This window comes from Paucimonas lemoignei, from assembly GCF_004342585.1.
In the GTDB taxonomy this organism is placed as follows: Bacteria; Pseudomonadota; Gammaproteobacteria; order Burkholderiales; family Burkholderiaceae_D; genus Paucimonas; species Paucimonas lemoignei.
In genome coordinates, this window is record NZ_SLZQ01000001.1 from 401123 (window position 1) to 631808 (window position 230686).

The 230686-nt window shown below is 57.4% G+C and carries 188 protein-coding genes and 1 pseudogene (2 of these 189 cut by a window edge); 72 read left to right on the plus strand and 117 right to left on the minus strand.

Annotated elements, in window-relative coordinates; all coding sequences use genetic code 11:
* From malQ to EDC30_RS01765, 8 genes are all read left to right on the plus strand, one after another.
* On the plus strand, positions 1-78 hold the final stretch of the coding sequence (gene malQ, locus EDC30_RS01730; RefSeq protein WP_132256687.1) for a 4-alpha-glucanotransferase. 2040 nt of this gene lie to the left of the window's left edge; 78 of the gene's 2118 nt are visible here — the last part of the coding sequence; its start codon lies beyond the left edge, outside the window; the stop codon is at positions 76-78.
* 16 nt (positions 79-94) lie between these two features.
* A complete protein-coding gene (treY, locus tag EDC30_RS01735; RefSeq protein WP_132256689.1) occupies positions 95-2914 on the plus strand; it encodes a malto-oligosyltrehalose synthase in 2820 nt (939 codons plus the stop codon).
* 238 nt (positions 2915-3152) lie between these two features.
* Positions 3153-4682: an iron-containing redox enzyme family protein gene (locus tag EDC30_RS01740; protein WP_243656610.1), complete on the plus strand. Its 1530-nt coding sequence runs from the start codon at positions 3153-3155 to the stop codon at positions 4680-4682.
* A 61-nt stretch (positions 4683-4743) separates the two neighbouring features.
* A complete protein-coding gene (locus EDC30_RS01745; protein ID WP_243656611.1) occupies positions 4744-5733 on the plus strand; it encodes a methyltransferase in 990 nt (329 codons plus the stop codon).
* Between the two features lie 91 nt (positions 5734-5824).
* A complete protein-coding gene (locus EDC30_RS01750; protein ID WP_132256691.1) occupies positions 5825-6298 on the plus strand; it encodes a hypothetical protein in 474 nt (157 codons plus the stop codon).
* 114 nt (positions 6299-6412) lie between these two features.
* A complete protein-coding gene (locus EDC30_RS01755; RefSeq protein WP_243656612.1) occupies positions 6413-6631 on the plus strand; it encodes a hypothetical protein in 219 nt (72 codons plus the stop codon).
* Positions 6632-6693: 62 nt separating this feature from the next.
* A complete protein-coding gene (locus EDC30_RS01760; protein ID WP_132256694.1) occupies positions 6694-6981 on the plus strand; it encodes an HU family DNA-binding protein in 288 nt (95 codons plus the stop codon).
* A gap of 150 nt (positions 6982-7131) precedes the next feature.
* Positions 7132-7386: a GIY-YIG nuclease family protein gene (locus EDC30_RS01765; protein WP_341539859.1), complete on the plus strand. Its 255-nt coding sequence runs from the start codon at positions 7132-7134 to the stop codon at positions 7384-7386.
* A gap of 146 nt (positions 7387-7532) precedes the next feature.
* Here EDC30_RS01765 and EDC30_RS01770 read toward each other — a convergent pair whose 3' ends face one another.
* The 3 genes from EDC30_RS01770 to EDC30_RS01780 form a co-directional block, all read right to left on the minus strand.
* Positions 7533-8372 (minus strand): universal stress protein, encoded by an 840-nt coding sequence (locus tag EDC30_RS01770; RefSeq protein ID WP_132256698.1) that lies wholly within the window; start codon positions 8370-8372, stop codon positions 7533-7535.
* A gap of 38 nt (positions 8373-8410) precedes the next feature.
* Entirely contained in the window at positions 8411-8872 is a 462-nt protein-coding gene (locus tag EDC30_RS01775) for a CBS domain-containing protein (RefSeq protein WP_132256700.1), read from the minus strand.
* Between the two features lie 69 nt (positions 8873-8941).
* Positions 8942-9295 carry a hypothetical protein gene (locus EDC30_RS01780; RefSeq protein WP_165973694.1) on the minus strand — a complete coding sequence of 118 codons (354 nt, stop codon included), beginning with the start codon at positions 9293-9295 and terminating at the stop codon, positions 8942-8944.
* A 196-nt stretch (positions 9296-9491) separates the two neighbouring features.
* Between EDC30_RS01780 and EDC30_RS01785 the strand changes: the two genes are divergently transcribed.
* From EDC30_RS01785 to EDC30_RS01810, 6 genes are all read left to right on the plus strand, one after another.
* The gene (locus EDC30_RS01785) at positions 9492-9941 is read left to right on the plus strand and encodes a pyridoxamine 5'-phosphate oxidase family protein (RefSeq protein ID WP_132256704.1); all 450 of its coding nucleotides are present in this window, start codon (positions 9492-9494) and stop codon (positions 9939-9941) included.
* 41 nt (positions 9942-9982) lie between these two features.
* Complete coding sequence (gene mgtA / locus EDC30_RS01790) at positions 9983-12649, plus strand: magnesium-translocating P-type ATPase (protein ID WP_165973695.1); 2667 nt, start codon at positions 9983-9985, stop codon at positions 12647-12649.
* 11 nt (positions 12650-12660) lie between these two features.
* Complete coding sequence (locus tag EDC30_RS01795) at positions 12661-13407, plus strand: ABC transporter ATP-binding protein (RefSeq protein WP_207907198.1); 747 nt, start codon at positions 12661-12663, stop codon at positions 13405-13407.
* The gene (locus EDC30_RS01800) at positions 13404-15767 is read left to right on the plus strand and encodes an ABC transporter permease (RefSeq protein ID WP_132256708.1); all 2364 of its coding nucleotides are present in this window, start codon (positions 13404-13406) and stop codon (positions 15765-15767) included. The genes EDC30_RS01795 and EDC30_RS01800 overlap by 4 nt, the downstream gene beginning before the upstream one ends.
* A 2-nt stretch (positions 15768-15769) precedes the next feature.
* Positions 15770-16966: an efflux RND transporter periplasmic adaptor subunit gene (locus tag EDC30_RS01805; protein ID WP_132256709.1), complete on the plus strand. Its 1197-nt coding sequence runs from the start codon at positions 15770-15772 to the stop codon at positions 16964-16966.
* Positions 16967-17028: 62 nt separating this feature from the next.
* Positions 17029-19713: a bifunctional acetate--CoA ligase family protein/GNAT family N-acetyltransferase gene (locus EDC30_RS01810; RefSeq protein ID WP_132256711.1), complete on the plus strand. Its 2685-nt coding sequence runs from the start codon at positions 17029-17031 to the stop codon at positions 19711-19713.
* A gap of 30 nt (positions 19714-19743) precedes the next feature.
* Here the strand turns inward: EDC30_RS01810 and EDC30_RS01815 are convergent, their stop codons facing one another.
* The 8 genes from EDC30_RS01815 to EDC30_RS01850 form a co-directional block, all read right to left on the minus strand.
* A complete protein-coding gene (locus EDC30_RS01815; RefSeq protein ID WP_207907192.1) occupies positions 19744-20703 on the minus strand; it encodes a diguanylate cyclase domain-containing protein in 960 nt (319 codons plus the stop codon).
* 262 nt (positions 20704-20965) lie between these two features.
* Positions 20966-21940, minus strand: coding sequence for a polysaccharide deacetylase family protein (locus EDC30_RS01820; protein ID WP_132256712.1), 975 nt, complete (start codon positions 21938-21940; stop codon positions 20966-20968).
* The gene (locus EDC30_RS01825) at positions 21940-22995 is read right to left on the minus strand and encodes a bifunctional UDP-4-keto-pentose/UDP-xylose synthase (RefSeq protein WP_132256714.1); all 1056 of its coding nucleotides are present in this window, start codon (positions 22993-22995) and stop codon (positions 21940-21942) included. The genes EDC30_RS01820 and EDC30_RS01825 overlap by 1 nt, the downstream gene beginning before the upstream one ends.
* Positions 22992-23945: a formyltransferase gene (locus EDC30_RS01830; protein ID WP_132256716.1), complete on the minus strand. Its 954-nt coding sequence runs from the start codon at positions 23943-23945 to the stop codon at positions 22992-22994. The genes EDC30_RS01825 and EDC30_RS01830 overlap by 4 nt, the downstream gene beginning before the upstream one ends.
* Positions 23945-24925, minus strand: a complete 981-nt coding sequence (locus EDC30_RS01835; protein ID WP_132256718.1) for a glycosyltransferase — start codon at positions 24923-24925, stop codon at positions 23945-23947. Before EDC30_RS01835 ends, EDC30_RS01830 begins: the two co-directional genes overlap by 1 nt.
* On the minus strand, positions 24922-26061 hold the full coding sequence (locus EDC30_RS01840) for a DegT/DnrJ/EryC1/StrS family aminotransferase (RefSeq protein ID WP_132256719.1): 1140 nt from the start codon (positions 26059-26061) through the stop codon (positions 24922-24924). The genes EDC30_RS01835 and EDC30_RS01840 overlap by 4 nt, the downstream gene beginning before the upstream one ends.
* A 21-nt stretch (positions 26062-26082) precedes the next feature.
* A complete protein-coding gene (locus EDC30_RS01845; protein ID WP_132256721.1) occupies positions 26083-26454 on the minus strand; it encodes an EamA family transporter in 372 nt (123 codons plus the stop codon).
* Positions 26451-28130: a glycosyltransferase family 39 protein gene (locus tag EDC30_RS01850; RefSeq protein WP_132256722.1), complete on the minus strand. Its 1680-nt coding sequence runs from the start codon at positions 28128-28130 to the stop codon at positions 26451-26453. The genes EDC30_RS01845 and EDC30_RS01850 overlap by 4 nt, the downstream gene beginning before the upstream one ends.
* Positions 28131-28534: 404 nt before the next feature.
* On the opposite strand from EDC30_RS01850, the gene EDC30_RS19570 reads away from it, so the two are divergent.
* Both EDC30_RS19570 and fnr read left to right on the plus strand, forming a co-directional pair.
* Positions 28535-28768 (plus strand): M20/M25/M40 family metallo-hydrolase, encoded by a 234-nt coding sequence (locus EDC30_RS19570; protein ID WP_207907193.1) that lies wholly within the window; start codon positions 28535-28537, stop codon positions 28766-28768.
* 481 nt (positions 28769-29249) lie between these two features.
* Positions 29250-30008: a fumarate/nitrate reduction transcriptional regulator Fnr gene (gene fnr / locus EDC30_RS01860; RefSeq protein ID WP_132256724.1), complete on the plus strand. Its 759-nt coding sequence runs from the start codon at positions 29250-29252 to the stop codon at positions 30006-30008.
* A 47-nt stretch (positions 30009-30055) separates the two neighbouring features.
* On the opposite strand, the gene EDC30_RS01865 is transcribed toward fnr, so the two are convergent.
* The 13 genes from EDC30_RS01865 to EDC30_RS01925 form a co-directional block, all read right to left on the minus strand.
* Positions 30056-30298: a hypothetical protein gene (locus tag EDC30_RS01865; protein WP_165973696.1), complete on the minus strand. Its 243-nt coding sequence runs from the start codon at positions 30296-30298 to the stop codon at positions 30056-30058.
* 2 nt (positions 30299-30300) lie between these two features.
* Entirely contained in the window at positions 30301-30858 is a 558-nt protein-coding gene (locus tag EDC30_RS01870; protein ID WP_243656613.1) for a FixH family protein, read from the minus strand.
* 18 nt (positions 30859-30876) lie between these two features.
* Positions 30877-32277, minus strand: a complete 1401-nt coding sequence (gene ccoG, locus EDC30_RS01875) for a cytochrome c oxidase accessory protein CcoG (protein ID WP_132256725.1) — start codon at positions 32275-32277, stop codon at positions 30877-30879.
* 9 nt (positions 32278-32286) lie between these two features.
* A complete protein-coding gene (gene ccoP, locus EDC30_RS01880) occupies positions 32287-33222 on the minus strand; it encodes a cytochrome-c oxidase, cbb3-type subunit III (RefSeq protein ID WP_132256727.1) in 936 nt (311 codons plus the stop codon).
* The gene (locus tag EDC30_RS01885) at positions 33215-33418 is read right to left on the minus strand and encodes a cbb3-type cytochrome oxidase subunit 3 (protein ID WP_132256729.1); all 204 of its coding nucleotides are present in this window, start codon (positions 33416-33418) and stop codon (positions 33215-33217) included. The genes ccoP and EDC30_RS01885 overlap by 8 nt, the downstream gene beginning before the upstream one ends.
* A gap of 3 nt (positions 33419-33421) precedes the next feature.
* On the minus strand, positions 33422-34036 hold the full coding sequence (gene ccoO / locus EDC30_RS01890) for a cytochrome-c oxidase, cbb3-type subunit II (RefSeq protein WP_132256730.1): 615 nt from the start codon (positions 34034-34036) through the stop codon (positions 33422-33424).
* 15 nt (positions 34037-34051) lie between these two features.
* Entirely contained in the window at positions 34052-35506 is a 1455-nt protein-coding gene (ccoN, locus tag EDC30_RS01895) for a cytochrome-c oxidase, cbb3-type subunit I (RefSeq protein WP_132256732.1), read from the minus strand.
* Positions 35507-35625: 119 nt separating this feature from the next.
* Positions 35626-35817, minus strand: coding sequence for a cbb3-type cytochrome oxidase assembly protein CcoS (ccoS, locus tag EDC30_RS01900; protein WP_132256733.1), 192 nt, complete (start codon positions 35815-35817; stop codon positions 35626-35628).
* Between the two features lie 9 nt (positions 35818-35826).
* Complete coding sequence (locus tag EDC30_RS01905) at positions 35827-38328, minus strand: heavy metal translocating P-type ATPase (RefSeq protein WP_132257235.1); 2502 nt, start codon at positions 38326-38328, stop codon at positions 35827-35829.
* A 14-nt stretch (positions 38329-38342) separates the two neighbouring features.
* The gene (locus tag EDC30_RS01910; protein WP_132256735.1) at positions 38343-39122 is read right to left on the minus strand and encodes a sulfite exporter TauE/SafE family protein; all 780 of its coding nucleotides are present in this window, start codon (positions 39120-39122) and stop codon (positions 38343-38345) included.
* 9 nt (positions 39123-39131) lie between these two features.
* The gene (hemN, locus tag EDC30_RS01915; protein ID WP_132256737.1) at positions 39132-40565 is read right to left on the minus strand and encodes an oxygen-independent coproporphyrinogen III oxidase; all 1434 of its coding nucleotides are present in this window, start codon (positions 40563-40565) and stop codon (positions 39132-39134) included.
* Positions 40566-40680: 115 nt separating this feature from the next.
* Positions 40681-41835: an NAD(P)H-dependent flavin oxidoreductase gene (locus EDC30_RS01920; RefSeq protein ID WP_132256739.1), complete on the minus strand. Its 1155-nt coding sequence runs from the start codon at positions 41833-41835 to the stop codon at positions 40681-40683.
* Positions 41836-42109: 274 nt separating this feature from the next.
* Positions 42110-44305, minus strand: a complete 2196-nt coding sequence (locus EDC30_RS01925; protein ID WP_165973697.1) for a bifunctional diguanylate cyclase/phosphodiesterase — start codon at positions 44303-44305, stop codon at positions 42110-42112.
* Between the two features lie 247 nt (positions 44306-44552).
* Here EDC30_RS01925 and EDC30_RS01930 point away from each other — a divergent pair, with 247 nt between their 5' ends.
* From EDC30_RS01930 to EDC30_RS01940, 3 genes are read left to right on the plus strand one after another with little or no spacing between them, the layout of a single operon-like run.
* Positions 44553-44765: a hypothetical protein gene (locus EDC30_RS01930; RefSeq protein WP_132256743.1), complete on the plus strand. Its 213-nt coding sequence runs from the start codon at positions 44553-44555 to the stop codon at positions 44763-44765.
* A gap of 56 nt (positions 44766-44821) precedes the next feature.
* On the plus strand, positions 44822-45427 hold the full coding sequence (locus tag EDC30_RS01935; RefSeq protein WP_132256745.1) for a type 1 glutamine amidotransferase domain-containing protein: 606 nt from the start codon (positions 44822-44824) through the stop codon (positions 45425-45427).
* Between the two features lie 24 nt (positions 45428-45451).
* Entirely contained in the window at positions 45452-46144 is a 693-nt protein-coding gene (locus tag EDC30_RS01940; RefSeq protein ID WP_132256746.1) for an MgtC/SapB family protein, read from the plus strand.
* Positions 46145-46228: 84 nt separating this feature from the next.
* Here the strand turns inward: EDC30_RS01940 and EDC30_RS19970 are convergent, their stop codons facing one another.
* The 10 genes from EDC30_RS19970 to cyoA all read right to left on the minus strand — a co-directional run bounded on the left by EDC30_RS19970 (position 46229) and on the right by cyoA (position 56281).
* Positions 46229-46558: a YtxH domain-containing protein gene (locus tag EDC30_RS19970; protein WP_424446891.1), complete on the minus strand. Its 330-nt coding sequence runs from the start codon at positions 46556-46558 to the stop codon at positions 46229-46231.
* A gap of 176 nt (positions 46559-46734) precedes the next feature.
* A complete protein-coding gene (locus EDC30_RS01950) occupies positions 46735-47325 on the minus strand; it encodes a hypothetical protein (RefSeq protein WP_132256748.1) in 591 nt (196 codons plus the stop codon).
* Positions 47322-49322 (minus strand): lamin tail domain-containing protein, encoded by a 2001-nt coding sequence (locus tag EDC30_RS01955; protein WP_132256750.1) that lies wholly within the window; start codon positions 49320-49322, stop codon positions 47322-47324. The genes EDC30_RS01950 and EDC30_RS01955 overlap by 4 nt, the downstream gene beginning before the upstream one ends.
* A 151-nt stretch (positions 49323-49473) precedes the next feature.
* On the minus strand, positions 49474-50010 hold the full coding sequence (locus EDC30_RS01960) for a response regulator transcription factor (protein ID WP_132256752.1): 537 nt from the start codon (positions 50008-50010) through the stop codon (positions 49474-49476).
* The gene (locus EDC30_RS01965) at positions 50000-51373 is read right to left on the minus strand and encodes an ATP-binding protein (protein WP_243656614.1); all 1374 of its coding nucleotides are present in this window, start codon (positions 51371-51373) and stop codon (positions 50000-50002) included. Before EDC30_RS01965 ends, EDC30_RS01960 begins: the two co-directional genes overlap by 11 nt.
* On the minus strand, positions 51336-52232 hold the full coding sequence (locus EDC30_RS01970) for an SURF1 family protein (protein ID WP_132256756.1): 897 nt from the start codon (positions 52230-52232) through the stop codon (positions 51336-51338). The genes EDC30_RS01965 and EDC30_RS01970 overlap by 38 nt, the downstream gene beginning before the upstream one ends.
* Complete coding sequence (gene cyoD / locus EDC30_RS01975) at positions 52232-52633, minus strand: cytochrome o ubiquinol oxidase subunit IV (RefSeq protein WP_132256758.1); 402 nt, start codon at positions 52631-52633, stop codon at positions 52232-52234. Before cyoD ends, EDC30_RS01970 begins: the two co-directional genes overlap by 1 nt.
* Positions 52630-53277: a cytochrome o ubiquinol oxidase subunit III gene (cyoC, locus tag EDC30_RS01980; RefSeq protein ID WP_132256759.1), complete on the minus strand. Its 648-nt coding sequence runs from the start codon at positions 53275-53277 to the stop codon at positions 52630-52632. The genes cyoD and cyoC overlap by 4 nt, the downstream gene beginning before the upstream one ends.
* Entirely contained in the window at positions 53270-55276 is a 2007-nt protein-coding gene (gene cyoB / locus EDC30_RS01985) for a cytochrome o ubiquinol oxidase subunit I (RefSeq protein WP_132256761.1), read from the minus strand. Before cyoB ends, cyoC begins: the two co-directional genes overlap by 8 nt.
* Positions 55277-55279: 3 nt before the next feature.
* Positions 55280-56281, minus strand: coding sequence for a ubiquinol oxidase subunit II (gene cyoA, locus EDC30_RS01990; RefSeq protein WP_132256763.1), 1002 nt, complete (start codon positions 56279-56281; stop codon positions 55280-55282).
* A 156-nt stretch (positions 56282-56437) separates the two neighbouring features.
* On the opposite strand from cyoA, the gene EDC30_RS01995 reads away from it, so the two are divergent.
* The gene (locus tag EDC30_RS01995; protein WP_132256764.1) at positions 56438-57790 is read left to right on the plus strand and encodes an MFS transporter; all 1353 of its coding nucleotides are present in this window, start codon (positions 56438-56440) and stop codon (positions 57788-57790) included.
* A 107-nt stretch (positions 57791-57897) separates the two neighbouring features.
* On the opposite strand, the gene EDC30_RS02000 is transcribed toward EDC30_RS01995, so the two are convergent.
* Positions 57898-58716 carry a DUF2334 domain-containing protein gene (locus tag EDC30_RS02000; RefSeq protein WP_243656615.1) on the minus strand — a complete coding sequence of 273 codons (819 nt, stop codon included), beginning with the start codon at positions 58714-58716 and terminating at the stop codon, positions 57898-57900.
* Positions 58670-59812: a glycosyltransferase family 4 protein gene (locus tag EDC30_RS02005; RefSeq protein WP_243656616.1), complete on the minus strand. Its 1143-nt coding sequence runs from the start codon at positions 59810-59812 to the stop codon at positions 58670-58672. Before EDC30_RS02005 ends, EDC30_RS02000 begins: the two co-directional genes overlap by 47 nt.
* A gap of 197 nt (positions 59813-60009) precedes the next feature.
* Here EDC30_RS02005 and ftsH point away from each other — a divergent pair, with 197 nt between their 5' ends.
* Positions 60010-62073, plus strand: coding sequence for an ATP-dependent zinc metalloprotease FtsH (ftsH, locus tag EDC30_RS02010; RefSeq protein WP_132256766.1), 2064 nt, complete (start codon positions 60010-60012; stop codon positions 62071-62073).
* 20 nt (positions 62074-62093) lie between these two features.
* Here ftsH and ccrA read toward each other — a convergent pair whose 3' ends face one another.
* Genes ccrA through EDC30_RS02025 form a run of 3 tightly spaced genes read right to left on the minus strand, consistent with a single transcriptional unit; the run spans position 62094 to position 90059 of the window.
* On the minus strand, positions 62094-63413 hold the full coding sequence (gene ccrA, locus EDC30_RS02015) for a crotonyl-CoA carboxylase/reductase (RefSeq protein ID WP_132256768.1): 1320 nt from the start codon (positions 63411-63413) through the stop codon (positions 62094-62096).
* 3 nt (positions 63414-63416) lie between these two features.
* Complete coding sequence (locus EDC30_RS02020; RefSeq protein ID WP_165973698.1) at positions 63417-69506, minus strand: type I polyketide synthase; 6090 nt, start codon at positions 69504-69506, stop codon at positions 63417-63419.
* Positions 69507-69539: 33 nt separating this feature from the next.
* Positions 69540-90059, minus strand: a complete 20520-nt coding sequence (locus EDC30_RS02025) for a non-ribosomal peptide synthase/polyketide synthase (protein WP_132256772.1) — start codon at positions 90057-90059, stop codon at positions 69540-69542.
* A gap of 413 nt (positions 90060-90472) precedes the next feature.
* Here EDC30_RS02025 and EDC30_RS02030 point away from each other — a divergent pair, with 413 nt between their 5' ends.
* Together EDC30_RS02030 and EDC30_RS02035 are read left to right on the plus strand one after the other, a co-directional pair.
* Positions 90473-91165: a thioesterase II family protein gene (locus EDC30_RS02030; RefSeq protein WP_165973699.1), complete on the plus strand. Its 693-nt coding sequence runs from the start codon at positions 90473-90475 to the stop codon at positions 91163-91165.
* A gap of 1 nt (position 91166) precedes the next feature.
* Positions 91167-91943 carry a 4'-phosphopantetheinyl transferase family protein gene (locus EDC30_RS02035; protein ID WP_165973700.1) on the plus strand — a complete coding sequence of 259 codons (777 nt, stop codon included), beginning with the start codon at positions 91167-91169 and terminating at the stop codon, positions 91941-91943.
* Positions 91944-92013: 70 nt separating this feature from the next.
* On the opposite strand, the gene EDC30_RS02040 is transcribed toward EDC30_RS02035, so the two are convergent.
* The 5 genes from EDC30_RS02040 to EDC30_RS02060 all read right to left on the minus strand — a co-directional run bounded on the left by EDC30_RS02040 (position 92014) and on the right by EDC30_RS02060 (position 98462).
* Positions 92014-93327, minus strand: a complete 1314-nt coding sequence (locus tag EDC30_RS02040; protein WP_132256778.1) for a hemolysin family protein — start codon at positions 93325-93327, stop codon at positions 92014-92016.
* A 132-nt stretch (positions 93328-93459) separates the two neighbouring features.
* Positions 93460-94296, minus strand: coding sequence for an HDOD domain-containing protein (locus EDC30_RS02045; protein ID WP_132256780.1), 837 nt, complete (start codon positions 94294-94296; stop codon positions 93460-93462).
* A 160-nt stretch (positions 94297-94456) separates the two neighbouring features.
* Positions 94457-96343, minus strand: a complete 1887-nt coding sequence (locus EDC30_RS02050; RefSeq protein WP_132256781.1) for a potassium transporter Kup — start codon at positions 96341-96343, stop codon at positions 94457-94459.
* A 43-nt stretch (positions 96344-96386) separates the two neighbouring features.
* Positions 96387-97259 carry an alpha/beta hydrolase gene (locus tag EDC30_RS02055; RefSeq protein WP_341539855.1) on the minus strand — a complete coding sequence of 291 codons (873 nt, stop codon included), beginning with the start codon at positions 97257-97259 and terminating at the stop codon, positions 96387-96389.
* A 252-nt stretch (positions 97260-97511) separates the two neighbouring features.
* Complete coding sequence (locus EDC30_RS02060) at positions 97512-98462, minus strand: LysR family transcriptional regulator (protein WP_132256785.1); 951 nt, start codon at positions 98460-98462, stop codon at positions 97512-97514.
* 113 nt (positions 98463-98575) lie between these two features.
* Between EDC30_RS02060 and EDC30_RS02065 the strand changes: the two genes are divergently transcribed.
* Positions 98576-99178, plus strand: coding sequence for an FMN-dependent NADH-azoreductase (locus EDC30_RS02065; RefSeq protein WP_132256786.1), 603 nt, complete (start codon positions 98576-98578; stop codon positions 99176-99178).
* A gap of 67 nt (positions 99179-99245) precedes the next feature.
* Positions 99246-100130, plus strand: a complete 885-nt coding sequence (locus EDC30_RS02070) for a pirin family protein (protein ID WP_424446892.1) — start codon at positions 99246-99248, stop codon at positions 100128-100130.
* 2 nt (positions 100131-100132) lie between these two features.
* On the opposite strand, the gene EDC30_RS02075 is transcribed toward EDC30_RS02070, so the two are convergent.
* The 4 genes from EDC30_RS02075 to EDC30_RS02090 form a co-directional block, all read right to left on the minus strand.
* Positions 100133-102565 carry a DUF1631 family protein gene (locus EDC30_RS02075; protein ID WP_132256790.1) on the minus strand — a complete coding sequence of 811 codons (2433 nt, stop codon included), beginning with the start codon at positions 102563-102565 and terminating at the stop codon, positions 100133-100135.
* 299 nt (positions 102566-102864) lie between these two features.
* Positions 102865-103314, minus strand: coding sequence for an Hsp20/alpha crystallin family protein (locus EDC30_RS02080; protein ID WP_132256792.1), 450 nt, complete (start codon positions 103312-103314; stop codon positions 102865-102867).
* 143 nt (positions 103315-103457) lie between these two features.
* Entirely contained in the window at positions 103458-103907 is a 450-nt protein-coding gene (locus EDC30_RS02085) for a CBS domain-containing protein (RefSeq protein WP_132256793.1), read from the minus strand.
* A gap of 48 nt (positions 103908-103955) precedes the next feature.
* Positions 103956-104510 carry a DUF4142 domain-containing protein gene (locus EDC30_RS02090; protein ID WP_165973701.1) on the minus strand — a complete coding sequence of 185 codons (555 nt, stop codon included), beginning with the start codon at positions 104508-104510 and terminating at the stop codon, positions 103956-103958.
* 358 nt (positions 104511-104868) lie between these two features.
* On the opposite strand from EDC30_RS02090, the gene EDC30_RS02095 reads away from it, so the two are divergent.
* Positions 104869-106491, plus strand: a complete 1623-nt coding sequence (locus tag EDC30_RS02095) for an NAD(P)/FAD-dependent oxidoreductase (protein ID WP_132256797.1) — start codon at positions 104869-104871, stop codon at positions 106489-106491.
* Positions 106492-106507: 16 nt separating this feature from the next.
* Here the strand turns inward: EDC30_RS02095 and EDC30_RS02100 are convergent, their stop codons facing one another.
* Positions 106508-107422: a hypothetical protein gene (locus tag EDC30_RS02100; protein WP_132256798.1), complete on the minus strand. Its 915-nt coding sequence runs from the start codon at positions 107420-107422 to the stop codon at positions 106508-106510.
* Positions 107423-107706: 284 nt separating this feature from the next.
* Between EDC30_RS02100 and EDC30_RS02105 the strand changes: the two genes are divergently transcribed.
* The 6 genes from EDC30_RS02105 (at position 107707) to EDC30_RS02130 (ending at position 116203) form a co-directional block, all read left to right on the plus strand.
* Entirely contained in the window at positions 107707-108564 is an 858-nt protein-coding gene (locus EDC30_RS02105; RefSeq protein WP_243656617.1) for a M15 family metallopeptidase, read from the plus strand.
* 74 nt (positions 108565-108638) lie between these two features.
* A complete protein-coding gene (locus tag EDC30_RS02110; RefSeq protein ID WP_132256801.1) occupies positions 108639-108908 on the plus strand; it encodes a PAAR domain-containing protein in 270 nt (89 codons plus the stop codon).
* A gap of 83 nt (positions 108909-108991) precedes the next feature.
* Positions 108992-110515, plus strand: a complete 1524-nt coding sequence (locus EDC30_RS02115; protein WP_165973702.1) for a hypothetical protein — start codon at positions 108992-108994, stop codon at positions 110513-110515.
* 48 nt (positions 110516-110563) lie between these two features.
* Entirely contained in the window at positions 110564-114343 is a 3780-nt protein-coding gene (gene tssM, locus EDC30_RS02120) for a type VI secretion system membrane subunit TssM (RefSeq protein WP_132256805.1), read from the plus strand.
* A 15-nt stretch (positions 114344-114358) separates the two neighbouring features.
* The gene (gene tagF / locus EDC30_RS02125) at positions 114359-115339 is read left to right on the plus strand and encodes a type VI secretion system-associated protein TagF (protein ID WP_132256806.1); all 981 of its coding nucleotides are present in this window, start codon (positions 114359-114361) and stop codon (positions 115337-115339) included.
* A gap of 9 nt (positions 115340-115348) precedes the next feature.
* A complete protein-coding gene (locus EDC30_RS02130; RefSeq protein ID WP_132256808.1) occupies positions 115349-116203 on the plus strand; it encodes an OmpA family protein in 855 nt (284 codons plus the stop codon).
* A 127-nt stretch (positions 116204-116330) separates the two neighbouring features.
* Here the strand turns inward: EDC30_RS02130 and tssA are convergent, their stop codons facing one another.
* From tssA to EDC30_RS02175, 9 genes are all read right to left on the minus strand, one after another.
* Positions 116331-117389, minus strand: a complete 1059-nt coding sequence (gene tssA, locus EDC30_RS02135) for a type VI secretion system protein TssA (RefSeq protein WP_132256810.1) — start codon at positions 117387-117389, stop codon at positions 116331-116333.
* Between the two features lie 35 nt (positions 117390-117424).
* A complete protein-coding gene (gene tssH / locus EDC30_RS02140; protein WP_132256812.1) occupies positions 117425-120148 on the minus strand; it encodes a type VI secretion system ATPase TssH in 2724 nt (907 codons plus the stop codon).
* Positions 120148-121302, minus strand: a complete 1155-nt coding sequence (gene tssG, locus EDC30_RS02145) for a type VI secretion system baseplate subunit TssG (RefSeq protein ID WP_132256814.1) — start codon at positions 121300-121302, stop codon at positions 120148-120150. Before tssG ends, tssH begins: the two co-directional genes overlap by 1 nt.
* A complete protein-coding gene (tssF, locus tag EDC30_RS02150; RefSeq protein WP_132256816.1) occupies positions 121266-123107 on the minus strand; it encodes a type VI secretion system baseplate subunit TssF in 1842 nt (613 codons plus the stop codon). Before tssF ends, tssG begins: the two co-directional genes overlap by 37 nt.
* 1 nt (position 123108) lies before the next feature.
* The gene (gene tssE / locus EDC30_RS02155) at positions 123109-123618 is read right to left on the minus strand and encodes a type VI secretion system baseplate subunit TssE (protein ID WP_132256818.1); all 510 of its coding nucleotides are present in this window, start codon (positions 123616-123618) and stop codon (positions 123109-123111) included.
* 83 nt (positions 123619-123701) lie between these two features.
* A complete protein-coding gene (locus tag EDC30_RS02160) occupies positions 123702-124208 on the minus strand; it encodes an Hcp family type VI secretion system effector (RefSeq protein WP_132256820.1) in 507 nt (168 codons plus the stop codon).
* 69 nt (positions 124209-124277) lie between these two features.
* On the minus strand, positions 124278-125762 hold the full coding sequence (gene tssC, locus EDC30_RS02165) for a type VI secretion system contractile sheath large subunit (protein WP_132256822.1): 1485 nt from the start codon (positions 125760-125762) through the stop codon (positions 124278-124280).
* A 1-nt stretch (position 125763) separates the two neighbouring features.
* On the minus strand, positions 125764-126273 hold the full coding sequence (gene tssB / locus EDC30_RS02170; protein WP_132256824.1) for a type VI secretion system contractile sheath small subunit: 510 nt from the start codon (positions 126271-126273) through the stop codon (positions 125764-125766).
* A gap of 47 nt (positions 126274-126320) precedes the next feature.
* On the minus strand, positions 126321-127034 hold the full coding sequence (locus EDC30_RS02175; RefSeq protein WP_132256826.1) for a tetratricopeptide repeat protein: 714 nt from the start codon (positions 127032-127034) through the stop codon (positions 126321-126323).
* Positions 127035-127272: 238 nt separating this feature from the next.
* Between EDC30_RS02175 and tssJ the strand changes: the two genes are divergently transcribed.
* From tssJ to EDC30_RS02210, 7 genes are all read left to right on the plus strand, one after another.
* Complete coding sequence (gene tssJ, locus EDC30_RS02180; protein ID WP_132256827.1) at positions 127273-127944, plus strand: type VI secretion system lipoprotein TssJ; 672 nt, start codon at positions 127273-127275, stop codon at positions 127942-127944.
* A 42-nt stretch (positions 127945-127986) separates the two neighbouring features.
* The gene (tssK, locus tag EDC30_RS02185; protein WP_132256829.1) at positions 127987-129336 is read left to right on the plus strand and encodes a type VI secretion system baseplate subunit TssK; all 1350 of its coding nucleotides are present in this window, start codon (positions 127987-127989) and stop codon (positions 129334-129336) included.
* A complete protein-coding gene (icmH, locus tag EDC30_RS02190; protein ID WP_132256831.1) occupies positions 129333-130106 on the plus strand; it encodes a type IVB secretion system protein IcmH/DotU in 774 nt (257 codons plus the stop codon). Before tssK ends, icmH begins: the two co-directional genes overlap by 4 nt.
* A 59-nt stretch (positions 130107-130165) precedes the next feature.
* Positions 130166-132943 carry a type VI secretion system Vgr family protein gene (locus EDC30_RS02195; protein WP_132256832.1) on the plus strand — a complete coding sequence of 926 codons (2778 nt, stop codon included), beginning with the start codon at positions 130166-130168 and terminating at the stop codon, positions 132941-132943.
* Between the two features lie 31 nt (positions 132944-132974).
* Positions 132975-134417, plus strand: coding sequence for a hypothetical protein (locus tag EDC30_RS02200; protein ID WP_132256834.1), 1443 nt, complete (start codon positions 132975-132977; stop codon positions 134415-134417).
* Positions 134418-134419: 2 nt separating this feature from the next.
* Positions 134420-135355: a hypothetical protein gene (locus EDC30_RS02205; protein ID WP_132256836.1), complete on the plus strand. Its 936-nt coding sequence runs from the start codon at positions 134420-134422 to the stop codon at positions 135353-135355.
* A gap of 90 nt (positions 135356-135445) precedes the next feature.
* Positions 135446-135859: a hypothetical protein gene (locus EDC30_RS02210; protein WP_132256838.1), complete on the plus strand. Its 414-nt coding sequence runs from the start codon at positions 135446-135448 to the stop codon at positions 135857-135859.
* Between the two features lie 9 nt (positions 135860-135868).
* Here EDC30_RS02210 and EDC30_RS02215 read toward each other — a convergent pair whose 3' ends face one another.
* From EDC30_RS02215 to mltG, 6 genes are all read right to left on the minus strand, one after another.
* A complete protein-coding gene (locus EDC30_RS02215; RefSeq protein ID WP_132256840.1) occupies positions 135869-136543 on the minus strand; it encodes an ankyrin repeat domain-containing protein in 675 nt (224 codons plus the stop codon).
* Positions 136530-137324 (minus strand): TatD family hydrolase, encoded by a 795-nt coding sequence (locus EDC30_RS02220; RefSeq protein ID WP_132256841.1) that lies wholly within the window; start codon positions 137322-137324, stop codon positions 136530-136532. The genes EDC30_RS02215 and EDC30_RS02220 overlap by 14 nt, the downstream gene beginning before the upstream one ends.
* A gap of 35 nt (positions 137325-137359) precedes the next feature.
* The gene (locus tag EDC30_RS02225; RefSeq protein WP_132256843.1) at positions 137360-137737 is read right to left on the minus strand and encodes a PilZ domain-containing protein; all 378 of its coding nucleotides are present in this window, start codon (positions 137735-137737) and stop codon (positions 137360-137362) included.
* A 21-nt stretch (positions 137738-137758) separates the two neighbouring features.
* Positions 137759-138799, minus strand: a complete 1041-nt coding sequence (locus EDC30_RS02230) for a DNA polymerase III subunit delta' (RefSeq protein ID WP_132256845.1) — start codon at positions 138797-138799, stop codon at positions 137759-137761.
* Positions 138800-138872: 73 nt separating this feature from the next.
* Positions 138873-139481 (minus strand): dTMP kinase, encoded by a 609-nt coding sequence (gene tmk, locus EDC30_RS02235; RefSeq protein WP_132256846.1) that lies wholly within the window; start codon positions 139479-139481, stop codon positions 138873-138875.
* Between the two features lie 11 nt (positions 139482-139492).
* Positions 139493-140482, minus strand: a complete 990-nt coding sequence (mltG, locus tag EDC30_RS02240) for an endolytic transglycosylase MltG (RefSeq protein ID WP_132256848.1) — start codon at positions 140480-140482, stop codon at positions 139493-139495.
* Positions 140483-140715: 233 nt separating this feature from the next.
* Here mltG and ygfZ point away from each other — a divergent pair, with 233 nt between their 5' ends.
* From ygfZ to EDC30_RS02255, 3 genes and pseudogenes are all read left to right on the plus strand, one after another.
* Positions 140716-141777 (plus strand): CAF17-like 4Fe-4S cluster assembly/insertion protein YgfZ, encoded by a 1062-nt coding sequence (gene ygfZ / locus EDC30_RS02245; protein ID WP_132256850.1) that lies wholly within the window; start codon positions 140716-140718, stop codon positions 141775-141777.
* A gap of 43 nt (positions 141778-141820) precedes the next feature.
* Positions 141821-142108, plus strand: a complete 288-nt coding sequence (locus tag EDC30_RS02250; protein ID WP_132256851.1) for a DUF4936 family protein — start codon at positions 141821-141823, stop codon at positions 142106-142108.
* Positions 142099-142820 (plus strand): annotated as a pseudogene (locus EDC30_RS02255) (NRDE family protein). Before EDC30_RS02250 ends, EDC30_RS02255 begins: the two are co-directional and overlap by 10 nt.
* A 44-nt stretch (positions 142821-142864) precedes the next feature.
* Here EDC30_RS02255 and EDC30_RS02260 read toward each other — a convergent pair.
* The 3 genes from EDC30_RS02260 to EDC30_RS02270 are packed head-to-tail and all read right to left on the minus strand — an operon-like array spanning position 142865 to position 144702.
* On the minus strand, positions 142865-143311 hold the full coding sequence (locus EDC30_RS02260) for a GNAT family N-acetyltransferase (protein WP_132256853.1): 447 nt from the start codon (positions 143309-143311) through the stop codon (positions 142865-142867).
* A gap of 27 nt (positions 143312-143338) precedes the next feature.
* Complete coding sequence (locus tag EDC30_RS02265) at positions 143339-144247, minus strand: SDR family oxidoreductase (protein ID WP_132256855.1); 909 nt, start codon at positions 144245-144247, stop codon at positions 143339-143341.
* A gap of 14 nt (positions 144248-144261) precedes the next feature.
* Positions 144262-144702, minus strand: a complete 441-nt coding sequence (locus EDC30_RS02270; protein WP_132256856.1) for a PaaI family thioesterase — start codon at positions 144700-144702, stop codon at positions 144262-144264.
* Between the two features lie 472 nt (positions 144703-145174).
* On the opposite strand from EDC30_RS02270, the gene purT reads away from it, so the two are divergent.
* The gene (purT, locus tag EDC30_RS02275; RefSeq protein ID WP_132256858.1) at positions 145175-146383 is read left to right on the plus strand and encodes a formate-dependent phosphoribosylglycinamide formyltransferase; all 1209 of its coding nucleotides are present in this window, start codon (positions 145175-145177) and stop codon (positions 146381-146383) included.
* A 1-nt stretch (position 146384) separates the two neighbouring features.
* Complete coding sequence (locus EDC30_RS02280; RefSeq protein WP_243656618.1) at positions 146385-148607, plus strand: putative bifunctional diguanylate cyclase/phosphodiesterase; 2223 nt, start codon at positions 146385-146387, stop codon at positions 148605-148607.
* On the opposite strand, the gene EDC30_RS02285 is transcribed toward EDC30_RS02280, so the two are convergent.
* Positions 148604-151063, minus strand: coding sequence for a penicillin acylase family protein (locus EDC30_RS02285; protein WP_132256860.1), 2460 nt, complete (start codon positions 151061-151063; stop codon positions 148604-148606). The two genes, EDC30_RS02280 and EDC30_RS02285, sit on opposite strands and share 4 nt — an antisense overlap.
* A gap of 134 nt (positions 151064-151197) precedes the next feature.
* Here EDC30_RS02285 and nadB point away from each other — a divergent pair, with 134 nt between their 5' ends.
* A complete protein-coding gene (gene nadB / locus EDC30_RS02290; protein WP_132256862.1) occupies positions 151198-152805 on the plus strand; it encodes an L-aspartate oxidase in 1608 nt (535 codons plus the stop codon).
* Between the two features lie 80 nt (positions 152806-152885).
* Here the strand turns inward: nadB and nadC are convergent, their stop codons facing one another.
* From nadC to guaB, 11 genes are all read right to left on the minus strand, one after another.
* Positions 152886-153749, minus strand: a complete 864-nt coding sequence (gene nadC / locus EDC30_RS02295; RefSeq protein ID WP_132256864.1) for a carboxylating nicotinate-nucleotide diphosphorylase — start codon at positions 153747-153749, stop codon at positions 152886-152888.
* Positions 153746-154882: a quinolinate synthase NadA gene (gene nadA, locus EDC30_RS02300; protein ID WP_207907194.1), complete on the minus strand. Its 1137-nt coding sequence runs from the start codon at positions 154880-154882 to the stop codon at positions 153746-153748. Before nadA ends, nadC begins: the two co-directional genes overlap by 4 nt.
* Before the next feature lie 217 nt (positions 154883-155099).
* Entirely contained in the window at positions 155100-156701 is a 1602-nt protein-coding gene (locus EDC30_RS02305) for an ABC-F family ATPase (RefSeq protein ID WP_132256865.1), read from the minus strand.
* Between the two features lie 160 nt (positions 156702-156861).
* Entirely contained in the window at positions 156862-157794 is a 933-nt protein-coding gene (gene ldcA, locus EDC30_RS02310; RefSeq protein WP_132256867.1) for a muramoyltetrapeptide carboxypeptidase, read from the minus strand.
* Positions 157795-158277, minus strand: a complete 483-nt coding sequence (gene tadA / locus EDC30_RS02315; RefSeq protein ID WP_132256869.1) for a tRNA adenosine(34) deaminase TadA — start codon at positions 158275-158277, stop codon at positions 157795-157797.
* A 2-nt stretch (positions 158278-158279) separates the two neighbouring features.
* The gene (gene queD / locus EDC30_RS02320; RefSeq protein WP_132256871.1) at positions 158280-158723 is read right to left on the minus strand and encodes a 6-carboxytetrahydropterin synthase QueD; all 444 of its coding nucleotides are present in this window, start codon (positions 158721-158723) and stop codon (positions 158280-158282) included.
* 13 nt (positions 158724-158736) lie between these two features.
* On the minus strand, positions 158737-159372 hold the full coding sequence (gene queE / locus EDC30_RS02325) for a 7-carboxy-7-deazaguanine synthase (RefSeq protein WP_132256872.1): 636 nt from the start codon (positions 159370-159372) through the stop codon (positions 158737-158739).
* Positions 159373-159600: 228 nt separating this feature from the next.
* Positions 159601-160056, minus strand: a complete 456-nt coding sequence (gene azu / locus EDC30_RS02330; RefSeq protein ID WP_132256874.1) for an azurin — start codon at positions 160054-160056, stop codon at positions 159601-159603.
* Between the two features lie 140 nt (positions 160057-160196).
* A complete protein-coding gene (gene guaA, locus EDC30_RS02335; RefSeq protein WP_132256876.1) occupies positions 160197-161774 on the minus strand; it encodes a glutamine-hydrolyzing GMP synthase in 1578 nt (525 codons plus the stop codon).
* Positions 161775-161814: 40 nt separating this feature from the next.
* Entirely contained in the window at positions 161815-162855 is a 1041-nt protein-coding gene (locus EDC30_RS02340) for a GGDEF domain-containing protein (protein WP_132256877.1), read from the minus strand.
* Between the two features lie 35 nt (positions 162856-162890).
* A complete protein-coding gene (gene guaB / locus EDC30_RS02345) occupies positions 162891-164351 on the minus strand; it encodes an IMP dehydrogenase (RefSeq protein ID WP_132256879.1) in 1461 nt (486 codons plus the stop codon).
* Between the two features lie 152 nt (positions 164352-164503).
* On the opposite strand from guaB, the gene EDC30_RS02350 reads away from it, so the two are divergent.
* Positions 164504-164998 carry a DUF4124 domain-containing protein gene (locus EDC30_RS02350; protein ID WP_132256881.1) on the plus strand — a complete coding sequence of 165 codons (495 nt, stop codon included), beginning with the start codon at positions 164504-164506 and terminating at the stop codon, positions 164996-164998.
* A 65-nt stretch (positions 164999-165063) separates the two neighbouring features.
* On the opposite strand, the gene EDC30_RS02355 is transcribed toward EDC30_RS02350, so the two are convergent.
* Positions 165064-165366: an RnfH family protein gene (locus EDC30_RS02355; RefSeq protein WP_132256883.1), complete on the minus strand. Its 303-nt coding sequence runs from the start codon at positions 165364-165366 to the stop codon at positions 165064-165066.
* Entirely contained in the window at positions 165359-165790 is a 432-nt protein-coding gene (locus tag EDC30_RS02360; protein ID WP_132256885.1) for a type II toxin-antitoxin system RatA family toxin, read from the minus strand. The genes EDC30_RS02355 and EDC30_RS02360 overlap by 8 nt, the downstream gene beginning before the upstream one ends.
* Positions 165791-165856: 66 nt before the next feature.
* On the opposite strand from EDC30_RS02360, the gene smpB reads away from it, so the two are divergent.
* Positions 165857-166306, plus strand: coding sequence for an SsrA-binding protein SmpB (smpB, locus tag EDC30_RS02365; protein ID WP_132256887.1), 450 nt, complete (start codon positions 165857-165859; stop codon positions 166304-166306).
* Positions 166307-166396: 90 nt separating this feature from the next.
* Here smpB and EDC30_RS02370 read toward each other — a convergent pair whose 3' ends face one another.
* From EDC30_RS02370 to ppsA, 3 genes are all read right to left on the minus strand, one after another.
* On the minus strand, positions 166397-167323 hold the full coding sequence (locus tag EDC30_RS02370) for an SPFH domain-containing protein (protein ID WP_132256888.1): 927 nt from the start codon (positions 167321-167323) through the stop codon (positions 166397-166399).
* A 43-nt stretch (positions 167324-167366) separates the two neighbouring features.
* Positions 167367-167810, minus strand: coding sequence for an NfeD family protein (locus EDC30_RS02375; RefSeq protein ID WP_132256890.1), 444 nt, complete (start codon positions 167808-167810; stop codon positions 167367-167369).
* A gap of 312 nt (positions 167811-168122) precedes the next feature.
* Positions 168123-170561: a phosphoenolpyruvate synthase gene (ppsA, locus tag EDC30_RS02380; RefSeq protein ID WP_132256892.1), complete on the minus strand. Its 2439-nt coding sequence runs from the start codon at positions 170559-170561 to the stop codon at positions 168123-168125.
* Positions 170562-170760: 199 nt separating this feature from the next.
* Here ppsA and ppsR point away from each other — a divergent pair, with 199 nt between their 5' ends.
* Entirely contained in the window at positions 170761-171612 is an 852-nt protein-coding gene (gene ppsR / locus EDC30_RS02385; RefSeq protein ID WP_132256894.1) for a posphoenolpyruvate synthetase regulatory kinase/phosphorylase PpsR, read from the plus strand.
* A gap of 105 nt (positions 171613-171717) precedes the next feature.
* Here ppsR and EDC30_RS02390 read toward each other — a convergent pair whose 3' ends face one another.
* The 16 genes from EDC30_RS02390 to rpsB form a co-directional block, all read right to left on the minus strand.
* Positions 171718-172509, minus strand: coding sequence for a TrmH family RNA methyltransferase (locus EDC30_RS02390; protein ID WP_132256895.1), 792 nt, complete (start codon positions 172507-172509; stop codon positions 171718-171720).
* Positions 172506-173129, minus strand: a complete 624-nt coding sequence (rnhB, locus tag EDC30_RS02395) for a ribonuclease HII (protein WP_132257243.1) — start codon at positions 173127-173129, stop codon at positions 172506-172508. The genes EDC30_RS02390 and rnhB overlap by 4 nt, the downstream gene beginning before the upstream one ends.
* Before the next feature lie 5 nt (positions 173130-173134).
* Positions 173135-174292: a lipid-A-disaccharide synthase gene (gene lpxB, locus EDC30_RS02400; protein WP_132257245.1), complete on the minus strand. Its 1158-nt coding sequence runs from the start codon at positions 174290-174292 to the stop codon at positions 173135-173137.
* Positions 174293-174305: 13 nt separating this feature from the next.
* Positions 174306-175094 (minus strand): acyl-ACP--UDP-N-acetylglucosamine O-acyltransferase, encoded by a 789-nt coding sequence (gene lpxA, locus EDC30_RS02405; RefSeq protein ID WP_132256897.1) that lies wholly within the window; start codon positions 175092-175094, stop codon positions 174306-174308.
* A 5-nt stretch (positions 175095-175099) separates the two neighbouring features.
* Entirely contained in the window at positions 175100-175567 is a 468-nt protein-coding gene (gene fabZ / locus EDC30_RS02410) for a 3-hydroxyacyl-ACP dehydratase FabZ (protein WP_132257247.1), read from the minus strand.
* 11 nt (positions 175568-175578) lie between these two features.
* Positions 175579-176631 (minus strand): UDP-3-O-(3-hydroxymyristoyl)glucosamine N-acyltransferase, encoded by a 1053-nt coding sequence (gene lpxD / locus EDC30_RS02415; protein WP_132256898.1) that lies wholly within the window; start codon positions 176629-176631, stop codon positions 175579-175581.
* Between the two features lie 72 nt (positions 176632-176703).
* Positions 176704-177162, minus strand: coding sequence for an OmpH/Skp family outer membrane protein (locus EDC30_RS02420; RefSeq protein ID WP_243656620.1), 459 nt, complete (start codon positions 177160-177162; stop codon positions 176704-176706).
* Between the two features lie 114 nt (positions 177163-177276).
* Positions 177277-179670 carry an outer membrane protein assembly factor BamA gene (bamA, locus tag EDC30_RS02425; RefSeq protein WP_132256902.1) on the minus strand — a complete coding sequence of 798 codons (2394 nt, stop codon included), beginning with the start codon at positions 179668-179670 and terminating at the stop codon, positions 177277-177279.
* Between the two features lie 59 nt (positions 179671-179729).
* Positions 179730-181082 carry an RIP metalloprotease RseP gene (gene rseP, locus EDC30_RS02430; protein WP_132256904.1) on the minus strand — a complete coding sequence of 451 codons (1353 nt, stop codon included), beginning with the start codon at positions 181080-181082 and terminating at the stop codon, positions 179730-179732.
* Between the two features lies 1 nt (position 181083).
* Complete coding sequence (ispC, locus tag EDC30_RS02435) at positions 181084-182256, minus strand: 1-deoxy-D-xylulose-5-phosphate reductoisomerase (RefSeq protein ID WP_132256906.1); 1173 nt, start codon at positions 182254-182256, stop codon at positions 181084-181086.
* Positions 182257-182268: 12 nt separating this feature from the next.
* The gene (locus EDC30_RS02440; RefSeq protein WP_132256908.1) at positions 182269-183087 is read right to left on the minus strand and encodes a phosphatidate cytidylyltransferase; all 819 of its coding nucleotides are present in this window, start codon (positions 183085-183087) and stop codon (positions 182269-182271) included.
* A complete protein-coding gene (gene uppS, locus EDC30_RS02445) occupies positions 183087-183845 on the minus strand; it encodes a polyprenyl diphosphate synthase (protein ID WP_132256910.1) in 759 nt (252 codons plus the stop codon). Before uppS ends, EDC30_RS02440 begins: the two co-directional genes overlap by 1 nt.
* Positions 183846-183892: 47 nt before the next feature.
* Positions 183893-184453, minus strand: coding sequence for a ribosome recycling factor (gene frr / locus EDC30_RS02450; protein ID WP_132256912.1), 561 nt, complete (start codon positions 184451-184453; stop codon positions 183893-183895).
* A gap of 28 nt (positions 184454-184481) precedes the next feature.
* The gene (gene pyrH / locus EDC30_RS02455) at positions 184482-185198 is read right to left on the minus strand and encodes a UMP kinase (RefSeq protein WP_132256914.1); all 717 of its coding nucleotides are present in this window, start codon (positions 185196-185198) and stop codon (positions 184482-184484) included.
* Positions 185199-185360: 162 nt separating this feature from the next.
* Complete coding sequence (gene tsf / locus EDC30_RS02460; RefSeq protein ID WP_132256916.1) at positions 185361-186242, minus strand: translation elongation factor Ts; 882 nt, start codon at positions 186240-186242, stop codon at positions 185361-185363.
* Between the two features lie 121 nt (positions 186243-186363).
* Positions 186364-187113: a 30S ribosomal protein S2 gene (rpsB, locus tag EDC30_RS02465; protein ID WP_132256918.1), complete on the minus strand. Its 750-nt coding sequence runs from the start codon at positions 187111-187113 to the stop codon at positions 186364-186366.
* A gap of 273 nt (positions 187114-187386) precedes the next feature.
* Between rpsB and map the strand changes: the two genes are divergently transcribed.
* Genes map through EDC30_RS02480 form a run of 3 tightly spaced genes read left to right on the plus strand, consistent with a single transcriptional unit; the run spans position 187387 to position 191570 of the window.
* A complete protein-coding gene (map, locus tag EDC30_RS02470) occupies positions 187387-188214 on the plus strand; it encodes a type I methionyl aminopeptidase (RefSeq protein WP_424446893.1) in 828 nt (275 codons plus the stop codon).
* 12 nt (positions 188215-188226) lie between these two features.
* Positions 188227-190779, plus strand: coding sequence for a [protein-PII] uridylyltransferase (locus EDC30_RS02475; RefSeq protein WP_132256921.1), 2553 nt, complete (start codon positions 188227-188229; stop codon positions 190777-190779).
* Positions 190780-190820: 41 nt separating this feature from the next.
* Positions 190821-191570, plus strand: a complete 750-nt coding sequence (locus EDC30_RS02480) for a pseudouridine synthase (protein ID WP_132256923.1) — start codon at positions 190821-190823, stop codon at positions 191568-191570.
* Positions 191571-191683: 113 nt separating this feature from the next.
* On the opposite strand, the gene def is transcribed toward EDC30_RS02480, so the two are convergent.
* From def to EDC30_RS02500, 4 genes are read right to left on the minus strand one after another with little or no spacing between them, the layout of a single operon-like run.
* Positions 191684-192220 (minus strand): peptide deformylase, encoded by a 537-nt coding sequence (gene def / locus EDC30_RS02485; protein ID WP_132256924.1) that lies wholly within the window; start codon positions 192218-192220, stop codon positions 191684-191686.
* The gene (gene galU, locus EDC30_RS02490; protein WP_132256926.1) at positions 192217-193092 is read right to left on the minus strand and encodes a UTP--glucose-1-phosphate uridylyltransferase GalU; all 876 of its coding nucleotides are present in this window, start codon (positions 193090-193092) and stop codon (positions 192217-192219) included. The genes def and galU overlap by 4 nt, the downstream gene beginning before the upstream one ends.
* Complete coding sequence (gene ligA, locus EDC30_RS02495) at positions 193089-195185, minus strand: NAD-dependent DNA ligase LigA (protein WP_132256928.1); 2097 nt, start codon at positions 195183-195185, stop codon at positions 193089-193091. The genes galU and ligA overlap by 4 nt, the downstream gene beginning before the upstream one ends.
* Positions 195186-195187: 2 nt before the next feature.
* Entirely contained in the window at positions 195188-196282 is a 1095-nt protein-coding gene (locus tag EDC30_RS02500; protein ID WP_132256930.1) for a cell division protein ZipA C-terminal FtsZ-binding domain-containing protein, read from the minus strand.
* Between the two features lie 384 nt (positions 196283-196666).
* Here EDC30_RS02500 and EDC30_RS02505 point away from each other — a divergent pair, with 384 nt between their 5' ends.
* On the plus strand, positions 196667-196876 hold the full coding sequence (locus EDC30_RS02505) for a hypothetical protein (protein ID WP_132256932.1): 210 nt from the start codon (positions 196667-196669) through the stop codon (positions 196874-196876).
* A gap of 7 nt (positions 196877-196883) precedes the next feature.
* On the opposite strand, the gene smc is transcribed toward EDC30_RS02505, so the two are convergent.
* Positions 196884-200411 carry a chromosome segregation protein SMC gene (gene smc, locus EDC30_RS02510; RefSeq protein ID WP_132256934.1) on the minus strand — a complete coding sequence of 1176 codons (3528 nt, stop codon included), beginning with the start codon at positions 200409-200411 and terminating at the stop codon, positions 196884-196886.
* 236 nt (positions 200412-200647) lie between these two features.
* On the opposite strand from smc, the gene dapC reads away from it, so the two are divergent.
* From dapC to EDC30_RS02545, 7 genes are all read left to right on the plus strand, one after another.
* Positions 200648-201859 carry a succinyldiaminopimelate transaminase gene (gene dapC, locus EDC30_RS02515; protein WP_132256936.1) on the plus strand — a complete coding sequence of 404 codons (1212 nt, stop codon included), beginning with the start codon at positions 200648-200650 and terminating at the stop codon, positions 201857-201859.
* A gap of 31 nt (positions 201860-201890) precedes the next feature.
* Entirely contained in the window at positions 201891-202718 is an 828-nt protein-coding gene (gene dapD, locus EDC30_RS02520; protein ID WP_132256938.1) for a 2,3,4,5-tetrahydropyridine-2,6-dicarboxylate N-succinyltransferase, read from the plus strand.
* 123 nt (positions 202719-202841) lie between these two features.
* Positions 202842-203972 carry a PilT/PilU family type 4a pilus ATPase gene (locus tag EDC30_RS02525; RefSeq protein WP_132256940.1) on the plus strand — a complete coding sequence of 377 codons (1131 nt, stop codon included), beginning with the start codon at positions 202842-202844 and terminating at the stop codon, positions 203970-203972.
* 4 nt (positions 203973-203976) lie between these two features.
* On the plus strand, positions 203977-204333 hold the full coding sequence (locus tag EDC30_RS02530; RefSeq protein WP_132256942.1) for an ArsC family reductase: 357 nt from the start codon (positions 203977-203979) through the stop codon (positions 204331-204333).
* 3 nt (positions 204334-204336) lie between these two features.
* Positions 204337-205464: a succinyl-diaminopimelate desuccinylase gene (gene dapE, locus EDC30_RS02535; protein WP_132256944.1), complete on the plus strand. Its 1128-nt coding sequence runs from the start codon at positions 204337-204339 to the stop codon at positions 205462-205464.
* Positions 205465-205552: 88 nt separating this feature from the next.
* Positions 205553-206452 (plus strand): 50S ribosomal protein L3 N(5)-glutamine methyltransferase, encoded by a 900-nt coding sequence (gene prmB, locus EDC30_RS02540; RefSeq protein ID WP_132256946.1) that lies wholly within the window; start codon positions 205553-205555, stop codon positions 206450-206452.
* Positions 206449-208440, plus strand: a complete 1992-nt coding sequence (locus EDC30_RS02545) for an ATP-binding cassette domain-containing protein (RefSeq protein WP_132256948.1) — start codon at positions 206449-206451, stop codon at positions 208438-208440. Before prmB ends, EDC30_RS02545 begins: the two co-directional genes overlap by 4 nt.
* 74 nt (positions 208441-208514) lie before the next feature.
* On the opposite strand, the gene EDC30_RS02550 is transcribed toward EDC30_RS02545, so the two are convergent.
* Positions 208515-208739, minus strand: coding sequence for a glycine zipper 2TM domain-containing protein (locus tag EDC30_RS02550; RefSeq protein WP_132256950.1), 225 nt, complete (start codon positions 208737-208739; stop codon positions 208515-208517).
* Positions 208740-208944: 205 nt separating this feature from the next.
* On the opposite strand from EDC30_RS02550, the gene EDC30_RS02555 reads away from it, so the two are divergent.
* The 3 genes from EDC30_RS02555 (at position 208945) to alaC (ending at position 211677) form a co-directional block, all read left to right on the plus strand.
* The gene (locus EDC30_RS02555; protein WP_243656621.1) at positions 208945-209883 is read left to right on the plus strand and encodes a Rossmann-like and DUF2520 domain-containing protein; all 939 of its coding nucleotides are present in this window, start codon (positions 208945-208947) and stop codon (positions 209881-209883) included.
* A gap of 7 nt (positions 209884-209890) precedes the next feature.
* Positions 209891-210307, plus strand: coding sequence for an alternative ribosome rescue aminoacyl-tRNA hydrolase ArfB (arfB, locus tag EDC30_RS02560; protein ID WP_132256952.1), 417 nt, complete (start codon positions 209891-209893; stop codon positions 210305-210307).
* A 152-nt stretch (positions 210308-210459) separates the two neighbouring features.
* Positions 210460-211677: an alanine transaminase gene (gene alaC, locus EDC30_RS02565; RefSeq protein ID WP_132256954.1), complete on the plus strand. Its 1218-nt coding sequence runs from the start codon at positions 210460-210462 to the stop codon at positions 211675-211677.
* On the opposite strand, the gene EDC30_RS02570 is transcribed toward alaC, so the two are convergent.
* On the minus strand, positions 211664-212524 hold the full coding sequence (locus EDC30_RS02570) for an MBL fold metallo-hydrolase (RefSeq protein ID WP_132256956.1): 861 nt from the start codon (positions 212522-212524) through the stop codon (positions 211664-211666). The two genes, alaC and EDC30_RS02570, sit on opposite strands and share 14 nt — an antisense overlap.
* A 125-nt stretch (positions 212525-212649) precedes the next feature.
* Here EDC30_RS02570 and EDC30_RS02575 point away from each other — a divergent pair, with 125 nt between their 5' ends.
* The 3 genes from EDC30_RS02575 to EDC30_RS02585 are packed head-to-tail and all read left to right on the plus strand — an operon-like array spanning position 212650 to position 214352.
* Complete coding sequence (locus EDC30_RS02575) at positions 212650-213084, plus strand: YeeE/YedE family protein (RefSeq protein ID WP_132256958.1); 435 nt, start codon at positions 212650-212652, stop codon at positions 213082-213084.
* A gap of 4 nt (positions 213085-213088) precedes the next feature.
* Positions 213089-213541 (plus strand): DUF6691 family protein, encoded by a 453-nt coding sequence (locus tag EDC30_RS02580; protein ID WP_132256960.1) that lies wholly within the window; start codon positions 213089-213091, stop codon positions 213539-213541.
* A 16-nt stretch (positions 213542-213557) separates the two neighbouring features.
* Complete coding sequence (locus EDC30_RS02585) at positions 213558-214352, plus strand: sulfite exporter TauE/SafE family protein (protein ID WP_132256962.1); 795 nt, start codon at positions 213558-213560, stop codon at positions 214350-214352.
* Positions 214353-214432: 80 nt separating this feature from the next.
* Here the strand turns inward: EDC30_RS02585 and EDC30_RS02590 are convergent, their stop codons facing one another.
* Positions 214433-214825, minus strand: a complete 393-nt coding sequence (locus tag EDC30_RS02590) for a hypothetical protein (protein WP_132256964.1) — start codon at positions 214823-214825, stop codon at positions 214433-214435.
* Positions 214826-215018: 193 nt separating this feature from the next.
* Here EDC30_RS02590 and ompR point away from each other — a divergent pair, with 193 nt between their 5' ends.
* Complete coding sequence (ompR, locus tag EDC30_RS02595; RefSeq protein ID WP_165973703.1) at positions 215019-215771, plus strand: osmolarity response regulator transcription factor OmpR; 753 nt, start codon at positions 215019-215021, stop codon at positions 215769-215771.
* A gap of 26 nt (positions 215772-215797) precedes the next feature.
* Positions 215798-217183, plus strand: a complete 1386-nt coding sequence (locus tag EDC30_RS02600; protein ID WP_132256968.1) for an ATP-binding protein — start codon at positions 215798-215800, stop codon at positions 217181-217183.
* A 36-nt stretch (positions 217184-217219) separates the two neighbouring features.
* Here the strand turns inward: EDC30_RS02600 and EDC30_RS02605 are convergent, their stop codons facing one another.
* A complete protein-coding gene (locus EDC30_RS02605) occupies positions 217220-217519 on the minus strand; it encodes an encapsulin-associated ferritin-like protein (protein WP_132256970.1) in 300 nt (99 codons plus the stop codon).
* Positions 217520-217890: 371 nt separating this feature from the next.
* On the opposite strand from EDC30_RS02605, the gene EDC30_RS19975 reads away from it, so the two are divergent.
* Complete coding sequence (locus EDC30_RS19975; protein ID WP_132256972.1) at positions 217891-218400, plus strand: phage integrase N-terminal SAM-like domain-containing protein; 510 nt, start codon at positions 217891-217893, stop codon at positions 218398-218400.
* On the opposite strand, the gene EDC30_RS02615 is transcribed toward EDC30_RS19975, so the two are convergent.
* The 3 genes from EDC30_RS02615 to aas all read right to left on the minus strand — a co-directional run bounded on the left by EDC30_RS02615 (position 218300) and on the right by aas (position 223637).
* On the minus strand, positions 218300-219346 hold the full coding sequence (locus tag EDC30_RS02615; RefSeq protein ID WP_132256974.1) for a zinc ribbon domain-containing protein: 1047 nt from the start codon (positions 219344-219346) through the stop codon (positions 218300-218302). The genes EDC30_RS19975 and EDC30_RS02615 overlap by 101 nt on opposite strands.
* 203 nt (positions 219347-219549) lie before the next feature.
* A complete protein-coding gene (locus EDC30_RS02620) occupies positions 219550-221430 on the minus strand; it encodes an MFS transporter (RefSeq protein WP_132256976.1) in 1881 nt (626 codons plus the stop codon).
* A complete protein-coding gene (gene aas / locus EDC30_RS02625) occupies positions 221427-223637 on the minus strand; it encodes a bifunctional acyl-ACP--phospholipid O-acyltransferase/long-chain-fatty-acid--ACP ligase (protein WP_132256978.1) in 2211 nt (736 codons plus the stop codon). The genes EDC30_RS02620 and aas overlap by 4 nt, the downstream gene beginning before the upstream one ends.
* Before the next feature lie 372 nt (positions 223638-224009).
* Here aas and EDC30_RS02630 point away from each other — a divergent pair, with 372 nt between their 5' ends.
* A complete protein-coding gene (locus EDC30_RS02630) occupies positions 224010-224834 on the plus strand; it encodes an alkaline phytoceramidase (RefSeq protein WP_132256980.1) in 825 nt (274 codons plus the stop codon).
* A gap of 9 nt (positions 224835-224843) precedes the next feature.
* On the opposite strand, the gene EDC30_RS02635 is transcribed toward EDC30_RS02630, so the two are convergent.
* Positions 224844-225575 (minus strand): helix-turn-helix domain-containing protein, encoded by a 732-nt coding sequence (locus EDC30_RS02635; protein WP_132256982.1) that lies wholly within the window; start codon positions 225573-225575, stop codon positions 224844-224846.
* A gap of 181 nt (positions 225576-225756) precedes the next feature.
* Between EDC30_RS02635 and EDC30_RS02640 the strand changes: the two genes are divergently transcribed.
* Both EDC30_RS02640 and EDC30_RS02645 read left to right on the plus strand, forming a co-directional pair.
* Entirely contained in the window at positions 225757-226299 is a 543-nt protein-coding gene (locus EDC30_RS02640; RefSeq protein WP_243656622.1) for a hypothetical protein, read from the plus strand.
* A gap of 4 nt (positions 226300-226303) precedes the next feature.
* Positions 226304-227116: a DUF2145 domain-containing protein gene (locus EDC30_RS02645; protein ID WP_132257252.1), complete on the plus strand. Its 813-nt coding sequence runs from the start codon at positions 226304-226306 to the stop codon at positions 227114-227116.
* A 39-nt stretch (positions 227117-227155) separates the two neighbouring features.
* Here the strand turns inward: EDC30_RS02645 and EDC30_RS02650 are convergent, their stop codons facing one another.
* Entirely contained in the window at positions 227156-228457 is a 1302-nt protein-coding gene (locus tag EDC30_RS02650; RefSeq protein ID WP_132256984.1) for an NCS2 family permease, read from the minus strand.
* A 508-nt stretch (positions 228458-228965) separates the two neighbouring features.
* Between EDC30_RS02650 and EDC30_RS02655 the strand changes: the two genes are divergently transcribed.
* Positions 228966-229235, plus strand: coding sequence for a hypothetical protein (locus EDC30_RS02655; RefSeq protein ID WP_132256986.1), 270 nt, complete (start codon positions 228966-228968; stop codon positions 229233-229235).
* A gap of 184 nt (positions 229236-229419) precedes the next feature.
* Here EDC30_RS02655 and EDC30_RS02660 read toward each other — a convergent pair whose 3' ends face one another.
* The 3 genes from EDC30_RS02660 to nuoN all read right to left on the minus strand — a co-directional run.
* Positions 229420-229974 carry an NUDIX domain-containing protein gene (locus tag EDC30_RS02660; RefSeq protein ID WP_132256988.1) on the minus strand — a complete coding sequence of 185 codons (555 nt, stop codon included), beginning with the start codon at positions 229972-229974 and terminating at the stop codon, positions 229420-229422.
* Positions 229975-230054: 80 nt separating this feature from the next.
* Positions 230055-230363 carry a DUF2818 family protein gene (locus EDC30_RS02665; protein WP_132256990.1) on the minus strand — a complete coding sequence of 103 codons (309 nt, stop codon included), beginning with the start codon at positions 230361-230363 and terminating at the stop codon, positions 230055-230057.
* A gap of 20 nt (positions 230364-230383) precedes the next feature.
* On the minus strand, positions 230384-230686 hold the 3' end of the coding sequence (gene nuoN / locus EDC30_RS02670; protein WP_132256992.1) for an NADH-quinone oxidoreductase subunit NuoN. The gene runs 1215 nt beyond the window's last position; the window shows 303 of its 1518 coding nt (coding positions 1216-1518); its start codon lies off the right edge, out of view — the gene reads right to left on this strand; the stop codon is at positions 230384-230386.

Genomic DNA, 230686 nt, shown 5'->3' on the forward strand with positions numbered 1-230686 from the left:
CCGGTCGATTCTCTGCTCGATGCGCCGGGCGTGGCGCGCAGACTCGCCGCACTCAACCGTTCACGTTCATACCGATAAGCTCAGGAGAACTTGCATGACGATTCCACGGGCGACCGCCCGCCTGCAGTTGCACAAGGATTTTACTTTCGACGACGCCATCCGCGTGGTGCCGTACTATGCCGGGCTGGGCGTGAGCCACCTCTATGCTTCGCCGATCCTGACGGCGCGCAGCGGCTCGACGCACGGCTACGACATCGTCGACCCGACCCGCATCAATCCCGAGCTGGGCGGCGAGGATGGTTTGCGCCGGCTGGTCGCCCGGCTGCGCGAGGCAGGCCTTGGGCTGATCCTCGACATCGTGCCCAACCACATGGGCGTCGGCCCGGAAAATCCCTGGTGGCAGCATGTGCTGGAATGGGGCCGGCAGAGCCCGTACGCACGCTGGTTCGACATCGACTGGCAGCCCGCCGACGAGAGCCTGCACGGCAAGGTGATGGCGCCGTTCCTGGGACAGCCCTACGGCGAAGTGCTCGCAGCCGGCGACATCAAGCTCGAATTCGACACCAGGCGCGGCAAGTTCTTCATCAGTTATTATGCGCACCGCTTTCCGATTACGCCTGCCAGTTACAGCGATATCCTGAATAGCGTAGAGACGCCGCGATTTGCTCCGGTGATCTCGGCTTTCCATGTTGACCAGAACGAAGAGGGCGAAATGTCGCTGCAGCCGGCCGACGTCGGTTTCGCCCAGCTGCGCGCGCTGGCCGAGACCGCCGAAGGCATTGCCGACATCAATACAGCGCTACAGGCTTTCGACGCTACGACACCAGACGGCTTCGATGCCTTGCATCGCCTGCTCGAGCGTCAGCATTACCGCCTGGCATGGTGGCGTTGCGCAGCGGACGGCATCAACTGGCGGCGTTTTTTCGAGGTGACCGACCTGGCCGGCGTGCGGGTCGAGCAGGACGACGTGTTCGAAGCCACGCATGCACTGATATTCCGGCTCTACACCGAAGGCCTGATCGATGGCGTGCGCGTCGATCACGTCGATGGCCTGGCTGACCCCGGCGCCTATTGCCGCAAGCTGCGTGCGCGCCTGCAGGCATTGTCCATGCAGAGACCTGCAGAGCTACCGCCTGCGCCGGCCTACATCGTGGTGGAAAAGATTCTTGGCGCGGATGAGCAATTGCGCGGCAACTGGGAAATCGACGGCACCAGCGGTTACGACTTCATGGACCGCGTCGGCGCCGTGCTGCACGACTGCGAAGGCGAAGCGCCGCTGACCGCGCTGTGGAGCGAGTTGACCGGGCAGGACCGGGATTTCCTGCACGAGGTGCAACAGGCGCGCCGCCAGCTACTGGCGAACAACCTCGCCGGCGAATTCGAGTCGGCGTCACGTGCGCTGCATGCCGTGGCGCGAACCGACCTGCGTACGCGAGATTATTCGCTCGCCGCTATCCGCCGCGTATTCACCGAGTTGCTGGTGCATTTCCCGGTTTACCGCACTTATGCCGACAGTAACGGGCGCGACGAGTTGGACCAGGAGGTAATCGAGCACGCGCTCGAGCGTGCCCGCACCAGCGTCGAGCGCACCGAAGTGCCGCTGCTGGACGTGCTGGCGCGCTGGCTGGGCGGCGATGCGCCGCGTGAACATGCCAATCCGCGGGTGCGCCAGTTGCACCAGCGCGCGATCACGCGCTTTCAGCAATTGACGCCGCCGCTGTCGGCCAAGTCGGTCGAAGATACCGCGTTCTACCGCTACGGCCGGCTGTTGTCTCGCAATGAAGTCGGCTCTGATCCCGGCCAGTTCTGCATTACCGTCGATGAATTCCATGCCGCCAACCGCTTGCGCGCGGAACGTTTTCCGCATGCGCTGCTGGCCACCGCCACGCATGACCACAAGCGCGGAGAAGACGTCCGCACCCGCATTGCGGTCCTGAGCGAACTGCACGAGGAATGGGCCCGCGAAGTGCGCGAATGGATGAAAGAGAATGCGCCATTGCGCAGCGAAGTGCCGCCGGAAGATGGTGCGCCGGCTTGCATTGCACCGCAGCCGGCCGACGAGCTGATGCTGTACCAGATGCTGGTGGGAGCCTGGCCGCTCGGACTGAAAGCGGATGATGAAGCCGGCATCCGGGCGCTTGAGGAGCGGCTGCAGCAATGGCAGACCAAGGCGCTGCGCGAAGCCAAGCAGGTCAGCGACTGGGTGCTGCCTAACCAGGCATATGAGGAAGCCTGTGCGCGCTTCCTGCGCGATATCCTGCAGGCGGGATCGCACAACGCGTTTCTGCCGCGTCTGGTGGCCTGGGTCAGGCGCATTGCCCCCGCAGGGGCGGCCAAGAGCCTGGCACAAACCGTCATGCGACTGACATGCCCCGGCGTGCCAGACCTGTACCAGGGAACCGAATTCTGGGACTTCAGCCTGGTGGATCCGGATAACCGTCGCCCGGTCGACTATGCGGCGCGCGAACAAGCGCTGGCGGCTGACAGGGGCGAATCCTTGCGTGCTGCGCCAGGCTGGGAGCAAGGAAGACTCAAGCAGCAAATCATCCGCAAGTTACTGGCCTTGCGCGCGGAAGAAGCACCGCTGTTTTTTCAAGGCGACTATGAGCCATTGGCAGTCGAAGGTCCGATGGCGCGCCATGCGCTGGCGTACTGCCGGCGCTACCAGCAGCGGGTGGTGATCGTGGTCGCGGCGCATTTACCTGCGGGACTGATGGGGCACGCAGAGTTTCCGCATGTACCTGCGGACGCCAGGCAAGACAGCGCGGTGGTGCTCAGTGATGAATGTGAGGTCAAGGGCGGCCTGCAGGAGGTTCTTTCAGGCACGATGATGCAACCCGAAACGGGACGCTTGCCGCTGTCCCGTCTATTGGAACAGTTGCCGGTTGCGGTTCTTATAGGAACCGTTGTGTGAAGCCATCCAGGCGATTGCGGGAATTCCGCTTAAAAAACGGACTCACATGTAAGCGATGTCTCACATGAAATCGAGTTGGACGCCTATACCAATATTTTCTGCACGCATCATAATCAAACGACAAGTCCAACTTCGTATCAATGCCACGAAGCTTGCAATCAACTGGCTGAATCTCTCGTGATTTGGCATCTTGTCATACGACGAAACGGTCATGCAGAAAGTAAATTCGATACCGAGGATGAACCTGACTATTGATACTACAGAGGCTATATCCTCTCCCAGGCTGCACACGATTTCCGGCAACCGCCAGCTGGGCCACGCGGTTGTCAAGGCCCTGTATAACGACCTAATGCAGCAAAATAAGCTGTCCGGCGAAGACGATGCAACAGGGCTCTTGCAGCGTTCACATTTGTTCCTGGAGGAACAGCTGAAACGAGCGTCGGCATTGGCATGTGATTTGCCGGCAGCAATCGAACTTCTTCCTGAATGGATGGAGCAAAATTCCGCCAAAGTCGGGCAACAATACCGCAGCTACCTGGCTTTCCGGAAGGCGGGAGGATCAAGGCAATATTTCGCAAACAAATCGCACGCGCAGTATTTCCTGAATGCCGTGGCGCCAACCAAGCTTGTCGACGGCGCCTGGCTCTATGGACTGTTGCAGCGCTGGAACGATGCCCGGTTCGCCACCCTGATTCGCATTTACCTGGAAGAGCTCGGAGAAGGTCTGCCTGACAAAAACCACGTGGTTCTCTACCGCAAGCTGTTGTCGAGCCATGGCTGCGAGCGCTGGAATGCGCTGGATGATGCGTATTTCGTCCAGGGCGCGATACAACTGGCGCTTGCGCATCATGCCGCAGATTTCCTGCCCGAGGTCATCGGATTCAATCTCGGCTACGAGCAATTGCCGCTGCATTTATTGATTACCTCTTATGAGCTCGACGAGCTTGGCATCGATCCGTATTACTTCACGCTTCATGTCACGGTCGACAATGCCGCAACCGGGCATGCAAACAAGGCGCTGCAAAGCGTAATGAACGCCATGCCGCAAGTGGCGGACCGCCGTGATTTCTATCGGCGCATGATCAACGGCTACAAGCTCAATCTGCTTGGAATCGATACCATCTCCGCGATCCGTTCTTTCGATCTTGAGCGCGAGCTATTGACTGTCCTGGGCTCCAAGGCTGCTGTCGGAGCGCATCTGCACTCGGATTACTGCCGGGTCGGCGGCCGTACAGTCAATGACTGGCTGAGTGCGCCGGGCCAACTGCCGGCGTTTCTGGCAAGCCTGGAGCAGACTGGATGGATCAAACGCCACCAGGATCCGCAGAACAGCCGTTTCTGGAAGCTCATCCAGGGAGAACGGGCGGCGATGTTCGGCGTATTCAATGCTTACGAACAGCAGCTGATCCACGACTGGATTGGCGGCGACTGGATAACGGAAAAACGGGCGCCGGAAGAGGGCGGGCCGCCCCGGCAGCTGACTTTCCGTGCCCAGCAGCGACTGCGCGGTCTGCTTGATCAGGGGCGTAATGCGCCGCCGCAAGGATTTCCGGTGCGTGGCGTCATGCGTACCCATATCAGGCATCAAATGCCCAACGATGCGAATGATTTCAACGCCGACCTGAGAGAGCTGGAACAACGGCTTGCAGCATCGTCCAGCCAGGAGGAAATGATGACCACGCTGATCGAACTGATGTCTCCCGAAACGCATCACACCGCACCCGGCCTGATGGCAACGCGGATATTTTCACGCCTGTTTCAGGCGTAATCCCTGCATCCGGCATAGGCTCGACAAGGCACGACATAACAATAATTTCAGGAATTGAAACATGGATGCAGCATACGTTTTACCAGCTACGCATGTTATGCCGCCAGCTGCGCAGCGGGATGCCAGGGATGCGGCACTGCTCGAATTGGCACGAATCGTTAAGGCTGAGGGTTACCGCTTCGTGACCGTCAGTCCAGCCACCCATGCGCGTGTTAACAAGCGTGCAGGCAATGAGTGGGCAACTCGTCTTGAAGATGTATTGGGCTGGAGCCGCCCGTTTGGCAAGGAGTTGTTACCCCGTAGCGTGTTCGACTTGCTGCACAGGGCCGAAGCGCTGGAGCCGCACGGAGAAGGCTGGCGTAGCCTGATTCGCGTGTCTTCGCTGAATGACAAGCTGTTTATCCACTCGGCTTATCCGACTACCGCCAGCGACGCCGTCTTCTTCGGTCCCGACACCTATCGTTTCATCTCCGCGCTTGAGGAGCATGTTGCCCGTTCCATGCAGCCGATACGGCGCGCAGCGGACATCGGCTGCGGCGCCGGCCCCGGGGCCATCTCGATGGCATTGCATTCGCCCGACGCAGAAGTCATCGGCGTGGATATCAATGCGCGGGCGCTACGATATACCGCGATCAATGCGGCGCTGGCCGGCACCGAAAACGTGTCGGCCATGCATAGCGATCTGCTAACCGGTGTCGCCGGCGAATTCGATTTAATCATCGCCAATCCGCCTTATCTCCTTGATTCTTCAGAACGCACTTATCGACACGGCGGCGGCCACTTGGGTGAAGGCTTATCCGTGGCCATCATCCGGCAAGCCATGCAAAGACTCGCCCTAGGCGGAAGCTTGCTGCTCTATACAGGCGTAGCGATCGTCAACGGCCAGGATCAATTCCGGTCCATTGCGCAAAGGCTGCTTGACGGTTCAGGTCTCGACTGGAGTTATCGCGAGATCGATCCGGATGTATTCGGTGAAGAGTTGGAAGAGCCGGCCTATAATACGGCTGACCGGATTGCTGCGGTTGTTCTGACGGTCACAAGGCGCGATTAAGCACTTGCGGACATGACAGTGCGCGCAGTCCCATCACTGGTGGAAGCCTGAAGCCAGGCAGATTCCACGGTATAGCGAAGCTGCCACTATCATGACTGACCACGATTCCGATTCCCCCATTTATGAAGCCCGTCTCTGGAAGGACGACGGCTGGACCGCACGGGTCATCAAGAACGAAGACGACGATGGCTGGGCCGTAGCGATGTTCAAGGATGGACAGTCCGAACCGGCGCTGGTCGGGCCCTGGACCATGGGGCGGGACAAGAAGAATCCCAAGCCGCTCGACGCCAATGCTTTTTCCACGCTGGTGAAAACCGCCTCCGAGGTGCTGCGCCGCCATGAACAGCAACTGCACGCCACGCTCAACAAGAGCGTGGTGATCACGGCCGGCGATGCGGCACTGACCGTCACGCTCACCATTATCCCGGACGAATACGAAGCCTACGGCATACTCAAGGCCATCGACGACCAGGGCAATGAGCTTGTCAGCAAACGGGTCGAGCCGAATTTTGCGCTTACGCGCGCTAGCGCCATCGCCTGGGTTAACAAAGCCATTACCGAATAACTCACTTCCGAATAAGTCACTCAGACGACTGCAATACCGGCATCCTTCCGACAGGGCAGGCATTGCATGATTTCGCTAATATCTTCATCAAAGGTACAATCCGGGTGAGATTGTATGGCTTATTTACAACGGACGAGAAAGTTAACCATGCCAAGACCTATCAAAACGTCATTACCTGAAGCTAAACTTAAATTTATCAATGTGCCTGTAACGAATGAAACCGCTACAGGCTTGGCGCACCTGAAGGAATCAATGGGTGCATCGAGCCAAGGCGAGGTCATTGAAAAAATGGTTCGCATTTGTCTGGCTATTGAGAACGCAGCAAAGAAATAAACTCCTGGCCCCAGGCCGAGGAATTGATTGTCGCCCGAAAGGGTATTTTTTAAAGTGAGAAAATGAGTAAAGCAGAAATTATTGCGAGCATCGCAGCTGAACATGATTTGCCGAAAGCTAAAGCGCAGCAGATCTATGACGGTATCTTCGCCGGCATCGCCCAACAGTTGAAGAAGGAAGGCCGTGCTTCCGTGGCTGGCTTTGGTACCTTCACCGTCTCTAAACGTGCAGCACGCACTGCTCGCAACCCGCAAACTGGCGAGCCGTTGAAGATCAAGGCTTCCAATAGCGTGCGTTTCAAGGCCTCTCCGGGCGTTAAAGAAACCGTCCAGAAGTTCAAGGTCAAGTAAGGTAGTTCAAGAGGCTGGTATTCCAGCCTCTAATTTTTTTAGCACTGACACTTCTTTTTTTCTGCATTTAAGCGTTCGATTCCCGCCATGATTGGAAAGACGCCTGGTTATTGAATGGCCCATTCCGACGACACTCCCTGGTTTCTCTATATGATCGAATGCGATAACGGGAGTATCTATACCGGTATAGCAGTCGACGTGGCGAGCAGGTTCCAGGCGCATATGAGTGGAAAAGGGGCGAAGTACACCCGGGCACATAAGCCACGTGAACTGCTCTTGGCCGTTCGGTATCCGAACCGATCAATCGCTTCCAAAGCCGAATACGAATTCAAGAAGCTACCGGCGAAACAAAAGCGCATGTGGATAGCTAAAGGTATTGAGTTGGCGGAAGTTCAACATATCTAGGCTTTGTCCTGTCATGACGGGCATTCGCCTTGCAATTGGCATTATCTGGATCGTGCCGGTTCCTGCAGCCTTGCTCGCCGAGCTTATCGCAGGTCGCTGCATGTCGATGAATCGCGCGTGGCTTGAGTCGGTATGCAACTGCTTCGCTAGTGCATTAATAGTACAGGTACAGTGGTCGATTGAAAAATCCTCCGCGTAGCCCCGCCCAACAGCAGCTCGCGCATCCTTGAGTTGCCATAACAGCCCATCACGAGCAGGTCCGCTGAAAAATTCGATGCTATCGACAGCAATGCTTCCCCGATATCAGTCACCCTATTGTCTTCTACTACTTGGGCAACAATGCCATGACGGGCAAGATACGTGGCAAGATCAGTCGCAGGGTGGGTTCCAATCGCTTCCATTTGGCCATACGTGATGAATGTCACGACTTCCACGGCTTTTGCGCTTTGAAGTATCGGAAGGGCGGCGAAGACGGCGCGTTTAGCCTCCGGGCTGCCGTTCCAGGCTATTAACACGCGTTCGCCGATGGTAGCCACCATGCTCGAATGCGGAACCAATAAAACCGGGCACCCGCCATTCATGGCCACATATTCCGGCAGATAGGCTTGCCCGTTCTGGGCCGGGTCTTCAGGATCAAACTGCCCCAATACAACGAGATCGGCATATCTGGCGTGTAAACTCATCCCGCCTAACGGCTCATCGTCGACCAGGCGGGTCTCGAGCTGACCGGCGTTCAGTTGGTGAATCGAAAGCCTAAACTGTTCCAACAAATTCTCGCCACGCTCCCTAAATGAATTCAAATAAGGAAGGACAGTGGAATCGTCCGGGCTAAGTGCCAGCGTTTCGACGAAGTATTGGGATACTCCTGTTGCCACCACTCCAATTAAGGTCGCATTGTAGTCTTTCGCCAGTTTGACAGCGATATCGACTCTTTTTTGAAGGTGTCTTGACTCATTGATATGAACCAGAATCGTCTTAAATGACATAAGGCCTCCTTAGAGTCGGCGTTGCTGCAAAGGTATTTTTACACTCTCATACGTCGTTCATGCTTTTGTGCGCTTTCGATGGCTTGAACAAAGCCGCGCATTTCTTCTGCCAAAATATCCAGCAAGTCATCCAGCGTGACAATGCCAATGAGCACGCCATTCTCCGAGGTGACAGGAATGCGGCGCACGCCATGAGCACGCATCATGGAGAGTACATCGCTGATGGAATCTTCTACTCTGGCAGTGACGAGATCCGCGCTCATGATGTCGCCGACACGTAATGTCTGAGGATCGAATTCTCGCGCCACCGCAACAATGGCGATGTCACGGTCCGTCACCATGCCAATGACAATGCGGCCGATTTCCGCATCTCGCACTACTACAAGGCTGCCGACGTGTTCAGTGCGCATGAGATCTGCCGCTTCCTTGACACTCATGTCTTCGGTCGCAAACACCACGGCACGATTACATATTTCTCCAACATTCAATGTTTCCCCCATGATCGTCTCCAGGGAATGGGTCAGGTATATTCAGTTTGTACGCTCTTACCTAGAACCGGTTGAGATAGGTTAACCAGCAGACGATGCCGGCACGCGCCCGTTTATCTGGTGCAGAGGTGTGACTTGTACCGCTGTCACCTTGTATTCGGACGACTTCACGATGCGGTCTTGGAAAGGCGATGTCACGCGGTTGATCATCAGATCGGGATGATGAAAATCGGGATGATTCCAGCCACGTCCTCGCAATCTGGAAGAGACGATCCTGGCAACGATGTCATGGGACGCTATGGAAACGGCCAGGCACAGCGCCGTCCAGCCGCCATTCGCAGCGTACGCATTCAGGCTGCGCGCACCACTTTTTAGCATATTTTCAGGGAGGGCCGGCTGACGTGCGAACGCAGCAACCTGTGGTTCGGCCGCCATACCGATAGCTGCGGGAGCCTGAAAGCATTGGCCTGGGCAACAGAGGCGATAGTAAAAGCGGGAACAACCATACACTTGACCCGTATCAAAGGCGATTCTGCTCTCTCATTAAAAAAATGGCGGTGTCTGACAATGAATGATGGCTCGGCGAGCCACTCGCAAGTCGAAGCATCGTTATTTGGCTAGGAGCGCTGCAATGGAACAAGTCGACAAGGATTTCATCGCCAACATCATGGCGAATGCCAAAGATCTCACCCTTGCAACAATTAGGCCGGATGGCTATCCGCAGGCAACAACTGTGAGCTTTGCCTTCGATGGCTTGAACGTCTACGTTGGCATAGGACGAACTAGTCAGAAAGTGCAGAATATTCGGCAGAATAATAAGGTATCTTTGACAATCAATAATGACTACAAGGATTGGAGCCAGATTAGGGGGGTATCGATTGGCGGCGTTGCTGAAATTCTGAGCGATCCACAGGATATTCAGCGAGCGATTGCTTGTTTGATAGCCCGCTTTCCGCAGGCGATGGAATGGGCCGAAACTGGTCAGCAAGACCAGGTGGCGTTTCTCAAGATCTCCCCGCAAGTTGTTTCTATTCTGGACTATTCGAAAGGGTTCGGCCATACGGAACTCGTAAAGGTGTAAATCTCTTTTGGGGATGCGCTTCCAACTGTTCATCATTTCCCATGCAAAGCCACTCCGAATCACGTTTAGCATCTCGTCATGCCATCCGTTTTGGGCGAGGAGAATTCGTCGATGGCGGATATCCCTGGTGGCGATATCCGATTGAAGAGAATATGGCTGCCGTTGAAGCAAGCAGTGAAGGGTTAACACCTTCGCAGGTACAGGAGCGGCTTGCATGCTATGGTAAAAACAGTTTTCGCGATGTGCCGCCTCCCCACATTTTGCTGCAGTTCCTTCACCGATTCAATAATCCATTAGTTTTGCTTCTATTGTTTGCAGGGGCGATATCTGCCGCAACCGGTAACGATATCAGCGCCGCGATCATCGCCACGATGGTTTTGCTTAGCGTATTACTAGACTTTATCCAGGAATATCGTGCTGGAAAAACTGCGGAAATGCTGAAGCAATCGGTCGCACTGCGCGCTTCTGTGCTTCGAGGCGGAAAACTACAGGAAGTCGACGCTCAAACCATTGTGCCCGGCGATATCGTGTTATTGCGCGCCGGCCAATTGGTGCCCGCAGATGGCCGTGTGCTGACCGCTCAGGACTTCTTTGTACAGCAAGCCGCAATTACAGGTGAAGCCTATCCGGTTGAAAAAAACTCTCATTCGATCCCCGCAACTGATGAATTGCAAGCCGCAGAAAATGCAGTATTTATGGGATCCAGCGTGGTGTCAGGCCAGGCGACCGTGTTCATTTGCGCGACAGGTTCTCGCACTGCAATCGGGCACGTGGCGCAAGCCGTCGCTGGACAAAGGGTACAGACTGCATTTGAACAGGAGATTCACCAGTTTGGCAGGCTGATCCTGCGCATTACCTCGGTGCTGATTGCCTTTGTTGTCTTAGTCAACCTGCTCACGCACAGGCCGCTTCTTGAATCTTTCCTATTTGCGCTGGCACTCGCGGTTGGACTGACGCCAGAACTGCTTCCTATGATTGTTACCGTCACGTTGACACGCGGCGCCTTGCGCCTGTCTCAAAAGCATGTGGTGGTGAAGCGTTTGTCTGCGATCCACGATCTCGGAGCAATCGATATCTTTTGCACGGATAAGACCGGCACGCTAACAGAGGGAAGTATCCGGCTTGAGCGCCATCTCGATATCCATGGAAATTCCAATGAATCTGTGTTGCTGTATGCATGGCTGAATTGTTTTTTTGAATCCGGGGTGCGGACACCGATGGAAGACGCGGTGCTTGCCCATGAATCGATCGATGCCTCTGCCTGGCGGAAAATAGATGAAGTGCCATTTGACTTCGAGCGGCGCCGGCTGTCAGTGCTGCTATCCCATGGCGTTCAAGAGGGCGAGCGCCGCTGGCTAATCTTGAAAGGCGCCCCATCGGACGTCCTGGCGCATTGCACTCTGGTCTGGATGGGCGGGGAAGATTTGGACAGCCAGGCCGTGCCTATGGACGCGCAACGGTTGGCACAAGTAAACACACAGTTGACTGCGTTGGAAAGAGATGGGTTCCGTACCCTGATTGTGGCAATCAAAGAGATGCCGGTCATACGGGATCATGCCAGGCTGGATGATGAAGACGAACTAACTTTACTAGGTATTCTAGCCTTTCTGGACCCGCCAAAAAGCAGCGCAACAGCCGCTCTAGAAAAACTGGCTCATTATGCGGTCAAGGTAAAGGTGTTGACCGGCGATAGTGAACTCGTGACTGAATACATATGCAAGCAGTTGAAACTGCCTGCGTCCGGCGTCGTTATGGGGCACGAGATTGCTCAAATGGATGATGCGGCGCTGCGTGCTCGCGTTGAAACGGCAGACCTGTTTTGTCGTGTCAGCCCCATGCAAAAAAACCGTGTCATCCTGGCTTTGAAGGCTAGTGGGCATGTTATCGGCTACCTGGGAGATGGAATCAACGATGCGCCGGCACTTCACAACGCCGATGTCGGAATCTCGGTGGATAAGGCGGTGGATGTAGCGAGGGAAGCAGCGGACCTTATCTTGCTCAAGCATGACTTGGGGGTGATAGCAGGAGGCATCCTGGAAGGGCGGCGCACCTTTAGTAACGTGCGCAAGTACATCATGATGGGAGCCAGTTCGAATTTCGGCAACATGTTCAGCATGGCTGGTGCCGTGGTCTTTCTTCCATTTTTGCCGATGCTTCCAGTGCAAATCCTTCTGAATAATATCCTGTATGACCTGGCCGGCACCGTCCTCCCTTTTGATCAGGTAGATAGGCGAGAAATGCTCATTCCACAAAAATGGGATATGCGATTCTTGTTCAATTTTATGCTGGTGATGGGACCACTCAGTTCGTTTTTTGATTTTCTGACATTTTATTTCCTGTTTCAAATATTGCACGCTAATGCACAAACTTTTCAGACAGGATGGTTTATTGAGTCGTTGGCAACGCAAATATTGGTGATCTTCATTATCAGAACCAGATTGAGTCCAATTCAAAGTCGACCGCATCCAGCATTGATTTTGACGTCGTTAGTTATCCTCATAATTTCCATACTCATTCCGAATTTAAGCGTAGGAAGATATTTAGGGTTTGTTGAGTTGCCCTTGTTGTATTACGGCATGCTTGGGCTGCTGGTTTTGGTGTATCTGGTTGTGGCAGAAATCGCTAAGAAAATGTTTTACAAGCGTTTCGACTTAAGCAGTGCGACTCACAATTTTCCAAGTGTAGGGACTCGATCTAGGAGCAGGTGACCGTGCCAGAGATGCTCATCACGAATACACGAGATCCTCCTCGCGGAGCCATAAGCAAGCCGATGTTCGAGGCGCGCGGGCTGACCAAGGTGTATCAGATGGGAGACGTGCAAGTCCAAGCTTTGCGCGGTGTTGACCTCGACCTGTATGCCGGTGAGATGGTTGTACTTCTCGGCCCCTCAGGAAGCGGGAAGTCGACGTTGCTGAATATCCTGGGCGGGCTCGATTCGCCGACCAGCGGAACGTTGCGCTATGCCGGAAGCACCCTGAATCTGGAAGATGACGCTTCCATGACACAATACCGCCGCAACCACATTGGCTTCGTCTTCCAGTTCTACAATCTCATTCCCAGCCTGACCGCGCGGGAAAACGTAGCGTTGGTGACGGAAATTGCCGTCAATCCCATGTCGCCGGAAGAAGCGCTTACGCTGGTGGGCCTGGGTGAACGACTCGATCATTTTCCCGCCCAGATGTCCGGTGGCGAACAGCAGCGCGTCGCCATTGCCCGCGCCGTCGCGAAGCGCCCGCAAGTGCTGCTGTGCGACGAGCCGACCGGTGCTCTTGACGCCCAGACCGGCGTGATGGTCCTCGATGTGATTGCCCGAGTTAATCGGGAACTTGGCACGACGACAGTCGTAATCACGCATAACGCGGTCATTGCTGCGATGGCGGACCGCGTCATCTATTTTGGCGATGGGCTTGTGATCCGCATCGAGCACAATGAGCACAAGAAAGCCGCCAGGGAGCTGAGCTGGTGAACGCACTGGACCGCAAGCTTTGGCGCGACCTTGGTCAAATGAAGAGCCAGGCGGCGGCTATTGCTCTGGTGGTGACATGCGGCGTCGCCACCTTCGTCATGTTTCTGAGCACGCTGGATGCGCTGCGGGCAACGCAGGAGAGCTTTTACCGGGAATATCGCTTTGCTGACGTATTCGTTACGCTTAAGCGCGGACCGGAAGCAATGCAACAGCGTATACAGGATATTCCTGGCGTCAGCCAGGTTCAAAGCAGAGTGAAGGCACAGGTGCGCCTGGTTATTCCGGATTTTCCTGAACCGGTGACGGCCTTGATGGTCTCGGTTCCGGAGAGCGACAGCGTGGGCCTGAATTCCCTGTATTTGCGCGAAGGCCGAATGCCGCTGTCCGGCCGGCCCGACGAAGTCGTGGTGAGCGTGCCATTTGTGCAGGCACACGCCATGCAGCTTGGCGCACGCTTTTATGCCATTCTCAATGGCCGCAGGCAGGAACTGACCCTGGTGGGGACAGCACTGTCTCCGGAATTCGTCCAGCAAATGCGACCCGGATCGGCTTTTCCCGACTATAAGCGCTATGGCGTGATGTGGATGGGGCGGCGCGCACTGGGACAGGCATACGACATGCACGGGGCATTCAACGACCTGACGCTAAGTTTGAGTCCGGGCGCGGATGTTCAAAGCGTCATCGATCATGTCGACGAATTGTTGAATCCCTATGGCGGGCAGGGCGCTTATACGCGCAAGGACCAGCTCTCACACCGTTTTCTCGACCAGGAGCTGCAACAACTGGGTGTGCTGGCAAGCCTATTCCCGGTAATTTTCATGGGAATCGCGGCATTTTTACTGAATGTCGTGATCGGGAGGCTCATTACGATGCAGCGCGAGCAGATCGCCACGCTCAAGGCTTTCGGCTATGGAAATCTGGAAGTGCTTTGGCATTATCTGAAAATGGTAGCGGTGATTGTGCTTGCAGGTGGGCTGAGCGGCATTGCCCTCGGTGTGTATCTCGGCAAGGCACTTGCCGGTATTTATATGGAGTTCTATCACTTTCCCTATTTACGCTTCGCCTTGCATCCAGAGACCTTGATTGAGGCGGTCCTGGCAAGTCTGGCTGCGGCAGCTGCAGGCACCGTTTTTGCCGTATGGCGCGCGGCCAGCCTGAAACCGGCGCAAGCGATGCGTCCCGAGCCGCCGGCGCGCTATCGCGAGACATGGCTGGAAAAATTGGGGGTGAAGCGCTGGCTGACACAGCCTGCCAGAATGATTGTCCGCCATATCCAGCGTCAGCGAATCAAGTCGGCGCTTTCCGTGTTTGGTGTGGCCTTAGCAGGAGGAATTATTCTGACTTCCCTGTTTCAGCGCGATACGGTGAGCTACATGGTCGATATCCAGTTCGGCATGGCGCAACGCCAGGACCTCTTGGTTACCTTTACGGAGCCTACCGCATATCGTGCGCGTTTCGATCTATCGGGTCTGCCGGAAGTGCAGCACGTGGAAGTGTTCCGGGCCGTCCCAGTACGGCTGCGCCATGGCGCTCGTCACTATCGTACGAATATTCAGGGCGTGGAGCCGAATGGCGATATGCAGCGCTTGCTGGACGCCAATCTGCATCCGGTTGACTTGCCGCCGGACGGTCTGCTGCTCACCGATTTTCTGGCGACGCTGCTTGATGTGCGTGTCGGCGACCGGGTAATTGTCGAAGTACTCGAGCAGAACCGGCCGGTGCGCGAAGCAGTCGTGGTTGGGCTGGTGAAAGAGTATCTGGGTGTTTCCGGCTATATGGATCTTCATGCCCTGAACCGTTTCATGCATGAAGGTCCGACACTGTCCGGCGCCTATCTGAAAGTCGATCGCGACCGTCTGGATACCTTGTATGCGCAGCTAAAGGAAATGCCGCGTGTAGCTTCTATCACTGAGCGTATGCAGGAGATCCGTAACCTGCATCGGGTGATGCAGGAGACCATGCTGTTTTTTACTTATATCGCTGCTGTCTTTTCCGTCATCATTGCCTTTGGCGTCATTTACAACAGCGCACGCATTGCGCTCGCCGAACGGGGGCGCGAGCTGGCCAGCCTGCGGGTAATGGGATTTACTCGTGGTGAGATCGCCTACATCTTGCTGGGCGAACTGGGCATCCTGACACTGCTTGCCATTCCCGTTGGCCTCTGGCTGGGCAGGTTGATGTGTTATTACATTGCACACAACATGCAGAATGACCTGTTTCGCGTGCCGGTCGTGCTGGTTCCGCAAACCTATGCCTTTTCGATGGCAGTGGTGCTGCTGTCGGCATTGCTGTCCGGCCTGGCCGTTCGTCGGCGGCTCGATCAGCTTGACCTGATCGGCGTTCTCAAGGCTGCGGAGTAGCCATGAAAACCGCAGCGCAATGGCGCCGTACCTTCTTCCTTGTTTTGATCGCGGCTGCAATCGCCTGGAGCCTTTTTATCGGATTTCGCCCGCAACCTGTCGAAATCGAATTCGCCAGGGCTCGCCACGCACCGCTCCAGGTCACTGTGCAGCAAGAGGGAAGAACACGTGTACTGGAACGCTATATAGTTACCGCGCCGGTTGCCGGTTATGCGCGCCGCGTTCGATATGAGGTCGGTGATGCGGTCGAGCGAGGCGAGACGCTGGTGGAACTAGAGCCCGCACGCGCCGAGATACTGGATCCGCGACGCCGGGCGGAGGCGGAATCCCGCATCGCTGCTGCGGCATCGAACGTCAGCGTGGCTGAACAGCGGGTTAGTGCAGCGGAAAGTAATGCCGGCTTGGCGGAAAAAGAGCTGCAGCGTATCCGCTCCTTGCGCCAGAGCGGTCATGTCAGCGCCGCCGCGGAAGACCAAGCGATCACCACGGCGCAAAGCCGGACGGCCGAACTGCGCTCGGCGCGGTCCGCAGTCGCTACGGCACGTTATGAACTTGACGCAGCACGTACCGCTTTGAAATATACCGCCAGCGGCGGAACCGGCGGGCCAATTGCCGTTCTCTCACCTGAGACAGGCCGGCTGCTGAAGATACTGCACAAGAGCGAAGGTACGGTGTCTGCCGGCCAGCCTCTGATCGAAATCGGCAACCCGCACGCGCTGGAGGTGGAGGTGGATGTCCTGTCGGCGGATGCAGTCCGAATTCACCCGGGGACACGCGTCATATTTGAACGCTGGGGAGGCAATGGCCTACTGGAAGGGGTGGTGACTGTCGTCGAGCCGCAAGCTTTCACTAAAGTTTCTGCGCTTGGAGTGGAAGAGCAGCGGGTATGGGTCATCGTTGCCTTTACTTCAGCGCCCATAAGCTGGCAACGGCTTGGTGACGGATACCGGGTAGAGGCCAGCTTTATCATTTGGGACGAAAGCAACGTCCTGCAAATACCTGCAAGCGCATTATTCCGGGATGGCAATGGTTGGTCGGCATTTGTCGTTGAGCAGGGCAAGGCTGTCAAGCGACATCTCGAGATAGGTCAGCGTAATGCCTTGGCGGCGCAAGTCATATCGGGCATCAAAGACGGAGAGCAAGTCATCGTTCATCCGGATGATCGTATTCGGGAGGGCGTGAGCGTGGCATCAAGGTGATTGTCAAACCTTGCCGCGTCTCTCGCCTGCATATTTCCTATTCGATGGAAGCCATCTAGATCATGAGCATTCGAAATTTATCCCGTTTATTTAACCCCAGGTCGGTTGCGGTCATCGGCGCAACGGATAGGGCCCATAGCGTGGGCGCGACGGTGTTAAACAATCTGATCGATGGCGGCTTCACCGGCGAGATTTTTCCCGTCAATCTCAGGCACAGCACCTTGGCCGGGTTGAAAGTGTACTCGCGGGTTGGAAAGCTGCCGCGAGTGCCGGATCTGGCGCTGATTTGTACCCCGCCCGATACCGTGCCCGGATTGATCCGCGAGCTTGGCGAATGCGGCACCAAGGCGGCGATCGTGTTGACCGCAGGCCTGGCAGCAGTAAAGGACAGACACGGGAATTCGATGAAAGATCTGATGCTCGCGGCATCCAAGCCTTATCTCTTGCGCATACTCGGCCCCAATTGTGTTGGCCTGCTTGTGCCTCATATCAAGCTCAATGCCAGTTTCGCCCATGTGAATGCTATTCCCGGAAAGATCGCCTTCGTTTCGCAATCCGGCGCCATGGTAACCGGTGTGCTCGATTGGGCGAAATCGCGCGGCATCGGTTTTTCAAAATTTATTTCGCTGGGCGATAGCGCCGATGTGGATTTTGGGGATTTGCTTGATTACCTTGCCAGTGACGGCGAAACGCAGGCTATCCTGCTGTATATCGAAGCGGTTACCCATGCGCGCAAATTCATGTCGGCAGCACGGGCCGCCGCCCGCAGTAAGCCGACTATTGTGATCAAGGCCGGCCGCTTGCCGGAAGGGGCAAAGGCGGCAAGCTCGCATACTGGCGCCATGGCAGGGGCAGACGATGTCTACGATGCGGCCATTCGACGCGCCGGCATGCTGCGCGTCTTGTCGACTGAGGAGCTGTTCGCTGCCGTCGAAACGCTTGCCCACATGCGACCATTGAGCGGTGATCGCCTGGCGATCCTGACCAATGGCGGCGGCCCCGGTGTCATCGCTACCGATGCGCTGATAGCCGAAGGCGGGCACCTGGCCTCGCTTTCCGAGGAAAGCCTGGAGAAACTGGATCAGATCTTGCCAGCGAACTGGTCGCGCGGTAACCCGGTCGATATCATCGGCGATGCGCCAGGCGAACGCTATGAAAAAACCATGGAGATTCTGGCGCAGGATCCGAAGGTGGATGCGACCTTGCTGATCCATGCGCCAACCGCCATCGTCCCGAGCGATGACATCGCCAGCATATTGGCACCGCTCGTGCAGCGCTCGTCCCGCAATATCTTGTCCTGCTGGTTTGGCGGCGATTCGATGCATGCGGCGCGGCGGACCTTATCCGGGGCCGGTGTTCCCACTTACGATACGCCAGAAGACGCCATACGCGGCTTCATGCAAATGGTCCGCTATCGGCGCAATCAGGAACTGTTGATGCAAGTGCCATCATCAATTCGACCTACTGACATTACAAATCGCGATTCTGCATACAATGTGGTCCGCCATGCTCTCGCATCCGGACGCGAGATGTTATCCGAGCCCGAAGCCAAGAGTGTTCTCGCCAGCTATGGCATCCCTGTGGTCAAGACACGTGAGGTCGGCACCGTTGACGAGGCCGTTCGTGCCGCGGAGGAAATTGGCTTTCCGGTTGCGTTGAAAATACTATCTCCTGACATCGTCCATAAGTCCGATGTCGGAGGCGTTGTCCTCGATCTGGATGACGCCGGGCCGGTGCGCCTGGCGGGTGAAAAAATGGTGTCGCGACTTCATGAATTGATGCCGGATGCCAGACTGGTGGGATTTTCGGTGCAATCCATGGCGCGGCGACCGGAAGGGCGGGAATTGATTGTCGGCATTGCCACCGATCCCGTGTTCGGACCTGTCATCCTGTTCGGGCAAGGCGGCGTGGCAGTAGAGGTGGTCAAGGATCATGCCATTGCGCTGCCGCCACTCAACCATGTGTTGGCTAAAGACTTGGTGTGTCGCACGCGTATTGCCAGGCTGCTTGGCGGCTATCGCAACCGCGCCTCCGCCGATTTGGAAGCGATCTATCGCACTCTGATACAGATTTCGGAATTGGCCATCGCCATTCCGGAAATCGTCGAGCTCGATGTCAATCCACTGGTCGCCGATGCAAACGGCGTGATTGCACTCGACGCGCGAATTCGTGTGAAGCCGGCTAGGGCAGAGAGCATGGATCGGTTGGCGATTCGCCCATATCCCGCCGAACTGGAGGAATGCGTGACGTGGCATGACCAGCAGATCTTGGTGAGGCCGATCAAACCGGAAGATGGTCTAGCTCATCTCGATTTTTTTCATGCCTTAAGTGCCGAAGATGTGCACAACCGGTTTTTCGTGGCGATGAGAGAACTGGATGCCTCTCGCCTGGCACGTCTCACGCAAATTGATTATGACCGCGAGATGGCTTTCGTCGCGCTAAAAAGGCGTGCCGACGGCAGCGTTGAGATCCTCGGCGTATCACGGTGTGTGGCCGATCCCGACAATATCAGCGCCGAATTTGCTGTGACCGTGCGCTCGGATCTGAAAGGGCAGGGCTTGGGGACGATCTTGCTGGCAAAGCTGATTGCTTATTGCCGCATTCGTGGTCTTCAGGAGCTGGTTGGCGAGACGCTGTGCTCGAATGTGAATTTATTGAGGCTGGCGAATCATTTCGGCTTTAACGCGAAGACATCCAGCGATGGCAGTACGATGCTGCTGAATCTGCCTCTTCATCCAGGTGAATAGGAATCATCCCACGATATCGGTTGGCTTTGACTACTGCATTTTGGATACAGCAGGCGCATAGAGTTCAAACCTGTTGCCGCCTGCTTTTTTAGCCCGGTACATCGCCTGGTCCGCCTGAGTGAGCAAAACCTCCGGTTCTTCAGAATCATTCGGATAAGTCGCGATACCAACGCTGGCATAGGTATGAACAATGTGATCACCCAGTAAAAATTGCTGGGAAAGTATATCGAGCACCTTTTTTGCCAGGGCTACAATGATGTTGATATCGTGAATATCCGCCACCAGGATGGCAAACTCATCGCCGCCGAATCGAGCAATCACATCATTCTTTCTGACAGCAGAGCGCAATCGTTCGGCGACGGCAACGAGCAATGCATCTCCTGTCGCGTGCCCGAGTGTATCGTTGATCATTTTGAATTTATCCAAGTCGATGAATAGAACCGCAACCATACGCTGGTTTCGCTTTGCTTCAAACATCGCTTGCTGCTGCTTACTCAGAAAATAAGCGCGATTGGACAGGCCCGTAAGAACGTCGTGATAAGCAAGATAGGATTCTTGCTCATGCTCTTGCGAACGGGGCGTTATGTCATGCTGAATGGCGATGTAGTGAGTAATGTTGCCGTCATCGCCTAGTAGCGGCGTAATAACCTCATCGACTGTGTACAACATGCCGTCCTTACGTCGATCCACTACGATGCCGCGCCACGGTTTTCCCGACGTGATCGTATGCCATAAATCGCTGTAAAACAAATGACTTTGCTGCCCAGAATTCAGCACCGCGGGAGAGCGCCCAAGGATGTCCATTTCGCAATAGCCGGACAAGCGGCAAAATGCGTCATTCACCCATACGATTTTCCCTGACTGGTCTGTGACGAAAACGGCATTGGCCGTGCATTTGAAAGCCCTGGTCAAATCCGATTCGGCAAGCGTATGAGTGGGCGGACGAGAAGGAGAAGGTTCTAATCGCATGGAAGATTCTTTCAAATCCATAGAATCTATTGGTGTGCTCCTCGACATCTTACTGAATAGCCGAGTGTCTGGACAATGACGCTTTCACGACATTCGCCTCTCTGGCCCGACTGCCCACAGCTATACGTTAGACATTCAAATATTGAAAAAATCTGCCATGCCGGCCAGCTACCAGGCTCTAGACGCTGCGCATCTTGCGAAGAGTATTTTTAAGTAAGATGCGATCTTACTGCGATATGTCCGGATACTGCCACATGGTCGTCGGTACTCGCGTCCGCCAATACTAGTCTGGGACCGTTGCGGCGGTTTGTAAGCGGCTCTCTGCCTGCACCACCAGTTGGCCTGCGCGACCAGGGATTTCTCCCCAAGAAAGCGGAAAGGTCGGCAATACCAGCTGGCTGATTTTTTTATAGTATTCGGCCATCGATACCAGTTCATATCCTTGCGACAGCCATCCTTTCAGCAAGTCTTCGAATGCGCCAGCCAGTTTTTGGCCTTCCAGCTCCGCATGCAGGGTAAATACATGGTCGCGCAGTGCTGCCGTGAGCGCGAGTATTCTTCCGGTGACGTTGGATGCATCGACCAGAACGCCATCAATACGGCGCCCGAGCAATTCATCCAGGGTCGGCAGCGTGGTGGGCAACTGTACGCAATTCAGCGTCTTGCCGGCTACGCTCAGCCTATGAGGCCCGGCTTCGATATCGACCAGCGTGCCATTTTCCGCCAGCCGGCAGCGGCTGTCGGATGCGTAGCGGATGCCGAGGTCATCGAGATGTGCAAAAGCTTGGGCATTCATTTGCCAGCCGGCGGCACCATGGGTAGGCGGTGCCGCGCCAAAAATCTGGGTGAAGCGAGCTACCGATTTTTGCATCTGGCCAATGGTCCAGACGGCGTCCCGTTGGCGCACGTGGTCTTGCCAGAGCACATGGTCCCAGGTATGGATGCCGCATTCAAAACCGGCATCCTTGACGGCGCGCATCTGCGCTGCACAGGCCTTGCCGATATCAGGCGCTGGCAGCAGCACGCCGTACAACAAGGTTTTGATGCCGTAATGTTCAAGCACGGAAGTGCGCGCCACTTTTTTCAAAAAGCCCGGGCGCAGCGCGCGCCTTAAGGCCCAGCCGGTATGGTCGGGGCCGAGCGAAAACAGGAAGCTGGCGCGGGCGCCATACTTTTGCAGCAGCCGGACCAGGCGAGGCACGCCGTCTACGGTGCCACGGTAGGTATCGACATCGATTTTCAGTGCCAGCAGCGCCATCAGTCGATCAATGCCCGGGCGGCGGCAACCTGGTCGCGGTAGGCGTCGTAAATATGCCGCAGCGACTCTTGCATGCCCGTGACCGGCGTCCAGTCAAGTTCCGAGTGGGTATTGTCGATCTTCGGCAGGCGGAACTGCACGTCCTGATAGCCGGAGCCGTAGTAGGCGTTGGCGCTGGAATCGACCAGCTGCACGCGCCTTGCCGAGGCTGCATATTCCTGATAATCACTGGCCAGGTGCAGCATCATGCCTGCCAGTTCGCGGATGGAGTGGCAATTGGCCGGATTGCCGATATTGTATATTTTTCCGTTGGCAATGCCATTCCTGTTTTCAATAATTTTCATCAGCGCGCTGATGCCATCGTCAATGTACGTGAAAGTACGTTTCTGATGGCCACCATCGACCAGCAAGATATCCTCTCCACGCAGGATATGGCCGAAAAACTGGGTGACCACGCGGGAGCTGCCTTCTTTCGAGGTCTGGATCGAATCGAGGCCGGCACCGATCCAGTTGAAAGGGCGAAACAAGGTGAAATTCAGGTCTTCTTTCATGCCGTAGCCCCAGATCACCCGGTCCATCAACTGTTTGGCACAGGCATAGATCCAGCGCGGCTTGTTGATGGGGCCATACACCAGTTCAGAGTGTTCGGCATCGAACTCGTCGTCATGACACATGCCATACACTTCCGAGGTCGAAGGAAACACCAGGTGCTTGTGATACCTGGCCGCAGCGCGCACGATAGGTAAGTTAGCTTCAAAGTCGAGTTCGAATACGCGCAGCGGCTCCTTGACATAAGTGGCTGGTGTGGCGATCGCAACCAAGGGCAGCACCACGTCGCATTTTTTGACATGATATTCGACCCATTCCTTGTTGATCGTGATATCGCCTTCGGAAAAATGCATGCGATTGCAATACAGCGGATTTTCAAGCAGATCGCGGATGCGGTTGTCTTCGATATCCATTCCATACACCGCCCAGTCCGTTGTTTCCAGGATGCGCTTGGACAGGTGATGACCGATAAAGCCATTTACGCCAAGTATCAGTATTTTTTTCATAGCATTGCTCCTTGTCTGGCTGACTTTTGCAACGCAGGGCACGTTGCCAGCGCATGTTGAAAATCGATTGGCGATATCACTTGACCGCGGTTCAGCAACGCGTGGATATGCAGGGCGTGGCCATCACCGCCGATGCCGAGAATCCGGCCATCCACTACGGCCAGGCCTGGCTCCAGGCCGGGAGCCAGAGCATGTGCGGCCTGAGCTTCCAGCCGAGCCTTGCCGATTGTGTAAGTTTCTTTACCGATCACGGTCCAGGCGCCTGGGTAGGGCGGGGCGACGGCCCGATGCAGGTTGTAGATCACTTGCGCCGGACGGTGCCAGTCGATACGACCATCGGCCGGTGTGCGGCCACCAAAATAGCTGCCACAGGCCAGGTCATTGCGGATCCGCGGCGCGCGACCGGCCAGCAGTGCCGGCAACACTTGCCACAGCGCTTGCTCGGCGGCGACCGTGACCTTGCCGAATACCTCATGGGCGGTATCGTCGGGCAGGATCGGCACCGGGACTTGCGCAATGATCGCGCCGGCATCCGGCAGGGCGGTCATTTCATGGAGCGTGGCGCCGGTTTCGGCTTCGCCATGCAGTATTGCCCAGTTCACGGGCGCGCGGCCACGATAGCGGGGCAGCAGGGAGCCATGCATGTTAAAGGCGCCACGCGGCGCCAGTGCCAGCATGGTGGCGGGCAGCATGTGCCGGTAGTAAAAGCTGAACAGGTAATCCGGTGCAGCTGCACGCACTTTGGCGAACAGCTCGGGTCCCGCAGGATCGCTCGGCATAATGCAGGCAATGCCGCGTTCATCGCAAAAGGCTGCCACCGAATCGAACCAGATCGCTTCGGCCGGATTGTCGGTATGCGTGACCACCAGCGCGACTTCGACGCCGCGCGCCAGCAAGACCTGCAGGCAGCGCACGCCGACATTGTGATAGGCGAATACGACCGCGCGCATCATTGCTCCCGCTGTATCAGCGATCGCACTGCGGGCGACTGCTGTTCATGATTATTCTCCAGTATGGCCTTCACCACGTAACGTGGACGGCCACGCACCTGCTGGTAGATGCGGCCGATATACTCGCCTACCACGCCGATGCCGAACAGGAGTACTCCCATCAGGAAAAATTCGATCGCGAACAAGGTGAAGATACCTTGCACTTCTGCTCCCAGCGCAAAGCGCCGCACCATGAGCACGATAAACAGCATGGCGGAAAAAAACGCAAGCACCACGCCAAGCAGCGACAGGAATTGCAACGGCACCATAGAAAAGCCGGTGACCAGATCAAAGTTCAGGCGAATCAGGCTGTACAGCGAATACTTGGTTTTTCCTGCAGCGCGCGCTTCATGTTCGACTTCAATCTCGGCCGGATGCTGGGCAAATGTATAGGCCAGCGCAGGAACGAAGGTGTTGACTTCAGTGCACTGGTTGATCAGGTCGACGACCGCGCGGCTATAGGCGCGCAGCATGTTGCCCTGGTCGGTCATCCGGACATGGGTGATTTTTTCACGCAGATAATTGTTCAGGCGTGATGCCCAGGCGCGCCAGGCAGTATCGTGGCGTTCGCGCCGGATAGAGCCGACATAGTCGTAGCCCTCGGCCATTTTTGCCAGCAGCTTGCCAATCTCTTCCGGTGGATTCTGCAAGTCGGCATCCAGCGTGACTATGATATCGCCACGCGCTTCCATGAAGCCGGCAAGGATCGCCATGTGCTGGCCGTAGTTACCATTGAATAAGATCACACGCGTCACGTCGGGGCGTCGACGAAACTGTTCGGCAAGCATGGTGGCGGAGCGGTCGCTGCTGCCATCGTTGATGAACAGGATTTCATACGATTTGCCCAATTCCTGCAGCGCCGGATACAGCCGCGCAAACAGCTTGGCCAAGCCGGCTTCTTCGTTATAGACTGGAATGACGATGGAAATTTCGGGATTCATTTGAGTCGCATCTTATCGTCGAGAATTGATTTGACTGCATCGACGACGCGATCGATATCCTGCTCGGTCATCGTCGAAAAAAGCGGGAGCGTCACGATTTGTCGTCCGATGCGTTCGGCAACCGGAAACATCCCCTCCCGGAAGCCAAGCCGGCGGTACAGCGCAAACAAGTGTATTGGGGGATAGTGGACGCCAACGCCGATTTCTCTTTCCTTCATGGCTGCAATGAAATCTGTCCGCCTTATTGTCTCGGGAAGCACAATTTGGAACATGTGCCAGTTGGAGTCGGTAAAATTGGCAGGTGGCAGACGGACATCGTACTGCGCTTCAAAATGTTCCCCAAAAACTGAAAAATAGTGGCGCGCCAGGGCGAGTCTTGTCCTGTTAAGGGCTTCCAGTTGGGCCAGTTGACCGATACCGATGGCGGCGGCAATGTCACTCATATTGAACTTGCCGCCCAGGACATTGACTTCCATGCCATCAAAGCCGCTGCGGATGACGCCTTGCAGCCGATATTGTTCAGCAAGGAACGCCTCTTCGGCAGTGTTCAGTACTAGGCAGCCGCCTTCGCCGGTCGTGATGTTCTTGTTGGCCTGAAAACTGAACGACACCAGGTCGCCGAAGCTTCCGAGGGGGTTTCTTTTCCAGCTGGAGCCAAATGCCTGGGCCGCATCTTCAATCACGCGCAGTTGATGCCTTTTCGCAATGGCATACAACTTATCCATGTCCATAGGCAGGCCGGCCAGAAAGACCGGCATGATGGCGCGGGTGCGCGGCGTTATCGCAGCCTCGATCAAGCCGAGATCGATATTTCGCGTAGCGAGATCGATATCGACGAACACCGGTGTGGCGCCAACGGTCAGGATGACGTTGGCAGTGGCCACCCAGGAGATCGGCGTGGTGACCACTTCATCGCCGGCGCCAATGCCAGCGATGCGCAAGGCGATCTCCATCGTGCCAGTGCCGGAATTAAACGTGCGTACCGGCCGGCCGCCGAAATAGTCCGAAAGCTTTTCTTCGAATTGGCGCACCTTGGGGCCGCCTGTAAGCCAGCCGTTGCGCAATACTTCCACTACCCCTGCGATAGTGGCTTCATCGATCGCCGGTTTTGCAAATGGTAAGTAGGGTACAGTCATGGAGGATATTTTTAAATGGAACTAACTGCGAACTAGCAAGAGGACGCCGATGATGATGACGCCGATGGCGAGCAAGCGCTGAGGCGATACTGCTTCTCCGAGGAAGTACCAGGCGCCCACTGCATTGATGACATATCCCAGCGATAGCATTGGGTAAGCAATGGTGACGTCGATGCGCGACAGGCCGATGATCCACACCACTACCGACATCACATAGCACGCCAGACCGGCAATCACCGGCCACTGGGTGGCTACCATGGCGCCGGTGGAAAGCCAGTTATCCGCGCTGAGATGGATCGAACCGATCGCATTGGTGCCGGCCTTGAGCAACAGTTGCGCCAGCGCGTTCAGGAAGATGCCTGCCAGAATGAATCCAAAGGTAGATGTAGTCATGGCCGACCTGGAGTCGTAATGTAGTTGGTGACGATAACGCGACGCGGGTCTTGCCCGATGATATGCATCGGGACCTCTTTGTTTCGCATGTCGATATAGATGTCCGGCCGCAGGATCGCGACTGCCGCCTTCCCATCAGCATGGTCCGCATTCCATCGGGCGATGAAGGTATCTCGGCTCGGCAGCCACAAGTAAGGTTCCTGCTCCAGGCCGAAAGCCATTTCATCGGCGTATTCGACCAGCGTCATGGTCCGTTGCAGGTAGAACGGCAGCGCCTGTTCATACAGGCCGACGGCATAGAGCGGGGTGTCCGGCGCCAATGCCGCCTGGATTGCCGGTACATGCATGATGCCGGCCTTATAGCGTCCGAGCGGTTCATGGCCGATCAGGAGAAGCTGCCCGCAGAGAAAGCCGCCGGCTGCCAGCGCCAAGACCGCCCAGTCGTGCCGGCGGCGCGCCAGCCATATGGCGAGCAGGCCGCCCGCCAGGCCGGCAGCTGTTGCCGCTGCGACCCATGCGGCATTTTGCTGATACAAAGGCAGTTCATAGGCATTTTTGGCCAGCGCCGGCACCTTCCAGGCGAACCCCAGCCCGAGCGCGCAGCACAAGCTGAACAAGCCTGCCGTCCACGCCAGAGATTTGAACGAGGTGCGATCAAGGTAGTGCGCGATCAGCAGCGCGAGCGCCGGAATGATCGGCAGGATATAGCCGGGTAGCTTGGAACTGGACAGACTGAAAAAAACAAAGATGAAACCGCTCCAGATCAACAGCAACCTGAGCGGCTGAAAGCGGGTAGGCGCAAGCCGCCAGCCATGCCAAAGAGATTGACCAAGTGTGCCCAGCCAAGGGGTGATACCAACTAACAGAAGCGGGATGAAGTAATACCAGCTTCCCTCCCGGTGGTGCACCGTGCTGGTGAAACGCTGGAAGTGTTCATGAATGAAGAAAAAATGTGGGAATTCCGGATTTTTGATCGACACCAGCACGAACCAGGGTGCTGCGATGACAAGAAACAGAAGTAGGCCTTTGCCGATATGCAAATGTCGCCATAGATTGCGGTCGTGTTGCAGCAGCATATAGAGAATCAGCACTGCGCCGGGTAGCACAATGCCAATCAAGCCTTTCGATAACACCGCCAAGGCCATACCGGCCCAGCACAGCAGGATCCAGTTACGCTGCACGCGCGGATGGGTGCCGTCATGTTGTGACAGCAGGAAAGCACATAGCGCCAGCGTCATTGTTGTCGCCAGCCCCATGTCGAGCGAATTGACATGACTGGAAACTGACCAGTAAATGCTGGATCCAAGCACCACTCCGGCGATAAGACCGGTGCGCACATTGAAAATCCGGCGCCCGGTATAAACGACCATTGCAATAGTGAACAATCCGCACAGTCCGGTCCATAGTCGGGCTTGCCATTCGCCCAGGCTAAAAGCCTTGAACGTCAACGCATTGAGCCAAGTCTGGAGTGGGGGCTTTTCAAAATACTTGATGCCGTTCAGCCGAAGTGTAATGAAGTCGTTGGTGCGCGCCATTTCACGGGCCATTTCAGCATAGCGGCCTTCATCGGACGGAACCAGGGTACGCGCCTCCAAGGCGTATAGCCAGACCAAGCAGAACATTATAAAAAGAAAGCCAATAATCGCCTTAAAGTACGGCAGCGATGTGCTTGTCATACCTTCCTTGGTGCCATTGATCCTGGTTGAGAATGGTTTGGTCGCCATTAATTACATAGGAAAATAGACGGAAAGTATCCGCATGCGGATGCATGAATATCGTTTGACTGTCGATGCAAGTTATTGATGCCACTCATCCAATGTTCAAAGTGCTGGGTTATCTGGATGAGGATGTAGGAAAAATTTGTTCTAAACCGTTTGAAAATCGTCGATTGAAACTCTTTGAAGGGAAGGGAGGCTGGTTCTTCGAATCGTACATGGCGTGACAGCGACTGAATCGGCCTTTAGGGCGGGAGGGACAGGTGTTGTCTTTCTACCCTAGTCGCGTGCGCGGGAACAATTGAAGGTTGGGCAGACAGGGCGGTCATGTTGATGGTGCCGAGTCAGACGGGCGCGTCAATAAGATGTTCCGCGATGAGGGCGGGTTGCGCGATGATATGGGCGCGCTGCCCGTCGAGGAAATGACGGGGCTTCCTTATGCAAGCGTTGTCACGGCTACAGACCGTGACGGCAAAATGGTTCTGGTCATGCACGCATGCGGCCACGACATCCATGTTGCCTGGCTCGTCGGGCAGGCGCGCGACGCCTGGCATGGCACGGCGATGGTGGTCTTTCAACCAGGCGAAGAACTGCTGTAGGCGTCTGCGCCATGATTGATGACGGATTGTTCGACCGCTTTCCCAGTCCGGATGTTGTACTCGGGCAGCACGTCATAGCTGGACCGGACAGCAGCATCGGTGGTCGCCCTGGAACCATCACTTCCGCCGCAGGCCTCTACGTCGGCCTGTGCTTGGTGGCCATTAGGCGCGGATGGAATCTGCCTATTGCGCACTCCGCAGAGCATAGAGGTAGTGCTATTTTTTTCCTGAATCACCACAAAAATCATATTTGACATAATATAAATTATGCGAATAATTAGTTGGATGTTTCATTCTCTTATTCTCTTATTCAACGCCACGTTTCTACCTAACCGCAAAATTCCAGACCTAGGTAAATTCCTACATATAATGTCCAGCAGCGTAATCGCATACCCGCTATGCGCAGCCACACGTAAAAAGAATTATTGCCGTGTACAATTCCACCTATCGTCGCCAAACGAGCCGCAAGCCATAACCGCACATGACCCAGACTTCCTCCTGCAACAGCACCCCCCTGGTTTCACTAGACAGCCTTCGCGCCAACTGCGCCAGTTGCAGCCTGCATCAGCTTTGCCTGCCGATGGGATTGGATGAGACGGATATGCAACGGCTCGACCAGATCATCGGTCGACGCCGGCGTATTGCCAAGGATGAAATCCTCTACCGCATGGATGATCCGTTCAACATGCTCTATGCGATCCGCTTCGGTCATTTCAAGACGTATCAGGTCAACGCCAATGGCGAACGCCAGATCACCGGCTTCCAAATGGCTGGCGAATTGCTCGGCATGGATGCCATCAGCACCGAACGCCACCAGTGCGATGCCATGGCACTCGAAGACAGTGAGGTTTGCGAAATCCCGTTCAGGCAGCTGGAAGACTTGTTCGGCCATATCCCGAACCTGCTGCGGCATTTTCACCGGATCATGAGCCAGGAAATTACGCGTGAACAGAATGTCATGCTTTTGCTCGGCAATATGCGGGCGGAACAGAAATTCGCGGCATTCCTGGTTAATCTCGCCTCCCGCTACCAGACGCGCGGGTACTCATCCACCACATTCCAGCTGCGCATGTCGCGCGAGGAAATCGGCAATTACCTGGGCCTGACAATCGAAAGCATCAGCCGGCTGATTTCCAAGTTCAAGAAGGGTGGCTGGCTGCGCGTCAGCAACCGCGAGGTGGAAATCCTCGCGCCGGAGCGCCTCAAGGCCATCGCTGCCGGGACCGCGACCTGTTCCTGATTCATACCAGAGCACCCTTGATCCGATAGGTGCTCTAGCTCTTTCCGCTAGCTTTTTCCGGTCACACTGCCGCTGGAAGTTGATTGCAGGTAGTACGTCAGGCCACTGGCGATCGCGCAGAAAACCCAGAAGCAGAAAAAACCGATCGTATATACGGCAATCGCGGGCAGCTCGACGCCGGCATCGAGCATGCCCAGTTCATGCGGGTCGAAATAAGAAAAGAAGAGGCCTTCCGCGACAATCGCGGAGAGGAACGAGGGCCATAAAATGACCAGAGCCAGGCGCAACACCCCTACTCTCCTGCCGGGTGTTGATCAAGCGCCTGAACGTCGGACTTGACCAGGATCTCGCGCTCGCGCGGCCATGCCCATTCGCCATTCAGGCGCCATTGACGGTCCATGCTTTCCACCATGACTTGCCAGCGCGCGGTTTCAAGCATCGGCAAGTCTAGAGTAAAGGCGCCGTTGGCATCCGGCTGAACGACCATATGCATGTCCTTGCCCGGTTGGGTGGAATGGATAAGCTGAATACGGACGCGCTCGGTCACGGGACCATTCTTGGCCTTGAGCTGGCCAGCCAACTTGCCGGCCGCCGGGGCATATCGCATTCCCAGTTCCAGTCCTCGAGCCGCCGCGACGCGGTCACGTTTAAGGTCCTGGTTGATTGCCTTGCCCTGCTTATAGTAGTCATCGACCACCAGCGCATCCGGAGTTTTTACTGCCAGCCAGATCGTGAACGCGCCGCCGACCACGACTACGCCCGGACCGAGCATGAGCAGCCAGGGCCATTTATGCTTGTACCAGGGGGCGCTTGTCGGCATTGAATTGAAATGCGGTGTGGATGTTTGCATTGTTATGTCCCCGTCAAATTAGCGCGGTATGAAAAATGCCGCTTTTTCCTGCACCTGAAGACGCTCGTCGTCGACCGCCTTCAACTCGATAGAGATCTTGTTGGAACCCGGCGCGCCCTTGCCCTCCGGGACCCGTATCCGCACGGGCACGGCGCGTGAAGCGGTCGCTTCCAGCATCACCTCAGGCGCCGATGCGATGGTGATCCCTTCGATCCCGCTTGCGGAAATTCGATAACGGTGCGGAACTTCTTCGGTATTCATGATCTGCAGGCGATACACGTTCTCGATCGCGCCGTCTTCCACCTCTCGCGCCATGGCGCCGCGATCGCGGATCACATCCATCTTCAGCGGCGTGCGCGTGACTAGCGTGCCGAGAAATACTGCCACAATGGCGAGCAGGATGCCACTGTAGATCAGCACGCGCGGCCGCAACACGCGCTTGCGCATCGCTGCTGTGCTGAGCCGGTCACGCATGCCATTTTCAGTAGCGTAGCGAATCAGTCCGCGTGGCTTGCCGATCTTGTCCATCACATTATTGCAGGCGTCGACGCAGGCCGCGCAACCGATGCATTCGTACTGCAAGCCCTTGCGGATATCGATGCCGGCCGGGCAGACCTGGACGCACATGGTGCAATCGATGCAATCGCCCTGCCCTTGCGTCTGCTTTTGCTTGACGTAGGCGCTGCGGGGCTCGCCACGCTTCTCGTCATAGGTGATGATGAGCGTGTCCGGATCGAACATGGAGCTCTGGAAGCGCGCATACGGGCACATGTAGCGGCATACCTGCTCGCGCAGCCAGCCGGCGTTGCCGTAAGTGGCAAAGCCGTAGAACAGCACCCAGAACCATTCCCACGGCCCGAGGCCGAGCGATGCCACCGATTTCAGCAGGGTCTGGATCGGCGTGAAATAGCCGACGAAGGTGAAGCCGGTCCACAGCGCCACCGCGCCCCAGGCCAGATGCTTGCCGAACTTGCGCAGAAATTTCTGCACCGACCACGGCTGCCTGTCGAGCCGCATGCGGGTGCTGCGATCGCCTTCGAATTTCCGCTCAATCCACATGAAGACTTCCGTGTAGACCGTTTGTGGGCAGGCGAAGCCGCACCAGACCCTACCCGCTACTGCCGTCGCCAGAAACAACAGGTAGGCGGAGATAATGAGCAGCGCCGCAAGATAGACGAAATCCTGCGGCCACAGCACTAGGCCGAACAGATAGAACTTACGTGACGCCAGATCAAACAGCACCGCCTGCCGCCCGTTCCAGGAAAGCCATGGCAATCCGTAAAAAACAAGCTGGGTAATCCAGACGCATGCCCAGCGCAGGCTGGCGTAGCGTCCTTTTACCTCGCGCGCGTAGATCTCTTCACGCGCGGCGTACATCTTGATGACGGAAACTTGTGGTTGGGGTGCTGTATTGTTCATGATGCGTCTTTACCGGGTTCCAGCCTCGGCGGGAACGTTCGATAAACTCCAGATGTAAGCGGCCAGGACATGGACCTTGGCATCGCCCAGGAACTCCTGGAATGCCGGCATGGTGCTGTCGCGTCCCTTGCGGATGGTTTCTGTAATGGCTTGCTGGCTGCCGCCATGCAGCCATATCTTGTCCGTCAGGTTCGGCGCGCCCAGTGCTTGCGTGCCCTTCGCATCGGCGCCGTGGCATGCCGCGCAGGTGGCAAATTTCGGCTTGCCCAGCGTCGACTTGATCGGATCATGGGTCAGGCCTGACAAGCTGCGCACGTAATGCGCGACGTTTTCAACATCCTGGTCGGAACCGAGCGCCTCGGCCATAGGCGGCATCATGCCGTGGCGGCCGTTCAGGATGGTTTCCTTGATGGTCTCGGGATTGCCGCCGTACAGCCAGTCCTTGTCGCTCAGGTTCGGATAACCCTTGCTGCCGCGGGCGTCCGAGCCGTGGCATTGGGCGCAGTAGGTCATGAACAGGCGTTCGCCGATGGCTTGGGCCTGCGGGTCGGCGGCGACGGCCTTGAGATCCTGCTTGGCGAACTTGTCGAACAGCGGACCGTATTCGGCATCAGCCTTCTTCAGCTCTTCCTGGTATTGGCCGGTTGATTTCCAGCCGAGCTTGCCGGCATAGCTGCCCAGGCCCGGATACAGGACGAGATAGACCAGCGCGAACACGATGGTGATATAGAACAGCCACATCCACCAGCGCGGCATGGGGTTGTTCAGCTCGGTCAGGCCTTCATCCCAGCTGTGGCCCGTGCTCTCGGTCTGGCCATTGGCGTCGACCTTGACTTCGATCTTGACCCTGGACTGCGCCCACAGCAGGATGCCGCAGCCGATAATGCCGGCCAGGGTCAGAAAGACGATGTAAATGTCCCAGAAGCCGCTTGTGAAGTCAGCCATGTTGATTCTCCGTGCTTGATGTTTTCGAATCGACCTGCGAGTCGGCCTGTTCGTCGGCGAACGGCAGCATGGCGGCTTCGTTGAAATCCGAAGCGCGATGCAGCAGGTAAGTCCACACGATGATGCCGACGAAAGTGATGAAGCTGACGGTCGTGATTACGCTGCGCGTATCGATGAAAAAATTCTCCAGTGACATGGCTTACCTCTTGGCCTTGATTTGCGTGCCCAGACCTTGCAGGTAGGCGATCAGCGCATCCTGTTCGGTCTTGCCTTCGAGCGCTTTGGGCGCTTCGGCGATTTCTGCTTCCGAATACGGCGTGCCCAGGCGCTGCAGCGCGCGCATCTTCGGCACGATGTCATTGGTGGCCAGCTTGGTAGTGGCGAGCCAGGAGTAGCTCGGCATGTTCGATTCCGGCACCACGTCGCGCGGATTGTTCAGGTGGGCGCGATGCCATTCGTCGCTGTAGCGGCCGCCGACGCGCGCCAGATCCGGACCGGTGCGCTTGGAACCCCACTGGAAGGGACGGTCGTAGACCGACTCGCCCGCCACCGAGTAGTGACCATAACGCTCGGTCTCGGCGCGGAACGGGCGGATCATCTGCGAGTGGCAGTTGTAGCAGCCTTCGCGGACATAGATGTCGCGGCCGGTCAGGCGCAGCGCCGAATACGGCTTCAGCCCCGCTACCGGCTCGGTGGTCGAGCGCTGGAAGAACAGTGGCACGATTTCAGTCAAGCCGCCGACGCTGACCACCAGGACGACCAGGACGATCAGCAGCAAGGGGTTTTTCTCGATCCATTCATGTTTGAATTTCATTGCTTGCTCCTAGATTCAGACGTGTGCAGCTGCCGTCGCATGCGCCGAGGCTGCGGGTGCGAGTGCCGGGATACGGGTATTGGCCGGCAGGCTGCCGCGCAGGGTCATCACCGTGTTGACTGCCATGAGCACCATGCCGGAGAGGTACAGGAGGCCGCCGGCCAGGCGAATGACATAGTACGGATAGGTTGCCTTCACCGATTCGACGAAGGAATAGGTCAAGGTGCCGTCGCTGTTCACTGCGCGCCACATCAGGCCTTGCATCACACCGGCGATCCACATCGAGGCGATATAGAGAACGATGCCGATGGTCGCGACCCAGAAGTGCAGCTCGATCAGGCGCTTGCTCCACATTTGCTGCTTGCCGGCCAGGCGCGGCAGCAGGTAGTAGATCGAGCCCATCGTGATGAAGCCGACCCAGCCGAGCGCGCCGGCGTGGACGTGGCCGACAGTCCAGTCGGTGTAGTGCGACAGCGCGTTGACGGTCTTAATCGACATCATCGGGCCTTCGAAGGTCGCCATGCCATAGAAGGACAGCGAAACGATCAGGAATTTCAGGATCGGATCGTCGCGCAGCTTGTGCCAGGCGCCCGACAGGGTCATCATGCCGTTGATCATGCCGCCCCAGCTCGGCGCCAGCAGGATCAGCGAGAACACCATGCCGACGGACTGCGCCCAGTCGGGCAAGGCGGTGTAATGCAGGTGATGCGGACCCGCCCACATGTAGGTGAAGATCAGCGCCCAGAAGTGCACAATCGACAGGCGATACGAGTACACGGGCTTTTCGGCCTGCTTCGGGATGAAGTAATACATCATGCCGAGGAAGCCGGCGGTGAGGAAAAAGCCCACGGCGTTATGGCCGTACCACCACTGGATCATCGCATCCTGCACGCCCGAATAGGCCGAATAGGATTTGGTCATCGACGCAGGCATGGCCATGCTGTTGACGATATGCAGAAGCGCCACGGCAAGGATGAAGCCGCCGAAGAACCAGTTGGCGACATAGATGTGCGGGACTTTACGCTTCCATAGCGTGCCGAAGAAGACGACGGCATACGAGACCCAGACTACGGCGATCAGCAAGTCGATCGGCCATTCCAGTTCGGCGTATTCCTTGCCTTGCGTGTAACCCATCGGCAGCGTGATGGCCGCGGCGACGATGACCAGTTGCCAGCCCCAGAAAGTGAAGGCAGCCAGGCCGTCGGAGAACAGGCGCACCTGGCTGGTACGCTGGACGACGTAATAAGAAGTGGCGAACAGTGCGCAGCCGCCGAACGCGAAGATCACGGCATTGGTATGCAACGGCCGCAAACGGCCGTAACTTAACCAGGCAATATCGAAATTGAGTGCCGGCCAGGCGAGCTGGGCGGCGATGAACACCCCGACCAGCATGCCGACCACACCCCACACCACGGTCGCAATGGCAAATTGCTTGACGACCTTATAGTTGTAGTTGAGTTGCGTATCCACGAACTTTCCCCTGACACATTGACGATGGGAAGAAGATTACGTGGGAGAACTTCAAAAAACCTTGATATGAATCAAAATGTCCCAAAACGGAACTGCTAGGCACACAACAGTTGAAGGGCTTAGATGTTGGTATTACGCGAGGTGGAATCGGTACGAACCGGCTCGGCATTGCGGTCGTCATCCTGCAATACCTTCAGCGCCGGACCGACCATGTCATCGAACTGGCCGCTGTCCGACATGCGGAAAAATACCCAGATCGCCAGAAAGACGAGCAGGATACTCAGCGGGATCAGGATGTAGAGGGATTCCATGTCAATTTATTAAACTGGCGCCGGTCTGACCTGTTTGGGCAAGCTCGTCATCGAGGCTGCCTGCAGTTTTATGTGCCGTAATCGTAATGCATTGAGCACGACAATCGCGGAGCTCACGGACATGCCGATCGCCGATACCCAGGGATTCAGCCATCCGACGGCGGCGGCCGGAATCGCGATCACATTATACAGGCTCGCCCAGCCGAGATTTTGCCGTACCACTGCCATGGTCCGCGCTGCCACCAGGGCGGTATCGGCAATCGTCGACAGATGTTCGGATGTCACCACGGCGTCGGCATGGGTTTGCGCGAGCGCGGCGCCGGAAGCCATGGCAAAGGATACATCGGCGGCACGCAAGACCGCGGCGTCGTTGATGCCATCACCGACCATGGCCACGATGGCACCCTGCTTCTGCTCCTGCAGCTGGCGCACCACGTCCAGTTTCTGCTGCGGCAATTTGTCGCCATATACCGTATCGATGCCAAGCAGGCGGCCGACCCGGTCGGCTGCGGACTGGCGGTCGCCGCTCAGCAGAATCACTTTCTTGCCTAATCGGGTGAATGTACGAATGACCTGTTGCGCATCCGGCCGGATTTCATCGGAAATATCGAAGCGCGCCAGCCAGTTGCCTTGCGTGCCGAGATAAACCGAAGTCATGCCGGATTGTTCGGATGATTCGGGCAGCGCTCCCGCCATCCCGCTCACGAATTGCGCATTACCGATTCGATAATCCGCATTGCCGATGCGGCCGGCGACACCCTGCCCCGCCACGTATTCCACCTGTTCGCACTGCAGGCTATTCGTGTCGTTGCTTCCATAGCGCAGAATGGCCTGGGCGAGAGGATGCGCATTCGCGGATTCCAGGGCCGAAGCGATGCGCGAGCAATCTTCGCGGGATGCGCTGCCCAATAATTGCATTTTCTGAACGACGGGTTTGCCGTAGGTGAGCGTGCCGGTCTTGTCGAACACGACATGGCTTACCCGGTGCAGCGTTTCGAGGACGTGGCCGTGCGTGATCAGGACGCCATGGCGCAGCAGCCGGTCGGTTGCCGCCGCCAGCGCTGTCGGCGTCGCGAGCGACAAGGCGCATGGGCAGGAGACGACCAAAACAGCGATTGCGATCGGCCAGGCACGTGACGGGTCGATGATCTGCCATGCGACAAACACGCCCGCCGCCAGCAGCAGCAATCCGGCGACGAACCAGGCCGATACCTTGTCGGCCCACAGCGCCAGCTGCGGCTTGCCCTGCCCTGCCTGTTCGATCAGGCTGAGCAATGCAGCCATGGTGCTCTCTTTAACCGGCTTATCCACGCGCAGCAGCATCGGCTGGGCGGCATTCACGGCCCCACCTGGAACGGCGTCGCCGACAGTCTTGCCAACCGGCTGACTTTCACCCGTCAGCAGCGACAAATCGATAGATGTCTGCCCTTCGATCAGCGTGCCGTCTGCGGCGATGGCATCGCCCGGACGGACCAGGATGACATCGCCCTGCTTCAGCAAGCCAGCAGGCACCAGTTCAGAAGCGCGGTCAGCGGGATAATTCTTCAGCAATAGCGCCGACGCTGGCAAGGCATGCTGCATTTTCTGCAAGGCCGACGCCGCCTTGCGCCGTGCCAGCAGTTCGACATAGCGGCTGCATAACAACAGGAAGATGAACATCGTCACCGAGTCGTAATACACATCGCCCGTGTTGCGCCAGGTCGCATCGAGGCTGCCGGCAAACGCCGCGACAATCCCGAGAGCGATGGGCACGTCCATGCCGAGCGCCTTCTGGCGCAGATTCGCCCACGCCCCCTGATAGAACGGCAAGGCTGAATACAGCACGGCGGGAATGGTCATCAGCAGGCTCGCCCAGCGCATCAGCGCATCCATGTCGGCATCGAGCGTGCCGTCGGTGGCGGTATAAGCCGGAAAGGCGTACATCATGACCTGCATCATCGCCAGGCCGGCGATGAAGAGGCGCCGGAACAGCGTTTTCTCCGCCGTCCTTAAATATTCTTCATGCCGCTTGGCGTCATACGGATAGGCGCGATAGCCGATGCTCTGCAAAGCCTGCAGGATATCGCTGGCCTGGCAGGCGCCGACGGCCCAGCGCACGTGAAGGCGCTCGGTGGCGACGTTGACATCCGCCTGCAGCAAGCCGGGAACCGCGGCCAGGCGTCTTTCGATGAGCCAGACACAGGCCGCGCAGCGAATGCCCTCCAGGGTGAAGCTTGCTTCGATCGTCTCGGCATCGTCGGGCGCTTCGTCGGTGGATGCATCGTACAGGCGCAATTGCTCGGGAACCAGCGCCTCGCGATCCGCCGTATCGGCAAAGCCTGTACGGGTGCGGTAATAATCATCGAGGCCATTGGCTACGATGGCTTGCGCAACCGATTCGCAGCCCGGGCAACACATTGGCCGCGCGACATGATCGATGGTCACTGACCAGTCTGCTCCGGCAGGAATCGGCAAGCCGCAATGGAAGCAACCTTCCTGCACGGCCGATAGCACGGCTCCGAAGGCTGGCATGGCCTGCGCGGCGCTCACAACAGACCTCCATGCACGGGAGTGACACAAAACGAATCGAGCCATCCCAATGAAAGCCCGTTGGCTGCGCGAATTAGGCCTAGCACGCCGAATATCAATACGATGGCGCCGCCGATGCGGCGGACCTTGCGGTCGGGCGTCCAGGATTGCAAGCTTGCGCCAAGCAAGCCCGCGCCAAGCAATACCGGCAGGGTTCCAAGGCCGAATGCCAGCATGACTGCCGCACCGGAAGTAGCGGAACCGCTCAGCATCGCCGTCAACAAGACGCTATAGACCATGCCGCAAGGGACCATGCCCCACAGGCTGCCCAGCGCGACCGCTTTCAGCGGCGTATCCATCGGCAGGAAATAACGGGTGGCAGGCTGAATTCGCCGCCAGAGCACCTGGCCTCCGCGTTCCAGCACCAACAGCACGCTGTTGGTACTCATCAGGTGCAGCCCCAAGAGGATCAGCATGAAGTTCGCCAGCCAATAGCCGACCGTCTCCACGGCGGCAAGATTGACGAAGGCGCGTCCGCTGCCGGCCAGGCCGCCGCCGATGGCGCCAAGGATGGCGTAAGTGCCGATCCGGCCTAGGTTGTAGGACAGGACACGCGCGGTCTTGTCCAGGGCCGCGCTTGATGCGCTCTGGGGCGAATGAGCGACCGCGATGGGAATGGTTCTTCTCTGGCCGCCGGCCATGGAAAACGCGCTGACGATCCCTCCGCACATGCCGATGCAATGGATGCCTCCAAGGAGTCCGATCACGAATACCGGCAGCAGGCTGATTCCGCTCATCGATTATCTTTAAATGGTTCTGGAAAAACGCACGGGCTGGATACCGGCGGCAGGATTCGGCTTGCCGATATAACGGTCGAATACCATGCTGATATTACGGATCAGCAGGCGCCCCTTGGGCGTGACGGTAAGCCACTCGTCATCCAGGGTCAACAGGCCATCCTTTTCATATTCCCTCAGCTTTTCGATTTCCTTCGCGAAGTACTCGCGGAAGGTGATCGAAAAGCCCAGCTCGATCGAACGCAGCGACAATTCGAAATTACACATCAACATCTGGATGATAAAACGCCGCAGCACGTCATCGAGATTGAGCCTGATGCCGCGTTCTATCGGCAGTTCATTGTTATCCAGGCGATCATAGTAGTCGTCCAGCGTCTTGACATTTTGGCTATAGGTGCCGCCGACGGCGCTGATCGCCGACACGCCGCATGACACCATTTCAGCGTCGGAGTGCGTGGAATAACCCTGAAAGTTGCGATGAAGCCGCCCCTGCGCCTGCGCGATCGCCAGTTCATCGTTCGGCTTGGCGAAGTGATCCATGCCGATGTAGATATAACCCGCTGCTGTCAGGCGCTCGATACAGAGCGACAGCAGCTGCAGCTTCGTTTCGCTGCTCGGCATGTCTTCATCGGCGATGCGACGCTGGGCCTTGAACAGGTGCGGCAAATGCGCGTAGCTGTAGACCGAGATGCGGTCTGGATCGGCCTGGACCACGCTGTCGAGCGTTTCCGCCATCGTCTCCGGCGTCTGCTTGGGCAAGCCATAGATCAGGTCTATGCTGATGGAACGGAAACCCGCTTCCCGCGCGGCGGCCATGGCACTCAGCGTCTGCTCCTTGGGTTGAATGCGGTTGACGGCTTTTTGCACATCCTCGTTGAAATCCTGCACACCCAGGCTGAGCCGGTTGAAGCCTTGGGCGCGCAAGGACTTGATGCGCTCGGGCGTCACGGTGCGCGGGTCGATCTCGATCGAGAATTCGCCTTCGCTATCGCTGACAAAACGGAACGACTTGTGCAGATGCGCCATCAGATCGCCCATCTGATCATCGGTCAGATAGGTTGGCGTGCCGCCGCCGAAGTGCAATTGTTCGAGCTGGTGCATGCCGTCGAACAAGCGTGCCTGCATGGTGATTTCGCGCTTCAGGTAACCCAGATAAGTTTCCGCCTTGCTGCGGATCTTGGTAATGATCTTGTTGCAGGCGCAGTAGTAGCAAAGGCTCTGGCAGAACGGGATATGGATGTAGAGTGACAGCGGATTACGCGAACGCATGGACCTGACGCGGGTGACGGCTTCCAGGTAGTCGCCCATGCGGAATTCACCGCCGAAGCGATCGGCGGTCGGATAGGAGGTATAGCGCGGACCTTGCTGCGGAAGCTTGCGGATCAGCTCGGCATCGAAATCGACTTTGGAAAAAAACGGTTGTATGTGTTCGCGGGCGGACATCTATCACTCCTGCCAGATGGCGCTTCCAGACCGTGGAAACGCTTAGTGGTCAAGTGGAGTGTACGTTTTTACGATGCGCAACAACCTTGATCTAAGTCAAAATACTCGGAGCCCGTCATGCCGCATTGGCAAGGCCTTCGACATAGCCGTCGCCAAGTAAAAAGTCGATCAACTGTTTGACCGGTCGAATTTCATTGCCAAAGGGGAGACGCTCCGAACCGCGGAAGAACAGGCCGCGGTTGACGTCGCCTTTGAGGGCGAATGCCAGTTGCTGGTCGATGCAGAATTGTCCATGTTTGCCGATGCCGTCGCGCAATCCGCACTGGTGCAGGCAATCGAATCCCACGAGGCATGGCTTCGCGGCTGCTTTGCTCTGCAGCTTTTCTTCCTTGTCCAGATAATTGGCCAGCCATTGCGTCTTGACCGCGCGCGCCGGCAAGCCTGCCACGCTCATGAAGGTGACGATATCTTCCGGTTTGGCGTTGGCCAGCACTTCCTTGAACTTCGGATGCGCATCGCCCTCTTCCGTCACGGCAAAGGCCGTTCCCAGCTGGATGGCGTCGGCACCAAGCTTAAACAGGTTCTTCACCTGTTCGGGACTATGGATGCCGCCGGCGACGATCAGCGGAATGCGCTCGCGCTCCAGACCCATGTCCTTGAACAGTTCGCGCGCACCTTCCAGCACCGTGGGAAAGGCATAGCCGGGATCATCGACGCTATCCTTGTTCGGCGCACCGAGATGGCCAGCGGCATACCGAGGGTTTTCGATTACGATGGCATCCGGCAGGCGGTTCTTGCGCATCCATTTCTTCAGGATGAGCCCGATACCACGTACATCCGACAGGATCGGAATCAGCGACACCTTGGGGTAATCGGCGGTCAGTTCCGGCAAGTCGAGCGGCAGGCCTGCGCCTACCACGACGGCATCGATACCGCTCTGGCAGGCTTGCTTCACATAAGCGGCGTATTCCGCCACCGCGCGCATGACGTTCACCGCAATCATGCCGCGCCCTTCGGATAATTTTTTGGCAGCCTGGATTTCACGATCGAGCGCGACGAGATTAGCCTGGTTGATGGCTTCCTTGTCACGCGACTTGCCGGTGGCCGCCATGAGGTCGGCATGATGGCGGCGCAAGTCCACGCTGGAGATCGTGCCCATCGCGCCGAGGGACGCGACAGTTCCCGCAAGACGATGCGCCGAAATGCCGACGCCCATGCCGCCTTGCACGATGGGCAGTAAGGCTTTTTCCCTGATTGTGAGCTTATTCATAGATTGCGGACTCGATGCATGTGCGGACTTCGACGCACTTGCTACAAGCGCGAAGAAAGGAGGTGTTGGAGGGCATTGCCGAACGGGAGATGGATTGCGTGATTGCCGAGAAATGACTGGGATGCTTGCCATCTACTACAATACGGTCATCGGGCATTCGGCTCTTGACTGTGTCTGTTGAAAATTTTCACAACAATAACAAAGACATAGACATAAGTTTTTGATCTAAATCAATTATTTCCGAGCTCACAATTTTCTCTTGGTCATGAAGGCTTCAATGCGGCACCGATGAAGGATGCGGCTGCGACCAATAGCCGTGCCGCATCAGCTTGTCCAGGTTGGCTGCCGAAACCGGCCGATGAAACAGATAGCCTTGTGCGGCATTGCAGTCCTGATTTTTTAGAAAATCCAGTTGCTCGTTTGATTCGACCCCTTCGGCGATGACCTTGATGCCGAGGTTGTGCGCCAGGTTGATGATCCCGGTGGTGATTGCCATGTCTTCGCGACGTGACGGCAGATGCTGTATCAGGGACTGGTCGATTTTGAGTATATCGACCGGGAAGTGCCGCAGATAGCTGATCGCGGAATACCCAGCGCCGAAGTCGTCGATGGAAATCAGCACTCCCATGTCCTTGAGCGCATTTAATATGGACGTGCTGGATTCCGTCTCATCCATCAGCAGGCGCTCGGTGATTTCCATTTCGATGCATCCCGGCTGCACGTCATACTGCGCGAAGATTTCGCGCACCATTTCCAGGAAACCTGGATCACGGAACTGCAAGGGCGAAAGATTGACGGCGACATGAAAAGGCGGCAAGGACGATTTCTGCCATCGCTGCAACTGCTCGCAGACGGCATGCAGCACCCACCTGCCCAATTCGACGATACTGCCGTTTTCTTCGGCGACCGTAATCAGGTCCGACACGGGAATCGCCTTCATGTCTGGATCGCGCCAGCGCAGTAGCGCCTCGACTGACGTGATCTGCCAGTTGTCCAGGTTGACCTGCGGCTGATAATGGATTTCCAGGCTCTGCGCATCGAGCGAGGCGCGAAGCCGGTCTTCCAGATGCTGGCGTCGCTCGACATGCTCTCCCAGCTCTTTGGTGAAATATTTAAAGCCATCCCGGCGTGACGCCTTGGCCCGGTACATGGCGATATCTGCATTCTTCAGCAACTGGGTCTGATTGCGCGCATCATTCGGAAAGATGCTGATGCCGATGCTCGAGCCGCTGTATACCTCCATGTCGCCGAGCCGATACGGTCGGGCCAGTTCTTCGGATATTTTCCTGGCAAGCGTGCCGGCATCGTCGGCGCTGCGCAAGCCAGTCTGGATGATGACGAATTCGTCGCCGCCCAGGCGCGCCACCATATCCGTCTCGCGCACGCAGCCGCTGAGCCTGGACGCGACCTCCTGCAGCAGCAGGTCGCCGGTGTTATGTCCCATCGTATCGTTGATGTACTTGAACCTGTTCAGGTCAAGCAGCAGGACCGCTAGCATCTTGTCTTCACGGGTGGCATTCGCCAGGTCGTAGTGAAGACGCGAACTGAAAAAGGCGCGGTTCGGCAAGCCGGTCAGCACATCGTGGTTAGCCAGGTAGCCGGCCCTGTCTTCGGCCATTTTGCGCGCCGTATTGTCGCGCATGAGTTTGGCAAAACCGCGCAGATTCCCGGCCTGGTCCAGCATCGGCTGCACGAGGCTGGAAGAGAAAAAGCGTTCGCCGTTCTTGCGGACATGCCACCTGTCGTCGGCGGAAAGGTTTTCACTACGGGCCCGCTGCAGTTCCATAGCCGGCTCGCCGCATTCCAGTTCTTCCTGCGTAAAGAAAAAGCCGAAGAATCTGCCCAGGGCTTCGCCTTTATCGTAGCCAAGGATATGTTCCGCGCCGCGATTCCATTCCGTCACGTGACCGCGCGGGTCGAGCATCATGATGGCGTATTCAGTCACCGAATCCATCAGCATCTGAAAATCGTCGAGCGCATGGAGCAAGGCGATTTCCGTTTGCCGCCGGTTTTTTTCCTCGGCACGGCGCCGCGCCTGTTCCAGTTCCACTTGCGCCGTCGACTGGCGCATGAGCTCACGCTGCGTCCGATCCCGCAGTATCTTGGTAAAGCCGTCGACGTCGCCGTTCGCGCCCTTTAAGGGAAAGACCATGCCGGCCCCGAAAAAGCGGGAGCCGTCCTTCCTTACATGCCAGCGTTCATCTTCCGCCTGGCCCTTATGCGCGGCGGTTCGGAGTTCCTGTTCAGGCGCCTGTTCCGCCTTGTCTTCCTCGGTAAAAATGATGGCGCCATGCTGCCCGATGACTTCGTGCTCTTCATATCCAAAGAGAGCACGCGCTCCGCTATTCCAACTGGCAATTCTCCCATCCTTATCAAGCACGAAAATCGCAAAGCCTATCGCAGCATCGACAAGCTTGCTATGAAGATAGTCCTTATGTTGCTCTGCAAGTCCGTTGATTTTGCGTGCCATTAATCTTTCCATCAGCCTTCAGTGTTGTTGATATGAGCAGGTTCAACTGAATTGGTTTCAATGCTCAATATTTAATGATTGCATCTGATTATTGAAGACATAAAACTGTTCCGGCACGAGATTTTTTTCTTTGACGACTTGTCTATTTTCTTGTCGGCTCATGCAAATTGCCGCCATTGAACAGCGCCATGTTCATTGCCCACACCAATGAACATGAATGAATTGCCTCCAGCGAAAAGGATTGCATATGTCTCCAGAACACGAAGGTGACGTCAACACTCGTTCTACCGTCCGCTCCCCGGAAAATCGAGAGCCAGTCCGCAACGGGCCGGCGAATGCATCCGAAAAGAAAAACGGTGAAAGTCAGCGCGAAGGCAAGGTGCAGCTACGCCGCGTTAGCCAGGAAGAAGCGCAATCCATCCCTATCGACCCTGACCCGGACGATCCCGTCTCATCCTGAGTGCCCGAATCGTTCAGGATGGTTCAAAGTTAGCCAATTTTTTGCAGGAGAATGAAATGCAAAGTGGAAAAGACTTAAGCAGCATGCGCGTAGCCGCGCTGGTTACGGAAGGATTCGAGCAAGTCGAATTGACTGGCCCCAAGGAAGCGCTCGAGGGCCAGGGAGTGAAGGTGGATATCATTTCACAGCAGGCCGGCAAGGTGCAGGGCTTCCAGCACCATGACAAGGGCGACCAGTTCGACGTCGACATGACTTTCGACCAGGCCAATCCGGATGACTTCGACGCCGTGCTGCTGCCCGGCGGCGTTCTCAACGGCGACCAGATACGGGTCATACCCGAGGCTAAGCAATTCGTCCAGCGCATCGACGAAGCCGGCAAGCCGATCTTCGTGATCTGCCACGGCGGCTGGATACTGGTATCGGCGGGACTTGTCGATGGCCGCACGATGACAAGCTGGCCGACCCTGCAGGACGATATTCGCAACGCCGGCGGCAATTGGGTCGACCAGGAAGCGGTCGTCGATGGCAACCTAGTCAGCAGCCGCAAGCCGGACGACATCCCGGCGTTCAACCAGAAAATGATCGACATGCTTCACCAGCATAGTGCCGGCCAGATCGCCGGCCGGCGCGGCGACCAGCAAGGCATCGGCCTGCCGGGCTAAGACACACAGGCATAGGCCGGCGCCATGCAGCCCGACGAAATCCTTATCGTCACGCACCTGCTTGGCGCGTTGCTCGCAGGCGCGATCATCGGACTGGAAAGAAGCTACCATGGCCGTCCAGCGGGCTTTCGTACGCATACGCTGGTCTGTCTGGCGTCGAGCCTGCTGATGCTGGTCACCCTGTTCCAGACTACGTGGCTGCATAACGTGCCGTTCGAGGCGGTGCGCACCGATCCCACCCGCATGGCGCAGGGCATCATGACCGGCATCGGCTTTCTGGGCGCCGGCGTTATCTTCAAGGAAGGCCTGAGCGTGCGCGGCCTGACGACCGCTGCATCGATCTGGATGACGGCGGCAATCGGCATCCTGATGGGAATCGGCTTCTATCTGCCTGCGGTGTTGGCGACCGTGCTTACCCTTGGCGTGCTGTCGATTTTCCGGAAGATCGAATCGCACATGCCATCCCTGTCGTATGCCTTCCATTCATTGCGTTTCGACCGGAACGACGTGTTGGACGAAGAGGAAGTCCGCAATATCATGCAGGAACACGGATTCAATATCGCCAACATGAGTTACCGGATGAGCGAAGATGGCACGACTTTCGAATACCGGATGATGCTGCGTTCGCGAAGCGCGCAAGACATTTCCGTCCTGGCTTCGCATCTCTTGCGAATCAAAAAGGTGAAAAGCTTCCAGCTATCACCTACTGGCGATTAGGCGCATCGCGCCACTCCCGGCTCGCCGCAAGATGGCGAAGGCGGCAGCCGGTCAGACGCCGCCTATCATCCGCAGCCGTCCGCGTCAGATTTCCGGGCTGGTCGGAATCGTGTCGGCCGACTGCGTGGCGGAATAGGTCTGCGATCCGGAAAGCCCTTGGCCTTTCATATTTTCCGCCTGCGGCATCATTTTCCGGGTCTTGGCGACGATGCCTTTCGCGCGGTTGTTCAGGTCGCGTGCCGTTCTTTCCGCTGCCTTGCGCGTCTTGATGCGGGCACTGTTGACTTTGTCCCGGGCTACTGCGCGCCGGCGACGGCCATGCTGGGGGTCGAGCAGATACATCGCGGCAGCTCCCAATGCTGCGGCGCCGATTGCTACAGTAAATCGCGACAGGCCATGTGATTCACGTTCCATACTGCGCTCCTTTTCCATATCGGTTGACGATGCAAGAGAGCTGATCAACACGCTCCGCATTAGCTTATTGCCGGATATCTGCTTTCTGGTAGGCAGGATGTTGCTGCGCCCTGCCGGCCAGGAAGCAAACCAGCAATACCATATCGAACAATTTTTGGAAAAAAGGTTTCGCCAGTCTATTGACGCAAGGCGAGCCAACTGGCGCGTGGCTCGAATTCGCTCAAGGATGAGCGAGATGTGGAATCGGAAGACTCAGGCAAAAGATGGATCTGCCAGCGCTTGCCGGCATGGACAATGCACGCCGGCTGTTTGGCGCGGCCTTTCTCGGCTAGCGGCATGCGTTTCGTGCCGTCACTAATAAACCACTTGCCCTCGTCGAATACGAGTTGCCACTCTCCCAGTATTGGCGTAGTCGTTCGGCTTTGCGATCCGAGGATCAACCATGGGTCGGTTTCGCCATGCCTTGTGAAGGCCACGCGCTCCGATGGACCGGATGGCCAGAGCTGGCGCTCGGCCTGGATCAGTTGATCGCGTAGATGGCGCGGCAGGTAATCCGGCCACGGATGAATGCCGAGGCGTCCGTCCGGGTACTTCACCTCCAGTCGCTGATCCTTCACACTCGCCGCGGCCTTATGCAGCGTAAGCGGCACCAGAGGATGCAAGCCCTCGATGGTAAGCGCGCTGGACGCTGGCGTCAGCACCAGTCCGGCTGCGGCAAGCAATACGACCAGGGCCGGTGCGATCGTGCGAGCGGCGAGCGTTGTCATGGCGATTTCCTGGAATGATTGCCGCGTCGATGTCTCTGGATTTCACTTTGCAGCGATTCAGGCAGCGGGTTCTCCGCGAGCTTGAGCCTGGCATGATGGTTCATCGGATTGGCGCGCATCTTCCTTGCGCGCATGTTCAGCGTATCGCCGGTATTCGCGCCGGCAAAGTGGCGCGAAAAGGCGAAGGTCAGATTGCCCCATTCGTTGAAGTCGTGCAGGACCTCCAGGCTGCTGCCCATTTGCGGATTGATGTTGCGTGCCATGCCGTAGCCGGAAAGCGCGCCGTCATTGTCCCAGTCGGCATAGGCGCCAGGCACGCTTCCCCGGCCGATATTGGCGGACTCGACCAGGTTGCGTTCATCCAGGTCGCCGCTGCTGCCGTTGGAATAGCTGATCCTGAAATCGCTGCTGCAGGGCGAATTCTCGACCAGGTTGCAGTAACTCTTGCCCTTCATGTTATTGGCCAGGTAGTAGCGCTCCGCCGCGAAGGCGCTGTTGGGTGTGTCGGAAAGCCCGGCAAACTGGTACATATAATTCATCACGCTATAGTGATTGGGCTTGTAGTTCGTGTCCTCATCGCCACCATGATGCAAGCCGAGGTTATGCCCCAGTTCATGCATCAGGGTGCTGGCCTGCAGATTGACCAGCAGATTCAGGCCGGCGCCCGGGAAGGTGGTCAAGCCGTAATTGCCAAGGCTGACGATCAGGTCGCTGCCATACAGTTCTGCCACGCCGGACGAGCCTGCGCTGCCGTTCGGATTGAGCGAGCTGCCGAATATCGCGTAATGGAAGATGAATTTGCGGCGCACATCGAAGTTCTGGCTCTTGTAGATGTAAAACGACGTGCAGTTGCGCGACGTTTCGGCGCTCGCGGCGGAAAGCTGGATGCACGGCGCGTAATTGACCGCATTGCCGCCACCGAGATTGAACTGCGCCGGATCGTAGCTGCCGCTGTACAGATTGCCGGTGTCGATATGGACCGCGATGTTGTGTTCGGCAAAGGCATCCAGCAGCTTTTGGAGCGCTTCGCGGCGCGGCGTGATGCCGGGATCCGCGCTGTTCATGTAATCGATTTCAATGAAGAGATCGCGCCGCCCGGGTCGCGCGCCCATCGCATACAGGTCGAGGCCGGCATAGGTACCGCCGTAGAGCTTGGCGCTGTCGGGAATGCCGTCGCCGTCCGAGTCGACCGCGCCTGGCGCCACGTCGTTTTTCCCTGCCGGAGTCGCGAAATTCACCAGGGACCAATCGCGCGCGCTGTTCGTGTCGACCATTCCGGACGACGCCAGGCGCACGATCGAACGGCCATATTCGCCTGGGCCTGACGGCAAGCCCGTCACGTTCACGCCGGTCCATTCCGCCGCTGTCAGCGGCGCAGCGCCCGATGTCCCGAAGCGGACGAAGTCGGCAGTCCGGCCCCCATAGACCAGTTCCAGCGATCCGTTGGCATTCCAGTACGGCGTTGCATTGCCATTACTGACATAGACGATTTGCTGATTGTTTTGCAGGTTGTCATAGACCCGCCCGGCGACGACGACGTGCCCTCCCGCAGCAACGATCAGCGCGGGCAGGCCGAACGTCATCGGCGTCAGCGATACCGTATTTCTGCCGGTATCCAGGTAACTGCTGCGCAAGGTGTAATTCGCCAGGCTGACCGCCGTGCCTCCGGGATTGTAGATTTCAAACCAGGCGACGTCGTTCGAATAGTAATTCGTGGCTACTTCCGAGATCAGCAGCTTCGCGGCGCCACTCGACGGCACTGCGCTCGCAGCTGGATCGTTCGCGGTCAACGTATTCGGCGGCTGCAAGCTGTCGGATGAATTGATACTGGAATCGCTGCCGACAGGCTGGGGCTGATATAGCGCGGATGAACCAGCCGCGGTTCCGCCATCCTGGCCGCCGCCACCGCCGCAGCCGGCAATGATTACGGAAATGGAAAGAGTCGCGACGGCTCTTCCGGTCCTGGCAGGCTTCCGGAGATGTTGAAATAGCGGCATTTGTGCTCATGCGAAAGATGACGTTGAGCACGAACAGACAAATGCTGCAGGGAAAAGTTCTTCAGCGGAAAATATAGTGATGCGGTCTGGCCTGGAATCGTGACACTCCGTCAAGACGCCGGGCGTTTAGCTGGTCAAATCAATATGTAGCCTATTTGACGCGCTGTTTTTCCAGCTTTCGTGCCAGCGTGCGGCGATGCATGCCAAGCCGGCGCGCGGTCTCGGAAATATTGAAGTTGGTTTCCACCAGCACCTGGTGAATGCGCTCCCATTCGAGCGTCTTGATCGAGGTGGCACGATTGGTCAGCTCGATCTCGGTGGTGCCGGCGACGTGCCCGAATGCCGCTTCGATATCATCGGTATTCGACGGCTTGGCCAGATACTGGCAGGCGCCCAGCTTGATCGCTTCGACCGCCGTGCTGATGCTGGCAAATCCTGTCAACACGACAATCAGCATCTCCGGGTCGAACTGATGCAGCATCTGCACGCACGCCAGGCCGGAAGTATTGTCATTCAGCTTCAGGTCAACCACGGCATAACCCGGCGAATGCACCTGCAGCAAGTCCTTGGCTTCGTCATGATTCGCCGCGACGACTACGTGGTAGCCGCGCCGTTCGAACGAGCGAGCGAGCGTGCGCGCGAAGGCGGCGTCATCCTCAATGATCAGCAGCAGGCGCTCAGATGACATCGTCCTTGCCCTCCTCTTCGAGCGTGATTGCCGACAGCGGCAACACCAGTTCCACGATGGCTCCGCCTTCGCGCCGGTTACGCGCCTTCACCGTGCCGCCGAGCGTGCGCGCCACGTTCACCACCAAAAATAACCCTAGTCCGCCGCCGGGACGTCCCTTGCTTGACTGATAAGGCTTGCCGAACTGGGCCAGCATGGGCGGCGCAAAACCCGGCCCGGCATCGGTGACGACGAGCTTGATGGACTGCCCTTCCCGCATGGCTTCGAACTTGACCCAGTTCGGCGAGGCTTCGATCGCATTGTCGAGCACATTGAAAATCATTTGCTTCAAGGTCGTGTCGAGCACGATCTGAGCGTCGTCCTTGATGCGGTTATCGTAGAAGAAGGTGGCGGTCTGTCTGGCTTTCCGCCATTCTTCCGCGATATTGTCGAGAAAACTGATCAGCGTCGTCCTGGTGGAGGCTTCGCCGCGCGTCTCCCCTGCGGCAAGCAGGATGCCGCTGACGATCGACTTGCAGCGCTGCAGCTGCGCCTGCATCTCCGCGATTTCCTGCTGCAGGTCGCTGTCATCGCTGAATTGCGGCATGCGGCGCCAGTCACCCAGGATCACCGACATGGTCGCCAGCGGCGTGCCGAGTTCATGCGCGGCGCCGGAAGCCAGCAAGCCCATGCGCACGATATGTTCTTCCTCGACCGCGCGCTGTCGCAGCGTTGACAATTGCTCATCGCGGGCACGCAGGTTGCGCGTGATGCGGGTAATAAAAATGACCAGCAGCGAGGCATTGAGCATGAAACAGATGATCATGCCTTGCACATACAAACGCGCGAAGCTTTGTCCATCATGCAGCAAGCCGGCGAGCGGCTTGGCAAACAGCGCCAGGCCGGTCAGGCACAAGCCGGTAATGACGACGATGGTCCAGGTGGACCACGCTTCCAGCAGGACGGCGCTGATAATGACCTGCAGCAGATACAGGAAGGCAAAGGGATTGCTGGTGCCGCCGCTGAAATATAGCTGCGCCGTCAGGCTTGCCACATCGACCATCAAGGCAAAAAACAGCTCATTATTGGTGACGACGCGACGTTCGCCCAGCCTCAATACGCTACCGACATTGAACGCGATCAGGCAGGCCACCACCGACAGCATTTGCGGCAGTGGCAGGCCGATGCCGAATACCAGGATGGCCACCGTAATGGTGGTGATCTGGCCGACCACGGCGATCCAGCGCAACTGGATCAGGTGCAGCATGTTCTTGCGGCCGGCGACATTGCCGACGCTTGCCGCCGCTACCCATGGCTTGTTCAGGTCAATCCGGCTTGTCAAGGAATCAATCGTCTCGGCCATCTGCAGTGTTCCGGTCTTCATTCCCTCCGGGAGAATGAAGGCTGTGCCTGTTTCTGAAGTGTTCCCGGATAATCCACGCGCCGGCGGCGGCGACCATCAGCGCCAGGCCATACCAGGTCAGCGCATAGATCAAGTGATTGTTATGAAATGAAATGACAGTCAGGCCGCCGACTGGCTCATCCGAGGAGCTTGCAGCGGATTGTACCTGCTCCGGCGAAGCGGCGTCGGCATCGATGAAATACGGCGCGACGCCGGTCAGGCCGCGGGCGGCGGCAATCGCCTGGACGTCCCGGGAATACCATTTATCCTGCGCGGGGTCGTTTTCGCGCAGGAAGCCCCCGCCCGGCTCACTGATGCGCAACAAGCCGGTCACCACGATCGGAGCGCTCTCAGCCGGCGCTTTGCCTGGTTCGGTGCTATTGGCGCCCGTACTTTGCTGCCGTTCGCGGATATGACCTGCAGCCTGCTGCGACACGAATCCGCGGTTGATCAAAACCAGTCTGCCGCTCCCGTCGCGCAGCGGCGTCATCAGCCAGTAACCGCTGCCGCGGACAGTCGTCGCTTGAACCAGGGTGGACAATTGAGGGAGGAAGTTGCCTTCGACCCGGACATGGCGGTACTCGTCGGATTCGGCCGTGATGTGCGGCCAGCGGTCCGGCCCGGGCGCGGCAACCGGCGCGGCATGGACGCGCTGCTCGACGCGCTCGATCAGCGCGCGCTTCCATTGCAACCGGTGCACTTGCCAGGTGCCGAGCGCGACGAAGCCTGCAAACAGCAACGCCGCGCTGATGGCCAAAACCACCAGCGCGGCGAGCGAGCGGGAACGCGGGCCGGCTTCCCGGAAATCTTGTCCGTTGCCCTGCCCTGTTCGTCCGTTCATTACATATCTTGCATCTGGTGGCCTGAATCGGCCCCCATTCCCGGCATCATGTTGTGGTTCATGTGATACATGACCCATAGGGAACCGGCCAGGGCGATGACCACGATAATGATCGTGAAGATCAATGCCAGCATGTTCCAGCCACCTTCCGACCTGGTGTTCATGTGCAGGAAATAGATCATGTGGACTACGATCTGCACCGCGGCAAATGCCATGATGACAAATCCGGTAGTTTTCGGATTCTCGAAGACGTTACCCATTACCAGCCAGAACGGGATAGCGGTCAGGATCACCGACAGCACAAAGCCTATCACATACTCTTTTATACTGCCGTGTGCGCCATGATCGTTATGCTCATGGTGGCCATGGCCGTGCGAATGATTGTGGTGAAGTTCGCTCATGGCAAGACTCCCATAAGATATACGAAGGTAAAGACGCCGATCCAGATCACATCCAGGAAGTGCCAGAACATCGACAGGCAATTCAGGCGGCGGCGGTTTTCCGGAATCAGTCCATGCTTATTCAGCTGGAACATCAGCGTCACCAGCCAGATGATGCCGAAGCCGACGTGCAGGCCGTGCGTGCCGACCAGCGCGAAGAAGGCGCTGAGGAAGGCGCTGCGCTGCGGTCCCGCGCCCTGGTGAATCAGGTGATGAAACTCATACAATTCCAGGCCCAGGAAGGCCAGACCGAACAGGCCCGTGATGCCCAACCACAGCAGCGTGCTGCGCACACGCTTGCGCTGCGATTCCAGCATGGCGAAGCCATAGGTAATCGACGACAGCAGCAGGAACGCCGTGTTGATTGCCACCAGCGGCAGGTCGAACAGCTCGGCGCCCGACGGCCCGCCGGCGTAGTTGCGGCCAACTACGGCATAGGTCGCAAACAGGCAGGCGAAGATCAGGCAGTCGCTCATCAGGTACATCCAGAAACCCAGGTGGGTGCCGTTTTCCGGATGGTGGTCGCGCACGTGGTAGCGCGACCCGGTATCAGCGCCTGCGGCGCCGGCCGAAGTTTCGTTGATCGTTGCAGTTATCTCAGACATGGCTTTCCATCAAGCGGGTGCGTGCATTCTCGGTGTCGACCACGGTCTCGGCCGGAATGTAATAGTCGCGTTTGTAATTGAAGGTGTGGACGATGATCGCAGCGACCATGACGCCGAAGCTTGCAACGGCCAGCCACCAGATATGCCAGATCATGGCGAAGCCGAACACGGCGGAGAGAGCGGCGATGATGAAGCCCGCAGCCGTATTCTTCGGCATGTGGATCGGTTCGAAACCACCTAGCGGACGGCGATAGCCGTTCTTCTTCATGTCAGCCCATGCATCGCGCTCGAACACGCGCGGCGTGAAGGCGAAGTTGTAGTCAGGCGGCGGCGACGAGGTAGCCCATTCCAGGGTGCGGCCGTTCCACGGATCGCCGGTGAGGTCACGAAGCTTTTCGCGGTCACGGATGCTGACATAAAACTGCACCAGCATGGCGCCGATACCAGCCGCTATCACGCAAGCGCCGAACGCGGAGACGTAGAGCCAGCCCGACATCGACGGATCGGCGATGTGGTTCAGGCGACGGGTCACGCCCATCAGGCCGAGCACGTACAGCGGCATGAAGGTCAGGTAGAAACCGATGACCCAGCACCAGAACGAGATCTTGCCCCAGAAGACGTCGAGCTTGAAGCCGAAGGCTTTCGGGAACCAGTAGTTAATGCCGGCAAACAGGCCGAACAGCACGCCTCCGATGATCACGTTATGGAAGTGCGCGATCAGGAACAGGCTGTTGTGCAGCACGAAGTCGGCCGGCGGCACTGCCAGCAGCACGCCCGTCATGCCACCGATCACGAAGGTGATCATGAAGGCAACGGTCCACATCATCGGCAACTCGTAGCGGATACGGCCGTGGTACATGGTGAACAGCCAGTTGAAGATCTTCGCCCCGGTCGGGATCGAGATGATCATTGTCGTAATGCCGAAGAACGAGTTGACGCTCGCGCCGGAACCCATGGTGAAGAAGTGATGCAGCCACACCAGGTACGACAGGATCATGATCGCCGTGGTCGCGTACACCATCGAAGCGTAGCCGAACAGGCGCTTGCCGCAGAAAGTGGCTACCACTTCGGAGAAGATACCGAACACCGGCAGGACCAGGATGTACACCTCGGGGTGGCCCCAGATCCAGATCAGGTTCACGTACATCATGACGTTGCCGCCAAGATCGTTCGTGAAGAAGTTGGTATCGAACAGACGGTCGAGCGACAGCAGGCCGAGCACAGCGGTCAGCACCGGGAACGATGCCACGATCAGCACGTTGGTGCACAGCGTGGTCCAAGTAAACACCGGCATCTTCATCCAGCTCATGCCGGGAGCACGCATCTTGACGATGGTGACGATCAGGTTAATCCCTGACAGCGTCGTCCCTACGCCGGCCACCTGCAAGGCCCAGATGTAATAGTCCACCCCTACTCCCGGACTGGCCTCGATGCCTGACAGCGGCGGGAAAGCCAGCCAGCCGGTGGTGGCGAATTCGCCGATGAACAGCGACACCATCACCAGCACGGCGCCCATGGTGGTCATCCAGAAGCTGAAGTTGTTCAGGAACGGGAAGGCAACGTCGCGCGCGCCGATCTGCAGCGGCATGATGTAGTTCATCAGGCCGGTCACCAGCGGCATGGCGACGAAGAAGATCATGATCACGCCGTGCGCGGTAAAGATCTGGTCGTAGTGATGCGGCGGCAGGTAGCCGGCGGCGTCGCCGATGGCCAGCGCCTGCTGGGTGCGCATCATCAGCGCGTCGGCAAAGCCGCGCAGCAGCATCACCAGGCCCAGGATCATGTACATGATGCCGATCTTCTTGTGGTCGATACTGGTGATCCAGTTCTTCCACAACGGCGCCCACAGGCGGAATTTCGTCAATCCGGCGAGGACCACAAGGCCACCCAGTACCACCATGGCAAAGGTGGCGATCAGGATGGGCTCGTGCACGGGAATCGATCCCCAGCTCAAGCGCCCGAGTATGGGCGATGTCGTCATAACAGTAGGGTCTTGCATGGCTTACTCGTGATGGGAATGGGAGGTCGAGGCGTTCTCTTTCTCTTGCTGCGGCTCTTCGCCGAGCTGCCCTGCCTTTTTCGCTAGGGCTGCACGCACGCGATTGGCATCGTCGGCCATCAACTTGTCGAGGCAGACGGCGTCGGGCGCTACGCAGCGATTGAGAATGGCGTCATACAGGCCGGGCGAGACCGCGCCGTAACGGCGCACCGGCTCGGCTGTTGTCGGTTTTTCCAGCTCGGTATAGACCGCGCGATCCAGCGTGCCGCCGCCGGCCCTGGTCTTTTCAACCCAGGCATCGAAGTCGGCATGGCTTACGCCGTGATACTTGAAGCGCATCTGCGAAAAACCGGAACCGCTGTAGTTGGATGAAAAACCGTCGTACACGCCATGCTTGTTCATGACTGCATTCAACTGCGTTTCCATGCCAGGCATGGTGTAGATCATGCCGGCCAGTTCCGGGATATAGAAGGCATTCATCACGGTCGACGAAGTCAGCTTGAAACGTACGGGCACGTCGATAGGGGTCACCAGTTCGTTCACCGTCGCCACACCTTGCTCTGGATAAATGAACAGCCATTTCCAGTCGAGCGACACCACCTGGACTTCCAGCGGCTTGACGTCGGCGGGAATAGCCCGGCTGGCATCGATGCGGTCGAGCGGACGGTACGGGTCCAACTTGTGCGTGCTGATCCAGGTAATGAGGCCGAGAACGATGATGATCAGGAGCGGACCGCCCCAGATCACGAATTCCAGCTTCGTCGAATGATCCCAGTCAGGATCATATTTTGCGGAGGTATTGTTTTTCCTGTAGCGCCATGCAAAGATGACAGTCAGCGCAATAACAGGGACAATAATTAACAACATCAAAGCTGTGGCAACAATGACAAGCTTGCCCTGCTGTGCGGCGATGTCGCCGGATGGATTCAGCACTACCATATCGCAACCGGCCAGAAGACCAACCAGCAATAGGAGTATGCCGCGACGAAGTGTGGAGAGTTTCATGCGGTACAGTAAAAAATTGCGGAACTCCTTACTGTACCGTGAACGGGGATGCTTGCCGATTGGACGTTTTGTCCCACCCTGTTCTGTCCGGCATCAACCGGACACATCAGGCAAGCGCTGCAAAAAGTAACTTATAGATGATGAGGAGACAACATCATGGCAGGAGCAGCAATTTATGGCGACGGTACACCTGATAACAAGGCGTCGCTGGCCACAGGGGAACACGGTCTCCGCGGCGTACATGCCGATGATGGCAAAGTGGCACCGGGCGATATCGCGGTCGGCGTCATTATCGGGCGGGCGTCGGAATATTTCGATTTTTTCGTATTCGCCATTGCGTCGGTGCTGGTATTCCCGGCGGTATTCTTTCCATTCGAATCCAAACTGGACGGCACGTTGTATGCCTTCCTGATATTTGCATTTGCCTTTATTGCCCGCCCGTTCGGCACCGTTGCCTTCATGGCAATCCAGCGTCGGCTGGGACGGGAAGCCAAACTCACCGCGGCCTTGTTCCTGCTCGGCGTTTCGACTGCAGGCATTGCCTTTCTGCCAACGTATGGCGAACTTGGGTTTGCTGCAATTGTCTTGCTGTCTCTGTTTCGCATCGGACAGGGCATTGCGCTCGGCGGTTCGTGGGATGGCCTGCCCTCACTGCTGGCGCTGAACGCGCCGCCGAACAAGCGTGGGTGGTATGCCATGCTGGGACAGCTCGGCGCGCCGCTCGGCTTCATCGTCGCCGCCGGATTGTTCTCTTATCTACTGATGTCGCTGTCGCACGATGAATTCCTCGACTGGGGTTGGCGTTATCCATTCTATGTAGCGTTCGCCATCAACGTCGTCGCGCTGTTCGCGCGCTTGCGCCTGGTATCCACCAATGAATATGAGCGCCTGCTCGAAGAACGGGAACTGCAGCCTGTTCCTATCAGCGAGATGTCGCACACGCAAGGCCGCAATATCATCATCGGCGCCTTGGCTGCGCTGGCTAGCTATGCGCTCTTCCATGTCGTGACCGTGTTCCCGCTGTCCTGGATCAGCCTGTACTCGCCAAGAGACATGAGCGGCTTCCTGGTGATCCAGATGATCGGCGCCGTGCTGGCCGCAGGCGGCGTGGTCGTTTCCGGCGTGATCGCCGACCGCCTCGGCCGTCGTACCACCCTGGGAACGTTGGCCACGCTGATCGCGCTGTTCAGCTGGCTGGTGCCGAGCCTCATGGACGGTGGCGACTGGGGGCAGAATGTTTTCATCCTGCTCGGCTTCGTACTGCTGGGCTTGTCTTATGGCCAGGCGGCCGGCGCGGTCACCGCCAACTTCACGGCGAAATACCGCTATACCGGTGCAGCGCTCACGTCGGACGTTGCCTGGCTGGCCGGCGCTGCATTTGCGCCGCTGGTCGCGCTCGGCTTGGCCGCGCATTTTGGCCTGGCCTATGTCAGTCTCTACCTGCTGTCGGGTGCGCTCGGCTCGCTGGCGGCATTGAGCCTGAACCGGGCTTTGGAAATCCGCGACTGAATCTGAAACGATCAGGAATTTGGCGGCGCTATATATATTAGGCGCCGGCAAATTTTTTCTTGTTGCCAGCCGGCGGCGCCGGCTTTTTTCCGCAGCCTCCCCCGAATCTAGATTTCCGACGACACGGAACAGCCCCTTTTCGTTTCCCTGATTTCCTCCGCCCATTGCCGCGCAAACGCCAGCTTGGTCAACGGTGCCCTTGATTCGAGTAATTTCTCAAGCATTCGTTGCGAATGCCTGACCAAGCCAGGATAGCGGGCATCGCGCGGATGCAGGCTGAATCTTATAAGCGGCGAGGCAGCGAGCAGATTGCCAAGCACCTCTGCCCAGATCGGCGAGATGAACCGGCCCGCCGCGTTGCGCGCCGTGTAGACCAGGCTCGGCGTAAAAAGGGATGCATTCTCCGGCAATAAAAAGAATCGGCTGAATGTCGTGGTGTAGTCGAATGGAAAACCGCTCAATGCATTCCAGCTACCCTCACCTAAGAGCCATGCGGGCGCGACGAAGCCGTTGACCGGCAGATTTCGCTCACGAAACCATGCCAGGCCAAGATCGATTCGGCGGCGCGCCTCTGCCGCGTCAAGGGCGGCAAATTCGCCTTCCTGCTGCGTGTAGACGGTTCGCACGAAGCGGCTGCGCAAACCATGCTTCGGGGCGCTGTCCAGATGGAAGTAGCCATGCAAGGCGAGTTCATGTCCCTGCGAGACCAATCTTTCGAGCGCTCTTTCGTAATCCGGCGGGCTCGCCGCCATCCCGTGAAAACACGGAACCACCAGGAATGTCAGCGGGATATCGGCAACCTCGCGAATCGCTTCGATCAGGCACCGGCATTCCGGCCAGGTTGCTGGCGCAACGTCATGGATCGATACGCAGAGAGTCTTAGCGGCGCTCGGTTGCATAAGTGATGTCAGCTTCCAGTTCTTCACGCGGATAGCCTGCCAGCAATCCAGCGTAACGCTGCAACAACTGGGGCACAATCCGGTCCCAGTCGAATTCCCTGGTCACGTACTGCCGCGCATTCGCACCCATTCTTGCCATGTCCTTCTGGAACATGGCTTCGATTCCTTCAGTCAGCGCGGCGGCGGACCTCGGCTTGACCAGCATGCCCGTGTTCTCGTCGACCAGTTCGGCAACCCCGCCCGCGTCCACGCCAAGCACTGGCAAGCCGCAAGCCATGGCTTCCAGCACGATCAACCCGAAAGTCTCGCTGTCGCCGGGGTGCACCAGCAAATCGCAGCTGGCAAGCAATTGCGCGAGCAGCCGCAGGTCGCGCACGAAGGGGATGAAGGTGGCATGCCGACAACGCGGCATGTCATCGCCGCTCCCGATCATGACGAGGTGATACCGTTTTCCCAACTTGGTGACGGCTTCGAGGAGTAGATGCAAATTCTTTTCGGGAGCAAAGCGGCCGGCATACACCAACAGCCTGGTATCCGGCGGAAGCCTCAACTGCGCGCGCAAGGTCGGGTCGCGCCGCTGCGGCCGAAACATCCAGGTGTCCACGCCAAGCGGCTGGTGTATGGCCTCGGTCACGCCGATGGCATGAAGCTGCTGCGTCATGATCCTGCTCGGCGCAAGCACCATGTCGAATTGCCGGTAGAGATATTTCAGATACTTTTCACTCGCCTGCTGGGCTACATTACCAAGGCGTCGCCCGATCACTTGTGGCATGTCAGAGTGGTAGAACGCCACGACCGGCACCCTGTATTTGTGGCGCATGCGCAGCGCGGCCCATGCGCAGTGATATGCATCCCCCACTTCGATCAGGTCCGGCTGCAGGCTGCGGAGGATCCGGGTGGCGGAACCGATCGAGCGCGGCATCCGGTATCCGCATATGCCGGGTATCGGCAAGCTGGGAATTTTCATTGCAACCGGATTCGATTTCCCACGGCCAATGCTCGGGCTCAGGATGGTATGTTGAATATTGCCGCGACGGGCAAGCCAACGCGCTTTCGCGTTCAGGTATGAACTGACGCCACCACCCTCGGCGGCATAGAACATCGTGATATCGATCAGATGCACGTTGATTAAATGTCGTGTGAGTACTCCACCATAGCCCACTAATGACAAACAGCGATTGAGCCCAGTCAAACGCAAAAATCGACATGAGTAGTCAATATAAATGTGAATGGAATTGATTCGCAGAAGGAACGATTTCAATCTAATACATTCAGTAAAAGCATGTAATAACGTGAACGCACTCTGACACAGGAGTTGGCATGGAGTGGCCCAAGAGAAACGATACCAATCGCGAAGCCGACAAAGACAAGCGCGTGCCAGGAAAAACGCCGGCCCAGGATAGCTTGCCGCGCCGCGCATGGCTGGTCTTCCTTGGCATCCTGCTTGCCAATTACCTGTTGATGCGCTTTCTGTTTCCGGCACATGACGAGCCGGTTACCATTCCCTATACGGCCTTCAAGGCGGAAGTCGCCCGCCAAAATGTGACGGCCATATTCAGCCAGGGAGCGAGCATCGAGGGACGCTTTGCCAATCCCGTCACCTGGCCGCCGGAAGATGGCAAGGGCGCGCTGACGAATCCCGCAAAGCGCGTGCCCACGGAACCGGTCAAGCCCCGCACCGCCTCGACCTTCACGACGACGCTGCCGCAATTCGTCGGACCCGAGCTGGAGCGCTTTCTCATCGATCACAAGGTCGAGATCAGCGCGGTGCCGATACAAAACGGTAGTCCTTGGGCAACGCTTCTGTTCGGTTTCGGCCCGGCCATCCTGCTCATCGCTTTTTATGTCTGGCTGTATCGGCGCGCCTCCCAGCAGGGTGGCGGCCTCGGCGGCGGCCTGTTCGGGATCGGCAAGAGCAAGGCGCGGCGCTACGACCAGGAAAGCGACGCCAAGGTAACGTTCGACGATGTCGCCGGGATCGATGAGGCGGAAAACGAGTTGATCGAGATCGTCGACTTCCTGCGCAACCCGTCCAAATACACGCGCCTGGGCGGCACCGCGCCGAAAGGAGTCTTGCTGATCGGCGCGCCCGGCACCGGCAAGACGCTGCTCGCCCGCGCCGTTGCCGGCGAGGCGGGCGTGCCCTTCTTTTCGATGAGCGCGGCCGAGTTCGTGGAAATGATCGTCGGCGTCGGCGCGGCGCGGGTGCGCGACCTGTTCAAGCAGGCGCGGGAAAATGCGCCGGCCATCATCTTTATCGATGAAATCGACAGCATCGGCCGAGCCCGCGGCCAGGTGTCGCTCGGCGGTTCGAGCGAACAGGAACAGACGCTCAACCAGATCCTGACCGAGATGGATGGTTTCTCCAGCCGGGAAGGCATCATCGTCCTCGCCGCCACCAATCAGCCGGATGTGCTCGACAAGGCATTGCTGCGCCCGGGGCGCTTCGACCGCCGCGTGGTATTGAATCTTCCCGACAAGACGGGCCGGGAAGCCATCCTGCGCGTTCATACTCGCAAGGTGCCGCTTGCCAAGGACATCGACCTGCTTGAACTGGCAGGCAACACGCCAGGCCTGTCCGGCGCCGATCTGAAAAACCTGGTGAATGAAGCGGCGCTCATGGCGGCAAGGCGCGAACAGAACGATGTCCGCATGAAGGATTTCATGGATGCGCTGGAGAAAATCGTGCTCGGACCGGAGCGGCCGCTGTTGCTCAGTGACGCAGACCGCGAGCGCATCGCTTACCACGAGAGCGGCCATGCCATCCTCGGCTTGCTGGTGCCGGGGGCCGACCCGGTCAACCGCGTGACGATCGTGCCCCGCGGACAGGCTCTCGGCGTGACTTACCAGCGGCCGCAGACCGATCGCTATAATTACCCGGAAGCGTATCTGCGCGCCCGCATCATCGGTATGCTGGGAGGCCGCGCCGCCGAGGAAATCGTCTATGGCACCAAGACGACCGGCGCGGAAAGCGATATCGAGCAAGCCACCGGCCTGGCGCGGAACATGGTCACCCGCTGGGGCATGAGCGAGAAACTGGGGATGGTCCAGCTGGCGGCGCACCAGAATCCTTATCTGGGCACGGAACTCGCGCAATCGCGACCGTTCAGCGAGGAAACCGCCCAACTTATCGATGCGGAAGTCCATCGCATCATCTCGGAATGCCATGAGCAGGCCCGCACACTGCTGCAGAAACATCGCGCCAACCTCGACGGCCTGGTTGCGGCACTACTGGCGCGTGAGACGCTGGACGAGCATGAAATCCTGGAAGCCAGCGGATTGCCTCCGGCGCCCCCGCTGGAAAACCGCCCTATTCCGCTCGGCGGCTACGACACCCAAGGAGGCGTGTCGGCTGCCGATACGATGACAAATCGACTGGACTAGAACTTGAAATCGCGCCGGTTTTATGCCGGCGCCTTGAAGCGCTGCTCGATTTCTTCCCGCGTTTTCATTCCCGATACGTCACCGGGCATGATCAGTACGCTGGCATTGCCAATGATCTTGTTGTTGTAGAGGTCGTGATGGGCCTGCGGCAGATGGTCGTAAGCATAAGTGCGGCTGTTGATCACGCTGATCTGGCGCTTGGTGATGAGCGTATTGGCTTGCCGGCAGTCGAGGAAATTGGCGTAGTGCGAACCCAGGATGCGCTTTTGATGCATCCACAGGTGGCGCACGTCGAAGCTCAGCTCGTAGCCAGTCGTGGCGCCGCAGATGACAATACGGCCGAAGCGCGCGGCCAGGAACACCGACGTCGCGAAGGTCTCGCGCCCGGAGTGCTCGAACACCACGTCCGGCGAGCGCTTTTGCCCGCAGATTTCCCAGATGCGCTTGCCCATCGCCTTCATCATCTGTGCGCGGCGGGAATTGTTGGCAGTCGCTTCGTAGTGATTGAATTCGCTGTCCGTGACTTCGTATCCCTTGAACTCGGTGCGATTGATATAGCCGATCGCGCCGAGCTTCATGCAGAACTTGCCTTTTTCCTCGCTGGAGACGACGGCAATCGCGTCCGCTCCCATCTCGCGGCACAACTGGATGGCATAGGTGCCGAGACCGCCGGCGCCGCCCCAAATCAGCACCAGTTCGCCCGGCTTGATCTGAGCCTGGGTGATCAGCATGCGGTAGGCAGTGAAGTAAGTCAGGATGTAGGACGCGGCGTCTTCCCAGGTCAGGTGCCTGGGCTTGGGCAGGATCTGCTGGGCCTGCGCCGCAACGAATTGGGCGTAGGTGCCATCCGGCGTTTCATAACCCATGATGGCGTGGTTCTGGCTGCTCATCGGGTCGAACGATGTGAAATTCGGATTGTTCAGGCTGCCATTGCCATGCTCCAGGCATTGCTTGAAACAAGTGACGATCACTTCGTCGCCCGGCTGGCAATTCTTGACGTTCTTGCCAACCTTCCAGACGATTCCCGAGGCATCCGAACCCGGTATATGGTAGTCCAGCTTGTGCAGGTTGAACACGCTGATCGGCTGGCCGAGGCCGGCCCACACCGTGTTGTAATTGACGCCGACCGCCATCACCCGCACCAGCACATCGTTGTCGCCGACTTCCGGAACGGGAACGACTCGCTGCACCAGGGCTTGCAAGGGCTCGCCGAAGCGGTTCTTCTCGATGACCCAGGCATGCATGGAATCCGGCACCACGCCGATTTCGCCATATTCCTGCAGAGCGTAGATTTCGGGGCGCTTGGCGCCGGCATCGATATTTTTCAGAATGGCTGACATGATTTATTCACCCAGAAATTTGGCCAGCTGCTTTTCATAGCCGGTGACGATTGCGATCAGGTTGCGGTGATAGCGGCCGGCGATCCTGGCGACATCCTCTTCGCTGAAACGCTTGCGGTCGAATGCCAGCCGCACCCAGGTTTGCTCTTCCGGCACCACGAATACGCGCAGCGGGAAGTGCCAGCCATCGGCCCAGGTGGAAGCGACTGCGCGGATCGGCAGTGCCGCTTCGCCGGATTGCGCGCGCGGGATGTTCTCGAAAATGAAATTGCTCGAGTACAGTTCTTCCGGCGCGATGTCTTGACCTGCGCCGGCTTCGCTTGCCAGCGCGGCAAGTCGAGCCAGCGGCAAACCGCTATGAGCCTGCGCGTTGGCGTTGGCTTCATGCACCGCCAGCAGCAGTTCGGCAACGCTCGCTGCCGGAGTAACCTGCATGCGCACCGGCAGCGAGTTGGTGCATTGGCCGATGACCTCGGATATGCCTTCATAGTCGGCGGTGCGGCCGTGCACCGTGACGCCATACACGATGTCGCGGCTATGCCCCAGTTGTGCCAGCGACAATGCCCACGCCGCCTGATAAATGGCATTGGCGGTGGTGCGCGTGGCACGGGCGCATTCCTGGACATGCTGCAGCGTGGTCGGGTCGAGCGTGAACTGTTGCTCGCCGTAGGCATCTTCTCCCTCAGCCAGCAGCGGCTGCGGCGACATCAGCTGTTGCAGCGGGTCGGCATGGCGGTAAGCGTTGAAAACCTTGCGCCAGTGCGCTTCGTCGAGAGCAGTCGGCTGGGCGGCGAGCCAGTCGAGATAGCGTCCGAAATTCGTGCCATGCGGCGGAGGCGGCAATTCCGCGCCGCTGCCGATGGCAAACAGGCAAGCCATCAGGTCGGCGCTCAGCATGCTGGACGTCCAGCCGTCGAGAATGATCTGATGCTGCGACAACAGCACGGCAAAACGCATGGCATGCGGCGACAGGATGACATGGTAAAGTCGCAGAGCCGGAGCCTGCGCGAGATCGTAGTAAGTCGTGCGGTCGCGCGCCATCAATTCCTGCAGCGCCTTTTGCTGCGCGGCCGGGTCAAGCTGCGAATAATCCAGCGCCGTCACGGCAAAATCGGCATGACGGCATACCACCTGTACCGGCGCTCCGTTGGCGTCTTCCAGGAAGCGGCTGCGCAAGGGCTGATGACGTGCCACCAAGGCCTGCCAGGCTTTTTCCAGCAAGCCGCGGTCGAGCGGCCCTTCCATCACCGATAGCGCCTGGACGATGTTGCCGTGTTTGCCGGCCCGGAAGCGGCGATAGATTTCCGTCTGCAATGCGGTCAGGCCATAGCTTGCGTCCACTTGTTGGGGATCGATGCCGTGCTTTGCCAGCAATGCGGCATCGAGCGCTGCGGCCGGTCGAGCCTGCTGCATTTGCTCGGTTGCGGCATCGGACTCGTTGGCAGCGTCATTTCCTGCCCCTGCTGCTTTCGCTGCTTCCGCCTTCTTCAGGAATTGCGCCACTTGCGCGATCGTGGGCGTGGTGAACATCTGCTTGGGATCGATGAGCAAGCCCATCTTTTTCGCCTTGACGACGATCTTCACACCCAGCAGCGATTCGCCGCCAAGCTCGAAGAAGTTGTCGTTGACGCCGATCTTGCCGATGCCGAGGGTTTCCTGCCAAATGGAAGCCAGCAGCTTTTCTTCCGGCGTGGATGGCGCGACGTATTCAGTCGACAGGCTCGGGCGTTCGTACAATTCCAGGCTGCCGGATGAAGCTGCGGTTTCTACATCGTCACTTACATCGCTGTCTTTGATCAGCGCCTCGCCCAGCGTACTGTTCTTGCGGCGCAGCTGGTGAAAATCGACCGTCGAGATGATGGCCTGCGACTGGCCGGCCGCAAGTACGCGGTGAATCACTTCGATGCCTTCGCGGGGCAGGATGGCGTTCTTGTTTTCCTGCAGGCGCTGCAACAGGGCGGCATCGCCCTGCGCGCGTGCAAGCTGCTGCGGCGTGCTCCAGATATCCCAATCAATCGAGACGAAGCGCGTGGCTGCTTTGCCATCCTTGCCCTTATTGCGGCGTTGCGATTGTGCCAGCGCATCCAGCCAGGCACAGGCGCTGACATAGCCAACCAGCCCGTAACCGGTGGTCGCCACCGACATCGAAGAGCACAGCACCACCAGTTCAAGCTGATCTTCTTCCAGCGCTGCCAGCAGGTTCTTGGTGCCTCGGACCTTCGGCGCGAGCACCGCTTCGATGATGTCGCGCGAGGTTTCCCGGATCGGCACGAATTCGCCATAGCCGGCGCAATGCACAAGGCCATCGATGCGGCCGAATCGCGCGCGGGCCTGTGCCAAGGCTGCCTGTACCTGCACGGCATCATTCACATCCGCTTGCAGCAGCAAGACTTGTGCGCCCGCAGCCTGCAGGGAGCGAATGCCGCGAACCTGTTCCTTTATCAGCGCATCCGCTGCTTCATCGGCAAGAAGCGCATCCCACAGCGATTCGGCCGGGAAGGCAGCGCGCTGCAGCAACACCAGCCGAGCCTGCCGCGCGGCCAGAGCCTGGGAATGGACCATGCCGACGCCACCCAGGCCGCCGGTGACGATATAGACGCCCTGTTCGCGGATGGGTAAATCTTCCGCTGCCGGCTTGGCCGTGGCCAAGGGGATGTAATCGAGAATGAAGCGCAAGCCGTTGCGCAGTGCGACGGATTCACTTGCACCATTGCCTGCCTGCTCAAGCTGCGCGATCAGTCGCTGCAGTTCGGCGGCAATAGCCTGCGCGGCGGCACTGGTATCCATCAACGAATTGCCGCCTGACTGCAGATCGAACGTCGTAAAGCGAATATTGGGAAACTCGTATGGAATCACGCGAGCCGGGCCGGTTATCAGCGCCTGGCTGCAATCCACTTCGTCGTTCGCCAGCACCGCTTCGCGGTTCACGGTAAGGGCAAGAATCGGCAAAGTGACATTGATCTGGCAGGTGTCGATGGCTTGCGCCAGGTAGACGAAGCTCAGGTGCGAATCCGTCATGCGCGCAGTATCATCGGAGGCATCAGAGCGTTGTTCCAGGCTCCAGCAATGCAGCACCACCTGTGGAAGCTGCTGACGTGCCTGAAGTTGTTCCAGTAGGCGACGGTAGTCTTCTGCGTTGGCGGGGTCGATGCGATACGCTTGACTGCCAGGTTGCCCGCTGATCTCACCAAAGCCATCGCCTTGCGTAACGCTTACTACCCGAGCCCCTTGTTGCCGCAGCAATTCCAATGCAGCCGCACCGGTTCCCTTCGAATCGACAAAGGCCAGCACCGTCGATGCGCCGACATTTTCAGTTGTATCGAATGGCAAATCCTGCAGGCGCCAGGAAGGTTGCCAGAACCACTCGCCAACCGGGAGCTTGGCACCCGCTTGCGGTGCGTGCTTGCGGTTTTCCACCCAGTAGCGCTTGCGTTCGAATGGATAAGTCGGCAGCGCGATACGCTTGCGTTGTTCCTCGCCATGGAAGGCTTTCCAGTCCGGTGTCACGCCAGCCAGCCAGAGCTTGCCCATGGTTTCGAGCAAGTGGAACTGGTCATCTTTCTCTTCCTTCACGTGACGCAGGCTATTCAGCAACACGCTCTGCGAATTCGGCTGCAACTGGCTGCGCACGAAGCTGCACAAGGCATTGCCGGGGCCGACCTCCAGGAACACGCTGTTGTCATCCTTGAGCAGCGTGGCTACGCCATCGGAAAAACGCACAGGTTGACGCAGGTGGTTTTTCCAGTAGGCGGCGGTAGCGATCTCTGCAGGGTCGGCCCAGCCACCCGACATGTTGGAAATGAAGGGAATAGCAGGCTTGCCGAACTTGATGGTGGGTAGGAACTGGCCGAATTCCTGCAGGATCGGATCGACCATCGGCGAGTGCCCAGCCGTATCGATCAACAGCTTTTTGTATTCGATTTCGCGCTTCGAGAGAATTTCCTCGAATTCCTGCATCGGGCCGATGCGCCCGGCGACGACGCAGCGGCCCGGATCGTTGATGGTGGCGATCGACACGCCGTCGATCAGAAGCTGCTGCACTTCCTCTGCCGGCAGCGTCACGCTCAGCATGCTGCCCTTTTCAATTTTCTCGAACAGCGCGCCCCGGCAGCAGATCAGGCTGACTGCATCTTCCAGGCTGAAGACGCCGGCAATGCAGGCGGCAATGTATTCGCCCAGGCTGTGACCGATCAGGGCATCGGGCTTGACTCCCCATGACATCCAAAGTCTAGCCAGGCTGTATTCGACGGCAAACAGCGCGCCGAAGAAGTTCTTGGGCTTTTGCAGCGTCGCGGCGTTCGCTTCGGCTTGCGCGGCATCCGGATAAATCAGCCCAACCAGGTCCAGGCCGATCTTGCGGCGGAACAGTGCCGCACACTCATCCATGCTGGCGCGGAAGGCCGGCTCCTGCTCATACAGGTCGCGCGCCATGTCGACATGCTGGGTTCCCCCTCCAGGAAACATGAACACGACCTTGCGCGGCTTGTCCGACGCGCGTCCGGTGATGCCTTTGGCCGGCGCAACCTGCCCAGCCAAGCGAGGTGGCATGTCGTCCTGCAAGACGAATGCGCGGCGGAAGGCAAACGGCTTGCGGCCAACCTGCAGCGTATAGGCGGCATCAGCCAGTTTTTCACTGTCGGCATGCTTCATCCAGTCGGCCAGATTGTCCGTCATGCGGTCCAGCGCAGCCGGCGTCTTGGCGGACAACACCAGCAATTGCCAGGGACGGCTTTCCGACGATTCCGTTTCGGGCGGCTCTTCCAGCACGATATGCGCATTCGTGCCGCCGATACCCAGCGAGCTGACGCCGGCGCGAGCAGGATGCTCGCCCTCCTCGATGCGCTCGAGCTTGTCGATGACGTAAAACGGGCTGTTTTCGATATCCAGCTTGGGATTCGGTTTTTCGAAATTCAGGCTTTCGGGAATCACCTTGTTTTTCAAGGCCAGCGAAGCCTTGATGACGCTGGCCGCTCCGGCCGCCATGCCAAGATGGCCGATATTGGTCTTGACCGAGCCGATGCCGCAGAAATTCTTTTTATCCGTCTGCAGGCGGAAGGCGCGCGTAAGCGCGGTGAATTCGATCGGGTCGCCAAGTTCGGTGGCCGTGCCGTGCGCCTCGATGAAGCGGATGGTGTCGGGCTCGACTCCGGCCACTGCCTGCGCCTCGGCGATGATATTGGTCTGGCCGACGATGCTGGGCGCGGTATAGCCGATCTTTTCCGAACCGTCATTGTTGACTGCCGAACCCTTGATGACCGCATAGATCGTGTCATTGTCGGCTAGCGCATCTTCCATTCTCTTCAAGAGCACGAAGCAGGTGCCGGCGCCGCCGACAGTACCCTTGCCCTTTTCATCGAAGGCGCGGCAATAGCCATCCGGCGAGCTGTAGCCGCCCTGGTGATAGATATGGCCGGTACAGTTGGGCGTGGCGATATGCGAACCACCGGCCAGGGCCATCTTGGATTCGCCATTCAAGAGGCTCTGGCATGCCAGGTGAATGCATACGAGCGAAGTCGAGCAGGCCGTGCCCAGCGCGATGCTCGGGCCATTCAGGTTCAGCTTGTAGGAGATCCGCGAAGCGAACATATCCTTGTCGACGCTGATCTGCGTATCCAGTGCATCCCCGGCCGAGGTTGCCTCGTCGCCTTTCAACAGGTTGAAGATGAAATAGGTGCTCATGTTCACGCCGGCGAACACGCCGATGCTGCCATTGACCGATTCCGGCGTATAACCCGCATGCTCCAGCGTTTGCCACGCGACTTCGAGGGCGAAACGATGCTGCGGGTCGAGATTGGCCGCCTCGCGCGGATTCATTTCAAAGAAATGCGCGTCGAACTTGTCCTGGTCTGGGATGAAGCCGGCGGCGGGCACGAAGTTGGGGTCATCCAGCGCGGCCTGGGATACGCCCATGCGTTCCAGTTCTTCTCTTGAAAAACGGGTGATGCAATCCGTCGAGCTGACCAGGTTGGCCCAGAATTGTTCGACATTCTCGGCCTTCGGAAAACGCCCGGCCATGCCGATGATGGCGATGTCGTTGTTGACGCCATCGTAGCCGTCGTCGTTGTTATCGTCGTAATCGTCGTTGTGGTTCATTGTTTTTAAATTACTCATCCGGTAAAACTGATATTAGCGTGCGACCTTGCGTTCGCGCGAACGGTTTCGACGCTGCATTGCAGCGCGCCTTTCCTGCCCGGCCGCCCTTGCCGCGTCTGCTGCGCTGTTCCCTGCCGGCCCATCGCCGCCCTGTCCGCTCTGCTGGCCGATAAAGGCAGCAAGCTTCTCGACGGTAGTCGAATTGAACAGTTCAACCATCGGGAATTGCACATTGAGCTGCTCCTGGATCTCGTGGTGCAGTTTGACGATCAGGAGCGAATTGGCGCCGACGTCGAAGAAGTTGTCGCGAACGCCGATCGGCTCGGTAATGCCGAACACTTCGCTGGCAATGCGTGTCAGCGTCGTTTCGATCTCGTCGCGTGGCGCCACCTTTTCCGCACGCGCAGGCCCTGCCGCCACCATGTTGCGTCGCAATGCGGCGGTATCGACATTGCCGTCTTCCTTCAAAGGCAACGCCTCCATCTGGTGATAGCTGACTTCAACCGGATTGCCGAACTCGTCACGCGGCACGCTTCCCGCCGCCACTTCGCGTGCGAGATCCGGTTCGTTGCCGGTGAAATAGCAAAGAATCGGACGCTGCCGTAGGCGTACGCAATCGACATGCCGCTGAACGTTCGGACGGGTATCGTCCAGGCCGATCAGCACATTGCCGCAACCGTGCCACAGCGCGGCCAGCAGCGAATTCATGCCTTGCGCGACCTTGATGGGCGTGAAACCGAGCGAGCGCGACAGGCCTTCCGCTTCGCGGTACTGGCGGCCCATGCCGGTGTCATGCCACAGGCTCCAGGAAATACTCACGCTCCTGACGGCAGCATTGTTCGACACAGCTTCGACGAACGCTTCCTGATAGCGGTTGGCGATGTTGTACGCCGCCATGCCACTGCCGCCGAAATGCGCATTGACCGACGAGAAGTTGACGAACAGGGCATTGCCGCGTTGTTCGCAGATGCGATACAACACACGCGTGCCCAGTGTCTTGGGACGCAAGGTGTCGTGCAGGCTGTGAATGGTTTGCGTTGCCATCGCTTCCTCGCGGGCCAGACCCGCGAGATGGAAAACGCCGGCAAGTTTTTGCTGCCAGCCCGCCTCGGCTTCATCCACGGCTTTCTCGATGGCGCGGTAATCGCAAGTATCCGCGCCGACGTAGCTGACGCTGCCCAAGCGCTGCAGATCTTCCAGCATGTCGAGTTTTTCCGCGCTCAGCTCGGTTTGCGGCGTCCTGCCAACCAGCAGCAGGCGCGCGCCGAACTGGCGAAGCATCGTGCGCGCCAGCGCGAAGGCAATGCCGCCTAGGCCACCGGAAATCAGATAGGCGCCACCGGTCTGCAGCTGCATGCCGCCCTTGTCATTGCCGGAATCCTTGGCCAGGTCTTGCCGGCGCAGGCGCGAGACGTAACGGCGACCGGCGCGGTATGCCACTTCTTCATCGGCATGAATAGCGCCCGCTTCCTTAGCCACTTGCGCAGCTTGCATGGCGAGGTCAGTTTCATCTGTCGCCGCCGCCAGATCGACATGGCGGCAATGCAGCCATGGGAACTCCTTGCTCAAGGTCTTCAGCAATGCGAGCGCGGACGCCTTATCCGGATTCAAGGTTTCATCCACGGCTACACGCTGAGCGCCGCGCCCGACCCAGATCCAGCGCATTGGCATCGCGTTCTGCTGCGACGCCAATGCCTGTGCCAGGTACCAGGCTGAATACAAGCCGATCGAATCGGCCAGCGGCGCGCGGCTCATCAAGGCATCCTTGCCCGACGAGGAACTGTCGCAATCCCACAGGCTGATCACGCGCTCGATCGTCAGCGAGCGGCCCGCGAGCGACTTCAGCATCTGCACATAGTGTTCCGACAGCGCCGGATTGATACGGAAGCTGTCGCCATTTTCCTGGAAGCCCTGTCCTGCCGATACCGTTACGACCTGGCCGGACAGGTGCAGCCTTTCCGCAATGCCGCTGCGGTCGGCAAATACCAGCGTGACACCATTGCCGGGCAGCGCAAGCACGTTGCCGAGCTGTTTCTTTACCCAGGCCTTGCTAAAGAACCAGTCGGGCAGCGTATTGTCATTACGCTCCGCGATATCCAGCGCGCGCAAGGCATGGTCGAATTCCCCGCGATTGAATGCGCCGGCCAGTTGAGAAAGCTGGATCTTGCCGATTTCCGTCTTCGGCACCTGGTCTTTTTCCAGCGGCACGATATAGGAAGGATTGACGCCAATCTTCTCCATTACCGCCTGGCGAATTTGGCGGATGAGTTCGGAGAGCTCTCCGCCTTTTTTAACGCTGTGGAAGAAGATCGCCAGCTGGTCGCTATTGCTGCCGTCGCGGCGCACCGCGCATGCTGCGGTGTAAGACACCGTCACTCCCGGCACGGCTTCCACTACCTCGGCAATCTCGTGGCTATAGAAATTGACACCATTGATGATGATGATGTCTTTTTCACGTCCCGTGATGGTCAGTTCGCCGCCTTCGATGAAAGCAAGGTCGCCCGTCTTGAACCAGCCATCGGCGGTAAAGGCATCGCGGTTGATCGCTTCGCCGCCGAGATAGCCGTGCGTGACGGTCACGCCCGAGACTTGCAGGCGGCCGGATTGCCCTTCCATCATCGGCTGGTCATTGCCGTCGACAATACGCATGTTGACGCCCGGGATCGGCTTGCCGACCGAGACGAAGACGGTATCGTCGCTGCCGTAAGTAAGCTTCAAACGGCTGGAATAGGTCACGCCGGAAGAAATTTCGGACATGCCGTATACCGGCTTGACGCAGTCATCTCCGAGGCCATATGCCTGCAGCAGCTCGATGAAGGTCTGCGTGGTCTTCGGCACCACCGCTTCCGCGCCGTTGAGCATGAACTTCAGGCAGCTCAGGTCAAACCGGCCTTGTTTGAGCTGATCCTGGCGATCGACGATGAGCGAGAAGGCAAAGTTCGGCGCCCAGGTGATATTGATGCGGTGGCGATCGATCAGCTGCAGCCAGCGAAGTGGGTCGGCCAGGATGTAATCGGTATCGGCCTGCACCTGCGTTGCGCCGGTATGGATATCGCGGATATGGAAATAGATGATGCCGCCGACGTGGTCGAGCGCCATCCAGTTCAACGACGGCATGCCGGCATGGAAACCGTTCATCTGCACCGAGCCCATGCTGCGGCCGATCAGGTTGGCGTGCGACAGCTGCACGCCCTTGGGCATGCCGGTACTGCCGGAAGTCAGCATGATCAGGGCGACATCGTCGCTGGAGCCGCGATGGAATTCGCGCGCCGGTTCCTCGTCATACATCGCGCCGATTGCGTGCACCGTGAAATCCGCGATGCCTTCCAGCGTGCCGATATTGCGCACGCCTTCGACAATGGTGTCGCCCGCCAGGACGATGGCTTTGTCCATCATCCTCCAGGCATGGGCGATCTTCAAGGTTTGCGCATTGCTGCTGCGGTAGTTCTTCGCTGCCGCAATCGGCACCGGAATAAAGCCGCCCAGCGCGCAAGCCCAGAACGCGGCGATAAAGTCTTCGCTGCGGGCAAACTGGAAAATCACCTTGTCACCGGCGGCGATGCCGGTACCGCGCAAGCCGCTCAGTACGCATTGCGCGCGGTGCAGCAGCTCGGGATACGACAGCTCTGCTGTGGAGTTGTCAGCGTAATAGAAGCTGATGCCGCGATCCGGGTGCGACATGGCGGTGTGGATCAGCATGTCGGCAAGCACCGCCGGCTGATGAGGCGTACCGATGATCGCATCGCTGATGATTACGGCCGGAACGTCGGATACCGGGCGGTTGTCGCCCTTTTTCGCCTTCCTGACCTGCGGTGTTGTCGCCGCAGTCATGCCGCGCGCTTCTGGAGGCAGCAAGTCGAACAGGTGCGATACCGACTGCGCGTCTTCTGCAGCCTGTTCCAGGAGGATCGCTTGCCGGACTTTGGTATTGCTCGCGACTTCTTGCGCCCAGTTTTTCAGCGTTGCCTGGTTATGCACGGCCAGTTTCTGCAGCTGACGTGCATTGATCGCGCCATGGCGGGTCAGCGGAATCGCCGGTACCTTGACACATGCCAGCAGGCTGACGCCATGCATGCCGCCTTCCGTCAGGTAAGCGTTGCTAGCTTCCTCATCAGGCATTTCGCCGTCACATACCATGTACGCGACAAGTTGATGCCCCTTGCCTGGATGCGTGCGAACCATTATGTGGCAATCCTGCATGCCAGGCATCTGAAGCAAGCATTGTTCAACAGCACGCGGATAAACCAGCTGGCCATCGATCAATGCCACGTCGTCCGGCGTGCTCAACAATACGAGGCCTCGCGACGTTTCGCGGGCGGTAAAGCCGGTCGCGGCCGGCGATTCGCCGTCAACGACATGCAGATGCAGCTGGCCGATGGCCCCCATGGGCACTGCCCTGCCTTCGCTATCGGTAAGCGAATAGGCAACGGTTTCATTTCCGACAGCCTGTGCCACATGCAGGGCCTTCAGCAAGGGATAGTCTGCCCAGGCCAGCGATGAGCGCGGTGCTGACTCGACAGCCAGTGGCAGGCTCGCCAGGCGCTGTTGCGGATTTTCCGCAATGGCGCGCAACAGATGCAGGTAAGCCGCGACATAGCCAAGGATCGATTCAGGCCTGAACAGATCGGTATTGAACTCGAAGCTCGCGTCCATGCCGTTTTCGTTGTCGAGGATTTCCAGCAGCAGGTCGAACTTGGATGTCTTGTTCTCCAATGCCACATTGCTGATTTCGATGCCAGGCAGGTTGAATTTGCCTTCGGCCATATTCTGCAGCGAGAACGAAACCTGGAACAGTGGCGAACGTGACGGATCACGCTCCGGCAGCACGAGATCCACTACCTTCTCGAACGGAATGTCCTGGTGTGAATACGCTTCCAGCGTGGTCTGGCGTACCTGTTCGAGCAGCGCGGTGAATTCAGGATTGCCTTCCAGGTCTGACCGCAATACCAGCGTATTGGCGAAGAAGCCAATCAGCGGCTCGATCTCGGCGCGCACCCGGTTGGCGACCGGCGTGCCGATGCTGATATCGGTATCGCCTGAATAACGCGACAGCATGACATTGAAGGCCGTCAGCAACGTCATGAACAGGGTCGCACCATGACGCTTGCTCAAGTCTTCGAGGCTCGCGCGCAGATCGGCGTCGATGGCGAACTTCAGGCGGTCACCATTGTAGGTCTGGTTTTTCGGGCGGTCGAAATCCAGCGGCAGCGACAGCGTCGCCTGGTCTTTCAGCTTCTCGGTCCAGTAGCCGCCCTGATTTGCCAGCAGCGCGCCTTGCAGGTGTTCGATCTGCCAAACGGAGAAATCGGCGTACTGCACAGGCAAAGGCGAAAGCGCCGGTTTTTCGCCCTGAACGATGGCGGCATACAGGGCACTCACCTCCCGGATCAGCACGGTGATCGACCAGCCGTCCGAGATAATGTGATGCATGTTGATGAAGAGACGATGTTCGTCATCGGCGAGGCGGAACAACACGGCGCGCAGCAGCACGTCACTGTCAAGCTTGAAGCCGGTTTGCAGCTGGCGCCCGATATGTCCGGCCAGCTGGCTTTCCTTTTCCTCTGTGGTTGCGCCATCCAGTTCGACGACATCCATTGACCAGTCGATTGCCGCATGAATTTGCTGCATGCCGCGGCCATCCTGGGCAATGAAGTTCGTCCGCAGCACTTCGTGACGCTCGATCAGGGCCAGAAAGGCCTTTTCCAGCGCGGCCGCATCCAGTCTGCCGCTCACCTTCAACAGGCTCGGCATATGATAGAAATTGCTGTTTTCCTCGTATCGGTCGAGAAACCACAGGCGCTGCTGCGCATAGGACAAGGGCACCAGGTCACGCTTTTCCAGCACCCGGATCGGACGGTCGGCACAGGCGGCGTTGGCCCTGGTCACCAGTTCGGCGAGGCCTTCGATGGTGGCATGCTCAAAGAACTGCTGGAGCGACAACTCGACCCCGAACTCCGCGCGGATCCGCGATACGGTCTTGGTCGCCAGCAGCGAATGCCCGCCCAGCTCGAAAAAATTGTGCCGCACGCCGAGCTCGCGCATGCCGAGAATATCTTCCCAGATGGCGGCCAGGCGCCGTTCGACGGCATTGCGCGGAGCGACATGACGCCCATCCTCGTTTTCCTCGATCGGATAGGAGCACAATGCCAGCCGGTCAATCTTTCGGTTCGGCGTCAACGGCATCGCATCCAGCCGCACGAACAGGGACGGCACCATGTAATTCGGCAGCCGGTCGCCCACCACTTTGCGCAGCTCGGCTGCACCGATTTCCGCCGCCTCGTTGAGCGTATAGAAGCAAACCAGCCTTGCCAGTCCTTGCTGGTCGTCGCGGCTGGTAACCACCGCTTCCAGCACGCCGGGAATCGCGCGCAAGACATCCTCGATTTCTGTCAATTCGACACGGAAGCCGCGGATGCTGACCTGAAAATCCTCGCGCCCGATGAATTCGATTTCCCCGTTCGGCAGATATCGTCCGAGATCACCCGTCTTGTACATGCGCGAACCCGGCATGTCCGAGAACGGATTCGGGATGAAGCTCCTGGCGGTCGCCACCGGATCGTCGACGTAGCCAGTCGCCAGTCCCACGCCAGCGGTATGGATCTCCGCGATGACGCCGATCGGCACCTGCTTGAGGCTTTCATCCAGCAGGTACATCTGCGTATTCGGGAATGGCTTGCCGATGGTGAGTTTTTCGCCAATCTGCTTGTATTCATATAGGGTCGAGCCGATCGACACTTCCGAATTGCCATACATATTCAGGAAGCGCACGCCGGCGCGTGTCCACTTCTCCACCACGGCATCGTTGCAGGGCTCAGCCGACGAGATCACGGTCTTCAGGCTGGATGGCATGCGCTCCACCGGCATGGTGGAAAGCAGCGACACTGGCCAGGTCGCATGCGTGATCTGGTTTTCCTCAAGGAGGTCGTACAATGGCTCGTCCGGCAATGCCTGCTTCGGCGTGACGCTGTATAGCGTGCCGCCCGGCACCCATGCCATGAACGCACCCCACAGCGCAATCGAAAAGCTCAGCGAAGCGAACTGCAGCACGCGGCAGTCCGGAGTGAGCAAGCCCGCCCACTCGTGCGACACGGCCATGTTGCGGAAGGCGCGATGACCGACCAGGATGCCCTTGGGCTTGCCGGTCGTGCCGGAAGTAAAGAGGATGTAGGCCGAGTGATCCGCGCCGATACGCGGAGGATTGAAGATCGGCTGCGACTGAATGCTTTCCCTGTCGGTATCCAGGCAAATCACTTCCGCATCACAGCCTGCGAACAATGGCGCGATCGACGACAGCGTCAGGATGATCTTCGGCCTGGCGACCTCCAGCATGCGGGCGATGCGGTCTTTCGGATAGTTCACGTCCAGCGGGACGTAAGTGCCGCCCGACTTGAATGCAGCCAGGCAGCCGATACCCGCCCAGGTGGAGCGCTCGACGCTAACGCCGATGCGGACTTCCGGTCCGACGCCGCGGCTTTGCAGGAAATGCGCCAGGCGATTGGCGCGCGCATTCAATTCCGCGTAGCTGAAGCGGTCATCGCCGCAAACGTAGGCCAGCTTGTTCGGCGCACGCTCGACAGCGCGCTCGAACAGGTGGTGCATGCACTCGTCCTGCGGATAGGCGATCGTCGTCGCGTTCCACTGCCTGACCTGTTCCATTTCTTCCGCCGTCACGACCGAAAGATGCTCGATCGGGGTCGTGGCGTCAGACAGCGCTGCTGCCAGTACGGTCTGATAATGGCGGGCGATACGGGCCACCGTCTGTTCGCTGAAGATATCGGTAGCGTACTCGATGACGCCACCGATGCCGTCGGCGCTTTCCGCCAGGGAGAAATTCAGGTCCAGTTTGGCGCTCTGCGTGGGAATGTTCAGCAATTCGCTGCGCAGCCCGGCAAACGAACTGGTCTGTGCCATCTGCTGGTTATGCAGGCGGAACATCACCTGGAATATCGGCGGCACGCCCAGGCTGCGCTCCGGCTGCACCGCTTCCACGACGCCGTCAAACGGCACGCTGCCGTTGCTGAAGGCTTCGAGTGCTTCTTCACCAACGTTGGCAACGAGCTGCTGGAAGCTCTGCTTGGGATTGACGCGGCAGCGGATCACCAGGGTGTTCGCGAAACAGCCGATCATGTCTTCCAGCTCGCGTTGCGGACGGTTGGCGACCGCCGTGCCGACCGGGACATCGTCGGTGCGACCGTAACGCGACAACAGGATCGCCAGGCCGGCCAACAGCAGGTTGTAAAGCGTCGTGTTGTGCTGGCGGGCGTACTGGTTCAGACGCGCCGACAAGGCAAATGGCAATGCGATCGCCAGCTCTCTGCCGCGATAACTCTGCAACGGCGGGCGCGGATAGTCCAGCGGCAGATTCAGCAAAGGCGCCAGCCCAGCCAGCTTATCCTTCCAGAATGCCGTCTGGCGGTCATATACCGCGCCGATTACTTTGCGATGCTGCCACTCCGAGTAATCGCCATACTGCAGCGCCAGTTCAGGCAACGGATTGCCGGCGCCGCTGCTGAAGGCGGTGTACAGCTCGGTCAGTTCGCGCACCAGCACATTCAGCGACCAGCCATCGGCAACGACATGATGGACCACCAGCGTCACGACGTGGCTGCCGTCATCGACCTGCAACAGGCGGGCGCGGATCGGCAGCTCGCGCGCCAGGTCGAACACGTGCAGGAAATCGGCCCGCACGGCTTGTTCCACTTCCGCCGCCGACAAGGCCAGCACCGCGAGCCTGACATCGGGACTCGCCACGACCTGTTGCGCCGGTTCTCCATCCTTGACCGGAAATAGCGTGCGCAGCGATTCATGCCGTTCGATCAGGCTGCGCAGGCTCTGTTCCAGCGCCTTGACATCCAGCGTGCCGAAGAGACGCATGGCGAACGGGATGTTGTAGGTATGGCTGCCGCCTTCGAGCTGATGCAGGAACCAGTAAGGCTTCTGGTCCAGCGACAGCGGGATGAGGCCGCTTCCTTCGCGCGGCGTAATCGGCGGAAGGCCGGCTTCTCCTTGCGAGTCGAGGCCGGACAGGTAATTCGCAAGCGACTCGATCGTGTTGTGCGTGAACAGGTCCTTGATCGACATCGGCAAGCCAAGGCCATCCTTGATGCGAGCCACGACCTGCACCGCCAGCAATGAATGCCCGCCGATCTCGAAGAAATTGCGGGTGATACCGATTTCCTGCAGTCCCAGCACTTCCGACCAGATCGCCGCCAGTGCTCTTTCCAGATCACTCCGGGGTGCGACAAAGCTTAGATCCTGGCTGTCATCGATCGACATCTTCGCGAGCGCCAGGCGGTCTACCTTGCGATTCGGCGTCAGCGGCATGGCATCCAGGCGCACGAACAGTGACGGCACCATGTAGCTGGGCAGCTTGGCCGCGACCAGCTCGCGCAATTGCGCTGCCGAGGCGGAGCTTGCGTCCGCCCGTTCCACGTAGAAGCAGACAAGTCTGGCGACCTGGCTGGCATCCTGCTGGCTGACCACGACCACTTCGGCAATTCCCGCCGCTTCGCGCAAGACGCTTTCGATCTCCGCCAACTCGACACGGAAGCCGCGGATGCTGACCTGGAAGTCTTCCCGCCCGATGTATTCGATCTCGCCATTCGGCAAATACCGGCCGAGATCGCCGGTCTTGTACAGGCGTCCGTTCTCGTCGCGGGAGAATGGATTGCAGATGAAGCTCTTGGCCGTCGCCTCGGGATTGTCGAAGTAGCACGTCGCCAGGCCGGCGCCCGCCGTATGGATTTCCGCGATGACGCCGACCGGCACCTGGCGCAAATGCTTGTCGAGCAGGTACATCCGCGTATTCGGGAATGCCACGCCGATGGTCAGTTTCTGTCCAACCTTGTGGTACTCGTACAGCGTCGAACCCAGCGACACTTCGGAGTTGCCGTACATGTTCAGGAAACGCACGCCACGCGCTGTCCAGCGCGCCACCACGGCGTCATTGCAAGGCTCGGCGGAAGAAATAATGGTTTGCAGGCTGGCAGGGATGCGTTCGACCGGCAGAGTGGACAGGAGCGAAACTGGCCAGGTGGCATGCGTCACCTGCTCGCGCTGCAGCAATTCGTACAGCGCTTCGCCCGGCATGGCCTGTTCGTCGTTGGCGGCGATCAGCGTCGCGCCCGGCACCCAGGCCATGAAGCTATCCCACATCGAAATCGAGAAGCTCAGCGAGGCAAACTGCAGGACGCGGTTGCCGGCGCCGTGCAGCTTCGCCCAGCGGTGCGATTCCGCCATGTTGCGGAAAGCACGATGGCCTACCAGGATCGCTTTCGGACGACCGGTAGTGCCGGAAGTGAACAGGATATAGGCGGCATGGTCGGCGCCGATCGCCGCAGGATTGTGCGTCGGCTGCGCCGCCAGTTCCCTCTCGATCTGATCGACCAATACAAGCTTGGCAGCCACGCCCGCGAACAGGCCGGCGATCTCCGGCACGCTCAGGATGAATTGCGGCTTGACGACGTCGAGCATGACGTCGATGCGTTCCTTCGGGTATTTCGGATCGAGCGGAACATAGGTGCCCCCCGACTTGAAGACGGCCAGCATGCAGATCGCAGCCCAGGCTGTGCGTCCGACACTCACGCCGACCTTGACCTCCGGGCCTACACCCAGGGTTCGCAGATAATGCGCCAGGCGGTTGGCGCGCTCATTTAATTCGGCATACGTCAGGCGGACATCGCCGCAGACATAGGCAAGGTTGTCCGGCGCATGGGCAGCGCTAGTCTCGAACAGCTGGTACATGCACTCGTCCTGCGGATACGGCGCATCCGTATCGTTCCACTGCTCGACGAGATCGAACTCTTCCCTGGACAACAGATTCAGGCTTTCGATCGGCGCCTGGCTATCCACCATGGCCGACTCCAGCAGCAGCTGGAAATGGCGCGCGATGCGGCGGATCGTCTTTTCCGTAAAGAGATCGGTGGCGTATTCGATCACCCCTTCCAGGCCCGACTCGGTTTCCACCAGCGAGAAATTCAGATCCAGCTTGGCGCTGTCGCTGGCAATCGCAATGCGTTCGACCTTCATGCCGGCGAAGCCGATGCCCTCGCCGCTGCGCTGGTTATGCAGGCGGAACATCACCTGGAAAATCGGCGGCACGCCCAGGCTGCGTTCCGGCTGGACGGCGTCCACGACCACGTCGAACGGCACGCCTGCATGTTCGTAGGCGGCAAACACCGCGCCATTCACGCGCTTGACCAGCTCGACGAAGCTCAGCTCCTGCTCGACCCGGTTGCGGATCACCAGGGTATTGGCGAAGCAGCCGATCAGCGGCTCCAGATCGGTTTGCGAGCGGTTGGCAATCGCCGTGCCGATAGCGATATCGTCATTGCGGCTATAGCGGGACAGCAGCACGTTCAGGCCCGCCATTAGTGTGTTGAACAGCGTGGTCTTATTCTTTCGCGCAAACTCGTTCAATGCGCGCGTCAGCTCGAACGGCAAGGCAAACGCCACTTCCTGCCCGCGGTAACTCTGCACCGGCGGGCGCGGGAAATCGGTCGGCAAGTCGAGCATCGGCGGCACGCCCTTGAGCGTGTCGCGCCAGTACACCACCTGTTTTTCAAAATGTTCGCCTTCCAGGACATTTTTCTGCCACAGCGCATAATCACCGTACTGCACCGGCAAGGGCGACAGCGGATTGCTCTGGCCCGCAACGATGGCATTGTAGATTTCGGACAGATCCCGGATCAGGATATCCAGCGACCAGCCGTCGGCCATGGTGTGATGCAGCAGGATGGTCAGCACATGATCGTCTTCGAAAATCTTGTGCAGTACCGCGCGGATCGGAATTTCCTTCCTCAGGTCCAGGACATAACGCGCATCCAGCTCGATTTGCCGGTCAAGCACTTCCTTGTAGCGGTTTTCCTTGCGCTCATCGACATGCAGAACGAATTCCGGAGAAGCCATCACCTGTTGAGACGGCTGGCCATTCTCGACCACCAATACGGTGCGCAAGCTTTCATGACGCGCGATCAGCTCGGCGAAGCTGCGTTCCAGCGCGCCGATATCGAGGCGGCCATTCAGGCGAATCGCCGCCGGAATGTTGTAGGTGGCGCTGCCGCCTTCGAGTTCGTACAGGAACCAGTAGGATTGCTGTTCCAGCGACAGCGGCAAGATATCTCCACCCGCACGCGGCGTAACCAGCGGCATGCTTGTCTTGCTGCAGTCATCCGCAGCCAATTCCTCCAGGCGTCGTGCCAGCGAGGCGATACTGGTATAGACGAACAGGTCGGCGACTTTCATCTGTACGCCGAACTGTTCCTTGATACGCGAAATCGCCTGAATCGCCAACAGTGAATTGCCGCCGAGGTCGAAGAAATTATGGTGTACGCCGATGCTGTCGAGACCCAGCAAACCGCTCCAGATGGCAGCCAATGCTTCTTCGCTGGCATTGCGCGGCGCCACGAATTCGGTCTGCACCAGGCTGGCGACGTCCGGCTCAGGCAGACGCTTGCGATCGACCTTGCCGTTCGGCGTCATGGGGAAGCATTCCATCAGCACGAAAGCGGATGGAACCATATAGTTGGGCATCGATGCCGCCAGGCTGGCGCGCAGCGATTCCGGCGTCGCCGCCGCATCTGCGGCCACGATGTACGCCACCAGGCGCGGCTGTTGGTCCTTGTCCTTGTGCACCACCACGGCCACGTCCGCCACGCCGGGCTGGCGTGCCAGACTGGCTTCGATTTCACCCAGCTCGATACGGAAACCGCGAATCTTGACCTGGCTGTCCATGCGGCCGATGAATTCGAGATTGCCATCGGCGCGCAGGCGCACCAGGTCTCCCGTGGCGTACAACTTGCCGTCGCCGAAAGGATTGTCGACAAACTTCTCGCTGTTGAGCTCATCCCTGCCCAGGTAGCCGCGGCCCACGCCGCGTCCGCCGACGAACAATTGCCCGGCCACGCCGTGCGGCACTGGCTGCATCGCATCGTCGAGCACATGCAACTGCACGCCGCGCATCGGCCGCCCCATGTGCACGACGTCGGTATCCGGCGTTAGCAATGCCATGCTGGAGCAAACCGATGTTTCCGACGGACCGTAAGCATTGTAGAACGCGCGTCCTTGCGCCCATTCGCGCACGAGACCAATCGGGCAATGTTCGCCCGCCACCGTAAGATGACGGATGGATTGCCACTTGTCGCGTTCCAGCACCGGCAGCAATGCCGGCGGCAAGGTCGCGTGCGTGATGCCGTTGCCTGCAACGTAATCCGACAGTTCAGGGCCCGACTGCACCAGCTCGCGCGGCACGATATGCAGCGTCGCCCCCGCGCACAGCGCCATGAAGATTTCCGAAGTGGCGGCGTCGAAAGCGAAAGAGGCAAACTGCAGCAGGCGACTTTCCGGTTCAACGTGGAAGAATTCCGCCTGGGCCTGCGCCAGGTTCGACAAGCCCTGGTGCATCAGCAGGGATGCCTTGGGATTGCCGGTCGAACCAGAGGTGTAAATCACATAGGCCAGGGATTGCGGCATCAGGCCGATCTTGTCCGGATCGATATTATTCTCAGGGAGGCCGTTCGTAATCTGGTCATCGTCCATGATGACCAGGCGCTGTCCCGATACCGGCAGCAAATCCGCCAGCGCAGACTGGATCAGCACGGTCTTGGCGCCACAATCTTCCAGCATGTAGCGCAGCCGGTCGGCAGGATACGACGGATCAAAGGGCACGTAAGCGCCGCCCGCCTTGAGAATCGCGAGCAGCCCCACCACCATGTCCGGCGAGCGGTCCACGCACAAACCGACCAGCGTATCGGGCCGAACACCGAGGCCGACGAGATAATGCGCCAGCTTGTTGGCGCGGCGGTTCAACTCTGCATAACTGACCTCTTCATCACCAAAACGCAGCGCCGCAGCCTGCGGCATGCGCTCAGCCTGGGCTTCGAACAACAGGTGGCTGCAGGCAGGAGGGAATGCATCGTTCGCCAATGCGTTGGCATGCCCCATCAAGGAAGCGCGCTCATGCTCGGACACCAGCGGCAGTTGCTTGACCGATTGTTGGGGTTGGGCCGCAACCGCATTCAGCAGCACGCCGAAGCTCTCGGCCATGCGCTGGATGGACGATTCTTCGAACAGGTCGGTGGCGTATTCCCACGACAATTTCAGGCCGCGATCCGACTCCACCACATTCAAGGTCAGATCGAACTTGGTCAAACCGGCCGTCTCGCGGATACCCGACGAAGTCAGGTTCGGCAATTCCAGGCGGTTTTCGCCGCCGCTCTGGAATACCAGCATGACCTGGAACAGCTGGTTGAAGCTTTGACTGCGCTCGACCTGCAACTCGTTGACGAGCATTTCGAACGGCAAATCCTGGTGTTCATAGGCATCCGTAAACGTTGCCATGCTTTGCTGCAGGAGCCCGATGAAATCCGGGTTTTCCGATAAATCGCTGCGCAAAACCAGCGTGTTGACGAACAGGCCGACCAGCGGCTCCAATTCGCTCAGTTCACGGTTTGCAACCGGCGTGCCGACGACAATATCGGATTCGCCGCTGAATCGGTGAAGCAGGCTGGCAAACGCGGCATGCAAAACCGTGAACAAGGTGGTCCCCTGCTCATTGGCGAGACGTTTCAGGCGCGCTGTCAGCTCATGCGGCAGCATCTGCTCCACGGCAGCGCCACGATAACTGGGCAATGCCGGCCGTGCACGGTCCAGCGGGAGATTGTGCACGCTGGGCAATTGAGCCAGCTGAGTGCGCCAGTACGAACGCAACGCCTCCAGGCGAGTGCCCGACAATGTTTGGGTTTGCCAGGCCGCGTAATCCGCATATTGGATCGGCAAGGCTGGCAGTTCTGCAGTGCGTCCTTCCGTGAAGGCGCCGTACAGCTCCGACAGTTCTTTTACCAGGATGGCGCTGGACCATCCATCGCTGGCGATATGATGCATCGTCACGAGAAGCGTATGGCGCGAAACGGACAAGCGGACCAGCGTCGCGCGCAGCATCAGGTCGGATGAAAGATCGAACTGGCGCAACGCCTCATTTCTCACGGCATCTTCACGCGCCTCATCCTGCGCAGCCCCGGCCAGGCTGGACAAATCGACCTTGGCCAACTGGAAATCGACCTGCTCGCGTATCTCCTGATAAGGCACGCCATCCTGCGCCCTATACACCGTGCGCAGAATCTCATGGCGAGCGATAAAGGCATCGAAGGCGCGTTCGAGCGCGGCCTCATCGATTTTGCCTTCCAGGTCGATCGCAGCCGGCATGTTGTACTGTGCCGAATGCTCATCCAACTGGTTGACCACCCACATGCGCTGCTGGGCATGCGACAAGGCCAGCGGGCCGCCGCGCTGTACATGCGGGATGCATGCCACTTCGGACCGTTCGATCCCGGCGGCGAGGTCGATCAGCGCAGCCAGCGCATGGAGTTCCTGCGCCTCGAACACATTACGAATGGCAAAGGCGATTCGCCACTGTTCGCGGATCCGCGCCACCATCCTCGCTGCCAGCAGCGAGTGGCCGCCGATATGGAAGAAATTCGACTTGCCATGCACTTCCGCGCCGTCGAGCAGTTTGCTCCAGATGGCGGCAAGTGACTTCTCCGTCGGTGTAGCGAGTGCCTGGTATTCGGTGAAGTTCGGCTTCACAGGTTCCGGCAGCGCCTTGCGGTCGACCTTGCCGCTGTTATTTCGCGGCAGCGCCGGCAAGCTGACGAATATCGAAGGCACCATATATTCGGGCAACGCCTGAGCCAGGCGCGCACGCAAATCGTCATGCGACAAGTTGGCGTCGGCAGCGACCACGTACGCCACCAGGCGTTGCATGCCATCGCCGCCCTTCACCGCCACCGCGCTTTCGACCACGCCAGTCTGCTCGGCGAGCACTTTTTCGATCTCGCCCAGTTCAATGCGCTGGCCGCGGATCTTGATCTGCTCATCGATACGCGCAATGAATTCCAGCTGGCCGCCTGGCAGATAGCGCACCAGGTCGCCTGTCTTGTACAGCTTCGGGCTGTCGTGGGTGTTGAACGGATTATCGACGAACCGCTGCGCTGTCAGTTCGGGTTGGTGCAGGTAGCCCGGGCTCAGGCCGGCGCCGGCAATGTGCAACTCGCCGGCCACGCCCATCGGCACCGGCTGCAACTGGGCATCCAGCACATAGAACTGCAGATTGCTGACCGGCCGCCCGATCGGCACGTAGCCTTGCGCGCGCGCCGGCAGGTTGCCCATGTCGAACCAGCTGGCATTGATGCTGCATTCCGTCGGACCGTAAAGGTTGATCACCTTCCCGGCAAGCCGCTGTGCCTGCCGCGCCAGGTCGACCGGCAACGCTTCGCCACCGAGGAAAATCCTGCGCAGCGACGTCACCTTGCCGATGGCGGGAGCCGCCAGCATGGCGCGCAATAGCGCCGGCACCGCCTGCAGCTGGGTGATTTTCTCGTTGACGATGGTTTCGACCAGATAGTCGACGTCCTGATGACCATCCGGGGCGGCCAGCACCAGTTGCGCACCGCTGATCAGCGGCGCCCAGATTTCCCATACCGAAGCATCGAAGCTGAACGGCGTTTTTTGCAGCATGCGGTCATCCGCCTGCATCGGGAACTGGTTGAGTACCCAGCCCATCTGGTTGCAGATTGCCGCATGGCTGATCGGCACACCTTTGGGGCGGCCCGTCGAACCTGAGGTGTAAATAACATAGGCCAGGTCGTCGCAGTCCGTTTCGACTTTCGGATCCGTGCCCGGCCAGATATACGATGCCAGTGGCTGTGCCGGGTCGAGCAGAATCGCCGGGACTTCCATGCCGGCGAAAATATTTTCCAGCACGGGCCGTGTTACCAGCACCGCAGCCCTGGATTGCTCCAGCATGTAACGCAGGCGCTCGGCCGGATAATTCGGATCGAGCGGCAGATAGGCGCCACCGGCTTTCAGGATAGCCAGCATGCCGACCACCATATCGAGCGAACGCTCGACGCACAGGCCGACGATGGAATTCGCCGACACGCCGCGCGCAATCAGGCAATGCGCCAGGCGGTTGGCTTGCACTTCCAGATCGGCGAAAGTGAGCCGCTCATTGCCTGCGACGACTGCCGGCGCATCCGGTGTCTTGGCCAGCTGGCGTGAAAACAGATGATGCAGCCGCTCGGGCTGGCGGAAAGTTTTTTCGGTATCGTTCCAGAGTTCGAGCAGGGTATGCCGCTCGTCGACATCCAGCAGCGGCAGCTGGCTCAGCCGTGCAGCTGGCGCACGGACGATGGCGACAAGCAGCCGGCGGAAGTGCGCAGCCAGCCGCAGGATGGTGGCTTCATCGAACAATTCGGTCTTGTACTCGATATGCCCGCTCAAGCCCTCCGAAGTTTCCTGCAGCTCCAGGGTCAGGTCGAATTTCGACGTGCCGGAAACTGTTGCATGCCTGGAGACCTCCAGGCCATTCAACGAGAGATTCCCTTGCGCAGCATCCTGCAGCACGAACATCACCTGGAACAGCGGCGAAGTGGAAAGATCGCGCTCGGGCGTAACCAGATCGACGACTTTCTCAAACGGCAGATCCTGATGCGCATAGGCATCAACCGTAGTCTTGCGCACCGACTTCAGCAGCGCGCCGAATTCCGGATCGCCGCCATAGTTCGCGCGCAAGGCCAATGTATTGACGAAGAAGCCGATGAGTTCGCGGATTTCGGGATGGTTGCGGTTGGCGATTGGACTGCCGATACAGAAGTCATCCTGGCCGCTATATTTATGCAACAACGTGCCGAAAGCAGCCAACAGGGTCATGTAAAGCGTGGCGCCCTGTTCGCGTGCGACGGACTTTAATGCGCCGGTCAATTCGCTATCGATTTGCAGCGCGATCGTATTGCCGGCATGCCCAGGCCGCGCCGGACGCACCCGGTCCGTCGGCAAATTCAAGGGCATCACTCCTTGCAGCTGACCTTTCCAGTACGCTTCCTGGCGCGAGAGCACATCTCCTTGCAAGTACTGCTGCTGCCATGCCGCATAGTCCGCATATTGCACAGGCAGCGCGGCAAGCGGCGATGCCTTGCCGCTGTCGAAGGCTGCGTACAACGCGGACAGTTCCCGCATCAGCACAGCAACGGACCAACCGTCGGAAATAATATGGTGCATGCACACCACGAGCGCATGGCTGCCGTCCGGCTGCTTGTAGAGATTGGCGCGGAAGAGAATATCCTGCGACAGGTCGAAAACGTAGTGCAGGTCGCGCGCAATGGCATCGTCGATTTCTGCCTGGTTGCGGTCGCTGAGATCCATGACCGACAGCTTCCAGTCGCTAGCCTCATCCACGACCTGTACGGCCTGGTCACCATGCATCACGAAACGGGTGCGCAAGGCAACATGGCGGCGGAAAATCTCCCGGAATGCCATATCCAGCGCAGCGACATTCAGCTCCCCGCGTATGCCGAGCACGCCGGCAATGTTATAGAGCGAACTCGCCTCATACTGCATCAGGAACCACATGCGCTGCTGCGCATACGATAATGGCAGGTTCTGGCTCGTGACACCTTCGCGAGCCATCGGAACGATGCGCTGCCGCTGTCCGGAAGCGGAAACGTTACTCAGCGCGTCATTGAGAAATCCTGCCAGCGCAGAAACGGTCTCGTGCTCGAACAAGTGCTGCACCTGCAGGGCGACGTCCGTATCCTCCGCCACATGCGCAGCCAGGCGTGTCAATGCCAAGGAGTCCAGGCCATAGCCAAGCACGGGAACGTCACGCCTGATCGATCCGGCAGGCAGCTGCGCAAATGCTTCGAACACCGCCGCCAGATAATTTTCAACCCGGACGAGACGTTCTTGCGGTTCCAGCGAGTCCCAGGACGACCGGTCAAAACTCGGCAGCTCGCCTTCGGCCGGTTCATCCGACTTGTCGATGCGGGCAATGGCGTCGATCTCACCTGCGAGGAATAGCTTCTTGCAAGCCTGGCGCTGCACTTTGCCGCTCGAAGTCTTCGGCAATTGCCCCGGCTTGATGAACAGGATGTTGTGGACCTGCAGCTCGTGCTGCATGACCACCGCCTGCTGGATGGCACGCGCCAGCAGGTCGGGATCCATGCTGCGCAAGTGCGTCCTTCTGACTTCGAGCACCACGACCAGCTGCTCCTCGCCGTCTTCGACGATCGTGAAAACCGCCGCGCCATTCGGCATGAAGGCTTCATGCGATTCGAATGCCGTCAGTTCGATGTCCTGCGGATAATGATTCATGCCGCGGATGATCACCACATCCTTCAAGCGGCCGGCGATGAACAGCTCCCCATCGTGCACAAAACCGAGGTCGCCTGTGCGCAGATACGGGCCTTCACCGGTATCGGCAAGCCGTGCCGCGAAAGTGGCAGCCGTGGCATCCGGCTTTTGCCAATATCCCTTGGCATTACTGTCACCGTACGCCCAGATCTCGCCGACTTCCCGATCCGCGCAACGGGTCAGCGTCTCCGGATTCACGATCAGCACACCCTGCTCGCAGCGCGAATAGCCGCAGCTGGCCAGTTCATGGCTTTCTTCAGGCGTGCCGGCCAATGGCACAACGCGATTTTTCTGTAGTTCCTCGCGGTCGAAAGACGAGGTGCGTGCGCCCTGCCCCGGCTCGATGCCGGTGATCAGCAGCGTCGTTTCCGCCATGCCGTAACAGGCGTAATGCGCGGATGGATCAAAGCCACAGGCACCGAATCGCTTGCTGAAGGCACGCTGCGACTCAGGACGGATAGGCTCGGCGCCGTTGAATGCCACGTTCCAGGAGCGCAGATCCAGCTGGGCCAGTTCGTCATCCTTGACGCTGCCGACGCACAGGTCATAAGCAAAGTTCGGTCCGCCGCTGGTGGTGGCACGGTAAGTCGAAATCGCCTCGAGCCAGCGCAACGGATGCTGCAGGAACGAGGCGGGAGCCATCAGTGTTGCCGGAATGCCGGCGTAGACCGGCTGCAGGACATTGCCGATCAAGCCCATGTCATGGAACAGCGGCAGCCAGCCGACCACCACGGTTTCCGGCCCATGGCCCATGGCGGTATAGATGCTGCGCGAGTTGGCCATCAGGTTGCCATGGCTGACCATGACGCCCTTCGGGTCACCAGTCGAGCCGGACGTGTATTGCAGGAATGCGATGTCATCCGTACCGATTTGAGGCAGGGACGTTTTATCTGCGAGCGGCGCGACAGCGTCGATCTTATCGGTGATCAGCCAGTCGAGCGAGGACAGCTCAGCCACTTCCGCAAATTGCGGCTCGGCGATGGCCTGGGTCTGCGAATCGGTCAGTGCTACCCTGGCCTGGCAGTTCTGCACCAGTGATTTCAACCGCCCCAGCTTTTGATTGCGCTTGGGCGGATAGCCCGGCACGGCGATGACGCCGGCGTAAAGACAACCAAAATAGGCTTCGATGAATTCGAGTCCCGACGGATACAGCATCAAGGCCCGGTCGCCCGGACGGCAGATTTGCAGGAGATGCTCGGCAATACGACGCGCGCGGGCATCAAGCTCGGCAAAGGTGATAGTTTTTTCTTCGATGCCAGTGGCTGAATAGGAAAGGAAACGGAAGGCTAATGCATCGCCCTTCTCTCTTGCCCGGTAAGACAGCAGATCTACGAATGTCTTGATCTCTTCAGGCGCCACCGGATGCATGTTGTTCCTTTCTTGTTCTTAGTCAAATAGTGCAAATTATTATTTTTGCTGCGCCGCACACAACATTAAGTTGCCAAAAAGTATATTGTGGCACTGCACAATTGATTGAATTTTATCAAGCAATTCTTAGAAATTACCAAATGACAATAGAACCGAGTAAAACTACCATGTTTCCTTATGGTAATAGCTACCGAAAGTAGAATGTGTTAGAACTGTTGTAAGGTCACGACGTTTCCCGATACAAATTTCGGGTCGGCAATGCGCTGAACTCCGACATGCCGGCAGCACGGTTTAGGATCGTCCTTAATTAAGGCAAGACAAAGACTCACAATCGCACGATGCTCCCTACTACACCCGCGCAAAACCATGCGTCACCATGTTTCATCCGGCCGCGCACCCTGTCCGCGCCCCGCATGCGGCTGATTTGTTTCCCCTATGCCGGCGGCTCGGCGTCGGCCTTTCATCAATGGCCCACAGTGCTTCCTGCTGATATCGAACTGGTTTCAATCCAGTATCCGGGACGAGCTACCCGCATGCGCGAAGCGCCCTGCCATCGCCTGGACTCCTTGCTCGCCGATATCGAAAGTGCCTTGCCATCCCTGCTGGACCGGCCATATGCATTTTTCGGCCACAGCATGGGCGCCACCGTAGCCTTTGAACTGACCCGCCGACTCCAGGCTGCAGGATTGCCCGCGCCGCGACACCTGTTCCTCTCGGGCCGCAGCGCGCCTCAATTGCCGTCACGACGCGCGCCGATCCATGCGCTGCCGCACGTTGAATTCATCGACACCCTCCGCAAATTCAGCGGCACGCCGGCGGAAGTCTTGGCACATGAAGAACTGATGGAAATGATGGTGCCGATCATGCGCGTGGATTTCGAAGCCCTCGAAACCTGGCATTACGAACCTGGCGCGCCATTCGATATTCCGGTTTCGGTGTTCGGCGGCCTGGCGGATGAAGCCGTGCCGATGGAGAATCTGGATGCCTGGGCGAGTTGCACGTCGGCCCGTTTCAAGCGCCACATGTTCCCCGGGGGGCATTTCTTCATCCAACAGCACTACCCGGCGATGCTCAATATCGTGGCAAGGGCGCTGGAAGATTATTGACATGCTGCGCGAAGCGCTCCGCACGGAGCTTCATGTCTGGGTCTCGCATCCCGAGCCTTTACCGTTGGCGTTGCTGCTGGAACGATATGACAGCCTGTTGAACGATGAAGAGCGTGAACGCTGCCACCGCTTTCATTTCGAGCATGACCGCCAGCATTTTGTCGCGGCACACGCACTGTCACGCCTTGCCATCGCACATTACCTGCAATGCGCGCCGCAGGAACTGGCATTCGCCCGCCACGCCAACGGCAAGCCCTATCTCGCTGCAGGCTCCGGGCAGCCACCCTTGCGCTTCAACCTCAGCCACACCCGCGGCATGGTTGCCTGCGTCATGACGCAGGAGCATGACTGTGGCATAGACGTCGAACGGGTACGTGAAATGACGCACCTCGACGGCGTGGCGGAAACCGTGTTTTCGGAGCGGGAGCTGGATTACCTGAAAAGACAAAGTATCGATGCGTCCTCACGCCTCAACGCTTTTTTCAGGCTCTGGACATTGAAGGAAGCATATATCAAGGCTACCGGGCTCGGCATGTCCGCGCCGCTTCGGCAAATAAGCATCATTCCGGCGGAAATGCTGCTGGAAGATCCAGGCCTTTCGGCCCATCAAAAGATGAACTGGCTGTTTGATGCCTGGCAGCCGTCCCCCGGCCATGCGATCGCAACGGCATGCAACGCCGGCACGGCAATCGGATCAATTCACTACTTTGAATTCAACCTGGCGGATGGAAGCCTGGCGCCATTTCGGACCAGGCAGCTAACGACAAGCTTAGCCTGAACGCATCACTGCGGTCGCCACCTCGTGCAATTGCCAAAGCGTGCCACCGTCAGCGACCCGGGTGCAAAAGCTAATTTCCCCCGCAGATGTCTTCTGTCGAAGCCTCAGGATTTTTCGTGGCCAGCACCTTGTCGATCCGCATGCCATCGATATCGACGATTTCGAATTTCCAGTTTTCCCATTCGCAGGTATCGGCAGTCTGCGGCAGTTTGCCAAGCAAGAGCGTCAGCATGCCGCTCAGCGTGTTATAACGGCCACGGTCCTCTTCCGGCACGCTTGACAGCTCCAGGCGGTCCTTCAATTCGGGAATCGGGATCAGGCCGTCCAGCAATAGGGAACCATCTTCGCGCTGTACCGCCCACGCATCCTCGGCATGATGCGTCTTGAATTCGCCCGTGATGGCTTCCATCACATCCTGCAGCGTGACGATGCCCTGCACTTCGCCGTATTCATCGACGATAAAGGCGAGCTGCACGCCGGAATTCTTGAATTCTTCAAGCAAGCCCATCCCGGTCAGCGACTCCGGCACGAATACCGCCGGCTTCAGGTCTTTCAGCAGATCGGGTTTTTCTCCTCGCAGGGTTGCCTGGAGCATTTGCCGCGCATTGGTTACGCCAAGAATATTGTTCCAGCCACCGCGAACGACGGGAAAACGGGAATGTTGCGACGCCTCGAAGCGCTGCAGGTTTTCCTCCAGGCTATCCTCCACGTCGAAATACACCACCTCGCTGCGCGGCACCATCAAGGAGGCAATTTGACGATCGTCCAGCCGGAACACGTTACGCACCATCTGGTGCTCATGCTGTTCGATGATGCCGGCATCCGACCCCTCTTCCAGCATCAGGTGCAGTTCTTCTTCGGTCATCGCATGCGGCCCGGAATCCTTCACGCCAAAGCTGCGCAGCACGAGTTGCGTCGACCCGGACAACAGCATCACGAACGGTTTCGCAATGGCCGCCAGCCAAGCCATCGGCCTGGCCACCAGCCTGGCGATGACTTCCGGCGCGATCTGCCCAAGGCGTTTGGGGACCAACTCGCCCATGACAATGGAAAAATAGGTAATGGTCACAACGACCAGCGCCGTGGCCAAATACTCGGATACGGGAACCGGAATACCGAAGGACTCGAGCCAGATGCCGAAGGGCCGAGCCAGCGTTGCTTCACCGACGATACCGTTAAGCACACCGATCGAGGTAATGCCAATCTGGACAGTGGATAGGAATTTGTTTGGATCATCTCCCAATTGCAGCGCGATTTTCGCGGAACCGTCGCCGCTGTCGGCCAGCTTCTGCAAGCGGATTTTTCGTGCGGTCACGAGCGCGATTTCCGACATGGCGAACAGGCCATTCAGGATGATCAAACCAAACAGTAAGGCTATTTCCATTTCTGTGAGCACCCAATGCGTGCTCGGGAATTTATCATATCGGTATTGTACCGCGTACGCACGGCTTGACCGACTTGCCCGCGCAAGAACTGGCAGGCAAGCCTGAAGAACTTGATTGTCTCAGGAAAGAAATCAGAACATCAGGGCGGCTGTCAGCGTCTTGACTTCCTCGTCGGACTCTTCAAGGATTTCGGACAAGGTGCCTTCGCCGACGACGAAATCGATGGTGGAAGCAGACGTTTCCGTGGTTGCTCCAGCCGTATCGAACAGGGGCGAAGGAACGGAAGCAAGGTCGTTAGCCAGGATCAAGGTATCGCCCAGAGTCTCGGGCGGCATGGCACGGTAGCCATACCACAGCGATTCGACAGCCTCGGCAACCGGTTGCGGCACCGCCAGTTTTTTCAGTACGCCACGCCCGATGATTTTTTCGCCATATTCCGCCCAGGATTCCGGATCGCCATCCAGCAATCCCGGAAACTCTTCCGCTCTGGACAGCAGATAAAAACCGCCGACTTCATGCACGATACCGGCAAACATCGCAGTATCCGGATCAAGGCGGGTCACTTTGCGGGCAATGACATGGGCCAATGCCGCCACGTGGGCTGTATGCTCCCACAATTGAGCGACCTTGGCGCGCAAGGACGGATCGGACAGCGTGCTGCCGATCTGGCGCACGACCACCGCCGCCACCAGCGATTGCAATGTACGGAAACCCAGACGCATTACGGCGGTGCGCACATTGGTGATATCGCTGCCCGAGCGGTTGTAAGCCACCGAATTCGCGATTGCCACTGAGCGTGCCGCGAGTAACGGTTCGGTCATGACCAGCTTGGCCGCCAACTCCATATGGCAGTCGGGATCATTCAAGGCTTGCTGAATTTTGAGCGAAGCATTGACGTTGGTCGGGAAGACCATGTCTCCCCGGCTCGCTTGCTCGGCAATGTTTCTGAATGCGTCAAGTCTGTCCATGCGGAAAATTATACTCCCAGCATTTGAACAGATGTTAATTGGCAATTATCGAACGCCAAAAATCACGAACCGATCGATAAAAAAACAACATGGTAGAAATTGCAAAATGCATAACGCTTTCGAGTCGTGCTATCTATAAGTCTGCCTATCGAATACCTACTCATATCTCTACCTGCGTTCCCAACTCGATCACGCGGTTGCTAGGGACGCGATAATAATCTGCCGCATCACGTGCATTGCGTGACATGGTTGCGTACAAGGCTTCGCGCCAGTTCGCCATGTTGCTGCTGCCTTCGCCGCCAACGCGTGGAATTACGTTTTGCCTCGCAATGAAGAAAGAGGTACTCATCATCTCGATGTCCAGTCCCTGGCTGGCGCACAACTCCAGGGCCCGTGGAATATCCCGGTCGTCCTTGAAACCGTAGTGCACATCTACCTGATAGCATTCATGCTCCAGACCTAGCACCTTTATCCGGTCCCTTTCCGGGACATAGGGAATGTCCTCATTGAAGACAGTCAGGAATATGGTTCGCTCATGCAAGACCTTGTTATGCAACAGGTTATGCAGCATGGCATGGGGCACGCCATCCCCTTCCGCACGAAAGAACACCGCCGTGCCTTCGACCCGTACGGGCGGACTGACGAACAGCGACTGCAGAAAATCTTCCAACGGAATCAAATGCTTCTGCAGATTCTGATAGACGGCATTGCGTCCATCCTTCCAGGTCAGCATGATCGTCACCATCGTTACGCCCAGAAGGATCGGGAACCAGCCGCCATGCACGATCTTCAGCACATTTGCTGACAGCAGTGAAATATCGATGGTGAAGAAAAAGCCGGTAGCCAGCCAGCATAGCAGCAGGTTGTAGCGCCACTTGTAACGGATGACGAAAAAGGTCAGGAACGTCGTCATCAGCATGGTGCCGGTCACCGCGATTCCGTAAGCCGCCGCCAGCTTGGAAGACGAATTGAAGCCGATAACCGCCAGTACGACGGCGACAAGCTGCAGCCAGTTCACCAGCGGAATATAGATCTGTCCCATTTCACGTTCGGATGTATACATGACGCGCATGCGCGGCAGGAAGCCGAGCGCAATCGCCTGGTGGGTCATGGAAAACGTGCCGGAAATGGTTGCCTGCGAAGCGATGACCGTTGCCAGAGTAGCCAGGCAGACCAGCGGCAATACGCTCCATGGACCGAGCTGTTGGAAAAACGGGTTTTCGACCGCCGACGGATTTACCATCAGCAAGGCGCCCTGTCCTAGGTAATTCAGAGCCAAGCCAGGAAATACAACCGAAAACCAGGCCAGCCGTACCGGTTTTTTGCCAAAGTGCCCCATATCTGCATACAGCGCCTCCGCACCTGTAAACGCCAGCACGATCGCACCTAGGGCAATGAACGCGACCCAGCTCTTACCGGCCAAAAATTCTATTGCATGCAGCGGATTGAGCGCTTCCAGAATGGCCGGTGTCTTCATTATGTTCACTAGCCCCATACAACCCAGAGCCAGGAACCAGGCGATCATCACGGGTCCGAACCATTTGCCGATCCCCGCTGTGCCGGTACGCTGAAACATGTAGAGCGCGACCAGAATCCCCACCGTGATCGGCACCACATAAGGCTGGAATGCCGGCGTCGCCACTTCTAGGCCTTCAATTGCCGACAGCACCGAGATAGCGGGGGTAATGACGCTATCTCCATAGAACAACGACGCGCCGATCAGGCCGACCAGCATGACTGGGAAATACCAGCGCGAGTTATACGTGACAGACGATAAGGCCAGCGCCAGCAAGGCCATGATGCCGCCCTCACCACGGTTATTTGCGCGCAGCACCAGAGTCACGTACTTGAGCGATACGATGACGATCAATCCCCAGACAATCAGTGAAACGACACCAAGCAGATTTTCCTGCGTAAGCGGGATGCCGTGCTCGGATGAAAACACCTCTTTCATCGTATACAGTGGGCTGGTTCCGATATCGCCATAGACGATGCCGATGGCGGCAATCGTCAATGCGCGCAAACTCGATTTGGCTTGGTCAGACATTACTATGCACCTATTGCATTATTATTGAGGCAGGCTATTGCAGTCATGACGATGCTGCGGATGGCATGGCATTTTGCTTGCCAATTAATGCGCACGAGTTCTTCAGCCGCTCCGCACATAGGTTGACCGCATCATTGGCCTGCGCAACCACGCGGCCCATGGTGATAAAGCCATGGAACTGGCCTTCATAGCAGATATATTCGACCAGGTTGCCGGCCGCCCGCAGTTGTTCGGCATAGGCCCGTCCTTCGTCCACCAGAGGATCGAAGCCGGCCGTCATGATCAGTGCCGGCGGCAGCCTGGCATGCTCCGCAGCCAGCAGGGGCGACAGGCGCCAGTCGAGACGATCCGCATCGCTGGCAAGGTAACATGCGCAGAAGTATTCGATCATGCTCGCGGTCAGCAGATATCCTTTGCCGTTACGCTGATGGGAAGGCGCTATGCAGCGAAAATCCGTGGCCGGGTAAATTAGCAGTTGAAATGCCAGCTTCGGTCCGCCGCTGTCACGCGCCATGATGGCGCAACTGGCGGCGATATTGCCGCCCGCGCTATCGCCCCCCACGGCAATGCAGTGGGGCGAAATGCCCAGTTCAGTCGCATGAGCGGCAATCCATTGCAGGGCGGCGAAGCCATCGACGTGCGCGGCGGGGAATTTGTGCTCAGGCCCGAGACGATAATCCACCGACAGCACCGCAACGCCGGCCTCTTCGCATAATTGGCGACACAGCGTATCGTGCGTATCCAGGTCGCCAAGCGTGAAGCCGCCACCGTGAAAAAACACCAGCGCCGCAATCGCTTCCTGTTTCGGCATCCCCGCCGGCCGATAATGGCGCACAGGTATCGAGCCGGCCGGACCAGGAACAACGATATTCTCGACCGAGCCAATCTGAGGCGCAGCCGGCTGGGATGTAAACATTCCGGCTTTAAAACTCGCCCGTGCCAGCATGGGAGGCATTAATTCGAGTGACGGCAAGTTTTTACTCGACATCAGGTCAAGTACCTTCCTTGCATCGGCATCCAGCATAGTTGACTTTCAGATGGTGTATCGGGCGGATTTTTTGCGGAGGAGCTTAGCAGGCGACATGGCGCAATTCAACATGGTCGTTATTATATAGTGGCTAATCTATTGACAACATGCATGTTGACCCGCAACTTGAGAAGGAACATGTCAGATCTCGCCCGATAAATCATCGCGCATTCCCAAGGCCGCCCGTGCCTGGCAATCCGGGCTTGAGAATTCCTCTGCCAGCATATCGATGAACACGCGCGTCCTGGCAGGCATCAGGCGCCGCCCCGGAAACACAGCCCAGGCCGTGGTACTTGGGGTTTGCCAGTCTACCAGCACGCGCACCAGCTCCCCTCTTTCCACGTATGCCTGGGCATAGTGATCCGGCACCACCGCAATCCCGGCGCCGGCGCGCGCGAGGCGTATGAGCAGTTCCGGCGAATTGGCGGTGGCACGGCCGGGCGGAATGCCTTGCCAGCGCTGCTCGCCCCGGCTCAGTATCCACGGACCCGGTTCGCCATTACGCGCCAGCAGCCGCAAGGTGTGGTGCTCCATCAGCGCTTCGGGCTCGGAAGGGACTCCTTTGCGCTCCAGATAACGCGGCGAAGCATACAGGCCGGCCGAAAACACAGCCAGGCGGCGTGCCGCAATCGACGCATCGTCAGTCAGCTTACCCATGCGAATCGCCACGTCGAAATTTTCGCCGATCAGATCGACTCTCCGCGGCGACAGGTCGATTTCCAGTTCGATTGCCGGATATTTGGCGGCAAAGGATGCGAGAAACTGAACTAGCGCCACGTTTGCCAGGTCGCCAGGCATCGAGATGCGCAAACGACCGCTGGGTTCCGCCTGCCGCTGCTGCGCAAGCGCCGCAGCCGCCTCCACTTCCGCAGCCAGTTGCCGGGCATGCTCCAGCACACCGTGGCCGAAATCCGTCAGGCTGAGCTTGCGCGTCGTGCGCAGCAACAGGCGTTCGCCTAGTTCGGTTTCCAGCGCAGTAATCCTGCGGGACAGCGTCGATTTCGGCAAAGCCAGCCGTTCCGCCGCCTTGCTGAAACTGCCTTCCTCGACAACTTTGGCGAAGAGCAAAAGATCGTTGGGTTCCAAGCGCATCGGCTCACCTATTGTTCCAAATTTGGAACGATGTTATCCGAATTACAGCCTTCTGCAAAGTTTTTGGAACATCTACACTTCTCTTCATCAGATCAGCAATGAGGGGAACAAGAATGAACATCCTGCAAGTTAATTCAAGCGCACGTACCGGCAATTCCAACTCGACTCGCCTGGCAAGCGAACTTGTGGCCAAACTGCGGTCCACGCACCAGGGTTCCACCCTGACGCTACGCGATCTTGGCGTCACGCCGCATCCCGCACTGGATGAAACCGCTCTGCAAGCCTTGTTCACGCCCGCGGAACAACGCACTACGGAACAGGCAGCGCGCGTGGCTCTCGATGATGAGTTGATCGCGGAAATCCAGGCTGCCGATATCGTCGTGCTTGGCGTGCCGATGTATAACTTCGGCATCACGGCACAGTTGAAGAACTGGATCGATGCCATTGCGCGTGCGCGGGTGACGTTTAGATATACTGAAAACGGCCCGGAAGGCCTCCTGAAAGGCAAGAAGGTCTACGCTGTTCTTACCCGTGGCGGCCAGTACCGCAATACACCGGCCGACACGCAAGTGCCATATTTGAAAACGGTGCTGGGATTTTTGGGCATGACCGACGTCGAGTTCGTCTACGCGGAAGGTCTGGCGATGGGACCGGAAGCCGAACAGCAAGCCATGGCTGCGGCACGCGCCGAGATCGAACAGCTGGTCAGTGCCTGAACGGGGAAATTGACGGCGGCAGATTCCCGGACCGAATGCCCGCCCGGGACGACTGAATATTTAGGAGATGATGATGACAGTGGCGACCAAGCAACCTGTACAAAGCCAAACCGTATCGCTTCCGCGCGCCGTCGAACGCCTGGTTACCGGCATGGCGACCTCGGATGGCGCCGGCGTCAAGCTTACCCGCGTGCTCACGCAGGATCTACAACGCCGGCTGGATCCATTCCTCATGTTGGATGCGTTCGGCACCGACAAACCGGAAGACTATATCGGCGGATTTCCGAACCATCCGCATCGCGGCTTCGAGACCGTCACCTATATGATTGCCGGACGCATGCGCCACCGCGACAGCGCCGGCAACGAAGGCTTGCTGACCAATGGCGGCGTGCAGTGGATGACGGCTGGCCACGGGGTGATCCATTCCGAACTGCCGGAGCAGGAAGACGGCGTCATGGAAGGCTTCCAGCTATGGCTGAACCTCCCTGCCCGGGACAAGATGACTAGGCCATGGTATCGCGACTTTCAGGGCACCGATATCCCGGAAGTCACCACGGCCGAAGGTGTCACCGCGCGGATCATTGCCGGTAGCAGTCACGGAGTGGACGGAGCGATGCAACGCGAGCATACCGAGCCGCTTTATCTGGATCTGCATTTCACGGATGCCGGCAGCTTCGCCCAGCCGCTTCCCGCAAGCCATAACGCCTTCGTGTATGTCTATCGCGGCAGCATCAAGCTAGGCGACACCGAGGTGCCGGCTCAACGCATGGCAATTCTTCGCAACGACCCTTCGTCCGATGGCGTGCTGCTAAAGACGGATGGGCCGGCACGGGCCTTGTTAATTGCGGGACGACCGCTAGGCGAACCGATAGCACAGTATGGTCCATTCGTGATGAATACGAATGAGGAAATCTTCCAGGCCGTCGAGGATTTCCGCGCAGGTCGGTTCTAGTTTCAAGGATGGCCGGGGCGGCTCGACTGCACCGCTTCGGCACCCATCATCAGCGCATCCACGGCCCGGTCGAAGGCGGGCGCATATTCCATCAAGCCGACTTTCCCGCTTTGCAGGGCCTGGAGTAGCGATGCCGCCGCATACACCATGGGTTTGGTTTGACCATCCAGCCGAAAAATGAACAATGAATGGTGCCGGCTGACCCAGATCAGGCGAGCAGGCGCTGCCGTATCGCCAGCCCGGAATTCGACGCAACTGCCGACTTGCAGCTGCAACAGCAAATCCTTGGAAGGAGTCGTCGCATAAGGCGACGGCGGTGCCATATCTACATCGGCTTCCACGCCCTTGTCAGCCAGCGCGGACTGGAGAATCTCCGGTTCCACCTGCAGAGGTTCGGTCAATACCCACGCATCACCGTAGTCGCTCGCCACCAGGCGGGAAAATTCCTTGCGCAACTCTTCCAGACCAGGCAAAGCCTTCGCGTTTTCACCGGGCGCTTGCTGGCGCAATACCTGCATATGCACCGGCACCAGGCTGTCCAGCGCCGTCTTGCATTCATCTTCCGGCATGTGCACCATCAGCATGCCGACGCGCAGCCGCTTGACAAGGCCAGGCAGCATACGCATCAGGGCACTGCGCTCTTCGGCGGTCGTCTTTACCTGGGCACTCCATACCAGTTCCGGTAACACGTCGCGATACTGAGGCCCGGTCGTCGCCGCACCGCTTTCCGCATCCTGTCTTGCGGCACGGACGAGAACGCGCGCCCATACCTGCTCGATGAAATCCTTGACACGCTGATCGATATCCATCGGGCTGACGATCTCATGCAGGGACTCTGCAGTACTGCGCAGCACGGCGCTGAATTTCTCGGCTTCTTCGGCAGCCTGAATACTACGGGCAGCCTCCGCATTGGCATTGGCCAATTCTTCCGCCAGAAAGCTTTCGAATTCCTGCAGGCAGTCGCCAAACAGCGCTGTGTCGTGTTCAAATTCTTTCAGTATGCGCTTGACCAGTCGGGCGATCTCGCCATCAAGCCTTTGCGCCATGAGAGAATCCGCATCGAGGCCGATGGTTGCCGAGCCAATCCGGTTCAACAGTTGTCGGGCGGGATGGCTGGCCTGCTGCAGCAGATGAGGTTCCAGCATCGCCGCTTTAAGGAACGGAATCTGCAGCCGTGCGATACGAGCGCGTACGCCTGCAGGAATCTGTTCGTCCTCCAGGATAAATTCAAACAATACGGATACGACATCGATCGCGAATCGCTGCCCAGGCTCCGATACTTCCAGCCGATTACCGATTTCGAACAGCTCATTCCGGCTACCCGAGGCGGCATCGCTCTCTTCCTGAACATCCGCAGCCTGGCGCTGATAGCCATCGATCTGTTTCAGCACCTCCGGATCGGCCAATGGGCCTGGAACCGCAGCAGCGACGCCTGCGGCGCTTCCTGCGAATGTCTGGCCTAAGCCCGCATCAGTCGGTACGCTTTCCGGCTGGTTAAACAATTTCCAGACAAGTTCTGGAAGTAAGGGGGCTTGTAATCGCCCTGCCAGGGCTTTCGATGAAAGGCCATCGCCAGCGCTTGCATCAGTATCTTGTTCTCCGGCGACAGGCAGTGTTTCAAGCATGCGCTGCAATACCGGCAGAACCCGCGAATTAATATCCTCAAGCCGCGAGGAGCCTGAGCCTGCCCCGCCTCTGCCCATGCCGCCCATCGCGAACATGGAAGGCTGATTGGTGCTATTCATCGCTGCGAGCTGCTGGGCAAGCATGTCGCGCTGATGGCGTTTCAGCTTGGTCGGACGCGCCAGCAAACGCGCCTGAATGCCATTGGCATCGAACACTTCGCAGATCGACGCGTAATAGTTCGACAGATGCGCAGCCAGCGAATCGGATAAGCGGGAAAACAGAATCCTGGCGCAATCTTCATCCGCCACACGCTCATTCAGACTCTCGTACAAGGCACGCGCAATCAGATAAGGCCGGAACGGGTTTTCCCGTTCATGCACATCGGCGTCGCCATGCATCTGAGCGATCATGATATTCAACCTGCCCAGATTTTCATCGCAAGCGTCGCGCAAGCGCTGCACGAGATGACCGACTTCCAGTTGCCGGTTGACCGTTTCATCATCGATCAACGACAACGTATTCGCCGAAAGCTTATCCAGGCCTTGTCGCAGGTCGGTGTACATGGTGCGAAGTCCCCGCTCTACGCCATCCCGATAGCGCGTGTCAAAGCCGTACAAGATTGCGGATTGTTCCTGGCGCAGCGCATGTAAAGCGGCAACTGCTGTTCGCCGTTCGACTTGCATGAGCGGATCGGCCAGTTCCTGCACCATCGCATTTTCGGCTTCCCGCACCATGGTTTTGGCAAGCGCCGAGAACTTAATGAGTGCACGATCCTTTGCGAGCTGAATTACGCGTTTTACGAGCTGCATTCTTGATTATCAATATCCTGTCGAAACTGCATTTAGATGTTGAAATAATAGCGCAGAGGCAATGTATAAGAAACAGCAATATATCTTTGCTCTTCCTGTTAGATGTTTTACACAGCGTGGATACGACAAATTATGCGCTCAGTTATTGTATTAATGACAATTGTGAAGTGCCGTTTTTTTATAAAACAACGACGCATAAAAATAGCCCGGGCAATGCCGGGCGGACCAAATTAACTAATTGCAGAAATGTCGGGACAACAACAGTTATGGCTTATGCAGGATAGCCTTACTGTCTGCCTTCACTGAATCGAGATTTGTTTGCGTCCCGAGCTGGTTTTCTTCGGTAAAACCAATTCCAGAACCCCGTCGTGATATTTAGCCTCAGCCTTACTATCGTCGACTTCCTGCGCCAGCGAAAAGTGGCGGGATTGCTGGCCATAATACCGCTCGCTATGGATCAGGTTTTCCCCCTCTTTTTCCTCATGCTCATTTTTGACTTCCGCGGTGATCGAAACATTGTTCCCCTCGATAGCCACCTTGATATCTTCCTTTGCCACCCCAGGAATCTCGGCTTTGACGGTGTACGCCTGATCGGTTTCGCTTACATCCATTTTCATCATCGACTCACCGCCGAACCTGCGCATGTTCGGCATCCAGCGGTTATCCTTTAATAACTCTTCCATTTCCTGCATCGGGTCGAAACGAGCCATAGCCCTGAATGGATCGAAACGTGACAAGTTTCCAGCCATGCTGGCCTCCATCTAGTAAGAAATAGTACGGGCGACCGTAATCATCAGTTCGCATACGGCGCCAGGAACGTAGTGAATTCATTTTAGGATGCGTTATCCCGCTTCGCCTGAGGAAGCTCAAACTAAGCAGGTTTGATCGACATTCAACGCCGCACCTGCCTTTCCGCCAAAGGCTGTTCAGTTATCGTTGTCGTTAACATGGATAGCTCGGCTGCCAGCAAATGCGCAATGTCACCGGCTGACACTATGCCGTACAGGATGCCTCTTTCATCGACGATAGGCAGCCGCCGGATTTTATGATGCCGCATCAGACGCAAGGATTCTGCGAAGCTTTCGTTTTCATGCACCGTGATCAACGGCGTGCTCATGATATCCCCGGCAGTCACCAGGTTCATGTCGACCTGCTCTGCAATGGTTTCCACGACAATATCCCGGTCAGTTATGATGCCGATAGGGATACGCTTGTCTTCCTCATGGCGAACCACCACCACGTCACCGACATGGTGTTTTCGCATCAAATGTGCAATTTCAGGAATTGACGTTCCCTCCTCGCAGCACACGACGCCGATATTGCAACATTCGCTGATGGCCATGTCATTCCTCCAGCAAAGAAAACGAGAGCGGATGATGCCGCTGTAATACTACTTTTTCGGCTGAGCCATCGTCAGATGTTCTTCGACGGTAGGCAAAAGCTTCCCGGCCAGGGCCTTCAGATCCTGGTCGGAGGCTTTGGTCTGAATACGCTTCAACAAGCTTATCGTCGCCCGATGATCCGACACGCCGGCATTGGCCATGTATTGCTTGTCGAATTGCTGATCTGATAGCTTGGCCATTTTTCTAGCTAGGGCTTCATGCTTGGAATCGGGCTTCTGTGGCAAATCCACGCCTTTTGTCTGGGCCAACTGAGTCAATTCATTTGACGCCTGAGTATGATCCTCGATCATTTTCTTGGCGAATGCCAGGACATCGGGATTCTTGGTTTGCTTCTCGGCCAGCTTGGCGGTTTCGATTTCTGCGATGTTCGCTTGCGCCAGCTCCATCATCATCCGCTTGTCTGACGCGCTTACTGTTTTCCCGGAAGCTGAAATCGAGGATTTTGCCGCGCTGCCCATGCCGCCGGAACCGGTCGCGGAAGAAGCGGCGGGCGACGATGACGATGCGGCGGATGATTGCGCCTCAGCGGACGAGACAGTCATGGATAATGCCAGACCTATAACTGCTGTCACCTTGATACCGGAAGTTAGCGCGTTCATTGACAGTTTCTCCTTTAGCCATTGTCGGGTCGGCGGATCGCTGGTTGCATCACCGCGTGCAGGTTTCAGGCAAAGGCCATGCCTACCCGGATTTATCCCTCTCTTCCTGGCATCGCAGGCATCATGAACAAACAGCTTTTGGCAAATTGGCAGAAACTACAAATACTCCAGCACTATTTACAGTCTCGAAGCTCGGAGCCCATGAGCAAACTTGATCAAGTAAAATAGCGGCTCTTTTCTTTAGCCGGATTGCGATTCTGCGGGGAGCCTGGCCCCCTTGCAGTTCGCACCAACGAGTTTCATGCTGCGAATTACAGATCTTCAACTTCCTCTTGAACATTCCGATGACGAGCTGCGGGAAGCCATTTTGCAGCGTCTCGGCATTCCCGCGGCGGCATTGCTTCACTATACGATTTTCAAGCGCAGCAGCGACGCACGCAAGAAAACCGCGATCAGCTTTATCTACACGCTGGATATTGATGTTGCCGATGAAGCAGACGTAATGCGCCGATTGAAGAATGATCGCCATGTCGGCAAGACACCAGACACATCCTATCAATTCGTCGCTCAAGCGCCTGCCAAACTATCCACGCGTCCGCTGGTTATCGGTTTCGGTCCCTGCGGGATTTTCGCGGCATTGATCCTGGCGCAGATGGGTTTTCGCCCAATCATCCTGGAACGCGGCAAGGTTGTCCGTGAGCGAACCAAGGATACCTGGGGCCTCTGGCGCAAGCGCGACCTGAAGCCCGAGTCGAACGTGCAATTCGGCGAAGGTGGTGCCGGGACATTCTCGGACGGCAAGCTGTATAGCCAGGTAAAAGATCCAAAGCACTATGGCCGCAAGGTCTTGACTGAGTTCGTCAAGGCTGATGCGCCGCCTGAGATTTTGTATATCAACAAACCGCACATCGGCACCTTCAGGCTTGTGAAGATGGTGGAGCAAATGCGTGCGACCATCGAAGAACTCGGTGGAGAATTCCGCTTCGAGAGCAAAGTGGAAAGCCTGGATCTAAAGGATGGCAAGGTTCGCGGCGTCAGCTTGGCTAACGGCGAATATCTGGCTTCGGACCAGGTCGTGCTGGCTATCGGACATAGTGCCCGCGATACCTTCCAGATGCTGTACGACAGTGGCGTATACATGGAAGCCAAACCCTTTTCCATCGGCTTCCGCATCGAGCATCCCCAGTCGATCATCGACCGCGCCAGATTCGGGCCCTATGCTGGCCACCCCTTGCTGGGCGCGGCAGATTACAAGCTTGTGCACCACTGTTCCAATGGCCGCTCGGTTTACAGTTTTTGCATGTGCCCGGGCGGCACCGTGGTGGCGGCGACCTCCGAACCCAATCGCGTCGTCACCAATGGCATGAGCCAGTACTCGCGCAATGAGCGCAATGCCAACAGCGGCATCGTGGTAGGCATCACGCCCGCTGATTACCCGGGTCACCCGCTCGCAGGCATTGAATTCCAGCGCCACTGGGAATCGCGCGCATTCGAACTGGGCGGCGGAACATACGACGCGCCGGGCCAACTGGTAGGAGACTTCCTGGCCAACCGCGCTTCCACTGAATTCGGATCCGTGCAGCCATCGTACAAACCAGGCGTGCACTTGGGGAATCTGGATACCGCTCTGCCGGACTATGCAATTGCCGCGATTCGTGAAGCGATCCCGTTCTTCGATAAGCAGATCAAGGGCTTTTCGATGGCCGATGCCGTGCTGACTGGTGTAGAAACCCGGACATCGTCGCCAGTGCGCATCCGCCGCCGGGATGACACCCTGCAGAGCATCAATACCGTCGGGCTCTACCCCGCCGGCGAAGGTGCCGGGTATGCCGGCGGCATCATGTCGGCAGCAATCGATGGCATCCGGGTTGCCGAAGCGGTCGCACTGAGTATGACGGGCGACTCGCCAAAGGTCTCGGCTTAAACGGCAGCGAACCAGCTTACGGCAAGGCCGCGCTGGCCTGAGAATTCTCCGGGCAGCCAGGTTCGCGCCCCCAGCGCCCATCGCATACTCGGATGCGGCAAAGCTCGCTGTCCAGAAAACCCATCGTACCGCATCGCTTTAACTGGGCTTCGACAGACGCCTGAGACGGTGTGGCGCTTTCGCGGACCAGTCCATTCTTTTTGGCTTTCTTTTGATCGGCAGCGCCTGAACGCGATGCGCTTTTTGCGCTTGCCTGCTTCCGGGCAGCGTCTTCCGCAACAGGGTCCGATTTTGCGGACACCCTATTTAACAAGGCTGCGATCAATTCCACGTCGCCGTCTTTTTCGGCAGACTTGCCTTTTGCCATGCTTTGGCGCGGAGCGTTGGCAATGCTGCTGCCGGATTTATCCTTTTTAACAGCAGACAAATTTTTGTCGACCACCTGCGCATCCTTCGATGCGACGGGGCTTTGCTGGGCAGGAGCCGGCTCATTGACCGGAAGAACAGGACTGCTACCACTGCTTCGCATCGCTGACGACGCTGTACCAAGAGCCTCACCAGCCTTCCCCTTGTTTTCCGCTTCAGATTGCGCCGCCACTGCCGGCTGCATGACAGCATTTCCCTTCTCTTCGTTGACTTGAAGCGGGCTTGGCAATTTGGGAGCTGGAGATTCCTGCGCACTTATCGTCAACGCCACCTTGCCATCCTCAACGCCGGACACCACAATGGCTGCCATCTGTTCGCCCGGCACCTCGGTCGCGCTCCCTGCCGCATCTGCTGCGGACGTGGCAATTTTCGGCATTGACGGTAACGCTGGATCAGCATGAGGCGACGACGTTTGTTGCGTCGCTTCCAACAATTTTGCCGGACCAGCCTCCCTGAACGGGACTGCTCCAGTAGCCTGCCAATATCCAATCGCCACGGCGCACATCGAGGCCGCGCCTAACAGGACGATCAGGCGCTTTCGATGCGGACGAGATTGTTCCAGCCCGCCGAGAATACTGCCGTCCTGGACCTCCGCTGCATGCAGCATGGTTTCGGTATAGAGCGATGGTCTGCCTGCTTTGCTTGGGGAGGCAGGTCCCGCCGATTGTGCAGTCATGAGGAATAGCGACTATATGAATATCAAAGTATCAATTGCAACAGTTATAACATTAATATAATATTAATTGCAACTTTTGCATTTCTTTGCATTCATCAGCCTGCTGATTACCCATGTTAACAAGCAGCACCCTATTTATTCTGTTGGTCATGGCGTACGGCCTGGCGATCATAGCAGGCGGAATCTTCGTTCTTGATTCCGAACGGCGGCAGGCCTTGCAAAACCGGATTCAGCGTGCAGGCAACTGGATGTTGACAATGTTCTGCGGAATTGGAGACGGCGTACAACGCACATCGGGTAGTACGGGGCGCATGCTTTTGGAGTCATTCAGGCGGCCGTTGGTATTCATCCTCCACCATCGGCTGCATGCAGCGGCGAGCATGGGTTTGCTCGCATTGCCGATCATCCTCGTCCTATTTTTTCTATCTTCACGCTCCCTGCCTGGATACCAGGAGATGCCGCAAACCACTGATCCGGTCGTCCTTGCGCTACTACGCGGTGAACAATTAGCGCCTCCACCACCGATGCCGCCCGAGGCATTCATTACTCCTGAAGTCGCCGCAATCCGGCAGGACTTGGGCGGAGCCAGCCGCGAGTGGTTGGCGCTTGATGCCGATTTTCGCCAACGTTTACTGATCGTCTTCCAGCTCATGGAGAAAAAAGGGTATCCGATGGCTTTGCTGGAAGGTTACCGCAGCCCGGAGCGACAAACATATCTCGCAAGCCTTGGTCCGCAGGTTACGAATGCCGGAGCATTCCAGAGTTACCACCAATTCGGCCTGGCGGCTGATAGTGCCTTTGTCCGAAATGACAAGCTCGTCATCTCGGAAAAGGACCCCTGGGCGATGCAAGGCTATCGGCTCTATGGTGAATTGGCAGAATCGGTCGGTCTCGTCTGGGGCGGACGTTGGAAGATGATGGACTTCGGCCACGTCGAATTGCGCAGGCAGGGAACAATCCAGCGCAAATAGAAATTTATATTGCTAATTTGACATAGTGAAATTATCATTCTAACAATTATCAATTTCATAATTCCATATCCAGCATGACCAGACCATTCATCGTAATAGGTGACGCAACGAGTCATGGCGGCACCGTAGTCGGTGGAGCGCCGACTACCGATACTGAAGGCAAACGTATTGCACGCGTGGGTGATCAGGTGACTTGCCCTCGCAAGGGGCATGGAGGCATGACAGTCATCGTGACGGGCGACCCGAACGTGCTCATCGATGGCAGCCCCGCAGCACGTCATGGCGACCTCACAGCCTGCGGCGCAACTCTGGTGGCGACACAAGTACCGACCAATACCGAGTGAACCGGATTACCCCTCTATAAGCCGAGATCAGTTGCAGATATGACTTTCCCCAAACACTCCGTTTTCAGCACTGTGCAGTCTTAATGATGTCCGCGTCTACGTCCTCGCGTCCTGTCCTGTTACGTCTGGTTAAGTGGATACTGATCCCACTCGGCCTGGTAATTAGTATCTGGCTTGGCGTGATCCTTTGGTGGCAATCCAGCAAACGCCAGATCAGCCTGGAAGACGTCCTGATTTATCTGGTTGCCATGCCATTGGCTGCCATCGGAATCTTCGCTGCCATCCAATGGCGACGCGCGCGGCAAATCAAAAAGGACCAGTCCGCTCCGACTACAGCCAAACCTGCGAATACCGCCCCAAATGCAGCGAACATAACTGAAAGTACTGTACCCAGCGGCTTGCCCGTGATTGCAGGCTGGGGAATTACCTGTGCCGGACCAGGCATCCACGACTTTCACTCTGCCCTGTTGGAGAAAAAACTTCGGCCTCAGCCTGACAACGGCCTGCTTAACGACTATGGCTATCCCATACATGCCGGCCGCGTGCGGGATATCGATACCTCTGTGGTGGAATCGGGACTGGAGCGCATCATTGCCAACAATCCCGGCTTGTCGCCAGCTTACAACGACAGCGGCCGAGATGGCTTTCTGCGCGCCCTCGCTCTTTTACATCACTTGACCGACCAGTTGAACATGGACTGGCCGTTGATGGTGGAATCCGCAGAAACGAACGACAGCCGCCACGGGCTGGCCACTTTGCGCGGCACGGAGCCGGTCGACCGGCAAGCTCACAAGCGCTTGCGCCTGCAAATCAAGTTCATCGTACCTGCCGACTTTACGCCGGCTGAGCAGCAATTGGCATTAGCGTATCTGCTTCAGCAAACTTCTTCTCTACCGGTCGATAGCGGAAGCATGCATGTCCAGATGGTGGCAGCCACTGATGAGCCAGCGGCCCTGCTTCTCGCGGAGCGCTTCCGCACCGAGTATCTCCATGCTGCGGAATCCCAGGCCTTGCTGTTGCTGGCATGTGATTCCACGCTTTGCCAGGTCATAACCGAGCGATGGCAGGTCGAAAGCCGGCTGTTTGCCAGCGATACCCCTCAAGGATTGATGCCTGGCGAAGCGGCATTCGCGATCTTATGCGTGAACGACAAGGCACGTTCTCTGGCGCTTACCTCGCCGTCCTGCACCTTGCAGCCGGTGATACTAGGACGTCGCGACGAACCTGCCGATGGCGCCCGCAAAGCCGGACATGCCATGCTTGATACCGTGGTCAAAGGCGCCCTCGCTGCCGCAGGCGTATCCACCGAAGAATGCGTAGCAATTGCATGTGATGCCGATCACCGCAGCAGCCGCGTCCTCGAATGCATCGGCACCATGCTGGCCAACACGCCGCATCTTGATGCCATCGAAGACAGGCTTGCCATCAATGAGATGTGCGGCCATACCGGCGCAGCGTCAAATGCAGGTAGCTGCATTGCCGGCATCGTCCATGTAGCAGAAACGGGGCGCCCCGTTCTCCTTTTCAACGTCAGTCATGCCTATGAGCGTGCGGCTGCCGTGCTTCTCCCGTCGGCCGATTTAGCACAGGCGTCCCGACATGCTTGATTTCCCGCTCATTCCGATCATGTGTACTTGCTGAATGGATTGCATCAAATGAATCGACTCTTTTCCCTATTCCGTGACGCGCGCTTCGCATCTGCCGTCGGCCTGCTCTTCATCCTCGTCGCAATTTACGTGATTGGCACGACTTTCGACATGCGAAGCGAATGGCTGTATATCGGCTGGACCATGGCAATTACGGCCTGGATCGCGTATCTGTTGATTAGATGGTTTGTTGCCCGGCGCGCGGGAAAAGCGATGGAAAGCATGTTCGCGACACAAGTCGAGGATGCTGTAAAACTTGCGCCAACGGATAAAAAGCAGGAAATCGACATCCTGAAGAAGCGATTGCTAGAAGCTGTTCACACCATCAAAAATTCCAAGCTCGGGCAGCGCACCGGATCTGCGGCACTCTATGAAATGCCCTGGTACATTGTAATCGGCAATCCGGCTGCGGGTAAAAGCACAGCCGTACTCAACTCAGGCCTCAACTTTCCTTTTTCCGACAAAGGCGGGCAATCCGTACAGGGCATCGGCGGCACGCGTAACTGCGACTGGTTTTTTACGACCGAAGGCATCCTGCTCGATACTGCCGGACGCTACGCCGTGCAGGAGGAAGACCGCGAGGAGTGGTTCGGCTTTCTCAAGCTTTTGAAAAAGTATCGCCCCAAGGCGCCGATCAACGGCATCGTCATTGTCGCCAGCATTGCCGAGCTATGCAGCAACCGTCCTGATGTCGGCATCACGCTCGCGCGCGAATTGCGCCAGCGCGTGCAGGAATTGACCGAACGCCTCGAACTGTTCGCACCGGTCTATGTCGTCTTTACCAAGGTCGACCTGATCGCGGGCTTCGTCGATTTCTTCGAGGATTCGGATGCGGAAGAGCGCAGCCGCGTATGGGGCGCCACCCTGCCCTACGATGGCGATGGCAAAGCCAACGCCATCAGCCATTTCGATCAGCATTTCGACAAGCTCGCTGAAGGCATCAAGGAGTTGGGCACGACGCGCATGTCGCTCAATCGCAGCGAAGGCATGAGTCCCGGCGTGCTGACTTTCCCGCTCGAATTCGTCGGGGTCAAGCACCATTTGCGTACCTTCATCGCCACGCTATTTGAAGATAATCCCTATCAGTTCAAACCGATTTTCCGAGGTTTCTACTTTACCAGTGCGATCCAGGAAGGCGTCGCTACGCATGCCACCGGCGAACGCATCGTGCAGCAGTTCAGCCTGTCCGCCGGCCGCCGACTGACTGCCAGTATCAGTTCCAATACCGGGTTCTTCCTGAAAAACCTATTTTCGTCGGTGATCTTTGCAGATCGCAACCTGGTTCGCCAATACGCCAGCCGCAGCAAGATCCGCTTGCGTTATGCCACATTCTACGGCGCCGTGCTGGCGCTCGGTCTTGTCCTTGGCGGCTGGAGCTGGTCATTCGTCAACAACCAGCAATACATGGCCAATATCCAGGCCGATCTCGACCATGCCAGGAAGGTACAGGAAAATCGCGTGGATCTGGCGTCACGACTTGAGGCGCTGGGCATCCTGCAAGACCGTCTGCAACAACTGAAGCAATATCATGACAGCCGCCCGCTTGCGCTGACGTTCGGCCTGTATCAGGGCGACCGGATCGAGCACAAGTTGCGGGCTGAATACTTCAAGGGATTGCAGCAAGTGATGCTGCAGCCGGTTGCCGCAAATCTCGAATCCTTCCTTGCCGAGGTAATCGCCAACGCCGGCAAGCTTGAAGCGCCTGTGCGCAGCGCGCAGGGCGGAATGGTGCTGGCTGCCGCCCCCGCCAACAATGGACCGACCCTGTACAAGGACGCCCTCCCCGGCAATGCCGAAGACGCCTACAAGGCGCTGAAGACTTACCTGATGCTTGGCAATCGCGACAGGATCGATCCGGGTCATCTCAACGACCAATTGACGCGGTTCTGGCGGAACTGGCTCGAGAACAATCGCGGCACCGCATCGCGCGAGCAAGTTGTCCGCCACGCGGAGAAACTCATCTCCTTTTATCTGGCCCAGGCCGACCAGCCGGACTTCCCGCTCATCGACAACAAGCTGGCGCTGGTAGACCAGGTTCGCGACACGTTGAAACCGGTCGTCAAGGGCACGCCTGCGCGGGAAAGGGTTTATAGCGAAATTCGCATGCGGGCGGCGACACGTTTCCCCATCGTTACTGTCGCCAGCATCGTCGGCGAACAACACCAGGAAATCGTCGCAGGCAGCCATACCGTATCCGGCGCATTTACGAGGGCTGCCTGGGAACAGTACGTCGAAGGCGCCATCAAGGAAGCCAGCACAAAGGAATTGCAAAGCACTGACTGGGTGCTGAAGACTTCGGTAAAAGATGACCTGTCGCTGGAAGGCAGTCCCGAACAAATCCAGAAGGAACTGGTTCGCCTTTACAAGGCCGATTACGTCAACGAATGGAAGAAATTCATGCAAGGCATCCTGATCAAGGATTTCGCTGGTTTCGACAATGCGGTGCAGCATATGAATGTGCTCGGAGACCCGCAATCCTCTCCGATCAGCGCATTGCTGCAAACGCTCTACCACGAGACGTCCTGGGATAATCCTTCCTTGGTCAGCCAGGGTCTGCAAGGCGCAAAACGCGGATTGCTCGACTGGTTCCGTGAGACCGTGCTGCGGCAGACGCCGAACCAGGTTCGTATCGACATGGGGACAAATTCGAACGGTACAGCCGGTCTGCAGACTGGCATCGTGGGCAAGGAATTCGCCGCGATCGCCAATCTGGTCGTAGCGCGTGGCGACAATAAGGACCTCTCCTTGATGAAAGGCTATCTCGACCATTTATCCAAGGTTCGCACTCGTTTCAATCAGATCAATAACGCGGGCGATTTCGGGCCGGCGAGCAGGCAACTCATGCAGGCGACGATGGATGGCAATGGATCGGAACTGGCGGATGCGTTGAAATACATTGATGAAAATATGCTGACCGGGATGCCCGCTCAGGAAAAGGCGACCATCCGTCCGTTGCTGGTACGTCCGCTCATGCAGGCATTCGCCGTCATCATTGCACCTGCCGAGCGGGAGTTGAATCGCACCTGGATGGCGCAGGTTTATGAACCATTCAATCGATCTCTCGCATCGAAATATCCGTTTGCCGCGGATTCGAGAGTGGAAGCGACGCCGGGCGAAATTTCCCAGGTGTTCGGCCCTGACGGCGCCATTTCCAAGTATGTGCAGTCAGCCATGGGACCTCTGGTCATCCGACGGGGAGACACACTGGCAACAAGGACCTGGGCGGACATGGGTGTCAGATTGAATCCACAGTTCTCCGCCAATCTCGCGCGCTATGTTGCCGCACAAGGACATGCTGGCACTGCCAGTTCACCCAGCGGTAACGCCGGCCAGGCTCAGACCAATTTCCAGCTATTGCCTATCCCTACGCCTGGCCTGCTCGAGTACTCCGTTGAAATTGATGGTCAACTCATGCGTTACCGGAATGGCCAGCAAGAGTGGCACAGCTTCGCCTGGCCGAATGTGCTTGGCCAGCCCGGCGCGAAAATCACTGCAGTCACCAATGACGGCCGAACTGTTGAAATCGTCAATTTCCCCGGCCAGTTCGGCCTCGAAAAATTCATTAATTCAGCCCAGCGGAAAAAACTCGACAATGGCATTTTCCATATGAGTTGGGATAGCTCGGGTCACCAGGTGTCCCTGAGATTTCGCCTGATTAGCGATGCCCGTCCTGGCGCTGGATCAAACGGCGCAGCCGACACGGGATTGAGAGGACTTGCCCTCCCCGCTTCGGTGGCCGGTGAACAAGCGGAGGCAGCAGCGCCGGCGGCTGGGCCAGCACGTTCATGAGGGCGAGGTAATATCATGCAATTAAAGAATCCTTCTACTCTCTATTTTGGCAAAATTCCGGCGCGTGGCGATTTCGTAAAGAGCGCGACCGGAATCAAGGTCATTTCGCTGATAGACAACTGGGTCGCCCAAGGAATGGAATTACTCCTTGCGGAACCTGGTTGGAAAATCTATTACGACAATGCCGGGATCGTCGACTTTCTCTTTATCGGCACCCACAAAAAACATGCGATCGCCGGTCAACTAATGCCAAGCAGAGACGCGTCCTCGCGGCGCTTTCCGTTTATCGCCGCAAGCCTTTTCGAAATCGACGAGCCGCTCGATTTTCTGCGCCTTGGCACGCTGATGCTGGAACCCCACGTCAATCGCCTTCGCGCACTGGTGCAGTATGCAGTTACGACGCATGATGCAAACGAGGTGCTGGGCAGCTTGAACGAAATCCATCTGGAAGCTGAAATTGACGACCAGACCATTGCAGGCGCTTATAACCGCCATCTATCATCGGCAAACCTGGATAGCTTCAAACAATCCCTGGCGCTGCCGAGCGAGAATTCCAGCCTGCGTCACATGATTCTGGCGCTGGGCTATTTATTGCAGCCCATGCTATCCAACTACAGTATTCCACCGCAAAAAGGACTGGCGCTTCCACTTCCCCGTGACCCAGCCCAATCAAAGCTGGCCAGATGTTTCTGGCTTGATTTGATCGGCACATTCCTGCTGCGCGCGGAAATGGAACTCAGCATTTTTTCATGCACGCACTTCGGCCTGCCCAAGCTTATCGTGACCTTCAATGGCGTGCCGCCCAACATTTACCGAGCACTGTTCAATGAACAATCAGCGGAAGAATGCCTGATCGACGTCAGCCAGTCAGCATGGGTCGAGGAATGCGTCATGCAAGACCTCGGCACCATCAAGCTCTCCAGCTATCTGAGCCATGGCGACCTGGCCCTGAAACAGGTAGTAGAAACTTTTCGCCAGTGCTTTGCCGGCCTTTAGGAGTCGAACATGAAATTGTCCAATTCACCCATTTCGAACGCCCTGAGCGGCATTATTAACTCAACCTATACCGCAATCGCCGGCATGACCTTTCTGGCCATGACAATGGTTTCCGGATCCGTTTGGGCGGAACAATCCTCGACACAGGCAGCGACTGCCGGTACCGTGCCGGTCGGTCGTGTCGTCATTTCCGGCACCGTGCCTGATGAAGCAACAAAGGCTGCGCTGCTTTCACGCCTGCAGGAAGTATATGGAACCGGTCAGGTGGTCGACCAGCTAAGCGTCGGCGGCGTCATCGCACCGGCCAACTGGACTGGACATGTACAAAAGCTTATCGCGCCAAACCTAAAAACAATTCACAAGGGGCAACTTACTGTCGACGGCAATAACGTAGCCGTACGCGGCGAGGTAGATAGCGAGACGACAAAACAGACCGTAACCGGTAGTATCGCCAATTCGCTGAATCCGACATATACAGTCAAGAACGCTTTGCGGGTAGTAGCCAGCAGCCAGTCCGTTGTCGATCAGACCCTGGCAAACCGGGTAATTGAATTTGAAAATGGCAGCGCCATGCTGACGGAATCCGGCAAGCGAATTCTCGATGAAATGGCCCACGCGCTTTCGAAAATGGAATCCAAAAAAATCGACATTATCGGCCATACCGACGACACTGGAACGCGCGCGCACAATGTCTCACTCTCGATGGCGCGGGCAGACTCCGTTAAAGTGTATCTGGTCGCCAAAGGACTCGCGCCGCAAGCCATTACCACCACTGGCATGGGCCCTGACCAGCCGCTCGTATCCAATACCACCGATGACGGCCGCCGCCGCAATCGCCGCATCGAGTTTCGTGTAAGTCAGTAAAAGTCTGATCGATCGGATAACGTGCAGGATAGCCATCAAACGCCACCGGCCACCTGTGGCTGGAGACACAATCCATGCATACAAAAAAGGGCAGCTTGTGAAGGCCGCCCCATCGATCCAGGCAGAATCAGCTTTCCGACGCTTCTCTATCCATCCCCAGCAATTCTTCAAGATGAGAGAGGCTGCCCTGATCTTTCATCACGCTACGGAGCCATACATGCAGCGGCATGTTACCCCAGCGCGCCGCCTTGTCAGCAAGATAGGCTACCGGACTATGAGGCTCGGTACGACGGAAGAAATCGGCGACCAGTCGTAACTGTTCCAGCGCCTGGGCGCGGGTCCTGATCGGGCCCTTCGGTCCGCCACACTGAGCGAGCGCGTCCACTGTCGTAGTCTCATCCTCATCCACGGAGGTATTTTTTTCACCCTCCTCCAGTAAGCCGAGTTCGCGGGCAGTTCTCTGCAAGCGATCCTGTATGGCATCAAGCGATTCAGAAAGCGGCGCGAATGTCGGACCGTCATCACCAAACAAGGCGTCTGCCACCCGCTTGAGTTCGCCCAGTGCAGCCTGGCAGCGTACCGCATCGCTGAGCCATTGTTTAAACAAAGCCTGGTCGGTCTTGGCCGCCGCCGCGGAAAATTTTTCAAGAGTTATCTTGTCTTCCGCGATTGATTCGGGATCTCGCTGGAGCTGGGACTCCACCATGCGGGCCGACTCGAAGTCATTGAGATTGAATGCTCCCAGCTTGGACTGGGTAACCGGGATTTGCCGCACCAGCTCAGCCATGCGCTTTACCAGCCAGGAGATATTGCCGATTCGCTGCTCCTGGTCGCCACGTTCCGGCTGCGGATGGATCTGGCCGCCAAAGCGTTCGATCAGGCGTGCCGCCAGTTCCATGCCCTGCCCCAATCCAGCCAGGCCGTCAGTCTTGACCAGCCCTTCCGTCAGCCAGGCTGCCAGCCGCAAATCCTTGCTTCGCGTGGCGAGCAATTGTGTGCAGTCTTTTACGACTGCTGGCCAGTCAGCCTGTTTGAGCTCGGCTTGCCATTCACCATACTCGATGCTCGGATCGTCTTCACGGCGCGCTTCCTTGATGCGGTCGAATTCCGGAGAATACGCGAGATCTTCGCCACATAGAGAGGATTCGGATATAGGTTCAAGTATGCCTTCGAATTGCATGTTCATTGCTTCCTTTTACTTGCCGTTACCAATTTTGATAGTCAGCTAATACGGTAGCTGAAATCATTATTTTTATTCACGCCGACTTTCAGCTTTCGAATGGCCTTTCCCTCAGCCATGCGTACAAGCACCGCTTCGGCAATTTCCGGGAGCATGCTGCCGGAAAGGATATGATCGACATTGCGCGCGCCGGAATCCACTTCCGTGCAGCGGGCTAGCACCGCCTCCACCACGTCCTCCGTATAGCTGAAGGCAGCCTTGTGGCTTTCCTCGACGCGTTTCTTGATCCGATCGATTTTCAAGCGAATAATGTCGGCCAGAATATCGTCTGGCAATGGGTAATAAGGAATGACCTTCATTCGGCCGAGAAAGGCAGGCTTGAATGCCTTGAACAGGTGTGGACGGATTGCCTCTGCCAATGCATCCGGATCCGGCAACTCTTCCGGTGTCTTGTTCAGGCAAGCCTGCATAATGGCTTGCGTTGCGATATTCGAGGTCAAAATGATGATCGTATTCTTGAAGTCGATCTCACGTCCTTCTGCATCTTCCATCACTCCCTTGTCGAACACCTGGAAGAACAATTCCAGCACGTCCGGGTGCGCCTTTTCCACCTCGTCCAGCAGCACCACGCTATGCGGCTTCCTGCGCACTGCTTCGGTCAACACGCCGCCCTCTCCATAGCCGACATAGCCTGGCGGCGATCCCTTCAAGCCGGAAACCGAATGCGCCTCCTGGTACTCCGACATGTTAATCGTGATCAGATTGCGTTCACCGCCGTACAGAATATCCGCCAATGCCAGGGCAGTTTCCGTCTTGCCGACGCCGGATGGGCCCACAAACAGGAAGACGCCTTTAGGCTTGTTCGGGTCTTCGATACTGGCGCGCGCCGTACGGACCCGTTGAGCGATCTGATCCAGCGCGTGCGACTGGCCGATCACACGCTGCTCCAACAATGCTTGCAGGTTCAATATGGTTTTGATTTCATCTTTCACCATTTTCCCAAGTGGAATACCGGTCCAGGCTGAGACAATCTCGCCGACCGTCTGACCATCCACGCACACCGGCACCAGTGGCAACTCGCCCTGTAATGCCGCAAGTTCCTTTTGCTGTCTGGCGAGTTCGAGCTGCTTCGATTGCCGGTTGTTTTGCCCGCGCTGCATTGCCGGACCGTCCGTGCCGGTGGAAAGTGTAAGCTGCACGACATTCTCCGGCGCCTCCAAATCCGCGCGCAGTTCGCGTATTTGCGTAACCAACGTCTTTTCCTGCTCCCAGCGGGCTTCATCCGCAGCCAGCTTTTCAAGCAACTCGGCACGTGACTGAGTCAACTCGGCGAGCTTTTCCTGATGAACGGCTCCTGCAGCCACTTCCTTCTCCAGCGCTGCAATCTGCAGCGACAATGCTTCTGCGGCTTTGCGGGCATCTTCGATTGCGGCGGGCGTCGCTGCTTGTCCCAAGGCGACACGCGCACATGCCGTATCCAGGATGCCGATGGCCTTGTCCGGCAACTGACGGCCGCTGATGTAACGCGCAGACAGGCGTACTGCCTCGGCAATCGCCTCCTCCAGCACGCGAACCTGGAAATGCGCTTCCATGCGACTGGCCATGCCGCGCAACATGGCGCATGCCACTTCTTCAGAGGGCTCATCGACTTTAACGACTTGAAAGCGACGGGCGAGCGCCGCATCCTTTTCAAAATACTTCTTGTACTCGCCCCAGGTAGTGGCCGCAATGGTACGCAATTCGCCACGAGCCAACGCCGGCTTCAGCAGATTGGCTGCATCGTTCTGCCCTGCCTGTCCGCCGGCGCCGATCATCGTATGCGCTTCGTCGATGAAAAGAATAATCGGATGAGCACTGCGCTTGACCTCTTCAATCACGTTACGCAGGCGATTTTCAAATTCGCCTTTAACGCTGGCGCCAGCCTGGAGTAAACCAAGGTCGAGCACGTGCAGTGCGACGCCTTGCAAAGGCGTGGGAACGTCATTTTGCGCGATACGCTGAGCGAGCCCTTCCACTACAGCGGTTTTTCCTACTCCCGCTTCCCCTGTCAGGATAGGATTGTTCTGCCGGCGCCTCATCAGAATATCGATCATTTGCCGGATTTCGCCGTCGCGACCGATCACGGGATCAATCTTGCCGCTACGTGCGCGTTCAGTCAGGTTGGTCGTAAACTGGTCAAGAGCAGGCGTGCGGACTGATGAATTTTTAGAATCCGATTCTTCATCCTCTGAATTCGGCATATCCAGATCCGCACCTGCATCTGACTGCCTCAGGCTGACGGATTCCAAGGTTTCCGGAAAGTCTACCGTCCATTCAGCCAACTTATGCTTCAGCTCATCCAACGCAAATCGGGCAAACAGTTTCGAACTGCGATATGCCAGCTGGGACAAGTCCGGCTCGGTCAAAAGCGCCAGCAGAAGGTGGCCACTTCGGATGCGCGACACGTGATTGTCCAAGGATGCGAGCAGCCAGGAGTGTTCGAACAGTTTCGGCAAATATGCCGAGAATACCGGCGTACGGCCATTTCCGGTTTTGAAGCCGGAAATCTCATTTTGCAAGTCTTTCTCAAGTTCGGTTGCACTGATGTCGAAGCGACGGCAGAGCAGCGCAAAATCGCTCTGCCTATTTTCCAGCAACGCCAGGAACAGATGTTCCACATCCACTTCGTAATGGCCATGAGACACGCACAGGCTGATTGCACGCTCCGCCGCCTTGCGGCAGGTGCTATCGAGTTTTCCGATAAGTACTTTAAGATTTGTGCTCATTACTGGTCCCCGGTGAAGGTCTGTTGTTCTTTAATTGGGTTGATCAAATACGCCACTTCATGAGAATCGCCGCTCGCATTGCGCTTGCCCAGCCAGCCGTTCCAGCCCAGCCGTGTACTCCCGCCACGAGAATCGAGCGTAGCCTGTACCAGATCGCGCTTATCGAGTATCAGCCGAACCTCGCAATCATGCGCCGGACCAAGGATCAACCCGAACAGACGAATCAGGCTGCCGGCTGCTGTCCGCCCCGGCAAAAAATCTTCGAACTGGTTTTTACGCAGCGGACCAATCAGTAATCTGACTCGCGATGTCCGATCCCAGACACGAGTTCCGCACAACGTGGAAACGCCGAGTTCGCAATTAGCGCCGCCTAGCGTTGACGTTTCTTGCGGCGGCAGCTGAAACCATTGTCCAACGAACTGTTCGGCACGGCACTTCACCTGAAAATAATCTGCAACGACTCCGGCCAAGGTATTTGCCGACTGCGGGCGTTCGCGCAATGCGCCAGAGTAGTATGCTAGGGATTCATCGGCGACGCCGGCTTCACCTTCATGCAAGCGCTGTCGAAGACCTGGCAGGCCTACCCCTGCCAGGCTGAGTATCAGCGGAAGAAAGTGGTTCTTGCGGTCGGCTTCGTACTGAAGATGCAGCCGGTATTTCAGCCAGGTCTGATAAAAAAGCGCGACAGCCCGGCTTGTGAAGATATCCAGAAAAGCACGCGTGGCGGTATCACGATGATGCACCTCCCGTTCCGCGACATAGTGCGTGTAGTGCCTGGGCATCACGCCCATCGGCCCGGTCAGGCCAAGAAACGATGGTGTCAGTGTGACTTTACCGATTTTATCCGAGCGGCTCGGCTTGCTATTTTCACTTGCAGTATCCAGTTCCTGCGATTCCGCATTATCGAAAGCTGCAAGTGCTTCTTGCTGTATCTCGAACTCCAAGGCTTCGATTTCATTGGGCGGAAAACCCAATGAAATCGAATTACGGAAGCGGATGACTTGTCCGAGTATGTCGAGATCCTGCGGCACCCCATCCTGCTTACGATATTGCGTAAGCAGCAGACGCACAGCCTGAAAGAACTCGAAGCGATGAGGCTCGTCCCTGAGCTGATCGATCAGGCCAGGATCGATTCGCCGTTTCGTGCCGGGCATTTGATCAACTCCTGTCCAGTTTGCCTGGAAACTATGCTCAATTGGGTAAAGCTGTTGGTATGCACGTACAGGCCGAAAAAGTGATCCAGTATCTGCGCATACATGAACAAGCCGATACCTGCGTAATGCGATTCATCTACTGTCAGGCGGATTTGCATGCCGCGTACGAACGTTGGAAAGGGATTGCCAGCCATACGTGCCATGGTTGGACTGTGGTCTATTGCCGCAATCCCCGATATCTGGCGAGCATTTTGCGAGGCGCGCGTGATGTCGTACAAGCCAAGAATTTCGCGGATTGCATCGACGCCTGAACCTGAAAGCGATAGATGATTCAGCGATAAATGAGAAATTAGCCGCCATTGCGCACCGCGGCCGCGAGGAAAACGATAACTCCGTGTCGGCTTTCGGAGCAATTGGATTGTCTTGGCAATGGATCCCCCCTCGATAAACAAGTCTCCGTCGGGCAAACCAAACGGAAGCTGCGAAGGAAGATCACGGTTTGTGCACAACAAGTCGAGGCTGAGCGTATTGGTTTCGGGCCGTTGCGGATCGAGCGTGGAATCTACCAGAGAAATTTCCATGGAATAGGTGGACTCGGCGACATCGTCGATGTAACTAGCATGCCAATAGCGTGCCGGGCCATCAAGCTCTTCGCCATGACGCAGCGAGTAGAACGGCTTGAAGTCACAGATTTCCTCTGAGTTGCTGTCTTGCTGCACGCGTGCCACTCGCGTAATCTCATATACGTCATATGCGCGCGAATGGCGATTGTCGACAATGATCGGATATGAGGTCGAAGTTCCGGTAATGCGAATCGGCTCAGCCTTCTTTTGAAACAGGTTGACCACCGGTGCGCATCCGAGCACAAAATTATCCGTGCTGATCCGGTCAAGCAGGTCAAAGCCGTCGGCATTGCCACGGCTGCGCGCAAGTCCGATTCGCAATTCTATAGACTTCGTACCTGGCGGCAGTCGCCCTGCAATTCCGGCCAGATCGATATCCATGAAATTGAATTTTTCCGGAAAGGCAAAATACTCCATGAGTAACTGGTAGGCCCGATGTGTCCGGGCATCTTGCGCCACCAGCATTTCGTCTTCGGCAAACCCGACCGGTTGAATAATATTTACCGGCAAATCAATCTTTTCAGAACTGCTGGAAAAGCTGACCCAGACACCGATGGCCTTGGAAAACACCGCCTCGCGGATCATCGCGACGACAGAAGTGTCGCCATTCAGAAAAAATCGGATTTTCCCAAGCGGAAGCGAATCCAGTCCTGCCTGCTCGGATAAGGCCGACAGGTCAAGCCGGATCGCCGCAGCCGCCTGTCGCGCCAAATGGACCCGCAAACCTGAAGTATCGATGGCATTTTCAAACACCGCGTGTTCCAGACGTATCGGCCAGATATCGATATCGTATGCGGTCTGAAAGCGGCAAGCCACGCCTTTGACCGGACGCGTCTTGAGCTCGGTATGCCGAGGGATACGCGTGGACTGACTGAGTTGGGCGGCGGCGTTACCGCAATTAAAACAAGCAATAGATGCAGATGGAAATGGTCGCAGGTAATGCGGGTAAATCACTTCCAGCAAAGAATTCGTAATTTCAGGAAAATCGTCGTCGAGCTTCTTGTGAATCCGCCCCGTCAAAAAAGCAAACGACTCGATGAGCCTTTCGATGTGCGGGTCGTCGCAGGTCTCGCCGGACAGCAGCAGACGCCCGGCGACTTTTGGATATTTCTTTGCAAAATCGCTGGAAAGCCGGCGCAGATACGTCAGCTCGCGTTCATAGTATGGCAGCAGCGATTCCATTTCAGCCTGCGGCTAAGCGCTTTGATTTGTTGACCGAATACTGCAAAGTAGAGGGTTGCAGCAAGGCGTCGAAGTGCACCGGCTCGGTCGATGGATGCACTACCAGCAAGGCATTGATGGTGAACTTCAGTCTGTTCACCGCCTGCCCGTCGACTTCAAGCGATACCGCGACTTGCCTGAGCCGCTTCTCATGGATCCCGATGGTACGTTCCAGCGACCGGCAAATGAAATTCCGGTCTGCAGGGTTGGCAAGACTCAGTCCAACAAAATCGTTCATCCCATAGCTGCACATGGATCGCAGCGCGTGCGGATAACCGTCGAATGCGTCATTGTCAAAAGCGCATCGGGCATTCAACAATGCCTCCAGATCTCGCGCTACCGATTCTTTCAACTCCTCAGCCGAAATCATTCTCAACGAATGGCTTCCCGTCTGCTCTCTCGGCGCATTGTCGGCCAGCCGGTCAAACAATGTCTGCGAGTATCTAGCCTTGGAATTGGAAGTGATGAACATGCGTGATCCGGAAATTAGGGTATGGCAGAGAAATTGCGGCGCAGTCTTTGCGCCGCAACCGCATCACCAACAAGGGAACTGGGTTAGATTGCTTCGGTTGCCTTGTTCTTCGCCAGGCTCCACATTTGCGGATTGCTGCCGCCCTTCTTGCCGTCGATGCCCTGAACGGTATAGGTCCACTTGACCGAGGCGTACTTCAGAGCCAGGACTTCCTGCGGCAAGCCTTCGCCCTGCACGGTCGGCGTCACAGAAGCGACGATCACGTGGTTCAGGACGATTTCCAGATACTTGACCTTTTCCTTGCCGTTGGCGCGCATGAAATCGATGGTCACCTTGTTATAGGTATCGCCCTGGCTGCATGCCAGCCACAGCGACGGGCTGGTCGAGTCGATATCCTTGGTGAAGACCATGTCGCCGTGTTCAGCGCGCTCGGCGGTATGGCCACCGGAAGTACTGGCAGTAGCGGACTTCGGCTGACGGATCAAATGGCTCCACGACAGTGCCTCAAGCCATTTCGGATGGCCTTCATCACGCGACTCGCCTTCGATCTTGGTGTCACCGCCTTCGAACTTCAGGTAAATATCTTTCATTCTTATTGGCTCCTATTGTATGAATATTGCACCCGAGGGTGCGTACGAGGGGTACTTCTGCTACATCAACTACGCTTTTGCCGATTGAGGGAGCTCGGCTACCAAGCGCAACGACACGCTCAGTTCATCCAGCTGGAAGTGCGGTCGCAGGAATGTCACGGCGCGGTACACGCCAGGGCGTCCCGGCACCTCGGATACCGATACCGAAGCTTCACGTAACGGGTACTGTGCCTTCACTTCCTGAGAGGCGGAATCGTCCATCACGACGTACTGCGCCAGCCAGTTGTTCAGGAATTGCTCCACGCCTGTCGCTGCAGCAAAGCTGCCGATCTTGTCACGCATCATCGACTTCAGATAATGTGCGATGCGACATGAGGCAAAGATGTATTGCAACTGTGCCGACAGCACGGCGTTGGCATTGGCAGCGTCAGTGTTATATTTCTTCGCCCGCTGCGTCGACTGGGCACCGAAGAAGGCGGCATAGTCGGTATTCTTGCAATGCACAAGTGGAATGAAACCAAGGTCGCTCAGTTCTTTTTCACGGCGATCGGTAATGGCGATCTCCGTCGGGCATTTGAGCGCCACTTCGCCGTCGTCGGTCTTGAAGGTGTGGGTCGGCAAGTCCTCTACCAAACCTCCGCCTTCGACACCGCGGATCGCGGCGCACCAGCCGTAATGTTCGAACGCGTTCGTCAGCCGTGCCGCGAAGGCATAGGCGGTATTCACCCACAGATACTTGCTGTGATCCGTGCCGTTGACTTCCTCAACAAAATTGAAGCCTTCGGTAGCAGTGCCTTCCTTCGGGTTGTACGGCAAGCGACCGAGGAAACGCGGGACAGTAAGACCAACATAACGTGAATCTTCTGATTCACGGAAGGACTTCCACTTGGCGTACTCGAGCGTGTCAAACACTTTTGCCAGGTCGCGCGGCTTGCCCAGGTCTGCAAAGGTTTCCAATCCCAGCATCTCGGCCGAAGCAGCGCTGATGAAGGGCGCATGCGCAGCGGCGGCAACATGCGACATCTGTTCGATGAAATACATATCTTCGGGCTGACGGCTGATTTCGTAATCACCGATCAGCGCACCGAACGGCGCCCCCCCGAACGTGCCGAATTCTTCTTCGTACACTTTCTTGAACAAGGCACTTTGGTCGAAGTCGATGGCATTGTTGAAGTCGCGGACCAGATCTTTTTTGGTCGCGTTCAGCACCTTAATTTTCAGCATTTCGCCGGTCGATGTCTGCTTGCAGAGATAATGCAGGCCGCGCCAGGTGCTTTCCATCTTCTGGAATTCCGGATTGTGCATGATCTCGCTGAGCTGCTTCGAGATCAGGTTATCCAGCTCCGCGACGCGTGCATCCAGGGTCGCCGACAGGTTGTTTGACATGACGACGGTACCGTCCAGCACCTGTGTGACCAATTCAGTGATCAAATCACGCGCGCGGGCGCGCTCGGTGTCGGAACGTGCAACGCGGCTTTCATCGACGACCCTGTCGAGCAAGCTGACGCCGGCATCCTCGAATTCCGCAGTGCTCAATGCTTGTGCTTGTGCCATTTCAGTCCTCCTTGCGCTTGGATTCGTCGCTCAACCGCTGCAGGCTTTCCGTGCTGTTCAGGACATCGTTCAGGATGTCCTCCAGCCTGTCATTGCCAGCCAGCTTATTGCGCAGGTCGGATAGCTTGGTGCGTGCCTCCAGCAGCTTCTTCAGCGGTTCGACTTGCTGGACCACGGCTTCAGGGCGGAAGTCTTCGATCGACTTGAATGTCAGGTCTACGGCGAATTCACCGCCCTGTTCGCTCAAGGTATTCCTGGTGCGAAAGACGGCTCGCGGCGCAAGGCCTTCCATCACGTCGTCGAAGTTATCCAGATCGACATTGACGAACTTACGATCTTTTAGCTTGGGCTGCGCATTGGCGGACTGCCCCGCGAAGTCGCCCATAACGCCTACCACAAAGGGAATTTCTTTCTGTTCGATGGCGTCACCGATTTCTACGTCGTAGGTCAGCTGAACCCGGGGCGGCCTGATCCTTTGGAGCCGCTTTTGCACGCTTTCTTTTTTAGCCATGATGAATCACTTTCTCGGTATTGATTGGTTATGGATTGAACGACAGGCTATTTCAGGGATTTGAACGGATCGGCGGATATTCCCACTTTCGGTTCTACGGTGACGCTGATTTTTTGCACGTTTCCGGCCTGTGGCGCAGCAACTGAATGAGACTCCTTAGCCACCGTTTCCTCGGCCGCTTTAACGGCTTTTTCGGCGGCACGGACAGCAACTTTCTTGCGTTGCCGCGGAGCCTGGCTTACGCTCTTTTCGGGATCAGCAGGGACCAGTACCTTTTCCCCCAGTGCCTGACGCAGGGACTTGGTAAGGTTTTCCGCCTCCTGGCGAGCATTCGGATTTACGGGATTGTGCGGCACCAGACCTTGCACGGCTTTGGCGGCCACCCGAAGTCCGGATACGACCAACAGGCTTTTCGCTTCCTGGTTATTGTTATCTCGAGCCAGGGCTTCGTTCGCTGCCAGGATCGAAGATGGGTAATTGCCTTCATCGAACCAGATGTTGGCAATCTTCAGCCATGGCGTCACGTTGGTCGGACTTTCTTTCGCAGCCTGGTTCAGCAAAGCGATTGCCTGATCACGGCGGCCTTTGCTCATTTCACTTTCAGCCTGTGTTATCAGCGGCTCGATACTCGATTGGCCGTCGCTGCCAACGGTTGCCGTTGACGCACAGCCAGCCAACAGCACGACACTCAACGCTGCTATTGCCAAATGTTTTGCATGCTGTGCTCCTGCCAAGGCAGACATGGACTTGTTTTTCTTCATGTATTGCTCCCTTAAAAACTTTGTGGCTTTAACACCGTTCGCCAGCTCTTGCATTGCGTTTTATTGCAAATCCACTATCTTTAATTGCAAACAATATAATCTTTTAATTATCATTTGTGCAATGTTTCAGATATACTAACCGAAACATTATTGAAATTACAATTAATATTTTTATATTTTGTAATTTTTTCAACGTCCCTCGGACCTTGACCGGGTCCAAAACTGGCGGAGTGAAAACGTGAAATATGCAATCAAGCCATTAGGAGACAACTTGGTGCAAATGGAGGTAAGGGGTTATTTCGGATTTTTCTTACCAGGTCTTGTACGTGTGCTGGCTATCCTGCTGGTCTGCGAGACGCTCGCCGGATGCAGCACTGCGGTAAAAGTCGCGGCTGATGTCATCGCCGAAAAAGCGTTGGGCGCCATGGGGATCAAAGTCGACAGCCAGACCGCTAAAGCCCCGAAAACCGTACAACTTCGTCTTGAAACCGCCCAGGATTTAAATGCAGGCGAAGACGGACAAGGACTGTCGACAGTATTCCGGGTATACAAACTGAAGGATCAGAATGCCTTCCTGACCACGCCCTACTCTGCGTTTGGCAACGCCGAAAGAGAAAAATCGGCATTCGGCCAGGATCTCGTGGAAGTGCGTGAGCTGATTCTTTCACCAGGGGAGATCCTTGACCTCAAGGAAAAAGTGCCCACCGAATCCACTTATCTGGGTGCGGTTGCACTCTTTCGCCAGCCGAGCGCCCAGCGCTGGCGCTTCGTCTTTGCGTCCGCAGATTCTGAAAAAACAGGCATTACCCTTGGCCTGCATGCCTGCGCCATGACTGCCACGACCACGCCGCCAGTCGGCATGACACTGAACGAGAGTGCCTTATTGTCGCCGGCACGGTGCAAGCGATAACTGCATCCTGCCTTGAAAATCTGACCAACATACTGCAAGAAGATGAATCCACTTTCAAAAATCCTTTGGGGCGAAGGCCTGTTTCTCCGCCCGCAGCACTTCCAGCGCCAGGACCTCTACCACGAAGCGCGTCTGGCCGAATTCGCCCGTGCGGCCCATCCTTATTTATGGGGTGTTCGCAAACTCAAAATCGATAGCGATGCGCTGACATCGGGAATCCTGCGACTGAATGAAGTCAACGCGATCCTTCCTGACGGCGAACTGGTTGATGCGCCGATCAGCGACGAATTGCCAAATCCGGTCAACCTGGCGGAAATCGACAATATTGGAAATGGCCTGACCTTCTATCTCGCGCTTCCGTATTTGCGCGATTACGGTCCGAATTTTTCAGCGCAGCGCGAAACGACGGGCCAGGTTCTGCGCTACTACCAGCATGACGAAGCCGCTCCTGATCTTTACACCAACGCGGTCGAGTCGGATTTGTCGGTACTGAAGAAATCGCTGCGCTTGCTTTCAGAAAGAGACAACCGGGAGCAAACCGTATCCATCCCGATCGCAAAAGTCCGCACCAACAGCTCGGGCGGATACGAGCTCGATCAGGCATTCGTGGCGCCTTCATTATCGATCAAGGCAGCCCCTCAGGTTTTTCTGATGGCTCGCCGCCTGCTGGAAATACTGCAGGCCAAAGCGCAGGCACTGTACGGCTATCACCGCGAACCGTCGCAGAATATCGTTGAATTCCGTTCCGGAGATATTGCCTCGTTCTGGCTTCTGCATACCGTCAACAGTGCCAGCGCCTCGCTCCAGCACCTTTTCCATCATCCTGCGTTGCATCCGGAACGACTATTTCATGAATTGCTATCGCTGGCCGGACAATTACTAACTTTTTCCAAGGCCTACTCGCTTTCGGATCTGCCAGTCTATAACCACGCTAACCCCGGACCCGAGTTCAGCAAGCTGGACCAGATCATCCGCGAACTCATTGAAACCGTGATCTCGGCGCGCTATTTCAATATCGCCCTGGCTGAAGTCAAGCCGGCATTCCACCTCGGCCGCATCGATTCGGAAAAGGTCACCAGCAGCGCTTCTTTCTATATCTCGGTATCGGCAGACATGCCGCCGGCGGAGCTGGTGGATGCCGTACCTCAAAGGATCAAGATCGGGGCGCCGGATGATGTGGAGAAAATCGTATCGTCGGCCATGCCGGGTGTTCGCCTGGCGGCAGCGCCCCAAGTGCCGGCCGCAATTCCGGTACGTCCTGGCTGCTATTACTTTGCCGTCGAGCCGCACGGGCAACTTTATGAACGCATGATTGCCGCTAACGCGATCATGATTTATGTACCAGCCGTTTTCAAGAACCTTAATCTCGAACTGATCGCGATCACACAATGAAAGTCAACACCATTGCTCCCTCGCTGTATGCCGAAAGCACGCAACTGCGCCAGGATGCCAATTCTGCGAACCGCACTCTAGTCGACATGCTGCATGATGGTTTCTATCTGCTGCTGTTGCTGAAAAACCGGTACGTGCCAAATGACGCCGCCCAGTTTGCCGCGCAGGTGCGCCGGCTGCTGGACGGCTTTGAGCGCAATGCCCGGCAAAAGAATGTATCGGTGGACGATATCTATGCCGCCAAATATGCTTTTTGCGCAGCAGTCGATGAAACCATACTCTCGTCGGAGTCGCCAATCCGGGACGAATGGGAACGTTCGCCTCTCCAGCTAATTTTATTCGGCGATCAATTGGCGGGGGAGCATTTTTACAGCGAACTCGAGACAGTCCGCCATCGCGGTGCCGCCAGCGTCGAGACCCTGGAAGTGTTTTACATGTGCCTGCTGACCGGCTTTCAGGGAAAGTACATGTTGGAGAGCAAGGAAAAGCTCAATTACCTGATTGCGACGCTGGACAAGGAAATCGCTCACCTCAAGGGCAAGCGCGCGCAATTTGCCCCGCACTGGAAATCGCCGGATAGCATCAAGAACATGATTCGGCATGAAATCCCTGCCTGGATTATCGGCGCGGCTTTCGCATTATTTGGGGTGGCGATCTATGCCGGCCTTAGCTGGTATCTGGCCGATCACACCAATAGCACTCTTGGAACATATTACGACATCGTCAAGCTGGCGCCCAAGGTCGCCAATATCACGATCAGTCTGCCTTGAACCGACTTGAATTCATCTGCCGCAAATATTACCTACCCACTTAGACGGAGCCGTAAACCATGCCAGACGATTCCGGATTTCCAAGTTCTTTACCATCGGGCTCAATCGGCCTGGCTGGCGCAGGGCGACAAGCTTTTCTAAACAGCTTGTCGCAACATGCCCGTCTTCTCACTATCGAAACGCCGTTGCGACCTGGCGCGCTGGTGGTCGAGCGTTTCACCGGACGGGAAGGCATGTCGGAGTTATTCTGCTTCGAGGTGGATTGTGTTTCTACGTCAGCGGACTTCGAATTGAAGGCATTAACCGATCAGGAAGTCACCTTGCGCCTGGCCTGTGCCGATGGCAGCACGCGCGTTTTCCATGGCTTCGTTTCATCATCCCTGCAATTGGGTAGCGATGGCGCTCTGACACGATACAGGTTGACGCTCGTCCCTTGGATGCAACGCCTCACACAGCGGCGCGATAACTATATTTTTCAGAACAAGACTGTACTGGAAATCATTGAAGAAGTGCTAGGCGATTATTCATACGCCAGCTATCGCTTCGATGTTAACGCCTCGCTTCCTCAGCGTTCAATAACGATGCAGTATCGTGAAAGCGACTATGACTTCATCGCTCGGCTGCTGGCTGAAGAAGGAATGAACTTCTATTTCGCGCATGCTGGAGAGACAACAGGCGCTCAGAGCGAGGCCGAAGAGCAAAGCAAGGCAGGTCAAGCCCGCCACAAGTTCGTCGTCTTTGATGACAATACCTACCTGCCGGCCTGCACACAAGCTGCCGTGCGATTCAACCGTACTGCTGCCACTGAAACTGCCGATACCGTTACCGCTTTCGGCCTGCGTCATCAAGTTCAGGCCAATGCCGTCGCCCTGGCAAGCTGGGACTACAAGAAACTGTCGACCACGAGCGCAGAAGAACCCAATTCCGATGGCCCGGAAAGTCTGCCATCACTAGAAGTTTATGAAAGCGCAGGAGCCTATCGCTATACGGATGAAGCCGAAAGCAACCGCATCGCCCGTGCCCGCGCCGAATCGCTTCGCTCTGCCCAGCAAGCCTGCTATGGCGAAGGTTCGGTGCGAGGCCTCGCTGTGGGCTCCTGGTTCACCTTGACTGGTCCCGACCATGAAACCATAGGCGAGGTAGCAGAATTTGCCGTACTAACCATTGAACACAGTGGCGCGAATAATGTATTCCCAGGCGTTCCAGGCATCGGCGAAGTTAATGGTGCAGAACCTGGAACCTACCGTAACCGGTTTAGCTGCGTCCCACGGACGCTGCCCATTCGCCCGAGTTACTGGAAACCAAAGCCAAAGGCTCCTGGTGCGCAAGTCGCACTGGTGGTCGGCGTGGCTGGCGAGGAAATTACCACTGAACGCGACCATCGCGTCAAAATCCAGTTTCCCTGGCAGCGCGGAGAACAGACAGTCCCAGGCCAGGATTTGCATCCTGCCACTTCCAATGCTCCCGGCAACGAAACCGCGGGAACCTGGGTGCGTGTCGCCGAGGCAGCCGCTGGTGCCAATTGGGGCGGCAACTTCATTCCACGCATCGGCCAGGAAATACAGGTCGATTTTATCGCCGGCGACATCGACCGTCCTGTAGTCACAGGACAGGTTTATAACGGTAGCGACATGCCGCCCTTTCATGGCGCAGACAACCATCCGGGTGCACTAGCCGGGTTTAAATCGAAAGAATATGCCGGTGGCGGTTACAACCAGTGGGTGATGGACGACACGCCTTCTCAGTTGAGGCAAGGGCTGCACTCTTCCTATCACGCCAGTCAGTTAAACATTGGTTACCTGATTCGCCAGAACGGCAATGTGCGCGGTAGTTATCGCGGCAATGGATTTGAGCTGACAACGGACGCCTGGAGCGTTCTTCGTGCTAAACGTGGCTTGTTCGTGACCACTACGCAGCGGAATCAGGCCGTATCCACGCAGCTCGACAGTGAAGAAGCCCAAGGCAAGCTAAAGGCTGCGGAAGAATTGGCACAAGCCTTGTCGGATGCGTCAGTACAGCACCAAGCCTCGCCACTTACCACACCAGAAGGCTTGAATAAATTAACCGAAACCTTGCAGAGCAAGGACAACATCGATAGCACAGAGTCAACCGCATTTACGACACCGATTGGTCTCTTTGATAGTGCAGCCGGCATCAATATAGCCACGCCAGCATCGAGCCTTGTATTCGCTGGTCAGGACATGTGCCAGACCATGCATACAGCTATGCGGATTACTGCGGGACAAAGCGTGTCGATGGTGACGGCTAAGGCCACTTCCTTTTTTACCCACGCTGGCGGCGCCAAAGTCATTGCGGGCAACAGCCCGGTGTCATTCCAGGCGCATACGGGACCGATGGACGTGCTGGCCGATCAAGCCATGACAGTCACATCAAGCAACGGCAGCATCAAGGTACAAGCCAAGGACGAGATTCTGCTGAATTCCGGCGGCGGGTATATTCGGCTCAAGGGCGGGGATATTGAGATTCATTGCCCGTCGAGCGTGTCGGTCAAGGGGGCGTCGCATGACTTCAAAGGGCCGGCCAGTGGAAGTGTTTCCATGCCGTTTCTTCCCGATTCCGCCATCAAGCTTAAAAATTGGATCGCCATTAATTATCGAGATGCAGAAGGCGAACCAATGGCGGGCATTGGTTACAAGATCAAGTTTGATAGCGGCGAAGTCATCAGCGGCAAGCTGGACGAAAGTGGTCATGCCCATCATGACAATGTCCCCGAATCTTCGGCCACAGTGGAATATGAAAAACGGACTGGCAAGCCGGATGCGCCATGGGACTCCCTCCAGAAAATGGTCGAAAAAGCCCAAAGCAAGTTTAGCTGAATGAAAAATTCTCCAAGAATAATAACTTCCCATGCAAGATCAATTTGAGAACGCACTGGCGTGGTTCAAGGCCGCGCCTGCACGGTGGATAGATAGTGCCAAACGCGATTTAAGCGCAGTCGCTGAATGGATTTGGGGCGTTCTGCAAGGCGACTTCAACGATGAGGCGACGACAGCACAAACCATTACAAGCACAGTCATTTCAATGATCCCCTTCGTCGATCAGATTTGCGATATACGGGATATCGTTGCCAACTGTAGAAAAATAAACGAAGACACGAGCAATAAGTGGGCGTGGATAGCACTGGTTCTAACCCTGATCGGCCTGTTTCCGACGCTTGGTTCGCTCGCCAAGGGATGCTTCAAAATTCTATTTGCCTATGGCCGCAAGGCGGCATTCAAGGCAGGCGCATCTACTATCGATAACTTTTGGCAGATCAGCAAGCCCTGGGTGGAATCCAGCATCCGCAAACTCAACCAGTTTCTGGCCCGGCCTGAAGTGCGCAAAGCCTTGACTGCCTTGAAGTGGGACAATCCTTACCGGGAACTGGCTCGCATGATGCGCGAATTGTCCGCGACGATCAATACGGCTACGCTGATCAAAGCCATGGATGAAGGCATTGCCGCCCTCAAAAAGCTGCTAGATCTGGTTAAAAAATGGGGTAGCGCTGCCATGGCCACCAAGGCAGGCAACTTGCTTGAGTTGGTAATGAATGTGCGCAATCAGGCCAACGCCAAATTGGGAGAAGTGGTCAAGCCGGTCCAAGATTGGCTGGATAATCTTGCCAAGCGACTGGACGTGGAAGCCAAGAATAATTATAGGGCGACGACTAGGACAACGACTGCTCATACATTCGCCAAGCCATCCCTGGAATCAGAAATTGTACAATTTGAAAAAGCCAAACCGAAGTGGGTGGATAAGACACCTAAAGTGGCGCATCCAGCTGCTGAAAATGTACCCATTAAAGCCGGGTGGCCGGATTTAAGGGATACTGCCACGTCTCCGACCAAAGGCAAATACAACACGTTTGAAGAAGGAAAGATCGAACCTGTCACGATTCCGCCTGGAGAGACCTTATATCGCATCCTTGACCCTGGCTCATCGGACAACAGCATATGCTGGATGCGGAAGGCCGAGTTCGACAAACTCAAGAGCAAGGATGACTGGCGCAGAAAATTTGCGGTCTGGACTAATTGGAATGCCAACGGCGAGTATGTTACCTACACCGTGCCACCAGGCAAAGGCTTGCAGGTATGGGAAGGTGTAGTTGGAACGCAAGAACATGAACTTAACAAACTCTACAAATTGGAAGGCGGCGCTGTCCAAATCGTGCTTGATCCCACACTATTAAAAAAAGAGCACATGGGAAGGCGTCAATCTACGAACTGGGGCTACACTGACGACGAGTTTGGCGAAAAAACAGATTTGGTTGGTGTGCCAACCTTAGTTAATAATTGGCGCGAGAAAAAATAACTATGGCAACCCCACTAATACCGCAAGAAATTTATCTACTTGAACGTTACATCTCACTGGAACGCTTCGGCAAGATGTGCGATGCATGGCGTGACATGCTGAACTATACAGAGGATTTATTAGCCCGCTTTGTACAAAATTTGCCTCCGGATTACCGTAACCGCCCTTTGCCTGAACAGCCTGATATTGTCTGGGGAGAGAGAGTTCTGCCAAATTTCAGGGAAACGATGCAAATACTTGATGATGCCTACATCAAACTGTCGCATGGTGATTATGAAGCGCTTGGTCGTTCATGTGGGGTAAACAACGGCATCCGCGGACAGAGCGAATTCTGGTCAGGCTGGATGCACGAGGTCGAGCCGGGAGCAGAAGAAAAATACTATGAATTGCTATTTGAAGCAAAACGTTACGCCAAACCTATTGATATTACTTCTAGCGGTACTTGGGGACCAGGTGCACTCACTACTAATTACGACGAAGTTTTAAATGAACCACTCAACCCACCTTCATCCTGGCCGACATATCGCCTCAATCCACAGGTGAAGGTAAAGAGCGGCGACCGTACACCGCAAACCGGTTTTTATCTTCCCGATGTCGATCACGGTTTTCCGACATTGATGATTAAGTCGGATGATGATTTGCTAGGCGAAGCAAATGAAGCGATGGTTAAGCGTGCAGATGGAACCAAAGGTTATGTACCCGCCACATGGACACTAATCGAACGCGTAGCTGACGAAAGCGACATGTCCGCCGCACCTTCGCTTGTTGCGCCACAACGTCTGCGCGTCGATGCTGGCAAGCCTTGTCCACAAACCGGCTACTGGTTCACGCCAGCACAAATGAATTCCCGCCGCTATTTCAAGGAGGGTGACATCATGCCGAATACTGATTCGGAGTATGGCACCACAATATGGCAATGGGACAGCAACCAAAATTAACTCAAATTAACATCATTGCAATTTATTTACTATCGCACCGCTTGCAACAAAATGGTATAAATGTTGCCAATTAGAAGCAGCGGAGCACCCATGAAAGACGGCATCCCATTCGAGAAAACTTCAGTTGAAGAAGTACAGAACAGCACTTGGCAGGAACCTTCTCCGTCCAAATCGCTGGAAAAAAACTGGGGAACCCATCGTTTCCCTCTGAAACAGGAAAAGCCGGATATCAAACTGCTGACGCCATGGGTTCAGCAACTACCGCCGGAAGTACGTCCGCGTCAGCTCGTCATCCAATACGCCCGCATCGCCAATAAGCTGGCATCCTTATGGCCACATCCGATCGCTTGCGAAAAATACCTGAATCAGCTCATGATCGATGAGCGCGGCGACCGGCAGGGATTTCCTGCAGAGGTCGCTCTGGAACTGGCTGCGCTACAAGCGTATTTCGCAACCAATGTCATGGTTCATCACTACGATGTCTGGGGCGACCGCATCGGATAATACGGCTAGTTATTGCAGTTTGCCTGCCCGCTTCAGCCGATAGGTCAGTCCCTCGGCGATATCCTTATGCCCTTTATGCAGGGCGAAATCGAGCGCGTCCATGCCGCTCTCATTCCTGCTTGACAGATCCGCGCCGTTATCCAGCAGCAGCTTGACTGTCATGATGTGACCTTCGCCGGCAGCCATCATGAGGGGTGTGGTCTTGTTCGGAGAACGGGCATTGACGTCCGCCCCCTTTTTTATCAACAGTTGCGCGATATCGTTGCTGCCGCTCGCAGCGGCATAATGCAACGCGGTCCATCCAGACCGGTTGACTGCCGCGCCTCTGTCCAGCAGGGTTTCGACGGCGCTGCGGTTACCCTTGAACGCGGCAACCATCAGGGCAGTATCGCCGTTTCTTGCCGTGGCATTCAGCTTGATATCGGGAGCATTGACCAGCACGTTGAAAGCTTTCATCGCCCCCTCACGCACGGCGATGATCAAGCCATTCTCCCCGCGCGCTTCATCGACGAGGTTGGGGTCAAGTCCGCGTTTCAACAATGCATTCAGTTCCGAGGCATCGTCCGTTTTTACCGCCGTAAAAAAATCATCGAACGCTCCCGCGACAGAAATCGCAGGCAGGCAGCAAGCCGCCACCACCAACACACGCAAGCCACGCATCAAGGATGAATTAATGTTTTTCATGAATATTGAAGAGCCTGTAGAAATTGTCGGTAGTCTGGCGCGCCACCTCTTCAAGCGGCACGCCCTTGAGTTGCGCCAGGAATTCGGCGACATGCTTCACCCATCCCGGCTGATTCATTTTTCCGCGATACGGCACCGGCGCAAGGTAAGGCGAATCCGTCTCGATCAGCATTCTCTCCAAGGGCACCGCTTGCGCCACCGCCTGCAGTTCCTTGGCGCTCTTGAAGGTGACGATGCCGGAAAATGAAATGTAAAACCCCATCTCCATCGCCGCCTTGGCGACTTCAAGCGATTCGGTAAAACAGTGCATGACGCCGCCGACGCCGCCTGCCTCAGGACCGGCACCCTCTTCCCGCATGATGCGAATGGTGTCTTCCGATGCGGAACGGGTGTGAATGATCAATGGCTTGCCGGTCGCGCGGGAAGCGCGAATGTGGGTGCGAAAGCGTTCGCGCTGCCATTCGAGTTCATCGAGCGGCCCCTCCTGGCGGTAATAGTCCAGCCCTGTTTCGCCGATGGCGACGATTTTGGGGTGATCAGCAAGCCGGATGAGTTCGTCGACACTGGGCTCCGGCGTATCGGCGTAATCCGGATGCACGCCTACCGAGGCATAGACATGCGGATATTGCTCGGCCAGCTGGAGTACTTGGGGAAAATCCGGCAGGTCAACCGATACGCACAGCGCGGCCTTGACCTCGTTTTTCGCCATGGTGGCGAAGATTTCCGGCAAGCGCTCGGCCAGCTCGGGAAAATTGATGTGGCAATGGGAATCGATGTACATGGGCGTTATTGTACGCCCATGACAGACTGACAGGATTACAAGGTGTGAGTTGCCCGTGATGAACCAAGCGCGGCACCAAGCAGTTCCTCGATCCGCTGGCGCACCCTCGTGCCGGTTTCATCAGCAGGGAAATGCACGCCGATGCCCTGTGCCCGATTATTGTTGGCACCGGAAGGCGTCACCCAGGCGACCTTGCCGGCCACCGGGTATTTATTAGGATCATCCATCAAGGTCAGGATCAAATAGATTTCATCGCCCAGCTTGTAGTTTTTATTGGTCGGCACAAAAATGCCGCCATTTACTAGGAATGGCATGTAAGCGGCATAAAGCGCCGATTTTTCTTTGATACCCAGCGACAATACCGACGGCCTGGCAAGCGAGGCAGCGGAGCTGGCGGCAGGTGTCTCAGCCATGATGATCCTTTTCTTGTTGTATCAGGAATACAGTTTCGCGTAATCGAGCAACATGTCTTCGATGAACAGCTTGGGCGACAAGGGATGCTCGGCAATGGCACGACGCTCCTTGATTACCCTTAGCGCTTGCAGCAAAGACGGCACCTCTACCCGCCCGCTCAGCGCGACAAGCTCTTTCCGATAGCGCGGATAATACCGGATTTTCCCCGCAAGCTTGACAGAAAACAAGTCGTAAAGCCAGCGTTGCAACCATTCCACCTGTTGCGAAGGTGCGGTCTTTTGCAGGCGGTCAGCTGTTTTCAATGCGTCGTCCACTCCTGGCTTGGCCAGATGGCGCAGAAATTCATCCATGATTTCTCGGCTTTCGGACTGGGACATTTCCAAAGCGGCAAGTGGTGCTCCGCCCTGTTCGGCCAGCCAGATATCGGCATCAGCGACACCTTGGGCTTTCAGCCAACTTAGCGCCTCCTCGATTGGCGGCAGCGCCAGCCCAAATTTACGGCAGCGAGACAGGATAGTAGGCAGCAGACGGTCCAGGCTATTGGAAATCAGGATGAACACCGTATCGGGCGGAGGCTCTTCCAGGGTTTTCAGCAAGGCGTTCGCGGCGGCGCCGTTCAAGGCTTCAGCGGGATAAAGCAGCACCACGCGCTTACCCTGCCTGTGCGTCGAGACATTCATGAAATCGGCCAACGCGCGAATCTGGTCGATGCGGATATCCTTGGAAGGAGCCCGGGTCGATTTGCTGCCCTTTTTGGTTTCCCCATCGTCGTCCTCGCCTTCCGTCGCCGAGCCTTCTGCTTCATCCAGCGCCTCGGGCCTGACCCGGCGATAGTCGGGATGGTTATATTGGGCAAACCAGCCGCACGATGCGCATTCGCCGCATGCGTGCCCCGCCACATCGGGAGATTCGCACAACAAAGCTTGGGCAAAACGCTCGGCAAACAAGGTTTTACCGATCCCGGCAGGGCCATGAATAAGAATGGCATGCGGCATGCGTTCGCGTAACTGCTGCAGACGCTGCCATGCAGCCTCTTGCCAGGGGAATATATCAATACTCATTAATATTCAAATGCTTAAATTAAAAATCAAAGAATTTACTTTAATTTAAATCGTTTCTTTGATTCATTTAAATTCAGATACTTACAAGCAATTCTTTAAGTTGATTCTGAATATCCGGGATGCTCTTGGTCGAGTCAATGATGCGAAAACGTTCAGGAAATTGCCGTGCCCTGCCCAGGTAGGCTGCCCTGGTCGCCGCAAAAAACTCCGCTTTTTCCTGTTCAAATTTATCCGGTTCTCGGGCAGCATCCAGGCGAGCCCGCGCAACCTCCAGCGGGACATCGAACAGCAAGGTCAGGTCAGGCTGCAAATGCGGATGCACCCAGGCTTCCAGCGCTTCGAGCTTTTCGATCGGCAGCTTGCGCCCGCCGCCCTGGTAGGCAAACGATGCGTCGGTAAACCTGTCCGAAATGACCCATTTTCCCGCCGCCAGGGCCGGCTCGATAATTTGGGCGATATGTTCTCGTCGGGCTGCGAACATGAGCAAGGCTTCGGTTTCGAGATGCATGCGTTCATGCAGCAGGATTTCACGCAGCTTTTCGCCAAGGGTTGTGCCGCCCGGTTCGCGGGTCATGACCACATCGATATCGCGTGCGCGAAGCAGTTCGCTAACGAAAGCTATATGGGTAGATTTGCCAGCACCATCGATGCCTTCGAATGTAATGAATTTACCCTTGTTCAATTTTATTTCCGTTATCGCTGATATTTTCTGACTGCGCGATTGTGATCGTCGAGGTTAGTGGAAAAATGACTGCTGCCGTCGCCCCGGGAAACGAAGTAAAGCGCGTCCGTGCGGGCCGGGTTGAAGGCGGCTGCCAGGGCTGCTGCGCCGGGCAAGGCGATCGGCGTCGGCGGCAGACCGGCATGCACATAAGTATTGTACGGCGTGTCGGTTAGAAGATCTCGCTTGCGGATATTGCCGTCGAATTTTTCGCCGATACCGTAGATTACCGTGGGATCGGTCTGCAACAGCATGCCGCGCTTGAGGCGATTGACGAATACGGCAGCAATCATGCCGCGATCGGCTTCCGTGCCGGTTTCCTTTTCGATGATCGACGCCATGATCAGGGCTTCATAGGGCGATTTATAAGGAAGCGAAGGGTCGCGCGCGGCCCAGGCCCTGTTTAACCGCCGCAGGAGCTGGGCATGAGCCTGTTTATACACCTGAAGCTCGCTGGCGCCCTTGGCAAAGCGGTAGGTATCTGGGAAGAACAGGCCTTCGGCATACTTGTATCCCGGCGCGACTTTGGCAAGCAATTCCTGTTCGCTCATCGCTACGGTGTCATGTTTCAATCCCGCGTGTTCGGCGATTGCCTGGCGCATTTGACGGAATGTCCAGCCTTCGATGATGGCCACGGATTCCTGTGCAAACTCGCCGCGCACCAGTTGCTCAAGCAACCTGAGCGGCGTGGTGCCCGGTTTCAGCTCGTAATGGCCGGCCTTGATTTTTCCACCCTTGCCCGATAGGCGCGCCAGGATAATGAACAAATCGGGATTGATCGACACACCGGCATCGGCAATTTGCTTAGCCGAACTATTCACCCCGCTTCCCGGCTCGATGGCAAATTCCTTGATAGGCTGATTCGCCAGAAGGATCGCCGTGCGGGCCCAATATGCCATTCCGGCGCTTGCCAGCAGAATGAGAACGACGCCCAGTATCAGGAGCTTTTTAAAGAAACCCATGCTCGTTCGCTGCTTTTTACGTGCCACTTATTCCCCTTTTTGCCTGGAGTATTTCAGCCGATGGCTTTGCCCGTTCTGGCGTCTCCAACGAAAATTCTGCTACGCATCTATAATTAACCGCAGCCTTTTCCAATTATCGCCGAGCGAATGCGGAAAGGTATTAATGATAATCGTATTGGCGCGCATGCAAGCAGTAAGCGGGCGCAATTTTATCCTGACTGGTTCATGAATCTATGCATCCCTGGCAGCAATTTCTGACGGAACAAGGTTTTAGGTTTGCAGCGGAGGCCGCTCATGAAGCGATCGGCCCTGATCCGCTCGTCTGGTCGGAATCGGCCGCCGACGGCTTCGTTGCGCCGCTCACCGATCTTGGGCTCATCGCTTTTACCGGCGATGAGGCCGCCCATTTTTTGCATAACCAGCTGACAAACGATATCGAACATCTGGGCCCCGGAGAAGCGAGACTGGCCGCATACTGCTCTCCCAAGGGACGCATGCTGGCGAGCTTCCTGGCCTGGCGCACCGATGATGCGGTGATGCTTGAATTGCCGCGTGCGATTCAGCTACCCGTACAAAAGCGGCTGCAGATGTTCATCCTGCGTTCCAAGGTCAAGGTGGCCGATCGCTCGGACGAACTGGTAGTGCTCGGGCTCGGCGGCGCCAAGGCCGGTGCGGCGCTTGCAAGCCGGTTTGGCGAACTCCCGGCTACGCCTTATGCCAAGCTGGACAGCGAGGCCGGCACGCTGGTCCGCGTCGCCGACGCATTCGGCGCACCCCGCTACCAATGGATCACCTCGGTCGAACAGGCGCAGCAGGCATGGCCTGAGCTGGCCCGGACTTTACGTCCTGCTGGCACGTCGTTGTGGCGCCTTGCGGATATTCTCGCCGGCGTGCCACGGATTGTCGCCGCGACCCAGGAAAGCTTCGTGCCGCAAATGATTAATTTTGAAGTCATCGGCGGCGTCAATTTCAAGAAGGGCTGCTATCCCGGGCAGGAAATCGTCGCGCGCAGCCAATACCTGGGCAAACTCAAGCGCCGAATGAACCTGGCAACCGTTGATGCCGCCTCATTGACCGGTACGGTCGAGGCAGGCATGGAAGTCTTCACGCCGACCGATCCCGAACAGCCATGCGGCATGGTCGTCAATGCCGAGAGAAGTTCACCAACCGAGTTTGCGATGCTGGTGGAACTGAAGACTTCGGTGCTGGAGGCAGGCACGATCCATCTGGCGTCAGCCACGGGAGCGGTGCTGAATATTCAGCCTTTGCCTTACGCTATTCCCGATGCGGCCTGAACCTGTTCAGGACGTCACAAAATCGCCGCATTCAGGATATGCCATGGATTTGTACGTCTATTACCGCGTCGATTGCGCCCATGCCGAGCTGCTTTGCCAGCGAGTCATGGGCCTGCAGGCGGAACTGTCGCGCCGCTGCGGAGTCAGTGCCGCACTCAAGCGCCGGCCGGAAGCGAAAGACGGCCGGCACACCTGGATGGAAACCTACCTCAACATCCCTGACGGATTTGATGCGATACTGACGCAAACGGTTTCGCAATCACGAGTGGCAGAGCTGATCGACGGCGAGCGCCACACTGAGTATTTTATGGATATAACTACATGTGCCTGATCGTATTCGCTTGGCAAGTCATTCCCGGTACCCCTTTGATTGCCGCCGGCAACCGGGACGAATTTTATGATCGTCCTGCCCAGCCGGCCGACTGGTGGCCGGATTATCCGCATGTGTATGCCGGTCGCGACCTCAAAGGTGGCGGCACATGGATCGGCATTACGCGCGACAGCCGATTCGCCGCAATCACCAACGTGCGCGCTCCAGCCGAGATGAAAACCGACGCCCCGACGCGCGGCCGTCTGGTGGCAGATTACCTGGCCGGCGAATTCACCCCGGCGCAATACATCGAGAACATCGCTGCCGATGCCGACAAATACAACGGCTTCAACCTGCTGATCGGCGACCGCGAACAACTGATCTGGTATTCCAACCGGTCTGACGACGAACGGAATGGCAAGCCGCTTGCACCTGGCGTGTATGGCCTGTCCAATGCCGGCCTCGATTGCTGCTGGCCCAAGGTTGTGCGTACCAAGGCGCAGTTTGCCAGCCTGTTGTGTCAAGCGGCGCCGGAAGAACGTTTTTCGAAATGCTCACCGACACGACGCGCGCTTCGGATTGCCGCCTCCCGAAAACCGGCGTCAGCCTCGAACTTGAACGCCTGCTTTCGTCGGTGTATATCGAATCCGACAATTACGGCACGCGTTCGTCAACCGTGGTCAAGCTGGCGGCCAATGACGAGCCGATGCTCTGCGAACGTATGCTCAAGTAAATCGGCCATCGCTTCCGTACTTCCGATTACATCACATGCGTGCGTCAGGCAAGCCTGGCACGCATGTGGATATGCGGTATGCCTGCATCCGGAAATTCGTCCCCTTCCCGCTCGAAGCCGAACCGGGCATAAAATCCTTCGGCATGGGTTTGTGCATTGAGTCTTGCCTCAGGCAGGCCGCGTTTTCTCGCCGCATCCAACAGTGCTGAAAGTATCGCGCTGCCGACTCCCACGTCCCGCACGGCGCGCCGCACCGCCATGCGGCCAATGTGCCCATCCGGCAGCAGGCGTCCCGTAGCCAGCACATTGCCGGCACTGTCCAGCGCTACAGCGTGCAGCGAGACGGCATCCATGTCATCCCACTCCAGCTCGACAGGCACCTGCTGTTCGTTCAGGAAGACTTCGGTGCGAATGATCCTTGCCTTGGTGCCCAACGCATCCCAGTCACCCAGTTCGATCCGCCAGGCGTTCAACGGCTCCTTGTCGTTCATGGACAAGCCTCTCCTTTAGATTCGCTTCTACTTATTCGCCTTCAGACGAGCCTGCAGTAACTCCTTTGCGCGCGGTTCGACTTCCAGCGCGTCATGGGGATTGCGCTGCTGCAGAATATCTTCCATACGGGTTTGCACGGCATCGAGCATTTCCGGATGTGTATGGATATAGAATCGGCTGTCGCGAACGGCATCGAAGGTAATCTGCGCAACCTCGGCTGCCGACAATCTTCCCGAGCGAACCGCCTTGTCGGTCAGCAGGCGCGCCGCAACCTGGCTTGCGGTCGGTTGCGCGCTATTGCGCAAGGCTTGCGGGCGGCTTCGCTCCGACTTGTTGATCTTGGTCGGGACGTAGTGCGGGCAAAGCACGGAAGCGCCGATCGGTGCGTCCACCAGCCGCAAGTCGTGATAAAGCGTTTCTGACAGCGAGACCACGGCATGCTTGGTAACGTTGTAAGCACCCATGTTCGAGGCATTCAGCAAGCCGGCAACCGACGCGGTATTGACGATATGGCCTTCGTAGCCGGCATCTTGTGCAGCCGCTTGCAGCATGAGCGGCGTGAAAATGCGCACGCCATGAATCACGCCCTTCAGATTCACGCCGAGCAGCCAATCCCAGTCAGCTTCGCTATGTTCCCAGATCAGACCGCCGCAGCCGACGCCTGCATTATTGAAGAGCAAATGCACCGTGCCGTAACGCGCCATGACGGCATCCGCCAATGCCTGCACATCCGCAGCTTCGCTGACATTGCAGGTTTGCGCCAGCACGTCTGCACCTTGGCTGCGCAACTCTTTCTGCAAAGAGTCCAGTTCCGAAGTTTCGATATCGGCAATTGCCACTTTCATGCCCAGGCTGGCTGCCTTGCGGGCGAATTCCTGCCCGAACCCGCCGGCCGCCCCCGTGATGACCGCCACCCTGCCTGCAAATTCCTTCATCTATCGAATCCCTTTCAGGCGCGCGGCAGCTTTTTGGCGGCGTCAGCCCGCTTGAGGAACTTGAAGGTTCCCATTGCCTTGGCGACGAGCTTGTCGCCATTCCAGACTTCGCCTTCGCAAAAACACATCGTCGTGGAGCGATGCAGCGTTTTGCCCTTGGCGATAAGCCGCTCCCCCGGAATGCCGGCGGCTTGCATAAAACTCGTCTTCATCTCCACCGTGACGCTCGCCTGGATTTCCGGATTCAGCGAGCGGCCTGCCATGGCCATCGCCACGTCCAGCAAGGTCATGGTGAGCCCGCCATGGGCCACGTGCCAGCCGTTCATGTGGCGACGGTCGAGCGTCAAAGCCAGTTGCGCTTCGCCGTCGCCCATGCCGAGAAATTCGACGCCAAGGTCTTCAAGAAACGGAATGGTGTTCGGAAATGGCGTCGCCTTGGTAGTGGGATCCGTCATTTCCACTCCCGGTGTGCTGCGGTTCCATTGACCGTGGTATGACTCCAAGTTTGCTTCATTTTTTAACCTTTATGCCTCTCATTTTTGCCTGTGCCGACAGCTTGCGTTGCCTAAGGCATGAACTACTGAACTATGCTGCCGCATCCACGGCTACGCCTGAATTGCCCTACCTTTCACACCTTACTGCCGCATCGCAGGAAACCTCCTCAGAAAGCCGGAATTGTAACCGCCTCATCAAAATTTTTTCGTTGGGTCCCGAGCATTCTTTCCTTGGAAATGCCATGAAAAATTACACGCATCTCTAGAACTTTACTTGCAGTTACAATCGTCGACACTTATAAACCATTCGTCGCTTGCAATAGACACATACTCTTTCAGGTAACGAATATATACAATTTACCCTGTCCAAACCGATATGGTTTTGGTAAGGTTAAGTTGTTCATATTGCAAATTTTTTCGAAACTGTCATTTCATGATCAAGCAACGCCGGCTCGGCACTCCCTTATCCCATTCCGCAATCAAAGTCATGCTGCTCGGTGCTGGCGAACTTGGCAAGGAAGTTGTCATCTCTCTGCAGCGCCTTGGAGTTGAAGTCATCGCCGTCGACCGTTATGAGAACGCGCCGGGACACCAGGTGGCGCACCGTGCGCATATCATCGACATGACCGATGGCGCGGCGCTAACTGCCTTGATCGAAAGCGAACAGCCGGACCTGGTGGTGCCGGAAATCGAGGCGATTGCCACCCCGGCGCTGATGGAACTTGAGAAAGCCGGCAAGGTCACCGTCATCCCGACCGCGCGTGCCGCCTGGCTGACCATGAACCGCGAAGGCATCCGTCGGCTCGCCGCGGAAGAACTGGGACTTCCGACATCCCCTTACCATTTCGCCAGCAGCCTGGAGGAATTGCAGGCTGCCTGTGCCGAGATCGGTTTTCCCTGCGTGGTCAAGCCGGTCATGTCCTCGTCCGGCAAGGGTCAATCCAAACTCGACAGCGCCGCCGATGTCGAGACGGCATGGCAGTATGCCGCCTCGGGAAGCCGTGTCGACGCGGGGCGCGTGATCGTCGAGGGGTTCGTCGATTTCGATTATGAGATCACCCAACTGACCGTGCGCGCGCTCGATGGCGAGGGCGCGCTTGTCACGCAATTCTGCGAACCGATCGGCCATCTGCAGGTGCACGGCGACTATGTCGAGTCCTGGCAACCGCATCCGATGCCGCCGCTGGCGCTGCAACGCGCGCGCGACATTGCTCGTGCCGTCACCGATAACCTGGGCGGGCTCGGAGTGTTCGGCGTCGAACTGTTCGTCAAGGGCGACATGGTGTGGTTTTCCGAAGTCAGTCCCCGTCCGCACGACACCGGCATGGTGACCATGGCAAGCCAGCGCCAGAGCGAATTCGAATTGCATGCCAAGGCGATCCTGGGCTTGCCTGTCGATACGACCCTGTCCTCGCCGGCCGCATCCGCGGTGATCTATGGCCAACTGGAAGAACCGGCAATTGCCTTCGAGGGCGTGGCTGCGGCGCTGGCTCTGCCTGGCGTCGATATCCGTCTGTTCGGCAAGCCACAGTCATTCGCCCGCCGTCGCATGGGTGTCGCGCTGGCCACCGCGGACGATATCGAAAGCGCGCGCACGATTGCGCGCCAGGCGGCCCAAACCGTCAAGCCGGTATCCGCTTAGCATGAGATTGCCGCTGCTTCGTTCAACTAGCGCCGTCACGACATGCGAGGTATTCCGCGTCGCCTCGCTGTTCTTTTACATCATCCTACTGGCGCATCTGACGATGACCGGCTCGCTCAGCCTGGCGTTATCCAGCGCCAGCAGACTTGCGCTGGGCTTGTTGCTGCCGCTATCCCTGTTGTCGCTCTTCCGTTTTCTGCGTCCGGGTGCCATCGCATCTCGTCAGTGGCTCAACCTTTTTGAAATGGGCGTGGTCATGCTTGCCGTGTCGCTGCTGGTGCTCGACCGCAGCCTTCCGCTCATTGGCCTGCCTTGGCTGATCGCGGTAGCTGGCGTCTTCATGCTGCCGCTTGAATCGGGCACAGCCCTTGCTGCCGCCTGCACGATCGTTCTACTTAGCATGATATTGGGCAGCAAGCTCAACATGAGTCTGAGCGAGTGGCTGCCGCATGTTTACGCCACATTGTTCGTCGGACTGCTTGCGCGCCTGCTCGACCGCACGCTCAAGCAGAATGCCCAGGCGCTGGAGCAGGCAAAGCTCGACCAGCGGCGCTTCGATGCCATTGCCCGCGCCACCCGCCATGTCATCATGATCGTCGATGCCAGATTCCAGATCATGTACGTCAACCCGGCCATCCAGGAAATTACCGGCTACACGGAAGACGAAATGCGCAACCTGACCATCAAGGATGTCAACCATCCGGACGATGTAACGGGCCGACGTGAAAAGCTTCGCTACCTGCGGGACAATCCCGGCAGCAGTATCTTTTCGCGCCATCGCACTCGCCACAAGAATGGAAACTGGGTATGGGTAGAGGCACGCGGCTATAACCTGCTACAGGACCCGGCGATCAAAGGCTTGGTATTCAGTGTCGAAGATATCAGCGAACGCATGGCATATGAAGTCAAGCTTGAGCATCAGGCCATGCACGACCCACTGACCGGCTTGCCGAACCGCCGCCATGTGCTTAAGAGGCTGGGCATCGCAATCGACGCCCACCAGGAAAACGGTGCCAGGCTGGCTGTTCTGGTTTGCAACCTGGATTTTTTCAAGAGCCTCAACGATATCCACGGGCACGATTTCGGTGACCGCTGCCTGCTTGAACTGACGCGCCGAATCGTGGCGGAACTACCCTCTTCTGATTTCATCGCCCGTTTCGGCGGCAACGAGTTTGTCGTATTGACGGATGCTGATCTGGCCGAGGCAAAAATTAAAGCCGAAACCTTGCTGGCGGCCGTGTCGCAACAATTTGTTGTAGACGACGTCATCGTCAAGATTCAGGCCAGCGTGGGGATCGCTTTCGTCAACAGTACGCATAAGACCCCTTCTGCCCTGCTGCGTGATGCCGATGCCGCGATGTATCAGGCAAAAGAGCGTGGCCGCAATCGTGTCGAAATCTTCGACGCCGCGCTGCAGCATCTCCATACACGGCGCGCGCAGCTCGACGTCGCCTTGCGATTTTCAATGGAACGAAACGAACTGTCGCTGCATTATCAACCGAAGGTGTCGCTCGAGGATGGCTCGATCAAGGGATTTGAACTTCTGCTGCGCTGGCATCACCCGGAGCATGGCGAAATCGCGCCGCAGGAATTCATCCCCATCGCCGAAGCTTCCGGCGTGATCGTTCCGATCGGACTATGGGTGCTGGAAATGGCTTGCCTCCAGGTGCGCAGTTGGTCGGCGCTTCAGGATACTGTCGCCCCAACCATCGCCGTCAATGTCTCCATGCGCCAATTGCTGCAATCATCATTTTTGCAGGATGTCGCCGCCATCCTGGAGCGCACGGGAGCTGCTCCGTCATCGATCGAACTGGAGCTCACCGAGACATCGGCCATGGCCAATCCCTTGCAGACGGTGGAGACGCTGTTGCTGCTCAAGCAGATGGGATTCCGCCTGGCTCTCGATGATTTCGGCACCGGGTACTCATCTTTAGCTTATTTGCAAAAGCTGCCGCTTGACGTTCTCAAAATCGACAAGGCCTTCATCAATGGACTGTGCAGCAATTCCGGCGACGCCGAAATCGTGCGCCTTATCCTGGCTTTGGCCCATACGCTGAAACTCGAAACGGTCGCCGAAGGCGTCGAGACCGAAGAGCAGGCGACACAACTGCTGCGCATGGGATGCCACCTTGCGCAAGGCTATGCATTTTCGCGCTCGCTATCGGCGGATGAAGCGGAACAGTTGCTGCGGACCGAAGCTGTCGCGACCTTCGAAGCCTGTTAAGGCTCCAGCCGCAAGCTGCCAAGGCGGCCTTCTTCCACTTTTTCCCGCGCGGTCGGCATCGGCAGGTATTCAGCTTTGGCCCAACGCTCCGCCAGGTTGGCGTACAGGGGCGAAAATACGTTGCCTGATTGGCCGGTCGAAATCATGAACCGTGAATTCTCGAAGTCACCCAGGTCATAGAGCGCCCGCAGTCCGGCGCCATGGTGATTGGCGAAAGGTGCAGCTTCGTCACGCGGACTGTTGCGTCCCGCATTGACGCTGAACGTGTCGCCGGACGTGGGCACTTCAATATTGAACAGCCTTGACAAGCCACTGACCTTGCCGAAGGGGCGATGCGAGGATACCGCAACATGCGCCCTGCCCCAGCGCCATTCTCGCATATCCTCGCCGTAGCGTGTCTCCAGTTCGTCCAATGCCGTGCGCAGGGCTACTGGCAGCAAAGCCTGGCACGCCTGACTATCGGCAGCGCTTGCCTGTTGCGCCGTCCTTGCGGCGGAAGGGGACGCAATTTTGAGACACCACCGGCTCTGTCCATCCTTGTTACGCAAGACATTCAACATCGCCTGCTGGATGTTCCGGTATTCCCAGTATTCCTTGAACAAATCCTCGCCTACCTCATCGGCGAAGATCTGCCGCGACAATTCGCGCAGCCAGGCGGTGGCGATCAGCGGCTCCGGGCGGTCGGCAGCCATGTGGCCATCCCATTTCCCCAGCAACTCCATGGCCTGCCTGCTTCGATTGTCGTCCACTTTTACCTGCAGCAGGATCGGCAGCAGATCGTTGACGGCCGGCGACAGGTCATCGCGCTGTATCGCCGCAAAACTATCCAGGTCATGCTTCGGCTTTACCACGAGCAGATCGTTGATGCGATGTGCGCGATAAGGCAGCGACCATTCGCTCGTGATGAAATACGGATAGCCATCATCGACGATTTTCTGATTCGCGGTCATTACCTGGCCTGATGCCGGGTTGTACTGGCGCGGCAAGCCGCTGAAGGGAATGAAGCCGTCCCAATCGTAGCGGCTATCCCAACCGGGCGCCGGCACCAGTCCCTTGAGATCGTTTTCCTTCTTGCGAATCGGTACGCGACCAGGCGCCAGCAAGCCGATATTGCCGTCGACATCGGCATACGCAATGCTTTGCTGGGGCGCGCCAAAATCTTTCGCCGCATTGACGAATTCCTGCCAGTTGCGCGCCTTGTTCAGATAAAGCCCCGCCTGCAGGGTCAGGTCATCCGGCCGCAGCGCGGTCCATGCAAAGGCAATGACGTATTCCTTTGATTCCAGTGGTGCCTTGTCCAGCACCGGCAAGGCGCCGCTGATGACCGGGCCATGGCGCGTTTCGCGCGCTTCCAGGCGCACATCGGCTTGCCCTTTGACCTTGATGGTTTCCGTACGCGTCTTGAAATCGCTCCAGCCTTGCGGCGTCTGGTACTGCCGCGGGTTATCCCGGCGAACGCGTTCGATATATAAGTCCTGCACGTCCGGCGCGGTATTGGTAAATCCCCAGGCGATCCGGTCGTTCCGGCCCAGCACAACCACCGGAAGTCCGGGAATGGTGGCGCCGATCACGTTCAGGCCGGGGGCGGACAGATGCGCCAGGTACCATAGCGAAGGCGCCGTCAGGCCAAGGTGCGGGTCATTGGCGAGCAGCGGCTTGCCGGAGCTCGTACGGCTGCCTGCCAGTGCCCAGTTATTCGAGCCCATGCCGTCCACATACGATGGCGGCGCGATCTGCGCCACTGCGTCCAGTTCATTCGTTACGCCTGCGAGCTTGCGATAAAAATTCGTGTAATCCGCGGTCACCAACGGCCTCTCGCCCGGATATGGCGCCAGAAACTCATTGATTTGCGTAAGCGACAAGCGCTGCGCCAGCCGCATGCGCAATAATTCCTGCGTCCAGTTGGCGCCGAGATCCCAGGCCATCATGGTTTGCCAGGCGATCGAATCCGCCGGCTGCCACTCTTCCGGGTCGGCCGTGCCGGTCAGGACGAATTCGGGTGGCAACGGCCCCTTTCTGGTGGCGCGATAGGCGTTGATGCCGGCAGCATAGGATTGCAGCATGGCGCGCGCTTCCGGCGCCAGCCTGGCATAGATTTGTTCCGCATTGCGTCGCACGCCGAGCGTACGCAGGAAGCGGTCGGTCGGCATGGCTTTTTCACCAAGTATTTCCGCAATGCGCCCGGCAGGAATCCTGCGATGCATTTCAAGTTGCCACAACCGGTCCTGCGCGTGCACGAATCCGAGCGCGAAGTAGGCATCGCCCGGTGAGGCCGCATAGATGTGGGGAATGCCATTCTTGTCCCGCACGATATCCACCGGCGATGCCAATCCGGATAGCTGTAGTTGCCCGTCGATCTGAGGCTGGCTTGCGCTTCTGTACCAAAGCACCCCTGCTCCTACTACCGCTATGATGACAAGCAAACTGACAGCGACCCAGATTAAAATTTTGCGCATGCTGATGATCTCGAATATTTATTAGCATTTCATCCATGTAACAGCCTAGCATAAGCCTAATTTGCTGACATGACGCTGCATACTCGTGGCAAAAGGTCTATAGTTACGGCAACCTAATCCGCAGAAGATACTCCATGAAATTCGATGTCGCCATTCTCGGCAGCGGACTGGCAGGCTTGTCGGTCGCGCTCCATCTGGCAAAAACCCGCAAGGTTGCCGTCATTTCCAAGCTGTCCCTGCTCGACGGCGCCAGCAACTGGGCACAAGGCGGGATTGCCGCCGTGCTCGATTCCGGTGATAGCCATGAACAGCATATAGCCGATACGCTCGTGGCCGGCGCCGGCCTGTGCGACGAACCGGCCACCCGCTTCATCGTCGAGCACGGCCGTGCCGCCATCGAATGGCTCATCGAACAGGGCGTGCCGTTTACGCGAGACGAAGAGGCCGAGCTGGGCTTTCACCTGACGCGTGAAGGCGGCCACAGCCAGCGCCGCATCATCCATGCCGCCGACGCCACTGGCCATGCCGTGCAAGTGACGCTGGAACAAAAGGTACGCAATCATCCGAACATCACGTTGCTGGAAAATCATTTCGCCATTGATCTGATCACTTCTGACAAGATCAAGCTCGACTCCGGCGGCACGCGCTCCTGTCTTGGCGTCTACGTGCAGGATACGAAGACTGGCAAGGTGCACACCATTGCCGCCGACCAGACCGTGCTGGCAACAGGCGGTGCCGGCAAAGTTTACCTCTACACCACCAACCCCGACACCGCCACCGGCGACGGCATCGCCATGGCCTGGCGCGCCGGCTGCCGCGTGGCCAACATGGAATTCATCCAGTTCCATCCGACCTGCCTATACCATCCATTCGCCAAGTCCTTCCTGATCAGCGAAGCGGTCCGGGGCGAAGGTGGCATCCTGCGGCTGCCGAAGGAAGCCGGCGCGCAGGCTGGTTACCGCTTCATGCCCGATCACGACCCGCGTGCCGAACTGGCGCCGCGCGATATCGTGGCGCGGGCAATCGACTTTGAAATGAAAAAGCGCGGTCTGGATCATGTCGACCTCGACATCACGCATCAGAGCTCGGAATTCCTGATGCACCATTTCCCGACGATCTATGCGCGTTGCCTGGAGTTGGGAATCGACATCACGACCCAGCCGATTCCGGTAGTGCCGGCTGTGCATTTCACTTGTGGCGGCGTGGTGACCGATCTGGCAGGCCGCACCGATGTGAAAGGCCTCTACGCCGTCGGCGAAACCGCCTACACGGGATTGCATGGCGCTAACCGCCTGGCCAGCAATTCGCTTCTCGAATGTGTAGTGTTAGGCCGGGCAGCGGCAACCCATATTGAACAGCAACCGTCGACAACACCTGTCGCCTTGCCCGATTGGGATGAAAGCCGCGTGACCAATGCGGATGAGGAAGTCGTCATTACGCAAAACTGGGATGAGCTGCGCCGCTCGATGTGGAACTATGTCGGTATCGTCCGCACCACCAAGCGCATGGAGCGTGCCCAGCACCGCATCCGCATGCTGAAGGAAGAAATCGATGAGTATTACACGAACTTCCGCATCAAGCCGGACCTGCTGGAACTGCGTAATCTCGTGGATGTCGCATCGCTGATCGTCAAGAGCGCACTCGCCCGCCGCGAAAGCCGAGGCTTGCACTTCAGCCGCGATTATCCGGATACCTTGCCGAAAGCCTTGCCGACCGTGCTGACGCCAAAACGCCGGCGTTGATCCCGGCTTCAAGTCACAGAAAAAAATTAAGCCGGGAGAGGCAATGCCAAACCCGGCTTAATACTAAGTATGAAAATTTCTTAGATAATCCGCAGCGAATAATCCGTCGCCTTGACATCCTTGGTCAGGCTGCCAATCGAAATTCGGTCCACGCCGGTTTCCGCAATGGCGCGTACGCTATCCATGTTCACGCCACCTGATGCTTCCAGGATCGCCCTGCCCGCAGTCAGCGTGACAGCGGTGCGCATCATGTCGAGATCAAAATTATCCAGCAAAACAGAAGTTGCGCCGGCTTCAAGAGCGGCCTTCAATTCGTCGAGATTTTCCACCTCGATCTGGATCGACACCCCAGTGTTCAGGGCATGTGCCGCCTGCATCGCTGCAGTCACGCCACCTGCCGCGGCGATATGGTTTTCCTTGATCAGGATGCCGTCATAGAGCGCCATGCGCTGGTTCTTGCCGCCACCCACGCGCACCGCGTATTTCTGCGCCAGCCGCAGTCCCGGCAAGGTCTTGCGAGTGTCCAGGATCGCCGCCCTCGTTCCGGCGATGACATCGACGTAACGGCGCGTGGCACTGGCCACACCGGAGAGCAATTGCAGGAAATTCAGCGCCGGCCGCTCGGCGGTCAGCAAGGCGCGGGCAGGCGCTTCAATCACGCAGACAACGCTGTCCGCCGCCATCAGATCGCCTTCAGCATATTTCCAGTCGATGACGATACGCGCATCCAGTTCTTTCATCACACCTTCGAACCAGGGCGCGCCGCACAGCACTGCCGCTTCACGCACGACGACATGCGCCTTGACCCAGTCATTTTCCGGGACCAGCTTGCCAGTGACGTCGCCGGTGCCGACGTCCTCGCTAATGGCAGCCGCGATATTGGCTTCGAAATCCGCTGCCAGCAACGGGTCGAATGGAGCGAAAGGATTTTTCAAGGTGCTCATGCAGGTCCGATTCCAGAAAACAGTTGTTGTTCTTTAGCGAGGTCGCCGGAGGGGCGCACGTTGGCTTTCTTCTTTGCCGCGAAATCCAGCATGCGGTCGATACAGACATACGCCTTGCGCCCAGTTTCCGGATCGACATGGATTTCGTTACGTCCGGTTTCCAGGACTTCGGCGAGATTACGCAAGCCATTCATGGCCATCCACGGGCAATGCGCGCAGCTCTTGCAGGTGGCGCTATTGCCAGCCGTCGGCGCGTCGTAGAAGACCTTGCCGGGAGCCGCGGCCTTCATCTTGTGCAGAATGCCGTTATCGGTGGCAACGATGAATTCTTTGGCATCCAGCGACTGGGCGGCGGCGATCAGCTGCGAAGTCGAACCGACCACATCAGCCTGCGCCACCACGGCTTCCGGCGACTCGGGGTGCACCAGGATCTTGGCGTTGGGATGCTCTTTTTTCAGCAATTCCAGCTCGACGCCCTTGAACTCATCGTGCACGAGACAGGAGCCTTGCCACAGCAGCATGTCGGCGCCGGTCTTCTTCTGGATATAACTGCCCAGATGCTTGTCCGGAGCCCACAGGATTTTCTTGCCCTGCTTGTGCAGATGCTCGACGATATCCAGGCCGATCGAAGATGTCACCATCCAGTCGGCGCGCGCTTTCACCGCCGCGCTGGTATTGGCATACACTACGACCGTGCGATCGGGATGGGCATCGCAGAAGGCGGCGAATTCATCCGCCGGGCAGCCAAGATCAAGCGAACAGGTCGCATCCAGGTCCGGCATCAGGATGGTCTTTTCCGGACTCAGGATCTTGGCAGTCTCGCCCATGAACTTCACGCCCGCGACAACCAGTGTCTTGGCCGGATGGTCGCGCCCGAAACGTGCCATTTCCAGCGAGTCGGAAACGCAGCCGCCGGTTTCCTCGGCCAGATCTTGCAGGTCGGCATCGACATAGTAATGCGCCACCAGCACGGCCTGTTTTTCCTTCAGCAGCTTGCGGATCTTATCCTTCAGCGTTGCCTTTTCTTCCAGCGACGGCGAATCGGGCACCTTGGCCCACGCATTGGCGACACAACTGGTGCCGCTTTCCATTTGCGGCCGTTCGAATTCAACGGTTTTGATCAGAGTTTCCATGCTCTTCCTGAAAAAAGCCCTGCAGCACGCTGCACAAGAATGAGATTATAAATCCAGATGCAGATGAGGCCATGCACTCAAAAAACGATGACAAGTTGCCAAGTGATTAGCGCATCCTGTTGCCAGCTTTTTACTCACGTGTCCCCACGACTACGCTTATAAAAAAACGCAGCCCGGCAATTTGCCTGGACTGCGTTTCCATTCACCTTGCCTATCCTTATTCGATACCCTGGCTTGCCAGATACTCCTCGTACGTCCCGCGGAAATCGATGACCTCTCCATCCTTGACCTCGAGGATGCGCGTCGCCAGCGACGACACGAATTCACGGTCATGCGAAACGAAGATCAGCGTCCCGGCATACTTGTCCAGCGCGATATTCAGCGACTCGATGGATTCCATATCCATGTGGTTGGTCGGCTCATCCAACAGCAAGACATTATGTCGGCCCAGCATCAGCTTACCGTACATCATGCGGCCCTTTTCACCACCGGAAAGCACCTTGACCGACTTTTTCACATCGTCGCCGGAAAACAGCAGACGGCCGAGCATACCGCGCACGGCCTGATCGTCATCGCCTTCCTGCGTCCATTGCCCCATCCAGTCGGTCAGGTTCTTGTCGGCAGCAAATTCCTCGGTCGGGTCTTGCGGCATATAGCCGACATTGGCGTTCTCCGCCCACTTGGCGATGCCGCTGTCGGCCTGCAGGCCGCAGATATCCGGTCCGCCGATCGATCGCAGCAGCGTGGTCTTACCGGCACCGTTGGCGCCGATGATGGCAATCTTCTCGCCTGCTTCAACCAGGATGTTGAAATCCTTGAAAATCTGCCGATCGTAAGCCTTGGACAGGCCTTCCACCTCGACAGCCTGCCGGTGCAGCTTCTTTTCCCCTTCAAAGCGGATGAAAGGATTCTGCCGCGACGATGGTTTGAATTCCTCGATCTTGATCTTGTCGATCTGCTTGGCGCGTGAAGTTGCCTGGCGTGCCTTGGACTTGTTGGCCGAGAAGCGCCGCACAAATTCCTGCAATTCGGCCACACGTTCCTTGGCCTTCGCATTGGCGGCCGCGCGCTGCTCCAGCGCCTGCGCCGACGCCAGCATGTAGTCGTCGTAATTGCCCGGATAGATCTTCAGCGTACCGTAATCCATGTCCGCCATGTGCGTGCACACCTGGTTCAGGAAGTGACGGTCATGGGAGATGATGATCATGGTGGAATTGCGCTCATTGAGCACGTCTTCCAGCCAGCGGATGGTATGGATATCGAGGTTATTGGTCGGTTCGTCCAGCAGCAGGATATCCGGATTCGAGAACAGCGCCTGCGCCAGCAGCACGCGCAGTTTCCAGCCCGGCGCGACATTGCTCATCGGACCATTGTGCTGCTCGATTGGCACGCCGACACCCAGCAATAGTTCGCCGGCGCGCGCCTCGGCGGTATAACCGTCATACTCGGCGAATTTGGCTTCCAGGTCGGCTGCCTTCATGTAATCGTCGTCAGTGGCGTCCGGATTGGCATAGATCGCATCGCGCTCAGTCATCGCCGCCCACATTTCGGTGTGGCCCATCATGACCACATCCAGCACGCGCATCTCTTCATAGGCGAACTGGTCCTGACGCAGCTTGCCGAGGCGCTCATTCGCGTCGAGCATGACGGTGCCGGAACTCGGCTCCAGGTCCCCACCCAGAATTTTCATGAAGGTGGACTTGCCGCAACCGTTCGCACCGATCAGGCCGTAACGATTGCCTTCGCCGAATTTAACGGAAATGTTCTCGAACAGCGGCTTGGGGCCGAACTGCATCGTGATGTTTGCGGTAGAAAGCACTGGTGAAAACCTTTAATAAGCAAAAATGAAGCACAAATGGATTAACCCGCCATTTTACCATCGCGAGGAGTCGCCGGCAGCATGCCGACTATTGAGCGTCCGAAAGGGAATGCCGGCGCGGGCCGTCGACTGAAGCTTGCGCCGGAAACTGCCTGAGAAACTAGCCCGCCAGCACCGGATACTCGGCGAGCTGCAGCCGGAACGTATTCTTCTCCGACACCAGCTGAGCACGAGAGCCGACCGGCAAGGTCAGCTTGTCGGCGCAATGCCCGAACGGCAAGCCGGTCAGGATAGGCGTCGCCACGCGCGAGCGGATGTAGGCCAGCATGGCATTGAAATCATAGCCATTGTCGTATTCGCTCAGGCGATAGGCGGAAAAGTCGCCCAGCAGGATCGCCTGCTGCCTGGCCAGCACGCCGGCATGCAGCAATTGCACGAGCATGCGCTCGATGCGGTAGGGATGCTCGTTGACGTCCTCGATGAACAGGATGCCGCCCTCGATCCGCGGAAAATACGGCGAGCCCAGCAAATGCGTGAGCATTGCCAGGTTACCGCCCCACAGCACGCCCTCCGCTTCAATGCAGGGATTGTTCGGCGTGTGTGCCATCAGTGTCAGGCCCGGCCGGGTCAGGATTTGCCAGAAATGCGACAGCGTGTAGTCGCTCGGCCGCTCACAGCCGAAATCTCCGCACACCATCGGCCCGGCGAAACTCACCTTACCGGTTGCCGCCAGCAAGGCCATGTGGAAGACGGTGAAATCGCTGTAACCGACGAACAGCTTGCCGCTATTGGCAAGGAAATCGAAGTCCAGCATAGGCAGGATGCGCGACAAACCGTAACCACCGCGCAGAGCCATGACGATCTGCACGTCCGGATCGTCGGCGGCAGCATGCAATTGCGCCACGCGCGCCATGTCGATGCCACCGAAGCGCTGGTACTTGTCCGCCGGGTCGTAATAATTGTGTACCAGGCAGTTCTGCTGTTCCAGCCGCTTGATGCCGCGCGCGAGCGCCGCCTCGTCCGGCGGATAACCGCCCGGCGCCACGATGGCGATACCTGTGCCTGGGGGAATGACAAAATCGGCTTGGCTCATTCACACTCCATCCGTCAATGCCGTTTTTTGCTGCGCCGCGCGCCGCTCGGCAAAAAAATCCTTCAGCAGCTGGCCGCATTCCAGCGCCAGCACACCACCGACCAATTCGGTATGGTGATTCAGCTTTTCCTGCTCAAACAAGTTGACCACGGAACCGCACGTGCCCGTCTTGGGGTCTGTCGCGCCAAACACCACGCGGCTCAATCGCGCGTGCATCATGGCGCCGGCGCACATCGCGCAGGGTTCCAGCGTCACGAAGAGTTCACAGCCCGGCAGGCGGTAATTGCCGAGGATCGATGCGGCTGCGCGCAAAGCCATGATTTCCGCGTGCGCGGTCGGATCGTGCGTGCCGATCGGCTGGTTGAAGGCGGTGGCGATCACCTTGTCTTCATACACCACCACCGCGCCGACCGGCACTTCGCCCAGGGTCCATGCATTGTGCGCCTGGTCGAGCGCCTGGCGCATGTAGATCTGGTCGCGCATGCTTATTCGGTAATCTCGGCCCAGCAGTTGGGCGTCTCATGCAAGACCAGCTTGTGCAGGCGCAGGCCGGTGCCGTAGCGGTCCTGGTAAGCTGGCTTGAGAATATTGAAGGCGGTTTGGGCCAGATTCTCGACAGTCGGAATGCTATCGATGATGACTGTCTTGTGTCCCTCCAGGGCTTCCAGGAAGTCCCGCACTTTTTCATCCTTGGCATACACCAGGAAAGCATGATCCCAAACGTCGACCAGGTGCTGCTTGGCCAGCGCCTTGACGTCGGAAAAATCCATGATCATGCCCTGGTCGGAGCTGCCCTCTTCCTTGATGACTTCACCGACCAGAGTGATTTCCAGGGTATAGCGGTGCCCATGCAGATTGCGGCATTGGCTCTTATGATCGGGAATCCGGTGACCGGCATCGAATTCCAGCTTGCGGGTAATCGTCAGCATTAAAAATCTTAACTTAAGGGATTTGCAGCAGTTTATGCGTTTGCAGGCTGAGTTTCCAGCGGGGATTTGCCTTGCAGGTTTCGATTGCCAGCCTGGTATTGGCTTCCTTGTCAGGGCCGTCCATCGGCTGCACATAGTAATGATCGAACTCCAGCCGCTCGTATTCTTTCAGCGACTGTGCCGCTTGTGGGATAACCACTTTCAATTCGTTGCCGCGCTTAACAACCAGCTCCGAACCCATCTTGGGGCTCACGCACACCCAATCGACACCTGGCGGCACCGGCAAGGTGCCATTGGTTTCAATGGCGATCTCGAAACCTGCGGCATGCATGGCATCGATCAGCGCAGCGTCCAGTTGCAAGAGCGGCTCGCCGCCGGTGAAAACGACGTACTTGCTGGCTGTATAAGTCGACGGCCACAAACCGGCAATCGTGTTGGCAAGCCGAGCCGCATCCGGAAATTTTCCGCCTCGCTCGCCATCCGTTCCGACGAAATCGGTATCGCAAAATTTGCACACAGCGCTGGCGCGGTCGCTTTCCCGGCCCGACCACAGGTTGCAGCCCGAAAAACGGCAAAATACGGCGGGACGCCCGGCATGCGCACCTTCGCCCTGCAAGGTATAGAAAATTTCTTTGACGCTGTAAGTCACGGGAAAACTGTCTTTTCAATAGCGGCAAGTTTCAATTCGGACTTGAGCGCCCGCTTCCTGCCTGGGGGATGGATTATACCTGTCCTCGTCCCCTCATTCCTTTCAATGGGAAATTTACGAAGCAGACGGGATTATTGATATCGAAAAAAATAATATCCGGTTACCGGCTGCGATCGCGCCCCTGAAACCGGATATCAGATTACAAAAATTAAAACGAAGTTTGAAAAATTATGACTTCACGACTGTCAATTTGCCTTTCATGACCGTCGAATGACCGGGGAATGAGCAAAAGAAAGTGTAATCGCCATCCGGCTTGAGCTTGCTTGCGTCAAAGCTCACGGAATCCGATTCGCCTCCGCCGACCACCTTGGTATGGGCAATCACGCGATTGTCCCCCGGCTTGACATAGTCCTTATCCAGGCCAGCAGTAGTACCGTCATTGACCACGCCCTGCATATCCGCCGTCTTCGTCGCTACCCAGTTATGCCCCATCGAAGCTTTGGGAAGCTTGCCGGTATGCTTGAGAGTGACGGTGAACTTTTTGCAGCTTTGTGGAACATCGATGCTTTTCTTATTGAATTGCATCGCATCGTTTCCTTCGATTTCCACATTACACTGCGCGGCCAACACCGGCCCGGCCAGCCCTGAAAACAAGAGAAGCACCGCGATTTTTCCAGTCTTCATTACGATCTCCTTCATTAACAGAATGAGCACGTAATTCTAGACCTACAACGCGAGCCAGGCACACTCACAGCAAAAATAAACTATTTCAAATCAACAACTTAGAAGCGAACCACATTCAGCAGCTCGCTTCACCGGATGTCTTATTCCCACTCGATCGTGGCAGGCGGCTTGCCCGAAATATCGTACACCACACGGTTCAAGCCTCGCACTTCATTGATGATGCGGTTGGATACCCGTCCCAGCAAATCGTGCGGCAAATGAGCCCAGTGCGCCGTCATGAAATCCAGCGTCTGCACCGCGCGCAGTGCCACCACGTACTCGTAAGTTCGGCCATCGCCCATGACGCCGACCGACTTCACCGGCAGGAATACCGCAAACGCCTGGCTGGTCTTGTCGTACCAGGACTTGCCCTCCTCATCCACGGTCTTGCGCAGCTCTTCAATGAAGATCGCGTCGGCGCGGCGCAGCAGGTCGGCATATTCCTTTTTCACTTCGCCCAGGATGCGCACGCCCAAACCCGGCCCCGGGAAGGGATGGCGATACACCATTTCGTGCGGCAGGCCCAGCGCCACGCCGAGCTTGCGCACTTCATCCTTGAACAGCTCGCGCAGCGGCTCCAGAAGCTTCAGATTCAGCGTTTCCGGCAAGCCGCCAACGTTGTGGTGGCTCTTGATGGTATGGCCCTTCTTGCCCTTGCCGGCGGACTCGATGACGTCCGGATAGATGGTTCCTTGCGCCAGCCACTTGGCTTTGCTCAGCTTGCCGGCTTCGCGCTGGAATACCTCGACGAATTCGCGACCGATGATCTTGCGCTTCTGTTCCGGATCGGTGACGCCCGCCAGATGCCCCATGAACTGGTCGGTCGCATCGATATGCAGCACCTTCACGCCCAGGTTCTTACCGAACATGTCCATCACCATCTTGCCTTCGTCCAGGCGCAATAGGCCATGATCGACGAACACGCAAGTCAGCTGGTCGCCGATGGCGCGATGAATCAGTGCCGCCGCCACGCTGCTGTCGACGCCGCCGGACAGGCCGAGAATGACTTCGTCGCTGCCGACCTGGGCACGGATTTTCTCGACCGCCTCGGAAATATAGTCGGGCATGTTCCAGTCCGACTTGCAGCCGCAGATCTCGTGCACGAAGCGGCCCAGGATGGCCTCGCCCTGCACGGTATGCGTGACTTCCGGGTGAAACTGCACGGCGTAGAATTTGCGCTCTTCATCCGCCATGCCGGCGACCGGGCAATTGTCGGTGGAAGCCATCAGCTTGAAGCCGGGCGGCATGTCGATCACCTTGTCGCCATGGCTCATCCATACCTTCAGCATGCCGTGGCCTTCTTGCGTGACGAAGTCGTTGATGCCGTTCAGCAGCGCCGTATGGCCGCGTGCACGGACTTCCGCATAGCCGAATTCGCGGATCTTGCCGTTCTCGACCTTGCCGCCCAGTTGCGCCGCCATGGTTTGCATGCCGTAGCAAATTCCCAGTACCGGCACGCCGGCCTCGAACACCGCCTGCGGCGCGCGCGGCGTGTCGCCTTCGATCACCGAGTTCGGCCCGCCCGAAAGAATGATGCCGGCGGCGCCATAGCTGCGGATGAAATCGTCGCCGATATCGTAAGGATAAACCTCGGAAAACACGCCGGCATCGCGCACGCGGCGGGCGATCAGCTGGGTCACCTGGGAACCGAAATCAAGGATGAGAATTTTCGAATGCATAAAAAGCACTTCTTCTGGAAGTCAAAAATTGAAAATGGATTCAAGCGAGCTCGGGCATGGCCCGGACCACGCAGTTACGGCCGGCGTCCTTGGCGGCGTACAGGGCACTATCGGCATGGCTGATCAATTCATCCGTGCTGGCGGCCGGAAACTGCACCGTCGATGCAACGCCGGCGCTGATACTGAGCTGTAGCGCCACGCCATTGATCTCTTCGGGCTGCGCCGCCACTACCTGCCGCATCCGCTCAGCCACAGCAAGCGCCGTCTCGTGACAGGACCCGGGCAGCACGGCAAGGAATTCCTCACCGCCGTAACGCCCGAGCGCATCCTGGGGCCGCATGCAGGATCGCAAGCGCCCCGCCACATTGACCAGCACGGTGTCACCAGCCGGATGGCCATACGTATCGTTAATCTTTTTAAAATAATCCAGATCGATCACGATCAGCGACAAGGGCACGCCCTGCTTGTCACAGCGATCTGCCTCGATGCCGAGAATCCGCATGATGGCGCCGCGATTCCAGATTTTCAGCAGCGGATCGATCAGCGAACGCCGGCGCAAACTCTTGTTCTTTTTTTGCAGAGCCGCGTGCACTGCATTCATCGATTGCAGCTGAAGCTCGCGCTCCACCAGGCCGGCCATGTCGGCCAGGAGCAGGCGACGGTCCTCACCGAAAGTGCGCGGCGTGTAATCCACCAGGCTGACACTGCCGATCAGCATGCCTTCATGGTTACGCAAGGGATGCGCGGCATAAAACCGGATATGCGGCTCGCCCGATACCGCCGGATGGTCCCGCAAAATCGCATCCTGCCGGAGATCTGGCACTGCCAGCCCTCCTTCTGGATGCGGCAGGCTGCCGCAAAAAGCTTCAGCCGTGCTCTTGCGGGCATCCGCAAACGGATATTCGCAGCAGTCGTCGCGAAACATCACCACGCAGTCCGCCCCTTCGAACAATTGCCGGCCAACGCGACGCAACCGGGCCAAGTGCAATTCCAACTGCGCGCGTGAAGCGCACCCCTCCTCCCCTGGCAGCTTGTCGGCCACGGTGGCAGGTTGGGATCGACGCTCGGCGGAAGCAGTCATGAACGAGGCTGGCGGCTTTAGGAATGCAAGCCGGCTTATTCGGCGCGGTAGTTCGGCGCTTCCTTGGTGATCTGCACGTCATGCACGTGCGATTCACGCATGCCTGCGGCAGTGATCTCGACGAACTCGGCTTTTTCACGCAGCTCATCGATTGTGGCGCAACCGCAATAGCCCATCGAAGAACGCACGCCGCCAACCAGCTGATACAGGATGGCCAGCACGCTGCCCTTGTAAGGCACGCGGCCTTCGATACCTTCCGGGACGTACTTGTCGGTGTTCTTCGACGAATCCTGGAAATAGCGGTCGGCAGAACCTTCCGACATCGCGCCCAGGCTACCCATGCCGCGGTAGGACTTGTAACTGCGTCCCTGGAACAGGATCACTTCGCCCGGCGCTTCCTCGGTGCCGGCGAACATGCTGCCCATCATGACGGTCGATGCCCCGGCAGCCAGTGCCTTGGAGATATCACCGGAGAAGCGCACGCCGCCATCGCCGATGCAAGGCACGCCCGTGCCCTTCAGCGCGCCGGCGACATTGGAAATCGCGGTAATCTGCGGCACCCCGACACCGGCGACGATACGTGTGGTGCAAATCGAACCGGGGCCGATGCCGACCTTGACGCCGTCGGCGCCATGCTCGAGCAGCGCACGGGCCGCTTCAGCAGTCGCGATATTGCCGCCGATGACGTCAACCTGCGGATAATTCGTCTTGACCCATTTCACCCGGTCCAGCACACCCTTGGAATGGCCATGGGCGGTATCGACAACGATCACGTCCACGCCGGCCTTGACCAGCAGGTCGATGCGTTCCTCATTGTCGGGACCGACGCCCACTGCGGCGCCGACGCGCAGCTTGCCTTGTTCGTCGCGGCAGGCGAACGGATGCGAAGTCGCCTTCTGGATATCCTTCACCGTGATCAGGCCGAGCAATTCGAAAGCGTCATTGATGACCAACACCCGCTCCAAGCGGTGCTTATTCATCAGGCGCTTGGCTTCCGCCAGGTCCGAGCCTTCCTTGACGTACACGAGCTTTTCCCGGGGCGTCATCTTGGCATGGACTTCGGCATCCAGCTCTTCTTCGAAACGCAGGTCGCGGTTGGTGATGATACCCACGACGCTCTTGCCTTCGACTACCGGGAAACCGCTGATGCCGTGCTGTTCCGACAGCGCCATGACATCGCGGATCTTCATGTTAGGCGGCACAGTGATCGGATCGCGCAACACGCCGGACTCGAAGCGCTTGACCTTCGAGACTTCGCGCGCCTGTTCGCGCGCGGTCATGTTCTTGTGAATGATGCCGATGCCGCCTTCCTGGGCCATGGCGATCGCCAGACGGGCCTCGGTGACGGTATCCATCGCTGCCGACACCAGCGGAATATTCAGCGTGATATTGCGGGTCAGCTTGGTGGTAAGGGAAGTATCTTTCGGCAGAATGGACGAATATGCCGGAACGAGCAGCACGTCATCGAAAGTGAGTGCTTTTTGGAGTAGACGCATAGCATTTCCTATAGGCGCAAAGCGCAATTATACAGAAAGTCATGAAATACGTCGTTTTATTGCAGCATAGTCCCTAACCGAAGCGAGATCATGCATTGACATAGGGAATAAAGCATGGCGAAATCACAAGACCCGAATTGGAAGGATTTCCCATGCACTTCACAAGCCTAAAACGTCTTGCCGCCAGCCTTGCCTTGCTTGCTATAGCCTCATCGGCCTGGGCGCAATATGTCTGGATCGATGATAAAGGCACCAAGCAGTTTTCCGACATGCCGCCACCGGCATCCGTTCCCAAAAGCCGGATTCTGAAACAGCCGGGCAATTCGTACTCTCCGACAGAATCGGCGCCAGCTGCGGAAGCCGGCAACGATAACGCCAAAGCTCCGCCCAGCCTGGCGGAAAGAAATGCGGAATATAACAAGCGCCGCGCCGAACAGGCAGAAAAAGAAAAGAAAGCAGCTGAAGAGGCGCAACTCGCGCGCGACAAGGCAAAAAATTGCGAAAATGCCCGTAATTATCAGCGTTCGCTCCAGTCAGGGCAGCGTTTGGCAAGTACCGACAAGAATGGTGAGCGGGCCTATATCAGCGATGAACAACGCAACCGCGAAATACAGGAAACCAATCGCGTTCTGGCGGGCTGCAAGTAACTCGGCTGTCGCGCCCACTGGTTTGGCAACCGAATCTGGCTGCCAGTCTTGAACAAAGCCGGCAATCAGCTGGCTTTTTCCTTTTTTACGGCCCGCCGCCTGCGAGCATCCTTCGGATCTGCCAGCAATGAACGATAGATTTCGATCCGATCACTTGCACGCAATACCGTATCCAAGGGCTTGAGTTTGCCGTAAATACCGACCTTGCAACTGTACAGGTCTATTTCCGGCACTTGCGCGAAAATTCCGCTCATCCGCACAGCCTGCTCCAGCGTAGTGCCGGACTGGACTTTCAATTCTTCCAGGAGAATATTATCCGGCTTGGCGTAGCAAAGCTGTACGCGGATGGGCCGCTGATCTTCAGACATAGACTTCCTCCGCCCGCTTGCAAAACGCCTCGACCATGTTGTTCGCGATGACGCTGAACACCGGGCCGATGACCTTTTCCAGGATCTTGCTGGAGAATTCGTAATGCAAGTCCAGCTCCACCTTACAGGCATCAGCCCGCAAGGCCTTGAACGCCCAAGTCCCGTCCAAATGCCGGAACGGCCCTTCCACCAGCGTAATCTTGATCAGGCTTGGCGCCTGATTGACGTTTTCAGTCGTAAAGGCATGCTTTACGCCATGGTAGTTAATGTTAATACTGGCCACGACACGGTGTTCCGTGCGCTCTAATACCCTGGTGCCATCACACCAGGGCAAGAATTTAGGGTAGTCTTCGATGCCATTAACCAGTGCAAACATTTGCTCTGCGCTAAAAGGAAGCAAGACGGATTTATGTACAACTGCCATTGACTATCCACCGTTTGATAAAATCGCCACTTTCATATTTTTATAATAGCGCTCGCTGCCCAGCCCATGACGATTGTTGACAATAAAAAAGCATTTTTCGATTATTTCATCGAGGAGCGCTTCGAGGCGGGCATTGTATTACAAGGATGGGAAGTCAAGTCGATCCGTGCCGGCCGCGTACAGCTGAAAGAAGCCTATGTCATTGTACGCAACGGTGAAGTTTTCCTGTTCGGCGCCCATATCAGTCCCCTGCCCACTGCCTCGACCCATATTTCTCCCGACCCGGTACGGACCCGCAAGCTGTTATTGCATGGTACCGAGATCAACAAGCTGATCGGCAAGGTGGAGCGTAGCGGCTATACCATGGTGCCGCTCAACCTCCATTATCTGAAAGGCCGCATCAAGTGCGAAATCGGCCTGGCCAAGGGTAAGAAGCAGCATGACAAGCGCGAGACGGAAAAGCAGCGAGACTGGCAGCGCGAAAAGCAATCGATCATGAAACAGAATCAGCGGTGAAGCCAGGGACTTCGGCAAGCAGCGCTGCAAGATGACGTGACGGCGCAGGCTGAAAGCCTGCGCACCGCCATCGCGCGATCACAGGTTTCCCTATGCTTTCTGCTGCGTCTTCACGACCTGCATTGCCGTGGCAATCAGGCTGCTCATGTCGCCGAGGTTAGCAGGCAGGATCAGGGTATTGTTGGTGCGCGCCAGCTCGCCGAAAGCGTTCACGTACTGTTCCGCCACCTTGAGGTTGACCGCGTCCGCCCCGCCCGGAGACTGGATAGCCGCGGCAGTTTTGCGGATCGCCTCTGCCGTGGCATCGGCGATCGACAGAATGGCGGATGCCTCGCCCTGCGCTCGGTTGATGGCTGCCTGCTTTTCTCCTTCGGACTTGGCGATTGCCGCCTCGCGCTCACCGGTGGCGATATTGATCTGTTCCTGCTTGCGCCCTTCCGACGCCGCGATGAGCGCGCGCTTTTCGCGTTCCGCCGTAATCTGCGCCTGCATGGCATGGAGAATTTCCTGCGGCGGCGTCAGGTCCTTGATCTCATAGCGCAAGACTTTCACGCCCCAGTTGGCTGCCGAATCGTCGATGGCCGAAACCACTGCCGTATTGATGTGATCGCGTTCTTCGAACGTCTTGTCCAGTTCCATGCGCCCGATCACCGAACGCAGCGTGGTTTGCGCCAACTGCGTGATGGCCATGATGTAATTGGAGGAGCCGTAGGATGCCAGCTTGGGATCGGTAACCTGGAAGTACAGGATGCCATCGACCTGCAACTGCGTATTATCCTTGGTGATGCAAACCTGCGGCGGCACATCAAGCGGGATTTCCTTCAGCACGTGCTTGTAACTGACGCGATCGATGAAAGGCACCACGATATTCAGTCCGGGCCCCAAAGTCGCGTGATATTTGCCCAGGCGCTCGACCACCCAGGCATGCTGCTGCGGAACGACCTGGATGGTTTTAATGACAAAAACCACCGCCAGGATAAAGATAAGCAGCGATACGCTACCGAAGCTCAATTCCATCTTACCTCCCCTTATTGTTATCGGACGAAAACCAAGAAAACGATCATGCCGGCCCGCCGGCCAGAATCAGGCGGCTGCCACGGACCTCCACGATCTTGAATACGCCGGGCACCGCGGCATGGCCCGGTGCCAGTTCCACATCCCATTGCGCTCCGCGGTACATGACGCGTGCACTGGGATGGGCGCCCGGCTGCTCATTCCATGCCGGCACCGCCACAGTTTGGCCGATGTCCAGATTGATGTTCGGATCGTTCGCAGCTTCAAAGCGGCTAGACTTGCCGCTTCGTCTTTGCCGCAAAGTGAGCGTAGCACTGGCGCCAACAATGGCGGCGGCCAGTAGCTGAGCCCATAATGCGCCGCCCGATACGGCTACCAGGGCGCCGGCAGCCATGCCGATTGCCACCATCAATAGATAAAACGTCCCTGTAAACAGCTCAACGATGACCAGCGTCGCGGCCATGATCAGCCACATTACCCAATCTGCCATTACCACCTCCACAAATGACATATTGTCAGTATGCACCAAAAACAAAACCCCCGGGCCAATGGCAACGGGGGCTCAAGCAACAGCCAATACTACTTGTTTCAACTTTTTATGCTATGCAAGCATGAAGGAAAGTCTAATGGAAATTCTTTAGCGCTCAAAGAATTTCATTCGATTCTGTTCCTTTGGCACAACGAAAAACGCGGGTCCGTTAGAACCCGCGTCCAATTCAAGCAACATGCCGATTCAGCCTGGTTCCTTGGTGCCTGCCAGAGCATCGCAGCCCAACAGGCAGCAAATCCTGGCCAGGCTGCCTTACTTGGCTTGCGCCAGCTTTTGCCAGGTATCCAGCACGGTGTCCGGATTCAGGGAAATCGACGAAATCCCCTCCTTCATCAGCCATTCGGCAAAGTCAGGATGGTCCGAAGGACCCTGGCCGCAAATGCCGATGTACTTGCCCTGCGCGCGGCAGGCGGCAATTGCCTTCGAAATCAGCGCAATCACTGCAGGATCGCGTTCGTCGAAGTCAGCCGCCAGCAACTCCATGCCGGAATCGCGGTCCAGGCCCAGGGTGAGTTGGGTCAGGTCGTTGGAACCGATAGAGAAGCCGTCGAAATACTCGAGAAATTGCTCGGCCAGGATGGCGTTGGTCGGCACTTCACACATCATAATCAGGCGCAAGCCGTTCTCGCCGCGCTTCAAGCCATTCTTGGCCAGCAGATCGACGACCTTCTTGGCCTGACCGAGAGTACGCACGAAAGGCACCATGATCTCGACGTTCGTAAGACCCATGTCGTTGCGCACGCGCTTCATCGCCTCGCATTCCATCTGGAAGGATTCGGCGAAATCCTCGGCGACATAACGCGCCGCGCCGCGGAAGCCCAGCATCGGATTTTCTTCGTCCGGCTCGTAGCGCGAGCCACCGATCAGCTTCTTGTACTCGTTCGACTTGAAGTCGGACAGGCGCACGATTACAGGCCGCGGCCAGAACGCGGCGGCAATCGTCGCCACGCCTTCAGCCAGCTTGTCGACATAGAAAGCCTTGGGCGAGGCATGGCCGCGCGCCACCGATTCCACCGCCTTCTTCAGGTCCGGATCGATGTTCGGGTATTCCAGGATCACCTTCGGGTGCACGCCGATGTTGTTATTGATAATGAATTCCAGGCGGGCGAGGCCGACACCACTGTTCGGCGTAGACTGGAAATCGAATGCCAGTTGCGGGTTCCCCACGTTCATCATGATCTTGACGGGGATTTCCGGCAGTTCGCCGCGCTGAATTTCGCTCACTTCGGTTTCCAGCAAGCCGTCATAGATCTTCCCCTCGTCGCCTTCGGCGCAGGACACGGTCACCAGGGTGCCATCCTTCAAGGTGTCGGTGGCATGACCGCAGCCGACCACAGCCGGCACGCCCAGCTCGCGGGCGATGATCGCCGCGTGGCAAGTACGGCCGCCGCGATTGGTGACGATGGCGGAAGCGCGTTTCATCACCGGCTCCCAATTGGGATCGGTCATGTCGGCAACCAGCACGTCGCCCGGCTGCACGCGTTCCATCTCGGACGGATCGCGGATCACGCGCACCGGACCGGCGCCGATCTTCTGGCCGATGGCGCGGCCGGATGCCAATACGGTGCCGCTGCCCTTCAGCTTGAAGCGCTGCTGCACGTCGGTCGCCTTGACTTGCGACTTCACGGTTTCCGGGCGAGCCTGCAGGATGTATAGCTTGCCGTCACGGCCATCCTTGCCCCATTCGATGTCCATAGGGCGTCCATAGTGCTTCTCGATGATCACGGCATATTTCGCCAGTTCGATGATTTCTTCATCTTTCAGCGAATAGCGATTGCGCTGCTCGATCGGCACATCCACGGTCTTGACCGAACGGCCGGCCTTGGCTTCACCGGTAAATTCCATCTTGATCAGTTTGGAGCCGATGTTGCGGCGGATGATAGGCAGCTTGCCTTCGGCCAGCATCGGCTTGTGAACGTAGAACTCGTCCGGATTGACGGCGCCCTGCACCACCGTCTCACCCAGGCCGTAGCTCGAGGTGATGAAAACGACGTCCTGGAAGCCCGATTCGGTATCGATGGTGAACATCACGCCGGAGGAACCGAGATCGGAGCGCACCATGCGCTGCACGCCGGCCGACAAGGCAACTTCACTGTGGGTAAAGCCCTTGTGAACGCGGTAGGAAATCGCACGGTCGTTATACAACGAGGCGAACACGTGCTTGATCGCTTCGAGCACGTTGTCGATGCCGACCACGTTCAGGAAAGTCTCCTGCTGGCCCGCAAAGGATGCATCCGGCAAGTCTTCCGCGGTGGCGGAGGAACGCACGGCAAACGATACTTCGCTAGCGGAATCGTCGACCAGCTTGTGATAGAACTCGGTGATTTCCTGTTGCAGGCGTGGCTGGAATGGCGTGTCGACGATCCACTGGCGGATTTCTGCACCAGCCTGGGCCAGCGCCCGCACGTCGTCGACGTCGAGCGATTCCAGGCGTGCCGCGATGCGGTCGCCCAGCGTCTGGCCGCCATCGGGAGCGTGGTTCAAGAAGTCACGAAACGCCAGTGCCGTGGTGGCGAAGCCGCCCGGCACGCGCACGCCGGCATGCGCCAGCTGGCTGATCATTTCGCCTAGTGAGGCATTTTTACCGCCGACCGACTCGACATCGGTCATGCGCAAGTCTTCAAAGGACGCGACGTACGTGCCTCCCTGGGCCGGAGCGTGTGCGGCTCCGGTAGATGCTACATTGGACATAACAACCTCTAGTTTGATGATAAGAAATCTTCACGGGGCAATCTCACACTGGAGCCATTTTTGTTATTCTTCTAAGTGACGCGCAACTGCCAAACAATCATTAAAACGCATTTTACAGTGCGCAATGTGATTTTGCTTTATACAATGATGTTTTTTACGGCATTTTTGCCGTCACAGGATTTTTACGGTTTCCTTACCTATGCCCGACTCTTTGCCCACTCCAGCCACGCAGGCCGACCGCACGGCATTCTTCATTTCCGATGGCACCGGCATCACCGCTGAAGCGTTCGGCCATTCGATCCTAACGCAATTCAACCTGCGTTTCCGGCAAATCCGCCTGCCATTTGTCGATACCCTCGACAAGGCCCACGAAGCGGTCCAAAAGGTCAATCATGCCTATGCCACTGACGGCAAACGGCCCATCGTGTTCTCGACCCTGGTCAAGCCGGAACTGGCGGCAGTCGTCCGCCAATCGCAGGGCCTGCAAATGGATCTGATCCAGACTTTTGTCGCGCCGCTGGAACAGGAGCTCGGCATCAAGGCCACGCATACCGTCGGCCGTAGCCATACCATAGCCGATTCGGTTGAGTATAACCGCCGTATCGATGCCATCAATTTCTCGCTGGCGCACGACGATGGCCAGTCCAATCTAAACTTGGAAGCAGCCGATGTCATTCTCGTCGGTGTATCGCGTTCAGGCAAAACGCCTACCAGCCTCTATCTAGCCATGCAGTATGGCGTCAAGGCGGCGAATTACCCCTTGATTCCCGACGATTTCGAGCGCGGCAAATTTCCACCAGAGCTGCAAACGCACAAGACCAAGATCTTCGGACTGTCGATCGCACCGGACCGCTTATCCGAAGTTCGTAACGAGCGCCGCCCCGGCAGCAAGTACGCCTCGCTGGAAAATTGCCGTTATGAAGTCAATGAAGCGGAAAAAATGATGCACAAGGAAGGCATTCGCTGGATGTCTTCCACCGCAAAATCGATCGAGGAGATCGCCACCCTGATTCTTCAGGAAATCCGGCCGGACAAGCAAACTTATTCGTAACGGGCTGTTTGTCGGTACGGGACAGCGCGGCCAATGGCATGTAGCCTGTCATGACGATGCTGATAATGGATGCCGATGGTGGCATCCATTTCTATTTTAGCCCGATTATCGGTGCTGAAGAGTCTGGCGCACTTGCTCGAAGAAGCAGACCGCCGCACTTGCGGCCACATTCAGCGACTCCACCCGCCCCAGATGCGGAATCGCCACCTGGTTGCTGGCTTTGCTCAGCAAGTCTTCCGCCACGCCCTGACCCTCATGGCCGAACAGCCAGGCGACTGGCTTGGCCAAATCGATCTCATAGATCGTCTGCCGGGCATGCGAACTGGTAGCCAGCACCGGCAGAGCCGCAGTCTTCAGCAAGGCTGCAAGATCGGCATTTTCAACGATCTCCAGCAGGAAGTGAGCCCCCATCCCGGCTCTCAACACCTTCGGCGACCAGGCGAACACGGTGCCGGGGCTGCAAAATACTTGCCTGATGCCGGCTGCCGCTGCGCTGCGCAGGATCGAGCCCAGATTCCCAGGATCCTGCAATCGGTCCAGCAAGACTGCCGGCTGCGACAGGATAGACGGCGCAGTCGTTTGCGGGGTGGCGACAAGAAAAAAGATGCCGACACCTTGCTCGACCTGGCTCAGCGCGTTGTACAGCGCATCCGGCAAGACAATGCATGAGACGCGCCGCGCTTCGCATTCTGCAAGTATGTCGGCAGCCTCGTGATTGCCTCGTGCGGACTGGCTCAGCACGCACATGAGCGGATCGCCGACCAGCTGCAGATACGCTTCGCACAGGTGCACGCCATCGAGAAGGCTGCGCTGGGCCTTGCGCCGCGCCTGCGAACTGGTGGCCAGCTGCTTCAGTTCCTTGTACAGCGGATTCTCGCGGGAGCTGATTTCTTTCATGCCTCTTCCCGGTACAGCAATGCCTTGACGGGTCCGTAAGATTTGCGGTGGACCGGCGATACGCCATGCAGGCGCAGGCGCTCCAGATGCAAGGCCGTCGGATACCCTTTGTGTTGATCGAAGGCATATTGCGGATACAGCGAATGCAAGTCCGCCAGCGCGGCATCGCGCGCGGTCTTTGCAAGAATCGAGGCGGCGGATATCGCCGGGACTTTGTCGTCGCCCTTGACTATCGCTTCGGAGCGCACGCCCATCACCGGGCAACGGTTGCCGTCGATGAGCGCCAGAGTAGGCTGTTGTCTCAATCCTTCGACGGCCCGGCGCATGGCCAGCATGGTCGCTTGCAGGATATTCAATTCATCGATCTCCGCCTCGGAGCATTGCGCGATCGACCAGGCCAGCGCCCTGGTCTTGATATCGATTGCCAGGGCATCGCGCCTGGCTTCGCTCAGCTTTTTGGAATCGCGCAAACCGGCGATGGGATTGGCGGGATCGAGAATGACTGCCGCCGCGAAAACGGGTCCGGCGAGAGGGCCTCGCCCCGCCTCATCCACACCGCATACCAGTTCATCGGCATGGTCGAACAGGAAAAGGCTGGCGGTCTCGCCGTCCTTGTGTATCGTTTTCACGCTGAAACCCTTGTGACATTGCCTGGCGCCGACTTACCGATTAAATCCAGCACCGCTTGCGCGCTTTCCTTCGCGGTATTGCGCAACAGGCTATGGTGCATATCGATGAAGCGCTGCTCGAGCGTGTTACGCAAGGCGACGTTATTCAGCTGGTTTTCCAGGGCGTCGGCAAGCGCCTGCGGCGTCGCGGCATCCTGAAGCAATTCAGGCACGAGGAAATCGCGTGCCAGGATATTCGGGAGTCCGACCCAGGGTTGATAGGCCATGTGCTTCAGGACGTGCCAGGAAGCGCCCATCATCTTGTAGCCGATCACCATCGGCTTCTTGAACAGGGCCACCTCCAGGGTCGCGGTGCCGGAAGCCACCAGCACCGCGTCTGCTGCCGCAATCGCGGTATGCGATTGTCCTTCCGTCACCATCACGCGCACATCCTGCAAGCCGGCATCCGCCAACAATTGCTGGAAATACTGGCGCTGCTTTTCCCCTGCCATCGGCACGACGATGCGCATGTTCGGCTCGCGCTGCAGCAATATCTTTGCCGCGCCGATAAAGGCGGCGGTATTGTATTTAAGCTCTGACATGCGACTGCCCGGGAGGATCGATACCACCGGCGCATTTCCGCTCAACCCTAGTGCGGCGCGCGCCGCAGAAACATCTGGCTCAAGCGGAATCACTTCCGCCATCGGATGGCCCACATAAGTCGCCGGGATACCTGCCTTGCGGTAGATTTCCTCTTCAAAAGGAAACACGACCAGAATATGCGATACGGCTTTCTCGATCTTCTTGATGCGGCCGCCGCGCCAGGCCCAGATCGACGGCCCGATGAAATGCATGGTCGGGATACCGGCCGCTTTCAGCTGCGCTTCCAGGCCAAGATTGAAATCGGGCGCATCGACACCGATGAAGACTGCCGGCCGCTCTTTCAGCAGGCGGTCGCGCAAGGCAAGCTGTATTCCCTTGATTTCTCGGTAATGCGCCAGCACCTCGAACAAGCCGCGCACCGCCAGCTTTTCCATCGGCCAGTCGGAAACAAAGCCGTGCTGCGCCATGTGCTTGCCGCCGATGCCGTGGATATAAGCATCAGGCAAGGCCGGCCGCAAACCGGACAACATCCGGCCTGCCAGCAAGTCGCCCGACGTTTCGCCAGCGACCATGGCCAGCGAAAGCTTAGCGGATGATGCCACGGGTATTGGATTCCAGGAATTCGCGCAGCAGGCGGATATGCGCTGCGGCATCGGGAGTTTTTTGCTCTTCCTGCGCCAAAGCGGCCTTGGCATCGTCCAGCGACAGGCCTGCACGGTACACCAGCTTGTAGGCGCGCTTGATCGCGGCAATCTGATCGGACGTAAAGCCGCGGCGACGCAAACCTTCCGAATTGATACCGGCAGGGACCGCGCGATTGCCTGCCGCCGTCACGAATGGCGGTACATCCTGACTCACCGCGGCGGTAAACGCCGTCATCGCATGCGCTCCGATCTGGCAGAACTGATGCACGGTGGTGAAACCACCGAGGAATACCCAGTCGCCCAGGTGCACGTGTCCAGCCAAGGTGACATTGTTGGCGAGAATAATGTTGTTGGCCAACTGGCAGTCATGCGCAAGGTGCACATACGCCATGATCCAGTTGTCGTTGCCGATCCGCGTTACACCGGCGTCCTGCACGGTGCCAAGATTGAAGGTACAGAATTCGCGAATCGTATTGCGGTCGCCGATTTCCAGCCGTGTCGGCTCGCCTGCGTACTTCTTGTCTTGCGGCGCGGCGCCCAGCGAGGCGAATTGAAAAATCTGATTATCGCAGCCGATCGAGGTATGCCCCTCGATCACCACGTGCGGCCCGACTTTGGTTCGCGCACCGATCCTGACGTCAGGACCGATTACCGCATAGGCGCCAACCTCGACCGTATCATCCAGCTGCGCCTTTGGATCGACAATCGCGGTCGAATGAATCTTGCTCATGATCTTCAGCCTACTGTTTGTCCTGCATCGGCGACGCTGCGCATGGTGCACATCAATTCCGCCTCCACGGCCACTTGCCCGTCGACCGACGCCACTGCCTTGTACTTCCAGATGCCTCGCGCATGGCGCACGACTTCCGCCTGCATCTTCAACTGGTCGCCGGGACCGACCGGACGCTTGAAGCGGGCACCGTCGATGCCAAGGAAATAGACGACCGAACTGTCGTCCGGCTTGATGCCGGCGCTCATAAACGACAGCAACGCAGCAGTCTGCGCCAATGCCTCGATCATCAGCACGCCCGGCATGACCGGCTTGTGCGGAAAATGGCCATTGAAGAATTCTTCATTGATCGTCACGTTCTTGATGGCCGTGATCGACTTCCCCGCTTCCCAGTCAAGCACGCGGTCCACCAGCAGCAAGGGATAGCGGTGCGGCAGATATTGCTTGATCTCGTTGATATCGAGGCTTTTCATTTCAGGGGCGTTCATTCTGTTTGTTCTCGTAAGGATTTGATGGATTTTTCAAGTTCCCGGATTTTCTCACGCATCGAAGGCAGATTGCGCACAAGCGCGGCAGATTTTTCCCAGTCTGCGTTTTTCGCCATCGGAAAAACCGCCGTGTAATGTCCCGGCTCTGCAATCGAACGCGACACCAGCGTGCCCCCGGAAATGTGCACACGATCGGCGATGGTGATATGCCCGTTGATCATTGCGGCGCCGCCGATGGTGCAGTACTTGCCGATTTTCACGCTGCCGGCGATACCGACGCAGCCCGCCATGGCGGTGTGATCGCCGATCTCGCAGTTGTGAGCGATCTGGATCAGGTTATCAATTTTGACGCCATTGCCGATTACCGTATCAGCCAGCGCACCGCGGTCGATGGCGGTATTGACGCCGATATCGACGTCGTCGCCGATCACTACCCTGCCGGTCTGCGGAATCTTGATCCAAGCCCCGCCCTCATTGGCAAACCCGAAGCCATCGGCGCCGATCACCGCGCCGGAATGAACGATGCCACGCGCGCCAATAATACAGCCGGCATGAAAGGTAACGCGGGCATGGAACTGCGTTTCAGGACCGACCTTTGCATCGCGGCCAATGAAGCTCAGCGCACCGATTACCGCACCGGCGCCGATTTCGACTCCTGCCTCGATGACCACCTGTGGACCGATACTGGCATCCGGCGCCACCCGCGCAGTCGGATCGACCACGGCGCTTGGATGGATACCGACAGGCGCAGGAATTGCATGAAGCAAGGCGAAATACTGGGCTGCGCGTGCAAAATAAGCGTACGGATTCGCTGTAACAATGCGTGCGCCTTGGTATTCAGCACCGATCGCCTCGTTATCCGCAGGCGAAAGGATCAAGGCAGCCGCACCGGTTTGCGCGGCCTGCTTGCGCAGCTTCGGGTTCGACAGAAATGTGATATGCGACGCGTCCGCGGCGTCCAGCGGTGCAATGCCGGCGACTTCGATTGCATCATCGCCGATCAGCTGACCACCCAAGCGATCAACCAGGGCTTTTAATCGGGTGCTCATCGCGCCCCCTCAAAAAAATGATGGGAAAGAAGCGGCCGACGCCGCTCTTTCCCGGTATGGAAAAATCGAAGCTTACTTGTTCAGCGCTTTTAGCACCTTGTCCGTGATATCGATGCGCGGGCTGGCATAAACTGCCTCCTGGAAAACGATATCGTAGCGTTCGGCATCGGCGATCTGCTTGATGACCTTGTTGGTACGCTCAAGCACAATCGCCAGCTCTTCGTTGCGACGCTGGTTCAAATCTTCGCGGAATTCACGCTGCTTGCGCTGGAATTCTTTATCCAGATCGGTCAGCTCGCGCTGACGGCGAATACGATCCGAGTCGGAAAGAACGCTGGCATCCTTGTCCAGGCGTTCAGACAAGGCCTTCAAGCGCGCCGCCATATCCTGCAATTCCCGGTCTCGCTTGGAAAACTCTTGCTCGATCTTCGCTTGAGCCGTTTTAGCCGGCACTGCTTCGCGGAAAATCCGCTCGGTGCTAACAAATCCAATTTTCGAATCCTGTGCCTGCACGCCAGTCAGCGGCAACATGCATACAGCCGCAATGGCTGCGCATTTGATCCAGGTGGTTGATTTGGCAATCGACATTAAAGTGTTTCTCCGCAATACGAAATACGTCTAAACGGCTATTATGCCACCACGAACTTAGAATCCGGTACCCAACTGGAATTGGAACTGCTGTTTACGGTCTTCCGGCTTCGCATTCATTGGCTTGCCATAGCTGATTTTCAGCGGTCCGATCGGGGAAATCCAGCTGATGCCAAGACCTACTGAGTAGCGCAATTCACCCAGCTTGATTTTTTCATTTTCCGCGAAAACGTTACCGGCGTCGGCAAAAGTAAACCATCTCAGGCTTCGATCTTTGCCGGATCCCGGGAATGGCAGTTGCAATTCCAGGTTAGCAATGATGCGTTTCGGGCCACCGATGAAATCAACCCCATTCGTGCTGGAAGAGGTCGGCCCCAGCGATGAGCCTTCAAATCCGCGCACTGAACCGATGCCACCGGCGTAAAAATTCTTAAACACGGGGTAAGGCTTATTTCCCAAGCCGGCACCATAATCGAGCTCGCCATTGAATGCCAGCGTCAAATCACGAAACACCGGTCGGAAATGCTGGTACTGATATACGGCGCGATAGTAACGCTGGTCGCCAAAAGCACCAAGTTCAAGGTTGGCACGTTGATATTGGCCTGTGCTCGGCGTAAGCACGCTGTCTCGGCTATCCCGCTGCCAAGCCACTGTCAATGGAAAACCAGTGGTGCTTGCCGTATCAATACAATTTACGGCACAAGTAGCAAGACCACCGAAATCGCGTACGTAGTCCAGATAGACTTGCGGACTATCGGAATATGCTCCGTTACCACCGACAGCAGTGCCGAAGTTGCGGTAGACTTCCACTTTGGTTTTCTCGATACCGACACCGAAAAACACAGTATCCAGATCCGTAAACGGAATACCGTGGGTAATGCTACCGCCCGCTGTAACAATCTTGTATTCACCGGTATTCACCAATGGTGGCCGGCTGGTACGGTAGTACAAGCTCAGACTACGGCTAATGCCATCGTCGGTCACATATGGATCTGTATGTGAAAAGGCGATGGTACGGTTATATTTGCTGGTATTGACATCTACTCCTATGTCCTTACCACTTCCGAAGGCATTGGCTTGGTGAATCGAGCCCGAAAGTGACACTTTTTCGCTGCTTGAAAAGCCCGCACCCAGCGACAGCGTGCCGGTCGGCTTTTCCACCACCGCCACATTCACATCCACCTGATCCGTCGTTCCTGGCACTTCCGGGGTATCGATATTCACCTCGTTGAAGTAACCTAGGCGATCCACGCGGTTACGGGAATTCTTGATCTTGTCGCCGTCATACCAGGAACTCTCAAATTGGCGGAATTCCCGGCGCACCACTTCATCACGCGTGACCGTATTACCGCTTACGTTCACACGGCGCACGTAAACGCGCTTGCCCGGATCGATAAACACGGTAAAGGTGACTTCGCGCTTCTCGCGGTTGATATCCGGATTGGCGTTGACGTTCGCAAAAGCATATCCAAAGGTGCCCATGCGCTCGGAGATCTTCTTCACGCTTTCCGCCAGTTTTTCGCCGGAATAGATATCGCCCTTCTTCAAATCCACCAGCGATTTCAATTCCTGCTCGCGTCCTAGCAGCTCACCCTCGAGCTTGACATCGGCAACTCTGTATTTTTCACCTTCATTGATGTTGATGGTGATATAGATGTTTTTCTTATCCGGGGAAATCGACACTTGGGTCGACTCCACCTGAGCCTCCAGATAACCGCTATTCAGGTAATGCGACTTGATGGTCTCAATGTCGCCAGCAAGCTTTTGCTTGGTGTACTGGTCGGCCTTGGTGTACCAGGTGAACCAGCCAGGCGTGGTCAGGCTAAGAAGATTACGCAGCTGCTTGTCGCTGTAGACCTTGTTGCCGACGAAGGTAATTTGCTTGATGCGAGCCGCATCGCCTTCGTCGACCGAAAAGTTGATATTGACCCGGTTGCGCTCGATCGGCGTAACAGTGGTGGTCACCTTCGCGCCATAGAGACCGCGCGACAGATATTGACGCTTCAGTTCCTGTTCAGCGCGATCAACCAACGAACGGTCGAAGATGCGCGATTCTGCCAGGCCGATTTCTTTCAACGCTTTCGTCAGCTGGTCCTTGTCGAATTCCTTGATGCCGGAAAAATCGACGCTGGCAATCGCGGGGCGCTCTTCGACCATGACGACGAGGACATCGCCCTCGGCCTCGATACGCACATCCTTGAAAAAACCGGTGGCATACAACGCCTTGATCGCCGAAGCCCCTTTGTCATCGGTGAAGGTTTCGCCGACCCGCACAGGCAGATAGCTGAATACGGTGCCAGCCTCGGTGCGCTGAATACCTTCGACACGGATATCCTTGACGACAAACGGCTCAACAGCCGATGCCTGCCCGGTACAGAGGGCAAAGGCTGCGGCGGCGATCACATGACGGGAAAAAGACGGCAGGGTAATACGCGCAGAATGTAATTTCATTAGCTATCGTTCGTTTTCAATATTCTTTTGACGCCACGCGCAGTCCCCCTGGAGCTGGCTCAGGACATAAGGCGCACGAGGTCGTTGAACACAGCAACCACCATCAAGGCCATCAGTATCCCCATGCCCGCGCGCTGAGCGATCTCTCCCGCTCGCTCGGACAATGGACGTCCGGTCAAAACTTCCAGCGAATAATACAGTAAATGCCCCCCATCCAGCACCGGAATCGGCAGCAAATTCATGACACCCAGGCTAATACTGATAAGGGCGATGAAGCTGAGATAGCTGATGAGACCGATGCGAGCAGTCTGGCCTGCATAATCCGCGATGGTGATCGGGCCCGAAATGTTTTTCCAGGACAGTTCACCGACCAGCATTTTACCAAGCATTTTCAGCGTTAACACACTGGAATCCCACGTGCGCCGCACTGCCTTGCCGAATGCATCGATAGGTGAAGAACTGGCTATGACCATTTCCGGCGCCACCGGCACCTCCACCATGATCTGGCCGATGGTTTTGCCGTTTTGTTTTTTCGCTTCAGGCTTCACTGACAGTTCAAGCTGCTGCCCTCCCCGCTGCACGCTCATTCGCAAAACCTGGCCGGGTGAAGAGCGCACCAGCTCGATCAGCGCCACGCCATCGACAATCGGCTTGCCGTCGATGGCGACGATCACATCTCCTTCGCGCAGGCCGGCTTGCATTGCAGGACCGCCGTCCGCAATCTTGCCGAGCTTGGCCATTGGCCTAGCCAGATCCAGCCCGAGCTTACCCAGGAAATCGCCTTCCAGGTCCTGGGGGGAAATACTGGCGAGCGGCAAACGCACCGTACGGGAAGCGCTTTCGTCGCGCGGCTTTACCTGCAATTCAGCCGATTGACGCTCGACCGCCAGCTGAATCAGCTGCCAGCGCAGGTCCGACCAGATCTGTACTGGCTCGCCATTGACGGCCGTAACACGCTCACCTCCGCGCAGGCCTGCCTCGTAAGCGGCAGTATTAACCGGCACGGCACGAAGTAAGGGAGCGGGTTCTGGAATGCCGTGAGCGTAGAGCCCGGCGAAAATCGTAATCGCCAGCAGAAAATTGGCCAACGGGCCTGCCGCCACGATGACGATGCGGTTCCACACGCTCTGACGGGTAAATTCACGCGCCAGATCTTCTGGTGGCAAGCCGGACAAGTCCCCTTCGCGCGCATCAAGCATCTTGACGTAGCCGCCGAACGGCAGCGCCGACAGCGCCCATTCGGTTCGATCCGGGCCGATGCGACGCGACCAGACCACTTTGCCCATGCCGACCGAGAAGCGCAGCACCTTCACGCCGCACCAGCGCGCCGCCCAGTAATGTCCCAGTTCATGCACCACGATCAGGGTGCCCAGCACGACAATAAAAGCGAGAAGGGTATGCAGCAGCGTCATGTCACGTCGTGATGCAGGCGTGCGCCAATCTGCGCGCGTCCCGGTCTTGGTCCAGCAAATCCTCAAGATCGGTTACTGTGCGTCCTGGCAGCCTGTCCATCACCCTATGTATGAGTTGATCGATCATCCGGAAACCGATTTCACGGTCCAGAAATGCTTGGACTGCAACTTCATTGGCGGCGTTCAATATGGCTGCGGCCGATCCACCTGCCTCCAGCGCTTCATACGCCAGTTTCAAACAGGGAAAGCGCTCGAAGTCCGGCGCCAGAAATTGCAGCTGACCTATTTTAGCCAGATCTACCGGACCGACGCCTGACACGATCCGTTCGGGATAAGCCAAGGCGTGGGCGATCGGCGTGCGCATGTCGGGATTGCCCAACTGCGCCAGCAGCGAGCCGTCAACATACGACACCATCGAATGAATGACGCTCTGGGGATGGATCAGCACCTCGATGCGATCGGCAGATGCGCCGAACAGCCAGTGCGCCTCGATTACTTCCAGGCCCTTGTTCATCATGGTGGCGGAATCCACCGAGATCTTGCGTCCCATAACCCAATTTGGGTGCGCCACCGCCTCTTCCGGCGTGACAGCTTCGAGCGTGGCGACATCGCGCCGCAGGAATGGGCCGCCGGACGCGGTCAGGACGATCTTGGCCACGCCATGGGCATCCGGTTCACGTCCGTAAGCTCGCGGCAGGCACTGGAAAATCGCATTATGCTCGCTATCGATTGGCAGCAGGGTCGCGCCATTTTCCTTCACCGCATCCATGAACAGCTGGCCGGACATCACCAGCGCCTCCTTGTTCGCCAGCAGGAGCTTCTTGCCGGCACGCGCAGCGGCCAGGCTGGGCTCAAGACCCGCAGCACCGACGATCGCCGCCATGACGGTATCGCACCCGGCGGCGCCAGCTACTGCGCAGAGCGCTTGCGGCCCATACTCCACCTGAGTAGCCGAATCCTGCGCACGCAACAACTGCGTCAGCTCTTGCGCCGCTTCGGCCGTGCCGACAACCGCAACTTCGGGCTTGAATTGAGAGCATTGCTGAGCCAGTTCCTTCACTCTCGAATGCGCGGTCAGGGCAAAAACGCGATAGCGATCCGGATGGCGCGCGATGACATCCAGGGTTGAGACACCAATGGAGCCGGTCGATCCGAGTATTGTAATGGCTTGCATGCTGAATGAAACTTAAAACCGGGAATGGACGAGCAACGCGAGTGGCAGCACGGGGATCAGGGCATCGATGCGGTCCAACACGCCGCCGTGGCCGGGCAACAGCCGGCTGCTATCTTTCATATCGACGCGGCGCTTCAACTGGGATTCGACCAGGTCGCCAACCACGCTTGCCGCCGCCAGCACGCTCAACACCAGTAGCCACGCGCCCCATCCCCAGGCGGCCTGTAGCTGCGTTGCAAACGTTCCTTTCAGAGCCGGAATGAAAACGCAAATCGCGCTAATTGCCAGCACGGCGAGCCAGCCGCCAATGGCGCCTTCCCAGGATTTGCCGGGCGAGATGCTGGGCGCCAGTTTTCGCCTGCCAAATGCACGTCCGGCGAAATAGGCGCCGATGTCCGCCACCCAGACGATCGCCATCACGGAAACCAGGTAAAGCGGCGAATATTGATAAAACAGGATAATGGCCACGAAGCATCCCAGGATCGTCACGCCATACACGACCCCCAGCATGCGGTTCCGCACACTATCCACTGGCGGCAATCCGAGTGCCAGGGACGGCGTCAGGCGCAATGCCCAAATCAGGGTGCAGATGGCAAACAGCGCCGGCGCAGGAAAATCACCCCGGTAACGAAGGATCAGAGCATACGCCAGGGTGCCAATGACTGCGCCGATCAGCGGCTGCCGGCTGCCGAACAGGCGCAGGGCTTCCCACATCGCAGCGCCGAGAAACATGCCGCCGACAATGGCTGCAGCCAGGAAGGAGCCGGAATAAACGACCAGAAAAATCAGCGCGAGCAGCACCAGTGCCGTGATGACGCGAGTCTTCAGCATCAGGACGCTTTCTTGTGCGCGACCACCTGGGCACTGGTGCGGCCGAAGCGGCGCTCGCGCTGCTGATAAGATTCGATGGCCTGATCAAGCGCGGCAGCATCGAATTCAGGCCAGAAGGTGTCGGTGAAATACAGCTCCGAGTACGCCATTTGCCACAGGAGGAAGTTCGAGGCACGCTGTTCACCGCCGGTACGGATGAACAGATCAGGTTCCGGCGCGTACGCCATCGAGAGATATGGTGCCAGCATTTCTTCACTAAATTCCGTCACACCGGGATTGGCAGCAACCATTTTTCCCGTAGCTTGCAGAATATCCCAGCGACCGCCATAGTTGGCGCAGATGGTGAGGGTCAGGCGCGTGTTGTCAGCCGTCTTGCGCTCGGCAGCAGCTATCATTTTCTGGAGTTTCTCGTCGAATCGCGAGAGGTCGCCGACCACGCGCAGACGAATGCCGTTGACATGCATCTTCGCCACCTCGCGCTCCAGCGCGCTGATGAAGAGCTTCATCAGGAAGGAAACTTCATCGGCCGGCCGCCGCCAGTTTTCGGAACTGAAGGCAAATAACGTCAGGTATTCGACGCCGCGCGCAACACAAGCCTCGACCACATTGCGCACCGCCTCGACACCCTTGACGTGGCCGGCGACGCGCGGCAGGAAGCGCTTGGTCGCCCAGCGCCCATTGCCATCCATAATCATGGCAATATGGCGCGGAACCGCAGCTGCTTCGGGGATGCCTTGCGTGGAACTCGAATGCGACATGAATGCCATGCTAAAAATGTTTTAGAAGAAAGAACTATAACCGCAAATCAAACGGTCATGATCTCTTTTTCTTTTTCGCTTATCAATTTATCAATTTCAGCAACAAACTTGTCGGTCAGCTTTTGCACGTCATCCTGAGCGCGGCGCTCATCATCTTCCGAGCAAGCCTTGTCCTTGACGAGCTTTTTCAGCGCTTCATTGGCATCGCGGCGGATATTGCGCACAGCCACCTTGGCATCCTCCGCCTCGCCCTTGACCAGCTTGACGATCTCCTTGCGACGTTCTTCGGTCAGCGGCGGGGTCGGTACACGGATCAGGTCGCCCTGCGTAGAAGGATTGAATCCCAGGTCGGATTCACGGATAGCCTTTTCGACTACGGCCACCATCTTTTTTTCCCATGGTTGCACTCCGATCGTGCGCGCATCGATCAGGGTAACGTTCGCGACCTGGTTGATTGCCGTCGGGCTGCCATAGTAATCCACCATGACGTGGTCGAGAATGCCTACATGGGCACGGCCGGTGCGGACCTTGGACAGGTTCGCCTTCAGCGTCTCGATGGACTTGTTCATTTTTTGTTCGGCGTTTTTCTTGACATCGGCAGTACTCATGCTGCTCTCCTTGCTTACAACAAATTAATTACAAATGAACCAGCGTCCCCTCGTCGTCACCCAGCACGACACGCTTTAATGCGCCTGGCTTGACGATAGAGAATACCTTGATCGGCAGTTTCTGGTCGCGGCACAACGCAAATGCGGTGGCGTCCATGACTTGCAAGTGCTTGGAAATCGCTTCGTCGAAGGTGATCGTGCTGTAACGGGTCGCGCCTGGATCCTTTTTCGGGTCGGCGCTATAGACGCCATCGACCTTGGTCGCCTTCAGCACGATTTCCGCACCGATTTCCGAACCGCGCAGCGCTGCGGCAGTATCGGTAGTGAAGAACGGGTTGCCGGTGCCGGCGGCAAACACGACAATCTTGCCCTCTTCCAGGTATTGCAAGGCCTTCGGCCGGACGTAAGGCTCGACCACTTGCTCGATACCGATGGCCGACATGACACGGGCGGTCAGGCCAACCTGGCGCATGGCATCGGCCAGCGCCAGTGAATTCATTACGGTGGCCAGCATGCCCATGTAATCCGCGGTCGCGCGGTCCATGCCCTGGGCGCCGGGTGCCACGCCGCGGAAGATATTGCCGCCGCCGATGACGATCGCCAGTTCTACGCCAAGCTTGGCCACTTCCGCCACGTCCGCGACCATGCTCTCGATGGTGGCGCGATTGATGCCGTAGGCATCATCACCCATGAGTGCTTCACCGGAAAGCTTGAGGAGGACACGCTTGTAGGCTGGTTGGGTCATGAACTGGGCTCCTTGGTAATTCCGGATTAATTGATGCTGATTTGATGCTTTAGGGTGCTAAAAGGTGTGCGTTACTCTATCGCATTCGCGGCATGACTGCATTGTCATCCAGGCATGCCGCAGGCTTAAAAAAACGGGCCTTTCGGCCCGCTTTGTTTGCGATTAAGCCTGTTTGGCAGCAGCAACCTGCGCCGCCACTTCGGCAGCGAAGTCGTCCACCTTCTTCTCGATGCCTTCACCGACCACGAACAAGGCAAAGGATTTCACGCTGCTGTTGGCAGCCTTGAGCATTTGTTCAACGGTCTGCTTGTCGTTCTTGACGAACGGTTGATTCAGCAAGGAGACTTCCTTCAGGAATTTCTGCACCGAACCTTCCACCATCTTGGCGACGATGTCTGCCGGCTTGCCGGATTCAGCTGCTTTCAGGCTGGCGACATTGCGCTCTTTTTCGATCAGCTCGGCCGGCACTTGCTCGGACGACAGAGCAACCGGCTTCATGGCGGCGATATGCATTGCCACATCCTTGCCAACCTGCTCGTCGGCGCCGTCGTATTCGACGACCACGCCAATACGGCTGCCGTGCAGATAGGAAGTCAGCTTGGCATTGGTTTCAAAACGCTTGAAGCGACGGATCGACATGTTTTCACCGATCTTGCCGACCAGCGCAGCGCGGATTTCCTCGACGGTTTTGCCATCCAGCGGCAGCGCCGACAGGGCCGCCACATCGGCCGGATTATTTTCTGCAACCAGCTTGGCCACATTGTTAGCCAGAGCGACGAAGTCATCGTTCTTGGTGACGAAGTCGGTTTCGCAGTTGACTTCAACAAGAGCACCCACGTTGCCGCTGACATATGCCACGACGACGCCTTCAGCAGTGACACGCGAGGCAGCCTTGGAAGCCTTGCTGCCCAGTTTAACGCGCAGAATCTCTTCAGCCTTGGCCATGTCGCCATCGGCTTCGGTCAAGGCTTTCTTGCATTCCATCATCGGCGCGTCGGTCTTCGCGCGCAGTTCACCTACCATCGCTGCGGTAATTGCCGCCATTTCATTCTCCTTCAGATCGTTCAGAACAGCGTGCCGCTAAGCATCGCTATCCCGCAATTCATAAAATAAAGGGGCGAACCGCGGTTGCCCCTTGGACAAAGCCTATCGGCCTCTATGAAGCTTAAGCCTGCTCGTTAACTTCTACGAATTCGTCAGCGCCGCCCTTGATTGCCTCAACGACTTCGTTGACGGCATTGGCACGGCCTTCCAGGATGGCATCGGCCACGCCGCGCGCATACAACTGGATCGCCTTGGAGGAGTCGTCATTGCCCGGGATGACGTAAGCCACGCCGTCCGGGGAGTGGTTGGTATCGACCACGCCGATAACCGGGATACCCAGCTTGGCGGCTTCGGTGATAGCGCCTTTGTGGAAACCGACGTCGATCACAAAGATCGCGTCAGGAATGCCACCCATATCCTTGATGCCGCCAATCGATTTTTCCAGCTTTTCCATTTCACGCTGGAACATCAGCGCTTCCTTCTTGCTCATTTTTTCGACGGAACCGTCAGCGATAGCCGCTTCCATGTCTTTCAGACGCTTGATCGAGGTCTTGATGGTCTTGAAGTTGGTCAGCATGCCGCCCAGCCAACGCTGATCAACATAAGGCACGCCGGCGCGTTGCGCTTCAGCGGCGATGATGTCGCGAGCCTGACGCTTGGTGCCGACCATCAGGATGGTGCCGCGATTGGCAGCCAGCTGGCGGATGTACTTCATCGCTTCCTGGTATTTAGCCAGGGTTTTTTCCAGGTTGACGATATGAATCTTGTTACGCTGACCGAAGATGTACTGAGCCATCTTGGGGTTCCAGAAGCGGGTTTGATGGCCGAAATGAATACCGGCTTCCAGCATTTCACGCATGGTGACTGACATGTTTATTCTCCAGGGTTAGGACTGGAATCCACCCAGTCACCCGCACAAACTGTCAGCAGAGCGGGCACCCTTTGGCGGGCGGATTCGCGATTTACAAAAATTAACTTGGACTCGCTTCCAAGCTAACCCGAGATTCTACCTTAAATCCCCCTCGCGCTTCAAGTCCGTCAAGCTTGCTCAGACGATAATTGCCTGACTCGTCTATAATCCGCTATTGACTATTTACTCTGCGGCGAATTACGTCGCTCTCCTCGCGCCGATCGTAGGATCATCATGATTTCCATTAAAACCTCTGAAGATATCAAGGGCATGCGCGTAGCGTGCAAGCTGGCTGCCGAAGTCCTGGATTACATCACCCCTTTTATCAAGCCAGGCGTCACCACTGGTGAAGTCGATCGCATTTGCCATGAATATATGGTCAACGTCCAAGGCACGATTCCTGCGCCGCTTAACTATTGCCCTCCAGGCTACACTCCCTACCCAAAGGCCACATGCACATCGGTCAACGACGTGGTGTGCCATGGCATACCGGGGGATAAGGTCCTGAAAAACGGCGATATCGTCAATCTCGACATTACCGTCATCAAGGATGGCTATTTCGGCGATACCAGCCGCATGTTCTTCGTCGGCGAACCCTCGATCCTGGCGAAACGCCTGGTGGAGACCACCTACGACTGTATGTGGCTGGGCATCGCGCAAGTCAAACCCGGCGCCCATCTCGGTGATATCGGCCACGCCATCCAGGTACATGCAGAGAAAGCCGGTTACAGCATCGTGCGCGAATTCTGCGGCCATGGCATCGGCAAGAATTTCCACGAGGATCCCCAGGTATTGCATTACGGCCGTCCCGGCACGCTGGAAGAACTCAAGCCGGGCATGATCTTCACGATCGAGCCGATGCTTAACGCCGGCCGCCGTGAAATCCGTGAAATGGGCGACGGCTGGACCATCAAGACCAAGGACCGCAGCCTGTCTGCTCAGTGGGAGCATACCGTGCTGGTAACCGAAACCGGTTTCGAGGTCCTGACCGTATCCGCGGGCATGCCGGCGCCTCCGGCCTTCATCACCCAACCGATCACCACCACGCCGCTTACCGCCTGAGGCTGGCCGCCCATGTCGACGCTTGCGATTACACTGAAGGAAAAACTCAAGGCCGACCGCCAGAATCTCATCCATGCCTTCGAGACCTCGCACAAGCCTGACCGATTCCTGACGGGGCTTTCCCGCAGCGTGGATGCGGTATTGACGGAAGCCTGGGACTCCTTCGGCTTTCCGGCCGATACCGCACTGATCGCCGTCGGCGGTTATGGCCGCGGCGAACTGTTTCCCCACTCGGACGTGGACGTGCTGGTGCTGCTGGGGGGGGCGCCGGATTCCTCTCTTCAAGCCAAGCTGGAAGAACTGGTCCAGCTATTCTGGGACATCGGCCTGGAAATCGGCCATAGCATCCGAACCATCGATGAGTGCCTGACCGAGGCGGCAGGCGACATCACCGTGCAGACCAGCCTGCTGGAAGCGCGTTTCGTGACCGGCAACCGCAAGCAGTTCCGCTTTCTGTGCGAACGCCTGAATGCAGCGATGAATCCGCAAGCATTCTTCGAGGCGAAAACCCTGGAGATGCGCCAGCGTCACGTCAAATACGAGGACACGCCCTACAGTCTTGAGCCGAACGTGAAGGAAAGCCCGGGCGGGTTGCGCGACCTGCAGGTGATTCTCTGGGTTGCCAAGGCTGCCGGGCTGGGGGACTCCTGGCGCAAGCTGGCCGAGCGCGGTCTGATCACTCCGACCGAAGCACGCCAATTGACCCGCACGGAGCGGGCATTCAAGGATATTCGCATCCGCCTGCACCTTCATACGCGCCGCCATGAAGACCGGCTGGTTTTTGATGTGCAGACGCCGATTGCCGAAACTTTCGGCTTCCAGACCACCGAGGCCCGCCGCGCCAGCGAGCATTTGATGCAGCATTACTACTGGGCAGCCAAGGCCGCGACCCAGTTGAATACCATTCTTTTGCAGAACATCGGCGCGCAGCTTTTCCCGCAATCCGGCGAGCCGCATCCGATCAATGAACGCTTCAATGAAGTCAATGGCCTGATCGATATCGCGCATGACGATACGTTCGAATCGACACCGTCATCCATGCTGGAAGTTTTCCTGCTGCGGGCGCAACATCCGGAAATCAAGGGAATGACCGCTCGCACCATGCGCGCCCTCTGGCATGCCCGCTTCAGGATCGATAGCCGCTTCCGTAGCGATCCGGTTAATCGGGCGCTCTTCCTGCAAATCCTGCAAGCGCCGCAGGGGATCACGCATGCCTTGCGCGCCATGAACCAGACCAGCGTGCTGGGACGATACCTGCCGAACTTCCGCCGCATCATCGGCCAGATGCAGCACGACCTGTTCCATGCCTACACCGTGGACCAGCATATCCTGATGGTGGTGCGCAATGTGCGGCGCTTCACCATGAGCGAGCATGCGCATGAATACCCATTCTGCAGCCAGCTCATGGCCGATTTCGCGCAGCCCTGGCTACTGTACATCGCCGCCCTTTTCCACGATATCGCCAAGGGCCGTGGCGGCGACCATTCCAAGCTGGGCATGGCCGATGCGCGCCGCTTCTGCAAGGATCACGGCTTGTCGAAGGAAGACACCGAGCTGGTGGTTTTCCTGGTAGAACATCATCTGACAATGTCGCAGGTCGCACAGAAACAGGACTTATCGGACCCGGACGTGATCCAGGCATTTGCCGATACCGTTCGCGATGCGCGCCATCTTACCGCGCTCTACCTGCTGACCGTGGCGGACATCCGCGGCACCAGCCCGAAAGTCTGGAATGCCTGGAAAGGCAAGCTGCTGGAAGACTTGTACCGGATTACCCTGCGCGTGCTGGGTGGCGAAACGCATTCTACCGACCGTGAACTTCGAAAGCGCCAGGATGAGGCGCTCAAGTCCTTGCGCTTATATGGCTTGCCGGAAAACGCCCACGAGAAATTGTGGGGCCAGCTCGATGTCGCTTATTTCCTGCGGCACGACGCATCCGACGTCGCCTGGCAGACTCGCGCACTGTACGACAAGACGAATAGCCTGGTCCCCGTGGTGAAATGCCGCCTGGCGCCGATCGGTGAAGGCTTGCAAGTCACGGTCTACCTGAAGGACCAGCTCGATCTGTTCGCACGTATCTGCAGCTATTTCGACCGCAAGAATTTCAGCATCATCGACGCGAAGATTCATACGACGCGGCATGGCTATGCGCTGGATACGTTCCTGGTCACCGAACCGGCTTTCGCGAGCAACTATCGCGACATCATCAACCTGATCGAGCACGAACTCAGCCGCGAGCTGGCATCGCAAGACCCGTTGCAGGCGCCTTGCAAAGCGCGCCTGTCGCGCCAGTCGCGCACCTTCCCCGTCACGCCGACGGTGGACCTGCGTCCGGACGAGCGCGGGCAATACTATCTGCTGTCGGTTTCGGCCAATGACCGCAACGGCTTGCTGTATTCGATTGCGAATGTGCTGGCCCGGCATAAGCTGAATCTGCACACTGCCAAGATCATGACACTGGGCGAGCGCGTGGAAGACGTGTTCCTGGTGGACGGTCCCGTGCTCAACAATGCCCGCAGCCAGATCCAGCTTGAAACCGACCTGCTGGAAGCGCTGCGGGTCTGATTTTTATTTACCTATTCACGCCCTGAATCCCGGCATTTCCCATGACTGAACCTCTACGCCTATCGAAACGCATGTCTGAACTCGGCCTTTGCTCGCGCCGAGAAGCGGATGAATGGATTGCGCGCGGCTGGGTGCGGGTGGATGGCAAGGTCGTCTCCGAACTCGGCAGCAAGGTCTTGCCGCACCAGCGCATCACCATCGAACGCCAGGCCAGCGCCGAGCAGGCACGACGTGTCACCATCCTGATCAACAAGCCGATGGGGTACGTCAGCGGCCAGGCCGAAGATGGTTACAAACCTGCGGTTACGCTGATCGGCCCCGATACCCGCTGGAGCGAAGACAAGACGCCTCAGCAATTCCACCCCAGTCAGCTGAGAAGCCTGGTGCCGGCCGGCCGGCTGGATATCGATTCGGTCGGCTTGCTCGTCCTTACGCAGGATGGCCGTATCGCCAAACAGCTGATCGGCGAAGATACGTCCATCGAAAAAGAATACCTGGTAAGAGTGAAGTACTCCAAGCCTGGGCGCCTGCCGGATTCCGACTTGCGGCTCTTGAATCACGGGCTGTCTCTCGACGGCAAAAAGCTATTGCCGGCCAAAGTCAGCTGGCAAAATGACGACCAATTGCGCTTTATTCTGCGCGAGGGGAAAAAACGCCAGATCCGCCGCATGTGTGAAGCGGTAGGCTTGAAAGTGATCGGCTTGAAGCGGGTACGGATTGGGCGCGTCAAGCTCGGCGACCTGCCGCCCGGTCAGTGGCGCTATCTGCGGCCGGATGAGCAATTCCAGTGAGCGTTGCGAATCGCAGAGACCTGATTCTTGAATATCGGCAAAACAAGAATTTCCAGATTGAGCGCGAATTATTTCTGGATTGAATGTCGTACCACCAGCGACGAGCCGGCCAGCTAGTCGTCGCGGCTGGCATCCAGGCCGGGAAAGAGAATTTCCGTATAACCGAATTTGCTGAAATCCCTGATCCGCATCGGGTACAGGATGCCTGCCAAATGATCGCATTCATGCTGCACCACGCGTGCATGGAAACCCTCGACTTCGCGCCGGATTGGATATCCATTGCGATCGCAGCCTTCATAACGCAGCTGCTTGTTACGCGGGACCATCCCGCGCAATCCGGGGACTGACAGACAGCCTTCCCAACCTTCCTCCATCTCGTCGGACAATGGCGTCAATAGCGGGTTGATCAGCACCGTCTCTGGAACCGGCGGCGCTTCAGGGTAGCGTGGATTACTGCCGAAACCGAAGATGACGACCTGGAGATTGACACCGATCTGGGGTGCAGCAAGGCCCGCGCCGTTTGCCGCATGCATAGTATCGAACATATCGGCAATCAGCGCATCGAGCTCGGCCGTGCCGAAACGCGCAACCGGCTCCGCCTGTCGCAACAGGCGGGCATCTCCCATCTTCAATATCGGCCGGATGCTCATTTCAGGCTATGGACGTATTCCGTAAAGGCCGCACCGGTTTCAGGGTGCTTCATGCCAACCGCAAGTGTGGCCTTGAGATAACCGAGCTTGGAGCCGCAGTCGTAGCGCTGCCCTGCATAACGGTAAGCCAGCACAGCCTCGTCCTGCATGAGCGCGGCAATGCCGTCGGTGAGCTGGATTTCACCACCCGCACCCTTACCCAGTTTTTCCAGTCGCGGGAAAATCGACGGATTGAGTACGTAGCGGCCTACGACCGCCAGGGTCGACGGCGCGACTTCCGGCTGCGGCTTTTCAACGATGCCATGCACGCGCTCGAGATTATCCAGATAAGGCGTGGCGCTGACGATGCCGTATTGGCGGGTATCGCTGCGCGGCACATCCTGCACCGCGAGAATGCTGGCGCCTTCGCGCGCATACTTTTCCGTCATCTGCGCGAGCACCGGCTGCTGGCCGGCATCGACATCCATGAAATCATCCGCGAGCAGGACCGCGAACGGCTCGTCGTTGACTACCGGCTTTGCGCACAGCACGGCATGTCCTAACCCTAGCGGCTGCGACTGGCGGATATAGATGCAGTTAATATGTTTCGGGATAACGTTGCGGATGGTATCGAGCAAGGCTTGCTTGCCGGCGGCTTCCAGCTCCGCTTCCAGCTCATATACCTTGTCGAAATGGTCTTCGATGGCGCGCTTGTTACGGCCGGTGATGAAGATCATTTCTGTGATGCCGGCAGCCACGGCTTCTTCCACGGCGTACTGAATCAAAGGCTTGTCGACGATAGGTAGCATTTCCTTCGGCTGCGCCTTGGTCGCCGGAAGAAACCGGCTTCCCAGGCCGGCCACGGGAAACACCGCTTTTGTAATTTTTCTCATGCCATCCCTTTTAGCAAATGTAATAATCCATCTTCATCCAACACCGGAATTCCCAATTCTTCCGCCTTGGCCAGCTTGCTGCCGGCTTCTTCGCCAGCAACGACATAAGAAGTCTTCTTGGACACGGAACCCGTGACCTTGCCGCCGGCTTGCTCGATCATGGCGCTGGCCTCGTCACGCGTCAGATTGGGCAATGTGCCGGTCAGCACGAAGGTCTTGCCCGTTATCGAGCCGGGCTGCCCTGCAGCCGCTTCGGCCTGTTTCGCATCCTGTCTTGCGACCGGCTCGTGTTCGGGCCAGTGCACTCCTGCGGCGCGCAATTGTTCGACCAATTCCACGTTCAAAGGATCGCTGAAAAACTGCAAAATCGACTTTGCCACCACGGGGCCGATATCTGCCACTTCCAGCAGTTGCTCTTCAGTAGCAGCCAGGAAGGCATCGATTTTGCCGAAATGGCGCGCCAGTTCCTTGGCGGTCGATTCGCCGACATGGCGGATGCCGAGTGCATAAATAAATCTCGCCAGCGTCGTCGACTTCGATTTTTCCAGCGCATTCAAGACATTTTTCGCCGACTTTTCAGCCATGCGGTCCAGCTCGACCAGCGAGGTCAAGCCAAGCCTGTAGAGGTCAGCTGCCGTCGTGATGATCTGTTTATCGACCAGTTGATCGATCAGCTGCTCACCCAGACCTTCGATATCCATGGCCCGACGCGACACGAAATGCAGCAAGCCGCCTTTTCTCTGCGCGGCGCATTTGATCCAGCCACCGGCACAGCGTGCCACCGCCTCATCTTGCGGCCTGACGATCGGAGAGCCGCACACCGGGCAATTCGTCGGCATCGAGAATTCACGGGCATTTTCCGGACGCGCCTCCGGCACGACCGATACCACTTCCGGGATGACGTCGCCGGCACGCCGCACGATGACGGTGTCACCAATGCGCACATCCTTGCGGCGCACTTCATCCTCGTTGTGCAGCGTGGCGTTGGTCACGGTGACGCCGCCGACAGAGACCGGCGCCAATCGGGCAACTGGAGTGATCGCGCCGGTGCGTCCAACCTGGACACCGATATCCTGAACCAGCGTCATCGCTTCCTGGGCCGGAAACTTGTGCGCCAGTGCGAAGCGCGGCGCACGGGACACGAAACCGAGCCGCTGCTGTTCGGCCCGCCGGTTCACCTTGTACACCACGCCATCGATTTCGTATGGCAATGCATCCCGCTTGATGCCGACCTCACGGAAGAAAGCCAGCAATCCTGACGCGCCGCTCACCACCGCGCGCTCCTGACACACCGGCAAGCCGATGGCGGCAAACCAGTCGAGCAGACCTGAATGGGTATCGGGCATGTCCGCGCCTTCCAGCAGGCCGATGCCGTATGCATAGAAGCGCAGCGATCGCTGCGCCGTAATTCTGGAGTCCAGCTGCCGCAGGCTGCCGGCGGCAGCATTACGGGGATTGGCGAACTCCTTCTGTCCGGCCGCGCGCTGACGCGCATTCAATCGGGCGAAATCTGCCTTAAACATCAGCACCTCGCCGCGCACGTCCAGCACGGCCGGCGGATTATCCATGTGCAAGCGCAATGGAATGGCGCGGACGGTGCGGATATTGGCTGTGACGTTTTCTCCCGTCGTGCCATCACCGCGCGTGGCAGCCTGCACCAGCACGCCATTCTCGTAACGCAGGTTGATTGCCAAGCCATCGAACTTCAATTCCGTGGCGTATTCAACTTCTCCTGGAGCTTGCAGACCTTCACGAACACGACGATCGAAAGAGACGATATCCTCGTCGTCAAAGCCATTGCCCAAAGAAAGCATCGGTATCGAATGACGAACCGGCTCGAATTGAGGAAGCGGCGCGCCGCCTACCCGCTGGGTAGGCGAGTCCGGCGTGCACAGTTCCGGATGCTGCTGTTCCAGCGTGCTTAATTCAAGAAAAAGTTTGTCGTATTCCGCATCGGGAATCGTCGGGTTGTCGAGCACATAGTAAGCGTGCGCATGGCGGTTCAATTCGCCGCGCAGCCATTCCGCACGCTCGGCAAGATCATCCTTTTTCTGCTGCGAAGCGTCGGACGTTGAAAAAAAATCTGGATGCATGATCAGCTAAACAGGCGCAAGGCGCGCACCGACCCCGCCGGGATTTCCGCGACGAGCATGTCTTCATAAAATGCATCGACCTGCCGCGCGATCTCCTTCAGCGACTCTTCGCTGAGCGGCTGATTGCCATCGTCGACCACTGTGCCGCTCAGGCGCGAAGCCAAGGCCTTGGCGCAAGCCGTCATCGCGCCGAAACCGTCGCGCTCGGGCGCAACGCAAGGCACATCCAGCAACAAGGTCAAGCGCGATGTAGTGTCAGCAGCAAGCGTGACGTTGGTCGACAGCGAAAACAGCACGCCTCCATCGCCATCCGGCATGACCAGCCGACCATCCGGACGCAAGTCGAATCCTTGACGCTCCAATGCGGCCAGCAAGGTATTGATCGCCCATGGCGCACCATTCGATTGCACATTGACGCTCAGCTTGGCGTCATATTCGGCAACGAACTGATGCAGGGAACGTGCCGCAGTCATCACCTCGGTCATGTCCGGCACATCCGGCTCCGCATTGATTTCATCGGCAATCTGACGCAAGCGCATGATGAATTCGGAATATTCCAGCTCGTTCAGCGCACTGCTGCGATTGGCCAGCTGAACGCCTGCCTGCAAGGCGACATACAAGCCGCCGCGCGCGACCGCTTCCCACTGACCGTCTTCGCGCTGTCCGATGAAATGAACCGGCTTATTGCCGACGTGGCGCAAGCCCTGCAACGGCAAAATCAATTTGTCGCCGTAAACTGGCGCTTCCAGCGCCAGCGGGATGATGCAATCGACCAGCACATCCACCGGCAGGTCGCGTGACGCCGCCAGCTGAACAACCGGAGCAGCGGGAATCGCTTCATTTTGCGGTGTATCGCCGTGTTCGCCCTGCTGATGGAATTCGGACGAATCCGACTCGCCATCAAGGCTTGGCTCATGACGCGCTTCCGCATCCATGCCAGCCACCGTACCGGGCTCCATGAGCACATCTTCGGGAGTCGTAGAGAACGCGCGCTCCACGCTTTTCTTTGCCTTGTATTCCTGCCATTTATTGTAGGAAATAACACCGACAACAATTGCGCTGCCGATTGCAATCAGGCCCATCTGTAAATCGGTCATACCGCTTATGTCCTGGAAACGTTTTCGATGTTGGTTTGATGTCAATCAGACACATTATACGTAAGGCCAAACATTCATACATAGCAGAGCGAAATTGACTAGCTCTTCACGCTGTTTTTGGCTGCTTATGTGCATCAATTGACGTAGTTTAAAGGCTTTTCAAAGTGCAACGTTAGAAAATTGACAGCAATCAAAAAGCAAAATTTTTCAAATAATAAACTGCCAATTGTTGTGATTTGGAATGAATGCTTTGTTTCATCCTGAACGAATTTTCCAATCACGAAGCAATTTCAGACAAGTCATTTTTATCCATTTTCACTTCTTCATCGGCTTGTCATTGCAGGTGCAAAATTTTATCGATACCCATTTGCGAGAAGGTGCATCATGCTCAAACAGAAAGAACTTCGTTTTCAAGAACTGGCCATGCTTTCCGTCAGCCCGATTCTGCGCAATATTCATCACTGGTGGCTCCAGAAGGCCGAGCGCCACTACCTGATTTGCGCGGACGTCGAAGAAAAACGCGCACGCGAAGCGCAACAGAACGTCGCCTATTATCAGAAACGTGCTGCGATGGCGCGCTCCGCACGTATTTAATTCCGCATCACGCTGCCTGTGCTTCGGTGGCGAAACTCGCCGCCGACTCCATATCCACCGCCACGATGCGCGACACACCCTGCTCCTGCATTGTCACACCAATCAACTGCTGAGCCATCTCCATCGCAATCTTGTTATGAGAAATAAACAGGAATTGCGTTTGCGATGACATGCGCTTGACCATGTTGGCGAACCGCTCGGTATTGGCATCGTCCAACGGCGCATCAACCTCGTCTAGCAGGCAGAACGGTGCAGGATTCAACTGGAACATTGAAAACACCAGTGCCGTTGCCGTCAGCGCCTTTTCGCCGCCCGACAGCAAGTGAATGGTGGCGTTCTTCTTGCCCGGAGGCTGCGCCATCACCTGTACGCCGGAGTCGAGAATTTCATCGCCGGTCATGATCAGTTTGGCGTTGCCGCCGCCGAACAGAATCGGGAACAGTTCCGAGAAATGGCGATTCACCTTGTCGAAGGTATCCTGCAGCAATTCGCGCGTTTCCTTGTCGATCTTGCTGATGGCATCTTCCAGCGTAGTGATGGCTTCCATCAGGTCCGCATTCTGCGAATCGAGGAAATTCTTGCGCTCGGAGGCCTGTGCCAATTCATCCAGCGCGGCAAGATTGACTGCTCCCAGCGCCGCGATGGCATTGGTCAGTCGCGTCACTTCGCCTTGCAGATAGGACGGCTTCAGATCCGGATTGATTTTCTCCGACAGCGCGGCCTCATCTGCCTGCGCTTCCACCAGTTGTTGCGCATACTGTTCCTGGTTCAGGCGTGCAGCCTGCTCTTTCAGCTGCAATTCCGTGATGCGATCGCGCTGCGGCTGCAGGCTGCGCTCGGATTGCATGCGCGCCTCTTCATGATGACGCAGCTTTTGCGAAAGCTGGTCCAGCTCATGGCGTGCATCAGCCAGGGCACGCTCCTGCTCGCTGCGTTTCTCCAGTAAGGATTGCAATCCGGCCTGGGCAGCCTGGTCGTCCAGGCTTTCCAGTTCGAGCTGGCCTTGTTGCATGCTGGCGAAGAGTTGTTGTGCCTGTTCCTGCGCGGTGGCGATGCTGCGCTTTAATTCCTCGATCTTGTTGCGCTGGGACTTTTCCGCAAACTCGGCTTCTTGCGCAGCTCTTTCCAGGTCGCGCAAGCGCACCCGCGCATCGTTCAATTGCTGTTCCTTGGCAAGGTAAGCCGTCTGTCCTTGCTCGTGCGTTTCCTGCAGCTCCGCCAGCTCCATGTCGAGCTGCTCGAACTTCGCTTCCGATTCCGCCTTGATCTGCTGCTGTTCGGCTTCCTGTTCCTCAATCTCGGCCAGCTCTTCAGCGATCTGGCTGCTGCGCTGATTGAAGCGTTCCTGCACTTCCGACAGCTTCATGACTTCGATCTGCAAGCCATGCGCGGCCTGGGTAAGGCTTTGCACGCGCAGGCGGTATTCCTGCAAGCGCTGGGTCGCCTGCGTCAGCGCGGCATCGGCACGCACCACGCGCGTCCTGGCTTCGTCAGCCAGCATCTGCTGCGCGCGCAACTGCTTGGTGATATTGTCGATTTCCAGCTGGCGCGCCAGCATGCCATCCTGCTCGGAGTCGGATGCGTAGAAGCGAACGCTGGACTTGCTGATGACATGTCCCTGCCTGGTGACGAAATAGCCGCCTACCGGCAGCTTGTCGCGGTCGGCAAAGGCCGCAGCCGCATCCTCGGCGATGAAGATATTGTGCAGCCAGTCCTGCATCAGCGCGCGCAGGCCGGGATCGTTCAACTGCAGCAGGCCTAGCATGGGCTTCAATCCTGCCGGCGCGTCGACCGTGCCGGCAGGTGAGGTATTGGCGCTGTAGAGCGCCAGCTTGGCCGGCGGCGCGTCACTGAAGAAAGCCTTGGCCCAGTCTAGATTGGACATCTCCAGCGCCGAGGTGCGCTCGCGCAGCACCGACTCCAGCGCTGTCTCCCAACCGGCATCAATCTGCAGCTTTTGCCACAGGCGCGGCAACTCTCCCAATTCATGCTTTTGCAGCCAGGGTTGCACCTTGCCTTGCGACTGCACGCTGTCCTGCAACTGCTTCAGCGCATTCAAACGGGCTTCCAGCTTGGCATTCGCGGCGGTTTCGTTATTGACTTGTTCCTGCGCGGCGCGGCGTTCTTCTTCCAGCCTGGGCTGCTGCTCCTGGGCTTCTTCAAGCTGCGCCTGCGCTTCTTCCAGCGCCATCTGTTTCTCTTCGAGCTGCGCTTTCAGATTGGCCAGGTGCGTGCCGTCCGGCATGCTCATGCCATTCTTTTCCTGCGACAGACGGTCGCGACGCACCGCCAGATTCGCCAGAATATTGGACGCATTGCGCTGATGGGCGGATTCCAGCTCGATCTGCTGCTGGATTTGCATGATCTTGCTGCGAGATTCGTTGGATCGCAGCTGCGCTTCGCGCCAGGCTTGCTCCAGGGCCGGTAGCGCTTCACCTTGCTGCTGAGCGATTTGCTGGGCTTGCTCGACGCGCGCGGCCTGTTCTTCCAGCATCAGATCGGCTTCAGCCAACTCTTCCTGATATTGGCTGCCTTGGCGCTGCCACTGGTCGCGCTGCGCAGTCAGCGAGTTCAACTGCGACTGCAGGCGGCCGCGCGATTCGATGACGAATTTGATCTGCGCCTCCAGACTGCCGATCTCGGAGTTGGTCTGGTACAGGTGGCCCTGAGCCTGGTGCAAACGGTCGCCGGCAGCATAATGTGCCTGGCGCATGTGCTCGAGCTCGGTTTCGACATGGCGCAACTTGGCCATCTGCTCTTCCAGGTCGGTCTGCGCCTTTTCGATTTCACGAAAAACCTTTTCCTGCTCGGCCTTGGCTTCATTTTTCCGCACCAGCCACAGCAGCTTTTGTTTTTCTTCCTGGTCTGCCTGCAACTCGTGGAACTTGCGCGCCACTTCCGCCTGGCTTTCGAGCTTTTCCAAGTTGGCGTTCAGCTCACGCAGGATATCCTCGACACGCGTGAGGTTTTCGCGGGTGTCGTGCAGCCGGTTTTCAGTTTCGCGGCGGCGCTCCTTGTATTTCGATACGCCGGCGGCTTCTTCGAGGAAGACGCGCAACTCTTCCGGGCGCGCCTCGATGATCCGGGAAATCATGCCCTGGCCGATAATGGCGTAAGCGCGTGGGCCGAGGCCCGTGCCGAGGAAGATATCCTGGATATCGCGCCGGCGCACGGACTGGTTATTGATGTAATAAGTCGAGGTACCGTCGCGGGTTAGCGTGCGCTTGACGGCGATTTCGGCAAACTGGCTCCACTGCCCTGCCGCCTTGCCGTCAGCATTGTCGAATACCAGCTCGACCGATGCACGTCCGGCTGGCTTACGGTGCGTCGAACCATTGAAGATCACGTCCTGCATCGACTCGCCGCGCAACTCGGAGGCTTTCGATTCGCCCAGCACCCAGCGCACGGCATCGATGATGTTGGATTTACCACAGCCGTTCGGGCCGACGACGCCAACGAGCTGGCCCGGCACCTGAAAATGCGTGGGATCGACGAAGGATTTAAAACCCGACAATTTAATGGATGTTAAACGCACGTTATCGACTTAATCCGAGAAAATTCGACAAAATAGCCGCATCCGGTAGCCGGGCCCGCGGTCGGGCTGGAGCGATCCGGGCGGCGCGCAAGGGGCTAATCATAACATTGAAGCTGTGCCATTCCGCCATTTCAGCAAGCCTCAGGCGGCAGGCAGCAGCATGGAAGGTATAATGTTGCACTTTCGTACGCCATTGAATTTGTTGGCTTTTTAATATCGCTTAGCCTTATTTCGCCGTGAATCCACTTTTAGAGAAGCTGCAACCCTATCCTTTCGAAAAATTGCGCAAGCTGTTTGCGGACGTTAAGCCAAATGCGGCTTATTCCCCCATCAGCCTGGGCATTGGCGAACCAAAGCATCCTACGCCGGCTTTCATCCGACAATCGCTTGCCGACAGCCTCGATGGCCTGGCGGCCTATCCGGCCACGGCTGGCAGCGATGCCTTGCGCACGGCGATCGCCGGCTGGCTGGAGCGCCGTTACGGTTTGCCGAAGCTGGATATCGCGTCGCAGATCCTGCCGGTGTGCGGTTCGCGAGAAGCGCTGTTCGCCTTGGCTCAAACCGTGATCGATCCGCGCCGCGGCGATGCCCTGGTGGCTTGCCCGAATCCTTTCTATCAGATTTACGAAGGCGCGGCCTACCTCGCTGGCGCGCAACCTTACTTTCTTAATTCCGACCCGGCGCGCAACTTCGCACCGGACTACAGAAGCGTTCCGGCTGACGTATGGGAACGCGTGCAGCTGCTGTATCTCTGCTCGCCCGGCAATCCGACCGGCGCCGTGTTGACACTGGAAGACTGGAAGGAATTGTTTGCCCTGTCCGACCGCTACGGCTTCGTGATCGCCTCGGACGAGTGCTATTCGGAGATTTACTTCAAGGATGAAGCCCCGCTGGGCGGCATGGAAGCTGCACATAAGCTGGGGCGCGAAGGCTATCCGCGCCTGATTTCTTTTTCCAGCCTGTCCAAGCGTTCCAACGTGCCGGGCATGCGTTCGGGATTTGTCGCCGGCGATGCGACGATTCTGAAAAAATTCCTCCTGTACCGCACCTATCACGGCAGCGCCATGAGCCCGTCGATCCAGTCGGCGTCGATCGCGGCCTGGAATGATGAAATCCACGTGCAGGAAAACCGCGCGAAATACATCCAGAAATTCAATGAGGTCACGCCGCTGCTGGCGGAAGTGCTGGATGTCGCCCTGCCGGATGCCGGTTTCTACCTGTGGGCAAAGGTAGACAAGCTCGCGTCGATCTCGGATGTCGACTTCGCCAAACGCCTGTATGCCGAATATAATGTGACCGTTCTGCCCGGCAGCTACCTGGCTCGCGAAGCGCACGGCATCAACCCGGGTGAAAACCGCGTCCGCATGGCGCTGGTCGCCGAGACGGCGGAATGTCTCGAAGCTGCCAAGCGCATCGTTGAATTCACCCGCAAGCTGGCCGCAAACTGATTTCTCCACCATTCAATAGATAGATACCGACATGACTCAGCAACTGCAGCAAATCATCGAACAAGCCTGGGAAGACCGCGCCAATTTCTCGCCCAAATCCGCACCCGCCGAAGTGCGCGACGCCGTCGCCCATGTGTTGGCCGAACTGGACCAGGGCACGCTGCGCGTGGCGCAGAAGGTCGACGGCACATGGAACGTCAACCAATGGATCAAGAAAGCCGTGCTGCTGTCCTTCCGCCTGGAAGACAATGTGCCGATGCCGGCTGGCGGCAGCATGCAGTTTTACGATAAGGTGCCGACCAAGTTCGCCAATTACACTGCTGAAGACTTCGCCAAGGGCGGATTCCGCGTGGTGCCGCCGGCCGTTGCCCGCCGCGGCAGCTTCATCGGCAAGAATGTCGTGCTGATGCCGTCCTACGTCAATATCGGCGCCTACGTCGATGAAGGCTCGATGGTCGATACCTGGGCCACCGTCGGCTCCTGCGCACAGATCGGCAAGAACGTGCACTTGTCCGGCGGCGTCGGCATTGGCGGCGTGCTCGAACCGATGCAAGCCAACCCGACCATCATCGAAGACAACTGCTTCATCGGCGCACGTTCGGAAATCGTCGAAGGCGTGATCGTCGAGGAAAACTCGGTGATTTCGATGGGCGTGTACATCGGCCAGTCGACCAAGATCTATGACCGCGCCACCGGCGAAGTCAGCTATGGCCGCATCCCGGCCGGCTCCGTCGTCGTATCGGGCAGCCTGCCTTCGGCCGACGGCAAGTACAGCCTGTATTGCGCCGTGATCGTCAAGCGAGTGGACGCCAAGACCCGTGCCAAGACCGGCATCAACGAACTGCTGCGCGACGCGTAATGGACTGGCGCGGTGCCGTGCGAACCGCGGCACCGCCCGACCTTGGCGCCGAAGCCTGGCCGCATCGCATCAGATTTATCGCCGTTGAATAATTAAAAGCCAAAATTATCCAGGGAGATCATCATGGCAATGGAACGCTTGTTTCAGTTGATGCAGGAAAAGAACGCCTCCGATATGTTCATGGCGGTCAACTCGCCGATTCAACTGAAGATCAACGGCAACCTGATTCCGATTAACCAGCAAAAGATCGACAATGGCGCCATCATGTCGCTGCTGGCCGAAGTGCTCTCGCCTGCGCAACTCGATGAGCTGGATCGCCACAATGAACTAAACCTTGGCATTCCCGTGCCCGGCATCGGCAGCTTCCGCTTGTCGGCTTTCCGCCAACGCGGCACGATCTCCACGGTGTTCCGTTACATTCCCGGCTCGATTCCCGAGCTGGAAAGCTTGCGTCTGCCGCCTGTCCTGGCTGACATCATCAAGCAAAAGCGCGGATTGATCCTGGTGGTTGGCGCCACCGGTTCCGGCAAGTCGACGACGATTGCCTCGATGCTGGACTACCGCAACGCCAATCAGACCGGCCATATCCTGACGCTGGAAGACCCTATCGAATTCCTGTTCAAGAATAAGAAATCGATCGTCAACCAGCGCGAAATTGGCGTCGACTCAACCGATCTGCATACCGCTCTGAAAAATGCATTGCGCCAGGCGCCGGATGTCATCCTGGTTGGCGAGATCCGCGACAAGGAAACGATGTCTGCGGCGCTGGCTTATGCCCAGTCCGGCCACCTGGTCGTGGCAACCCTGCACGCCAATAACAGCTACCGCGCGCTCAACCGTATCATCGGTTTCTATCCACTGGAAACGCGGCAGGCCATGCTGCAGGATCTGGCCTCTACCGTGCTGGCGATCGTCTCGCAGCGCCTGGTGCCATCCACCGACGGCAAGCGTCTCCCCGCGGTCGAAGTGCTGATGAATACGCGCCATATCGCCGAACTGATCGAAGAAGGCGAAATCAGCCAGATCAAGGAAGCGATGGAAAAAAGCATGTCGCCCGGCTCGCAAACCTTCGAGCAGGCGCTGCTGCAACTCATCAAGGATGGCCTGGTCTCGCAGGACGATGCGCTGGCCTACGCCGATTCCGCCACCAACCTGTACTGGCTGCTGAACAACGAAGCTGCCGACAAGTCCATGAAGCAGGATGAGCAAAAGGACGATGGCGCCAGCTTCACCGAATTCACCTTGAACGTCTGATCCAATGAGCATTACCCTGTTCGGCATTCCCAACTGCGACACTGTCAAGAAAGCCCGCACCTGGCTGGAAGCGCACGGCATTTCTTACACTTTCCATGATTTCAAGAAGGCCGGCATCAGCCCCGAGCTGATCGCAAACTGGCTGAAGGATGTCGAATGGGGTGTGCTGGTCAACCGCAAGGGCACAACCTGGCGCAACCTGGATAGCGAACGCAAGGAAGCGGTCGTCGATGCCGCGAGTGCCGCAGCCCTGATCACGGAATCGCCATCCATCGTCAAACGGCCGGTGCTGGTGAAGGACGGACGCACGCACGTCGGCTTTACCGAAGCCGGCTACCAACAAATTTTCGAGAAACGCTGATCTATGAGCAAGACGCTCGCCCTTACCGAAGAACTGATTACCCTGTCCTCCGTCACTCCGGAAGATAAAGGCTGCCAGGACCGCCTGATCGAATTGCTGAGCCCGCTCGGCTTCGCCTGTGACACCATTGCCTCCGGCGGCGTCACCAATCTGTGGGCACGTCGTGGTACCGCGCAGCCGCTGCTGGTATTCGCTGGCCATACCGACGTCGTGCCTACCGGCCCGCTGGAAAAATGGAGCTCGAATCCGTTCACGCCGACGCAGCGCGATGGCAAGCTGTACGGCCGCGGCGCAGCCGACATGAAAACCTCGATTGCCGCGATGGTCGTGGCGGTCGAAGAGTTCGTGCAAGCCCATCCCGACCACAAGGGCTCGATCGCTTTCCTGATTACCAGCGACGAGGAAGGCCCGGCCACCGACGGCACCGTCATCGTCTGCGACAAGCTGAAGGCACGCGGCGAACAGCTGGACTTCTGTATCGTCGGCGAGCCGACTTCCGCCGACAAGCTCGGCGACATGATCAAGAATGGCCGGCGCGGCAGCATGTCGGGCAAGCTGGTCATCAAGGGTATCCAGGGCCACATCGCCTATCCGCATCTGGCGCGCAATCCGATCCACCAGGCTGCGCCAGCGCTGGCCGAACTGGCCGCGGAAAAATGGGACGAAGGCAACGAGTATTACACGCCGACTTCCTGGCAAGTATCGAATATCCATGCCGGCACCGGCGCGACCAATGTCATCCCCGGCGAAGTGGTGGTCGACTTCAATTTCCGCTTTTCCACCGCCAGCACGGTGGAAGGCCTGCAGCAGCGCGTCCACGCCATTCTCGACAAGCATGGCTTGGAGTACGACTTGCAATGGACGGTCGGCGGCCTGCCCTTCCTGACACCGCGCGGCACCCTGAGCGATGCAATCAGCCAGGCCATTCGCGATGAAACGGGAGTGGAAACCGAGCTGTCGACGACTGGCGGCACGTCAGACGGCCGCTTTATCGCACAGATCTGCCCACAGGTCGTGGAGTTCGGCCCGCCGAACGGCAGCATCCACAAGATCGATGAACATATCGAGCTACGCTACATCGATCCGCTGAAGAATATCTACCGCAAGACGCTGGAAAACCTTTTGCTGTAAGTTTCGTCCAAATTATCAGCGCTACTCTCTTTCCCGATCCCGAATGGATCGGGTTAATTTCTTTAATCCAGCAACACTCTGACGCCTCATGACGCCCAACGATTTTTCCACCCTGCGCGATTTGCTGCGCTATGCGGTCAGCCGCCTTAACGGCGCCGATGTATTTTTTGGCCATGGCAGCAGCAATGCCTTCGATGAGGCTGCCTATCTGCTGCTGCATACGTTGAAACTGCCGCTGGATCGCCTCGAGCCGTTTCTCGATGCGCGGCTGCTGCCCGAAGAGATCGAAGCCTTGCTTCGGGTAATCGACAAGCGCACCATCGAGCGCGTGCCGGCCGCTTATATCACCCGCGAAGCATGGCTGGGGGATTACCGTTTTTATGTGGATGAGCGCGTGATCGTGCCGCGTTCCTTCATTGCCGAACTGATCCCGTCCCAGTTCTCGCCCTGGGTGCCCGTGCCCGACGAAGTCACCCAGATCCTGGACGTCTGCACCGGCTCGGCATGCTTGCCTGTGATGCTGGCCGACGCCTTCCCGAATGCCGTTATCGATGCAGTCGATATCTCGACCGATGCACTTGCCGTCGCCGAACGTAACGTCAGCGACTATGAAATGGAAGACCGGATTACCCTGATCGAATCCGATCTGTATTCCGACGTGCCGCCAAAGAAATACGACATCATTGTGAGCAATCCACCCTACGTCAACTCGGATTCGATGACGAAGCTGCCGCAGGAGTACCTGCGCGAGCCGCAGCTTGCCCTGGCTGGCGGCCCCGATGGCATGGACCTGGTGCGCAAGATCGTCGCGGGCGCGGCCGACCGTCTGAAGCCGGCAGGCATTCTGGTGGTGGAAATCGGCAATGAGCGCGAACATGCCGAGGCAGCGTTCCCCGATCTGGAATTGACCTGGCTGACCACCTCGGCCGGCGATGACATGGTATTCCTGCTATCGGCAGAGCAATTGAGAGCGAAACGCCGCAAATGATTCGTTTTCTGAATGTCAGCCTGATCCGAGGCGTCAAGCCGCTACTGGAAAACGCCGAGGCAACGCTCAACCCCGGCGACAAGATCGGCCTGATCGGCGATAACGGCGCCGGCAAGTCCAGCCTGTTTGCGGTATTGCGTGGTGAATTGCATGCCGATCAGGGCGAAGTGGATTTCCCCGCCAAGTGGCGCGTTGCCCATGTCGCGCAAGAAACCCCTGCCTTGGCGCGTCCGGCCATTGAATATGCCATCGATGGCGATGCCAACCTGCGCCGGCTCGAAAGCGAGCTGGCCGAGCTGGAAAGCCGCTCGGACCATGCCGAGCATGGAGAAAAGCTCGGCGAGATCCACGCCGCCCTGGCAGACGCCGATGCCTACACGGTGCGTTCCCGCGCCGAGCAACTGCTGACCGGCCTGGGATTCTCGCAGGAGCAGATGCACCAGCCGGTTTCCAGTTTTTCCGGCGGCTGGCGCATGCGCCTGAACCTGGCACAGGCACTGATGTGCCCATCTGACCTGTTGCTGCTGGACGAGCCGACCAACCACCTCGACCTGGATGCGATCATCTGGCTGGAAGACTGGCTGAAGCGCTATCAGGGCACGCTGCTCATCATCTCGCATGATCGCGACTTCCTCGATGGCGTGGTGAACGTGATCCTGCATATCGACGACCGTAAGCTAAAGCGCTACTCGGGCAACTATTCCGCCTTCGAGCGCCAGCGCGCCGCCCAGTTGGTGCTGGCGCAAGGCATGATCGAGAAGCAATCGCGCCAGCGTGCGCACCTGCAATCCTTCATCGACCGCTTCAAGGCCAAGGCGACCAAGGCCAAGCAGGCCCAAAGCCGCATGAAGGCGCTGGCGAAGATGGAAGAGATCGCGCCGCTGCGAGCGGCAGCGGAATTTTCCTTCGAGTTCCGCGAGCCCCTGAACGCTCCCAATCCGCTGCTGGTCATGGAAGATGTCAACGCCGGGTATCACGTCGAGGATGAAAAGACGCAAGCCAGCACCGACAAGGTCGTCGTTTCGCACATCAATTTCTCGCTGCAAAGCGGCCAGCGCATCGGCCTGCTGGGCGTCAACGGCGCCGGCAAATCCACGCTGATCAAGACCATCGCGGGAGAACTGCCCCCTCTGTCAGGCGATGCACGCACAGGCAAGGGACTCATCATCGGGTATTTCGCGCAGCACCAGGTCGAGATGCTGCGGCATGATGAATCGCCCCTGTGGCACCTGCAGAAACTGGCGCCGGACGTGCGCGAGCAGGAATTGCGCAATTTCCTCGGTAGTTTCAATTTTCCCGGCGAGATGGCTACGGCGAAAATCGCCCCCTTCTCCGGCGGCGAAAAGGCACGTCTCGCGCTGGCCCTGATCGTGTGGCAGCGCCCTAACCTGTTGCTGCTCGATGAACCGACCAACCACCTGGATCTGGCGACGCGCGAAGCCCTGACCGAAGCGCTGGCACAGTTCGAAGGCACCCTGGTGCTGGTATCGCATGATCGCCATTTGCTTCGCGCGACCACGGACCAGTTCATCATCGTTGCTGATGGCAAGCTGCAGCCATTCGACGGTGACCTTGACGATTACCGTGACTGGCTGTTCAAGACCAAGCTGGCGAACAAGGGCGGCAACGAGTCTTCCGCAACGTCTGTTCCGGTTACCAATACACAAAAGCTGACTGCTGAGCCAAGCGCCGCGCCGGTCGACAGGCGCGAGCAAAAACGTCTTGAAGCCCAGGATCGCCAGCGCCTGTCCGCGCTAAAAAAACCGATCGAGGCACGCATCAAGCGGCTGGAAGAACAGATGGCCAAGCTGAATGCGAAAAAAGCCGATATTGAAGGCAAGCTGGCCGGAAGCGACATCTATGAAAGCAGCCGCAAGGAAGAGTTAAAAGCCCTTCTTACCGACCAGGCCTATTGCGTCAAAGAGCTGGAACAGTTGGAAGCGGAATGGCTGGAACAGCAGGAAGCGCTTGAGCAAATCGCTTCCTGAAGTCGATTGTGCCGGATCGGCGCGGGACCTTTGTGGTCGCTCGCGTCGGCTGGACATCGGAAAGTCATCGTTGATTACTTGTTCGGCTTGCTGACTTCGTGGCCGATCACGCCGCCAACCGCTGCACCACCAAGTGTCCCGCCCGTGCTTCCGCCGGTCAAGACAGAACCGCCTACTGCGCCAGCACCGGCGCCGATGACGGTATTCCTGTCCTGAGTGGACATGCCGGAACAGGCCGATAGGCTAACCACCATGACAAGCGCTGCGGAACGTAGAACAAGATTGCGCAAGATATTCATTTAAGCCTCTCTAGTCGAAGATTTACTCCCTGCCACAATGTCTCTGTTAAGCGGCCACATGCTGCTTGCAGCCAACTTTACAAATTAGACATAGTTACTTGCAGAACGTTCTCCGGTTCCGGCCTTAGTGGCAATGAGAAACGGCGTACAGATGTCTGATGATCTGAGCATGAACTTGAGCCCAGAAACTTATTAATGAAAACTTTTGTTCGATGTAAGGAAACTTAGGGTTCGATTGCATGAAATTAGCAAGACAACTTTCATACCCAGTAAACTTGGCATCTTCAATTTTATGGCGGGTTCTGTTTTGAACGCATCGTTATCGATTATCGGCGCTGGCAAAGTCGGCCGGACCTTGGCTAAACTTTGGGCTGACAACGGGGTTTTTCGCCTGCAAGACATGCTGTGCCAGTCGCAAAAAAACGCCGATTCTGCGACAGGGTTTGTCGGGAGCGGTCGTGCGGTGAGCGATTATGCAGCGCTTCTTCCTGCTGACATTTATCTGATCGCCACATCCGACGACCGCATCGAATCAAGTTGCGAAGAATTAACGCGCAGAGGGTTGATTTCCGCAAGCACCATCGTTTTTCATTGCAGCGGTGCGCTGGCTTCTTCCATATTACACACCGCGACACAGCAAGGCGCTGCCGTAGCATCGATTCATCCCATCCGAAGCTTTGCCAATCCTGAACAGGTAGCCAAAGATTTCACCGGCACCTGGTGCGGCATGGAAGGCGACCAGCGCGCCCTCGACATCCTCTCTCCGGCGTTTGAGGCAATCGGCGCGAAGACTGCCAACATCAGAACTGACGCAAAGATTCATTATCATGCCGGCGCGGTTTTCGCGAGCAACTACCTGGTTACCCTGTTGGACATCGCCGTGCAATCCTATGCCCGCGCCGGCATTGCATCGGATACCGCGCTCGACATGATGGCGCCGCTGGTGCGCGAAACCGTGCAAAACGTATTCAGGCTAGGGCCGGAAACGGCATTGACCGGACCGGTAGCACGCGGCGACATGGCGACAGCCAACAAACAATGGCAGGCGGTCGCAGCCGCCGATGCCACGCATGGAAGGCTGTACGAACAATTGATGCAACTGACGGTCGAACTTGCAGCCCGACGCAAACCGCCGGAAAAGTGAGTGCCGCATGTCCATTGCCCATCCCATCATCATTCCCGAAAGCGAAATCGAATTTACGCAGATTCGCGCGCAGGGACCGGGCGGACAAAACGTCAACAAGGTATCCAATGCCGTTCACCTGCGTTTCGACGTCCGTGCCTCATCGCTGCCGGAGCATTTCAAGGAGCGGCTATTAAAACTGCATGATCATCGCATCACGCGCGATGGCATGGTCGTGATCAAGGCGCAGCAATCGCGCAGCCTGGAAAAGAACAAGGCTGAAGCGCTACGACGCCTGCACGAACTGGTCGAAAGCGTCTCTGTCTTGCCGGCGGTGCGCAAACCCACCAAGCCGACGCGCAGCTCGCAAATGAAACGCGTGGAAAACAAGGTGACGCGCGGCAGAGTCAAGGCCTTGCGCGGCAAGGTCTCGGCACAGTTTTGACGTATGCCGCCGTTGCGCAATGAATGCGCCTCGTCATAAAACTGATTGTCGGCTTCACTATCCTCCGATAGAATCGTCCGCGGAACAGCCCGCAAGGGCACGCTTGTTCCAACGTCGCTCGGACGGTTCCGGGCGCTTACGGAGACAATTTAATGACTCAACCCTCAAAGCCGCGTAGCTTTGCGCGCATCAATCGCCTCCCCCCCTACGTTTTCAATATCACGGCAGAGCTGAAGATGGCTGCGCGACGGCGCGGCGAAGATATCATCGACCTGTCGATGGGGAACCCTGACGGCCCGACGCCGCAACACATCGTCGACAAGCTCGTCGATACCGCCAAGCGTCCCGACACGCACGGTTATTCTGCATCGAAAGGCATACCGCGTCTGCGCCGGGCGATTTCACACTGGTACAAGAAGCGCTACGATGTCGATATCGATCCCGATTCGGAAGCCATCGTCACCATCGGTTCCAAGGAAGGCCTGGCGCACCTGATGCTGGCGACCTTGGAGCGCGGCGACACCGTACTCGTGCCTAACCCGAGCTATCCGATCCACATCTGGGGCGCTGTCATCGCCGGCGCGGATATCCGCTCAGTGCGCATGAGCCCTGGCGTCGATTTCTTTGCCGAGCTGGAGCGCGCCATTCGCGAAAGCTATCCCAAGCCGAAGATGATGGTGCTGGGATTCCCATCCAACCCGACGTCGCAATGCGTAGAGCTCGATTTCTTCGAGCGCGTCATCAAGCTGGCGAAGGAACACGACATCCTGGTGGTGCACGACCTTGCTTATGCCGATATCGTCTATGACGGCTGGAAGGCGCCGTCGATCATGCAGGTGCCGGGCGCACGCGAGGTCGCCGTGGAGTTCTTCACCATGTCCAAGAGCTACAACATGGCAGGCTGGCGCATCGGCTTCATGGTCGGCAATCGCGATCTCGTAGCGGCACTGGCGCGCATCAAGAGCTACCATGATTACGGCAGCTTCACGCCGGTGCAGGTGGCGGCGATCGCTGCGCTGGAAGGCGACCAAAGCTGTGTCGAAGCGATTCGCCAGCAATACCAGCGCCGTCGCGATGTTCTCGTCAAGGGCTTGCATGATGCAGGATGGATGGTCGACAAGCCCAAAGCGTCCATGTATATCTGGGCACGCATCCCTGAGCAATACCGCCACCTGGGCTCGCTGGAATTTTCCCGCCTGTTGCTGGAAAAGGCCAAGGTTTGCGTCTCGCCCGGCATCGGTTTTGGTGAATATGGCGACGAGTATGTGCGCATGGCGCTGATTGAAAATGAAGCGCGCATCCGGCAGGCGATACGTGGTATCAAGGCCATGCTGAAGAGCGATAAGCCCGTAGCCGCTACAACTGATTGAGCGGTATCTTGAAATAGCTCACGCCATTGCTTTCGGGCGGCGGCATTTGTCCCGCCCGAATGTTGACTTGTATGGATGGCAGGATCAGCACGGGCATTTCCAGCGTGGCGTCGCGCGCCTGCCGCATGTTAACGAACTGCTCTTCCGTAACGCCGTCATGCACATGGATGTTGCTGCGCTTCTGTTCAGCCACGGTGGTTTCCCACGCGGGCTCCCGGCCTTTCGGCGGATAGTCATGACACATGAACAGGCGCGTTTCCTCCGGTAATGACAACAGCTTGCGGATCGATCGATACAGGTTGTGGGCATCGCCGCCGGGAAAATCACAACGCGCCGTTCCCACATCCGGCATGAAGAGTGTGTCGCCGACAAACACAGCGTCGCCGATGCGGTATGCCATGTCCGCCGGCGTGTGTCCCGGCACAAACATGACTTCCACGTCAAGGCTGCCAATCTTGAAGCGTTCACCATCCTTGAACAGGTAGTCGAACTGTCGGCCGTCTATCGGAAAGTCCTCATCCAGATTGAACAGCTTCTTGAATACCGCCTGGACATTTCGAATATGCTCGCCAATAGCGATCTTGCCGCCGAGATTGCTTTTGATGAATTGCGAAGCGGACAGATGATCGGCGTGCGCATGGGTCTCGATAATCCATTGCAGCTGCAAGCCTTGGGCTTTCACATAATCCACTATGCGCTGCGCAGATTCCGTCTTGGTGCGGCCAGCTTTGGGATCGTAATCCAGCACGGGATCAATCACGGCGGCATGGCTATCCTCGCGGTCGTGCACGACGTAAGAAATGGTGCCGGTGACATTCTCAAAGAACGGGGCGATATTGGCTTGCATGTCATTTCTCCGTTGAGAAAACATTTTATTGATTTACATTTTATGTTTTCATATATTGCATTCAAGTGAGCGCGATTTGCCGCACACCATACGATTTGCGTTGTCCAGATAAGGCTGGAATCAAGATGACAATAGACTGGAACCACTTTACGCCTTGGGCTTCCGTTGCGGGTGGAATTTTGATTGGCCTTGCCGCCGCCGGTTTCGTGCTATTCAATGGCCGCATCGCCGGCATCAGCGGCATTCTCGCCGGTCTGCTCACTCCCAAGCGTGGCGACGTCACATGGCGCCTGGCATTTATCGCCGGCCTGATTGCCGCGCCGCTGGCATATCAACTGTTTGCTGCCCTCCCGGCAATACAGGTAGAAACGAGCTTGCCCATGCTGGCCGCGGCCGGGCTGCTGGTTGGCATCGGCGTCCGTTACGGCGGCGGCTGCACCAGCGGCCATGGCATCTGCGGGTTGTCACGCCTGTCTTCACGATCGCTGGTAGCCACGCTGTGCTTCATGGCTGCCGCCTTCATTACGGTTTTCACCGTCCGCCACATTCTCGGAGCATGATGCAATGAATATCCTGTTTGCCTTCGTGTTTGGCCTGGTATTCGGCCTGGGACTGATCGTATCCGGCCTGGCCAATCCGGCCAAAGTATTGGGATTCCTCGACCTTGCTGGCCTGTGGGATCCTTCCCTCATCCTGGTGATGACCGGCGGAATCGCCATCGGCGCAGTGGCATTCGCCATCGCCAGGCAACGAGCCCGAACCCTGCTCGGCTTTCCCATGCAATTGCCGACTGCGCGCCATATCGACAAGCGCCTGGTCGGCGGCAGCCTGATGTTCGGAATCGGCTGGGGACTTGCCGGCATCTGTCCGGGGCCGTCAGTGATATTGCTGGGCGCCGGCGTGAAAGCGGGCTTCGTATTTGTTGCCGCCATGCTGATTGGCATGGCATTCTTCGAATTCCTCGAACGCCACCGCGCCAGAACCGCACGGACGGTTTCAAGCGGCAGCATGCAGTAAAGGGCAATACGTACGCATGCTTGTTACCGTTACCCTTGGCATTCTGATTGGCGCAATACTTGGCTTGACCGGCGCTGGCGGCGCCATCCTCTCCGTCCCCGCCCTGGTATTCAGCTTGAACTGGAGCATGCAACAGGCGGCACCGGTCGCCCTGGTTGCTGTCGCTATCGGAGCCGGCATCGGTGCTGCAGAAGGTTTGCGTCGTGGGCTGGTCCGTTACAAGGCGGCGTTTTTAATGGCGGCGGTTGGGGCGCTACTCACGCCGCTGGGAATCCGCGTGGCAAATACTTTGCCGCAAGACCGGCTGATGGTGATATTTGCAGCGGTCATGCTGCTATCGGCAGCGCGCCAGCTGCATCACAAGAATGCCCATGGCGATGAAATGGTCGCGCCATACAAGCCTGGCTGGGTCAATCCCGAAACCGGGCGCTTCCACTGGACCTGGCCGACCGCCCTGCTGCTGTCATCGATCGGCGCGCTGACGGGCTTCCTCGCGGGCCTGTTGGGCGTCGGCGGCGCCTTTGTGATGGTGCCCTTGCTGCAGCGCTTCACGAATGTGTCGATGCACGGGGTCGTCGCTACCGCGCTGATGGTCACGGCGCTCATCAGCACCAGCGGCGTTTTCAGCGCCGTACTGCATGGCGCGACGCTGCCAATGCCGGTCACGGCTGCCTTTGCCGGAGCGATCGCTGCAGGCATGATCGTCGGGCGCCTGCTGTCGAGGCGCGCTACGGGGCGCCACGTACAACTTGGATTTGCCACTCTGCTTATTGTCGTTGCTGGCAGCCTGCTGGCCAAGGCGCTTGGGTAGCCTGACATGAAAAAAGGGCGACTCGGTCGCCCTTCAATTTTGCATGGCTTCAGCAGGCAGCCACCGAACTCGACTGCAGCTCAGCGGCGCCCCGGCGCATAAATATTGCGCCCGGCCTCATCGATCTGGCGCCGCAATTCGCGCCGTTCTTCGGGCGACATGCGTCCGCCCCGTCGACCGTCATCCGGCGGCGCCTGCCAGTATCCGCCCTGTTGCTGCCCGTTGCGGAACTGGTCGTCGCGACCGTTGCGGCCATCGTAGCCTCCGCGTCCATCATTACCGCCGCGGCGATCATAATCCGGGTATCCACCGCCATCGCCGCGCCGCGCCTGAGAAGCCCTTGCCCACTCCATCTGACGCTCGACCCGGGCACTATCCTCGCTTTGCCAATCCTGCGCAGGTCCGGCCATGGCACCTGCCATGCTCACGGACAGCAAGAGTGCGAAACCCAATTTTCCGAATGTCATTTTCATTAATCAGCTTTCCAAAAACCTTGGCAAGAAACAAGCTGTACACTTGTGCAACTGGCGCTTGCCTGTCTTGATATGCTAAGTGTATGCCGTATGCAAAGCCGCCATAAGGAGCAGCTCGGTAAAGTGTGTAACAGTTTGTAATGGGGGCCGGCCCTGCTATTGCCAAACAGAATACTAGCGTTACTATATCAGCATGAATACGACCAATTCCACTGCCAATGCTACCGCTCCGCAAACACGGGTGCTGGTAGTCGATGACGATCTGCGCTTGCGCGATTTGCTGCGCAGATACCTGACCGAACAGGGTTTCCAAGTCGTTACCGCGGAAAATGCCCAGGCCATGAACAAGCTGTGGCTGCGTGAGCGTTACGACATGCTCATCCTGGACCTGATGCTGCCGGGCGAAGATGGCTTGTCGATCTGCCGCCGTCTGCGCGGCGCCGGCGACCAGACCCCGATCATCATGCTGACGGCCAAGGACGAGGATGTCGACCGTATCATCGGCCTGGAAATGGGGGCGGATGACTATCTTCCCAAGCCTTTCAATCCGCGTGAACTGGTGGCGCGCATCAACGCGGTCCTTCGACGCAAGGGAACGGATGAAGCGCCGGGCGCACCCTCAGAGAAACCGCAAGTGTTCGAATTCGGCGATTTCGTCCTGGATCTCGGTACGCGCACCCTGAAGAAAAATGGGCAACCGGTATCGCTGACGACTGGCGAATTTTCGGTGTTGAAGGTCTTCGCCCGCCATGCGCGTCAGCCGTTATCGCGGGAAAAGCTGATGGAACTGGCACGGGGTCGCGAATATGAAGTGTTCGACCGCAGCCTCGATGTGCAGATCTCGCGCCTGCGCAAGCTGATCGAGCCCGATCCTTCCAATCCGCTTTACATCCAGACGGTATGGGGACTCGGTTACGTATTCATTCCTGAAGGACAGCCGCGCTAAGCACCAATACCAGCTAATCCCCGCCCATGTCGAACCTCGTCAAGCGCCTGCCCTGGCTGAAAAGCGGCCTGTTCTGGCGCACCTTCATCCTGCTGGCATTGCTGATCACCACCAGCATGGCGGCGTGGGTGTATGGCGTGCGCTCGGTTGAGCGTGCACCGCGTGCGCGCCAGATTGCCGCCCAGGTCGTATCGATGGTCACGATCACGCGTGCCGCCCTCACCCACTCTGCGCCCGATTTGCGCCGCGAGCTGTTGTTCGACCTGGCCAGCAATGAAGGCATCCGCGTCTATCCGTTGGAAGACACCGACGTCGTCGAGCGCTACACGGGCGGCAATCTCGCGCCGCTCGTGCAGGAACAGGTGCGCGCCAAGCTGGGCGAAGATACCCGGTTCGCGCGCAAGGTCAACGATGTCGAAGGATTCTGGGTCAGCTTCAATATCGATGACGACGCTTATTGGCTCATGCTGGACCGTGGACGTATCGACCGCAACTCGGGCGTGCAGTGGCTGGGCTGGGGCACCGTCACGCTGCTGCTGGCACTGATCGGCGCGCTGTTCATTTCAGGCTTCGTCAATCTGCCGCTGGCACGCCTGACTGCTGCCACCCGTGCCGTCGCCAAAGGCCGGCAACCGGAAAAACTGCCGGAAAAAGGCCCGCGCGAAATCCGCGAAGCCAACCGCAGTTTCAACCAGATGGTGAGCGACCTGGAACGAATCGAATCCGACCGTGCGCTCATCCTTGCCGGTATTTCCCACGATTTGCGCACGCCGATTTCCCGCATGCTCCTGGAAGTGGAAATGGCCGGGCTCGATCCCGAAGCGCGCGCCGGCATGCAGGCAGACCTGGCACAGATGGATGCGATCATCGGGCAATTCCTCGATTATGCCCGTCCTGATGATCCGTCCTCCATGCGCCTGACCGATCTATCCATCCTGCTACAGGAAATAGTTCAGGATACGGCACGACTGTCCGATGTAAAAATCAGCGCCCATATCGACGAAGGACTTGCCGTGATGGGTCAGGCTACCGATATCAAACGCGTGTTCACCAACCTGGTCGAGAATGCGCGGCGTTACGCCAGGCACGAGGATGGATCGCCGATTGCGATTGACCTGCAATGTCACCGTGATAGCAACGTCGCGGTAATCGAGTTCGCGGATGATGGTCCGGGAGTACCGCAAGAAGCACTGGAGCGCTTGCTGCGGCCATTCACCCGCCTGGACGTCGCGCGTAGCCAAGCCAATGGTGCGGGTCTGGGCCTGGCGATCGTGGACCGCCTGATCAAGCGCCATCATGGCAAGCTGCAATTGGACAACCGCAGCACGGGCGGCTTGGCGATTCGGATTGAATTACCTCTGGCACAGAGTCCGCGCAATGCGGGAACTGCAACGGAATCGAATGCGGCATGACCTGCTTCATGCATCAGGTCATGCCGCTGTAATTGATCAGTCCTCGTGATGCTTATCGCTGATCTGTCCTTCGCTGAACAGCACCTCGCGTAGTTCATGGTCCAATTTCGCATCACGACGCCGTATCCATTCCAGCATCATGGCTGCATGTTCCTTTTCTTCGTCGCGATTATGTTCAAGAATGCGGCGCAATTCCGGATCCGAACAGGCATCCATCCGTTGGTTATACCAGTCGACCGCTTCCAGTTCCTCCATTAGAGAAACAATGGCCCGGTGCATGTCCAATGTCTCTGCAGACAGTTTTTCGATTGGTTCGTGAAAGCCTTCGCTTGCCATGGATACTCCTCTTTTCAGCGTGTATTGTTGATAAGCTTGCTTGATCCTCTTCTTATGATATTTAAATCACATATAGTTTCCCTGTTTGCACGTACTTAAACGGAATTTTTATTGCGATCAAAGGGGCATTTCCGCTCTGAATCATTTGAGCGGTGCATATTCTGCATTGATGTCTTGGCTGAAACTTTTGCGTATTTTGGAGTGCCTAGCGTCTGGAACACCTGCCTGTCCTGTTCCTAAGATGCCCTCATATCCGATGCAGCGTTATCCGATAGAGACATCCCAATCTATTGTTTGATCCACTTCAAGCATTAAAACCTAGAGTTCGGCAAAGTGCTGTATATTCATACAGCACAAATCCATGGTGAACCATGCTGCAGCCAACTCGATACTCCTGCTCTCCCAAGCTTATCGAACAGCTTTGCCAAAGCCTGCGGGACAGCCGATACAGCAGCAACTCCGTGGAAACCTATAGCCATTGGGTGAGCAGTTATATCCATTTCCATGGCTTTCGGCATCCCATCAATATGGGAGCCATGGAGGTAAGGCAATTCCTTACCTATCTGGTTAATGAGCACAGGATTTCGTACACGACTTATATTCACGCACTTTGCGCGCTGCTATATCTTTATAAAAAATTGCTGAGGAAAGAAATAGGCTGGATCGACAATGGCCCACCGCCAGCCTGCCCGCGCAAACTGTCGGATGCCAAGGTACCAGCAAAAGCCGGAAAGCAATTGGAAATGCCGTTGACGCACCTGCGCGCCAATCCACCTGCCGCTATTTCATGCTCGCAGCCGCCGGAGCACCACAAGAAAAGCAAAATCGGGCAAATGCACTCTTTCGCGCCTGGCAGTGAGCGCAATTGTCATGCAGCTTAATGCCGCAATGTGAACAATATCCGTTAGCCTGGTTGTCGAGCTTGACAGCCCGTTCGCACCCGGGACAAACACCTTTGGCCAGCCTGGCGATTGCCGTGTCATAGCTCATCTCTTCGCGACGGGCGCTGTCCGGCTGCTGTTCCGCCAGCTTTTGCCTTTCCAGATACCGGTTCAATGCCTTGATCGTTTGCCGGCCGATCAACACCGTGACAATGATGCCGGCGATGTATCGGACGTAGCCGCCATAGCTGGGCAAGTACGGCACCAGTTCGACAAAAAATGCGAACAGTGCAAAAAAGATGAAGCCCCAGACGAATGGCCAGTAAGCACTTTTACGCTTTTTGGCAAACAGCCATCCGGCAATCGCCAGCAATGGTAGCGTCAGCGCGAGGCGATACAGGAATACGCGCAACTCCTGCTTTCGCTGCGCTGCAGATAGTTTTTCGCTTGCGTCTTGCTGGATGGCGTCCAGCTCACGCTGTGATGCATCCTGTGCCTGGCGCGCATTGAGTGCTGCCTGCTGCTGATCTTCGACTTTAGCGCGCGCCGCTCTTTCCGCCGCTTTAAGCTCGTCCAGCGCTTTTGTTCTCGCGATGAGTTCCTGGTCCTGGTCAGGACGCATAGTCGCATGGCGCGTGGAAAGCCAGTTCGAAAAGGTGTCATGCGCAGTACGGGAATTGGACTGGGCGACATTCAGTTTAAGCTCGGCCTGTTCGAGCGCCTCGTTGGCGACGCGCGCATTTTCCTGCGCAAGGCGTATCTTCTCTCGCGCCTCCCGGGCGGCAGGTTGCGCCTCAAAATCCTCAAGCGTATACCTATGCTCGACCTTCGGCAGATTGGAAATAAGCGTTCCGCCCAGGCCAATGAGGAATGTCGCAAAGACGAATGCCACCAGCCATAATCCGCGCCTGAACCATTTTTCCGAAAGCCGCAGGGATTTACTCATCAGGGTTCTCCATATCAAATTGCGGATGTTTTTGCCGCAAGTGACTGCAATATCGAATTCGGATTCCTGTCCAGCATGCCGTGCCAGTCCACCGAACAAGCGCGCATCGAGCGCCATACGTCAGATGTAATACATGACCGCCATCACCAGCAACATGTCACAAAACTGTTTTACTCATTCTTATTGTGACGTCGAGTTGGTATTTATTTGTGCGGCCCACGTAACGAAAGTACCTGCTCCCTCAAGCGATCAGGTGTCACTTCGGTTGGCTGTACCAGATTGCCGGCTTTCACGGCAATTTTGGCGAACAAGCCATGCTTCAAGCGACGCAATGCAGGCTTGCTATCCCGGGTAAACACACTGCCCCACAGGCCCTGCAACGCAAGAGGGATCACGGGCACAGGCGTGCGTTCGATGATGCGCTGCACGCCGGACTTAAATTCCGCGATTTCACCGTCAGAGGTCAGGCAGCCTTCCGGAAAAATGCAAACCAGGTCGCCATCCTTGAGAGCGGCGTCGATCGTATCGTAGGCGCGCTCCAGCACTTCGGGGTTTTCCTTGCCGGGAGCAATGGGGATGGCCTTACTGGTGCGGAAAATAAAATTTAGCAGCGGAATCCGAAAGATCCGATGGTCCATGACAAAGCGGATTGGACGGCGGCAAGCAGCTGAAATCACCAGTGCATCGACATACGACACGTGATTGCAAACCAGCAGTGCCGGGCCCTCTTCCGGAATCGCCTCGACGTTATCCTTTTTCAGACGATAAAGCGTATGGACAAGGATCCACACCAGAAAGCGCATGAGGAATTCCGGCACCAGGGTGAAGATATAGATCGCCACCAGTGCATTGATCAAGGAGGTGGCGAGCAGCACCTGCGGAATGGTCAGGCCGGCGCTGAACATGCCGATGACCATGCCGACGGACAGCACCATGAAGAGCGCATTGAGAATGTTATTGCCAGCGATGATGCGCGAGCGATGCGCCGGCTCGCTGCGGATCTGGATCAGCGCGTACAGCGGCACGATATAGAAACCGCCGAACATGCCGATCAGGCACAGGTCGATAATCAAACGCAAATGAGAACGATCCGCCAGGAATGCCCAGACATCCTGCACGGGAGGCGCAGGCAGATTGGCCATGGCGAAATAGGCATCCACGCCGAATACCGTCAGACCGATCGCACCGAATGGCACCAGGCCGATCTCGACCTTGTGCCCCGAAAGACGTTCGCATAGCAGCGAGCCGATACCCACGCCAACGGAGAACAATGTCAGCAACAGGCTGACCACGCTTTCATCGCCATGCAATACATCCTTGGTCAGATTCGGAAACTGCGACAGAAATACCAGGCCGAATGCCCAGAACCAGCTAATCCCGAGAATGGACAGAAACACGGTGCGATTCTGCCTGGTGAATTTCAGGTTGCGCCAGGTTTCCGTAAACGGATTCCAGTTGATCTTCATGGTCGCCGCTTCTTCTGTAGGCGGCGCAGAAGGAATCCCGCGACTGGACAAATAACCGATGATGGCAATCACCAATGCCGAGACGCCGACAAGCATGGCGCCGTTCTGCTTGGCGATCAGCACGCCGCCAATCATCGTGCCCAGCAGGATCGCGACATTGGTGCCCATCTCGACCATGCCGTTGCCGCCCACCAGCTCTTCGGATTTCAGGTGCTGCGGCAGGATTGCATATTTGACCGGTCCAAAGATCGTGGAATGCAAGCCCATCAGAAACAGCGCACCCATGAGCAGATAAAGATTCTTGTAATAGAAACCTAAGCCGCCTATGGCCATGATGGCGATTTCCAGCAGCTTGACGAATCGCGCCAGCCTGGCCTTGTCCATCTTGTCGGCTATCTGTCCCGAAGTGGCGGAAAACAGGAAGAAAGGCAGGATGAACAAGCCGCCCGACAGCTGAATGACGATATCCGGGCTCATGGAAGTGATCGAAGCCCCCTGGAACGCCAGCAGGATCATCATCGCGTTCTTGTACAGATTGTCGTTGAAGGCGCCGAGAAACTGTGTGACGAAAAATGGCCCGAAACGGCGCTGCTTCAACAGGGAAAACTGACTGCTCATTGCGTAACTCCTTCAGCGGAACTTGTTTCTGCTTCAGACGAAGCCGCCTTTTGCGGCGTTGATTGCCCCTGCGCCGGTCGCAGGTTTTCCGCCATTTTCTTCAGGCTGACGTAATCGATCTTGCCGGTGCCCAGCAGCGGCAGCTCCGTCACCGTGACGATACGGCGCGGCACGGCAAGCTCTGTCTGTCCCAATTCCTTCGCCGCAGTCTGCAAGCGTTCGCGCGACAGTTCGGCATCGGTCGTAAAGAGCACGATTGCCTCGCCCTTTTGTGCGTCGGGAATGGACGTAGCGGCATGCAAGGTTTGCGGCGATGCCTGGACTGCGATCTTTTCCACCACTTCCAGCGAAACCATTTCGCCGGCGATCTTGGCGAAGCGCTTGACACGTCCTCTGATCGAGATGAAACCATCCTCGTCGATGGCGACGATATCGCCGGTGTTATACCAGCCATCACCGATGTCGGATGATGGCGGTTCGATCACGCCAGGATGCTCGTACCGCAAATAGCCAAGCATCACGTTCGGACCCTTGACGTGCAACTGGCCGGCACCTTCAATGCCTGGTACCGGCACCAGCTTCGTCTCGAGACCAGGAAGTGCCGTGCCGACCGTGCCGGTACGGTAAGCCATCGGCGTGTTCACGGCGATCACCGGCGCGGTTTCGGTGGCACCGTAACCTTCCAGGATACGAATACCGAATTTCTCGAACCATGTATTGCGCACGGAATCCGAGAGTTTCTCTGCCCCCGCCACGACGTAGCGCAAGCGATAGAAATCGTAAGGATGCGCAAAGCGGGCGTAATTGCCAAGGAAGGTCGATGTGCCGAACAGTACCGTGCATCCGCGGTCATAAATCACTTCGGGAATAATCCGGTAATGCAGCGGCGACGGATAGAGGAACAACCTGGTACCGGTCATCACCGGCAGCAGTGCGCCGGCTGTCAGACCGAAACTGTGGAAGATCGGCAACGCATTCATGAACTTGTCTTCTGCCGAGAAGTCGATGACGGCGCGAATCTGGGCAATGTTCGACAACAGCGAGCGGTGCGAATGCACCACGCCCTTGGGCTTGCCTTCGGAGCCGGAAGTGAACAGGACCACCGCTGCCGAATTCGGATCGGTCGACTGGTTCGCCAGGCGCGGGAAGCGCATCGCATAAGCAATCAGCCACAACTTGTCCGCGATACTCAACAGTGACTTCAAATCCTCCAGATACAGGATGCGCACGTTCGCCAGGCTTTCGACCTGCAGGCCGATCTTGGCGGTTTCGAGGAACTGGCGGGAAGTGATGATAGTGCGGATGCCGGCTGCAATGCAGGCGTTCTGCATGCCATCCGCACCGGCCGTGTAATTCATCATGGCCGGAACGCGTTTGAACGCGGTCATGCCGATGACCATGCTTAGCGTCGGCGCCAGGTTGGGCAACAGCACGCCGATGTATTCGCCCGGGTTGCTGAGCTTGGTGCAGATGCGGCCCAGCGCCAGCGACATTTTGAGCAGATCGCCGTAGGAATATTCCACCTGTTTCAGGTCTTCCAGGAAGCGGTGCTTGCGGCCATGGATTTCCATTGCATCGAGCATGGAAAGGAAAAGCGTCTGCCGCGGTTGCGACTGGAATAGCATTTCCTGCATGATCTTGCGCATGCCTTCGCCTGCCTTGCGGCGACGCGCACGCGCGGTGCCGCCGGCCGTCATGGTCAGCGAAGTTGGCGGCAGAATCCTGATCGACAGATTGGGAAACAGCCGTTTCGGATAGCGGCCGCTCATACGGCTGAAATAACTGCGCGTGGCGCCATCGATACGTACCGGAACGATGGTTGCGCCGGTTTTGGCCGCCACGAAGGCTGGGCCGTCATAGATTTTCATCAGCGAACCGGTAACCGTGATGCGCCCTTCCGGGAAAATCACCACGGGCCGTCCGCTCTCCACCAGCTTGATGACGCGCTTCATCGCCATCGGACTGGTCGGATCCACCGCCAGATAATCCACCAGGCGCAGCATCAGCCGGAACCAGCGATTCTGTGCGATGGTGGTGTGGACGACAAAGACGGGATTAATCGGCAGGAACAGGCCAAGCAGCAAGCCATCGATGAATGACTCATGATTGGCCACCACGAGCAGGCGGTCCGCCTTGAACTGGCCATCGTCCTGCGGCGGCCGGACACGGAACAGCACGCGAAACACGAATCGCAAGAATGTCTTCATCTCCCTTACCCCCTGTTTTCAGCAAGCGGATCGCATGCGCGCCGTGCTTCGCCCGCATTGGCAAACCAATTGACGGGCGTCGTTATTGTTATTTCAGAACTTGCATTTATAGCAAATAACATGCTGTTTTCCTATCCCATATTCAAAATATTTCAGCCGGATTTCAACGCACTTGTCCGCTTCATGCGGGGATCGCGGCGCTCCCTGATACGTGCACAGAGTAGCGAGATACGTACCCATATTGAACAAATATTAAATCAAGTATATTTTTTTAATACCAAAAGACCTACCATACTCGACATCACAGCTTAAACAGTCCCAGCGCTGGCCCTCTCTGCAAGACTGCGCACTTCAACTATTCAAGGAGGCCAGATGTCTCACCACACAACACCCTATCCCGCACAGGAAGGCGCTATGCCATCGCAGCGCCATATCCTGCCTATCGCCATCGTCCTGATCACGGCTCTCGCCATGCTCTGGCATGGCCCGATCAATCAGCTATCCGACTATCACAACTTCGCCGACCAGCGGACATGGCTGGGCATCGAGCATGCCGCCGATGTCTTGTCGAATCTGGGATTTGCCGCCGTGGCAGCGTATGGATTGTTGATCTTGCGGCGACAGGAAGCGCATCCTGCCTTTGCCGCTGGTATTGCCGGATATCGATTGTTCTTCGGCGCCTTGGCGCTGACGGCACTGGGTTCGAGCTGGTACCACTTGGCGCCAGACAACGCGAGCCTGGTATTCGACCGCCTGCCGATTGCGCTGGCCTGTGCCGGCCTGCTGGCCGCAGTGTGGCGCGAAACGCTCGGCAGTCCGCGCTGGCTGGTGTGGTTGCTGGGCGCAGCGGCAATCGTCAGCGTCGCTTGGTGGCGCCTTACCGACCTGGAGGGTGCAGGAGACTTGAGGCCTTACTTGTTGCTGCAGTTATTGCCGCTGATTCTGGTGCCGCTGCTGCAGCATCTGGCGGATCGACCACGGCAGGAACGCCTCATGTTTGCCAGCGCCATCGGCCTCTATGTCCTGGCCAAGCTATGTGAGCTGGCGGACTGGCAAATGCTGGATGCACTTGCGCTCATAAGCGGACATACCTTGAAGCATGTCCTTGCCAGCCTCGCGGCGCTCATCGTCGCGCGCCAACTGGCAAGCCGGGTTCGCCATGCCGGCTCGTCGATTCCGCATCCGCAAGCCAAGTAGCAATATGACTTAGCGCCGTATCTGCTGGAACGGCGCGAATTCCCAAGAACGCATGGCCAGCAGCAGCGTGTACCCTTCCCTATGCTGCTCGCCCAGCTTCTGGTCCGCCAGATGCTGTTGCGCAAAATCCTGGGCAACGCGCTGCAGCCGCTCCACGAAGAGCGGCGCCAGACTTTTGCTGATGGAGCCATGCACCAGCACCAGCGATTCATCTTCGCGGTCGAATCCACCGGCGAAGTAATCGTTCAAGGCATGGTCACGGAAGAAATTCATGACCGGACCATGCGGACGCCAGCGGAAAGTCTTCGCCACCTTCAAGCGGTAACGGTTCATCGGACGCAGCTCGATAAAACCTAGCCTGTCGAGCTGCACGAGATACTTGATCGTCTCGGCTTCAGACATCAGGTAGTTCTGCGTGATCTGCTCCAGCGTCCAATGACTCAGCACGCAAATCGCCACGAGCAGCAGCTTTCTGTCGCCGACGACCGCCTTTTCCTGCGCCAGCGTCAGCTCGGACAGCAGCGGCTGCGCATCCGCCACGCGGCGTGCCAGTTCGGAAAAATCCAGTTTCAAGGCTGCGCAAATCGCATCGATCCGCGATAGCGGCATATCCGCCTTGGCGAACATACGCTTGACGCTGGACTCCGCCATATCGAGCCGGCGCCCCAATTCCGCGTAGGTGACGTGGGCAGCTTTCAGTTCATCCTTGAGCACGCTGATCAGTTTGGCAGTGGTCGTCATAAGGTGATTTTTTGGTCGAAGGTCGAATAGCTTTCGAGATGCCTCTTTAAAAGATTGCCGAAATGGTATCACCAAATAATACCCAAAGGCGAAAGCAGCAGCACTGGCATCACCATTTCAACATCCGCCACGCGTCATTCAACAGAATCGCACCGCAGAACGACTACACAAGGAGCACTTCATGAATTCTCATTTGCAGACAACTGGGCCGTTCCATGTACCGGCCAATAAGAACTCCCCCTCGTCTTCGGGAAGCTCGCGCATGCGGCGTTTGCTGAACACATCGCTGGCAGCGCTATGCTTTGCCACCGCCGCATTAAGCGCAAGTACCAATGCCTATGCAAGTCAGGATGCCTCTACCGCGGCCAGCACCGCTTCCATGCTGCCTGTCGCTTCGTTGCTTGTCGGCGGCAGCGCTGTTGCCGGATCGGTCGCTACTGTTCCATTGGCGTTATCTACCTCGGGCGCGGTACTGGTTGTCAAAGCGGTGGAAAGCACGGCGCGCGGCACGGAGCTGGTACTGGAGCGTCTTTCGGACGGCGCCCGCGTCAGTCTCGAAATCGCCGGCAGAAGCATAGCTGCCGCATCGGTAGCGGTAGGCACCACCGTCACCGTCAGCTTGATCGCCGCTGGATGCATCCTGTCGGTTGCACAGGAAGCCATCGCATTCGTGCCAAATAAGCTGGGACATACCCTTCTGCACAATGAACAAGTCACTTATTAAGATCATGCATACCTGGAAAACCCGATTTGCCGTCACGATTCTTTCCATTGGCATGTTGGCGCCGTTAGCGGCCCATGCCGGGCGATCGTGCGAAGAAAACAAGCCGACGACGGAGACGATCGAGCGTGGGCTAACTCTGGCAGTCCAGACAACCAAGGAGCTGGATGCAAGCGGCCAGGATGTGGTCCTGCTCGCCCGCAAGGGGCAGGATTTGTCCAAGCACGGCGTTCAATATTCGCATTTGGGTTTTGCCTATCGCCAGCCTGATGGAAATGGCGGCTACAGTTGGCGCGTGCTGCACAAGCTAAACCATTGTGGCACCGGTGTCGCGGCGATCTATCGCCAGGGCCTGGCCGAATTTTATCTGGATGATCTCTGGCGCTATGAAGCCGCCTATGTGGTGCCCAAGCCGGAAATCCAGAAGCGCCTGCTTGCGCTCTTCGCCGACATTGGACATGCCACCTGCCTGAACCAGCGTCAGTACAGTCTGGTCAGCTATGCCTGGGGACAGAAATACCAGCAATCCAACCAGTGGGCGCTTGAGACGCTCGCCATGGCGATCTCATCCGAGGTCAACTCGCGCGAGGAAGCCCAGGAATGGTTGCAATCGCAGGGATATCGGCCGACGGCCATCCGACTGGGTCCGCTTACCCGGCTTGGCGCCCGCATCTCGAAAGCCAATGTCGCTTTCGACGATCACCCTCCTTCGAAACGCTTTGCCGATGTGATTGAAACCGTGACTGCCGATTCGGTATTCATATGGATGAACAATGCCAATCTTGGCAGCCAGGCGGTCATCATCAGGCCGCGTCGATAGCGACCACTTTTAGCTAAACTATGTGGCCGGTTTCGATTGTCATTCGCTGCCGAGATAAACGTATCGTGCGATAAAAATCGCCGCGATGATCCACACGATAGGAGTAACGCTGCGCACCCGCCCTGTCAGCAACTTCAATGCGGCGTAGCTGATGAAGCCGAACGCAATCCCATTGGCGATCGAATACGTGAACGGCATAACCAGCGCGGTAATCACTGCCGGCACGCTTTCCGTCGCTTCTTCCCAGGAGATATCGGCAAGCTCGCGCACCATCAGGCAGGAAACGTAGAAGAGCGCCGGCGCGGTGGCATACGCGGGTACCGCGCCGGCGAGCGGCGCAATGAACAAGCAAGCCAGAAACAGGATCGCCACGGTAACTGCGGTCAATCCTGTGCGCCCGCCAGCCTGGACGCCAGCCGCGCTTTCGACGTAAGCCGTGGTGCTCGACGTGCCCAGCATCGAGCCGGCCACAATCGCGCCGCTGTCGGCCAGGAGCGCGCGGTTCAGGCGATCGAGCTTGCCTTCCTTGAGCAAGCCGGCGCGACCCGCCACTCCCATCAGGGTGCCTGTGGCATCGAACAGTTCAACCATGAAAAACACCAGGACGATATTCAGTATGCCCACAGACAATGCTCCACTGATATCGAGCTGAAACAGCGTCGGCGTCAGCGAAGGCGGCATCGACACCACGCCATGGAACTGATTGCCGGCGAATACGAAGCTCGCCAGCGTAATGGCAACGATGCCGATCAAAATCGCCCCCTTGACGCGCCACTGGTCCAGCGCGACCGTCAGCAAGAAACCCGCAATGGCCAGCAAAGTCGGTATGTTGTGGAGGTTGCCGAGCGTGACAAACGTCGCCGGATTGGCGGCGATGATTCCCGCGCTCTTGAGCGAGATAATCGCCAGAAAAAGCCCGATGCCGGCGGTGATGCCCAGGCGGATCGAACGCGGAATGCCGTTGATGATCGCTTCGCGTACCCTCAACAGACTGATCGCCATGAAAAGGCATCCTGAAATGAAGACCGCGCCGAGCGCCACCTGCCACGGCAGCCCCATGCCGTTCACTACGCCATAGGCGAAATAGGCGTTCAATCCCATGCCGGGCGCCAGCGCAATTGGGTAATTGGCATACAGGCCCATGATGAGCGAGCCGATCGCCGCGGCCAGACAAGTCGCAACGAATACCGCATCCTTCGGCATGCCGGCGTCGCCAAGAATCGCCGGGTTGACGAAGATGATGTAGGCCATCGTCAGAAATGTCGTGACGCCGGCCAGCACTTCAGTCTTGATGTCGCTGCCTTGCGAAGCCGGGGCGAAAAGTTTGTCGATCAGGGTCATGGGTAAAATCCGTTCAGGTGCTGATGGTGAATATTGCTACCTTATTTTTTGTTCCCGAATTATTCCTATTCGGCAGTTCAACGGCAAGAAAAATTGTGCAATGGTTGAATTTATTCCGGCGTGATTGATGCCACCCATTCTGTTCCATGTCTGCTACGGCGAAGCAACAACATCAGCAGCATTTTGAAAAAACTTGTCAGGTACTTAGCTTGACGGCAGCTTAAATAAGCTTGCCACTGGTATGCCTGCCGCTGCCTTGGAAGAACCCCGCCGTTGCAAATGTGACCACAGACCAGTATTTATGTTCAGAACACACTTTGCAGGGCAAAACTGAAGAGCTGGTTTTGGCCATCCGGCACAGCCGAAACCAACGATGCACCGGGAAGTCAACTGCGTAGAAACAGTATGTCCAGCAGGAGTATCGCCATGCGCATCCATCATCTCAATTGCATTTCATCCTGCCCGCTGGGCGGAAAACTGATGGATGGCCGCACCAGCGCCATCTGAGATGGACATCGATAAACCGTATTGCACGCCGGGACTGCGGCTCTATCAGATCATGATGCAAAAGGAACGCGATGCTCGCCTGATCAATCAGGAACGCTTGCGCGGCTTGATCCGTGGTTATAAACAGGAAATCGAATTCTTCTGCGCGCACGACCCGGTCGAGTATGAGCGCCTGACAGGACATTCCCAGCGCGATCCGGCGGGAGTTGCGGCGGGAAATGCTGGTGCTCGTGCAGGAGAGCGTTGGCAGCCCCACTTTCCCAAGGCCTGACAGCATCTGCGAATTTGGAAGAGCGTCTGTACGCCAGGGCTGCTTCAGATCGCCATGTATCTAATCAGACTTGCCCTGCCAGTCAATACGACGCCAAGAGAAAGCAAGAGTGTACCGGCAACGAGAGCCTGGATATCTTCAAAAACCTTGTGCCGCGCGGTATTCTTCAGTTACTGCTGCACAACTATTTTTTCCAGGTCCCGTTAAGGATCTTTTCCAGCCAAAATGTACCGATGATGGTTTTCACGTCCGTGATCTTGCCTTCCTTGACCCATTCCAGGATATCGGCGAGCGGCGCGCGAAAAACGTCAAGGAATTCGCCATCATCAAGCTGGCGTTCGCCTGCCGTGAGGTCCCGAGCCAGGTAAATTTCGAGGAACTCGTCGGAATACGCGATGGCGTTATGAATGGTGCAGACAAATTCCCAGTGTTTCGCCGTGTAGCCTGTCTCTTCCAGCAATTCCCGCTGGGCGCAGTTCAGCCGGTCTTCACCTGGCTCGATTTTCCCGGCGGGGAACTCAAGAAAAACCTGATCCAGAGGATAGCGGAATTGCCGCTCCAGCAAGACGGTGCCGTCCTCGAATACCGGCAGGATGACTACCGCACCGGGATGACGAAAATATTCGCGAGTCGATGTCTTGCCATCCGGCAGACGCACGGTGTCACGACGAACTTTCAGGAAACCGCCTTCGTAGACGAGCTCGCTATCGACCAAGGTTTCTTTCAAATGTTCATCCATGCGCGCTCCAAGAGTTTTCAGTAATATCGGCCTACGCTCTCGAACTGGAAGCCCACCGGCCATCCGACAGAAATTAATTTCTAGCCGTGGCGCCTATGCAGGTAGCGATAGACAAAACCAGGAAATGCCAGCACCAGGAAGAAGCAGCCGGTCACGGCATAAAATTCCCAGCCTTGCTTGAATACGCTGCCGATACGGGCTTCCAGCATATAAGCAATCGCGCCTACCAGAAAATACAGGACGATTAATTCGATCAGGCGAAGCCAGAAAGGCTTTTTGGGAAGAGATGCGAGCTGCATGACTGCCAACACCCGCTCATTGAAGAATGGCAGGTTGGCGGCAAGAACCGCCAACCCGATCAGGAACCAGCTGGAAAACGCCGCGCTCACGTATGCCGCGTTTTCGTTTATCAGGCCGCGATGCTGGCGAGATTTTTCAGCGCATGGCCGATCGACTGGCCAATCGCTGTTTCGCAAGCTGCCATCAGGCCACCCGGCACGATGCCCAGAGCCAGCATGGCGATACCGTTCAGGGTGAGGGTGAAGCGCAGGTCGCCGCTTGCCACGATCGGCGAATTATCAACAGGCGCATCGAAGTACATCAGCTTGACGACACGCAGGTAGTAGAAGCCACCGACCAGCGAAGCCATGACAGCCAGGATCGCGAGCCAGACCTGGCCAGCATTCAAGACCGCCTGCAGCACGGTAAGCTT

What these genes read in the sequence shown, in the direction of transcription:
- EDC30_RS02585 (WP_132256962.1), top strand. Translation starts at nt 213,558, where the DNA reads ATGCTTGTTACCGTTACCCTTGGCATTCTGATTGGCGCAATACTTGGC.
- nadC (WP_132256864.1), bottom strand. Translation starts at nt 153,749, where the DNA reads ATGAGCACCTTGAAAAATCCTTTCGCTCCATTCGACCCGTTGCTGGCA.
- icmH (WP_132256831.1), top strand. Translation starts at nt 129,333, where the DNA reads ATGAAAGTCAACACCATTGCTCCCTCGCTGTATGCCGAAAGCACGCAA.
- tssF (WP_132256816.1), bottom strand. Translation starts at nt 123,107, where the DNA reads ATGGAATCGCTGCTGCCATACTATGAACGCGAGCTGACGTATCTGCGC.
- EDC30_RS02075 (WP_132256790.1), bottom strand. Translation starts at nt 102,565, where the DNA reads ATGCAGCTCGTAAAACGCGTAATTCAGCTCGCAAAGGATCGTGCACTC.
- ccoG (WP_132256725.1), bottom strand. Translation starts at nt 32,277, where the DNA reads ATGAACAATACAGCACCCCAACCACAAGTTTCCGTCATCAAGATGTAC.
- ldcA (WP_132256867.1), bottom strand. Translation starts at nt 157,794, where the DNA reads ATGAGCCAAGCCGATTTTGTCATTCCCCCAGGCACAGGTATCGCCATC.
- EDC30_RS02050 (WP_132256781.1), bottom strand. Translation starts at nt 96,343, where the DNA reads ATGTCTGACCAAGCCAAATCGAGTTTGCGCGCATTGACGATTGCCGCC.
- EDC30_RS02025 (WP_132256772.1), bottom strand. Translation starts at nt 90,059, where the DNA reads ATGCATCCGGTGGCGCCTGAAGAGATCAAGACATTCGTAGATCTGCTG.
- EDC30_RS02355 (WP_132256883.1), bottom strand. Translation starts at nt 165,366, where the DNA reads ATGTCTGAAGATCAGCGGCCCATCCGCGTACAGCTTTGCTACGCCAAG.
- EDC30_RS02590 (WP_132256964.1), bottom strand. Translation starts at nt 214,825, where the DNA reads ATGAAAATGACATTCGGAAAATTGGGTTTCGCACTCTTGCTGTCCGTG.
- EDC30_RS02030 (WP_165973699.1), top strand. Translation starts at nt 90,473, where the DNA reads ATGCGGCTGATTTGTTTCCCCTATGCCGGCGGCTCGGCGTCGGCCTTT.
- EDC30_RS02230 (WP_132256845.1), bottom strand. Translation starts at nt 138,799, where the DNA reads ATGAGTATTGATATATTCCCCTGGCAAGAGGCTGCATGGCAGCGTCTG.
- EDC30_RS01940 (WP_132256746.1), top strand. Translation starts at nt 45,452, where the DNA reads ATGCAGCCCGACGAAATCCTTATCGTCACGCACCTGCTTGGCGCGTTG.
- EDC30_RS02160 (WP_132256820.1), bottom strand. Translation starts at nt 124,208, where the DNA reads ATGAAAGATATTTACCTGAAGTTCGAAGGCGGTGACACCAAGATCGAA.
- EDC30_RS02580 (WP_132256960.1), top strand. Translation starts at nt 213,089, where the DNA reads ATGAATATCCTGTTTGCCTTCGTGTTTGGCCTGGTATTCGGCCTGGGA.
- EDC30_RS02195 (WP_132256832.1), top strand. Translation starts at nt 130,166, where the DNA reads ATGCCAGACGATTCCGGATTTCCAAGTTCTTTACCATCGGGCTCAATC.
- EDC30_RS02220 (WP_132256841.1), bottom strand. Translation starts at nt 137,324, where the DNA reads ATGTACATCGATTCCCATTGCCACATCAATTTTCCCGAGCTGGCCGAG.
- EDC30_RS01950 (WP_132256748.1), bottom strand. Translation starts at nt 47,325, where the DNA reads ATGACAACGCTCGCCGCTCGCACGATCGCACCGGCCCTGGTCGTATTG.
- aas (WP_132256978.1), bottom strand. Translation starts at nt 223,637, where the DNA reads ATGAAGACATTCTTGCGATTCGTGTTTCGCGTGCTGTTCCGTGTCCGG.
- EDC30_RS01785 (WP_132256704.1), top strand. Translation starts at nt 9,492, where the DNA reads ATGGAACAAGTCGACAAGGATTTCATCGCCAACATCATGGCGAATGCC.
- EDC30_RS19975 (WP_132256972.1), top strand. Translation starts at nt 217,891, where the DNA reads ATGCTGCAGCCAACTCGATACTCCTGCTCTCCCAAGCTTATCGAACAG.
- hemN (WP_132256737.1), bottom strand. Translation starts at nt 40,565, where the DNA reads ATGTCCGCCCGCGAACACATACAACCGTTTTTTTCCAAAGTCGATTTC.
- EDC30_RS01965 (WP_243656614.1), bottom strand. Translation starts at nt 51,373, where the DNA reads ATGAAGACCGGAACACTGCAGATGGCCGAGACGATTGATTCCTTGACA.
- EDC30_RS02655 (WP_132256986.1), top strand. Translation starts at nt 228,966, where the DNA reads ATGGACATCGATAAACCGTATTGCACGCCGGGACTGCGGCTCTATCAG.
- EDC30_RS01970 (WP_132256756.1), bottom strand. Translation starts at nt 52,232, where the DNA reads ATGAACGGACGAACAGGGCAGGGCAACGGACAAGATTTCCGGGAAGCC.
- EDC30_RS02040 (WP_132256778.1), bottom strand. Translation starts at nt 93,327, where the DNA reads ATGGAAATAGCCTTACTGTTTGGTTTGATCATCCTGAATGGCCTGTTC.
- EDC30_RS02475 (WP_132256921.1), top strand. Translation starts at nt 188,227, where the DNA reads ATGTCGACGCTTGCGATTACACTGAAGGAAAAACTCAAGGCCGACCGC.
- EDC30_RS02060 (WP_132256785.1), bottom strand. Translation starts at nt 98,462, where the DNA reads ATGCGCTTGGAACCCAACGATCTTTTGCTCTTCGCCAAAGTTGTCGAG.
- EDC30_RS02660 (WP_132256988.1), bottom strand. Translation starts at nt 229,974, where the DNA reads ATGGATGAACATTTGAAAGAAACCTTGGTCGATAGCGAGCTCGTCTAC.
- cyoA (WP_132256763.1), bottom strand. Translation starts at nt 56,281, where the DNA reads ATGAAACTCTCCACACTTCGTCGCGGCATACTCCTATTGCTGGTTGGT.
- EDC30_RS01960 (WP_132256752.1), bottom strand. Translation starts at nt 50,010, where the DNA reads ATGTCATCTGAGCGCCTGCTGCTGATCATTGAGGATGACGCCGCCTTC.
- EDC30_RS01925 (WP_165973697.1), bottom strand. Translation starts at nt 44,305, where the DNA reads ATGGCACGCAAAATCAACGGACTTGCAGAGCAACATAAGGACTATCTT.
- ppsR (WP_132256894.1), top strand. Translation starts at nt 170,761, where the DNA reads ATGCCCGACTCTTTGCCCACTCCAGCCACGCAGGCCGACCGCACGGCA.
- map (WP_424446893.1), top strand. Translation starts at nt 187,387, where the DNA reads ATGATTTCCATTAAAACCTCTGAAGATATCAAGGGCATGCGCGTAGCG.
- EDC30_RS02250 (WP_132256851.1), top strand. Translation starts at nt 141,821, where the DNA reads ATGGATTTGTACGTCTATTACCGCGTCGATTGCGCCCATGCCGAGCTG.
- EDC30_RS02340 (WP_132256877.1), bottom strand. Translation starts at nt 162,855, where the DNA reads ATGACTGCTTCCGCCGAGCGTCGATCCCAACCTGCCACCGTGGCCGAC.
- galU (WP_132256926.1), bottom strand. Translation starts at nt 193,092, where the DNA reads ATGAGAAAAATTACAAAAGCGGTGTTTCCCGTGGCCGGCCTGGGAAGC.
- dapE (WP_132256944.1), top strand. Translation starts at nt 204,337, where the DNA reads ATGAGCAAGACGCTCGCCCTTACCGAAGAACTGATTACCCTGTCCTCC.
- tadA (WP_132256869.1), bottom strand. Translation starts at nt 158,277, where the DNA reads ATGCGCGACCAGATCTACATGCGCCAGGCGCTCGACCAGGCGCACAAT.
- rpsB (WP_132256918.1), bottom strand. Translation starts at nt 187,113, where the DNA reads ATGTCAGTCACCATGCGTGAAATGCTGGAAGCCGGTATTCATTTCGGC.
- guaB (WP_132256879.1), bottom strand. Translation starts at nt 164,351, where the DNA reads ATGCGTCTACTCCAAAAAGCACTCACTTTCGATGACGTGCTGCTCGTT.
- EDC30_RS02370 (WP_132256888.1), bottom strand. Translation starts at nt 167,323, where the DNA reads ATGGAATTGAGCTTCGGTAGCGTATCGCTGCTTATCTTTATCCTGGCG.
- purT (WP_132256858.1), top strand. Translation starts at nt 145,175, where the DNA reads ATGATCAAGCAACGCCGGCTCGGCACTCCCTTATCCCATTCCGCAATC.
- EDC30_RS01820 (WP_132256712.1), bottom strand. Translation starts at nt 21,940, where the DNA reads ATGGCGCTGCTGGCACTGAAAATCGATGTCGATACCTACCGTGGCACC.
- tssM (WP_132256805.1), top strand. Translation starts at nt 110,564, where the DNA reads ATGAATCGACTCTTTTCCCTATTCCGTGACGCGCGCTTCGCATCTGCC.
- ccoO (WP_132256730.1), bottom strand. Translation starts at nt 34,036, where the DNA reads ATGAAATTCAAACATGAATGGATCGAGAAAAACCCCTTGCTGCTGATC.
- EDC30_RS01740 (WP_243656610.1), top strand. Translation starts at nt 3,153, where the DNA reads ATGAACCTGACTATTGATACTACAGAGGCTATATCCTCTCCCAGGCTG.
- EDC30_RS02090 (WP_165973701.1), bottom strand. Translation starts at nt 104,510, where the DNA reads ATGACTGTCTCGTCCGCTGAGGCGCAATCATCCGCCGCATCGTCATCG.
- EDC30_RS01755 (WP_243656612.1), top strand. Translation starts at nt 6,413, where the DNA reads ATGGCTTATTTACAACGGACGAGAAAGTTAACCATGCCAAGACCTATC.
- EDC30_RS01745 (WP_243656611.1), top strand. Translation starts at nt 4,744, where the DNA reads ATGGATGCAGCATACGTTTTACCAGCTACGCATGTTATGCCGCCAGCT.
- tssC (WP_132256822.1), bottom strand. Translation starts at nt 125,762, where the DNA reads ATGGCACAAGCACAAGCATTGAGCACTGCGGAATTCGAGGATGCCGGC.
- EDC30_RS01815 (WP_207907192.1), bottom strand. Translation starts at nt 20,703, where the DNA reads ATGGATTTGAAAGAATCTTCCATGCGATTAGAACCTTCTCCTTCTCGT.
- EDC30_RS02550 (WP_132256950.1), bottom strand. Translation starts at nt 208,739, where the DNA reads ATGAATATCTTGCGCAATCTTGTTCTACGTTCCGCAGCGCTTGTCATG.
- EDC30_RS01770 (WP_132256698.1), bottom strand. Translation starts at nt 8,372, where the DNA reads ATGTCATTTAAGACGATTCTGGTTCATATCAATGAGTCAAGACACCTT.
- alaC (WP_132256954.1), top strand. Translation starts at nt 210,460, where the DNA reads ATGACTCAACCCTCAAAGCCGCGTAGCTTTGCGCGCATCAATCGCCTC.
- EDC30_RS02390 (WP_132256895.1), bottom strand. Translation starts at nt 172,509, where the DNA reads ATGAAAGAAATCAGCTCCCGCGAGAATCCGCTGTACAAGGAACTGAAG.
- bamA (WP_132256902.1), bottom strand. Translation starts at nt 179,670, where the DNA reads ATGAAATTACATTCTGCGCGTATTACCCTGCCGTCTTTTTCCCGTCAT.
- EDC30_RS02175 (WP_132256826.1), bottom strand. Translation starts at nt 127,034, where the DNA reads ATGAAGAAAAACAAGTCCATGTCTGCCTTGGCAGGAGCACAGCATGCA.
- EDC30_RS02045 (WP_132256780.1), bottom strand. Translation starts at nt 94,296, where the DNA reads ATGGACAGACTTGACGCATTCAGAAACATTGCCGAGCAAGCGAGCCGG.
- EDC30_RS02545 (WP_132256948.1), top strand. Translation starts at nt 206,449, where the DNA reads ATGATTCGTTTTCTGAATGTCAGCCTGATCCGAGGCGTCAAGCCGCTA.
- tssA (WP_132256810.1), bottom strand. Translation starts at nt 117,389, where the DNA reads ATGAACATGCAATTCGAAGGCATACTTGAACCTATATCCGAATCCTCT.
- EDC30_RS02505 (WP_132256932.1), top strand. Translation starts at nt 196,667, where the DNA reads ATGCTCAAACAGAAAGAACTTCGTTTTCAAGAACTGGCCATGCTTTCC.
- arfB (WP_132256952.1), top strand. Translation starts at nt 209,891, where the DNA reads ATGTCCATTGCCCATCCCATCATCATTCCCGAAAGCGAAATCGAATTT.
- lpxA (WP_132256897.1), bottom strand. Translation starts at nt 175,094, where the DNA reads ATGAGCAAGATTCATTCGACCGCGATTGTCGATCCAAAGGCGCAGCTG.
- EDC30_RS02600 (WP_132256968.1), top strand. Translation starts at nt 215,798, where the DNA reads ATGTCGAACCTCGTCAAGCGCCTGCCCTGGCTGAAAAGCGGCCTGTTC.
- EDC30_RS02525 (WP_132256940.1), top strand. Translation starts at nt 202,842, where the DNA reads ATGGCAATGGAACGCTTGTTTCAGTTGATGCAGGAAAAGAACGCCTCC.
- EDC30_RS02640 (WP_243656622.1), top strand. Translation starts at nt 225,757, where the DNA reads ATGAATTCTCATTTGCAGACAACTGGGCCGTTCCATGTACCGGCCAAT.
- EDC30_RS02070 (WP_424446892.1), top strand. Translation starts at nt 99,246, where the DNA reads ATGATGATGACAGTGGCGACCAAGCAACCTGTACAAAGCCAAACCGTA.
- EDC30_RS02615 (WP_132256974.1), bottom strand. Translation starts at nt 219,346, where the DNA reads ATGAGTAAATCCCTGCGGCTTTCGGAAAAATGGTTCAGGCGCGGATTA.
- pyrH (WP_132256914.1), bottom strand. Translation starts at nt 185,198, where the DNA reads ATGACCCAACCAGCCTACAAGCGTGTCCTCCTCAAGCTTTCCGGTGAA.
- lpxB (WP_132257245.1), bottom strand. Translation starts at nt 174,292, where the DNA reads ATGGTCGCTGGCGAAACGTCGGGCGACTTGCTGGCAGGCCGGATGTTG.
- ccrA (WP_132256768.1), bottom strand. Translation starts at nt 63,413, where the DNA reads ATGTCAGCCATTCTGAAAAATATCGATGCCGGCGCCAAGCGCCCCGAA.
- tssK (WP_132256829.1), top strand. Translation starts at nt 127,987, where the DNA reads ATGAATCCACTTTCAAAAATCCTTTGGGGCGAAGGCCTGTTTCTCCGC.
- EDC30_RS01935 (WP_132256745.1), top strand. Translation starts at nt 44,822, where the DNA reads ATGCAAAGTGGAAAAGACTTAAGCAGCATGCGCGTAGCCGCGCTGGTT.
- EDC30_RS02085 (WP_132256793.1), bottom strand. Translation starts at nt 103,907, where the DNA reads ATGGCCATCAGCGAATGTTGCAATATCGGCGTCGTGTGCTGCGAGGAG.
- mgtA (WP_165973695.1), top strand. Translation starts at nt 9,983, where the DNA reads ATGCAAAGCCACTCCGAATCACGTTTAGCATCTCGTCATGCCATCCGT.
- EDC30_RS02440 (WP_132256908.1), bottom strand. Translation starts at nt 183,087, where the DNA reads ATGCTGAAGACTCGCGTCATCACGGCACTGGTGCTGCTCGCGCTGATT.
- EDC30_RS01885 (WP_132256729.1), bottom strand. Translation starts at nt 33,418, where the DNA reads ATGTCACTGGAGAATTTTTTCATCGATACGCGCAGCGTAATCACGACC.
- cyoB (WP_132256761.1), bottom strand. Translation starts at nt 55,276, where the DNA reads ATGCAAGACCCTACTGTTATGACGACATCGCCCATACTCGGGCGCTTG.
- EDC30_RS02055 (WP_341539855.1), bottom strand. Translation starts at nt 97,259, where the DNA reads ATGTTTACATCCCAGCCGGCTGCGCCTCAGATTGGCTCGGTCGAGAAT.
- EDC30_RS02645 (WP_132257252.1), top strand. Translation starts at nt 226,304, where the DNA reads ATGCATACCTGGAAAACCCGATTTGCCGTCACGATTCTTTCCATTGGC.
- EDC30_RS01870 (WP_243656613.1), bottom strand. Translation starts at nt 30,858, where the DNA reads ATGCAAACATCCACACCGCATTTCAATTCAATGCCGACAAGCGCCCCC.
- EDC30_RS02500 (WP_132256930.1), bottom strand. Translation starts at nt 196,282, where the DNA reads ATGACCGATTTACAGATGGGCCTGATTGCAATCGGCAGCGCAATTGTT.
- EDC30_RS02225 (WP_132256843.1), bottom strand. Translation starts at nt 137,737, where the DNA reads ATGGCTGAGACACCTGCCGCCAGCTCCGCTGCCTCGCTTGCCAGGCCG.
- EDC30_RS02360 (WP_132256885.1), bottom strand. Translation starts at nt 165,790, where the DNA reads ATGGCAGTTGTACATAAATCCGTCTTGCTTCCTTTTAGCGCAGAGCAA.
- EDC30_RS02270 (WP_132256856.1), bottom strand. Translation starts at nt 144,702, where the DNA reads ATGACGGATCCCACTACCAAGGCGACGCCATTTCCGAACACCATTCCG.
- EDC30_RS02095 (WP_132256797.1), top strand. Translation starts at nt 104,869, where the DNA reads ATGCTGCGAATTACAGATCTTCAACTTCCTCTTGAACATTCCGATGAC.
- EDC30_RS01840 (WP_132256719.1), bottom strand. Translation starts at nt 26,061, where the DNA reads ATGACTGTACCCTACTTACCATTTGCAAAACCGGCGATCGATGAAGCC.
- EDC30_RS01930 (WP_132256743.1), top strand. Translation starts at nt 44,553, where the DNA reads ATGTCTCCAGAACACGAAGGTGACGTCAACACTCGTTCTACCGTCCGC.
- EDC30_RS02630 (WP_132256980.1), top strand. Translation starts at nt 224,010, where the DNA reads ATGTCTCACCACACAACACCCTATCCCGCACAGGAAGGCGCTATGCCA.
- EDC30_RS01995 (WP_132256764.1), top strand. Translation starts at nt 56,438, where the DNA reads ATGGCAGGAGCAGCAATTTATGGCGACGGTACACCTGATAACAAGGCG.
- tssH (WP_132256812.1), bottom strand. Translation starts at nt 120,148, where the DNA reads ATGAGCACAAATCTTAAAGTACTTATCGGAAAACTCGATAGCACCTGC.
- EDC30_RS02105 (WP_243656617.1), top strand. Translation starts at nt 107,707, where the DNA reads ATGTTAACAAGCAGCACCCTATTTATTCTGTTGGTCATGGCGTACGGC.
- EDC30_RS02020 (WP_165973698.1), bottom strand. Translation starts at nt 69,506, where the DNA reads ATGAACCACAACGACGATTACGACGATAACAACGACGACGGCTACGAT.
- EDC30_RS01905 (WP_132257235.1), bottom strand. Translation starts at nt 38,328, where the DNA reads ATGCCAGCCTTCGGAGCCGTGCTATCGGCCGTGCAGGAAGGTTGCTTC.
- tssG (WP_132256814.1), bottom strand. Translation starts at nt 121,302, where the DNA reads ATGCCCGGCACGAAACGGCGAATCGATCCTGGCCTGATCGATCAGCTC.
- ompR (WP_165973703.1), top strand. Translation starts at nt 215,019, where the DNA reads ATGAATACGACCAATTCCACTGCCAATGCTACCGCTCCGCAAACACGG.
- EDC30_RS02620 (WP_132256976.1), bottom strand. Translation starts at nt 221,430, where the DNA reads ATGAGCAGTCAGTTTTCCCTGTTGAAGCAGCGCCGTTTCGGGCCATTT.
- tssB (WP_132256824.1), bottom strand. Translation starts at nt 126,273, where the DNA reads ATGGCTAAAAAAGAAAGCGTGCAAAAGCGGCTCCAAAGGATCAGGCCG.
- cyoC (WP_132256759.1), bottom strand. Translation starts at nt 53,277, where the DNA reads ATGTCTGAGATAACTGCAACGATCAACGAAACTTCGGCCGGCGCCGCA.
- ygfZ (WP_132256850.1), top strand. Translation starts at nt 140,716, where the DNA reads ATGCATCCCTGGCAGCAATTTCTGACGGAACAAGGTTTTAGGTTTGCA.
- ccoP (WP_132256727.1), bottom strand. Translation starts at nt 33,222, where the DNA reads ATGGCTGACTTCACAAGCGGCTTCTGGGACATTTACATCGTCTTTCTG.
- frr (WP_132256912.1), bottom strand. Translation starts at nt 184,453, where the DNA reads ATGAGTACTGCCGATGTCAAGAAAAACGCCGAACAAAAAATGAACAAG.
- tsf (WP_132256916.1), bottom strand. Translation starts at nt 186,242, where the DNA reads ATGGCGGCAATTACCGCAGCGATGGTAGGTGAACTGCGCGCGAAGACC.
- nadA (WP_207907194.1), bottom strand. Translation starts at nt 154,882, where the DNA reads ATGGAAACTCTGATCAAAACCGTTGAATTCGAACGGCCGCAAATGGAA.
- EDC30_RS02575 (WP_132256958.1), top strand. Translation starts at nt 212,650, where the DNA reads ATGACAATAGACTGGAACCACTTTACGCCTTGGGCTTCCGTTGCGGGT.
- dapD (WP_132256938.1), top strand. Translation starts at nt 201,891, where the DNA reads ATGACTCAGCAACTGCAGCAAATCATCGAACAAGCCTGGGAAGACCGC.
- azu (WP_132256874.1), bottom strand. Translation starts at nt 160,056, where the DNA reads ATGAAGACTGGAAAAATCGCGGTGCTTCTCTTGTTTTCAGGGCTGGCC.
- prmB (WP_132256946.1), top strand. Translation starts at nt 205,553, where the DNA reads ATGACGCCCAACGATTTTTCCACCCTGCGCGATTTGCTGCGCTATGCG.
- treY (WP_132256689.1), top strand. Translation starts at nt 95, where the DNA reads ATGACGATTCCACGGGCGACCGCCCGCCTGCAGTTGCACAAGGATTTT.
- rseP (WP_132256904.1), bottom strand. Translation starts at nt 181,082, where the DNA reads ATGACGCTGCTGCATACCCTTCTCGCTTTTATTGTCGTGCTGGGCACC.
- EDC30_RS02420 (WP_243656620.1), bottom strand. Translation starts at nt 177,162, where the DNA reads ATGTTGCCGCTGACTGGCGTGCAGGCACAGGATTCGAAAATTGGATTT.
- EDC30_RS02065 (WP_132256786.1), top strand. Translation starts at nt 98,576, where the DNA reads ATGAACATCCTGCAAGTTAATTCAAGCGCACGTACCGGCAATTCCAAC.
- EDC30_RS01765 (WP_341539859.1), top strand. Translation starts at nt 7,132, where the DNA reads ATGATCGAATGCGATAACGGGAGTATCTATACCGGTATAGCAGTCGAC.
- mltG (WP_132256848.1), bottom strand. Translation starts at nt 140,482, where the DNA reads ATGGGTTTCTTTAAAAAGCTCCTGATACTGGGCGTCGTTCTCATTCTG.
- EDC30_RS01955 (WP_132256750.1), bottom strand. Translation starts at nt 49,322, where the DNA reads ATGCCGCTATTTCAACATCTCCGGAAGCCTGCCAGGACCGGAAGAGCC.
- EDC30_RS01845 (WP_132256721.1), bottom strand. Translation starts at nt 26,454, where the DNA reads ATGACTACATCTACCTTTGGATTCATTCTGGCAGGCATCTTCCTGAAC.
- EDC30_RS01920 (WP_132256739.1), bottom strand. Translation starts at nt 41,835, where the DNA reads ATGAATAAGCTCACAATCAGGGAAAAAGCCTTACTGCCCATCGTGCAA.
- EDC30_RS01780 (WP_165973694.1), bottom strand. Translation starts at nt 9,295, where the DNA reads ATGGCGGCCGAACCACAGGTTGCTGCGTTCGCACGTCAGCCGGCCCTC.
- lpxD (WP_132256898.1), bottom strand. Translation starts at nt 176,631, where the DNA reads ATGAGCACCCGATTAAAAGCCCTGGTTGATCGCTTGGGTGGTCAGCTG.
- EDC30_RS02635 (WP_132256982.1), bottom strand. Translation starts at nt 225,575, where the DNA reads ATGACGACCACTGCCAAACTGATCAGCGTGCTCAAGGATGAACTGAAA.
- ppsA (WP_132256892.1), bottom strand. Translation starts at nt 170,561, where the DNA reads ATGTCCAATGTAGCATCTACCGGAGCCGCACACGCTCCGGCCCAGGGA.
- EDC30_RS02350 (WP_132256881.1), top strand. Translation starts at nt 164,504, where the DNA reads ATGCACTTCACAAGCCTAAAACGTCTTGCCGCCAGCCTTGCCTTGCTT.
- guaA (WP_132256876.1), bottom strand. Translation starts at nt 161,774, where the DNA reads ATGCATTCGAAAATTCTCATCCTTGATTTCGGTTCCCAGGTGACCCAG.
- EDC30_RS02100 (WP_132256798.1), bottom strand. Translation starts at nt 107,422, where the DNA reads ATGTGCGCCGTGGCGATTGGATATTGGCAGGCTACTGGAGCAGTCCCG.
- EDC30_RS02530 (WP_132256942.1), top strand. Translation starts at nt 203,977, where the DNA reads ATGAGCATTACCCTGTTCGGCATTCCCAACTGCGACACTGTCAAGAAA.
- EDC30_RS02260 (WP_132256853.1), bottom strand. Translation starts at nt 143,311, where the DNA reads ATGAACGACAAGGAGCCGTTGAACGCCTGGCGGATCGAACTGGGTGAC.
- fabZ (WP_132257247.1), bottom strand. Translation starts at nt 175,567, where the DNA reads ATGAAAAGCCTCGATATCAACGAGATCAAGCAATATCTGCCGCACCGC.
- EDC30_RS02265 (WP_132256855.1), bottom strand. Translation starts at nt 144,247, where the DNA reads ATGAAGGAATTTGCAGGCAGGGTGGCGGTCATCACGGGGGCGGCCGGC.
- EDC30_RS02605 (WP_132256970.1), bottom strand. Translation starts at nt 217,519, where the DNA reads ATGGCAAGCGAAGGCTTTCACGAACCAATCGAAAAACTGTCTGCAGAG.
- ccoS (WP_132256733.1), bottom strand. Translation starts at nt 35,817, where the DNA reads ATGGAATCCCTCTACATCCTGATCCCGCTGAGTATCCTGCTCGTCTTT.
- fnr (WP_132256724.1), top strand. Translation starts at nt 29,250, where the DNA reads ATGACCCAGACTTCCTCCTGCAACAGCACCCCCCTGGTTTCACTAGAC.
- EDC30_RS01810 (WP_132256711.1), top strand. Translation starts at nt 17,029, where the DNA reads ATGAGCATTCGAAATTTATCCCGTTTATTTAACCCCAGGTCGGTTGCG.
- nadB (WP_132256862.1), top strand. Translation starts at nt 151,198, where the DNA reads ATGAAATTCGATGTCGCCATTCTCGGCAGCGGACTGGCAGGCTTGTCG.
- EDC30_RS01850 (WP_132256722.1), bottom strand. Translation starts at nt 28,130, where the DNA reads ATGACAAGCACATCGCTGCCGTACTTTAAGGCGATTATTGGCTTTCTT.
- EDC30_RS02480 (WP_132256923.1), top strand. Translation starts at nt 190,821, where the DNA reads ATGACTGAACCTCTACGCCTATCGAAACGCATGTCTGAACTCGGCCTT.
- EDC30_RS01910 (WP_132256735.1), bottom strand. Translation starts at nt 39,122, where the DNA reads ATGAGCGGAATCAGCCTGCTGCCGGTATTCGTGATCGGACTCCTTGGA.
- queD (WP_132256871.1), bottom strand. Translation starts at nt 158,723, where the DNA reads ATGCTGACGATTACCCGCAAGCTGGAATTCGATGCCGGTCACCGGATT.
- EDC30_RS02080 (WP_132256792.1), bottom strand. Translation starts at nt 103,314, where the DNA reads ATGGCTGGAAACTTGTCACGTTTCGATCCATTCAGGGCTATGGCTCGT.
- EDC30_RS02280 (WP_243656618.1), top strand. Translation starts at nt 146,385, where the DNA reads ATGAGATTGCCGCTGCTTCGTTCAACTAGCGCCGTCACGACATGCGAG.
- EDC30_RS02035 (WP_165973700.1), top strand. Translation starts at nt 91,167, where the DNA reads ATGCTGCGCGAAGCGCTCCGCACGGAGCTTCATGTCTGGGTCTCGCAT.
- tssE (WP_132256818.1), bottom strand. Translation starts at nt 123,618, where the DNA reads ATGTTCATCACTTCCAATTCCAAGGCTAGATACTCGCAGACATTGTTT.
- EDC30_RS01830 (WP_132256716.1), bottom strand. Translation starts at nt 23,945, where the DNA reads ATGCGCGCGGTCGTATTCGCCTATCACAATGTCGGCGTGCGCTGCCTG.
- EDC30_RS02110 (WP_132256801.1), top strand. Translation starts at nt 108,639, where the DNA reads ATGACCAGACCATTCATCGTAATAGGTGACGCAACGAGTCATGGCGGC.
- EDC30_RS02570 (WP_132256956.1), bottom strand. Translation starts at nt 212,524, where the DNA reads ATGCAAGCCAATATCGCCCCGTTCTTTGAGAATGTCACCGGCACCATT.
- EDC30_RS01835 (WP_132256718.1), bottom strand. Translation starts at nt 24,925, where the DNA reads ATGAATCCCGAAATTTCCATCGTCATTCCAGTCTATAACGAAGAAGCC.
- EDC30_RS02215 (WP_132256840.1), bottom strand. Translation starts at nt 136,543, where the DNA reads ATGAAAAACATTAATTCATCCTTGATGCGTGGCTTGCGTGTGTTGGTG.
- EDC30_RS02285 (WP_132256860.1), bottom strand. Translation starts at nt 151,063, where the DNA reads ATGCGCAAAATTTTAATCTGGGTCGCTGTCAGTTTGCTTGTCATCATA.
- EDC30_RS01775 (WP_132256700.1), bottom strand. Translation starts at nt 8,872, where the DNA reads ATGGGGGAAACATTGAATGTTGGAGAAATATGTAATCGTGCCGTGGTG.
- uppS (WP_132256910.1), bottom strand. Translation starts at nt 183,845, where the DNA reads ATGTCGCATTCGAGTTCCACGCAAGGCATCCCCGAAGCAGCTGCGGTT.
- cyoD (WP_132256758.1), bottom strand. Translation starts at nt 52,633, where the DNA reads ATGAGCGAACTTCACCACAATCATTCGCACGGCCATGGCCACCATGAG.
- EDC30_RS19570 (WP_207907193.1), top strand. Translation starts at nt 28,535, where the DNA reads ATGTTCCGCGATGAGGGCGGGTTGCGCGATGATATGGGCGCGCTGCCC.
- smpB (WP_132256887.1), top strand. Translation starts at nt 165,857, where the DNA reads ATGACGATTGTTGACAATAAAAAAGCATTTTTCGATTATTTCATCGAG.
- EDC30_RS02650 (WP_132256984.1), bottom strand. Translation starts at nt 228,457, where the DNA reads ATGACCCTGATCGACAAACTTTTCGCCCCGGCTTCGCAAGGCAGCGAC.
- ligA (WP_132256928.1), bottom strand. Translation starts at nt 195,185, where the DNA reads ATGCATCCAGATTTTTTTTCAACGTCCGACGCTTCGCAGCAGAAAAAG.
- EDC30_RS02205 (WP_132256836.1), top strand. Translation starts at nt 134,420, where the DNA reads ATGGCAACCCCACTAATACCGCAAGAAATTTATCTACTTGAACGTTAC.
- tagF (WP_132256806.1), top strand. Translation starts at nt 114,359, where the DNA reads ATGCAATTAAAGAATCCTTCTACTCTCTATTTTGGCAAAATTCCGGCG.
- ftsH (WP_132256766.1), top strand. Translation starts at nt 60,010, where the DNA reads ATGGAGTGGCCCAAGAGAAACGATACCAATCGCGAAGCCGACAAAGAC.
- ispC (WP_132256906.1), bottom strand. Translation starts at nt 182,256, where the DNA reads ATGCAAGCCATTACAATACTCGGATCGACCGGCTCCATTGGTGTCTCA.
- EDC30_RS01795 (WP_207907198.1), top strand. Translation starts at nt 12,661, where the DNA reads ATGCTCATCACGAATACACGAGATCCTCCTCGCGGAGCCATAAGCAAG.
- EDC30_RS02210 (WP_132256838.1), top strand. Translation starts at nt 135,446, where the DNA reads ATGAAAGACGGCATCCCATTCGAGAAAACTTCAGTTGAAGAAGTACAG.
- EDC30_RS02200 (WP_132256834.1), top strand. Translation starts at nt 132,975, where the DNA reads ATGCAAGATCAATTTGAGAACGCACTGGCGTGGTTCAAGGCCGCGCCT.
- EDC30_RS01750 (WP_132256691.1), top strand. Translation starts at nt 5,825, where the DNA reads ATGACTGACCACGATTCCGATTCCCCCATTTATGAAGCCCGTCTCTGG.
- EDC30_RS01825 (WP_132256714.1), bottom strand. Translation starts at nt 22,995, where the DNA reads ATGAAAAAAATACTGATACTTGGCGTAAATGGCTTTATCGGTCATCAC.
- EDC30_RS01805 (WP_132256709.1), top strand. Translation starts at nt 15,770, where the DNA reads ATGAAAACCGCAGCGCAATGGCGCCGTACCTTCTTCCTTGTTTTGATC.
- def (WP_132256924.1), bottom strand. Translation starts at nt 192,220, where the DNA reads ATGAGCATCCGGCCGATATTGAAGATGGGAGATGCCCGCCTGTTGCGA.
- EDC30_RS01760 (WP_132256694.1), top strand. Translation starts at nt 6,694, where the DNA reads ATGAGTAAAGCAGAAATTATTGCGAGCATCGCAGCTGAACATGATTTG.
- EDC30_RS02130 (WP_132256808.1), top strand. Translation starts at nt 115,349, where the DNA reads ATGAAATTGTCCAATTCACCCATTTCGAACGCCCTGAGCGGCATTATT.
- EDC30_RS19970 (WP_424446891.1), bottom strand. Translation starts at nt 46,558, where the DNA reads ATGGAACGTGAATCACATGGCCTGTCGCGATTTACTGTAGCAATCGGC.
- EDC30_RS02375 (WP_132256890.1), bottom strand. Translation starts at nt 167,810, where the DNA reads ATGGCAGATTGGGTAATGTGGCTGATCATGGCCGCGACGCTGGTCATC.
- EDC30_RS02115 (WP_165973702.1), top strand. Translation starts at nt 108,992, where the DNA reads ATGATGTCCGCGTCTACGTCCTCGCGTCCTGTCCTGTTACGTCTGGTT.